The 197,099-nt window shown below is 62.9% G+C and carries 183 protein-coding genes and 1 riboswitch; of the genes, 59 read left to right on the plus strand and 124 right to left on the minus strand.

The annotated features are described in order from the left end of the window. Window positions 1–536 precede the first annotated feature (536 nt). The 3 genes from QLG02_RS16825 to QLG02_RS16835 all read right to left on the minus strand — a co-directional run bounded on the left by QLG02_RS16825 (window position 537) and on the right by QLG02_RS16835 (window position 2,595). A complete protein-coding gene (locus QLG02_RS16825; RefSeq protein ID WP_282465699.1) occupies window positions 537–1,598 on the minus strand; it encodes a nitronate monooxygenase in 1,062 nt (353 codons plus the stop codon). Beyond that, window positions 1,595–1,879 carry a Pathogenicity locus gene (locus tag QLG02_RS16830; RefSeq protein WP_041218038.1) on the minus strand — a complete coding sequence of 95 codons (285 nt, stop codon included), beginning with the start codon at window positions 1,877–1,879 and terminating at the stop codon, window positions 1,595–1,597. Before QLG02_RS16830 ends, QLG02_RS16825 begins: the two co-directional genes overlap by 4 nt. A gap of 68 nt (window positions 1,880–1,947) precedes the next feature. Further along, on the minus strand, window positions 1,948–2,595 hold the full coding sequence (locus QLG02_RS16835) for a ribonuclease (protein ID WP_282465700.1): 648 nt from the start codon (window positions 2,593–2,595) through the stop codon (window positions 1,948–1,950). 230 nt (window positions 2,596–2,825) lie between these two features. Between QLG02_RS16835 and QLG02_RS16840 the strand changes: the two genes are divergently transcribed. Together QLG02_RS16840 and QLG02_RS16845 are read left to right on the plus strand one after the other, a co-directional pair. Next, window positions 2,826–3,386 carry a carbonic anhydrase gene (locus QLG02_RS16840; protein WP_005309014.1) on the plus strand — a complete coding sequence of 187 codons (561 nt, stop codon included), beginning with the start codon at window positions 2,826–2,828 and terminating at the stop codon, window positions 3,384–3,386. A 145-nt stretch (window positions 3,387–3,531) separates the two neighbouring features. Continuing rightward, a complete protein-coding gene (locus tag QLG02_RS16845) occupies window positions 3,532–3,825 on the plus strand; it encodes a hypothetical protein (protein WP_257685514.1) in 294 nt (97 codons plus the stop codon). A gap of 68 nt (window positions 3,826–3,893) precedes the next feature. Here the strand turns inward: QLG02_RS16845 and QLG02_RS16850 are convergent, their stop codons facing one another. Then, the gene (locus QLG02_RS16850) at window positions 3,894–6,944 is read right to left on the minus strand and encodes a cytochrome c peroxidase (protein WP_282465701.1); all 3,051 of its coding nucleotides are present in this window, start codon (window positions 6,942–6,944) and stop codon (window positions 3,894–3,896) included. A gap of 193 nt (window positions 6,945–7,137) precedes the next feature. Then, complete coding sequence (locus tag QLG02_RS16855; protein WP_039216060.1) at window positions 7,138–8,046, minus strand: S-adenosyl-l-methionine hydroxide adenosyltransferase family protein; 909 nt, start codon at window positions 8,044–8,046, stop codon at window positions 7,138–7,140. Window positions 8,047–8,217: 171 nt separating this feature from the next. Here QLG02_RS16855 and QLG02_RS16860 point away from each other — a divergent pair, with 171 nt between their 5' ends. Next, a complete protein-coding gene (locus QLG02_RS16860) occupies window positions 8,218–8,673 on the plus strand; it encodes a hypothetical protein (RefSeq protein ID WP_118881899.1) in 456 nt (151 codons plus the stop codon). 213 nt (window positions 8,674–8,886) lie between these two features. Here the strand turns inward: QLG02_RS16860 and QLG02_RS16865 are convergent, their stop codons facing one another. Then, on the minus strand, window positions 8,887–10,119 hold the full coding sequence (locus tag QLG02_RS16865) for an MFS transporter (protein WP_282465702.1): 1,233 nt from the start codon (window positions 10,117–10,119) through the stop codon (window positions 8,887–8,889). A 219-nt stretch (window positions 10,120–10,338) separates the two neighbouring features. Here QLG02_RS16865 and QLG02_RS16870 point away from each other — a divergent pair, with 219 nt between their 5' ends. Further along, a complete protein-coding gene (locus QLG02_RS16870; RefSeq protein ID WP_282465703.1) occupies window positions 10,339–11,208 on the plus strand; it encodes a LysR family transcriptional regulator in 870 nt (289 codons plus the stop codon). Between the two features lie 102 nt (window positions 11,209–11,310). After that, window positions 11,311–12,561, plus strand: coding sequence for a DEAD/DEAH box helicase (locus QLG02_RS16875; protein ID WP_282465704.1), 1,251 nt, complete (start codon window positions 11,311–11,313; stop codon window positions 12,559–12,561). 73 nt (window positions 12,562–12,634) lie between these two features. Here QLG02_RS16875 and QLG02_RS16880 read toward each other — a convergent pair whose 3' ends face one another. Both QLG02_RS16880 and QLG02_RS16885 read right to left on the minus strand, forming a co-directional pair. Beyond that, window positions 12,635–13,927 (minus strand): hypothetical protein, encoded by a 1,293-nt coding sequence (locus QLG02_RS16880; RefSeq protein ID WP_282465705.1) that lies wholly within the window; start codon window positions 13,925–13,927, stop codon window positions 12,635–12,637. Window positions 13,928–14,091: 164 nt separating this feature from the next. Continuing rightward, window positions 14,092–14,856: a CphA family subclass B2 metallo-beta-lactamase gene (locus tag QLG02_RS16885; RefSeq protein WP_282465706.1), complete on the minus strand. Its 765-nt coding sequence runs from the start codon at window positions 14,854–14,856 to the stop codon at window positions 14,092–14,094. Window positions 14,857–15,139: 283 nt separating this feature from the next. On the opposite strand from QLG02_RS16885, the gene QLG02_RS16890 reads away from it, so the two are divergent. After that, complete coding sequence (locus QLG02_RS16890) at window positions 15,140–15,937, plus strand: hypothetical protein (protein WP_282465707.1); 798 nt, start codon at window positions 15,140–15,142, stop codon at window positions 15,935–15,937. 308 nt (window positions 15,938–16,245) lie between these two features. Here the strand turns inward: QLG02_RS16890 and QLG02_RS16895 are convergent, their stop codons facing one another. Together QLG02_RS16895 and aguA are read right to left on the minus strand one after the other, a co-directional pair. Then, entirely contained in the window at window positions 16,246–17,949 is a 1,704-nt protein-coding gene (locus tag QLG02_RS16895) for an amidase (RefSeq protein ID WP_282465708.1), read from the minus strand. A 127-nt stretch (window positions 17,950–18,076) separates the two neighbouring features. Beyond that, a complete protein-coding gene (aguA, locus tag QLG02_RS16900; RefSeq protein ID WP_282465709.1) occupies window positions 18,077–19,174 on the minus strand; it encodes an agmatine deiminase in 1,098 nt (365 codons plus the stop codon). 153 nt (window positions 19,175–19,327) lie between these two features. Between aguA and QLG02_RS16905 the strand changes: the two genes are divergently transcribed. Continuing rightward, a complete protein-coding gene (locus QLG02_RS16905) occupies window positions 19,328–20,281 on the plus strand; it encodes a LysR family transcriptional regulator (RefSeq protein WP_282465770.1) in 954 nt (317 codons plus the stop codon). Between the two features lie 166 nt (window positions 20,282–20,447). Here QLG02_RS16905 and QLG02_RS16910 read toward each other — a convergent pair whose 3' ends face one another. After that, entirely contained in the window at window positions 20,448–21,014 is a 567-nt protein-coding gene (locus tag QLG02_RS16910; protein ID WP_076361471.1) for a TetR/AcrR family transcriptional regulator, read from the minus strand. Window positions 21,015–21,202: 188 nt separating this feature from the next. On the opposite strand from QLG02_RS16910, the gene QLG02_RS16915 reads away from it, so the two are divergent. Together QLG02_RS16915 and QLG02_RS16920 are read left to right on the plus strand one after the other, a co-directional pair. Next, a complete protein-coding gene (locus QLG02_RS16915) occupies window positions 21,203–22,240 on the plus strand; it encodes an alkene reductase (protein ID WP_282465710.1) in 1,038 nt (345 codons plus the stop codon). Between the two features lie 204 nt (window positions 22,241–22,444). Then, window positions 22,445–23,383 (plus strand): GNAT family N-acetyltransferase, encoded by a 939-nt coding sequence (locus QLG02_RS16920; RefSeq protein ID WP_282465711.1) that lies wholly within the window; start codon window positions 22,445–22,447, stop codon window positions 23,381–23,383. A 59-nt stretch (window positions 23,384–23,442) separates the two neighbouring features. On the opposite strand, the gene QLG02_RS16925 is transcribed toward QLG02_RS16920, so the two are convergent. After that, on the minus strand, window positions 23,443–23,901 hold the full coding sequence (locus QLG02_RS16925; protein WP_011704690.1) for a carboxymuconolactone decarboxylase family protein: 459 nt from the start codon (window positions 23,899–23,901) through the stop codon (window positions 23,443–23,445). 80 nt (window positions 23,902–23,981) lie between these two features. On the opposite strand from QLG02_RS16925, the gene QLG02_RS16930 reads away from it, so the two are divergent. Continuing rightward, window positions 23,982–24,461 carry a MarR family transcriptional regulator gene (locus tag QLG02_RS16930; RefSeq protein ID WP_282465712.1) on the plus strand — a complete coding sequence of 160 codons (480 nt, stop codon included), beginning with the start codon at window positions 23,982–23,984 and terminating at the stop codon, window positions 24,459–24,461. Between the two features lie 128 nt (window positions 24,462–24,589). Here QLG02_RS16930 and QLG02_RS16935 read toward each other — a convergent pair whose 3' ends face one another. The 3 genes from QLG02_RS16935 to QLG02_RS16945 form a co-directional block, all read right to left on the minus strand. Further along, window positions 24,590–25,210, minus strand: coding sequence for a hypothetical protein (locus tag QLG02_RS16935; protein ID WP_187268779.1), 621 nt, complete (start codon window positions 25,208–25,210; stop codon window positions 24,590–24,592). Window positions 25,211–25,410: 200 nt separating this feature from the next. Next, complete coding sequence (prfC, locus tag QLG02_RS16940; protein WP_139329109.1) at window positions 25,411–27,000, minus strand: peptide chain release factor 3; 1,590 nt, start codon at window positions 26,998–27,000, stop codon at window positions 25,411–25,413. A gap of 254 nt (window positions 27,001–27,254) precedes the next feature. Beyond that, the gene (locus QLG02_RS16945; RefSeq protein WP_348994638.1) at window positions 27,255–29,117 is read right to left on the minus strand and encodes a diguanylate cyclase; all 1,863 of its coding nucleotides are present in this window, start codon (window positions 29,115–29,117) and stop codon (window positions 27,255–27,257) included. A 223-nt stretch (window positions 29,118–29,340) separates the two neighbouring features. Between QLG02_RS16945 and QLG02_RS16950 the strand changes: the two genes are divergently transcribed. After that, complete coding sequence (locus QLG02_RS16950) at window positions 29,341–30,345, plus strand: sensor domain-containing diguanylate cyclase (protein WP_270798056.1); 1,005 nt, start codon at window positions 29,341–29,343, stop codon at window positions 30,343–30,345. A 9-nt stretch (window positions 30,346–30,354) separates the two neighbouring features. On the opposite strand, the gene viaA is transcribed toward QLG02_RS16950, so the two are convergent. Continuing rightward, a complete protein-coding gene (viaA, locus tag QLG02_RS16955) occupies window positions 30,355–31,809 on the minus strand; it encodes an ATPase RavA stimulator ViaA (RefSeq protein WP_016349461.1) in 1,455 nt (484 codons plus the stop codon). Window positions 31,810–31,861: 52 nt separating this feature from the next. After that, on the minus strand, window positions 31,862–33,469 hold the full coding sequence (locus QLG02_RS16960) for an ATPase RavA domain-containing protein (RefSeq protein ID WP_282465714.1): 1,608 nt from the start codon (window positions 33,467–33,469) through the stop codon (window positions 31,862–31,864). Between the two features lie 238 nt (window positions 33,470–33,707). On the opposite strand from QLG02_RS16960, the gene QLG02_RS16965 reads away from it, so the two are divergent. Both QLG02_RS16965 and rimI read left to right on the plus strand, forming a co-directional pair. Further along, entirely contained in the window at window positions 33,708–34,187 is a 480-nt protein-coding gene (locus tag QLG02_RS16965) for a DNA polymerase III subunit psi (RefSeq protein ID WP_029301989.1), read from the plus strand. Between the two features lie 50 nt (window positions 34,188–34,237). Then, window positions 34,238–34,687: a ribosomal protein S18-alanine N-acetyltransferase gene (rimI, locus tag QLG02_RS16970; protein ID WP_282465715.1), complete on the plus strand. Its 450-nt coding sequence runs from the start codon at window positions 34,238–34,240 to the stop codon at window positions 34,685–34,687. Window positions 34,688–34,724: 37 nt separating this feature from the next. On the opposite strand, the gene QLG02_RS16975 is transcribed toward rimI, so the two are convergent. Next, window positions 34,725–35,270 carry a hypothetical protein gene (locus QLG02_RS16975; RefSeq protein ID WP_282465716.1) on the minus strand — a complete coding sequence of 182 codons (546 nt, stop codon included), beginning with the start codon at window positions 35,268–35,270 and terminating at the stop codon, window positions 34,725–34,727. A 186-nt stretch (window positions 35,271–35,456) separates the two neighbouring features. Here QLG02_RS16975 and QLG02_RS16980 point away from each other — a divergent pair, with 186 nt between their 5' ends. Next, a complete protein-coding gene (locus tag QLG02_RS16980; protein ID WP_282465717.1) occupies window positions 35,457–37,247 on the plus strand; it encodes a long-chain fatty acid--CoA ligase in 1,791 nt (596 codons plus the stop codon). 82 nt (window positions 37,248–37,329) lie between these two features. On the opposite strand, the gene QLG02_RS16985 is transcribed toward QLG02_RS16980, so the two are convergent. The 5 genes from QLG02_RS16985 to QLG02_RS17005 all read right to left on the minus strand — a co-directional run bounded on the left by QLG02_RS16985 (window position 37,330) and on the right by QLG02_RS17005 (window position 44,690). Beyond that, window positions 37,330–38,544, minus strand: a complete 1,215-nt coding sequence (locus tag QLG02_RS16985; protein WP_282465718.1) for an aldose 1-epimerase family protein — start codon at window positions 38,542–38,544, stop codon at window positions 37,330–37,332. Between the two features lie 254 nt (window positions 38,545–38,798). After that, window positions 38,799–40,397, minus strand: coding sequence for a glutamate--cysteine ligase (gene gshA / locus QLG02_RS16990; protein ID WP_029301984.1), 1,599 nt, complete (start codon window positions 40,395–40,397; stop codon window positions 38,799–38,801). A 60-nt stretch (window positions 40,398–40,457) separates the two neighbouring features. Next, window positions 40,458–43,271 carry a pitrilysin family protein gene (locus QLG02_RS16995; RefSeq protein WP_282465719.1) on the minus strand — a complete coding sequence of 938 codons (2,814 nt, stop codon included), beginning with the start codon at window positions 43,269–43,271 and terminating at the stop codon, window positions 40,458–40,460. A 19-nt stretch (window positions 43,272–43,290) separates the two neighbouring features. After that, the gene (locus QLG02_RS17000; protein ID WP_029304641.1) at window positions 43,291–43,728 is read right to left on the minus strand and encodes a VTT domain-containing protein; all 438 of its coding nucleotides are present in this window, start codon (window positions 43,726–43,728) and stop codon (window positions 43,291–43,293) included. After that, entirely contained in the window at window positions 43,725–44,690 is a 966-nt protein-coding gene (locus tag QLG02_RS17005) for an NADP-dependent oxidoreductase (protein ID WP_282465720.1), read from the minus strand. Before QLG02_RS17005 ends, QLG02_RS17000 begins: the two co-directional genes overlap by 4 nt. A gap of 56 nt (window positions 44,691–44,746) precedes the next feature. On the opposite strand from QLG02_RS17005, the gene QLG02_RS17010 reads away from it, so the two are divergent. Further along, window positions 44,747–44,914 (plus strand): hypothetical protein, encoded by a 168-nt coding sequence (locus tag QLG02_RS17010; RefSeq protein ID WP_162484561.1) that lies wholly within the window; start codon window positions 44,747–44,749, stop codon window positions 44,912–44,914. A gap of 49 nt (window positions 44,915–44,963) precedes the next feature. On the opposite strand, the gene QLG02_RS17015 is transcribed toward QLG02_RS17010, so the two are convergent. Continuing rightward, window positions 44,964–45,962: a hypothetical protein gene (locus QLG02_RS17015; RefSeq protein ID WP_026080232.1), complete on the minus strand. Its 999-nt coding sequence runs from the start codon at window positions 45,960–45,962 to the stop codon at window positions 44,964–44,966. Between the two features lie 302 nt (window positions 45,963–46,264). Between QLG02_RS17015 and QLG02_RS17020 the strand changes: the two genes are divergently transcribed. Then, window positions 46,265–46,576: a hypothetical protein gene (locus QLG02_RS17020; protein ID WP_101614762.1), complete on the plus strand. Its 312-nt coding sequence runs from the start codon at window positions 46,265–46,267 to the stop codon at window positions 46,574–46,576. 52 nt (window positions 46,577–46,628) lie between these two features. Here QLG02_RS17020 and QLG02_RS17025 read toward each other — a convergent pair whose 3' ends face one another. The 4 genes from QLG02_RS17025 to rpsF form a co-directional block, all read right to left on the minus strand. Beyond that, window positions 46,629–47,369, minus strand: a complete 741-nt coding sequence (locus QLG02_RS17025; RefSeq protein ID WP_049047995.1) for a ferredoxin--NADP reductase — start codon at window positions 47,367–47,369, stop codon at window positions 46,629–46,631. Window positions 47,370–47,469: 100 nt separating this feature from the next. Continuing rightward, a complete protein-coding gene (gene rplI, locus QLG02_RS17030) occupies window positions 47,470–47,916 on the minus strand; it encodes a 50S ribosomal protein L9 (RefSeq protein WP_011704669.1) in 447 nt (148 codons plus the stop codon). Between the two features lie 52 nt (window positions 47,917–47,968). Further along, entirely contained in the window at window positions 47,969–48,199 is a 231-nt protein-coding gene (gene rpsR / locus QLG02_RS17035; RefSeq protein WP_005308890.1) for a 30S ribosomal protein S18, read from the minus strand. A 30-nt stretch (window positions 48,200–48,229) separates the two neighbouring features. Then, window positions 48,230–48,616 (minus strand): 30S ribosomal protein S6, encoded by a 387-nt coding sequence (gene rpsF, locus QLG02_RS17040; RefSeq protein ID WP_005308887.1) that lies wholly within the window; start codon window positions 48,614–48,616, stop codon window positions 48,230–48,232. A gap of 237 nt (window positions 48,617–48,853) precedes the next feature. Here rpsF and QLG02_RS17045 point away from each other — a divergent pair, with 237 nt between their 5' ends. Next, on the plus strand, window positions 48,854–50,077 hold the full coding sequence (locus QLG02_RS17045) for an Nramp family divalent metal transporter (protein ID WP_168755383.1): 1,224 nt from the start codon (window positions 48,854–48,856) through the stop codon (window positions 50,075–50,077). Window positions 50,078–50,142: 65 nt separating this feature from the next. Continuing rightward, entirely contained in the window at window positions 50,143–51,033 is an 891-nt protein-coding gene (locus QLG02_RS17050; RefSeq protein ID WP_282465721.1) for a hypothetical protein, read from the plus strand. A gap of 33 nt (window positions 51,034–51,066) precedes the next feature. On the opposite strand, the gene QLG02_RS17055 is transcribed toward QLG02_RS17050, so the two are convergent. The 6 genes from QLG02_RS17055 to rnr all read right to left on the minus strand — a co-directional run bounded on the left by QLG02_RS17055 (window position 51,067) and on the right by rnr (window position 57,332). Next, complete coding sequence (locus tag QLG02_RS17055) at window positions 51,067–51,903, minus strand: DMT family transporter (protein WP_282465722.1); 837 nt, start codon at window positions 51,901–51,903, stop codon at window positions 51,067–51,069. A 120-nt stretch (window positions 51,904–52,023) separates the two neighbouring features. After that, the gene (locus QLG02_RS17060; protein WP_029301975.1) at window positions 52,024–52,884 is read right to left on the minus strand and encodes a DMT family transporter; all 861 of its coding nucleotides are present in this window, start codon (window positions 52,882–52,884) and stop codon (window positions 52,024–52,026) included. 218 nt (window positions 52,885–53,102) lie between these two features. Continuing rightward, window positions 53,103–53,552: a GNAT family N-acetyltransferase gene (locus tag QLG02_RS17065; protein WP_282465723.1), complete on the minus strand. Its 450-nt coding sequence runs from the start codon at window positions 53,550–53,552 to the stop codon at window positions 53,103–53,105. A 57-nt stretch (window positions 53,553–53,609) separates the two neighbouring features. After that, window positions 53,610–54,176 carry a Crp/Fnr family transcriptional regulator gene (locus tag QLG02_RS17070; RefSeq protein ID WP_282465724.1) on the minus strand — a complete coding sequence of 189 codons (567 nt, stop codon included), beginning with the start codon at window positions 54,174–54,176 and terminating at the stop codon, window positions 53,610–53,612. Between the two features lie 10 nt (window positions 54,177–54,186). Then, window positions 54,187–54,936 carry a 23S rRNA (guanosine(2251)-2'-O)-methyltransferase RlmB gene (gene rlmB / locus QLG02_RS17075; RefSeq protein WP_029304634.1) on the minus strand — a complete coding sequence of 250 codons (750 nt, stop codon included), beginning with the start codon at window positions 54,934–54,936 and terminating at the stop codon, window positions 54,187–54,189. Next, window positions 54,933–57,332, minus strand: coding sequence for a ribonuclease R (rnr, locus tag QLG02_RS17080; protein WP_024944558.1), 2,400 nt, complete (start codon window positions 57,330–57,332; stop codon window positions 54,933–54,935). Before rnr ends, rlmB begins: the two co-directional genes overlap by 4 nt. Before the next feature lie 134 nt (window positions 57,333–57,466). Here rnr and QLG02_RS17085 point away from each other — a divergent pair, with 134 nt between their 5' ends. Beyond that, window positions 57,467–58,489 (plus strand): GGDEF domain-containing protein, encoded by a 1,023-nt coding sequence (locus QLG02_RS17085; RefSeq protein ID WP_029304632.1) that lies wholly within the window; start codon window positions 57,467–57,469, stop codon window positions 58,487–58,489. A 62-nt stretch (window positions 58,490–58,551) separates the two neighbouring features. Here QLG02_RS17085 and luxS read toward each other — a convergent pair whose 3' ends face one another. The 8 genes from luxS to QLG02_RS17125 all read right to left on the minus strand — a co-directional run bounded on the left by luxS (window position 58,552) and on the right by QLG02_RS17125 (window position 66,140). After that, on the minus strand, window positions 58,552–59,061 hold the full coding sequence (luxS, locus tag QLG02_RS17090; RefSeq protein WP_011704660.1) for an S-ribosylhomocysteine lyase: 510 nt from the start codon (window positions 59,059–59,061) through the stop codon (window positions 58,552–58,554). 18 nt (window positions 59,062–59,079) lie between these two features. Then, on the minus strand, window positions 59,080–59,673 hold the full coding sequence (locus QLG02_RS17095; protein ID WP_275065681.1) for a transglycosylase SLT domain-containing protein: 594 nt from the start codon (window positions 59,671–59,673) through the stop codon (window positions 59,080–59,082). Window positions 59,674–59,734: 61 nt separating this feature from the next. Further along, entirely contained in the window at window positions 59,735–60,073 is a 339-nt protein-coding gene (gene glnB / locus QLG02_RS17100) for a nitrogen regulatory protein P-II (RefSeq protein ID WP_005308848.1), read from the minus strand. A 9-nt stretch (window positions 60,074–60,082) separates the two neighbouring features. Continuing rightward, window positions 60,083–61,705: an NAD+ synthase gene (locus QLG02_RS17105; protein ID WP_282465725.1), complete on the minus strand. Its 1,623-nt coding sequence runs from the start codon at window positions 61,703–61,705 to the stop codon at window positions 60,083–60,085. 73 nt (window positions 61,706–61,778) lie between these two features. Next, window positions 61,779–63,878, minus strand: a complete 2,100-nt coding sequence (locus tag QLG02_RS17110) for a prepilin-type N-terminal cleavage/methylation domain-containing protein (RefSeq protein ID WP_282465726.1) — start codon at window positions 63,876–63,878, stop codon at window positions 61,779–61,781. A gap of 12 nt (window positions 63,879–63,890) precedes the next feature. Further along, window positions 63,891–64,988: a PilX N-terminal domain-containing pilus assembly protein gene (locus tag QLG02_RS17115; RefSeq protein ID WP_282465727.1), complete on the minus strand. Its 1,098-nt coding sequence runs from the start codon at window positions 64,986–64,988 to the stop codon at window positions 63,891–63,893. Between the two features lies 1 nt (window position 64,989). Continuing rightward, a complete protein-coding gene (locus QLG02_RS17120; protein ID WP_077095903.1) occupies window positions 64,990–65,613 on the minus strand; it encodes a type IV pilin in 624 nt (207 codons plus the stop codon). Then, the gene (locus tag QLG02_RS17125) at window positions 65,604–66,140 is read right to left on the minus strand and encodes a GspH/FimT family pseudopilin (protein ID WP_282465728.1); all 537 of its coding nucleotides are present in this window, start codon (window positions 66,138–66,140) and stop codon (window positions 65,604–65,606) included. Before QLG02_RS17125 ends, QLG02_RS17120 begins: the two co-directional genes overlap by 10 nt. A 94-nt stretch (window positions 66,141–66,234) precedes the next feature. On the opposite strand from QLG02_RS17125, the gene QLG02_RS17130 reads away from it, so the two are divergent. Beyond that, window positions 66,235–66,621 carry a type IV pilin protein gene (locus tag QLG02_RS17130; RefSeq protein WP_130633058.1) on the plus strand — a complete coding sequence of 129 codons (387 nt, stop codon included), beginning with the start codon at window positions 66,235–66,237 and terminating at the stop codon, window positions 66,619–66,621. Window positions 66,622–66,625: 4 nt separating this feature from the next. On the opposite strand, the gene tppA is transcribed toward QLG02_RS17130, so the two are convergent. The 11 genes from tppA to ribF form a co-directional block, all read right to left on the minus strand. Continuing rightward, window positions 66,626–67,027: a type IVa pilus pseudopilin TppA gene (gene tppA, locus QLG02_RS17135; RefSeq protein ID WP_219281125.1), complete on the minus strand. Its 402-nt coding sequence runs from the start codon at window positions 67,025–67,027 to the stop codon at window positions 66,626–66,628. Window positions 67,028–67,035: 8 nt separating this feature from the next. Then, a complete protein-coding gene (locus QLG02_RS17140; protein ID WP_282465729.1) occupies window positions 67,036–70,389 on the minus strand; it encodes a PilC/PilY family type IV pilus protein in 3,354 nt (1,117 codons plus the stop codon). An 11-nt stretch (window positions 70,390–70,400) separates the two neighbouring features. After that, the gene (locus QLG02_RS17145) at window positions 70,401–70,877 is read right to left on the minus strand and encodes a pilus assembly protein (protein ID WP_080688822.1); all 477 of its coding nucleotides are present in this window, start codon (window positions 70,875–70,877) and stop codon (window positions 70,401–70,403) included. Window positions 70,878–70,887: 10 nt separating this feature from the next. Beyond that, window positions 70,888–71,982, minus strand: coding sequence for a PilW family protein (locus QLG02_RS17150; protein WP_282465730.1), 1,095 nt, complete (start codon window positions 71,980–71,982; stop codon window positions 70,888–70,890). Then, window positions 71,979–72,392, minus strand: coding sequence for a type IVa pilus pseudopilin TppB (tppB, locus tag QLG02_RS17155; protein WP_282465731.1), 414 nt, complete (start codon window positions 72,390–72,392; stop codon window positions 71,979–71,981). The genes QLG02_RS17150 and tppB overlap by 4 nt, the downstream gene beginning before the upstream one ends. After that, window positions 72,389–72,892 carry a type IVa pilus pseudopilin TppE gene (gene tppE, locus QLG02_RS17160; RefSeq protein WP_011704647.1) on the minus strand — a complete coding sequence of 168 codons (504 nt, stop codon included), beginning with the start codon at window positions 72,890–72,892 and terminating at the stop codon, window positions 72,389–72,391. Before tppE ends, tppB begins: the two co-directional genes overlap by 4 nt. 261 nt (window positions 72,893–73,153) lie before the next feature. Continuing rightward, window positions 73,154–74,089: a 4-hydroxy-3-methylbut-2-enyl diphosphate reductase gene (gene ispH, locus QLG02_RS17165; protein WP_029301961.1), complete on the minus strand. Its 936-nt coding sequence runs from the start codon at window positions 74,087–74,089 to the stop codon at window positions 73,154–73,156. Continuing rightward, window positions 74,089–74,541 carry an FKBP-type peptidyl-prolyl cis-trans isomerase gene (gene fkpB / locus QLG02_RS17170; protein WP_011704645.1) on the minus strand — a complete coding sequence of 151 codons (453 nt, stop codon included), beginning with the start codon at window positions 74,539–74,541 and terminating at the stop codon, window positions 74,089–74,091. Before fkpB ends, ispH begins: the two co-directional genes overlap by 1 nt. Beyond that, entirely contained in the window at window positions 74,538–75,041 is a 504-nt protein-coding gene (gene lspA / locus QLG02_RS17175; RefSeq protein WP_011704644.1) for a signal peptidase II, read from the minus strand. Before lspA ends, fkpB begins: the two co-directional genes overlap by 4 nt. After that, window positions 75,041–77,902: an isoleucine--tRNA ligase gene (ileS, locus tag QLG02_RS17180; protein ID WP_044799149.1), complete on the minus strand. Its 2,862-nt coding sequence runs from the start codon at window positions 77,900–77,902 to the stop codon at window positions 75,041–75,043. The genes lspA and ileS overlap by 1 nt, the downstream gene beginning before the upstream one ends. Continuing rightward, window positions 77,902–78,876 (minus strand): bifunctional riboflavin kinase/FAD synthetase, encoded by a 975-nt coding sequence (ribF, locus tag QLG02_RS17185; RefSeq protein ID WP_017409028.1) that lies wholly within the window; start codon window positions 78,874–78,876, stop codon window positions 77,902–77,904. Before ribF ends, ileS begins: the two co-directional genes overlap by 1 nt. Between ribF and QLG02_RS17190 the strand changes: the two genes are divergently transcribed. Beyond that, on the plus strand, window positions 78,781–78,978 hold the full coding sequence (locus QLG02_RS17190) for a hypothetical protein (RefSeq protein ID WP_162183721.1): 198 nt from the start codon (window positions 78,781–78,783) through the stop codon (window positions 78,976–78,978). The two genes, ribF and QLG02_RS17190, sit on opposite strands and share 96 nt — an antisense overlap. A 39-nt stretch (window positions 78,979–79,017) precedes the next feature. Here QLG02_RS17190 and murJ read toward each other — a convergent pair whose 3' ends face one another. After that, window positions 79,018–80,583, minus strand: coding sequence for a murein biosynthesis integral membrane protein MurJ (gene murJ / locus QLG02_RS17195; protein WP_016349424.1), 1,566 nt, complete (start codon window positions 80,581–80,583; stop codon window positions 79,018–79,020). Between the two features lie 191 nt (window positions 80,584–80,774). Between murJ and rpsT the strand changes: the two genes are divergently transcribed. Further along, complete coding sequence (gene rpsT / locus QLG02_RS17200) at window positions 80,775–81,038, plus strand: 30S ribosomal protein S20 (protein WP_005308808.1); 264 nt, start codon at window positions 80,775–80,777, stop codon at window positions 81,036–81,038. A 50-nt stretch (window positions 81,039–81,088) separates the two neighbouring features. Here the strand turns inward: rpsT and QLG02_RS17205 are convergent, their stop codons facing one another. The 8 genes from QLG02_RS17205 to rppH form a co-directional block, all read right to left on the minus strand. Continuing rightward, window positions 81,089–81,391, minus strand: coding sequence for a metalloregulator ArsR/SmtB family transcription factor (locus QLG02_RS17205; RefSeq protein WP_016349423.1), 303 nt, complete (start codon window positions 81,389–81,391; stop codon window positions 81,089–81,091). A 49-nt stretch (window positions 81,392–81,440) separates the two neighbouring features. Further along, window positions 81,441–82,373, minus strand: coding sequence for a transcriptional activator NhaR (gene nhaR / locus QLG02_RS17210; protein WP_017409027.1), 933 nt, complete (start codon window positions 82,371–82,373; stop codon window positions 81,441–81,443). Next, window positions 82,360–82,767 carry a hypothetical protein gene (locus QLG02_RS17215; RefSeq protein WP_219255201.1) on the minus strand — a complete coding sequence of 136 codons (408 nt, stop codon included), beginning with the start codon at window positions 82,765–82,767 and terminating at the stop codon, window positions 82,360–82,362. The genes nhaR and QLG02_RS17215 overlap by 14 nt, the downstream gene beginning before the upstream one ends. Further along, the gene (gene nhaA, locus QLG02_RS17220) at window positions 82,764–83,954 is read right to left on the minus strand and encodes a Na+/H+ antiporter NhaA (protein WP_024944573.1); all 1,191 of its coding nucleotides are present in this window, start codon (window positions 83,952–83,954) and stop codon (window positions 82,764–82,766) included. Before nhaA ends, QLG02_RS17215 begins: the two co-directional genes overlap by 4 nt. Before the next feature lie 226 nt (window positions 83,955–84,180). Beyond that, entirely contained in the window at window positions 84,181–84,975 is a 795-nt protein-coding gene (gene thyA / locus QLG02_RS17225) for a thymidylate synthase (protein WP_139749354.1), read from the minus strand. Continuing rightward, window positions 84,975–85,799, minus strand: coding sequence for a prolipoprotein diacylglyceryl transferase (lgt, locus tag QLG02_RS17230; RefSeq protein WP_011704636.1), 825 nt, complete (start codon window positions 85,797–85,799; stop codon window positions 84,975–84,977). The genes thyA and lgt overlap by 1 nt, the downstream gene beginning before the upstream one ends. Window positions 85,800–85,866: 67 nt before the next feature. Further along, a complete protein-coding gene (gene ptsP, locus QLG02_RS17235; protein ID WP_024944576.1) occupies window positions 85,867–88,146 on the minus strand; it encodes a phosphoenolpyruvate--protein phosphotransferase in 2,280 nt (759 codons plus the stop codon). Window positions 88,147–88,160: 14 nt separating this feature from the next. Continuing rightward, entirely contained in the window at window positions 88,161–88,688 is a 528-nt protein-coding gene (gene rppH, locus QLG02_RS17240; protein WP_011704634.1) for an RNA pyrophosphohydrolase, read from the minus strand. 733 nt (window positions 88,689–89,421) lie between these two features. On the opposite strand from rppH, the gene mutH reads away from it, so the two are divergent. Then, on the plus strand, window positions 89,422–90,096 hold the full coding sequence (gene mutH / locus QLG02_RS17245) for a DNA mismatch repair endonuclease MutH (protein ID WP_236766120.1): 675 nt from the start codon (window positions 89,422–89,424) through the stop codon (window positions 90,094–90,096). Window positions 90,097–90,178: 82 nt separating this feature from the next. Then, entirely contained in the window at window positions 90,179–90,508 is a 330-nt protein-coding gene (locus QLG02_RS17250) for an isoamylase early set domain-containing protein (protein ID WP_011704632.1), read from the plus strand. Between the two features lie 103 nt (window positions 90,509–90,611). Here QLG02_RS17250 and rplS read toward each other — a convergent pair whose 3' ends face one another. The 5 genes from rplS to ffh form a co-directional block, all read right to left on the minus strand. Then, window positions 90,612–90,959, minus strand: coding sequence for a 50S ribosomal protein L19 (gene rplS / locus QLG02_RS17255; RefSeq protein WP_005313505.1), 348 nt, complete (start codon window positions 90,957–90,959; stop codon window positions 90,612–90,614). Window positions 90,960–90,991: 32 nt separating this feature from the next. Next, a complete protein-coding gene (gene trmD / locus QLG02_RS17260) occupies window positions 90,992–91,741 on the minus strand; it encodes a tRNA (guanosine(37)-N1)-methyltransferase TrmD (protein ID WP_011704631.1) in 750 nt (249 codons plus the stop codon). 34 nt (window positions 91,742–91,775) lie between these two features. Further along, complete coding sequence (gene rimM, locus QLG02_RS17265; RefSeq protein ID WP_011704630.1) at window positions 91,776–92,297, minus strand: ribosome maturation factor RimM; 522 nt, start codon at window positions 92,295–92,297, stop codon at window positions 91,776–91,778. 24 nt (window positions 92,298–92,321) lie between these two features. After that, on the minus strand, window positions 92,322–92,570 hold the full coding sequence (gene rpsP, locus QLG02_RS17270) for a 30S ribosomal protein S16 (RefSeq protein WP_005341383.1): 249 nt from the start codon (window positions 92,568–92,570) through the stop codon (window positions 92,322–92,324). A 184-nt stretch (window positions 92,571–92,754) separates the two neighbouring features. Next, window positions 92,755–94,131: a signal recognition particle protein gene (ffh, locus tag QLG02_RS17275; protein ID WP_024944579.1), complete on the minus strand. Its 1,377-nt coding sequence runs from the start codon at window positions 94,129–94,131 to the stop codon at window positions 92,755–92,757. Between the two features lie 274 nt (window positions 94,132–94,405). On the opposite strand from ffh, the gene ccsA reads away from it, so the two are divergent. Beyond that, window positions 94,406–95,197, plus strand: coding sequence for a cytochrome c biogenesis protein CcsA (gene ccsA / locus QLG02_RS17280; protein WP_282465732.1), 792 nt, complete (start codon window positions 94,406–94,408; stop codon window positions 95,195–95,197). Between the two features lie 40 nt (window positions 95,198–95,237). Then, complete coding sequence (locus QLG02_RS17285) at window positions 95,238–96,518, plus strand: CNNM domain-containing protein (RefSeq protein WP_011704627.1); 1,281 nt, start codon at window positions 95,238–95,240, stop codon at window positions 96,516–96,518. Window positions 96,519–96,551: 33 nt separating this feature from the next. Here QLG02_RS17285 and QLG02_RS17290 read toward each other — a convergent pair whose 3' ends face one another. After that, window positions 96,552–97,019: an Rrf2 family transcriptional regulator gene (locus QLG02_RS17290; protein ID WP_011704626.1), complete on the minus strand. Its 468-nt coding sequence runs from the start codon at window positions 97,017–97,019 to the stop codon at window positions 96,552–96,554. Window positions 97,020–97,129: 110 nt separating this feature from the next. Here QLG02_RS17290 and hmpA point away from each other — a divergent pair, with 110 nt between their 5' ends. Next, window positions 97,130–98,323, plus strand: a complete 1,194-nt coding sequence (hmpA, locus tag QLG02_RS17295; RefSeq protein WP_282465733.1) for an NO-inducible flavohemoprotein — start codon at window positions 97,130–97,132, stop codon at window positions 98,321–98,323. 102 nt (window positions 98,324–98,425) lie between these two features. On the opposite strand, the gene QLG02_RS17300 is transcribed toward hmpA, so the two are convergent. The 6 genes from QLG02_RS17300 to QLG02_RS17325 all read right to left on the minus strand — a co-directional run bounded on the left by QLG02_RS17300 (window position 98,426) and on the right by QLG02_RS17325 (window position 103,441). Continuing rightward, window positions 98,426–99,025, minus strand: coding sequence for an SEL1-like repeat protein (locus QLG02_RS17300; RefSeq protein ID WP_016349413.1), 600 nt, complete (start codon window positions 99,023–99,025; stop codon window positions 98,426–98,428). A gap of 436 nt (window positions 99,026–99,461) precedes the next feature. Then, complete coding sequence (gene mdh / locus QLG02_RS17305; protein WP_029301952.1) at window positions 99,462–100,397, minus strand: malate dehydrogenase; 936 nt, start codon at window positions 100,395–100,397, stop codon at window positions 99,462–99,464. Window positions 100,398–100,618: 221 nt separating this feature from the next. Beyond that, window positions 100,619–101,281, minus strand: a complete 663-nt coding sequence (artM, locus tag QLG02_RS17310) for an arginine ABC transporter permease ArtM (protein ID WP_016349411.1) — start codon at window positions 101,279–101,281, stop codon at window positions 100,619–100,621. 2 nt (window positions 101,282–101,283) lie between these two features. Continuing rightward, window positions 101,284–101,934, minus strand: a complete 651-nt coding sequence (gene artQ, locus QLG02_RS17315) for an arginine ABC transporter permease ArtQ (RefSeq protein ID WP_017409015.1) — start codon at window positions 101,932–101,934, stop codon at window positions 101,284–101,286. Window positions 101,935–101,937: 3 nt separating this feature from the next. Continuing rightward, window positions 101,938–102,675, minus strand: a complete 738-nt coding sequence (locus tag QLG02_RS17320) for a transporter substrate-binding domain-containing protein (RefSeq protein WP_011704620.1) — start codon at window positions 102,673–102,675, stop codon at window positions 101,938–101,940. Between the two features lie 25 nt (window positions 102,676–102,700). Beyond that, window positions 102,701–103,441, minus strand: a complete 741-nt coding sequence (locus tag QLG02_RS17325; RefSeq protein ID WP_005308671.1) for an ATP-binding cassette domain-containing protein — start codon at window positions 103,439–103,441, stop codon at window positions 102,701–102,703. Window positions 103,442–103,642: 201 nt separating this feature from the next. Between QLG02_RS17325 and argR the strand changes: the two genes are divergently transcribed. Then, window positions 103,643–104,113, plus strand: coding sequence for a transcriptional regulator ArgR (argR, locus tag QLG02_RS17330; protein ID WP_005308670.1), 471 nt, complete (start codon window positions 103,643–103,645; stop codon window positions 104,111–104,113). Window positions 104,114–104,199: 86 nt separating this feature from the next. Here the strand turns inward: argR and QLG02_RS17335 are convergent, their stop codons facing one another. From QLG02_RS17335 to glnK, 5 genes are all read right to left on the minus strand, one after another. Further along, window positions 104,200–105,105 carry a Dyp-type peroxidase gene (locus QLG02_RS17335; protein WP_045529131.1) on the minus strand — a complete coding sequence of 302 codons (906 nt, stop codon included), beginning with the start codon at window positions 105,103–105,105 and terminating at the stop codon, window positions 104,200–104,202. Between the two features lie 103 nt (window positions 105,106–105,208). Next, on the minus strand, window positions 105,209–106,243 hold the full coding sequence (locus QLG02_RS17340) for an ABC transporter ATP-binding protein (RefSeq protein WP_282465734.1): 1,035 nt from the start codon (window positions 106,241–106,243) through the stop codon (window positions 105,209–105,211). Window positions 106,244–106,312: 69 nt separating this feature from the next. Next, a complete protein-coding gene (locus QLG02_RS17345) occupies window positions 106,313–107,938 on the minus strand; it encodes an iron ABC transporter permease (RefSeq protein WP_282465735.1) in 1,626 nt (541 codons plus the stop codon). Between the two features lie 40 nt (window positions 107,939–107,978). Next, entirely contained in the window at window positions 107,979–108,986 is a 1,008-nt protein-coding gene (locus tag QLG02_RS17350; protein WP_124253169.1) for a Fe(3+) ABC transporter substrate-binding protein, read from the minus strand. 207 nt (window positions 108,987–109,193) lie between these two features. Next, on the minus strand, window positions 109,194–109,532 hold the full coding sequence (glnK, locus tag QLG02_RS17355; protein WP_011704615.1) for a P-II family nitrogen regulator: 339 nt from the start codon (window positions 109,530–109,532) through the stop codon (window positions 109,194–109,196). Window positions 109,533–109,733: 201 nt separating this feature from the next. Between glnK and arfB the strand changes: the two genes are divergently transcribed. Together arfB and QLG02_RS17365 are read left to right on the plus strand one after the other, a co-directional pair. Beyond that, the gene (gene arfB, locus QLG02_RS17360; protein WP_017785571.1) at window positions 109,734–110,150 is read left to right on the plus strand and encodes an alternative ribosome rescue aminoacyl-tRNA hydrolase ArfB; all 417 of its coding nucleotides are present in this window, start codon (window positions 109,734–109,736) and stop codon (window positions 110,148–110,150) included. Window positions 110,151–110,183: 33 nt separating this feature from the next. After that, window positions 110,184–110,678 (plus strand): methylated-DNA--[protein]-cysteine S-methyltransferase, encoded by a 495-nt coding sequence (locus tag QLG02_RS17365; protein WP_282465736.1) that lies wholly within the window; start codon window positions 110,184–110,186, stop codon window positions 110,676–110,678. A 331-nt stretch (window positions 110,679–111,009) separates the two neighbouring features. Here the strand turns inward: QLG02_RS17365 and QLG02_RS17370 are convergent, their stop codons facing one another. The 7 genes from QLG02_RS17370 to QLG02_RS17400 form a co-directional block, all read right to left on the minus strand. Further along, the gene (locus tag QLG02_RS17370) at window positions 111,010–112,206 is read right to left on the minus strand and encodes a NupC/NupG family nucleoside CNT transporter (RefSeq protein ID WP_282465737.1); all 1,197 of its coding nucleotides are present in this window, start codon (window positions 112,204–112,206) and stop codon (window positions 111,010–111,012) included. Window positions 112,207–112,388: 182 nt separating this feature from the next. Continuing rightward, a complete protein-coding gene (locus QLG02_RS17375) occupies window positions 112,389–113,324 on the minus strand; it encodes a LysR family transcriptional regulator (RefSeq protein WP_282465771.1) in 936 nt (311 codons plus the stop codon). 82 nt (window positions 113,325–113,406) lie between these two features. Next, on the minus strand, window positions 113,407–113,940 hold the full coding sequence (locus QLG02_RS17380) for a glutathione peroxidase (RefSeq protein WP_139393153.1): 534 nt from the start codon (window positions 113,938–113,940) through the stop codon (window positions 113,407–113,409). A 62-nt stretch (window positions 113,941–114,002) separates the two neighbouring features. Then, window positions 114,003–114,566: an NnrU family protein gene (locus tag QLG02_RS17385; protein WP_282465738.1), complete on the minus strand. Its 564-nt coding sequence runs from the start codon at window positions 114,564–114,566 to the stop codon at window positions 114,003–114,005. A gap of 210 nt (window positions 114,567–114,776) precedes the next feature. Next, window positions 114,777–115,910, minus strand: coding sequence for a glycerate kinase (locus tag QLG02_RS17390; protein ID WP_282465739.1), 1,134 nt, complete (start codon window positions 115,908–115,910; stop codon window positions 114,777–114,779). A gap of 9 nt (window positions 115,911–115,919) precedes the next feature. Beyond that, complete coding sequence (locus QLG02_RS17395) at window positions 115,920–117,182, minus strand: GntP family permease (protein WP_011704607.1); 1,263 nt, start codon at window positions 117,180–117,182, stop codon at window positions 115,920–115,922. Window positions 117,183–117,301: 119 nt separating this feature from the next. Beyond that, a complete protein-coding gene (locus QLG02_RS17400; protein ID WP_016349398.1) occupies window positions 117,302–118,417 on the minus strand; it encodes a sugar diacid recognition domain-containing protein in 1,116 nt (371 codons plus the stop codon). Window positions 118,418–118,738: 321 nt separating this feature from the next. Here QLG02_RS17400 and QLG02_RS17405 point away from each other — a divergent pair, with 321 nt between their 5' ends. The 6 genes from QLG02_RS17405 (at window position 118,739) to QLG02_RS17430 (ending at window position 124,569) form a co-directional block, all read left to right on the plus strand. After that, window positions 118,739–119,113, plus strand: coding sequence for a YacL family protein (locus QLG02_RS17405; RefSeq protein ID WP_011704605.1), 375 nt, complete (start codon window positions 118,739–118,741; stop codon window positions 119,111–119,113). 63 nt (window positions 119,114–119,176) lie between these two features. Beyond that, a complete protein-coding gene (locus QLG02_RS17410) occupies window positions 119,177–119,467 on the plus strand; it encodes a hypothetical protein (RefSeq protein ID WP_011704604.1) in 291 nt (96 codons plus the stop codon). Window positions 119,468–119,630: 163 nt separating this feature from the next. Beyond that, a complete protein-coding gene (locus QLG02_RS17415; RefSeq protein ID WP_282465740.1) occupies window positions 119,631–120,461 on the plus strand; it encodes a CPBP family intramembrane glutamic endopeptidase in 831 nt (276 codons plus the stop codon). A 238-nt stretch (window positions 120,462–120,699) separates the two neighbouring features. Beyond that, window positions 120,700–122,259: a PAS domain-containing methyl-accepting chemotaxis protein gene (locus tag QLG02_RS17420; protein ID WP_282465741.1), complete on the plus strand. Its 1,560-nt coding sequence runs from the start codon at window positions 120,700–120,702 to the stop codon at window positions 122,257–122,259. Window positions 122,260–122,467: 208 nt separating this feature from the next. Then, window positions 122,468–123,784, plus strand: a complete 1,317-nt coding sequence (locus tag QLG02_RS17425; protein WP_282465742.1) for a sphingomyelin phosphodiesterase — start codon at window positions 122,468–122,470, stop codon at window positions 123,782–123,784. Beyond that, window positions 123,781–124,569, plus strand: coding sequence for a hypothetical protein (locus QLG02_RS17430; protein ID WP_282465743.1), 789 nt, complete (start codon window positions 123,781–123,783; stop codon window positions 124,567–124,569). The genes QLG02_RS17425 and QLG02_RS17430 overlap by 4 nt, the downstream gene beginning before the upstream one ends. A 73-nt stretch (window positions 124,570–124,642) precedes the next feature. Here QLG02_RS17430 and QLG02_RS17435 read toward each other — a convergent pair whose 3' ends face one another. Next, complete coding sequence (locus QLG02_RS17435) at window positions 124,643–126,136, minus strand: alkaline phosphatase D family protein (RefSeq protein WP_282465744.1); 1,494 nt, start codon at window positions 126,134–126,136, stop codon at window positions 124,643–124,645. 95 nt (window positions 126,137–126,231) lie between these two features. After that, window positions 126,232–127,452, minus strand: a complete 1,221-nt coding sequence (locus QLG02_RS17440; protein WP_282465745.1) for a DEAD/DEAH box helicase — start codon at window positions 127,450–127,452, stop codon at window positions 126,232–126,234. Window positions 127,453–127,621: 169 nt separating this feature from the next. On the opposite strand from QLG02_RS17440, the gene QLG02_RS17445 reads away from it, so the two are divergent. Next, entirely contained in the window at window positions 127,622–128,440 is an 819-nt protein-coding gene (locus tag QLG02_RS17445) for a transporter substrate-binding domain-containing protein (RefSeq protein ID WP_282465746.1), read from the plus strand. Between the two features lie 62 nt (window positions 128,441–128,502). On the opposite strand, the gene tpx is transcribed toward QLG02_RS17445, so the two are convergent. Next, window positions 128,503–129,003: a thiol peroxidase gene (gene tpx, locus QLG02_RS17450; protein WP_016349389.1), complete on the minus strand. Its 501-nt coding sequence runs from the start codon at window positions 129,001–129,003 to the stop codon at window positions 128,503–128,505. Between the two features lie 217 nt (window positions 129,004–129,220). On the opposite strand from tpx, the gene QLG02_RS17455 reads away from it, so the two are divergent. Continuing rightward, complete coding sequence (locus QLG02_RS17455) at window positions 129,221–131,635, plus strand: zinc/cadmium/mercury/lead-transporting ATPase (protein WP_282465747.1); 2,415 nt, start codon at window positions 129,221–129,223, stop codon at window positions 131,633–131,635. A 192-nt stretch (window positions 131,636–131,827) separates the two neighbouring features. On the opposite strand, the gene pulA is transcribed toward QLG02_RS17455, so the two are convergent. Beyond that, complete coding sequence (gene pulA, locus QLG02_RS17460) at window positions 131,828–135,865, minus strand: pullulanase-type alpha-1,6-glucosidase (protein WP_282465748.1); 4,038 nt, start codon at window positions 135,863–135,865, stop codon at window positions 131,828–131,830. Window positions 135,866–136,146: 281 nt separating this feature from the next. Here pulA and QLG02_RS17465 point away from each other — a divergent pair, with 281 nt between their 5' ends. Beyond that, window positions 136,147–136,557, plus strand: a complete 411-nt coding sequence (locus QLG02_RS17465) for a hypothetical protein (RefSeq protein WP_024944600.1) — start codon at window positions 136,147–136,149, stop codon at window positions 136,555–136,557. Between the two features lie 64 nt (window positions 136,558–136,621). Here QLG02_RS17465 and dmeF read toward each other — a convergent pair whose 3' ends face one another. Next, window positions 136,622–137,581, minus strand: coding sequence for a CDF family Co(II)/Ni(II) efflux transporter DmeF (gene dmeF / locus QLG02_RS17470; RefSeq protein ID WP_257685458.1), 960 nt, complete (start codon window positions 137,579–137,581; stop codon window positions 136,622–136,624). 71 nt (window positions 137,582–137,652) lie between these two features. Here dmeF and QLG02_RS17475 point away from each other — a divergent pair, with 71 nt between their 5' ends. The 3 genes from QLG02_RS17475 (at window position 137,653) to QLG02_RS17485 (ending at window position 140,278) form a co-directional block, all read left to right on the plus strand. Next, entirely contained in the window at window positions 137,653–137,928 is a 276-nt protein-coding gene (locus tag QLG02_RS17475; protein ID WP_005308614.1) for a metal/formaldehyde-sensitive transcriptional repressor, read from the plus strand. 169 nt (window positions 137,929–138,097) lie between these two features. Beyond that, a complete protein-coding gene (locus QLG02_RS17480) occupies window positions 138,098–139,294 on the plus strand; it encodes an amino acid aminotransferase (protein WP_282465749.1) in 1,197 nt (398 codons plus the stop codon). Window positions 139,295–139,354: 60 nt separating this feature from the next. Then, on the plus strand, window positions 139,355–140,278 hold the full coding sequence (locus tag QLG02_RS17485) for a LysR family transcriptional regulator (protein WP_017408990.1): 924 nt from the start codon (window positions 139,355–139,357) through the stop codon (window positions 140,276–140,278). Between the two features lie 42 nt (window positions 140,279–140,320). Here QLG02_RS17485 and QLG02_RS17490 read toward each other — a convergent pair whose 3' ends face one another. From QLG02_RS17490 to QLG02_RS17515, 6 genes are all read right to left on the minus strand, one after another. Further along, window positions 140,321–140,644 carry a DUF1820 family protein gene (locus tag QLG02_RS17490; RefSeq protein ID WP_011704589.1) on the minus strand — a complete coding sequence of 108 codons (324 nt, stop codon included), beginning with the start codon at window positions 140,642–140,644 and terminating at the stop codon, window positions 140,321–140,323. Window positions 140,645–140,836: 192 nt separating this feature from the next. Beyond that, a complete protein-coding gene (locus QLG02_RS17495) occupies window positions 140,837–141,688 on the minus strand; it encodes a YjjW family glycine radical enzyme activase (RefSeq protein ID WP_282465772.1) in 852 nt (283 codons plus the stop codon). Window positions 141,689–141,725: 37 nt separating this feature from the next. After that, window positions 141,726–143,252 (minus strand): YjjI family glycine radical enzyme, encoded by a 1,527-nt coding sequence (locus QLG02_RS17500; protein WP_282465750.1) that lies wholly within the window; start codon window positions 143,250–143,252, stop codon window positions 141,726–141,728. 116 nt (window positions 143,253–143,368) lie between these two features. Further along, entirely contained in the window at window positions 143,369–143,710 is a 342-nt protein-coding gene (locus QLG02_RS17505; protein WP_282465751.1) for an AzlD domain-containing protein, read from the minus strand. 2 nt (window positions 143,711–143,712) lie between these two features. Then, complete coding sequence (locus QLG02_RS17510) at window positions 143,713–144,432, minus strand: AzlC family ABC transporter permease (protein ID WP_041218167.1); 720 nt, start codon at window positions 144,430–144,432, stop codon at window positions 143,713–143,715. A gap of 152 nt (window positions 144,433–144,584) precedes the next feature. Continuing rightward, window positions 144,585–145,061, minus strand: coding sequence for a L,D-transpeptidase family protein (locus QLG02_RS17515; RefSeq protein WP_024944607.1), 477 nt, complete (start codon window positions 145,059–145,061; stop codon window positions 144,585–144,587). A 260-nt stretch (window positions 145,062–145,321) separates the two neighbouring features. On the opposite strand from QLG02_RS17515, the gene QLG02_RS17520 reads away from it, so the two are divergent. Then, window positions 145,322–148,492: a S41 family peptidase gene (locus tag QLG02_RS17520; protein WP_282465752.1), complete on the plus strand. Its 3,171-nt coding sequence runs from the start codon at window positions 145,322–145,324 to the stop codon at window positions 148,490–148,492. A gap of 97 nt (window positions 148,493–148,589) precedes the next feature. On the opposite strand, the gene QLG02_RS17525 is transcribed toward QLG02_RS17520, so the two are convergent. Continuing rightward, window positions 148,590–149,933 (minus strand): zinc-dependent metalloprotease, encoded by a 1,344-nt coding sequence (locus QLG02_RS17525; protein ID WP_103827376.1) that lies wholly within the window; start codon window positions 149,931–149,933, stop codon window positions 148,590–148,592. Window positions 149,934–149,953: 20 nt separating this feature from the next. Next, window positions 149,954–150,616 (minus strand): hypothetical protein, encoded by a 663-nt coding sequence (locus QLG02_RS17530; protein ID WP_282465753.1) that lies wholly within the window; start codon window positions 150,614–150,616, stop codon window positions 149,954–149,956. 332 nt (window positions 150,617–150,948) lie between these two features. Between QLG02_RS17530 and QLG02_RS17535 the strand changes: the two genes are divergently transcribed. Continuing rightward, window positions 150,949–153,144, plus strand: a complete 2,196-nt coding sequence (locus QLG02_RS17535; RefSeq protein WP_282465754.1) for a glycoside hydrolase — start codon at window positions 150,949–150,951, stop codon at window positions 153,142–153,144. A gap of 13 nt (window positions 153,145–153,157) precedes the next feature. On the opposite strand, the gene QLG02_RS17540 is transcribed toward QLG02_RS17535, so the two are convergent. Together QLG02_RS17540 and QLG02_RS17545 are read right to left on the minus strand one after the other, a co-directional pair. Further along, a complete protein-coding gene (locus QLG02_RS17540) occupies window positions 153,158–153,949 on the minus strand; it encodes an ABC transporter substrate-binding protein (RefSeq protein WP_282465755.1) in 792 nt (263 codons plus the stop codon). A gap of 76 nt (window positions 153,950–154,025) precedes the next feature. Next, complete coding sequence (locus QLG02_RS17545; protein ID WP_158198063.1) at window positions 154,026–155,873, minus strand: M3 family metallopeptidase; 1,848 nt, start codon at window positions 155,871–155,873, stop codon at window positions 154,026–154,028. Between the two features lie 295 nt (window positions 155,874–156,168). On the opposite strand from QLG02_RS17545, the gene QLG02_RS17550 reads away from it, so the two are divergent. Further along, window positions 156,169–157,866, plus strand: a complete 1,698-nt coding sequence (locus QLG02_RS17550; protein ID WP_139707125.1) for a methyl-accepting chemotaxis protein — start codon at window positions 156,169–156,171, stop codon at window positions 157,864–157,866. Between the two features lie 265 nt (window positions 157,867–158,131). Beyond that, a riboswitch (cyclic di-GMP riboswitch) is annotated at window positions 158,132–158,217 on the plus strand. Window positions 158,218–158,279: 62 nt separating this feature from the next. Further along, window positions 158,280–159,704, plus strand: coding sequence for an N-acetylglucosamine-binding protein GbpA (gbpA, locus tag QLG02_RS17555; protein WP_282465756.1), 1,425 nt, complete (start codon window positions 158,280–158,282; stop codon window positions 159,702–159,704). Between the two features lie 77 nt (window positions 159,705–159,781). Here gbpA and cbl read toward each other — a convergent pair whose 3' ends face one another. The 6 genes from cbl to QLG02_RS17585 form a co-directional block, all read right to left on the minus strand. After that, complete coding sequence (gene cbl, locus QLG02_RS17560) at window positions 159,782–160,729, minus strand: HTH-type transcriptional regulator Cbl (RefSeq protein WP_011704576.1); 948 nt, start codon at window positions 160,727–160,729, stop codon at window positions 159,782–159,784. A 176-nt stretch (window positions 160,730–160,905) separates the two neighbouring features. Next, window positions 160,906–161,973: a sulfate ABC transporter ATP-binding protein gene (locus QLG02_RS17565; protein WP_011704575.1), complete on the minus strand. Its 1,068-nt coding sequence runs from the start codon at window positions 161,971–161,973 to the stop codon at window positions 160,906–160,908. A 22-nt stretch (window positions 161,974–161,995) separates the two neighbouring features. Then, a complete protein-coding gene (gene cysW, locus QLG02_RS17570) occupies window positions 161,996–162,892 on the minus strand; it encodes a sulfate ABC transporter permease subunit CysW (RefSeq protein ID WP_124252531.1) in 897 nt (298 codons plus the stop codon). Beyond that, the gene (gene cysT / locus QLG02_RS17575; protein ID WP_005308571.1) at window positions 162,889–163,728 is read right to left on the minus strand and encodes a sulfate ABC transporter permease subunit CysT; all 840 of its coding nucleotides are present in this window, start codon (window positions 163,726–163,728) and stop codon (window positions 162,889–162,891) included. The genes cysW and cysT overlap by 4 nt, the downstream gene beginning before the upstream one ends. Before the next feature lie 279 nt (window positions 163,729–164,007). Further along, the gene (locus QLG02_RS17580; RefSeq protein ID WP_270831410.1) at window positions 164,008–164,583 is read right to left on the minus strand and encodes an alpha/beta hydrolase; all 576 of its coding nucleotides are present in this window, start codon (window positions 164,581–164,583) and stop codon (window positions 164,008–164,010) included. 56 nt (window positions 164,584–164,639) lie between these two features. Further along, window positions 164,640–165,641: a sulfate ABC transporter substrate-binding protein gene (locus QLG02_RS17585; RefSeq protein WP_073348822.1), complete on the minus strand. Its 1,002-nt coding sequence runs from the start codon at window positions 165,639–165,641 to the stop codon at window positions 164,640–164,642. Between the two features lie 209 nt (window positions 165,642–165,850). Here QLG02_RS17585 and QLG02_RS17590 point away from each other — a divergent pair, with 209 nt between their 5' ends. The 5 genes from QLG02_RS17590 to QLG02_RS17610 all read left to right on the plus strand — a co-directional run bounded on the left by QLG02_RS17590 (window position 165,851) and on the right by QLG02_RS17610 (window position 169,105). Beyond that, a complete protein-coding gene (locus QLG02_RS17590; RefSeq protein WP_146061734.1) occupies window positions 165,851–167,113 on the plus strand; it encodes an MgtC/SapB family protein in 1,263 nt (420 codons plus the stop codon). 80 nt (window positions 167,114–167,193) lie between these two features. After that, a complete protein-coding gene (locus tag QLG02_RS17595) occupies window positions 167,194–167,784 on the plus strand; it encodes a sugar O-acetyltransferase (RefSeq protein ID WP_282465757.1) in 591 nt (196 codons plus the stop codon). Then, window positions 167,781–168,122: a DUF1294 domain-containing protein gene (locus QLG02_RS17600; RefSeq protein ID WP_282465758.1), complete on the plus strand. Its 342-nt coding sequence runs from the start codon at window positions 167,781–167,783 to the stop codon at window positions 168,120–168,122. The genes QLG02_RS17595 and QLG02_RS17600 overlap by 4 nt, the downstream gene beginning before the upstream one ends. Window positions 168,123–168,230: 108 nt before the next feature. Continuing rightward, window positions 168,231–168,443, plus strand: coding sequence for a hypothetical protein (locus QLG02_RS17605; protein WP_282465759.1), 213 nt, complete (start codon window positions 168,231–168,233; stop codon window positions 168,441–168,443). A 200-nt stretch (window positions 168,444–168,643) separates the two neighbouring features. Beyond that, window positions 168,644–169,105, plus strand: a complete 462-nt coding sequence (locus QLG02_RS17610; protein ID WP_282465760.1) for a hypothetical protein — start codon at window positions 168,644–168,646, stop codon at window positions 169,103–169,105. 5 nt (window positions 169,106–169,110) lie between these two features. On the opposite strand, the gene QLG02_RS17615 is transcribed toward QLG02_RS17610, so the two are convergent. The 6 genes from QLG02_RS17615 to argC form a co-directional block, all read right to left on the minus strand. Further along, a complete protein-coding gene (locus tag QLG02_RS17615; RefSeq protein WP_282465761.1) occupies window positions 169,111–170,547 on the minus strand; it encodes a HEPN domain-containing protein in 1,437 nt (478 codons plus the stop codon). Between the two features lie 121 nt (window positions 170,548–170,668). Then, window positions 170,669–172,054 (minus strand): argininosuccinate lyase, encoded by a 1,386-nt coding sequence (gene argH, locus QLG02_RS17620; RefSeq protein WP_282465762.1) that lies wholly within the window; start codon window positions 172,052–172,054, stop codon window positions 170,669–170,671. Between the two features lie 400 nt (window positions 172,055–172,454). Beyond that, a complete protein-coding gene (locus tag QLG02_RS17625) occupies window positions 172,455–173,690 on the minus strand; it encodes an argininosuccinate synthase (RefSeq protein WP_016349361.1) in 1,236 nt (411 codons plus the stop codon). 54 nt (window positions 173,691–173,744) lie between these two features. After that, entirely contained in the window at window positions 173,745–174,656 is a 912-nt protein-coding gene (locus tag QLG02_RS17630; RefSeq protein WP_282465763.1) for an ornithine carbamoyltransferase, read from the minus strand. Between the two features lie 25 nt (window positions 174,657–174,681). Next, on the minus strand, window positions 174,682–175,461 hold the full coding sequence (argB, locus tag QLG02_RS17635; protein WP_045790715.1) for an acetylglutamate kinase: 780 nt from the start codon (window positions 175,459–175,461) through the stop codon (window positions 174,682–174,684). A gap of 23 nt (window positions 175,462–175,484) precedes the next feature. Then, window positions 175,485–176,492: an N-acetyl-gamma-glutamyl-phosphate reductase gene (gene argC / locus QLG02_RS17640; RefSeq protein ID WP_282465764.1), complete on the minus strand. Its 1,008-nt coding sequence runs from the start codon at window positions 176,490–176,492 to the stop codon at window positions 175,485–175,487. Window positions 176,493–176,760: 268 nt separating this feature from the next. Here argC and argE point away from each other — a divergent pair, with 268 nt between their 5' ends. The 3 genes from argE (at window position 176,761) to QLG02_RS17655 (ending at window position 181,263) form a co-directional block, all read left to right on the plus strand. Continuing rightward, a complete protein-coding gene (gene argE / locus QLG02_RS17645) occupies window positions 176,761–177,906 on the plus strand; it encodes an acetylornithine deacetylase (RefSeq protein ID WP_045529046.1) in 1,146 nt (381 codons plus the stop codon). 215 nt (window positions 177,907–178,121) lie between these two features. Beyond that, window positions 178,122–180,755, plus strand: a complete 2,634-nt coding sequence (ppc, locus tag QLG02_RS17650; RefSeq protein ID WP_282465765.1) for a phosphoenolpyruvate carboxylase — start codon at window positions 178,122–178,124, stop codon at window positions 180,753–180,755. A gap of 109 nt (window positions 180,756–180,864) precedes the next feature. Next, on the plus strand, window positions 180,865–181,263 hold the full coding sequence (locus QLG02_RS17655; protein WP_042066175.1) for a hypothetical protein: 399 nt from the start codon (window positions 180,865–180,867) through the stop codon (window positions 181,261–181,263). A gap of 144 nt (window positions 181,264–181,407) precedes the next feature. On the opposite strand, the gene QLG02_RS17660 is transcribed toward QLG02_RS17655, so the two are convergent. Together QLG02_RS17660 and metB are read right to left on the minus strand one after the other, a co-directional pair. Further along, window positions 181,408–183,876, minus strand: coding sequence for a bifunctional aspartate kinase/homoserine dehydrogenase II (locus tag QLG02_RS17660; protein ID WP_077096408.1), 2,469 nt, complete (start codon window positions 183,874–183,876; stop codon window positions 181,408–181,410). After that, the gene (gene metB / locus QLG02_RS17665; protein WP_282465766.1) at window positions 183,876–185,039 is read right to left on the minus strand and encodes a cystathionine gamma-synthase; all 1,164 of its coding nucleotides are present in this window, start codon (window positions 185,037–185,039) and stop codon (window positions 183,876–183,878) included. The genes QLG02_RS17660 and metB overlap by 1 nt, the downstream gene beginning before the upstream one ends. Window positions 185,040–185,333: 294 nt before the next feature. Between metB and metJ the strand changes: the two genes are divergently transcribed. The 3 genes from metJ (at window position 185,334) to QLG02_RS17680 (ending at window position 186,868) form a co-directional block, all read left to right on the plus strand. Continuing rightward, window positions 185,334–185,657: a met regulon transcriptional regulator MetJ gene (gene metJ / locus QLG02_RS17670; protein ID WP_005308521.1), complete on the plus strand. Its 324-nt coding sequence runs from the start codon at window positions 185,334–185,336 to the stop codon at window positions 185,655–185,657. Window positions 185,658–185,692: 35 nt separating this feature from the next. Then, window positions 185,693–186,445, plus strand: a complete 753-nt coding sequence (locus QLG02_RS17675; protein WP_282465767.1) for an AraC family transcriptional regulator — start codon at window positions 185,693–185,695, stop codon at window positions 186,443–186,445. An 84-nt stretch (window positions 186,446–186,529) separates the two neighbouring features. Beyond that, entirely contained in the window at window positions 186,530–186,868 is a 339-nt protein-coding gene (locus tag QLG02_RS17680) for a tRNA-binding protein (RefSeq protein ID WP_017787457.1), read from the plus strand. A gap of 72 nt (window positions 186,869–186,940) precedes the next feature. Here the strand turns inward: QLG02_RS17680 and QLG02_RS17685 are convergent, their stop codons facing one another. The 4 genes from QLG02_RS17685 to nudE form a co-directional block, all read right to left on the minus strand. Then, a complete protein-coding gene (locus tag QLG02_RS17685) occupies window positions 186,941–188,212 on the minus strand; it encodes an aromatic amino acid transport family protein (RefSeq protein ID WP_158198076.1) in 1,272 nt (423 codons plus the stop codon). A gap of 202 nt (window positions 188,213–188,414) precedes the next feature. After that, complete coding sequence (locus QLG02_RS17690) at window positions 188,415–188,543, minus strand: hypothetical protein (protein ID WP_265095295.1); 129 nt, start codon at window positions 188,541–188,543, stop codon at window positions 188,415–188,417. Between the two features lie 81 nt (window positions 188,544–188,624). Further along, window positions 188,625–189,437 carry a 3'(2'),5'-bisphosphate nucleotidase CysQ gene (gene cysQ, locus QLG02_RS17695; protein WP_253627058.1) on the minus strand — a complete coding sequence of 271 codons (813 nt, stop codon included), beginning with the start codon at window positions 189,435–189,437 and terminating at the stop codon, window positions 188,625–188,627. Between the two features lie 37 nt (window positions 189,438–189,474). Then, complete coding sequence (nudE, locus tag QLG02_RS17700; RefSeq protein ID WP_017408954.1) at window positions 189,475–190,083, minus strand: ADP compounds hydrolase NudE; 609 nt, start codon at window positions 190,081–190,083, stop codon at window positions 189,475–189,477. Window positions 190,084–190,221: 138 nt separating this feature from the next. Between nudE and yrfG the strand changes: the two genes are divergently transcribed. Next, complete coding sequence (gene yrfG / locus QLG02_RS17705) at window positions 190,222–190,890, plus strand: GMP/IMP nucleotidase (protein WP_101149822.1); 669 nt, start codon at window positions 190,222–190,224, stop codon at window positions 190,888–190,890. 179 nt (window positions 190,891–191,069) lie between these two features. Here yrfG and tyrS read toward each other — a convergent pair whose 3' ends face one another. Beyond that, on the minus strand, window positions 191,070–192,338 hold the full coding sequence (tyrS, locus tag QLG02_RS17710) for a tyrosine--tRNA ligase (RefSeq protein ID WP_039215360.1): 1,269 nt from the start codon (window positions 192,336–192,338) through the stop codon (window positions 191,070–191,072). A 144-nt stretch (window positions 192,339–192,482) separates the two neighbouring features. On the opposite strand from tyrS, the gene QLG02_RS17715 reads away from it, so the two are divergent. Beyond that, a complete protein-coding gene (locus QLG02_RS17715) occupies window positions 192,483–193,298 on the plus strand; it encodes a helix-turn-helix transcriptional regulator (RefSeq protein WP_282465768.1) in 816 nt (271 codons plus the stop codon). Between the two features lie 60 nt (window positions 193,299–193,358). On the opposite strand, the gene exeN is transcribed toward QLG02_RS17715, so the two are convergent. From exeN to exeK, 4 genes are all read right to left on the minus strand, one after another. After that, entirely contained in the window at window positions 193,359–194,120 is a 762-nt protein-coding gene (gene exeN, locus QLG02_RS17720; RefSeq protein WP_171282066.1) for a GspN family type II secretion system protein ExeN, read from the minus strand. A gap of 61 nt (window positions 194,121–194,181) precedes the next feature. Beyond that, a complete protein-coding gene (gene exeM / locus QLG02_RS17725; RefSeq protein WP_016349344.1) occupies window positions 194,182–194,673 on the minus strand; it encodes a GspM family type II secretion system protein ExeM in 492 nt (163 codons plus the stop codon). Then, window positions 194,670–195,854: a GspL family type II secretion system protein ExeL gene (exeL, locus tag QLG02_RS17730; RefSeq protein WP_085734263.1), complete on the minus strand. Its 1,185-nt coding sequence runs from the start codon at window positions 195,852–195,854 to the stop codon at window positions 194,670–194,672. Before exeL ends, exeM begins: the two co-directional genes overlap by 4 nt. A gap of 119 nt (window positions 195,855–195,973) precedes the next feature. Further along, window positions 195,974–196,999, minus strand: coding sequence for a GspK family T2SS minor pseudopilin variant ExeK (exeK, locus tag QLG02_RS17735; RefSeq protein ID WP_282465769.1), 1,026 nt, complete (start codon window positions 196,997–196,999; stop codon window positions 195,974–195,976). Window positions 197,000–197,099 lie beyond the last annotated feature (100 nt).

Here is a 197,099-nt window from a genome sequence, read left to right on the forward strand (position 1 = left end):
CTGCCGCCAGCGTTCAATCTGAGCCATGATCAAACTCTTCAATTTAAGTTTGGTTGCCTGTTAAGGCGGCTCAATGAATTGCTGAATTAACTGCTGCAACTAAAAGTTGCTTTGGTCACTTCATCAGACATTGATATCAAAAATTGTTTTTGATGCTCGATGCTGTGAGTGCCCACACAGATTGCTTGATTCAAATTGTTAAAGAGCGACGCAGCTTTTGGCTGCTGCGGGAGTGGCATTCTACTCAACCGCCTTCTCGAGTCAAGCCTTATTTGCAAAGGCTTTTCGAGGTTATCGACTTGGCTGTTTGCGTTGCCGCTTGCCGTGTCGATGGGGCGCATTATAGAGAGATTGATCACGCTGGCAAGGGGGCGAATGCAATAAAATTGCAAAAAAGCGCACTTTTTTAGTTATTCATATCCAAGCACAGCTTTTATACAAACTTATCCACAAATAACGAGTAAAACAGGGAGATCCGAGTCTGCTTTTACCCCGTTTTCCATCCCCCCGCTTGAGCCAGCGCTCACGCTGACTTCCTATATAGGGATAACTGCAGCCAACCCGGCTTCTTTTACCCAGCGCGAGATCAGCTCGGCAGCCGGCCAATCACGGCAACCAGAAACATTCTGGCCGGCCCAGAGCGGCGAACACCCAGTATCCCCCCGCTGTTCGGCCGCACTGCGCAGTGGTGCCAGCGCGCCACTGGCATGAGGAAATGCAGGCACATCTTTGGACAGCGGGCCCAGCTCTCGCATCAGGCGATTGACGATGCCGCGGGCCGGGCGACCACTGAACAGGTTGGTCAGCGCCGTGTGTCGCCCTGCTGGCGAGAGCAGTGCCGCCCGGTGCAGGGCCGAGGTGGTCGCTTCATGGCAACAGAGAAAAGCGGTGCCCATCTGCACGGCGCTGGCCCCCAACTCCAATGCGGCGCGAATGCCGCGGCCATCGACAATGCCGCCGGCGGCGATGACCGGCAGCCTCACCGCCTCGACTATCTGTGGCAACAAACTAAAGGTGCCCTGCTGCAGACTGAGATCGTCCTCGAGGAAATGGCCGCGATGGCCGCCGGCCTCCAGCCCCTGGGCGATGATGGCATCGGCGCCATGGTCGGCGAGCCAGCGGGCTTCAGCGACCGTGGTGGCGCTGGCAAATACCTTGGCCCCGCTGGCCTTCACCCTGGCCAGCAACTCGGGCTCGGGCAGTCCGAAATGAAAACTGACCACGGCCGGTTTGAACTCGGCCACCATGGCGGCATGCTCGGCATTGAAGGGGGCCCGACTGGGGGCCGCCGTGCCGGCAGCATCACGCACGCCGTATTCGTCATAGTAAGGCGCCAGCCGCTGCAACCAGCGGGCCTGGACGGCGGGATCCGGCGCCTCCTGCCGGTGACAGAAGAAGTTGATGTTAAATGACCCCTCCCCGCCCGCCGCCAGCCGGGTCAGCTCTTCGCGCAAGGTGGTGAGGCTCAGCATGGCCGCAGGCAATGAGCCCAGCGCGCCGGCCCGAGTCACGGCCAGTGCCAGCGCGCTGTCCTGCACACCGGCCATGGGGGCCTGAATGATGGGGTAGCGCAACCCCAGTTCGGCAAACAGCGTCATGATGTCGCCTCTCGCTGCTCCGTAGAGACACCTCCGACCTGGCTGCGCGCCAGGGCGATGGCCCCATCGATGGCCGCCCGGGCCTGCGGGCTGTTCTGCCAGCAGGTCGAGCCCAGCATGCTGGCCACCAGCTGCACGATATGGCCGGTGTCGGCCTCGGCCAATTGCGCCAGATTGTGGTAGCCAAGCTGTTCAAGCCGCCCGATGACGGTGGGCCCCACCCCTTTCACGCCGAGCAGCAGCGCCCGCTCCTCGCCCGAAAATCCTTGCTTGCTCTTCATTGATCAGACTCCTTTCCCATACCCTCATTGCACATCAGGCCCGCGAGGGGCCTGATGAAGATAAGCGGTCAACGTACGCTGCGCAGCAAGAAGTCCGGCTGACCGCAGGAGCGCAACTCGCGCTTTTGCATCTCGTCGGAACAGGTGACGGCTGCCGTCCCCTCCTTGTTGATGCAGATATAGACCTCCCGCAGGAAGCGGCCACCGTCGGCACAGGCCACCGTGATGTTGTCCGGGGCCAGCCAGTCGTTGGCGCTGGCCAGATCCGCCTTGAGCTGGAAGCGGCTCTTGCGCAGCGGCTCGGCGGGAGACTGATAGGCGGCCGGGATCTTCACTTTCTGGCGCAGGTCGCTGGCCAGCTGATGAAAGCCGCGCTGGCTCAGACCGGAGCAGGTGCCGTGCTTCTCCCACTCATGGCGATAGAGGAAGCGGCTGGGATAGAGGCCGGCAAACTGCTGCTCCATCGCCGGATCCAGCCGCTCGCGGCTACAGCTGCTCGGGTAGCCGCGCTGATACTGGGGCCAGAGCCCGTGCAGCACGAATCCCAGCAGGCGGGAACATTGCTCCCGGTCGGCCGGCTTGATGGCGCAATGCTCCGGTGACCAGGAGAGCGCCATGGCGTAATAGTCAAATTCACCGGCCTCCCCTTTGGCCTGCACGGCAGAGGAGAACCAGGGGGCCAGCAGCATGCCGAGCAGCACAACAATCTTCTTCATCTTGGGTATCCAGGGTTATGCACATAATGTCGAGCGGGCCGTTTTGCCCTCGAGAACGGCCATGCTCCCATATTTTGCCCAGAGGGAACACCCTGCCGGGGCGCCGGCCCATGTCGGGGTCAGACCAGTAAAGGGTTTCCCCTCCCGGCACCGAGGCGTAAGCTGACTCTCCGGCGGGCCCGCACGTCCGGCCTGCTTCCCGTCCGCTTTCCTCTTCAACAGGATGTAACATGATCCGCAAGAATCCCTCCGGCCATCTGCCGGTCATCGACGAGTCAGCCTATATCGACAAGACAGCCATCATCTGTGGCAAGGTGATCATCAAGGAGAACGTGTTTGTCGGCCCCTATGCGGTGATCCGCGCCGACGAGGTGGATGCCAGCGGTGACATGGAGCCCATCGTCATCGGCGCCAACTCCAACATTCAGGACGGGGTCGTCATCCACTCCAAGTCCGGCGCTGCGGTCACCATCGGCGAGTACACCTCCATCGCCCACCGCAGCATAGTCCACGGCCCGTGCGAAGTGGGTAACCGGGTGTTCATCGGCTTCAACAGCGTGCTGTTCAACTGCCACATCGGTGACGGCGCAGTGGTGCGCCACAACTCGGTGGTGGACGGCTGCGATCTGCCGCCGGAGTTCTACGTCCCCTCCACCACCCGCATCAACCAGCAGAGCGATCTGGACCATATCCCGCGGGTGTCGGTGGATGCCGCCGAGTTCTCCGAGGATGTGGCCCACACCAACATCGATCTGGTCAAGGGGTACAAGGCGCTCTCCAACGAGTTCTGAGTCCCGCGGTTGCCAGGATCCACAACGGGCGCCGAGGCGCCCGTTGTCATGACTGTAAAGAGGGTGAAAAGGGAGCGTAAAAGCCGTTGAGCTAGCGGTCCGCCTGGCGTTTGATGGACCATCTTCCCTGAATGGAGTCATCCCCATGTCACGTTGCCCCCTCGCGCTCACTCTGCTGCTTGCCAGCCTGTCGGCCCAGGCCTGCGAGCTGCCCGCCCCGCCCGCCGGTCGTACCGATGCGCGCCCGCCGGCGTTGCCCGCCCCCCTCTATCACGCCAGCAAGCTGGGCCAGGATCCCCAGGCCACCGCCCAGGCGCTGTTCAAGAACATTCCGCCGGCCGAAGCCGACAAACGCTATGAGGTGGTAGTAAGCGTCCGCGAGCTGCCGCCCCAGCCCATTAGGATCCAACCTGCCGCCGCCCCACTCAAGGGGCAGTAAGGCTCACAGCTGGACCGGCCATGAAAAGGGCGCCGCAGCGCCCTTGTCGAGATCATGACTCGAATTCCTTAACGTGCCCGCACGCAGGCGACGCCGTGAGCCTCTTGTGGCAGATCCGTGATGAGCTCGCCGCTGCCCGGATCGAGCAGGGGAGCCTCCCCGTCGTCGTTGGGGGCATCACTGCTCCAGAGCCGGCTGTAGAGCGGCCAGCCCTGCTCCGTCAGCAGCTTCATCTCCTCACCGACTTGATGATAGGCGGCAAACAGCGCCGTCAGCTCCCTGGCCGCCGGCAGGCGCCAATCATCGTGGCCACGTGCCACTAGCTGCTGGCAGTAGTCGCGAGCCCGTTCCTGGCTCATCACCACATAGTCGTGGGGGAAGGGGTTGTAATCCCCATCTTCATCCCTGGCGCTGCCGTCGTAGGCCAGCGCCAGCCGGTCCGCTTCCGCGCGAGTCAGGGGACAGACGAAGATCAGCTCGCCCGCCGCCAGCTCGGGATGACGGCAGCCCTGGCTGAAATCTGGCTGGGCATCCACCACCTGCACCGCCAGTTCCAGCATCCGCTCGCCCGTACTCACCTGCACCCGGGCAGGTCCCACCGCCAGAGCGTGGAGCACCCCATCGCCGTCGACGCTGACCTGCTCCGGCGTCATGCTGCGCCACTGCAAGGGGCCCTGCGCCGGATTGCGCGTGCCATCACTGAGCCGCAGTGTGGCCTGCAAAGCCAGCGTCTGGCCCACTTCCAGCCGGGGCGCTGCCGGCGTCACCTGCAGATCGATCACGATGGCAGGCACCGGCGCCTCGTCAACCACCCCGCTCAATCCGAGCTCGGCGACCGTGGCCGGAGTGCGCCTCGGCTCGGCAGACACGCTACGCAGAAACTCGCCGATGGCATCCAGCTCGTCGTTGGAGAGACCGAGCGCATGCAGGTGATCGGAGGCTTGCGGGAAGAAGGGATCGTACTGCGCCACCCCGGTCGGGAAGCCCACCCCGCTGCTCCACTTGGTCACCCCGAAGTTGTACGTGGCCACCACCCCCTGCACGGAACTGCCGATGCGCTGCGCCAGGATGGGGAAGACCCCGTTGTGCATATAAGGTGCGGTAAACGCCACGTCCCGCAGGCTGGGGGTCTTGAAGCGCCCCATGTCTGCCTTTTGGCGGGTGTGCAGGAAGCGGCCGCGGTCTTCCAGATTGCGGCCATAGTAGGCCAGCCCCACGCTCTCGAACCGGTACTGGCTCAGCAGCGGCCCGGAGTGGCAGTTCATGCAGCGGCCATCGGTGCGATAGAGGTGCATCCCCCACAGCGCCTTGTCGCTCAGGGCCTGCCCGTCGCCTTGGACGAAGCGCTCGAAGTCGCTGTCGCGGCTGATGATGGTGCGCTCGAAGGTGGCGATCGCCTTGGCAATCCGCTCCAGGCTGATCCCCTCGTCACCGAACGCCGTGGCAAAGGCCGCCGGGTAGTCGTGGCTGGCTTGCAGACGCGCCAGCAGTTCGTCGTGATCCAGCGCCATCTCCACCGGGTTCTGGATGGGGTGCAAAGACTGCTCCTCAAGGGAGCCGACCCGGCCATCCCAGAACTGGCTGCTGCTAAAGGCACTGTTGATAATCGAGGGGGCGTTGCGGGTCCCCTTCTGCCCCTGGTGGCCCACCGAGACGCTCAGCCCGTCGCTCCACCCTTTTTGCGGATCGTGGCAGCTGGCACAGCTGATGTCTTGCGCCCGGGAGAGCCGCTTGTCGAAGAACAGTTGCTGACCCAGCACCACCTTGGCCCGGCTGTAAGGGTTGTCGGCCGGGAAGGGCACCGCCGGCAGCGGCCCCAGCTCCTGCCACTCGACCCCCTCATCAACCCTGGCCGCCGGCCATTGGGCGGCAGGGCCGGCATACCGGGCGCGCAGGGCGGCCATGTCGGGCATGCTGTCGTCACGGATGACCGAAGGGCGTACCGGATAGGGCGCCAGCACATACCAGAGCACGCTGCCCTCCCCCTCCTCGAGCCAGCTGCCCGTGGCGGGCTGGTAAAGAGCGGGGTGGCCGGCGCCGTCCTGCAGCCAGATCCGGGTTGGCACAGCCAGGGCAAAGGTGTGGGGGTAGCGCCAACTCTGCTTGTCCGCCGCCAGCAGCCGTTCGAATTCGGCCAGGCCAGGCAGTCGCCAGTCCCTGCGTCCGCAGCCGGTTGGCTCCACCCCCAGCCCGGCACGGCTGGCCTGCGGCAACGCACTGCTGCCGCTGGCGTGCAGCCAATACTGGCTGCCCTTGACCCCGGCGGTGCTGCGCACATCGTGCAGGCAACGCCAGTCAGTGCCGCTCGTCAGCCGACCCTGCTCATCAAGGCGCAGCAGGTCGGCCGTCTCCGGCTCGTCGGGCTGGCTGGGTTGGGCGGGATAGAGCAGCAGCCTCGCCGCCTCGATGGGGCCGCTGTTGCTGCGCCGATACCAGCTGCGCTCCCCCTGATCGGCACGCAGGGCCAGCAGCATCTGCCAGCTGTCCGGATAGTTGAGCTCGGCTCCCGGCTGACGCTGGGCCAGCAACAGGGTTGCATACTCCTGAATGAGCGGTTGCTGCTGCAGACGGATCTGTGCCAGCTGCCCCCACTCGCCCTGATCAAGGGTACCGTCCCCATTGCGGTCGGCCAGCAGGAACAGCGCCGTCTCCTCTTCATCCAGTCGCAAGGAAGGTGCGTCAGCGCGCCGGGCCGACAGGGTCGTGGCGCCGAGATCGGCCACCCGGGCCGTCGCTGCGCGCAGAATATAGCTGCCGTCGCGCCCCACCAGCTCCAGCGGCTGATCCAGCAGCAAACCGGCCGGCAGCGTCATGACCAGGGGGCGCTCCTCCCCCACCTCCCCGCTCACCGCGATGCCGGTAGCGGCCTGGCGCAGCAGCAGGGTGGCCCCCTGCCCCAGGCGGGCCGTCACATCGAACCGCACGGTCAACTCGCTGCGGGTATGGGTCGGTACCGGTTCGACCGGCGGCTCTGTGGGTGGCGTCACCACCGGAGGTTCCACCGGCGGCTCTACTACGGGCGGTGTTACCACCGGCACAGAGGGAACGGGCGCCTGGCTATGGTTGTCATTGCAGGCGGTCAGGATCAGCAGGCTGACCAGTAAGAGGCTGGTTTTCATCGTGCAAAGGGTGAGTGGTCTGAGGAGTCGGCGATTATCCAGTCAAATGACAATCATTATCAACATCACCTTGCAAATATGTGTTTTGACAACAACCACGCTGTCGCGGACGCCATGACAAGAGGGCAGGCATCCGTCGATGCCTGCCCTCTTTATCTCCGTGTACCGGTCACCCGGCGACCTCGGCTAGCTATCAAGAGCACTTCTTCAGGCTGATATGCCAGTTGGCGCCGGATTGCACCTGATGTTTGGCGGCGAAGCTGTCCATGTTCAGCGCCACCGACACCTGCAACAGGCTGTTGAGGTAGACCAGCGGCTGGCCTTCCGGCACATCGCCAAAGCTGCTGACATAGGGGGCCTTGCCCTCGTATTTCAGTGCATCTCCTTCGCTGATCTTGATGCAGGCGTTGTCGCCCTTGTTGATCCCCGCCTTGGTCAGCAGGCTGTCGTCGATGTTGGTCCAGACGTTGCCGTACTGCACGTCCAGGATCGGAATGGTGCCCTTGAGGGTGCCATCCTGCTCGGCCACTGCCGGCTGATAGGGGATCTTCACCACCTCGGCCGGCAGCTTGGGCCCCACCTGCTCATAGCTGATGGCACCGGAGGCGAGCCGGGCGCCGGTGTAGGCGTAGACGTCACGGCCGTGGAAGGTGTAGGACTTCTCGGAGCCCTTGAGCCGGTTGGTCTTCTCGTCGATCTGGCGCACGGTATCGATGCCGAAGTGTTCGGCCACCAGGGTCAAGGTACCGTTGTCCGGGCTGACGATGTAGTGGCCGCTCTTGGTCTTGAGCACCACCGACTTGCGATCGGTGCCGACCCCCGGATCCACCACGCTGACGAACACGGTCCCCTTGGGCCAGTACTGCAGGGTCTGATAGAGGCGGTAGGAGGCTTCCCAGATGTTGTAGGCCGGGATCTCGTGGGTCAGGTCATAGAGCGGCAGGGTGCGGTCCACCCCGAAGGCGACCCCCTTCATGGCCGAGACGGCACCATCCTTGAGACCGAAGTCGGTCTGGATCACCAGCGCCTCGTTGGCGGTGGCAAGGCTGCTGGCCAGCAACAGGGCGAGCGCAAGCGCACGGGGGGCGGTACGAATATCCATATCTGAACTCCTGAAGGTAACGACAAGACAACCATCTAGACATCCAGAATGCCATCACTTCCACATATTGCAAGCCGTATTCCCCGGATGGGGGGCGCCGAAAGCCCTCGCCAGCAGGTAGCGGCGGGTGTATGGATAAGGCTGAGTCGCGACCGCCACTAAGGAGACCCCATGACCCGCAACCAGACCGCCATCCTACTCAGCCTGGGGGAACACAGCAGCCAGCTGCAGCTGACCCGGGCCGACGGCACCCGCTTCACTCGCACCTTGGGCTTCGGCCTCGAGGCCATGACACCGGGCCCGTTTCGCCGGGATCCGCCGAGCGCGCTGGAGCTGGAGCAGGCCATCATGGTGGTAGAGGACGTGCTGATGCCGCTGGCCGCCGAGGTGCCACCCCATGAGGTGGTGACCCTGCAGGCGCCGCTGCCGCTGGCCGAGGTGCTCGGCAGTCGTGAACTGAGCCGGGAGAGCCTGGAGCAGCTGTTCGGCCAGTTTGCCGCCATGGTGGAGGGTGATCCGCTGGCCGCCGCCAACCTGCCCAAGACCCGGCGCTTTGCCGCCGCCCTCTTGATCCTGCGCGAATGGATGCACCATCTGTCGGCCGAGCGGGTAGTGCTGGCCGACTGAGTCACACTATCCAGCCCAAGACCCGGCGCTTTGCCGCCGCCCTGCTGATCCTGCGCGAATGGATGCACCATTTGTCGGCCGACGGGTGGTGCTTGCCGACTGAGTCACACTAGCCTCTCCAAGACCCGGCGCTTTGCCGCCGCCCTCTTGATCCTGCGCGAATGGATGCAGCATCTGTCGGCCGAGCGGGTGGTGCTGGCCGACTGAGTCACGCTAGCCGGCAGCCGGCTCGAAGCGGGTGCGCCAGGCCGCCCAGGCCAGCCCCAGGCTGATCAGCACGCTGCCGACGGTGAGCAGATCCACCGCCGCCTGCACGCCGGCCCCGTCGCTGACCCAGCCCAGCAGCACCGGCACCCAGTTCGCCACATAAGCGATCACGTAGAAGAGCGACACCAGCCGGGCGTGGCTGGCAGCCGGCGCGATGCGGTTGACCAGGGTCGCACTGCCGACGAACACCGCGCCCTGGGCATAACCGGCCACCAGCAAACCGAGCACCGCCAGCCACCACGACTGGGCATGCACGGCGCCGGCAAACAGCAGCATGCAGAGCGCCAGCGCCAGGGCGCCGCTTTGCAAAGTGTGACGGGCATTGAGCCGGCGGGCCCAGAGCTGACACAGGCCGGAGAGCACCATGTAGGCTGCGATGAGATAGCCGAACAAGCCGAGATCCCGCAGCCCCAGCAGCCTGCTGGCCACCTTGGGGCCGATGGCCAGCAGGCTGGCCGCCACCGCCCAGGCGGTAAACAGCGCCAGTGCACAAATAAAGAAGGCCGCCCCGGTAGCCTTGAGCCCCTCCCCCAGCGATCCCCTGCCCTGCTGTGTTGTCGCAGCCGGCGCCCCTTGCGCGCTGGCGGGCCAGCTCAACGCCACCCCCGCCATGGCACAGGCCGCCAGCCCCATGATGAGCAGGAAGGGCAGTTGGGTCGGATAGAACTCCAGCTGCAGCGCCAACCCGCTGAACACCGGGCCGAGTGCTAACCCGGCGGTGAAGGAGAGGGTCGCGCTGAGGGCGGCCCGCTTGCCGCCATCGCGCGGGCCGAAGCGCAGCAGAGCCACGTTGGCGGCGCCGGTCAGGGCGCCGGTGCCGATCCCGGCCAGCACCCGCGCCAGCAACAGCGACCAGAAAGAGTCCGCTAGGGAGAACAGCAGGGCGCCCCCCAGTACCGCCAGCAGGGCTGGCAGGATCATGGCGCGCAGATCGCTCACCCTGCCCGCCAGATTGCCCACCCCGAACAGGGAGATCAGCACCCCGCCCGCATAGCCGCCGTAGATGAGGGTGAGGCTGACATCGCTCAGGGCCAGCGCCTGCTGATAATGGGGATAGAGGGGGGTGGGCACGCTGCTGTTGAGCAGCGCCGACATCAGCGCCAGCGGCAGAAACAGCAGGATGGCGCGATGGGAGGTGGCCGCCGCAGAGGGGGCGGCGGCACAGAGGGATGATGACATGCAAGGCTCCGATGAGGGCGGGCAAGGCCGCTGACGAGAGGCGCCATGATAGCGCCCATCGAGGCCCCTCGACAGCGACACAAATGCATCAGCCTGCTTCAATAATGCATGTCAGTGACATCTATCTGCATGTCGGCAAGGGCACTCTCGCCTTGTGATCCCGCCGGCACTGGCTTCTAATGGGCACGCCCCGCCGGGGCACTTTGAGTGGGAGGCTCGATGATCAACTGGGACGACGCGCGGTTTTTTCTGGCATTGGCACGGCAGGGCACCCTGCGCGGCGCCGCCGGCGTACTGGGGGTCGATCAGGCCACCGTGGGGCGACGCATCACGGCGCTGGAGCAGAACCTCGGCTCCAAACTCTTTATCCGCACCCCCAAGCTCTATGATCTCAGCCCCCTCGGCGAGGCCATGCTGGCGGATGCCAGCGCCATGGAGCAGGCCATCAAGGCCATCGAACGCAAGGCGAGCGCCGGCGATCAGAGCCTGTGCGGCGAGGTGCGCATCGCCACCACCGACACCCTGGCCCAGGCCTTCGTGCTGCCCGCCCTCACCCTGCTGCGCGAGCGCCACCCCGGCATCCGGCTCAGCCTGCAGACCGCGGTCAGCGTCAGTGACATCGCCTACCAGGAGGCCGATCTCGCCATCCGCGGGCTGCGCCCGGACAACGACGAGCTGGTGATCAAGCGCCTCACCACCATAGAGATGGGGCTCTATGCCTCTCGCGACTATCTGGCCCGCCACGGCACGCCCAAGAGCGGCCACGCTCTCAGCCAGCACGCCCTGCTGCTGTTTGCCAGGGAGCTGGTCTCCCGCCACTGGCACAGCCTGTGCGGGGAGCCGCTGCACGAGCCCAATGTGGTGCTGCAGTGCAACGCCCAGCTGCTGTTGCTGGCGGCCGCCCGCCAGGGGCTCGGCATCGCCCTGCTCTCCACCTTTCTGGCAGACAAGGAGCCGGAACTGGTGCGTGTGCTGCCCACCCTGTGCGATCCGGTCGACATCTGGCTGGTGCTCCACCCCGACCTGCAAAAAGCCAGCCGGGTGCGCGCCGTGGTCGACGCGCTGGAAGAGGTGTTTCACTGCCGCTGAGCCGGCGGCGCCTTCTGCCCGCGGCCCCGCATCTGTTACCATGCCGGCCATCAAGACTGTTTCCAGCGCGGCGTGGCCGCGCCCATCCCGACGGGTACCCTTATGTCCATTGCCTCCTTCGCCGACCTGGCACTCTCCCCCCGCTTGCAGCAGACCCTGACCGAGCTTGGCTACGCCGCGCCGACCCCAGTGCAGGCCAGCGCCATCCCGGTCATTCTGGCGGGGCGCGATCTGATGGCGGGTGCCCAGACCGGCACCGGCAAGACCGCCGCCTTCGTGCTGCCGCTGCTGGAGCAGTTGCTGCAACACCCGACGAACGATGCCCCCCGCCCCATCCGCGCCCTGGTGCTGGTGCCGACCCGTGAGCTGGCGGTGCAGGTACATGAGAGCGTCACGCGCTACGCCAAGGGCACCGACCTCACCAGCACGCTGGTCTACGGCGGGGTGAGTATCGCCGCACAGGTGGAGGCGCTGAAAGCCGGGGTGGATCTGCTGATCGCCACGCCGGGCCGGCTGCTCGACCATCTGCGGCAGGGGGCGCTGAGTCTGGCCGCGCTGCGCCACCTGGTGTTTGACGAGGCGGACCGGATGCTCGACATGGGCTTTATGGACGAGATAAAGGAGCTGCTGAAACAGATTCCGGCGGATCGCCAGACCCTGCTGTTTTCGGCCACCTGCGATGACAACCTGTTTGCCTTGAGCAAGGTGTTGTTGCGTGACCCGGCACTTATCGAAGTGGCACCGCGCAACACCACGGCGGCCGAGGTGGAGCAGCGGGTCTATACGGTGGATGGCGATCGCAAGCTGGCACTGGTCGAACACATGCTGAAAGTGAAAGGCTGGGCACCGGCCCTGATCTTCAGCCGCACCCGCCAAGGGGCCGACAAGCTGGCCCAGCAGCTCGGCAAGGCCGGCATCAACGCGCTGGCCTTCCACGGTGACCTGTCACAAGGCGCGCGGGAGAAGGTGCTGCTGGAGTTTCGCGCCGGCACCCTGCAGGCACTGGTGGCCACCGATGTGGCGGCCCGCGGCCTCGACATCACGGATCTCAACTACGTGATCAATATGGAATTCCCGTTTGTGGCGGAGGATTACGTACACCGTATCGGCCGCACCGGCCGCGCCGGCAACAAGGGGCTGGCCATCACCTTGTTCAGCCCAGAAGATGCGCCGCTGCTGGATAAGGTGGAGGCGGTGCTAGACACCCGCTTGCCCCAGCAGTGGTTCCCGGGCTTTGAACCGGATCTGACCCGCTTCGAGCCCGAGCCACGTCGCAGCAGCAAGGCAGCCCAGAAGCAGCGCGCCAGAAAGCAGGCGCTGGCGGGCAATAAAGGCAGTAAGGGCAAGCGCTAAGCAGCCCTTCGCCGCCAATAAAAAAACGCCCGCACGGGCGTTTTTTGTTATCCGATACACACCAGCTCCACCCCTACGGTGCAGCCGCCAGTTCCGGTGGCAGGGCTCGCAGGATGCGCTGCTCGGCCAGGGTGGAGAGCACGAACATCACCAGATAGCCAAGGCCCAGCGCCACGATAATGGCCACCACATTGGTGGTGAAGCGGGCCACCAGGTAATAGGCCGCCACCAGCGCCACTATGCCCACCGCCCGGATCAGCAGGCTCTGGGTAAAGTGGCCGTGGGCCTTGATGTAGGCAAGCTGGTAGCCGTTGAGCATCATGAAGATGAAGAAGAGGGAGAAGTGCAGCAGCACCGGCACGGCCCCCAGATAGTCGGCCGGGAACAACAGCGACACCAGCGGCTTGCCCGCCAGCAGCATCACCAGGAAAAAGACCAGGCTGACGATGGCACTGAGGCGAAAGATCCAGCGCCGGATCAGGCGGATCTGGCGATGATCGCCGCTGCGCAGATTGACCGCCAGCTCAGGCAGCACGAAGCGGTAGATGGGGAAGACGAACAGGGTGGTCATGTAGGTGAAGATGGGGCGCACCACCACCTGAAAATCCCCCAGCTCGTCGAGGCTAAAGTGGCGGATGGTGAGCAGTACCGTGATGTAGATCATCAGGATGCTGGCCCCCGCCTCGAGGGACGCGGTAAAGCTCTTCTTCACATAGCTGCGCATCTCGGGGCCAAGCTCGACCTTGGCCAGCGGCCGGGTGGCGATGGCCCTACGCCGGTGCAGATACATGTAGCCGGCGATGCCAAGCGAAGAGAACGTCAGCCCGTAGAAGAGCGAAGCAAGGGCATCCAGGCCAAGTACGAAATAGCAGGCCATAAACAGCAGACCGTTGGCCAGCGGCTCCAGCCAGGTGACCCGGTTGGAGATCCCGTACATCCGGTACATGGCCACCAGATTGGTGAAGTAGACCTTGAGCCCCAGCCCGAAGATGACCCCCACCAGTTGCAGATATTCGGCCCGGATATGGAGCCCGTGCTTGATGTAGGGGATCACCAGCCCCCAGGTGAGCAGCACCATGCCTATGAGGAAGTAGCGGAAGATATTGATGATGTCCCGATCGTTTTTGGTCTGGGAGTAGCTCACCACCATGGAGGAGCGAAAGCCGGTCATCAGGATCAAGGAGAGGGAGATCAAATCCACCACGCTGTTGAACAGCGCCAGATCCCCCTTGGCCACCCACTGCGCCAACCACACCTTGAAGGCGAAGCCGATGATGATGCTGGCAAGGGACGCCCACATGCCGGTGATGAAAGCCTGCTTGAGGCGGCCAAGTGAATCGGGTTGTTCGTCTTGAATGGCGTGCATCACGAAAGGCCCGCTAACTGCGTGAAGAGAGGCCCATCTTATGAAAGGGGGGCGCCCTTGAACAGCCCGAAACAGGGGGCAAGGGCGTCCCCCTGCCAGCAACGCCCGGCCAGGCGTCTCTTTTATCGTGCATCCAGCGTGTCATCCGGCTGCCGTCGGGCGGCTTATGACTGGGGTGCGGCCTTGATCAGCGCCTCGTAGTGATCAATTAGCTCGGGGCCGTGCAGCGGTGAATCGTGACCGCCCACCACCGTCTTGATCGGCAGCTTCATCGCTTTCAGCCGCTCGATGGTCTGCGGATAGGCCTTCACATCGGCAAAGCTCAGGTTGCCCAGCTTCTCCTTGAGGATGCAGTTGCCATAGAGCACCTGCTCGTCGGGGAAGTAGACAAAGATACCGTCCGGCGTATGGGCCGGACCTGTGTAGAAAGCGCGCAGCTTGCCCTCTTGCAGAGTAAAGTCACCATCGTGCACCACGTTGGGCAACACCAGCGGCAAGTCCGGGTACTCCGGCAGCCCCTTGCGGGTAAAGGCGACAATCTCGGCCCAGTCGCTCTTCATCAGATCCCGGGTCTGGCGCGTCGCCACCACCTTGGCCCCGATGGACTTCCAGTAGGCGTTACCGCCCGCCCGGTCGGTGTGGTAGTTGGTGTTGATCACCTCCAGCACCGGCTGGCGGCTGACCCGTTTGATCAGCTTGTGCAGCTCGCGGGCGGTGTCCGGCGTCCAGGTCGCCCCCACCACCGTCACTCCCTTGGCACCGAAATAGACCATGGAGTTCTCTTTGACGTAGTAGTTGTCCTCCACCACATAGACAGGGCCGCTCACCTGCGTCAGCGACATCCCCGCCGCCCGCACGCTGCCACCCCAGAAACTCGCCATCAGCACCAGGGCCCCGGCCAATCCGCACTTCATCCAACCTTTCATCATCTTGCTCCCTCGAACCAACCGCCCCCTCGCCACCCCTGTGGCAAGCCGGGCCCATTTATCAGTGGGCAGAAAATACGGGGGATTTGTGAAGGGAAAATGGGCTTGTGTGAAGAGAAGGTGAAGTCAGTAACAATCAACAGAAACGAGAAGTAACTAGAACTGTACACTTAAAGCACATACCACTTGAGGGATTCATTAAAAACCAGATAATGCTAATCTGACCGGCGTTTTGTAGATTCGCAAACAATAAACCTATCAAACAACCAGTGTATGCAGGCTAAAGATGATTAAGATAATAGATGAACTTCTAAAACCCAGATTTTTGTTTTTAGCTCCAAAAAATGAAGAAGACATTAAACTAACGCCATCTCAAATAGCATTGAGGTGTTTTATAGGAGTTATTACTGCTGCATGGATAGGTTTCTTACCTTTTTATCTATTCATTATATACATGCATGAAAATAAATTTTTCTCTTATGATTTTTTTGTTGATGGCGTTTTCGGATTAAATACATTCGTAGTTGTAACAGCGATACTATTTGTGTTCATGTCACTTTATTTTTATGGATTTATCTTGCTTTTTAAGCTCGGTATCAAAGAACAGAAAGAAAAAGGAAAAAACAGCCTTAGATGTATGACCTGGCTTGCCATAGTAATTTCGATTATAACTCATTACGTTTTCTTTGAACACGCTATGTCAGCTAACAAACCCCAGCTAATACTTTGGTTTATGAGCATATCAGCTTTGTTATGTGCTTTTTTTTACTCTATCGTTGGACATGGATTTAAAAGAAGCATTCAGAACTGGCTGTCTCCTTTTATTTTTGTTGCAGCATCAGTCATCCTCCCGTTTTGGAATCAAGATATAACATCAGAAGCTATATCTATGGGCCTCCGTAATTTTAACATTGGCGGAGGAAAACACGTTTCAATTATAGAAACCGGATATCCAGAGGAAAACAATAAGTCACGAAGTGGCTCACTAATATTGCTAACACCAAAAAATGCATATATTAAAACGCTTGATGAAAAGCTTATTATCATTCCAATATCAGATCACACCGAAGTGAAAATATGGTGATTTAATTATTTACAGCCCCTTAATTCAAAGATGATTCACCCACTATATTGCTGGACTTTTCAATCATCCATCAGTGAGTCAATTACCTACCAAAGGTGAACTATTGGATAATTCAGCAGATATATCCTGCTCCCATAAGCCGGTACACCTATAGAGGAAAAATGAGAGCATCATATTTTCGTCCTCTCATTGCTCTCCAATTTTTTCACCCCAGCCCCAAAACTGAAAATAAAAAACACCCGCCATATGGCGGGTATTTTTGTTCGTTATCATCGGACTAACCCGAAATACTTAATTCCAAATAGCACTCACCCCAGCGGCGGCGTCCGTGGCGGCACCCTGCGCTTGCTGCCGGTGGACTCGAAGGCCGAGGCAAAGCGCAGCAGCTTGTTGTCGTCATAGGCGCGACCGGCGAAGGTCAGGCCCACCGGCATACCGATATCGGCCATCACCCCCATGGGGACGGTGACGGTCGGCACGCCGAGATGGCGAATGGCGAGGTTGCCGTTGGCAACCCAGATGCCGTTGCTCCAGGCGATATCGGCGGAGGCCGGATTCACATCCGCATCAGCCGGGGCGACGTCGGCGACGGTGGGGAACAGAACGGCGTCGAGCTTGAGCCCGTCCATCCAGTCCTCCAGGTCCAGCTTGCGGGTCTTTTCCAGAGCGCGCAGGCCGTCCGGCACCGAGGCAATCTCGTCGAAACGCTTGAGGCCACGCTTGGCCATATTGACGTACTCGTCCATGCCCGCCGCCAGATCGCCCTCGCGGTTCGGCAAGGTGCCCGGATCGTGGGGGAAGATCTTCGGCCCATTGACATCGGCCAATTTATTCAGCTTGGGATCACCGTTGGCACGCAGGAAGTCGTCGAACGCCCAGCCGGAGAGCTCCCACAGCTCGTCGTTGAGGAACTCCGGGCTCACGATGCCGCGATTGAACACGGTCGGCGCGCCGGGTCTGTCCCCTTCGCAGTTGGAGACCAGCGGGAAGTCCACTTCGATGATTTCGGCGCCCGCGGCTTCCAGCGCCTGACGGGCCTGTTCCCACAGCGCAATCACGGCCTCGCGGGTATGGATCCGCTGACCAGTCGGGCCGCCGATGCCGGGGTTTTCGCTGGTGCCGGCCAGTTCATCCTTGTTGATAAACATGCGCGGCACGCCGAGCCGCTTGCCCTTGAGGGCATCGGGCTTGGCGGCCAGCTCCAGGTAGGAAGCCGGACGCACCTCGGAAGCCTTGGGCAGTTGCACCCAGGGCTGCAGGCGCCACAGATCGCCACGGGGATCGCTATCGTCGGCGACCACCACGTCGAGCACTTCCAGCAGATCTCTCATGGTGCGGGCGTAGGGCACCACCACGTCCATGGTCGGGGTTAGCGGCCAGTTGCCGCGCACCGAGATGACGCCACGGGACGGGGTATAGGCGCACAGACCGTTGTTGGAAGCCGGGCCACGGCCGCTCGACCAGGTCTCTTCGGCGAGACCAAAGGCGGAGAAGCTGGCGGCGGTGGCGGTGCCGGCACCGTTGGAGGAGCCGGAGGCAAAGGGCGCGGTCAGGTAGTCGGCGTTGTAGGGGCTCTCGGCACGGCCATAGACGCCGCGCTGCATGCCGCCATTGGCCATCGGCGGCATATTGGTTTTGCCAAGACAGATGGCACCGGCGGCACGCAGCCGCTCAACGGTAAAGGCATCGCGCTGGGCCACCAGATCCTTGAAAGCCGGGCTGCCGGAGGCAGCGGTCAGCCCCTTGACCAGATAGCTGTCTTTGGCGGTGTAGGGGATGCCGTCGAGCGGCCCCAGAGTTTCGCCACGGGCGCGGCGCTCATCAGACGCTTGCGCCTCTTTCAGCGCATCGGGATTGGGCACTACCAAAGCGTTGAGCTTGGTGTCGGTCTCGGGGCCGTTGTAGGCCTCGATCCGGGCCAGATAGGCCTTGACCAGTTCGACCGCTGTGGTGCGGCCAGCTTCGAGCGCACCGCGCAACTCGGCAATGGAAACCTCTGTCACTTCGATCATGGGGATCTCCTGTAGAAGGGTGACTGTTTGTCATGATGATCGCCGCATCAGCGTCTGCGACCATCACACCATCAAGAGATAAAACCCCACTGAGTGGGGTTTTGAATTTCTACACTCTTCGACCAGCTTACTGACCTGAAGGGATTTGCTGAGTAATACAGTGGATATTGCCACCGCCCAGCAGGATCTCCCGGGCCGGCACGCCGACGACCTTATGCTCCGGGAAGATCTCTTCCAGAATGCGCTGGGCTTCGCCATCGGTGGCGGCATCCAGCTGCGGATAGACGATGCGATCGTTGGTGATGAGGAAGTTCACGTAGGAACCGGCCAGACGACCTTCTGCCTCGCGCGGCACACCGGTACCGCTCTCGACGCCGGCAGACTCTTCCTGGGTGCAGTAGAGCGGGCCCGGCTGGGGCAGCTTCCACACTTTCAGCTTGCGACCCTTGGCGTCCACCGCCGCTTCCAGCACCTTGAGGGCGGCCACAGAGCGGGCGTACTGGGGATCTGTCTCGTCGTCAGTCCAGTGCAGGGCCACTTCACCCGGACGCACGAAGCAGCACATGTTGTCGATGTGGCCGTCGGTCTCGTCCATGTAGACGCCTTCGTCCAGCCAGATAAAGCTCTGCACACCCAGATAGTCGCGCAGGTGCGCTTCGATCTGCTCCTTGCTCAGGTGCGGGTTGCGGTTTTCGTTGAGCAGGCACTCGGCGGTGGTCAGGCAGGTGCCTTCGCCATCGACGTGGATGGAGCCCCCTTCCAGAATGAGCGGCGCGTCGTAACGGGCCATGCCGTGCTGTGCCAGCATCTGGGCCGCCACTTGCTCGTCTTGATCCCAGGGGTAGTAGAGACCGCCCTTGTGGCCGCCCCAGGCGTTGAAGCCCCAATCCACCCCACGGCACTCGCCGGCCGCGTTGGTGACGATGGTGGGGCCGCTGTCGCGGGCCCAGCAGTCATCACTGTTCATCTCGACCAGGGTGACGTGGGCAGGCATGATGGCGCGAGCCTGCGCCATAAACTGGGCCGGCACCCCCATAAAGACCGGGGTGGCGCCACCGATGGCATCGGCCACCTTGGCAAAGGTGGCCTGCGCGAAGCGACCGGCCTCACGCCAGTTGTCCGGGCGAAACGGCCAGATCATCCAGACGGCCTGCTGGTGTGCCCACTCGGCGGGCATGGTGAAGCCGTCAGCGGCCGGCGTGGTGTTCATGATCTTGATGCTCATCGCAAGGCTCCTTGCATGGATTGAGACCCCGCAGGCGTGAAAACGCGGCGCGGGGATCCTGGAAAAATAACAGTGGTCGCAGTGTAAGAAGTTGCGCTCACATCCATCAAATGAATAGGATGGATTGTCCCATAAGCCTGGCAAATAATCTTGATGAAACTGCACCAGCTCGACCTCAACCTGCTGCTCGCCTTTGACGCCCTGATGGCGCAGGGCAGCGTCACCCGCGCTGCCGAAACCCTCTTTATCAGCCAGCCCGCCATGAGCCATGCGCTCAATCGCCTGCGCACCTTCTTTGGCGATCCGCTGCTGGTGCGCACCCCGCAGGGGATGCTGCCGACCCCGCGCGCCCAGCGGCTGCACCTTGGTGTACAGCAGGCGCTGCGACTGCTGGAGCAGCAGCTCAGCGACGAGGAGGTGTTCGAGCCGAGCCAGTCGAAGCGCCGCTTCGTGCTCTGCACCACGGATTACGTGGAGTGCGTGCTGATCCCGCCGCTTATCCAGCGTCTCAAACGGCTGGCGCCCGGAGTCACCATCGAGATCCGCATCCTGCGCGACACCCTGCCCGAAGCCGAGCTGGCGAGTGGCGAGATAGATCTCGTGCTCGGCTTTGACGAATACATGCAGGTGCCGGGGTACCTCGGCAAGGAGACCTGGCTCACCGAACCGCTGGCCGGACTGGTGCGCGCCGATCTGCCGATGGCCGCTCCGGCGCTCGCAGAGAGTGGGAATGAGCCGGCGCTGCTGGCAGAGCGCATCAGCTTGGCGCAGCTGATCGAGATGCCCCACGTGTTCCACTCGCCGCTCGGCACCTCGGAGGCGAGCCTGGATCGCTATCTGAAGACGCTGGGGTTCAGCCGCACCATCTCGGTCAACAGCCAGAGCTATATGTCCGCCGCCGCCATCGTCAGCCAGAGCGATCACCTGCTGGTGCTGCCCAGCATGGTGGCCGAGCTGCTCGCCAGCCACTGGCCGCTGAAAAGCCTGCCGCTGCCCGAAGATGTGCCGGATTATCACCTCAACTGCGTCTGGCATCCCGTTCACGCGCAGCAACCGGCGTTGATCTGGTTAAAGGCGCTGATGAAGGAGTTGGTGAGCCCGGCGTAAACCCGCAGCGTCTGGCATACCAAAGCAGCATGCACAGCAGCCGGCCCTGGTGTGGCTCAAGCATCTGATGAAAGAGCTGGTGAATCCGGAGTAACCCGGCAGCGAGTGACCGCCCCAGAAACAACCATGGCTCCCGCGGGAGCCATGGTTGTTTCTGGGCGGCGCATTACGCCCTCAGGGCCGTCATCAACTGGGTGACCACGCCACCCAGCAGGGCGGGCTCGGGCCGGCACTGGGCGAAGGTGACCAGGCCCTGAATGTTGATGAGTAAAAAGGCGGTCAGGGTCGGGATGTCGCGCCCGGCCGCCAGCTCGCCGCGCTCGAGGGCCAGGCTCAGCACCGCAGCCAGATCGGCATCCAGCTCGCCATAGATGGCCTTGAGCTTCAGGTGCAGCTCTTCGTCCTGCTCCGCCAGCTCCATCAGGGTGCGGGTCACCAGACAGGTGCCACAGAGGGCGTCGTTCACCACCTGCTCGAGGTAAGCCTGCACCCCCGCCAGCGGGCTCGCGGCGGCGAAGAAGCTGCGCCGCAGTGCGCTCTTCTCCTGCACATAGTGGTCGACTGCCGCCAGCAACAGGCCGCGCTTGTTGCCAAACGCCGCGTAGAGGCTGCCCGGATGCAACCCGGTCGCCGCCACCAGCTCCTGCATGGTGGTCTTGGCGTAACCCTTGGCCCGAAATGCCTCCATGGCATTTCGCAAGACGTCGTCCCGGTTGAACTCGGCGCTGCGCATGGTTTCTCCGTTGAAAAAGCGGATTCACCGGCCAGGGGCCAGTGAGGGGAAATAAGAGGGCGGCAAGTTTACCCCAGCGGGACCGCAACACCAACCCATGTTGAATGCTCGTTCAAAAAAGACTTGCACACAAAACAAAAAACGTCTTGAATGCACGTTCAAGAATCACTCCCTCAGGACAGACGATCATGAATACCCTGTTTCAGCCCTATCGCCTCAACGACACCCTCACCCTCGCCAACCGTTTCATGATGGCTCCCCTCACCCGCTGCATGGCAGGCCCGGGCCTGGTGCCCACCGAGCAGATGGCCGCCTATTACGCGCGCCGCGCCGACATCGGCCTCATCATCTCCGAAGCCACCATCATCCGGCCGGACGGGCAGGGCTACCCCAATACCCCGGGGATCTACAGCGCCGAGCAGATCGCCGGCTGGAAGCAAGTGACCGGCGCCGTGCATGCCAAGGGCGGCAAGATCTTTGCCCAGCTGTGGCACGTGGGTCGTCTCTCCCACCCCTTCTTCCACCACGCCGAAGTGCTGGCCCCCTCTGCCGTCGCCCATGAGGGCACGGTGCCGCGCATGCGCGAGCTGGTCTATCAGGTGCCGCGCGCCCTGACCGAGAGCGAAATCGCCCAGCTGGTCGAGGATTACGCCCAGGCCGCCGCCAACGCCATCGAAGCGGGCTTTGACGGGGTGGAGATCCATGGTGCCAACGGCTACCTCATCGATCAGTTCCTGCACCACGCCAGCAACCTGCGCACCGACAACTACGGCGGCAGCCCCGAGAACATGAGCCGCTTCGCGCTGGAGGTGGTGGATGCCATCAATGCCCGCATCGGCGCGGATCGGGTGGGCCTGCGCCTCTCCCCCGGCGCCTATGTGCACCTCGAAGGGGATGCGCGGGATCGCGCCGTGTTCGACCACCTGCTGGCCGAGCTGAACCAGCGCAACCTGGCCTATGTGCACCTCGGCATCTTCGATGACAGCCTCACCTTCGACTACCTGGACGGCCGCGCCTCCGACTACCTGCGCGCCCGCTACGACGGTCATCTGGTGGGGGTGGGCAACTACAGCGCCGAGACCGCAGCCGAGGCCATCAAGGCCGACCGCTTCGACCTCGTCGCCATCGGTCGCCCGCTCATCGCCAACCCGGACTACCTCGCCAAAGTGAAGCAGGGCGACGCCCTGGTTCCCTATGCCGACACCATGCTGGCCGAGCTGGTCTAACGCTCGCCGGCACCTTGCCTGACCAAGGATGGGATCCGCGCCCTCGCGCGGGTTTCCAATGTTTGGGCCCCCTCCCGGGCCCTTTTTTGTGTCCGCTCGTTATGCCCGCCATTTCACGACCCTCGCCAGCGCAATAAAAAAGTTGCTAGCAACAACTAGTTGGCTATATTGGTTGTTGATGACAACCAAATAGGAAACCCTGATATGGATCCCCGCCCCCTGCGCGCCCTGTCGCGCGATCTGGTACGCGAACTCGGCATGCTCTCCCAGCAGTGCGGCGAACTGGCGCTCAGCCCGCTCGAAGCCCATCTGCTGATCGAGCTGGAGAGCGGCCCCGCCACCAACCAGCAACTGGCCGAACGGCTGCGCATCGACAAGTCCAACGCCAGCCGCCCGCTGGCCCGCCTGGCCGAGCGCGAGCTCATCAGCTGGCACCCCCATCCGTCCGATGGCCGCAGCAAGGAGGCGCGCCTCACCATCGCCGGCCAGGCCCAGCTGCTGGATCTGCATCAGGAGATGGACAGCGCCATGGAGGAGACCCTGGCCCAGCTCACCCTCGCCGAGCGCGAGCAGCTGTGGACCGGCCTGCGCCTCTATCGCAGCGCCCTCTCCCGTGCCCGCCGCCAGCAGGGCTACCGCATTCGCCCGATCCGGGCAGCCGACAACGGCCAGATTGCCGCCGTGATCCGCGCCGTCTCCGCCGAATACGGGCTCACCGCCGACAAGGGCTACGGGGTGGCCGACCCCAATCTGGATCGGCTGCACGAGACCTATCAGGGAGCGCAGAGCCGCTACTGGGTGATCGAGGGGCCGAACGGCTCCATCCTCGGCGGGGGCGGCATAGCGCCGCTGGCGGGTGAAGAGGGGCAAGTCTGCGAGCTGCAGAAGATGTACTTCATGCCCTCCCTGCGCGGGCTGGGGCTGGGACGCCGGCTGGTGCTGCAGGCGCTGGACGAGGCGCGCGTACTCGGGTATCAGCGCTGCTACCTGGAGACCACCGCCGTGCTGCGCGAGGCCACCGCGCTCTACGAATCCCTGGGCTTTGAACACCTGCCGGGCCCGCTCGGCAGCACCGGCCACGATGCCTGCGAGATCTGCATGGTGCTGGCGCTTGACGCCGACGATGGCCAGCGACCGGCCTGAGTGATCAACTCAGGATGAAAAAGGGCGGCACCAATGCCGCCCTTTTGTTTGCCTGCCGCTCAAAGCTGGGCGGCAGGCGGCACGAAACGCAGCGCCACCCCGAGCCGATTCCAGCTGTTGATGGTGGCCACCGTCACCGATAGCTGCACTATCTGGGCCTCGCTGAAGTGCTCACGCAGCTCGCCATAGAGGGCGTCGGGTACACCGTCCGGCGGCAGCCGGGTCAGGCTCTCGGTCCAGGCCAGGGCCGCCCGCTCCGGGGCGCTGAACACGGTGGCATCGCGCCAGGCCGCCAGCTGATCCAGCTTGGCCTGTCCCACCCCGCTGCGACGGGCGATGTTCAGGTGATACTGCAGGCAGAAGCTGCAACCGTTGAGCTGGGAGGCGCGCAGCTTCACCAGCTCGCTCAGGCTCTTGTCGAGGCCAGCCTCGTCCACCGCCTTGCCGGCGGCGATCAAGGCATCGTGAGCCGCCGGCAGCAGCTGGCGAAAGTCGGGGTAATCGATGCGGGTGCTCATTCTGGTGTTCTCCTTGGGCATGACTTAATATCAGGGCACGAACAACATATCAGCACACTGACATGATAAACAAGCCCCCCTTGAGTACAGAGTTGCCCATCCCCCTGCCCGCCCCCGGCGAAGGCAAGCGCGGCGAAGCGGGCCACCTCGGCTATCTGCTGCGCCAAGCCGCGGCCGCCCAGCGCCTGCGCATGGAGCGAGCACTGGCGGACCTGCCCATCACGGCGCCCCAGTTTGCCCTGCTCACCATGCTGGATGCCTACCCCGGCAGCTCCAACGCCGAGCTCGCCCGCCTCACCCTGCTCACTCCCCAGACGGTGAGCCCCATGGTGACCAGCCTGGAGCGCAGCGGCCTGCTGGCCCGCACCCCTCACCTCCAGCATGGCCGCATCCAGCAGCTCAGCCTGAGCCCGGCGGGTGCCACGCTGCTGGCCGAGGCCAAGGCCAGGGTCGCCCGGCTGGAGCAGGAGCTGGCCGCCCCGCTGGCCGAGGAGGAGTTGCTGCTGGTCAAACGCTGGTTGGCGAACCTCGCCAGCGGTATGGAGGGCGAGGCCAGCTAGGAACATCCGCTTCTCTGAAGACCGCAAACCGCTAACGAAAGACCCCGCTGAAGCGGGGCCTGTATATGCATATATCCCATGCATATTGTGTGTACCTAAACTTTATATCAGTTTTATAGAACATTAACTTATAACTTTAATTTTTGAACCGATGCTCCTTCACCATTTGGTGTATCAAGAGGTATTATTTTAAGTGATACTTTAACAAACTCATTGAGCTGTGTATAAATCCGATTGATATGGTATGGATTAGGCTGGTCTCGTAAAAATGAACCTTCCAATCTGAAGAGTTCATCATCACCATTTTTAGAAAGCACCCCAGCAATAAAAGATGTTAACTCTTTGAGCACACCAACTATTGCCGCAGACCCCGGGTTAGAAATAATTATAGTTTTTAACCCAAGTTCAACAGCTTTGCTTTCAACAAGCTCTTTCAGTATGCGGCCACGTTCTTGCATATCTGCATCTGACTCCATAATCAGTATTGACAACGCAACAAACTCTCCCGGATTTTTCGGGCCATAGAGGAGATGGCCATCCCCCAACATGGTCACTGTAGCCTTCCTACGAACCTTTGGGAAAGGCATAAAATTAAAGCTAATTTCAGGGTTGGCGTTACCAGTACTATCAATCGCTACAGATAAAATATATGGCTCGCTATAAGAATCAAACCATGGCTCAGAGGTCTCCAATAGCGTTAGCTCTGACAAAGTAATTGCTATCTTAGAGTCTTGAGGGTTGAATATCATACACAGCTCCTTTTAAAATGAACGAAAAGCTGTATAGTTATAAATATCAATAGCGGTTATTGCTTATATTGTTAGAATCAAAAAATCAGTTTTAACATAACATAAACGTATTTTTGTTGAACATGACGATAATTGATAAAAAAAGACCCCGCCTGGGCGGGGTCTTTTTTTATCTTGTCTGCCTAGCGGGCAAGCCCTTATCAGTGCTCGCGGGTCTGGCGGAACTGGACGTCAGGGTGACGCTCCTGGGCCAGGCGCAGGTTGACCATGGTCGGCGCGATATAGGTGAGGTTGTCACCGCCATCAAGTGCCAGGTTGACCTCGTTCTTGCGCTTGAACTCCTCGAACTTCTTGACGTCGGTCCCTTCCACCCAGCGGGCGGTGGAGACGTTGACCGCCTCGTACAACGCCTCGACGTTGTATTCGCTCTTGAGGCGCGATACCACCACGTCGAACTGCAGCACACCGACCGCACCAACGATCAGATCGTTGCTGATCAGCGGACGGAACACCTGCACCGCACCCTCTTCCGAGAGCTGCACCAGCCCCTTGAGCAGCTGCTTCTGCTTGAGCGGGTCGCGCAGGCGGATGCGGCGGAACAGTTCCGGCGCGAAGTTCGGGATACCGGTGAACTTGAGATCTTCACCCTGGGTGAAGGTGTCGCCGATCTGGATGGTGCCGTGGTTGTGCAGACCGATGATGTCGCCGGCGAAGGCGTCTTCCGCCTGCTCACGGTCACCGGCCATGAAGGTCACGGCGTCGGAGATGTTCACGTCCTTGCCGATGCGCACGTGGCGCATCTTCATGCCCTTGGAGTAGGTGCCAGACACGATGCGCATAAAGGCGATGCGGTCGCGGTGTTTCGGATCCATGTTCGCCTGGATCTTGAACACGAAACCTGAGAACTTCTCCTCGGTGGCGGCCACTTCACGGCTCTCGGCCTTGCGCGGCATGGGCGACGGTGCCCAGTCGGTCAGACCGTCCAGCATGTGGTCGACACCGAAGTTGCCCAGTGCAGTACCGAAGAAGACCGGGGTCATCTCGCCGGCGATGAAGGCATCGTGATCGAACTCGGGGGAGGCACCCTGTACCAGCTCCAGCTCGCCGCGCAGCTGGGCCGCCAGATCTTCACCGATGGCGGCGTCCAGCTCGGAATTGTTCAACCCCTTGACCACCCGCTTCTCCTGGATGGTGTGGCCCTGACCGCTCTGATAGAGATAGGTCTCGTCCTTGTAGAGGTGGTAGACCCCTTTGAAGGATTTGCCGCAGCCGATGGGCCAGGTGATGGGGGCGCACATGATGTTGAGCTCGCGCTCCACCTCGTCCATCACTTCCATCGGATCACGCACTTCACGGTCCAGCTTGTTCATGAAGGTGAGGATGGGGGTGTCGCGCAGCCGGGTCACTTCCATCAGCTTGCGGGTCCGGTCTTCAACACCCTTGGCGGCGTCGATGACCATCAGGCAGCAGTCGACCGCCGTCAGGGTACGGTAGGTATCTTCGGAGAAGTCCTCGTGACCCGGGGTGTCGAGCAGGTTGACCAGACAGTCGGCATAGGGGAACTGCATCACCGAGGTAGTGATGGAGATACCACGCTGCTTCTCCATCTCCATCCAGTCGGATTTGGCGTGCTGGCCCGAGCCACGGCCCTTGACGGTACCGGCGCGCTGAATGGCCTGTCCGAACAGCAGGACTTTTTCGGTGATGGTGGTTTTACCCGCATCCGGGTGCGAGATAATCGCAAAAGTGCGTCTCTTGGAGACTTCACTCAGAAATTCAGCTGACATAATTCAACGTTCTTCTATTGGGCGGCGGCCTTAAGCCACCGTGGGATAATTCCGGAGTGCCGCATTGACTCACGGTCCGGCATGGATACGCAACGAGCCACACCAAGCTGGCATCAGACCAACCGGTGGAGAGAGGAAGAGGGTTGCGTTACATGGGTCTTCTCACCTGAGCCAAAGCAAAATTGCGCGACATTATACCCGCGCGAGTGAAAAATACCCAGCCCGGCTTTGCAGACGAGCAGGGCGGCCTGCGCCCCCTACTCGGCCCGCATCACCTGGTTGCGGCCCGCCTGCTTGGCCCGGTACATGGCCTCGTCGGCCCGCTGCACCAGATCGCCGAAGCTCTCGTCGAGGGGACTGTACTGGGCACAACCAATGCTGACGTGCACCGGCTGCCCCTCCGGCATCCCGTCGATGCGCAGCTGGGCGACCCGATGGCGGATCCGCTCCGCCACCTCGACCGCCTCGTCGAGGCAGGTGTCGGGCAGCAGCACCAGAAACTCCTCGCCACCGTTGCGCCCCACCCGATCGAGGGAGCGCAACTGGGCGGCGACGCAACTGGCCACCTCGGCCAGCACCTTGTCACCCATGTGGTGACCCAATGTATCGTTGACCTGCTTGAAGTGATCGATGTCGAGCTGCAGCACCGACAAGGTCCGGCCATGCTCTCGCGCCTGCTTGAACCAGGCCTGCCCCTTGGCCTGGATCTGGCGGCGGTTGTGCAGCCCGGTCAGATCGTCGGTCATGGCAAGCCGGCGCATCTTGCGGGAGCGGTTGAACTGATGCAGCGCCAGCATGCCCATCACCACCAGCAACAGAATGACCACTGCATATTGCCAGTGGCGCCGCTCCTGCAGCTGCTTGAGCTTGGCCTCCTGCAGCAGCTGCTTGGTCTTGAGGGCCTGGTTCTCCAGCTCCTTGCGGGCCAGGTCAAACTCGAAGCGCATCTGCAACGAACGCTGCTCCCTGAGTACCCGCTCCAGAGAGTGCTTGGTCTCGACGTACTGTTTGAGGCTGGCCAGTGCCCCGTTGATCTGGCCCTGCTGCTCCAGGATCCGGGCCCGCACCTCGTAGACCCGTGCCAGGAAGCGCTGGTTATTCTCCTTGACGAAGATGGGCTCGGCCTGGGCCAGGTAGTAGAGCGCCTTGGTCGGGTTGCTCTGCGCCGCCTCCGCCATCCCCATCACCAGTTGCCAGTGGCCCAGGGTCACGCTGTCGGAGCTCTCGCCACCACGCAGGATGGCATCTGCCTGCTGCAACTTGCCCACCGCCTCGGCCACCTTGTTCTGGTTGAGCAGGATGGTGGCGATCTCGATCTGGATCCAGGCCAGCTGCCCCTCCTTCTGCTGGGAGCGGTAGAGCTGCTCGGCCTGGATCATCAGCGGCAGAGCCCGTTCATACTCCCCCATCTCGGCATAGAGCAGCCCCTGCTGGGAGCGGATGTCCACCAGCCGCTCCTGATCCCCCAGGTTGCCGTAGTCGTGCTCCAGCTCCTTGAAGTAGCCCTCGGCCCGCTCGTAGAGCCCCATCCGCCGGTAGGCGTTGGCGATCTGGGCAAGCACCTCCCGCGCCTTGCCGTCCTGCCCGAGCGACTCGAAGCGCTTGTGCGCCTCGATAAGCTCCATCAGCCCCTCCGCCAGCTCCCCCTGATAGGCGTACATGTCGCCGCGAAAGCTGAGGATGTCGGCCTCCTGCAGCCGATCGCCGAGCCGGCGGGCCAGCACCAGCGCCTGCTGATAGTCGGCCTTGGCCTGGTCCATGTTGCCAAGCAGCTGCTGGTGAAAGCCGCGACAGGTGAGCAGGCCAGTCTCGGTGATCCTGTCCTTGCGGGCCCGGGCGATGGCCAGCTGCTGATCGGCAAAGGCCACCACGGCGCGATACTCGCTGTCCCACTCGGCGGGCATGGCCCAGCACTGCAGGCGCACGATGCGCCCCTGCACGTCGAGGGGATACTCATCCTTGCTCGCCACCAGCGCGGCGATGCGCAGCCGGAATATACGGTCTGGCTGGAAGCCCTCTTCCAGCAGCTGCAGCTCGCGGGAGAGCTGGGGTTCGGTCAGCGGCGCCCGGGCCGCCCAGGCGAGGGGCGTGCACAATCCCGTCAGCAGGATCAGGGTCATGATGCGTTTCATGCCGGTTCAGTTTCCCCTCTGGTGGTGCAGCTAGGCAGGTGTGTTCACTATGACCATCATATCCTGCCTTGTTCAAGCACACAGCCACCAGGGAGAAAGAGAGAAAATCAGCCAGATCTGGCGGGCTCTCACACTGACTCCTCGTGCCTCTTTACAGATGGAAAATCAGCATCGACTATAAGCGCCATCCACTACAGGGAAGCGCGGGTTGATGACATACCAGGAGCTGCAGGCGGCCTACGACAAGCTGCTGCAGGAGAACGAACGGCTCAAGCGGGTTGCCGAGGATGCGCGGGAGAAGCTGGAAGCCGCCATGGACGGCACCGGCCTGTGCATCTGGCAGAACCATGTGCCCACCGGCAAGCTCATCATCTTCAACCGCCGCTGGGGCGCCATGCTCGGCTACCAGCCCAAGGAGCTGTCGGCCCACTTCGACGTCTGGCGCGAACACCTGCACCCGGAGGACAGGGAGCGGGTACTGCAGGCCTTCTTCGATCACCTGAGCGGCAAGAGCCCGTTTTATCAGGTGATGCACCGGATGATCGCCAAGGATGGCAAGACCACCTGGGTGCTGGATCGGGGCCGGGTGGTGGAGCGGGACGCACAGGGCAATCCCATCCGGGTGATGGGTACCCACATCGACATCACCCACGAGAAGGAGTACGAGCAGCAGCTGGCCCAGCTGGCCCACCGGGATCCCCTCACCGGCCTGCTCAACCGCACCGCGCTGCAGCGCCAGTTCCCGCAGGAGTACCAGGCGATCTGCTTCATCGATCTCGACGACTTCAAGCAGGTCAATGACAACCTGGGCCATCGCGCCGGCGACGAGCTGCTGATCGCCCTCACCCGCCGCCTGCGCGACTGCTGCGAGGAGGGGGTGAAGATAGGCCGGCTCGGCGGCGACGAATTCGTGCTGCTGCTGCCCTGGAGCTGCGACGATCCCCGTACCAGCCACCTGGCCCGCCAGTGCATCAACGCCATCTCCACCCCGTTCGAGCTGCCCAACGGCGACGCCTCGGTGGGATTGAGCATGGGGATTGCGGCGATCCGGCCGCAGGATGATTTCAGCACGGCACTGGCCCGCGCCGACCAGGCCATGTATCGGGTCAAGCGCAGCGGCAAGCGGGGCTTCTACGTCTCCCAGCCGAGCGGCCAGCCGCTGCTGGATCAGGAGCAGGTCAACGAACGGGGACTCGGCCACCAGCCTCGCTGCTGACGGCCTGGCTCAGCTGCGCTGCCAGCGCCGCAGCAGGCGCCCGCGCAGGCCGCAATCGAGCAGCCAGCTGTTGTCGAACACCCGCAGCAGCGCCGGTTTGGCATGGCGGGACATGGCCACCGCGTGAAAGCGGGTCTGCTGCTTGCGCTGGCGGTTCATCCGCTCCAGCAGGCTGTGGGGCAGGCTCTGGGCGATGAAGTCGGAGACCACCAGCACGTCCGCCTTGGCAAAGGCGGGGTCATCCAGCTTGATCAGGGCCTTCTCGAGGCAGGGCACCAGATCGGTGCCGCCGTGAAAACTCATGGAGAGGAAACGCTCCGCCTTGTCGAGCCCGGTGTCGGCAGTGATCTCCAGGGTCGCCACCTCGGTGGAGAAGAGCATCAGGTAGCAGCCCCGCTTCTCGTCCATCGCCACCTTGAGCAACGCCAGAAACAGCGCCTTGGCACACTCCTCCGGGTATCCCCCCATGGAGCCCGAGGTGTCGATGCAGACGATGAAGGGCCCCCGTTGCTGCAGCTGGCGTCCGCCGAGTTCCGGGGTGCGCAGCATGATGCGCTGGCGCGGCAGGGTGCCGCGCGACTGGTAGCTGAGCAGGCGCCGCTCCAGATAGCGGCGGTAGAACTCCAGTTCCAGCTCCGGCAGCGCCAGCATCACCGCCTCGCTCGGCAACAGTCGCATCAGATCGCTGGCCGGGTGAATACCCACCAGATCGTCCGGCACGTCGTCGGTCTGCACCTCCTCCAGCTCATGCACCTGCACCGGCGGCACCGGCGAGTCGTTGGCCCGGTTGTCCTGCTGGCTGCGCCCCAGCAGGTTGGCGATCTCCGCCAGCAGCGGCTCGCGCTGCAGCATACGGGCGTACTGCTTGACCAGCACCAGGCTGCGCTTGTGCCAGCTGCCCTGCGCCAGATCCCACAGCCCGCCGGCGGAGATCTGGTTAGGGTCCAGCGCATCGGCCAGGGTACGGCTCGCCAGCAGCTGATCTTCGATCTCCTGGCGCTGCTTCTCCCGCTCCGCCTCGGCGATCTGCTGCTGCAACTGCAGCAGGCTGCCCACCAGGCTGGTGCGCCACTTCTCGATCAGCAGCTGGCGCTGGCTGTCGGTGGGGTGGGCCATCAGCTGGCGCACCAGGCTGCGCGCCTCGCCAGCGAAGGGACTGTACTGCTCCAGCCCGTCCAGCAGGGCCGGCAGGCGCCCCATCAGCTCGGCCAGCGGCAACCCCTTGTGGGCCTGATAGAGGCGATACTCCTGCTCCAGCGCCACCGGCACCGGCTTGTGGCGCATCTCCTCCCCCAGCTGTTCGCTCCAGCGGCGGATGCGCTTTTGCAACAATTTGCCCTGCAGCGGGGAGCGCTTGATGAACTCGGAGATCTTGGGAGTGGAGGCCAACAGCAGTGCCATCTCGCCCGCCAGCTCCCCCTCGCCGATAAGCAGCCCCAGATCCATCATGCCGATCTCAAGCATGGCGACCTCCGCCGACCAGGCTCACCACAGTCCCTTTCGCGCTCGCCATGGTTCAGGCGTCCAGCTGCGGCAGCCGGTCGTGCCAGTGGCTGAGGTCGCTGCGCAGCTGGTCCAGATCCCGGTTCAGCACGAAGAAGCTGTCCTCCACCTGCTGCAGCCAGTGGCGGCCGATGAAGAGGTGCTGCTGATGGCGCTCGAACAGGTTGCGCTGGCGCTTGAGCTCCTGTGCCAGCACGCCAGCCTCTGCCAGCAGCCCGGTCAGGGCGGCCTGCCAGGGGGCGATCACCACCTCGGGGATGGGGTTGCGCTCCACCAGCACCAGGGGGATTTGCTGGCGCTGCAAGTCCAGCACGTGCAGCCGCAGTTCGTCGTCCAGCACCAGCTCGTAGTGGCCCTCCTTGGGGTTGCCGAGCGGCCAGCCCACCAGTGCCTCGCCGGTGGGATGCCAGTGGGAGAGCAGGGTGCGGTCGAACACCAGCGTCTCAACCAGCCGCTCCGGATCGTCGCCATCCAGCGCCGCCGGGGTGAGCAGGTGGAAGTGCGCCAGTTTGCCGAACGGGCGGGCGTTGGCCAGCGGGATCTGGATGCCGCGGGCGCGGCGCCCGAACCACTGCTGGCGCTTTCTGGCCTTGCAGCACAGGCGCTGGGCCACGCTCTGTTTGAGCAGCTTGAACTGCTCCCGCAGCCCCATCAGCTGACGGGTCATGGCCAGCTGCTGATAGCCGTAGAGACGGGAGAACTCGGTCATCATCTCCAGCAGGGCGGTGCGCGAGGCCTCGTCATGCCAGAGGCAATCCTTGAACAGCAGCAGATCGAGCGGGGCCACCTCGTCGCGGCCGTTGAAAAAGGCGCTCGCCTTGATGAGCCTGACGGCCTTCTTCCAGCGCCGATCCGACACGTAGCAGCTGTGGGCCAGCTGGCTGTCGAGCTGCTGGCGCAGTTGATAGATGAGCTCGAAGCAGTCGTCCGGCAACCGGATCCGGTCGATCTGCTCCTGCCACTCCAGGTACTCCTCGCCGTGGATCTGCACCGAGGGCGGTAGATTCTGGTGGGACTGACCGTCGCTGGCCAGCATGGCCTGGAAGTTGGCCTTCTCCTGCACCCGGTCCATCCAGATCCGCACCAGCATCCGGTCGTAGAGCGCTTCCAACCCGCTGTCGGGGGCCGGTAGCTCGTTGGAGGCGGTCACCAGCAGCCGCATGGGGATGGGGTGCTGGCTGTCGCCGTTGCGAAACTGCCGCTCGTTGATGGCGGTCAGCAGGGTGTTGAGGATGGCGGGGCCCGCCTTCCAGATCTCGTCGAGGAACACCACCTCGGCCTCCGGCAGGTAGCCGGCGGTAAGCCGCAGATACTTGCCATCCTCCTTCAGCGCCTGAATGGAGAGGGGGCCGAACACCTCCTCCGGCGTGCTGAAGCGGGTCATCAGGTATTCGAAGTGGCGGGCATCGAAGAAGGCCAGCTTGAGACGCCGCGCGATCAGGCTCTTGGCGATGCCAGGCGGGCCCAGCAGAAACACGCTCTCGCCGCACAGGGCCGCCAGCAGGCCGAGCCGCAGGGCATCCTGGCGCTCGTAGAGCCCCTCGCCGAGGGCCGACAGCAGGCGTGGCAGGCGCTCGTGAATGGGGGCGAGACGAAGATTCTGTGATGCTAAAGGTGGCATAGGCACACTTCCGATACTGGGGTTGTCTGGAACCGGCACACCCGCGACGCAATCGAAGGTTCCCTGTCCTGCTTGTTGGATTGTCGGGAGGCCGCCTGTGGCTCACACCGGCCGGTTGCCGAGTGCCGGGCCGCCTCACCTGGCTAAAACATACCGCAAAAGATGCAGCAAAACGCGTTCGAGTGTACCCTGCGCAGAGCTTTTTTCATCAATGCAGATCAAGACTGAGTCATCGCCCATGCAAGATCCAGTGCAGCTGACCACGGCGCGGGAGCCCGCCCCCAAGCAACCTGACCAGGCATCCGGTCGCCTGCGGCAACACCTGCTGGCCCGGATGGGCATCCCGAGCTGGCAACTGCGCCGGCCAGCCCTGCTGGCGGGCCATCAGGTGGCGCCCGCGCCGGCCAATGAGATCCCGGCAAGCGAGCAGGAGGCGACCCCCGCCTCGGCCGTGCCGAGCGAGCCGCCAAGCGGCAAGCTCTGGATCCTGGCGAGCCGACTGCCCGCCCCCGGCCTGCTGGCGGATCTCTGCCAGCTGCTCGGCATCGGCAGCGACGAGGTCAGCCTGCTGAGCAGCCTGCCCGTTGGCCACACTCCGCCCCTGCTCTGGCTGGAGGCGGCCGATCCCGCCTGGCCAGAGGCCCTGATCTGTCCGCTCGCGCCCAGCCCGGCCCAGAAACGGGCGCTGTGGCAGCAGCTCAAGGGGCGCCTCGGCTGAGTGCCAGGCCCCACCCTCTCTTCGCTTAGCCGCCCCGACCCGGAGCCACCATGGTGCAATTTCGTCCCCTGCTCGAGACCGACTTCGAGCTCATCTACCCCATCGAACAGGCTGCCCACAAGGAGCCCTGGAGCCAGGCCAACCTGCTCTCCTGCTTCGGGCCCCGCTACCTCAACGGCCTGCTGCTGGTCGACGGCCAGCTGGCCGGTTTCTACATTTCGGATCTGGTGGCGGGCGACAGCTCGCTGATGAACATCTGCGTGCACCCCGACTTTCAGGGCAAGGGGTTGGGGCGGGCGCTGCTCAGGGAGTACCTCACCCGCAGCAAGGCCAACAAGGCCGAGGCCTGGTTCCTCGAGGTGCGGGCCGGCAACAGCACCGCCATCAGCCTCTACGAGAGCGAAGGGTTTGCCGAGTACTGCCGGCGTGCCGACTACTACGGCACCGGCCAGGATCGGGAAGATGCCGTGCTGATGTCCCGCCTGTTCGACTTCGGCTAAACCGCCGCGCTACATCTGCGGCACTACATCTGCAGCACTACAGCAGCGGCGCGTTGTCGAGGGCCGGATCCTGCAGGCTCTGAGTGGTGTGCAGCACCGCCTCGAACCCGGCGGCGGAGAGCGGCATGAAGAAGCCGCGCTGCCAGGTCACCCCGGGCATCCAGATCTGCTGGATATCCACCACTATCTTGATGGGCTTGAGCGGCTCGCCCGGCTGCTGCACATAGATGCCGGGCGGCGTCGCCACCTGCGGGAAGCGGCGCAGAATGTGCTCGCTGCCATCCCCCGCATCCGGATTGAGGCGCACCTTGACCAGCCGGGCCAGCACCGGCGCCATCTCCTCTGACTGCCACAGGCTGGTCTCCAACAGCTTGCAGCGCCGGCATTTGGCGCGCTCGATCACGTAGAGCAGCGGATAGCCCTTGTGCAGGGCCAGCTGCTGCGCCTGCGCATAGCCCTCGGCGCCGCTCAGCCAGGGGTTGTCCTCCTCGCTCTCCGTGCCTCCCAGCGTAAACCAGAGCCCGCCGGCCCCCGCCAATAACAGCAATACCCCGGTCACCACCCCCTTGATGCCGACACTCATTGTTCACCCTCCCTGAATGGCTCCGCATGTCAGCCCCCATCATGCCTCAAGCGCCCCCTAATTGACGACTTTGTGATCCAAGACAAATGGCGAACACTTGTAAGCTGTAATCTTAGAGTTTAAACTCCAGCGCGATTTTTCAGTGCCCCTTAGGGCGTACAACTGTTACTTGAGGATGTCTGACTGATGCCGAAACACCACCTGGTTCGACTGATGCGGGAGCGTATCGCCCGGCTTGGCAACAAGGCCGCCCTGCGCGTACAACAGGATGGCCAGTGGCGTGCCATCGGCTGGCGTACTCTGGGACAGGCCATGGACTACTGTGCCCAGGCGCTGATCCGCGCCGGCCACCAGCCCACCGAGATGGTCGGCATCTATGCCCGCAACATGCCGGAGTGGACCCAGGCAGATCTCGGCATCCTGGCCGCCCGCGGCGTCAGCGTCCCCATCTACCCCACCAGCACCCTGGATCAGCTGCGCTACATCGTCAAAGATGCCGGCATCAAGGTACTGTTCGTCGGCGAACAGCCTCAGTTCGACCAGGCGCTGCAACTCATTGAAAGCGGCGAGATCCGCCAGCTGATCGCCCTCGACGGCAGCGTCAACCTGCGCGGCTGCCCGCAGGCAAGTCACTTCCAGACGTTTCTGGTCTCCGGCAATCACCAGCCCAGCGAGCAGGTATTGCGCGAGCGCGAGAGCCAGTACCGGATGGACGACCTGCTGACCCTGATCTACACCTCGGGCACCACGGGTGAACCCAAGGGGGTCATGCTCGATTTCGCCAACATCGCCGCCTGTTTCGAAATGCACAACAGCCGCCTCGATCTGAACGAGCAGGATGTGTCGCTCTGCATGCTGCCGCTCAGCCACGTGTTCGAGCGGGCCTGGAGCTACTACGTGCTCTATTGCGGCGCCGAGAACGTCTACATCCGCGATCCGCAGAAGGTGATGGATGTCATCGGCGAGGTGCAGCCCACCGTGATGTGCGCCGTACCGCGCCTCTACGAGAAGGCCTACGCCATGATCCAGGCCAGGGTGGCCCAGGCACCGCGTCTGCGCCAGACCCTGTTCGGCTGGGCCACCAAAGTGGGCAAGCAGATGGTCGCCACCCGCCAGGCGGGCAAAACCGCCTCCCCGCTGCTCTACGGCCAGCTCTGGCTCGCCGAGCGACTGGTGTTTCGCAAGCTGCGCGCCCGCTTCGGCGGCCGCACCCGCTTCCTGCCGGTGGCCGGCGCTCGCCTCGCCGACGAGGTGAACTTCTTCTTCCAGGCCATGGGGCTCAACCTCAAGTACGGCTACGGCATGACCGAGACCACCGCCACCGTCTGCTGCTACGAAGACAGCCAGTTCAAGCTGGGCTCCATCGGCACGGCCCTCTGCGGCATCGAGGTGAAGCTGGGTGAGAACAACGAACTGCTGGTGCGTTCCCCCACCGTGATGCGCGGCTACTACAACAAGCCGGAAGCGACCGCCGAGGTGATGACCGAGGATGGTTTCCTGCGTACCGGTGATGCCGGCGAACTCGACAGCGAAGGCAACATCTACTTCACCGAGCGCCTCAAGGAGCTGATGAAGACCTCCAACGGCAAGTACGTGGCCCCGCAGCTGGTGGAAGGCACCATCGGCAAGGATCGCTTCATCGAGCAGATCGCCATCGTCGCCGATGCCCGCCACTTCGTGTCGGCGCTGATCGTGCCCTGCTTCGAGTCGCTGGAAGAGTACGCCCGCTCCATCAACCTGCAGTACCAGTGCAAGACCGAGCTGCTGCGCCACTCCAAGGTGGTGGAGTTCTTCGAGGCGCGCATTCAGGATCTGCAAAAAGAGCTGGCCAAGTTCGAGCAGGTGAAGAAGTTCACCCTGCTGCCGAGCGCCTTCTCCATGGAACTGGGGGAACTGACCCCCACCATGAAGCTGCGCCGCAAGATCATCGAGTCCAAGTACCAGAGCGAAATCGAGGCCATGTATAACCATGTCTGAGTACAACCACGTCTGAGACCGCTCGGATTTCCGGAAATAAAAAAGCCGCTGCAAGAGCGGCTTTTTGCTTTTTGTCCGTTGCTTACGGCAGCTTGACCAGCGGCTGGTCACGCAGTTCGGTGGGACGACCGGCCTGGATCTGCTCCACGCTGGCCAGAGCCTGCTTCACCTCGTCGGCATTCTGCAGCAGGCGGTAGGTCAGATCGAAGGTCTTGGTCTCCCCCGGCTGAATTTTGGGGACCAGCCCCAGCGGGCGCTGGTACTTGGTGCTGTAGGCATAGCTGGTACCGGGTTCAATGCCGGTCACATAGCCCTGAGCCCGGGTGTCGGTGTTCTTCCACAGGGTCAGCACGGGCAACTGGTGCGTGTTGTAACCAACCGCCACACCGGCGCTGCCCGCCCGATTGTTCAGCACCGCCAGGGTATTGCCCTCGGCGTCGCTGTAGGGCACCAGATTGAACACCATCTCGTCGAAGCCCTTGGTCGGCCCCAGATAGATTTGCCAGCTCTTCAGCCCCGCCTTGGCGTAGTCGTTGAACGGAGAGATCTGCTGCACCGGGGTGCTGACGCGCGCCCCCTCCTCCAGGATGGGGGCCCCGAAGTTGCCGTGGTAGATGATCTGGTACTCGTTCTCGTAGTCGGCGTGGTTGGTCAGCTTGTCCTGCAGGGCAAACTCCGCCTGACCGGGCACGACGCTCAGCTGGGTCCAGGTGACCAGCTCGCTCATCTTGAAGGTGCGCTCATCCACCCGGCCCAGTAGGTGAATGGCGTAGGGCGGCTCCTCGTCTATGGTCACGCTGACCACGGAGGCCGGAATGTTCTGCACCCGGCCATGCAGACTCTTGAGGCGGCCGTCGTCATCCACTCCCGGGTGACCGGTCCACTCGTAGCCACAGCGCACCAACATCTCGTTGAAGCCATCGAGCCAGCCGAGCCCGGCGCGGCTCTCCAGATCGATGAAGGCCGGATTGACCACCTCCTTGACCGGCGAATCCCAGCCGAGACGCAGATCGGCGGCTCTGACCTCCTTGATCCCCATGCCACGGGTCGGGATCAGGGTTATCTTCATCACCCCGTTGTCGACAATCAGCAGGTCCACCCCCTCCTGACGCCCGCCATGCAGCCGTTTCTTCTCGATGCTGAACGGTGCCGGACTCTTGATCCCCAGCTTGTCGCTGGTGATCTTCCAGTCCCCCACATCCAGCCCCTGCTGGGAGTCGGTCAGCAGGAATTCGGCAGCCTGGCCCGAGCTGGCGCCCAGCGCGAACAGTACGGCAATGGAAAGTCTCTTCAACATGGATTTATCCTCGTGTCTCTTGTTTTTGTTTAAGCTGAATCGTTTCAGTGATCGAGAAATTAGGCGGCAAGCCCATCAGACTCAAGCTGCAAAAGAGGAAAATGTGAGCCGATTGACAATAAAACCGCCCATCGCGCTGCTGAAGTGAAGGCTGACTCACAGTTATTTTCGGGCCCGTGACGGCCAACCGCCCACTGGAGAGCGCGAATAAAAAAGCCGCTCCGAAGAGCGGCTTGCAGCAGAAGTGGATCCCGTCAGGCCGGGGTCTTGCTTGTCCCGAAGTAGTCGGCCAGGAAGTCGTCGAACGACAGGCTGTCGCTGCGCTCGCGTTCCCGCTGCTTGGCCAGCGAGTCGCGTGCCTCACCGGCAAAGTAGGCCTCGTCCCAGTACTGCAGCTCACCGGCCAGCATCTCTTCCCGGTAGCGGTTGGCCAGCTCGTCGCCGAAGCAGCCGTTGTCCTGGCCGCTCTCCAGCAACTGCTTGAGCAGGCGGGCGGAGTAGGTGAGCTCGGGATTGAGCAGCTTCTCGCGGTGCATTGCCAGGGTCTCGCGGTAGCGGTTGCGACCGCAGCAGCGATCCAGCAGCGCGGCGACCTCGGCCAGCTCGTCGAACAGCTTGAGACCGTACTCCTTCAGGCCGATGGCATGACCCTGCTCGTCTTCCAGCTCGAGGCCGGGACGACGCCCCTCCAGCACCACCTTGGTCTGGTTGCGGCGATTGCGGGCAATCTCCTCGTCGCCCAGCACCGGGGACGGGCGCAGCAGGCACCAGACCAGGAACAGGTCGAAGAAGCGGATCTGATCCACCTCGATGCCGTACGGGGTGAAGGGGTTCACATCCACGGTGCGCAGCTCGATGTATTCGATGCCGCGCTGCTCCAGCGCATCCGACGGCTTCTCGCCGCTGCGCGGGGTGCGCTTGGGCCTGATCGGAGCGTACAGCTCGTTTTCCAGCTGCAGCACGTTGTCGTTGAGCTGACGGTATTCGCCGTTCACCTTGACACCGATCTTGGCGAAGTCGGGATCATGGGTGTTGATGGCGCGACGCAGGCTGCTCACATAGGCCGGCAGGCTGTCGTGGCTGATCTTGAGCCCCGCCTGGGCGCTGTTGGTGTAGCCCAGATCCGACAACCGCAGCGCGGTGGCATAAGGCAGGTAGAGGGTGCCCTTGCCGGTCTTCTGGAACGGCAGATTGCTCTTGCGCCCCTTCAGGAAGGAGTCGCAGATGGCCGGCGAGGCACCGAACAGATAGGGCACCAGCCAGCCGAAGCGGTAGACGTTGCGAATCAGCCCCATGTACTTGTCGGAGATGAAGCGCTGGCTGCAGCACCCCTCGCATACCAGCTCCTGCCACTCGCACCAGAAGCTGTCCGGCATGGAGAAGTTGAAGTGCACCCCGGCGATCACCTGCATCAGGCTACCGTAGCGGTTCTTCAGCCCCTGCCGGTAGAGGGTCTTCATCCGGCCGATGTTTGAGCTGCCGTACTGGGCCAGCCGGATATTCTCCTCGTCGCCGACGAAGCAGGGCATGGAGAGCGGCCAGATCCGCTCATCACCGAGATGGTGGATGGTGTGACGGTGGATGTCGCCAAGCTGTTCCATCAGGCTGTCGATGGAGTCGGTGGCCGGCGTGATGAACTCCAGCAGGCTCTCCGAGTAATCGGTGGTGATGTTGGCATGGGTCAGCGCCGAGCCCAGACTGCGGGGGTGATCGGTCTGGGCCAGGGTTCCTTCCGGGGTGATGCGCAGACATTCACGTTCGATCCCGCGCCTGATCCCCTTGAGGGCGGTCAGCCGTTCCGGCGAACCCAGGGCGGTCAACAACTCGGTGAGTGACAAGCTTGTCGTAGTCATATTCACGGCTCATGTGTGGCCGCCCCACAGGGGGGCGGCGCTCTTTATTATGTAGCGCCCTCAGGGCAGCTGCAGCGGATAGATGGGAAGATGAAGCTCCTTCAAGGGTTTTTCAAGCTTTTGCTTGTCCCCCACCACCACAATCACCATCTCGGCCGGGTCAAGCCAGCGTGCCGCACTGGCCTTGAGCGTCTCGGCCGACACCGTCTTGATCAGGTTGTTCTGGGCCTGCACATAGTCCGGCTTCAGGTCGTACATGATCATCTGCAGCAGGAAGCCCGCCTTCTGGCCCAGGGTCTCGTAGGAGAGGGCATCCTGCTGGGAGACGGCGCTGCGCATGTAGGCGAGCTCGACCGGAGTCGGCCCGCTCTTGCGGTAGTTGTCCATCTCCTTGAGGAACTGGCGGATGGCATCCACGGTCGCATCGGCCCGCACGTTGGCACCGGTGGCGAAGGTACCCGCCTCCCGGTTGGCGGAGAAGCCCGAGCTGGCACCATAGGTGTAGCCCTTGTCTTCGCGCAGGTTGAGGTTGATGCGGCTGTTGAAGTTACCGCCCAGGTTGAAGTTCATCAGCCCGGCGGTGAAGTAGTCACCCGTGGTATCGAACGGCATGGCGCGGCGGCCGATGCGGATCACCGACTGGGGCGCCCCCGGCTTGTCCACCAGATAGATGCCCGGCTTGGCCTGCTCGCCCGCCGGCTTGAGGCTGCCCAGAGAGGGCTCGGCCCCCTTCCACTGGGTCAGGAAGGCGAGTTGATCCTCCACCTGGGCCTGGGTCACGTCACCCACCACCACCACCTTGGCGTTGGTCGGGTTGTAGAAGTTCTGGTAGAAGCGCTTCACATCCGCCAGGGTCAGTTTCTCGACATCGGCCAGCACGCCGTCACCCGGCTGACCGAGGCGGTTCTGCTTGCCGTAGACCAGCTCGCGGAATGCCTGACCGGCCAGCCACTCCGGCTGTTGCTCGCTCTGCTTCATCCCTTGCAGCATCTGCGCCTTGACCCGCTCGAAATCGGCTTCGCGCATGCCGGGCCGCTCAAACACCTCGCGCACCAGCGCCAGGGTCTGCGGCAGCTTGTCGGTCAGGCTGCTGATGGTGACCAGGTTGTTGTACTGGGCGCTGGAGACGCTGACACTGGAGCCGAGCTTTTGCAGCTCGTCGCTGAGCTGGGCCTCGGTCAGGCGCACCGAGCCCTGCCCCATCATGCTGGCGGTGAGGCTGGCCAGCCCCAGCTCGCCCTTGCCCTCGGCCCGCATGCCACCCGGCAGGGCGACCATGATGGAGACGGCGGGGATCTCGTCGCTCTGGGTGCCGATGATCTCGATCCCCTTGTCGAGCTTGCCGTGCCAGATGGCGGGCACCTTGACGCTCACCGCATCGGCCGCCTTGGGCTGCACGCTGCGATCAAAATCGTCTTTCACCGGTCGCTCGGCCAGTACCTGATCATGCTTGCTGTAATCCGGCAGCTCGCGCTTGGCCGGGATGAAGTTGGGCTTGGCGGCCTGCCAGTCGCTCTTGCCCTTGGGCACCACGCTCAGCACCACCGCCGGCTTGTTCAGGATGAACTTGTCGTAGGCGGTCTTGACCTGCTCCGGGGTCACCTTGCCGATGGCATCCAGGCTCTTGAACACATAGTTGGGATCCTGGGCGAACACCTGACCCATGGCGAGCTGGCTCACCTTGCCGGAGACGCTGTCCAGACCCCAGATGGCCGAGGCGCGATAGCTGTTGATCGCCTTCTCCAGATCCTCCGGCTTGAGGCCGCGACCGGCGAACTCGCCGATCACCTTGTCTACCTCGCTCTTGAGGGTCTTCAGGCTGCCGTCCACCGCCGGGTTGGGATAGGCGTAGACGGTCAGGGTACAGGCCAGCTCCTCGCAGTAGTGGGAGGCACCCGCATCAATCGCCTTGCCGCTCTTGACCAGCGACTGGTAGAGCATGGAGCTGGCGGAGCCGCCCAGTACATCGGCAAACATGTCGAGCGCCGGCTCCTGCGGATCGCCGAGCGACACGGTCGGGTAGCTGATGTAGAGCAGCGGCAGGTGCACCTTGTCCTCAAGCGTCACGTAACGGGTCTCGGGCAGGGTGACGGGTGCAGGGGTCGGCTCGGCCACGTCCGGGCCACGCGGGATGGAGCCGAAATACTGCTCAATCCAGGCCAGCGCCTGCTTGGTATCGAAGTCGCCGCCCAGGGTCAGGGTGGCGTTGTTGGGGCCGTACCAGCGCAGGAAGAACTGCTTGAGGTCGTTGACGTCGACCCGGTCGAGATCCTCCACGTAGCCGATGGGCTGCCAGGAGTAAGGGTGGGTGCGCGGGTAGAGCGCCTCGCCCACCTTCTCGCTCACCAGGCCATAGGGCTGATTGTCGATGCGCTGGGCCCGCTCGTTCTTGACGGTGGCGCGCTGGATCTCGAACTTCTTCTGGCTCACCGCATCGAGCAAAAAGCCCATGCGGTCGGCCTCCAGCCAGAGCACCTTCTCCAGCTGGTTGGCCGGCACGGTCTCGTAGTAGTTGGTGCGATCCTTGTTGGTGGTGCCGTTCATGTCACCGCCAGCTTCGTTGATGATCCGCATGTGCTCCTGATCCCCCACATGCTTGGAGCCCTGGAACATCATGTGCTCGAAGAAGTGGGCGAAACCGGACTTGCCCACCTGCTCGCGGGCCGAGCCCACGTGGTAGGTGACGTCCAGGTGCACCAGGGGATCGGATTTGTCGGGCGCCAGAATGACGGTCAGGCCGTTGTCCAGCTTGTACATCTGGTAGGGAATGCCGAGCTTGCCCTCTTCCTTGACCTGTTCCGACACCAGAGTGGGTGCCGCCAGCACGGGCAGGGAGAAGCCCAGAAGCATGCTTAATGGAATGAGTTTGTTCACGGTTACCTCGTGAGTGAAGCTAGAAGATCTGCCTGGCCAGCAGAAAGACCAGGGCATAACGCAACAATTTGCCGAGCCCGATGAGAATGAGAGAGCGCCAGAAGGAGAGACGCAGCCAGCCGGCCAGCAGACAGAGACCATCGCCGATCACCGGCGTCCAGGCCAGCAGAAGACACCAGTGGCCATGTTGTTTGAGCCAGCCTAGGGCTTTTTGTTCCCCACGGCCTTGAAAATCTTCCGGTTTTTTCTTGAAGGTGGCGAGCCAGCCGAGCCACCAGGTGGTCATGGAGCCGAGGGTGTTGCCCAGCGTCGCCCACAGCAGCAGGCTGGCCATGCTCCACTCCCCCTTGGTCGCCATGGCCCCCAGCAGCACTTCCGAGCTGCCGGGCAGCAGGGTGGCTGAGGTGAAGGCGCTCAGAAACAGCCAGCCGAGCCCCAGCTCGGTGATGCCGTTCATCCGGCCAGACCGTCCGCGGCGGGCATGCGCAGCAACAGCTTGCCACGCACGTGGCCCTGCTCGATGGCCTGATGGGCCAGCGCCCCCTCGGCCAGGGCATACTCCCCGGCGACCGTGACCTGAACCTCACCCTGACGCAGCAGGGTCAGCATCTGGCTCAGTTGCTGGCGGTCGGGGTGCACCAGCATGCCGAGCACCTCAATGGCGCTGCCAGCCGCAGCATCCTTGATCTGCTGGGCAGTGATGGTGGGCACAGTCACCAACCGGCCACCCGGCTTGACGCAGGCGAGCGCCGCCTTGCCACTCTCGCCCCCCACCAGATCCAGCACCAGATCGACCTGACCCACCTGGGTGACCCAGTCTGCGACATGGTAATCCACCATCCCACTGGCCCCCAGCCCGTGCAGGAAGCTGTGGTTGTCGCGACTCGCCGTCGCCACCACCTCGGCGCCATAGGCGCTGGCAAACTGCACCGCCAGGTGGCCGACGCCGCCGGCACCGGCCAGGATCAGCACCCGTTGCCCCGCCTTGAGGGCGCCGTGTTCAAACAGTCCCTGCCAGGCGGTGAGGCCCGCCAGCGGCAGCGCCGCCCCCTGTCTGAGGCCAATATCCTCCAGCCTGACCAGCTCCTCCTCGCGCGCCACCACGGACTCGCCGTAGCCACCGGCCGCGAGGGGAAAGCCCACCATGCCGCACACTCGATCCCCCTCGGCCAGCGCGGTGACGCCGGGGCCGACCTTCTCCACCACCCCGGCCACGTCATAGCCCGGCGTCCAGGGCAGCTTGTCCTTGTTCTGGGCCGCCGCCCAGCCGAGGCCGGCCCGGGTCTTGGCATCGATGGGGTTGACCCCCGCAAAGCAGATGCGCACCCGCACTTCGCCGTCGGCTGGCACCTTGTCCAGGGAAGGGTTGAGCCTGAGTACCGAGGGGTCGCCGAATGCGGTAATCTGTAGCTGCGTCATTGCACAATCCATCCTGTTGATTGATCAAGGGTCAACAGAATAACAGCGAGGACACCATGGCTCGAATGTTTCTTATTCCTCTGTTGCTGGCCCTGGGGTGGTGGGCGTTTCTGCTCTACTTCCACATCCCGCTCAAACAGGGGGCCAAGGGCTTTTACTGGATCATCGGCATCGGCGGCGGGCTGGCCGCCTTCCTCAGCCTGATGATGGTGCTGACCCACTAGCACAGCCCCCGCGCGGCAATAAAAAGGCCACCCTGCGGTGGCCTGATGATCAACTCCCCTGCGAGCTGAGATGGTAGTGGCGGTTGCTGCCCTGTCCCAGCACCCCCTGGGCCAGCAGATGCTGGAACACCCGATCCACCTCCTCCAGCGACAGCGACAGCGCCTCTGCGACCCGCCGCTTGCTGCACTTGAGCTCGCCGCTCTCCAGCGCGCTGCGCACCTGAGCCACCACTTCCGGCTCGGGCTCCGGTCTGGCCATCACGGCGGGCACCATGGCCGCCGCCTCCGCCTGGCGGGCCAGGGTCTGCTCCCTGGCCTGCTGCCACAGCCAGCTGCGGCGAAAGCGGTTCTCCTCGCCGATCAGGCTGACGAAGAAGGCGCCGAACACGTCGAGCAGCACGGAGAGGAAGCAGACCAGCAGAAATTGCACCTGGCTGATGCTCATGCCCACCCCGTCCGCCAGGCTGCTCATCAGCCCCAGCATGGAGGATTGCTCGTTGATGGGCTTGGCATCGCGCTCCTGGCGCAGCTCGTCCTGACGCAGCCTGAGCTTGGTGTTGGCCTGCTGCAACCCGCTGACGCCGCTGGAGATGCGCGCCATCTCGATGTACTTGCGGGCCGCCTCCTCGTTGAGCTGGATCTGCCGCTCTATGCTGGCGATCTGCTCGTCGAAGCGGGCGATCTCCCGCTCATGGCGCGCCTGCTGATTGAGGATGGTGTTGGTGGCGCTGTTGATACCGCCGATGCTGCCACCGATGGAGATGGCGGCCAGCACGCTGTAGAACAGCAGCGACCAGAAGGCCCCGCTCAGTTCCCGCCGCGCCTTGCACTCGCCGTACTCGTACCAGACGTAGAACTTGCCCAGCTCGAAGATGATGGCCAGGCCGCCAAACAGCCACTTCATCAGGGGGTTCTCGTCGATGGAGAGAAACAGCAGCAGGGAGAAGACGATGGAGGCCAGAATGGCCAGCCCGGTAAAACTGTACACCGTGGTCAAGGCGAACCACCCCTTGGGGTAGCGCAGCACGGTAGAAGCCTGTGTAGTCATGATGAAGGGGGTGCGATATGCAGGAAAAGTTGGCTGCCGATTATAGTCAGCCGAGCCACAGAATGAAGGCTAATCACTTGAATTGACTCAGATACCTTCACAAACGGACAGGCTGCGACCAGATTGGGCAAATTGTCGGCGCCTCCCCGTTGTCTGCCGCTGCACACCCCGCTAGCCTGATCGCCTGCCCACCCGCGGCAAGCCGGCATGACATGCCCGCCAGCTGACGTCGTGTCCGGTTCCGGCCCGGTTAAGGCGCCAGCTTCTACACTGAGACCAATCCTTCCGCACTCGAGGTCATCATGCACAAATCCATACTGCTGCTCTCCCTGCTGCTTGTCCAAGGCATGGCCATGGCGGCCCCCCCCTCCAAGAACAACGATGGCGTCAAACTCTCCACCGACGACATCAAGCTGGACATCAACTGGGATCAGAAAGAGTACGACTGGTGGCAAAATAACTGCCTGGATCTCGGCATCGGCGACAGCCGCATCCAGCTCAACTGCGACAAGATGGACGGCAAGTACCGGGACCACTACAACCGCAGCATCCACAGCGGCAACAACCCGGGCCAGGGCCACAACAAGCAGAAAGGCAACGGCAAGAAGAATTGATCCTCATCCCCGTCACCCTGACACAGGAGCCGAGGCCCCTGTGTCCATTTCTCTACCAGTAGTTCTCCGCACTGATGTTGCCGGGCGCCCGCCGCAGGTTCTTGGCCAGCCCCAATGACAACAGGGTCTGCTGGGTCTCCTTCACCATGGCCGGGTTGCCGCAGATCAGCACCTGACTCAGCTCGGGGGCAAATTCCAGCCCGACCCGCGCCTGCAGCCGGCCGTCGGCGATGGCGGCCGGGATCCGCCCCGCCATCGCCTCGGGCCATTCCTCCCGGCTGACGAAGGGCACATAGCGAAAACGCTCGCCGTGGCGGGCGGCAAAACCTGCGATAAGCTCCCGGTAGCTCAGCTCTTCTCCCTTGCGCACCCCGTGCACCAGCACCAGGTTCTCGAAACGGGCGAAGGCTTCCCCGTCGGCCAGCATGGAGAGAAAGGGGCCGATGGCGGTACCGGTGGAGAGCAGCCAGAGATCGCGCCCGGCCGGTATCTCGTCCAGGGTCAGAAAACCGGTCGCCAGGGATTGCACCAGCAGGCTGTCGCCCGCTTGCAGGGAACCGAGGGATGGAGTCAGTTCCCCATCGGGGATCTCGACGAAATAGAACTCGTGATAGGGGGCTGACGGGGGGTTGACGAAGGAGTAGGCCCGCTGGACGCGGCGATCGCCCTGCTCGAGGGCCAGTTTGGTGAATTGCCCCGCCTTGTAGGGGGCCAGCTCGGCCGCCACACGCAGGGAGAACAGGGTAGGCGTCCACTCGATACGCTCAAGGACGCGACCTTCGACCCAGGCCATAGGGATCTCCTCCAGAAGAACGGATCCTTACTCTAACCCTGGGCCTGAAAATAAAAAACCCGCGCAAATGCGCGGGTTTTTCTGCAAAAGCGAATCGCTATTACAGGGCAACAACCTGGATCTGTACGGTTGCTTTGACGTCAGCGTGCAGCTGAACAACAACTTCGTAGTCACCGGTGTTACGCAGAACGTTGCCCATGCGGACTTCGCTCTTGGCAACGGCTACGCCGGCAGCAGTGATGGCTTCAGCCACGTCACGGGTACCGATGGAACCGAACAGCTTGCCTTCGTCGCCAGACTTGGAGGCGATAACAACGGCAGCCAGTTCACCCAGCTTGGCAGCGCGCTCTTCAGCGGCAGCTTTACCGGCAGCCAGTTTGGCCTCCAGTTCAGCACGGCGAGCATCGAAGGTCTCGATGTTGGCCTTGGTAGCCATAACAGCTTTGCCTTGCGGGATCAGGTAGTTACGGGCATAACCAGCTTTCACGGAAACTTGGTCACCCAGACCGCCCAGTTTGGCGATTTTGTCGAGCAGGATAACTTGCATTACCTTTCCTCTATAAATTTCGTTGAGTTAGGCTTAAGCGCCGGACCGATTCTTACTTGTTGTGCAGATCGGTGTACGGCAGCAGAGCCAGGTAACGAGCACGCTTGATGGCGCGTGCCAGCTGACGCTGATACTTGGCGCGGGTACCGGTGATACGGCTCGGTACGATCTTGCCAGATTCAGTGATGTAGTTTTTCAGAGTAACGATATCTTTGTAGTCGATCTCGGTAACGTTCTCGGCGGTGAAGCGGCAGAACTTACGACGACGGAAATAACGTGCCATGGCCTTTATCCTCTAGTCAGTGATCCAGAATTACTCTTCGGAAGCAGCTTCAGTAGCTTCTTCGCGGCGCTCGTCGTCACGACGGGTGAAGCGCTCTTCCTTGGCCTTGGCCATCGGAGAAACTTCAGTCACGGCGTGCTTGGTGCGCATGATCATGTTGCGGATAACGGCATCGTTGAAGCGGAAGTTGGTTTCCAGCTCATCGATAACGGCTTGCTCTGCTTCTACGTTCATCAGAACGTAGTGGGCTTTGTGCAGTTTGTCGATCGGGTAAGCCAGCTGACGACGGCCCCAATCTTCCAGGCGATGAATGGTACCACCGGAGGTGGTGATGGCGCCGGTGTAACGCTCGATCATGCCAGGTACTTGCTCGCTCTGGTCCGGATGAACCATGAAGACGATTTCGTAATGACGCATTTTAGCTCCTTACGGATTAATTCAGCCTCCGCCCAGGTGCAGCCAGACCTCGGAGGCAAGGAACATAATGGTGTTTAGACGCTGCTTTTCTAGGGCGGCGTATTGTACAAAATCCCATCCCCCACTGCAACCAGCCGCCACCGATGTTTTTATCTATGGGAACAATACAAAACTTCAATTGATAATAATTATCATTTAGATCTATTCTATCTCCATGCACTTATGGAGGCTGATACCATGCAACCCGCGCTGACCACGGCCATCCCGGCCCGCAAATTCAAACTGACCCTGCTCGGGCCGGCCTTTATCGCCGCCATCGGCTACATAGATCCGGGCAACTTCGCCACCAACATCCAGGCCGGTTCCACCTTCGGCTATCAGCTGCTGTGGGTGGTGGTGTGGGCCAACCTGATGGCCATGCTGGTGCAGACCCTCTCGGCCAAGCTCGGCATCGTCACCGGCAAGAACCTGGCGGAACACATTCGCGACCGGCTGCCCAAGCCGGCGGTCTGGGCCTACTGGGTTCAGGCGGAGATCATCGCCATGGCCACCGATCTGGCCGAATTCATCGGTGCAGCCGTGGGCTTCAAGCTGCTGCTCGGGGTTACTCTGCTGGAAGGGGCCGGCATCACCGCCGTGGTCACCTGGGGCATTCTGATGCTGCAGTCCCGCGGCCAGAAACCGCTGGAGTTCGTGGTGGGCGGCCTGCTGCTGTTCGTGGCGGCGGCCTACATCGTCGAGCTGGTGTTCTCCCGTCCCCACCTGCCGAGCCTGCTGGAGGGCGCCCTCTTCCCCGGCCTGCCCAACAGCGATGCCGTCTATCTGGCGGCCGGCGTGCTCGGTGCCACCGTGATGCCCCACGTCATCTACCTGCACTCTGCACTGACCCAGCACACCCAGGATCAAGGTTCGGTCCCCCAGCGGCTGCACACCACCCGGGTCGACGTGGCCATCGCCATGACCATCGCCGGCTTCGTCAACCTGGCCATGATGGCCATGGCGGCGGCCGCCTTCCACAGCTCCGGCAACCAGCAGGTAGCGGAGCTGGAGTCGGCCTACCAGACCCTGACCCCGCTGCTGGGCCAGGCGGCCGCCACCCTGTTCGGCCTCTCGCTGGTCGCCTCCGGCATCAGCTCTACCGTGGTGGGCACGCTGGCCGGCCAAGTGGTGATGCAGGGCTTCGTGCGCTTCACCATCCCGCTCTGGCTGCGCCGCGCCATCACCATGGCTCCCGCCTTCGTGGTGATCGCCATGGGCCTCAACACCACCGAAATCCTGGTGCTGAGCCAGGTGGTGCTGAGCTTCGGCATCGCGCTGGCCCTGATCCCGCTGCTGATATTGACCGGCGATCGCGCCCTGATGGGGCAATATCGCAACCACCCGGTGACCCAGGCAGTCGGCCGCCTCATCGTCGCTCTGGTGATCGGGCTCAACGCCTACCTGCTGGTCGCCATGATCTAGCCCACCATCCACTCCCAAGGCCGGCTCGTTAACCGAGGTTAATGAGCCGACCTGCGCTTTGGCGTATGCTGGCGGCTCTCTTCCTCTTCGATTTGCGGGAGCCATCCATGCCACATACCCGAGCCAGCTTCGTGCTGGGCCACCATCAGGAGCAGGCCAGCGTCATCTGCTGCCAGAGCGGCGACACCAGCCTGCTGGTCACCGACCTCACCCCCTTTCATCCCCAGAGCCACCTCTGGCCCGATCAGCCGGGTGACGTGGGTACCGTGCATTGGGAGGGCGGTGACGCGACCGTCGGCCCCTGCCGCATGGGGGCCATCAGCCCGGATGGGGAGCTGTTCGTCGACCAGGCGATCCCGGTCAAGCGGGGCGCAGAAGGATGGCGCTTCGTGGTGGTGCACCCGCTGGCCGGTCACTGTGCGCTGCCAGTGGGCAGCCAGGTGACACTGCGGGTGGATGCCGAGGCTCGCCACGCCCTGAGCCTGGGCCACAGCGGCTGTCATCTGGCGGCACTGGCGCTCAACCGGGCACTCGTCCCCTACTGGCGCAAGGAGGTCAGCGAGCGGGATGCGCTAGATCAGCCGGACTTCGACCGCCTCGCCATCCAGACCTCGCGGGTCGAGCCCATGGGCTCGCGCGAGCAGTACCGGATCGGCAAGAGCCTGCGCAAGAAGGGAGTCAACAGCGAGGCGCTGCTGGCAGACCTGCCGCAGATAGAAGAGAGGATCAACCAGCAGTTGGCAGACTGGCTGGCGGCCGGTGGCGAGATCCGCCGCAGCCGGGCCGGCGAGGCGATCATCGACTCCCGTTACTGGCACTGCTCGCTGGAAGGCCGGGAGGTCACCATCCCCTGTGGCGGCACCCACGTGGGTAGCCTGGCCGAACTGGGGCAGGTCCAGGTGCAACTGGCCTCCTGTGAGGAAGGGTTCACCCTCACGACCCGGGTCACTCCCTGACCGGCCGGCCCGGATGCCTTAAGCAGCCGCCCCCTAGCCGAGGCGGATCAGCAGGATGCCGCCCAGGATCACCAGGGCGGCCAGCAACCGGACCCGCCCCAGCGTCTCCCCCAGCCAGCCCCAGGAGAGCAGCACCGCAAACAGCACGCTGCTCTCGCGCAGGGCCGCCACCAGGCCGATGGGCGCCTTGGTCATGGCCCAGATGACGATCCCGTAGGCCAACAGCGACAGGGCGCCCCCGATGGCGCCGCTGCGCCACGCCGCAGGCCCCAGCTCGCGCCAGGCGGTGCGACTCTGCCAGCGCATCAGCAGCGGCATCATCAACGCGGTGAGGGCGAACAACCAGAGGGTGTAACGTATCGGCTCACCGGCCGAGCGGGCTCCCGCCCCATCGGACAAGGTGTAGGAGGCGGTAAACAGTGCAGTGATGAGCACCGACTGCAGCGCGGCCGGCGCCAGCCGCAGACCACCTCGCCATGCCATCAGCAGCACGCCGCTCACCAGCACCACGGCCCCCGTCACCGCCACCATTCCCGGCACTTCGCCCAGCAGCAGGGCCCCGAACAGCAGGGTCACCAGAGGAGCGCTGCCCCGGGCCAGCGGATAGATCTGGCCAAACTCACCCAGCCGGTAGGCTCGACCGAGAAAAAGACAGTAGCCGCAGTGCAGCAAAATGGAGAGCGCCAGCCAGGGATATTCGGCCGCCACCGGCCAACCCACCAAGGGCAGCAAGGGGGCGGCAAACAGGCCGGAGCAGAGGGAGACCAGCAAGACGCTGACTCGCCCCTCGGCCTGGCGCTTGGCCAGCGCATTCCAGAGCGCGTGCAGCAGGGCGGCCAACAGGATGGCTGCAAAGATGGTAGGGGTCACGACAGGGTTCCGATAGCAACAGGCCGCCCAGCATAGCCGGTTTGCCCGGCGATGACAGAGAGCGGCCTCATAAGATGCCTGTTTTTCTCACCCATCGGCCTGCTGCCGATGGGCATGTCATCAGCGCAATCGGCGCTGCCAGTGAATGGCCAGCAGGATGAAGCTGACCCCGACCCAGAGGTTCCACGCCGGGATCTCGCCAAACAACCAGACCCCCAGCAGCACCACGAACATCAGGCCGGAATACTCGGTCGCCGCGATGCGGTTGGCCTCAACCTGGCGATAGGCGTAGAAGCAGCTGGCGTGATAGAGCAGCTGCATGACGCCGCTGCCGCCGATCAGCACCAGCAGTCGCCAGTCCACCGGCTGCCATTGATGTACCGCCAGCCCGGCGGTCAACGGCAGAGCCAGCAGATTGGCCCAGAACAGGGTCGCCACCACCGAGATCCCGGCTGGCAACTTGCGGCCCGTGATGTTGAACAGCGCCAGGGTGAAAGCGGTCACCAGGGCGCCCAGCCCGGCCAGATGGAAATCCCCCGGCCGCAGCACGAACACTACCCCGAGCAGCCCCATGCCTCCCAGCAGCCAGACACGGGAATTGATCTTCTCCTTGAGCAGCCAGGCCGCCAGCGGCAGCGTCAGCAACGGGGAGACGTAGAAGATGGCGTTGGCCGTGGCCAGCGGCAGCTGGGTCAGGGCCAGCATCATGCCGCCCCCGCCGAGCAGACAGAGGTGGCCACGCAGCAGGTGCCACTTCCAGGCACCCAACCCCCAGGCCGAGCGCGGTACCCGCAGCATGAAGGGCAGCAGCACCAGCAGGGTCAGCAGCTGGCGCAGGAACATGTATTGGAAGGGGCTGAAGCCGGGGCCGATCAGCTTGACCAGCACGTCGGAGAAGGCCTGGGCCAGATTGCCCAGCACCAGGGTGATGATGGCGAAGGTTTGCAGGTCCAGCGCGAACCGCTTGCGCAACAACTCCATCAGCGACAGCCGCTCGAGTGGCGAACGCTAATAAAATGGCTCAACGGCTCAATCGCTGAATCTTGTTCTGAATTAATGGGGTAAAAGACCATTTTTAAAACCTATCCATCAACTGTTGCCGATTAATCACTCAGAGGGTACCCACTAACATGGCGCCAGGCACCCGTTTTCTTTACTACCTCAAGACATAATAATTTCATTGTTATGCTTAAAAGGTATTAAGAGGAGCTCATGCCGATGTGGGGAATGTCATCTTCCAGATAGGGTTCACCCACGGCAGTGAAGCCGTGACGACCGTAGAAACCTTGCAGGTGTGCCTGGGCCCCGAGATAGATGCTGACCCCGGGCCACAGCCGGGCACACTCCTGCCGCGCCTGCTGCATCAGCCGATGGCCCAGACCATCACCTCTCGCCTCGGGCGCGGTCACCACCCGACCGATCACCACCTGCTGCGCCTTTGCCACACCGGGCGCCATCAGCCTGGCATAGGCCACCAGAGCCCCATCCTGCCAACCGAGCAGGTGCAGCACGTCGGGGCGCTTGTCGACGCCGTCCAGATCGAGAAAGACGCAAGTCTGCTCCACCACGAAGACCCGGGATCTCAGGGTGAGCAGTTCATAGAGTTCGTTGACGTCGAGTTGTTCAAAAGACTTGAGAGACCAGTTCATGGGGGTTCCTTGCTCACGATGAGAAGGGCAGCATAGCCAGCCGCACGCGGGTCGGCATTAACCTTTGTTAAGATCCTTCAGCCGTTTTCGAATGCGGCTCAGGCTGATGGGGGTGATGCCGAGGTAGGCGGCGATCTGGTGATCGGGCACCCTGGCCTCCAGTGCGGGGAAACTGCGCAGAAAGTGCTGATAGCGAGCCTGCGGACTCTCGGTCAGCAGCAGCAGCTCTTTCTCCTCCTTGATGCGCAACTGCACCGCCAGCAGATGCTGATACCAGGCGGGCCAGCAGGAGAGCGTGCGCAGGTCGGCCAGATTGAACAGCAAGAGCCGACAGGGCTCCAGCGCCTCCACGCTGTAGCGGGCCGGCTCGCCACTGAGCAAGTGGTGGAAGTCGAGGAACTCATCCCCCTCCCAGTAGAACTCCTTGATGTACTCGCGGCCATCCGCCAGCACCACCTTGGCCCGCAGCAGTCCCTGCTCCACCATCACCAGCAGATCGGGTCGATCGCCAGCATGCCAGAGGCAGGCACGGGGGCTCAGGGTCAGCGTACGGGCAAAAGAGAGGAGGCGCGCGGCCTCCTGCTCATCTGTGACCCGATCCCGGCAAAACGGGGGTCTGTCCATTCAGCTTGCCTCAGGCACGACGCTGGCGCACGGCTTCAAACAGGCAGACACCGGTCGCTACCGAGACGTTGAGGCTGGATACCGCCCCTGCCATCGGGATGCTCACCAGCTCGTCGCAGTGCTCGCGGGTCAGACGACGCATACCCTTGCCCTCTGCGCCCATCACCAGCGCCATCGGGCCGGTCAGCTTGGCCTGGAACACATCGTGATCCGCCTCGCCAGCGGTACCGACGATCCAGACGCCACGCTCCTGCAGCTCGCGCAGGCTGCGAGCCAGGTTGGTGACCTGAATGAGCGGCACCACTTCGGCGGCGCCACAGGCGACCTTGCGCACGATCGGGGTCAGGCCGGTGGCCTTGTCGCGCGGCACGATCACCGCATGCACGCCGGCCGCATCGGCGCTGCGCAGGCAGGCGCCCAGATTGTGCGGATCGGTCACCCCGTCCAGCACCAGCAGGAAGGGTTGAGTCTGTTGCTCGGCCAACTTGTCCAGCAGGCTGGCCAGATCGTGCTCAGCCAGCTTGGGCGCCTCTTTCACACGGGCCATGATGCCCTGGTGATTGTTACCCTCAGCCTTGTCGTCGAGCGTCTTGCGGTTCACGCTCTGCACCTTGAGGCCGAGCGCATCCAGCTCCGCCAGCAGGGGTTGCAGCCGGTCGTCATCGCGGCCCTTGAGGGCCCACACTTCGATGAAACGCTCCGGGGTGCGCTCCAGCAGCGCGGATACAGCGTGAATGCCGTAGATCAGTTCAGTACTCATTTAGTGCTCTTGGCCTTGTCGCGAGCTTTTTTGCTCGGTCGTCTGTTGCTGGGTTTGGCACGGCCGCCCTTGGCAGATTTGCCGTGGTCCTTGCCCTCTTTCTCTTTGCGTTTTTCGTGGCGTTCGGCGCTTTTGGCCTTCTCTTTCTTGATCTCGGCCTGCTTGCGCGCCATCTCTTTGGCGTTCTTGCCGGTTGCCTTGAGCGGCTCTTCCACCATCACGAAGTCGATCTTGCGATCGTCCAGATTCACGCCCATCACCTTGACCCGCACCTTGTCACCCAGACGGTAGCGGCGGCGGAAATTCTCGCCGATCAGTTGCTGGTGCAGCGGGTCGAACTGGTAGTAGTCGTTGGTGAGGGTGCTGACGTGCACCAGACCATCGATGTGGATCTCGGCCAGACGCACGAAGAAGCCAAAGCCGGTGACGCTGGCGATGACGCCGTCAAACTCGTCACCCACGTGATCCAGCATGTACTCGCACTTGAGCCAGTCTGCCACGTCGCGAGTGGCGTCATCGGCACGGCGCTCGGTCATGGAGCAGTGCTCGCCCATCGGGTCCACTTCTTCCAGCTGGTAGTGGTAGCCACCGCTCGGGGTCCACTTGTGGCGCAGGTTGGCCTGCTGCTCCTTGGCGGTCTGATACTTGATCGCGCGGTGCAGGATGAGGTCAGGGTAGCGACGGATCGGCGAGGTGAAGTGAGCGTAGGACTTCAGCGCCAGCCCGAAGTGACCGATATTGTCGGCCTGATAGATGGCCTGACGCATGGAGCGCAGCAGCATGGTGGAGAGCAGCTCCGCATCCGGGCGCCCTTCAAACTTGGCAGCCAGGTCGGCGAAATCCTTCGGCTCGGGCTCGAGGCCCCCCTTGAGCTCCAGACCCAGCTCGGCCAGGAAGTCACGGAAGCCGGTCAGACGCTCTTCGCCCGGACGGTCGTGCACCCGGAACAGGGCAGCGGCCTCGTTCTTCTCGATGTAGCGGGCCGCGGCCACGTTCGCCTGGATCATGCACTCTTCGATGATCTTGTGGGCGTCGTTGCGCACCAGCGGCACGATGCGGTCGATCTTGCGCTGGGCGTTGAAGATGAAGCGGGTCTCTTCGCTCTCGAACTCCACCGCACCGCGCTGATGGCGGGCATGCTTGAGCGCCTTGTAGAGGTTGTTGAGCTCTTCGATGTGACCCACCAGCGGCTCGTACTGCTGACGCAGCTTGGGATCCCCTTCCAGGATCGCCGCCACCTTGGTGTAGGTCATACGGGCATGGGAGTTCATCACCGCTTCGTAGAACTTGTAGCCAGACATGCGGCCGGCGGCGGAGATGGTCATCTCGCACACCATGCAGAGGCGGTCAACCTGCGGGTTGAGCGAGCAGAGGCCGTTGGAGAGCACCTCAGGCAGCATGGGTACCACGAATTCGGGGAAGTAGACCGAGTTGCCGCGCTGGTAGGCTTCGGTGTCGAGGGCGGTGCCCGGCTTCACGTAGGCTGAAACGTCGGCAATGGCGACCCACAGGCGCCAGCCGCCACCGCGCTTGGCTTCACAGAAGACGGCGTCATCGAAGTCACGGGCATCTTCCCCGTCGATGGTGACCAGCGGCAGGGCACGCAGGTCGATACGACCCTCTTTGGCCTTCTCCGGCACCTGTTCGCCCAGACCGGCAACCTCTTTGGTCACCTCTTCCGGCCAAGTGTGCGGAATACCGTGGGTACGCAGGGCGATCTCGATCTCCATGCCGGGCGCCATGTTTTCGCCCAGCACTTCCAAGACGGTGCCGACCGCGTTGAAGCGGGCTGTGGCGCGCTGATTGATGCGCACGACCACTACCTGGCTCTGGCGAGCCCCCTTGTTCTCCCCTTCCGGGATGATGATGTCCTGGCCGATGCGGCTGTCATCCGGCACCACGAAGCCGACGCCGTTCTCGACGAAATAGCGACCGACGATGTCCGCTTCACGGGATTTGAGCAGACGTACCAGACGCGCCTCCTGGCGCCCCTTGCGGTCGATCTCGGTAGGTTGCACCAGAGCGTAGTCGCCGTGCATCAGGCGCTGCATCTCGCGGTTGTTCAGGAACAGATCCGGGCCACCACCCTCGGGGCGCAGAAAACCGAAGCCATCTTTGTGGCCGAGCACATAGCCTTTCACCAGATTCAGGCGATCCGGCAAGGCGTAACACTGGTTGCGAGTGAATACCAGCTGACCATCACGCTCCATGGCGCGCAGACGACGGCGCAGGGCTTCCAGCGGCTCTTCTTCGGTCAGCTTGAGGACCTTTGCCAGCTCTTCACGGGACATGGGCTTTTCATGGCCCTTGATGAGGTCGAGGATCATCTCGCGACTGGCGATGGGGTTCTCGTATTTTTCGGCCTCGCGTTCGAGGAAAGGATCTTTTTGAGACATAAGCAGGCCTTAGGGTAGGTGGTAACGGTGCCATTATATCGGAGGGGGGGGCGAATGGCATCCATCGACTGCCTTTTGGCCAATCTCTCTGTCATACTATGCACAGTTTGCAGGCATGATGAGACATGGAACTCATGAGCAAGGACTCGTTCGCCCAATCCGCCGCCTATCTCAAGCAGGCGGTTCCCCTGATGATCAAGTATCAAATCCCCACCACGCCGGATAATTACACCCTTTGGTATAACTACGTGGCGGCCAGCATGCCCGAGCTCAATCAGGCCATCGATCAGGCCATCAAGCTGCAGGGAACCTGCTCTCTCACCACCTGCGAACGCCTCTATCACCAGCACCTCGCCGCGCAAGATGAGCAGCAGATGGAAACCATGAAGCTCAATCTGGCCGCCATGGCCAACGAGCTTGGTCACACCATGCAGGATGCCCTCTCCGACACCGGCATGTTTCAGGACATGCTTGACAAGAGCTTCGACCGATTGAGCCTCATCGACGACGAGGGGCTGAGCCTGGAAGACACCATGGGGATCCTGCGGGATCTGGTGCGCGAGTCGCGGGACGTGCGCATGTCCACCATGCACTTTCGCAACCAGCTCAGCAGCGCCGAGAAGGAGATCAAGGAGCTGCGCGAGGCGCTCAACGAGACCCGCAAGCTGGCCAACGAGGATGCCCTCACCAGCCTGCTCAACCGGCGCGCCTTCGATCTGGAGATAGAGAGCCTGATCCGCAGCAAGCAGCCCTTCTCCCTGATCCTGTCGGACATAGACCGCTTCAAGAACTTCAACGACGAATATGGCCACCTGCTGGGAGACCAGGTGCTGCGCGCCTTCAGCAAGCGGCTGCGGGAAACCTGCAAGGAGGGCGTCACCGCCTACCGCCTCGGCGGCGAGGAGTTTGCCCTGCTGGTCCCCATGCGCAGTCTGGCGCTGAGCCGCCAGATGGCGGAGAGCCTGCGCCGGGCCATCGAGAAGATGTCGATCCTGGATCGCAAGTCGGGCCGGCGCATCGACCACATCACCGCCTCGTTCGGGGTCGGTGAATACAGCGGTCAGGAGACGGGCGACAGCCTGGTCGAGCGCACCGACAAGCTGCTCTACAAAGCCAAGGAGCTGGGTCGCAACCGGGTGATGCCGCTGCCATCCTGATTCCGTCAGCACGCAAAAAGGCCGGTCATTGACCGGCCTTTTTCATGTTTGCCATCCCGGGTTCAGAGGCTTTTCAGCTTCTCTTCCGGCAGGGCCAGCTCGTCATTGCGGTTGACGCCGATGCCGCGCTCCAGCACGTGGCGGGCGATGGCATGGGCCTCTTCCAGTGAGTGCATGCTGTAGGTACCGCACTGATACTCGTTCAGCTCGGGGATCTTGCCCTGCTCCTGCACGGTCAGCACGTCGCTCATGGCGGCCTGCCAGGCGGCGCCAACCCGGGCTTCGTCCGGCGCACCGATCAGGCTCATGTAGAAGCCGGTCCGGCAGCCCATGGGAGAGATGTCGATGATCTCCACCCCGTTGCCGTTCAGGTGGTCACGCATGAAGCCGGCAAACAGGTGCTCGAGGGTGTGGATGCCGCGCTCGGAGAGGATCTCCTGGTTCGGCACGCAGAAACGCAGATCGAACACTGTGATGGTGTCCTTGTTCGGGGTCTGCATGGTCTTGGCCACACGCACCGCCGGCGCAGCCATGCGGGTGTGGTCAACGGTAAAACTGTCCAATAACGGCATTTCTGACTCCTGATTTGGTTACCAGAACCAGCCCCCGCTGGAGAGCTGATCCTTGCATTGTCGATACTGGGCGCCGTAGCGCTGGGCGCGGGCCTCTACCTTGCGGGATGTCTTCATCAGCCACCCCTTGCTGCGGTAGCTGCCACGCCGATAGCCACCCCACCCTTCGTGATAGTTGAGATACTGGCCATACGCATCCCACTTGGAGGTGCCGTTCAGCCGCTGGGCCTTGTGAGTGTACCAGCCCATGAAGTCGATGGCGTCGGCAAAGTCGTCGCGATCGCTCCAGCCGTTGCCGGTTTCCCGCTGGTAGTCAGCCCAGGTTTCATCTTTGACCTGGGCATAGCCGTAGGCGGAGCTGGCCCGCCCGGTCGGGATGAAGAGGAAATACTGCATCGGCGGCTGGGCATCGTGCACGAAGGAGGATTCCTGATACATCATGGCCATCACCACGTGGATCGGGGTTCCCCACTTCTCGTTCATCTTGAGCGCCGCCTTGTGCCAGTCCGGTTTCTCACGAAAGATCTGGCACAGGTTTTCCGGCTGGGCCGGCGGGCGGGTACTACAGGCGGTCAGACCGGCCAGCAGGCCGGCCGCCGCAACGAGGCGCATCCAGGACATCAGCAGGATCGAGTCTCCATTCGTTGTCTTATCACGAGGCACAGCCATCTCATCAGATGGCGTCTTCGTTCTCTTCGCCAGTACGGATACGAATGACGCGCTCCACCTCGCAAACGAAGATCTTGCCGTCACCAATCTTGCCAGTGCGGGCGGTGTTCTGGATCGCCTCCAGGCAGGCATCCAGATCCTCGTCCTGTACCACCAGCTCCACCTTCACCTTGGGCAGGAAGTCGACCATGTACTCGGCGCCGCGATAGAGCTCGGTGTGGCCTTTCTGACGGCCGAAGCCCTTGACCTCGGACACTGTCATGCCGTTGATGCCGATCTCGGCCAGGGCCTCGCGCACATCGTCCAGCTTGAACGGTTTGATGATGGCTTCAATCTTCTTCATGGTGACTCCTTACCAGTTCTGTTTGCCAAACCCGGACGTGATGGGGTAACGGCGATCCTTACCAAAGTTGCGGGCCGTGATGCGGGGCCCGACCGCCGCCTGACGGCGCTTGTATTCGTTGAGATCCACCAGCCGGATCACCTTGCGCACCACCGCCTCCTCGAAGCCTTCCGCCACCATGTCGGCTACGGACGCATCCTCTTCCACATAGCGCTTGAGGATGGCATCCAGGATGTCATAGGGCGGCAGGCTGTCCTGATCCACCTGGTCCGGTGCCAATTCTGCCGAAGGAGGACGGTCGATGACCCGCTGCGGGATCACATAATCGACGGAATTGCGGTATTCGCACAGCTTGAAGACCAGCGTCTTGGGGACGTCCTTGAGCACGTCGAAACCACCGGCCATGTCGCCGTACAGGGTGGCATAGCCCACCGCCATCTCACTCTTGTTGCCGGTGGTCAGCACGATGCGGCGACGCTTGTTGGAGAGCGCCATCAACAGCACGCCACGGCAGCGCGCCTGCAAGTTCTCTTCGGTGGTGTCGCGAGCGGTACCTTCAAACAGCGGTGCCAGCTGGGCCATAAAGCCCTCGAACATGGGCTCGATGGAGATGATATTGAACTCCACCCCCATCCGCTCGGCCTGCTCCTTGGCATCTTCCACACTCATCTGGGCGGTGTAGCGGAACGGCATCATCACCGCCTGCACCTTGTCGGCGCCGATGGCATCGGCCGCGATGGCCAGGGTCAGTGCCGAGTCTATACCGCCGGAGAGGCCCAGCACGGCGCCGTGGAACCCGTTCTTGGTGACATAGTCGCGCACCGCCAGCACCAGCGCCTGATAGGTCTCGGCCAATGGTTCCAGCGGCGCGGCGGGTTCCCGCTCTTTCACTGGCTGGCCATCGGCAAAGCGCACCAGCGCCAGCTCTTCGGCAAAGGGGGCCAGCTTGTGGGTCAGCTCGCCCTGGCTGTTGAACACCTTGGAACAGCCGTCGAAGATCAGCTCGTCTTGACCACATACCTGATTGAGGTAGACCAACGGCAGACCGGTCTGATCGCAGCGCTCGGCCATCAGCTCACGGCGGATCCAGGGCTTTTCCTGATCATAGGGTGAGGCATTGATGGTGAGCAGCAGCTCGGCCCCCGCGGCCTTGGCGGCCAGCGCCGGACCCGGCTGCCAGAGGTCTTCACAGATGAGCAACCCCAACTGATGACCACGGAAGGGGACCACACAGGTCTCGGTCGCCGCCGTGAAGTAGCGCTTCTCGTCGAATACCCCATAGTTGGGCAAGTCCTGCTTGAAGTAGCGTGCGACCAGCTTGCCTTGCTCGTAGAGGGAGGCGGCGTTGTAGAGTGCCTCCCCGTCGCGCCAGGGGTGACCCACCAGAATGGCGCAAGCCCCCTGCCATGCCGCGATGCGGGTCAGCGCGGCCTCCACCCGGATCATCAGGTCGGCGCGCAGCAGCAAATCTTCCGGCGGGTAGCCGGTCAGGGCCAGTTCGGAGCAGACCAGCAGATCGGCACCTTGCCGGTTGGCTTCGGCGGCTGCCGCCAGCACCTTGTCACAGTTATCTTCGATGGCGCCTACCGTCAGATTCAACTGGGCAAGCATCAGAGAGAGGGCTTTTGCCATGGCGATGCATCTTGAATTCGAAAATGATGGGGAATGATAAAGAAAAGGCGCTGGCTGTGCCAGCGCCCAAGGCTCAAGGGGTGCAAGTCAGGCTGGTCGCGTTGGTCACTCCGTTGTCCACCAGCAGTGAACAGGGGCCGCTCAACACCTGATTGTTGGACTGTTGCGTCATCTGCACGCTGAAGGAGGGTGGCTGCAACATATAGGTGGTGCTGCCCTGGTTGGAATAGGCAAGGTTGATAGCCAGCGTCGAGTTCGCCGGGGCTGTACACAGATAAGCTGCAGGCTGGTTGTTGGCCTGTGGATAGTCGATGCGGCAGGTGGCCCCGGAGTTGGGGGTCGTGATGCTCAACCTGTTGAACGTATTCTTGCTGCACGCTACCGGTGGGGGATTCTTGCCACCCGTCCCTCGGGTCAGACACTGGATCCAGCCACTGACACTGACGGTCGGTACCGTCTGCGATCCTGTATCCACCTTGACCAGCATGTCCGCCGTCTGCGCCAGCGACTGGTCCCGTGGCGAGATGAGCGAAGCCGTGATGCCGGAATTCCCCTGATAGGCAGTGACACGCACGGTGACGCTCTGCAGCACCTGGTTGCTGTCCTTGGTCGATTTCTTCGCCGTCATGTAGCCGCGGCTGTAACTGCCGAAATAGTAGTTGTTGAGATCCACCACCGTCTTGACCGTCTCGTTGGTGACGGCGGCATAGTCGGTGGCATTGCCCGTCAACAAGTTCTGCGGAGCCATGGCCCATTCCGCCAGCATGGTCAGGTTGATGTCCTGAAACGGCACCTTGGTCAGATAGTCCACCGCGCTGGTATCAATCCCCACCAGATAGACAGGGTCGAGCACATCCACATAGATGCCGCGGGCGATGAGCTGCGCCGTACCCGTGTTGACGGTGATCCCGGTCGTGGTATCGCCCCCGGCTTCCGCGTTGGTAGCCAACCAGGCTGAAAAATCGGTGATGGTCGGCAAGGTGGCGGAGGCCCCCTGGGTCCAGTTCAGGGTCGACTTCTGCCAGTCGATGTAGGTCTTGACCACATACTTGATGTATTTCTGATAACTGGCCTGGTTCGCTGGCTTGGCCAGGAAATCAGCAGTGGTCACCACTACCTTGACCAAGTTCCAGTCAGGCAGGGGGCGATAATAGCCATCCAGCCGGACGAAACGGCAGGCATCCACGTACTTGCCGCTGTTCGCCGTGCTGAGGCTGCTGCTGTAGCGTACTCGGCTGGTGTTGAGCGGAGCATAGAAGTTGGTAAAGCTGGAGCCACTACCGTCGAAGTGATCCTTGCAGCAGCTGGTACAGAGCGTGGGCTGGCCATTGACGCTGCTGTCGAGCGTCCCCGTGGTTTTGGTCTGCAGCGAGCCTGATTTCCAATAGAGCTGGTTGCTGGCTGAACTGTAGGCCTGACCCGGCAAGTAGGCGCTCAGGCTGGAGCCATAACTACAAGAACAGGAGACGGATGCCATGTCCTGCAGCACCTGCTGGGTGTTGCCGCCCGCAGCGGGTTTATAAGTCACCGTCTCGAACTGGACCAGCTTGCCTACCAGACCATCTTTGGATGTCACGGTCGGCAGTGGCTTGCTGGTCTCCTGTTTGTTGCCATCCCCCAGTTCCACCGAGATGACGTCAGGGGCCACCCCGGGGGTGTAGTTGACCTTGGGGCCCTGTCTCGCCGTATTCAGACCGCCATCCAGTTGGGAGGAGCTCAAAGACTCAATGGGCGAAACATTGCCAGCCAGTTGCAATGTACGAGCCTGTCCTTCGCTGTCCGTCCACCCGACGTTGACCGTGATCGCCTTGCGGCCCGGGTAACTCAGGCGATAGCCCGCCGGTGCCACGTTTTGCCAGGTTGAGCCATTCAGATACTGATTGGCCACCGTCCATGCCACCGAGTAGGCTTCACCCGACAAGGTTACTGTCGAGTTGGCGGAGGCAATCTGGTTGTAGGCGGTCAGTGGGGCCGTCGCGTTCACTACGCTATTGAAGTTGCGAAACTCATCCAGTTTTGACTCTGCCAGTCGCATCGCCGTCTCATAACGCCGGCCATCCTGCGAAACCGTCAGCGCCGACTTGGACATGGCGACCAGGCCGACAATACCCACACCCAGCACCACCAGCGTGATCAGGATCTCCAGCAGGCCAAATCCTTTTTGCCCTTTCATCTCCATATCCCCTTACCAGTCTCGCCAGCTGCCGGGCACCTGATTGACGATCTGGAATGCGGCACCATTCGAGATGTTGCTCAGGACACTGGCATCATACTTGGCATCGTAGGTACCGTTGGCGTTGCCCAGTTGATAGTTGGAAACCATGGCGCCATACACGATGGCCCCACCGGTCAGCTTCACATCCGTCCCGGCTGCTGCGGGGTTGGATGAGTAGGCAAACACCAAGCCATACAGCACCGTATTGCCGTTGACCGCCAGATTGCCATTGCGCACGATGAGAATCACAGGCGCCGTTGCGGAGCCAACGTTGGAAGAAGGTTTGCAGTCCCCATCCACAATGATGAGTCCAGTTGAGGCAGGACCTAGCGAACTGCAGTTTGTCAGCTTCTGGGTCGCCCTAGCCTCCAGATTGGCCCAACCGTTGGCATCATCCTTTTCATTGAACAGATACCAGACCAGATCGGTCGGGAAGGCAGTATCGTTATCCTTGATATCCGGCTGCTTGTCCCCCTTCTGGCTGATGTTGGCCGAACAGCCGCCGTCGTAGTCCCCCTGATGACAAGTCTGTCCGGTCCCCGTTATCAGATCGACATTACCGCTGGTCCAGACCGACAGTGGTACCCCCAGCCCGCCACCATTGGGATTCGCCACTATGGTGAAGTTGCCGCCGACCGCCATGCCGCCAGCCACGGTCAGAGGCGCGGCAGGAGAGCCGGCCAATACGCTGAAACGTACAACCTTGGTTTCGACTGCCGCCTGGGCCTGACTGTTACTAAGAGTCGCCTGGGAACGAACCCTTATCGGCGTCACGACCACCGACCCCACCGTGATGGCAGTATCATCAGAGGATGACAAGGTATAGCTGCCCGTGGTCAAGGTAGTCGTGGCACCGCTGGTACGCCAGGTAGGGTCCAGCGTCAACCGCCCCAGTCCATCGGCCAGAGCCACTTCCGCCATTGCCATGGCCTGACGATAGAGCACCTCGTTGAGGGTCACTCGCCGATCTGCCACCAGCATCTTGCCAACCAGCAGTGAAATGCCCAGCAGGATCAGCACCAGCAACAAAGTGATGGTGAAGGTGGTAAAACCGGCTTGTCGGCTCATGTCAGTACCCATCATTGCGCAGTTTAATATCCCGCTGCAGCGTCAAAGTTAGTGCAGGGGTAGCCTTGAACCGCCCACTCACCACCAATTGCAACGCCCTAGCGCCATTGGTCTGGCTACTTGTTAAAAGCTTGAGGGTCATGGCGGTGATCTCTATGGTATCGTCGCTGGAGATCAGGCTTCCGTTACCACAGGTAGTAGTCCCGGTCCCTTGCTTGATCCCCTTGCTACTACTGCTGTAGCTGTAAACCAGGGTGTCATCGCTGCTCAACACTCCATTTTCATCGTTGTCATAGCGCACCCTGATACAGGTATACAGGCCGGAGCCCGTCGCGGTTTCCCCCATCAGATCCGTGGCCGTATCAAAATAGAAACTGGACCGGCTGCCAGAAGGAGCGGCAAGAAACTGGGTGGCGTTAGCGTCATACCCGGCCCGCTGGATGTCTCGTGCCATCATGTCCGTCAGCAACTGAACTTCCTGATTCAGACGGCTGGTCTGCATGGCGGTGTAATTGGCCTTGAGAATGGTGGCAAACAGCGAAATGACTGCGGCCACCAGCAGCAAGCCCGCCACCATAGCCACCATCAACTCGACCAGGTTGAAACCCCGTATTTTCAGTTGCATGCTACCTCTCCCACCAGGTTGCTGACGGCACAGGTACGTACCCGTCCAAGGTTGTTGGTGACAACCTTCATACTGGCGGCCGAGGAGCTCACCGTGATGCTGCCGCTTGGCAGGGTACCGCGCCGGGGAGAGAAGCTGATGGGACGTATCTGGCTTGAGGATTCCGTGTAGGTACCCGTCAGAATGATCCCGGGAAATTCACTGGCATCAGCGCCTTTACGCCCCTCGATGCTGGAACAGGTATCGTTGCAACTGGCGCAACTGCCATCGATGCTGATGCGATAGCACCAGTTGCCGGTGCCGCTGTTGAACAGGATCATTTGCAAATTTCGGTTGCGTTTGAGCGCTTCGGACTTGAGCAGCATCATGTCGGTGTAGACCGCCTGGGTGGCTGCCTTGACCATCTGATCCTGGCGCAGGGATTGATAACTGGGGATGGCCACGGTCAGCAACAGGGCGACCAAGGACAGGGCAACCATCAGCTCTATCAGGGTAAAACCGGCGGATCTGCCCTTTCTGCCTTCCATCAGCTCACAACTCCTTTCTTTTTGCACGTGCCAGTAGGGTCTACTGTCAGTACTATCCTATAGTATCAACCTGTTTCACGAAGCATGCCGCCCCATGAGAATCAAACAGTCCGGAATCACCTTGCTTGAACTGATCGTCGTGGTCGCCATCGTCGCCATCATAGCGTCTGTCGCCTATCCCAGCTTTACCGATGGTTTGCGCAAATCCCGCCGGGCCGAGGCGCTCAAGGGCTTGCTCAGCATGCAGCTGAAACAGGAAGAGTTCCGGGTTTCCAATACCAGTTACAGCGCCACCCCATCCCAAGTGGGCAACCCCACCAGCAGCTACTATGACTTCTCCATTTCAGGTGCCACCGCAACCAGCTATACCCTGATCGCCACCAGCAAGGGAGCACAGGTAGGCGACAAGAGCGGCAGCACCATCTGCAATACCCTGACCCTCAACAAGGCCGATACCAAGACTCCCGCTGCCTGCTGGTGACAAACTACCAGCACTCGGCTGCCGTCATGCTGGCCATCGATACCCCCTGCAGCCCGCCCTGATCAAGGGTCAGCAGGCCGCAAGGATCGCCGTTCATCACCCCGGTCGGGATCGCCGTCAGGGTATAGCTGGCGCCGCTGGCGTTGAGCGCCAGATTGTAATAGGCAGTCCCGCCATCCCTGGGCAAAGTAGCCAGCCCGGCGGAGGCCAGGTTGCCACCATCATAGTTGCCGTCGGCGGTAAACTGTCGCTCCATGTATTGCGCCGCCTCCAGCAGGGCGGCCTTGGCCTCTGCCCGCTTGGCAGAGGCCATGTAGCTGTTGTAACTGGGATAGGCGATCACGGTCAGAATGGCCATCACGGCTACCGCAATCATCAGCTCCATCAGGGAAAATCCACGCTCCATCTCCACCTCTACTCCAGTTGCAACCAGGACTGGCGACCACCCAGATCACCCGCCCCCTCTTCCAGAGTGACCGAAATGTTGCCGCTGGAGCCACTGATGTACTTGCGCTCCATGTCGGCATCTTCCACCACACTCGGTGTCGTGGTGAGCTCGTCAAACTGCTTGCCGCTGACCGGCACCTTGATGTCGTTGCCGCCACTGTCCTTGATCCCCACATAGTCGTCATCGTTGACCGCGCCATCGCCATTGACGTCGAACACCGAGTAGGTCAAACGCGCCCCCGAAACGGGATCCAGCTCCATCAACCAGGAGCGCCCACCGAAGTCACAGGCGTCCGCCGAGGGGATCAGGGTGTTGAAGATCAGCCGCTTGTTGCGATAAAGCATCTCTGACACGGCTCGCTCCCCCACCCCCTTGCTCAGCGCAGGGGATTTGAGCACCAGATACCACCCTTTCTGGCTGGTGTAGTTGACCGCCGTATTGGACACCACCCTCACGTTGAACTTGATGGTGGTGCCATTGGCGGAGTACTCGTGGGTAATGCTCTGCTGCAACAGCTGGCTGCTGAGCACGCTAGCCCCCGTATCCCAGATGCCATAGACGGCCTCCAGCCTGGGGGTCGCCGGCAGCAACTTATCGTCATTGGTGAAATAGCTGCCCGTTCCCATCAGCACCATGATGCCCCCCTTGGGATGACGGATGGCCAGCGGGCGCATGGTGACGGGTTGACGCGTGCTGGCGGAGCAGGTTCCGTTGCACGCCTGAAACAGCGGTTTTGGCTTGTTGCCGGTCTTGAAGGCACTCCCCCACTGGGCGCTGTTGTTGTCGGTCAAATCGAATTTCCACAGATTGCCCTGCAGATCGCCGGCGTAGACATAGTCCGCCACCCGGTCGCCATCCTCATCTACCGGCAAGGGGGATGAGAGACCATTGGGCTCGCTGGCCGAGCCCACCTGGGTATCTATCTCCTTGATCACCGCGCCGGTCGCCAGATCCAGCACGAACAGGCGCGCCGTTTGGCTGGTGCTGTTGTAGCCGTTGGCCACCAGCGCCACCCATTTGTTGCCGGATTTGACCCGAACCAGGGTCGGCGCGGCCAGCGCCACCCCCATCTCGGCATTGGTAAACTCCCACAGCATCTTGTCGGCGGTGAAGTTGTCCGGCGCCGTCACGTCGATGGCAAACACGGCCTTGCCGCCAGCACCGGTCGATCCCAGCAGCACGGTTTTCCAGCTGCTGCCAAGATAGGCATCGCCTACCTTGGCCGTGCCATCGACATAGTAACGATGGCTGTAATCCGGCTTGGTCAGCAAGCTCAGATCTCCCAACAGGCTGGCAGGGATGTAGGCCAGGGTCTCCACCCCGTTGGCGACCCTAAAACCGTGCAGCATGCCGTCATTGGCCCCCACGTAGAGCATGGGAGTACGGCTGCGAATAGCCGTCGAACCGAGGAAACTCAGATAACCGTCCCGCTCCGCCTGGGTCAGGCCGGTGGCGCTGCCGTAGCCGTAATCCCGGCTGCCGACATAGACGGGATCCGAGTTGATGATGTCCCCCAGCAGATCGCTGCGGCTGCGAAACAGACCGCCATTGCTCTGCTCGCGACTGCGATCACCGCGCAAATAGGCAACCCGGTTTTCCCCCTGGCTGTCGCCAGCAAGGTTGAACAGGGCACGGTTGGTGGCATTGAGAGCGGCCCAGGTGAAAGGAATGCCGACTCCGTTTTGTCGAGTAAAGATGCTGCGGGAGGTGTGTGCCGGGATCAGGGTTGCGGCATCCCAGGCCATGTTGCCCAGCGACCCATCGCTGTTGAGGGGGATGGAGATGAGTTGCCCCGACCAGTCGCCGCTGTTGTAGCGGGCCTGGTAGATGTGGGTATTGCTGTCCAGCCGGGTGGCGTTGGCGGTCACCGAGCTGGCGGAGCTGTTGCGAGCCGCGATCTGGGCCAGGGTGCTGCTCAGGGCTGCAGCAAAGATGTCGGGGTCGCCCGCGCTGAAAAAGCTGCCCTTGCTGTTGAGTGCCGCGTGCCACAGGTCATCAATCTTGTACTCCGGAATGTAGGTCGCGTTCTTGTACTCCTTGTCATCCGGATCATGGGGATTGGGCCAGCTGTTCGGGATGCCGTTGGCCGGATTGAGCGACCCGTTGACCCCGAGTCCAACGGTAAAGTTGACCAGATGCTGCCAGTTGGCGGGATCCGCCGTGCTGGTCGGCACCTTGTCGGCCAGATCGGCACGCAGGTCGGTTTTCCAGTATTTGTAGGCCACGTCGGCCAGAGTATTGCTGTAACCATCCTTGTCCAGATCCCCTACCGAGGGGGTATCCCCGTTCCAATAGCCATCGGTCATCAGGATGTTGTAGCTCTGCCGGCAGGTGAGGTGGGGCAAGGTGCTGCCGGCACTGGCCGCCCAGGGGCCGTTGTTGTCGGTGCGGGAGAAGTACTCCCCCACATCTTTCAGGCTGGTGCGCAGCGGCGTGCCGGCGGCCGGAATATCGCGGCTGTAGAGGTCACTGAAAAAAGCGCTGCGATCGGTGCCGGAAAAAGGTGCCACCCCGCGGATCACGCTGCCGCTGGCATTGATGGTGGCAAACCCCACCCGTAGGGCCTGCCCCTGGCTTGCAAAAGCGCGGCCGACCCCGGCACGAGCCGCCAGGATCCGGGAGCGGTAGTAGGTGTACCAGTTGGCGAAGTTCTGGATCTCCTCGTCATAGGTACAAACGGGGGCGCTCTTGCAATCGCTGCGATTGGGGCGCCCGCCATAGGTGTTGCCGGACTTTATCTCCACCCGGGTATAGCTGCCCACCTTCTTCACGTCGCCACTGCCCTTGTAGGCAAAGTAGACGGCAGGCCAGAAGGTTTCATCGTCGTTGTAATCGGTGGAGGAGAACCCGGTGTAGTAACGCAGGGACTTGGAGCGGTTGTTCTTGGTCAGATCACGACAGCCGGCGGCGGTATTGAAGGGATTGTGCGGTGCGCAGCTGATGCTGGCATTCGCCATCAGGGTGCCGTCCGCCTTGGCCCAGGGCCGATAGCTCTGTTGCGGGTTGTAGTAGAGTTTGTTGTTGTTGCTTGAGCGGGTATAGGCGTTGCGGTCGTTGTTGCTGGTGAAGGTCACGGTCCGGTTGTCATAATCCTCGCTGCCATAGACGTTGTCGGCTCTGGGATAGACGTAGCGGGCGCTGTTCTCGATCAACCCCTCCGGCATCAACTCGAAGTGCATCGAACCTGAGTCATCGAGGCTGAACATGATGTTGGGTTCGGCCCGGGTACCCAGATAGAGGGGAACCTGGGCGATGTCGAGGGCCGCCTGCACCTGGGAGCAGAGCAGCAGGGCCGAGAGTCCGTAGCCAGATGCACGCATGGGTTGTTCTCCTAGCGGCTGTAGGTCGATTGCAACAGCACCCGGCTCTCATCCGAGAGTCCGAATCCCCTTGCCGTGATGCGATAGAGGCGGCGCTCGCTGATGGGCTCGTCAACCGCCAGACTCTCGTTGCTGCCCTGGGTATAGGGCAACCGCTCGATGAAATATTCGGGGGCCCGTCCGGTCAGGCCGCTATTGGCATAGGTGCGCCAGGCCGTGGAAGGAGAGGCGGGATCCACCGCCACGCTGACGAACTCATAGAGGCCGGCACTGTTGTCGTAGGGGCCTGAACTGCCCGCCTCCAGATAGCGCTCGGCAGCACGCAGCGCCGCCTCCGCCGCCTGCAGCGCCTGCTGTGACTCCTTCTGGTTGCCCGCCATCTTCTCCTGCAGCAGAGCGCTCTGCATGCTAGCCATCGCCAGAAGGCTCACCACAGCAAGAAAAATCAGGCTGATCACCAATGCCATTCCCCCTTGTCGAGCCATCATGCCTCCCTCCTCATGGCAGCCGGTTACGCAGGGCGACCGTGGTTTCGGCCACCCAGTACCAGTGACTGTCGACAGCCTGGAAGGTGGCGCCGGCAAAACTAATGGTCTGCGGATCCGATACCACGTTGCCCTGGCCGCTGCGCATCAGCAGTTGAACGCCGATCCCCAGCACGTTGTCCCAGTTCGGGTTGCTGGCGGCGCTCACATAGCGATCCGCCGCCCGATCCCGGTTCTGATCCTCGCCGAAGGTCAGCTGAACATCGGTGACCCCGTCCACCAGCAGCATGCCGGCAGCCAGACCGCTCTTGCGATACAGGGCATAGGGTGCGTTGGCAGAGGGGCGAGCAATGTAATAGATCCGGGTCTCCATCCGGCTCAATACCGAGCCGGCCCCGAAGCGCTCCTCGACCGGGCTGCTGGCGCCGCCCCAGGAGCTGACGGCATTGCCCGGGGTGTATTTGTTGTCGTTGGAGTGGCCGATATTGACCTCGCTGCCGCCACCCACCACCTGGGTCTGGGTGATCTGGAAGATCCGCGCCTTCTGGCAGTCGGACACCATGACGATGTCCCCCTCGCACAGGTCGCTGTAGCCCTGCTTGCCGGTGCCGCAGTAGTTGGCCTTGCTGGAGAGTTGCTGCACGAACAGCTGGGCGGCGCTGTTGTTGCGAGTGACCGGCACCCCGGCGCCGGTCGGCCCCTGCACCAGCAGCACGTCGGTTCCCGGTTTGGGTTTGGGCTCGGCAGCGGTAAACAGGGCAGACAACGCCGTGGGCAGCGTCGCAGTGACATTGTCATAGCCGCGCAGATAGACGGTGAAGTTGTAGGGCAGCGCCGTACCACCGTTCAGGGTGTTGGTGATGTTCACGCCCTGCTTGCTGAGGCAACCCTGGTAGCCCACCATCCGCAGCTCCTGCTGCAGCAGGTTGACGGCAAACCGGCTGTCCTCCTGAACCCGGGCGATGGCCTCGCCGGTCAGATAGGTTTTGTGGTTGCCAAGCAGCACTTGAATGATGACCCCGACCGTCAGCAGTGACAGCAGCAGGGCGATCATCACCTCCACCAGACCGACACCGGCCTGACGCAACAAGGTGCTCCGCCCGCTCACAGATCCGTCCTCAGGGTCATGCTGTGCAGCGCAGGCTCGGTGGCCAGCCGGCTGGCATCCCACTGGATGGTGATGGTCGCCTGCCCGGCGCTGACGGCAATGGCCCCGTCACCGCCCGGCAGGCCGGTCAGCGCCTGCTTCCAGTACTGCACATCCTGTATCGCCATCGAGCTGCCGGAGACGGCCTCTCCCAGCCCGACGTTGTATTGACCGAGCAGGGCCGCGCTGCGATTGGCTCGCATCATGTCGGTGATCATGTAGCCGAACTGGGTCGCTTCAGTGCGGGTGAGCGCCGATTGATTGCTCTTGAGCGCCTGCAACTGCAGAGTCGCCATGCCGAGAATGCCGATCGACAGCACCAGCACGGCAATCATGATCTCAAGCAGAGATACCCCCTGATGTCGTTTCATATGCAGCTGGTCTCCACGATGGATGGGCGCCCGGCCGGGGTGATCGTGATGTCGCGCGATGCCTCTTGGGCGCACTCCGGCGGCTGCAGAGAAAACACCAGCGCCACCTGCTGACGCCCGTCGAGAAAGCCATTGCCACTGAAACGCACCAGCGACGTATTGCTGACCAGAGTACCGGCCCCCATGTCGGGAAAGAGCCGCAGCAGTTCACCGTTGTCGAGGGTGCCGTTGCCGTTGCGATCGACCCAGATCTGCCAGCCCGATTCCCAGTGGTTCTGGGTCAGGTTGCTGGCGGTCGCGGAGAGCGTGACCGCGGTATTGCGGCGAATGGCTTCGGAGCGGGCGAGGTTGATGGCGGCCACGAAGTTGTTGGCCTGGCTGGTCAGCGTCATGTTGCGCAATATCGCGCTAAAGGAGGGAACTCCCAACGTCAGCAGGATAGAGATGAGCGCAACGGTGACCATCAGCTCGATGAGGCTAAAACCTGAACGCAAAAACATCCTGTTTCGCTCTGATTTTGTCGGGGAGGCTCGTTCGCATATCCATGTGCCATCAAGCCAGATGAGAAGATCATCAGCAGTCTAGACCGCAGACCTTCGCTTGCAATTCAATCTACTCAGATCTTGGACATACATCATCAAATTTCGCTGCAATCTCGCCACAAACCGGGCAACAAGAGTCATAAGAATCGCCCATGAAAAAGCCACCTCGCAGGAGGTGGCTCAGGCACTCATGGCACTATCCCGCACGGGATGGCTGACTCAAAGGATACGCAGCTCCGGCGGCACCTCAAACACCACGTTCTCTTCACGACCGGGATGCTCGGCCACCACCTTGCCGCCCAGCTCGCGCAGGCGTGTGATGACCGACTGCACCAGCACCTCGGGGGCGGAAGCACCGGCGGTGACGCCGATCGCCTCTACTCCCGCCAGCCAGTCCGCCTCGATCATGGAGGCGTCGTCGATGAGGTAGGCTTTGGCCCCCACCTTCTCGGCCAGCTCCCGCAAGCGGTTGGAGTTGGAGGAGTTGCGCGACCCCACCACCAGCATGGCGTCCACCAGCCCCGCCATCTCCCGCACCGCGTCCTGCCGGTTCTGGGTGGCGTAGCAGATGTCGTCCTTGCGCGGCCCCTGGATCTTGGGGAAGTGGACACGCAAGGCATCGATGACGTCCGAAGTCTCGTCCACGCTGAGGGTGGTCTGGGTGACGAAGCAGAGGTCGTCCGGGTTCTTCACCTTGAGCTTGGCCACGTCTTCCGGCGTCTCCACCAGATACATGCCCCCCTCGCGATTCTCGTACTGACCCATGGTGCCGATCACCTCGGGGTGACCGGCATGACCGATGAGCACGGCCTCGGAGCCCTTGCGACTGGCGCGATGGACCTCCATGTGCACCTTGGTCACCAGCGGGCAAGTGGCATCGAACACCTTGAGGGCGCGGGACTTGGCCATCTCGCGCACCGCCTTGGAGACGCCGTGGGCGGAGAAGATGACGATGCTGTCATCCGGCACCTCATCCAGCTCTTCGACGAAGACGGCGCCCGCCTCCTTGAGCTTGTTCACCACATAGCGGTTGTGCACCACCTCGTGACGGACATAGATGGGGGCGCCGAACTTCTCCAGCGCGCTCTCGACGATGCTGATCGCCCGGTCGACACCGGCACAGAAACCACGGGGATTGGCCAGAAGAATATTCATCAGTGAACCGCTTCCTCGTCATCAACCCCCAGGATCTCCACCTCGAACGTGACGGTGTGACCGGCCAGGGGATGGTTGAAATCGACCGTCACCGACATGCCTGCCACCGCCCGGATGATACCCGGCAGCTCGCTGCCGTTGGGCTGGTCGAACAGGATGATGGTGCCGACCTTGGGTTCTACATCGGCACCGAACTTGGCGCGGTCCAGATGATAGATGTTGTCGGGATTGGAGAGGCCAAAGGCCTCTTCCGGTGCCAGCGTGAAGCTCTTGCTCTCCCCTTCGCGCAGCCCCAGCAGGCACTGCTCGAAACTGGAGGTCAGGCTGCCATCGCCCATCCGCAGGCGGGCAGGCTTGCCTTGCAGCGCAGTGCTGTCAGCCACCGAACCATCTTCCAGCTTGATGGCGAAGTGAAACAGCACGCTGCTGTCTGCCGCAATCGGCTGGCTCATGGCGTCACATCCTTCTTCTTCTCACTGCGAAAACCGTCCAGCACTATCATGGCGGCGCCGATGAAGATGAAACTGTCCGCCAGGTTGAACGCCGGCCAGTGGGCGCGCTGCCAGTAGAAATCGAGGAAGTCGACCACGTGACCCAGCACCAGCCGGTCAAACACGTTGCCGAGCGCCCCGCCGATGATCAGCGAGTAGGCGATGCCGCTCCAGCGCTGAGCGACGGACTGCTTGCGCAGCCAGTGGATCAGCAAGCCACAGATGGCAAACGCCAGCACCGCGAAGAACCAGCGCTGCCAGCCGCCCTGATCGGCCAGGAAGCTGAAAGCCGCCCCCTTGTTGTAGACATGGACCAGGTTGAAGAAGGGGGTGATCTCCACCCCCGGGTAGCCAAATGGCAGCAGCTTGACCACGGCGAGCTTGCTCGCCTGGTCCAGTACAAAGGCCAGCACTGCCAGCCACAGCCAACGCAGGCCGCTTTTATGGTGAGTCATGTTCATCAGGCAAATTGACGAGTTTCGCCGTCACCCTCGACGTTGGTGACGCAGCGGCCACAGATCTCTTCGTGACCAGCGATGGTGCCCACGTCTTCCACATGGTGCCAGCAGCGGTCGCACTTGGCGGCAGCAGACTGGGCCACACTCAGCCACAGGTCATCGCGCTCGGTCGCCACGGCGTCTGCCGGGGCGGCATCGACGCTGACAACCTTGGCCTTGGAGGTGAGCAGCACGAAGCGCAGCTCATCGGCCAGGGCGTTCAGACGCGCAGCCAGTGCCGGCTTGGCGAACAGAGTCAGCTCGGCCTGCAGGGAACCACCGATGCGCTTCTCGCCACGGGCCACTTCCAGCGCCTTGTTCACTTCACCGCGCACGGTCAGGATCTCGGCCCAGAAATCGTCGTTGAGGGTTTCACCCGCTTCCAGCCCGAACAGGCCGTCGTACCACTCCTCGGTGAACACGAACTCACCGCGCTCACCCGGCAGCAGCGCCCAGATCTCGTCGGCGGTGAAGCTCATGATCGGCGCCATCCAGCGCACCATGGCTTCGGCGATGTGATAGAGGGCGGTCTGGCAGGAGCGACGGGCCAGGCTGTCAGCCTTGGCGGTGTACTGACGGTCCTTGATGACGTCCAGATAGAAGGAGCCCATCTCGATGGAGCAGAACTGCATCAGCTTCTGGGTCACACCGTGGAAGTTGTACTCGTCGAACGCCGCCATGATCTCGGCCTGTACCGCTTTGGCACGGCCCACGGCCCAGCGATCCACCACCACCATGTCGGCAGGTGCCACCATGTCGGTCGCCGGATTGAAGCCGTTCAAGTTGGCCAAGAGGAAACGGGCGGTGTTGCGGATGCGGCGATAGGCGTCGGCAGAGCGTTTGAGGATCTCGTCGGAGACGGTCATCTCGCCGGTGTAGTCGGTGCTGGCGACCCACAGACGCAGGATGTCGGCACCCAGCTTGTTCATCACGTCCTGCGGGCTCACCACGTTGCCGATGGACTTGGACATCTTGCGACCCTGGCCATCCACGGTGAAGCCGTGAGTCAGCACCTGGTTGTAGGGAGCCTTGTCTTTCATCGCCACGCCGATCATCAGGGAGGACATGAACCAGCCGCGGTGCTGGTCAGAGCCTTCCAGATACATGTCGGCCGGGTTGCCGTTGAACTCGGGACGGGCGTCGACCACGGAGGAGTGAGTCGAACCTGAGTCAAACCAGACGTCCAGGGTGTCAGGCACCTTGTCGTACAGGTCGGCGTCGCTGCCCAGCAGCTCGGCCTTGTCCAGATCCCACCAGGCCTGGATGCCGGACTGCTCGACCCGCTTGGCCACTTCGTGCATCAGGCGCACGGATTCCGGGTGCAGCTCCTGGGTCTCCTTGTGGACGAACAGGGAGATGGGCACGCCCCAGGTACGCTGACGGGAGATACACCAGTCAGGACGGTTCTCGACCATCGCCTGGATGCGGTTTTTACCCCAGGCCGGCACCCAGCCGCTCTGGCCGTGCTGTTTGATGCCGTCTTGCTCGATGCGCTCGATCTCTTCCAGCGCGCGTTTGCGCAGACCCTTCTGCTCCATGCTGATGAACCACTGCGGGGTGGCACGGAAGATGATCGGGGTCTTGTGACGCCAGCAGTGCGGGTAAGAGTGGTTGAACACCTTGTGGTGCAGCAGGGCGCCGCGCTCGGTCAGCACCTCGACCACGGAGGCGTTGGCCTTGAACACGTGCTGGCCGGCAAACAGTTCGGTATCCGGCAAGTAAACGCCGTTGCTGCCAACCGGGTTGGCCACTTCCAGACCGTACTTCTGACCGACCACAAAGTCTTCCTGACCGTGGCCAGGGGCGGTGTGTACCGCGCCGGTACCGGCATCCAGAGTGACGTGGTCACCCAGCACCACCGGTACGTCGAAGCTGTAGAAGGGGTGGTTGAAGCGCAGCAGCTCGAGTGCTGCGCCCTTGGCGTAGCCCAGATTGTGGAACTGCTCGATACCGGCGCGGTCCATCACGTCCTTGACCAGCTCGGCGGCCAGGATCAGACGCTCGGGATGCTCCCCTTCCACCTGCACCAGCGCATAGTCCAGATCGGCGTGCATGGCGATGCCGCGGTTGGCGGGCAGAGTCCAGGGGGTGGTGGTCCAGATCACGGCAGAGATCGGGCCCTTGCCGGTATGGCCTTCGGCGCAGTCAAACTTGGCGGCAACACCCGCCTCGTCGACGGCCTTGAAGCGCACATCGATGGAGGGGGAGTTCTTGTCGTAGTATTCCACTTCGGCTTCGGCCAGCGCGGAGCCACAATCGGTACACCAGTGCACCGGCTTGGAGCCTTTGTGCAGGTGGCCGTTTTCAACGATCTTGGCCATGGAGCGGATGATGTTGGCTTCGGTGCCGAAATCCATGGTCAGGTAGGGGTGTTCCCAGTCACCCAGCACGCCCAGCCGGATGAAGTCGGTCTTCTGCGCTTCGATCTGGGTCTTGGCGTACTTGCGGCACTCGGCGCGGAACTCGGCGGCGGAAACCTTCTCGCCCGGCTTGCCGACCATGCCTTCCACTTTCAGTTCGATGGGCAGACCGTGGCAATCCCAGCCCGGCACGTAGGGGGAGTCGAAACCGGAGAGGCCCTTGGACTTGATGATGATGTCTTTGAGGATCTTGTTGACCGAGTGACCGATGTGAATGCTGCCGTTCGCATAGGGGGGGCCATCGTGCAGAATGAACGAAGGCTTGCCCGCTTTGGCGCGGCGAATGGCGCCGTAAAGATCCTGATCGTACCAACGTTTCAGCATGTTGGGTTCGCGCTTGGCCAGATCGCCACGCATCGGAAACTCGGTTTCCGGAAGATTCAGGGTGTGTTTATAGTCGCTCATCAGTCCTGGGTTCCCTTCTTTTCTAAAAGAGTGCTGGGTAAATGGAGTAGTGGCAGCCCGAACCAGGCTCGGGCCGCCAGGGCATCTCGTTCGATCTGCTCTTTCAAGGCGGTGAAAGAGGCAAACTTCTGCTCTTCGCGCAGCTTGTGGCGAAGCAGCACCTTGACCTGTTGACCATATAGGTCGCCAGAAAAATCAAATAGATGTACTTCCAATCTGGCTTGTGTACCGCTCAAGGTCGGCCGTACACCCACATTGGCGACACCGGGGAAGGTCTTGCCGGAACATAACACTTCCACCGCGAACACGCCACCGACCGGGATCACCTGGCGCTTGAGGGCCAGATTGGCGGTGGGAAAACCTATGGTGCGGCCCAGCTTGTCGCCGTGGGCCACCCGGCCGCTGATGGTATAGGGACGGCCGAGCATCAGCTCCACCTCCGCCATGCGGCCAGCCGCGAGGGCCTCGCGCACCAAGGTGCTGCTGACCCGCTGGCGGGACAACTGGAAGCTCTGGGTACTGATCACCTCGAAACCGAAGCGCCGGCCAGCCTCTTCCAGCAGGTGGAAGTCCCCTTCCCGCCCCTTGCCGAAACGAAAATCGTCGCCCACCACCAGATAGTGCACGCCGAGTTTCTCCACCAGCAGTTGCTCGATGAAGGTGGTGGCAGACTGCTCGGCGAAGCGATGGTTGAAACGCACGCAGAGCATGCGATCGATCTGCATCCCCTTGAGCGCTTCATACTTCTCCCGCAGGCGGCTGAGGCGAGCCGGCGCCGCAGCCCCGGCAAAAAGCTCCAGCGGCTGCGGTTCAAACAGCATGACGCAGGCCGGCAAGCCCAGCTGGGCTGCTTTTTCCTGCAGGCGAGACAGCACGGCATGATGACCCTGATGAACCCCATCAAAGTTGCCAATGGTCAATACACACCCCCGGTGACGGGGCTTGATATTGTGAATACCGCGGATAAGCTCCATCAATGCCTTGTGCGTCGCTGCTATGAAAATCGCCGGATTATATATCAGGCGGCACTCTGGGTCAGCCCTGTTGCTGACCCGATTTCAGCCATCCCGCCCTGATTGCAGGCTCAAGCGGGACTTCCGCCATGGCGCGCCGACTCAGTCATCCCGCCCCGCTCTCAGATCTTTTGGCCGAATGCCCAGCGCCAGCAGGACACCAGCATAGATGGCGCCCCCCAGCACCAGCAGCATGGTCAACTGCATGCTCGCCTTGCTCATGTGCCAGGCGCCCCATTGGGCCAGATCTGGCGAGAGGTAAAGGAGCACGCCCCCCATCAGCAGACTTGCGGTCAGCAGCTTGAGGCAAAATACCCCGGTGTGGCGGGAGGGCCGGTAGACGTTCTGCTGATGGAGCCCCTTGAACAGCAGGGCCGCGTTCAGCGTGCCAGAGCAGGCAGTCGACAGCGCCAGCCCCACGTAACCGAGCGGATAGATGAAGATGAGGTTGCAGGCCATGTTGGCCGCCATCGACATCATCCCGATCCGCACCGGAGTGCGGGTATCCTGGCGGGCGTAGTAGCCGGGGGCCAGCACCTTGATCAGCATCAGCGACAGCAGGCCCGTGGTGGATGCCAGCAGGCTGGCGCTGGACATGCTCACCTCGTGCAACCCGAACTCACCGCGCATGAACAGCACCCGCAGAATGGGTTCGCGCAACACGGCGATGCCCACCATGGCCGGCAGGCCGAGCAGCATCACCATCCGCACCCCCCAGTCCATGGTGCGGGAGAAGTCGGCCGGATCGGCATCCACGTGTTTTTTGGCCAGCGCCGGCAGGATCACGGTGCTGATGGCGACACCGAACATGCCGAGCGGGAACTCCAGCAGTCGGTCCGAGTAATAGAGATAGCTGATGGCGCCGGTCGCGAGGAAGGAGGCGAGCATGGTGTTGACCAGCAGGTTGATCTGGCTGACCGACACCCCGAACAGCGCCGGGATCATCAGGGTGCGGATCTTCACCACCCCCGGATGGTGCCAACCCCACTTGGGCCACACCAGCATGTTGATCTGGCGCAGGAACGGAAACTGGAACAGGAACTGCACCAGACCGCCGAGGAAGACACCGATGGCCAACGCCAGCTCGGGGTCGTCGAGCCAGGGCGAAATCCACCAGGCGGCGGCGATCATGGTGATGTTGAGAAAGATCGGCGTGAAGGAGGAGACCCCGAAGCGGCCGAAGGTATTGAGGATGGCCCCCGCCATGGCGGTAAAGGTGATGAACCAGAGATAGGGGAAGGTGATCTTGAGCATCAGGCTCGCCATCTCGAACTTCTCGGCCGCCGGCCCGCCGTGCAACCAGTCCCAGAACCAGCCCCAGCCGAACAGGGCGGTCAGTACCCCGGAGCCCAACACCCCGAGCAGGGTGACCACGGTGACGATCCCCCCGAGAGTGCCCGCCACTGCGGCCAGCAACTCGCGCACTTCGCTCTCGTCGCCCTTTTTCTTGTACTCCGTCATCACGGGAACAAAGGCCTGGTTGAAGGCACCTTCGGCGAACAGGCGACGCAGAAAGTTGGGAATGCGGTTGGCAAAGAAGAAGACGTCTGCGGCCACCCCGGCACCGAGCAGATTTGCGATGACCACATCGCGCACCAAGCCCATCACGCGGGACGCCAACGTCATTCCGGACACTATCATGCCGGATTTGATCAATTTCTTACTCAAGACGAGGCCTCTGGAACTGTCGGAAAGAAAAGAATGCTGTTAGAATCGGCCGACAGTTTAACCGTCTCCCATCTGACACACCACCGGGGGGCGGTGTTTATTTGCACAAATCATTTGACAATATGTGGTTGAGAAGGCATATTTCCGGGCCTTTTCAATACACTCGCTAAGACAGTTTTAGGAGTTTTACCTTGGCTAACATCAAATCTGCTAAGAAGCGCGCTCTTCAGTCAGAGAAACGTCGTCAGCACAACGCTAGCCGTCGTTCCATGACCCGTACCTACCTGAAGAAAGTCATCGCTGCCATCGCCTCCGGCGACAAGGCTGCCGCGACTGCCGCTTTCGCTGTTGCTCAGCCGATCATGGATCGTATGGCGACCAAAGGCCTGATCCACAAGAACAAAGCTGCTCGTCACAAGAGCCGCCTGTCTGCCCAGATCAAAGCTATGGCTTAATTCAGCATCTGCTGAACAAAGCTAAAAAAACCGGCCTTCGTGCCGGTTTTTTATTTCTGTTCGCTGCAGTACAACTTGTGCAGCAATCCTATCATCTCGCGCACCTCGTGGCTGCGCAGCGAATAGTAGACCGTCTGGGCCTCCTTGCGCGTCTCCACCAGTTCATCCCGCCGCAACACAGCCAGATGCTGTGACAACGCCGACTGGCTCAAACCCAGCCGTTCGTTGAGCTCGCCCACCGACAGCTCCCGCTCCAGCAGCTGACACAGGATAAACAAGCGCCGCTCGTTGGCCAGCGCCTTGAGCAGAGCGACCGCCCGGCTTGCATTTGCCTCCATCTCTTCCAGTTGCATCTCATTCCCTCTCGTTCGAGGCAAGAATCATACTCTGTGGCCCGTCGATTTAAAATGACAGGGTTGCCGGTTGAATCGTGGTGAAATCCTCCTGACCGGCAAACAGAAAGGAGAAATCGCTCTCGCATACCCGTTTTACCGCCGGATGCTGGATCATCCGTTCGGCGAAGATGACGTAGTACTCCTCCATCAGATCCTGGGTCTCTCCCAGCAGCATCACTTCCTCCCCCTCCAGGATCTCCTCCCGATAGATGGTGGGCGCCATGAAGATACCCTGGTTGAAGAAGCCGAACGCCTTCATCAGGGCCGCATCGTCAAACTCACCGAGGATGCTGGGCGATACCCCCTGCTGCTCGAACCACTGGGTCAGCTGGCGGCCCATGGCGGTGCGCCTACCCGGGATCAGCAGCTTGCGCTCCTCCAGACAGGCCGGAAAAGGCAGCGACGGCAGTGGCGCCTTGCAGAAGAAGCTGACCCCGCAGCCACCGAGCCGCTTGGAGAGCAGACCGGCGTGCTGGCTGGAGTCCACCGGGCAGTCGGAGAGGATCATGTCGAGCTTGTGCTCGCTCAGCTGTTCCAGCAGCAACTCGTGGGTCGATTCGAAGCAGCGCAGGTGGATGGAACCGTCGTTGGGGATGACGGAGAGCAGTACACGGCTGGCAAGGCGTTTGGAGAGCGCATCGGCGATGCCGACGTCGAACAGGATCTGGCTCTCCTTGCGGTAGTTGACGATATCCAGCATCTCGTAGGAGAGGCTGAACATCTTGTCGGCATAGCGAAACACCAGCTGACCCAGCTCGGTCGCCTCGAGGGAGCGCCCTTTGCGCATCAGCAGCTTGCCGCCCAGGCGCTGCTCCAGCAGCTTGATCTGGCCGGTGACGGTCTGCGGCGTCAAGAAGAGGGCTTCCGCCGCTTGCGTGACGGAGCCCTTCTTCTGAGTCATCCAAAAATAGTAAAGATGATTGTAGTTAAGGTGTGACATCCGATGGGGTTCCCGCGCTGCGCGGACTCCGGTAGCAACTGAGTTCAGCCGCCAGAATGTCATACATGTCGCTGATCGAGTCAACCTTGTTCGCGTCGAACTGCGCCTGCAGATGGGCCTTGAGGCGGGCCGGATCCGGCATCCGCTCCCCGCAGTAACGCTTGTTGGACTGTTTGACCCGCTCGCCGGCCCGGCTGCTCAGCGCCCGCTCGGCGAAGGTCTCGCCAAACTGGGCCTTGGCCTGCTTGTCCCCCAGCATCAGGGCGCTGTCGACCACCCCGTTGAGGTAGGCCGAGCAGCCGGCCGAGGCCGCATCCTGCTGGCAATCCTGCAGACTGCCGGCCCAGGCCGTCTGGCTCAGCACCAGCAAGGCCAGCCATCCTAGTCTTTTCATAATCCCTCCGTGCTTTGGTCGGCCTCCCGGTTCGGGAGCGCCATGCGCAGGGCGAGATAACCGACGATCGCCGCCAGGGTCGATCCCACCAGGATCCCGAGGCGCGAATAGCTGCCGTAATCCAACCCGCCGTGCTCGAAGGCCAGCGAGGCGATGAACATCGACATGGTAAAGCCGATGCCGCACAGGATGCTGACCGCAAAGATCTGTTTGAAGTTGACCCCGTTGGGCAATTGGGCAATGCCGAGCTTCACCGCCAGCCAGCTGATGGTGAACACCCCGAGCGGCTTGCCGATGAACAGCCCCAGCATGATGCCGAGCGGCACCGGGCTCAGCAGGGCGGAGAGACCGATCCCCTCCAGCGATACCCCGGCATTGGCAAAGGCGAACAGCGGCAGGATCAGGTAGGCACTCCAGGGGTGCAGGGCATGCTCCAGCTGCTTGAGTGGCGAGGCATAACGCTTGCCGTTGAGCGGGATCATGAAGCCCACGATGACCCCGGCCAGGGTCGCATGGACGCCCGATTTCAGCACCGCCACCCAGAGCACCAGCCCCACCAGCATGTAGAGGCTGATCCGATCCTCGCCGCGGCGGTTCATCCACAGCAGGGTCAGGGTCGCCAGGATGCCGATCGCCAGCGCCGTCAGCGACAGCTGCTGGGTGTAGAACAGCGCGATGATGATGATCACGCCCAGGTCATCCATGATGGCCAGCGCCAGCAGGAACACCTTGAGGCTCACCGGCACCCGCTTGCCCAGCAGCGCCATCACCCCGAGGGCGAAGGCAATGTCGGTGGCGGCGGGAATGGCCCAGCCGGCGCGCGCCACTTCATCCGAGTAGTTAAAGAAGGCATAGATGAGCGCGGGCGCCAGCATGCCGCCCACCGCGGCGATGGCCGGGAAGGTGGCCTGCACCCGGGAAGAGAGGGCCCCTTCCAGCATCTCGCGCTTCACCTCGAGGCCGACCAGCAGGAAGAAGACGGCCATGAAGCCATCGTTGATCCAGAGCAGCAGCGGCTTGTTGATGTCGAGGGCGGCGATGCGCACCTGCACCTGGGTATCGAGGAAGGCCTGATAGCTGCCGGCCAGGCCGCTGTTGGCCAGGATCATCGCCAGCATGGCCGCCATGATCAGAATTATTCCGGAGGCGGCCTCCAGCTTGAGGAACTTTTTGATTACGTCGCTCATGGTTAAATTATCCACAGTATTACTTTGTTTTGAGTCTATATCCCATAACAATTAATGGAAAATCGTTTCTTACTGCGAAATACAACGAGAAAACCGAAAGCAAAATCAAACATGTCTGCTATAAGCAGGTTTTCTCCCACCCGGATATCACTCGAAGCTCAGTCATCGGAGTGAATACCCCGTGGCTTTTATGCATAAAAAAGGCGCCTCATAGGCGCCTTTCACATCAGATGGCGACGGGCGCCTTGATGCCGGGATGGGGGTCGTAACCCTCTATCTCGAAATCCTCGAACCTGTACTCGAAGATGGAGTCCGGCTTGCGCTTGATCACCAGGGTCGGCAGCGGGCGCGGCTCGCGGGAGAGCTGCAGTGCGGTCTGCTCCATGTGGTTGGAGTAGAGGTGCACATCACCGCCGGTCCAGACGAAGTCGCCCACTTCCAGGTCACACTGCTGGGCCATCATGTGGGTCAGCAGGGCGTAGCTGGCGATGTTGAACGGCAGGCCGAGGAACACGTCACAGCTGCGCTGGTAGAGCTGGCAGGAGAGCTTGCCGTCGGCCACGTAGAACTGGAAGAAGGCGTGGCAGGGAGCCAGCGCCATCTTGTCCAGCTCGCCCACGTTCCAGGCGGAGACGATGATGCGGCGCGAATCCGGATTGTGCTTGATGTCGTCCACCGCCTTCTGGATCTGATCGATGACAGACCCGTCAGCCGCCGGCCAGGAGCGCCACTGGGCGCCATACACCGGCCCAAGATCGCCGTTCTCGTCGGCCCACTCGTCCCAGATGCTGACGCCGTGCTCTTTCAGGTAGGCGGTGTTGGTATCGCCATTGAGGAACCACAGCAGCTCGTGAATGATGGAGCGCAGGTGGCACTTCTTGGTGGTGACCAGCGGGAAGCCTTCCGCCAGATTGAAGCGCATCTGATGGCCGAACAGGGAGACGGTGCCGGTACCGGTACGGTCGGATTTGACGGTCCCTTCATCGAGGATCTTCTGCATCAGGTCGAGATAGGCTCGCATTACTTTGCCTCCTTGACACTGTTACCGAACAGCTGCGGCCGCTTGTAGGCAACCCAGATCATCAGGGCACCGATGATGATCATCGGGGTGGAGAGGATCTGGCCCATGCTGATCTCCTGGAAGTAGAGACCGAGCTGGCTGTCCGGCTGGCGCACGAATTCCACCAGGAAGCGGAACAGGCCGTAGAACAGCAGGAACATGCCGGAGATGGCGCCCCGGGGCGGGTTTTTGCGCCAGAACAGGTTGAGGATGATGAACAGTACCACCCCTTCCAGCGCGAACTGATAGAGCTGGGACGGGTGACGTGGCTCGGGGCCCGCCTCCGGGAAGATGATGGCCCAGGGCACATCGGTGACCCGGCCCCACAGCTCGCCGTTGAGGAAGTTGCCGATGCGACCGACGCCGAGGCCGAACGGAATGAGCGGTGCCACGAAGTCAGCCACGGTGAAGAAGTGGCGATTGGTCTTGTGGGCAAACCAGACCATGGCGGTGATGACCCCGATCAGGCCGCCGTGGAACGACATGCCACCGGTCCAGATCTTGAACAGGTAGAGAGGATCGGCCAGGAACATGTCGAAGTTGTAGAACAGCACGTAACCGACCCGGCCACCCAGGATCACCCCGAGGAAGCCGTAAAACAGCAGGTCGGAGACCTCGTTGCGGGTCCAGCCACTGTTCGGCGCATCCGCGCGGCGCCCCGCCAGCCACATGGCAAAGGCGAAACCAAACAGGTACATGAGACCATACCAGCGTACCGATAGTGGTCCCAAACTGAATGCTACGGGATCAATCTGCGAGAAAACCCAATATCCATCGTGCTGCATATGCGGCCCCAGTCATAAGAAAAGCCGCATTTTCCGATCATTCGTCAGCAGGGACAAGGCATGATTATCAATCAGTCTGTTTCGTTTTGTGACCGGCGCGCAGCAAACCGCCCAGGCCGTGCTCTTCCAGATAGCGGGCAAACAGGCCGCGCAGCACGTGCGGGTTGTCGTGCTTGAGGCCATCCGTCAGCAGCACCGTCAGTTCGCTCAGGGTGGACTGGCGCAGCACGTACTTGATGCGGGCGATGTTGTGCGTGTTCATGCTGAAGCGGCGATAGCCCATGGCCAGCAGCAGCAGCACCCCGACCGGATCACCGGCCAGCTCGCCACACACCGACACCGGCTTCTGGTAACGATGAGAGGCATCGACCAGCAGTTGCAGGGCGCGGATCACCGCCGGATGGAAGGCATCGTAGATGTTGGCGACCCTGGCGTTGTTGCGATCCACCGCCAGCAGGTACTGGGTCAGATCGTTGCTGCCCACCGACCAGAAATCGATGAGCGGCGCCATTTCGGGCAGGATGTAGAGGGCGGAAGGCACCTCGATCATCACCCCCAGGCTCGGGTAGCGGATCACCGCCTCCCGGCTGGCCGCCTCTTCCGACACTTCTCGCCAGGCCTGATCCAGCAGGCGGCGGGAGGCCTTGATTTCGCTGACGCTGCTGATCATCGGCAGCATGATGGCCAGATTGTCCAGCCCTTCGCTGGCTCGCAGCATCGCCTTGAGCTGCACCAGGAACAGTTCGGGGTGATCCAGGGTGAGCCGGATCCCCCGCCAGCCAAGGAAGGGATTTTCCTCGACGATGGGGAAATAGGGCAGCTGCTTGTCGCCGCCTACATCCAGGGTGCGCATGCAGACCGGCCGGTTGCGATAGGTCTCCAGAATGCCGCGATAACGGGCGGTCTGCTCCCACTCGGAGGGGAAGCTGTCCTGCAGCATGAAGGGAATTTCGGTACGATAGAGGCCGACCCCGTCCGCCAGCTGATTGAGAGATATTTCGGTGTCGGCACTGAGCCCGGCGTTGAGCAGCAGGGAGACAGGCACGCCGTCGGCCGTCTCGGAGGGCTGGTTGTCGACGCTGCGCACCAGGGTATCGAGCGCCCGCTCCTCGCTCAGCAGCTGGCGGTACTCGGTCAGGATCACCTGATTGGGTTCGATGAAGAGATCACCGCTGTAGCCATCGACCACCAGCATGCGACCGCCGATGTCGCCGAGCGGCAGATCCACCCCCATGATGGCCGCCACCCCCATGGCGCGAGCCAGAATGGCGGCGTGGGAGTTGGTGCCCCCCTTGAGCGACACCACCCCGGTCAGAAACTCGCGGGGGACTTCGGCTAGGATGGTGGCGGTCACCTCGTCGGCGACCAGCACCACCGGCTCGCCGATGGCGATATGCTCTGGCTCGTTTTGCACCAGCCGGCTGATGAGCCGCTGGGCGATGTCCTTCACATCGGTGGAGCGCTCCTGCAGGTAGGGGTCCTTCATCCCCTTGAACTGATCGATCAGCCGGTCACTAATGAGCTTGACCGCCGAGACGGCCGTCCAGTGCTCCTTGCTCACCTTGTTGCGAATGGGCTTGATGTAGCCCGGATCGTTCAGCAGATGCAGGTAGATGTCGAAGATGGCGACCGAGTCCTGGCTGTAGCTCTCGCGAAACCGCAGTGCCAGGCTCTCCAGATCATGGCGCACCTCCTCCACCGCCACATTCAGCCGCTCCAGCTGTCTGGCGTGATCCTCATCCTTGCGCGGGGTGATGGAGTTGAGCTCCTTGCGGGGCCGCCACACCCAGGCCTTGGCCATGGCGATGCCGCTGGCACCGGCAATGCCGCGCAGCGGCTTGCTCCAGTCGGTCTTCTGCAGCCAGCCCTTGGCCTGGGCCTGGGCAATCCGGGCCGCCAGCTGGGCCGCCAGGGTCACCATGAAGGACTCTTCCCCCTCATCGAAGAGGCGGCTCTCCTTCTGTTGCACCACCAGAATGCCCACCACCTGACGCTGATGCATGATAGGGGCGCCGAGGAAGGAGCGAAACGCCTCTTCGGCCACATCGGGCAGAAACTTGAAGCTGGGATGGGAGGGGGCATCGGCCAGGTTGATCAGCTCTTCCCGCTGGCCCACCAGACCGACGATGCCCTGCTCGAACGGCAGGGTGGCCTTGCCCACCGCCGACTCGGCCAGACCATCGGTCGCTGCCAGCCGGTAGCGGCGCATCTCGGGTTCTGAGACATAAACGGAACAGCAGTCCACCATCATGGCCAACCGGGTCTGGCTGACCAGTGCCTGCAAGGCCAGCTCGAGGGTATTGGCCTCGGCCATGCTTTCGACGATGCGTCTGAGTTCCGTTAACAACTAATCTGTGCTCCTTAACGGGGGCGATTGCGCCGCCCATCCTTCTTGTTGACCTGAACAGCCGGCACCGGCATCGCCAGCGGGGCAAACTCCTTCATTACCCGTCGATAGACTTCCCGCTTGAAGGAGACGACCTGACGGACCGGATACCAGAAGCTGACCCAACGCCAGTCATCAAACTCGGGATGACCATGACAGCCGAACTGGATCCTGGACTCCCTGCCCGGATCCAGCTGCAGCAAGAACCATTTTTGTTTTTGGCCAATACAGACCGGTGAACTGTCCCAACGAACGAGGCGTTTGGGCAAGCGGTACTTCAGCCAGTTGCGACTGGTGGCCATGATGGTCACATCTTCGGGCTTGAGGCCTATCTCCTCATACAGCTCACGATACATGGCCTGCTCCGGCGTCTCACCATCATCAACCCCTCCCTGCGGAAACTGCCAGGAGTGCTGCCCATAGCGCTTAGCCCACAATACTTGTCCGTCACGGTTACAGATCACGATTCCGACATTGGGACGAAACCCGTCGCCATCTATCACGTGATCACCTTATAAAGGCTGAATCTATAAGGGGATTGTTCCACATTCACCTCGTGGCAGCAAACAGGGACTGCGATCCCCCACTCATGAATAACTTTCAATTTCAAGCCGACTTATAAACAAATCCAAGGATCAACTGGACCAAGTTGCCCACCCAGACTGTGCATAAGCCTGTGAGCAAGCAGGTATATACAGTAGTTTCATTTATCTGATCCAAACCAGGCGACAGCATACCCCATGTTGATAAAAACAGAATATGTATTTAAATACATGACGTTAAACAATCAATGCTGGATCAAGATCCATATCTTTCACGGCCGGCGATCCGGGATCTCGATTGTGAACAAGTTCGACTGTTCAAAGATCCACCACGGCTATTTTATCCACAGGAGTGGCACACTATCTGCGCTGGAATCGCCGTTGAAATCGGTGCTGTTTCACATTTTTTTGTAACAATGAGCCAACTATTAGCACTTGCCGGCAGTTATCCAAGATTTCTGTGGATAACTGTGTGCAACAGCGCGAGCAAACCCTTGGACAACTATTTTGAGCCTGGATCCTGCCGGTCAATGACCGACGGCATAGAGACAAATTTGTTTAAAATCATTATGATAAGTACTTACTCACAAAACAGCCCCCCCTGTGCATACCCCTGCCAGGATCGGTTATAAAAACAGCGATCCTCAGCGAGGATCAGAGTTGCTAGAATAATTCCCCTTTGCAGGAGTGACCCATGCCCACCAACCCCCAGTCCGAGCAGGAATTGCTGGCCCGCGCCTATGCCATGGCGGGCTTCACGCTGGCCCAGCTGGCCGCCACGGCCGGCATCGCCGTGCCGGCGGATCTGCGTCGTGACAAGGGCTGGGTTGGTCAGCTGATCGAGTGGCAGCTGGGGGCCAGCGCCGGCAGCAAGCCCGAACAGGACTTCCCGGATCTCGGCATCGAACTCAAGACGATCCCCATCGATCCTCAGGGCAAACCGCTGGAGACCACCTTCGTCTGCGTGGCACCGCTGATCGGTGTCAGCGGCCAGCAGTGGGAACAGTCCAATGTGCGCAACAAGCTATCCCGCGTGCTCTGGATCCCGGTGGAGGGCAGCCGCGAGATCCCCATCGGTGAGCGCCGGATCGGCATGCCGCTGTTGTGGAGTCCGAATGAAGAGGAGGAGCGGCTGCTGCGCCAGGACTGGGAAGAGCTGATGGACATGATAGTGCTGGGAGAGGTGGAGCAGATCAGCGCCCGCCACGGCCAGGTGCTGCAACTGCGTCCCAAGGCGGCCAACAACAAGGCTCTGACCCGGGCCATCGGCCGCAACGGCCAGCCGATCATGACCCTGCCGCGCGGCTTTTACCTCAAGATAGGCTTTACCCACGGGCTGCTGCAGCACCACTTTGCCCTGCCCGCTTGATCTTGGTTATCAACATCCTTGTCATAAAGTGATATAAAAATAGCCAGCAGCTATTTCTTCGCAATCAGGACAAGGAGGCGTCATGCCGATCAACAAGCAATTTCTCAAGTCCCGCCCTGAGGTCAAGGTGACCTTTGCCGTGGAAAAAGAGGCAGCAGGAGAGGCCGAACAGGTGCTGTTACTGGGGGAGTTCAGCCAGTGGCAACCCATCGAGCTCAAGCGGATGAAGAGTGGTGAGTTCAAGACCACCCTCAATCTGCCGACCGACGGTCCCGCTCATTTCGAGTATTGCTACCAGCTGGTGCAACCCAACGGGGAGACCCACTACGACAACGACTGGGCGGCGGATGACTACGTGCCCGGTCCCTTCGGACGCGACAACTCGGTGGTGCGGGTCAGCCAGCCAGGTTGAGCCGACACACCCGAAAGCGGATACAAAAAAGGCTCGCCATTGGCGAGCCTTTTCACTACCTGTCGAGCTTTTCGCCGACATACCGACACCAATTCGAATCGAATTAGTTGAGCTTCTCTTTGATACGAGCAGCTTTGCCGGACAGGTTGCGCAGGTAGTACAGTTTGGCGCGGCGAACATCACCACGACGCTTCAGTTCTACACTGTGGATCAGCGGAGAGTGAGTCTGGAATACACGCTCAACACCTTCGCCGTTGGAGATCTTGCGAACGGTGAAAGCAGAGTGCAGACCGCGGTTACGCTTGGCAATAACGATGCCTTCGAAAGCCTGCAGACGCTCTTTACCACCTTCTTTAACACGAACTTGAACACGTACGGTGTCGCCCTGGGCAAAAGCCGGGATGTCGGTACGCAGTTGCTCTTGTTCAAGCTGCTGAATAATCTTGCTCATTGTCTTTCCTTACCTAGGATAAACTGAAAACTCTACTTAACGCTGTCACGCACTTCGCGGACATACTCGGCAAGAAGTGATTCTTGCTCGTCAGTCAGAGCTAGGTTGTTAATAAGTTCCGGCCTTCTCTGCCAGGTTCGTCCGAGCGATTGCTTGAGCCGCCAGCGCCGAATCACTTCGTGATTGCCGCTTGTCAGCGCCTCTGGCACCGCCAATCCATCCAACAACTCCGGCCGAGTGTAGTGGGGATGATCCAGCAGGCCATCCGTGAAGGAGTCCTGCTCGGCACTGGCCTGATCGCCCAAAACCCCAGGGACCAGACGCGAAACCGCATCGATCAGGGTCATGGCAGGCAACTCGCCACCACTTAACACGTAATCCCCGATAGACCACTCTTCGTCGACTTCGGTTTGTATCACGCGTTCATCGATACCTTCGTATCGACCGGCGACCAGAATCAGTTTCTGATTCGTCGCCAACTCGGTCACGCCCGCTTGAGTGAGCTTGCGTCCCTGAGGAGAGAGATAGATGACTTTCGCCCCGTCTCCCGCCGCTTGCTTGGCTGCATGAATCGCGTCACGCAGCGGCTGAACCATCATTAACATGCCGGGCCCACCACCATAAGGACGATCATCGACCGTACGGTGTTTGTCGTGGGTAAAGTCCCGGGGGTTCCAGCACTCAATCTGCAGCAGGCCACTCTTGACGGCCCGACCCGTTACCCCGTGCTCGGTAATGGCTCGGAACATTTCAGGGAAGAGGCTAATCACCCCAATCCACATAAGAAACCTCCGGCACCCGTGTTAGCGCGGGAAACTAGAAACCAGGATCCCAATCAACTTCGATTGTTCGAGCAGTCAGATCAATGTTCTTGATCACCTGCTCTTCCAGGAACGGAATCAACCGCTCCTTCGCACCAAAGGCATCTTTTACATTGGCCTCAACCACCAACACATCGTTGGAGCCGGTTTCCATCAATTCGGTCACCTTGCCCAAGTCGTATCCCTTGGTGGTCACTACCGAACAACCAATCAGGTCACGCCAGTAGAACTCGCCCTCAGGCAACGCAGGCAACAGATCGGCGGCTACGCCAATCTCGACATTGGTCAATGCCAGGGCATCCTCGCGCACGTCGATACCATCGAGTTTGCAGATCAGACCCTTGTTGTGACGCTTCCAGGATGAAACCTGAATTTCACGCCACACCCCGTTCTGATTGATCAGCCAGGGGTTGTAATCGAAAATCGCTTCGGCAACATCGGTGAAGGAGTTCACTTTAAGCCAGCCCTTGATGCCGTAAACGGTACCCAGGGTGCCCAGAACTACAGGTTTTTCCACCTTAACTCCTTACCGTTTGGCTGATTAAGCAGCTTTGGCAGCGTCTTTGATCAGCTTGGCAACGCGGTCAGAAACAGCGGCACCAGTACCAACCCAATGCTCGATACGAGCCAGGTCCAGGTTCAGCTTTTCAGCGTTACCAGAAGCAACCGGGTTGAAGAAACCAACGCGTTCGATGAAACGACCGTCACGGGCGTTACGGCTGTCAGCAACTACTACCTGGTAGAACGGACGCTTTTTCGCGCCACCACGTTGTAAACGAATGGTTACCATATCGTCCTCATTAACATCTAATGAACAAGGCCCGCAAACACGCGGACCCTAGCTTAAAATAAGCCGCGTAATTCTACTTGGATTCGTAATAATTGCAACCAAGCCAGCCATTTTTTGCACAAGCGGCCCCATGAAAAGGGCCCACCCATGGTGAGCCCCTGACGTGTGCATGACGACCCGGCAATCAGAAGGGGCCGCGGCCACCACCGAATCCCGGCGGCAGCATGTTCTTCATCTGCCCCATCATCTTGCGCATGCCACCCTTGCCGGACATCTTCTTCATCATCCGCTGCATCTCGGTGAACTGCTTGAGCAGCTTGTTCACGTCCTGCACCTGCATACCCGAGCCCGCGGCGATGCGACGCTTGCGGGAACCCTTGATGAGGTCGGGATGGGCACGCTCCTTGGGCGTCATGGAGCTGATGATGGCCTCCATCCGCACGGTGAGCTTGTCATCCATCTGATCCTTGATGTTGTCCGGCAGGCCGGACATGCCCGGCAGCTTGTCGAGCATGCCCATCATGCCGCCCATGTTGCGCATCTGGGCCAGCTGCTCGCGGAAATCTTCCAGATCGAAGCCCTTGCCGCTCTTGACCTTGCTGGCCAGCTTGGCCGCCTTCTCTTTATCGACGTTGCGCTCCACCTCTTCAATGAGGGAGAGCACGTCGCCCATGCCGAGGATGCGGGAGGCCAGACGATCCGGGTGGAACGGCTCCAGCGCATCGGTTTTCTCGCCCATACCGATGAACTTGACCGGTTTGCCGGTGATGTGGCGCACCGACAGCGCGGCACCACCGCGGGCATCGCCGTCCGCCTTGGTGAGGATCACGCCGGTGAGCGGCAGCGCCTCGTTGAAGGCCTTGGCCGTATTGGCGGCATCCTGACCGGTCATGGCATCCACCACGAACAGGGTCTCGACCGGCTTGATGGTGGCGTGGAGATGCTTGATCTCGTCCATCATGTCGCTGTCGACGTGCAGGCGGCCGGCGGTATCGACGATCACCACGTCATAGAACTTCTTGCGCGCCTGATCGATGGCCGCATTGGCGATGTCGACCGGCTTCTGGCTGGCATCGCTCGGGAAGAAGTCCACACCGATGTCACCCGCCAGGGTTTCCAGCTGCTTGATCGCCGCCGGACGATAGACGTCGGCACTGACCACCAGCACCTTTTTCTTGCTGCGCTCTTTGAGCAGCTTGGCCAGCTTGCCGACCGTGGTAGTTTTACCGGCACCCTGCAGACCCGCCATCAGGATGATGGCCGGTGGCTGGGCTGCCAGGTTGAGCTGCTCGTTGGCCTCCCCCATCACCGAGACCAGTTCGCCATGCACAATCTTGATGAAGGCCTGGCCCGGGCTCAGGGACTTGGCCACTTCCTGGCCAACCGCCCGCTCCTTGACGCGAGCCACGAAGTCACGCACCACCGGCAGGGCGACGTCCGCCTCGAGCAGCGCCATGCGAACTTCGCGCAAGGTCTCTTTGATGTTCTCTTCGGTCAGACGACCACGGCCGCTGACATTGCGCAGGGTGCGCGAGAGTCGTTCAGTCAAATTCTCAAACATGACGCATTCCGGTTCTTGGCGTAACAAATGGGGGCATTATACCTCAGCCGGCGCAATGAGGACGATTATTCGCCGCACACGACGGTGGCCTGCCCTCAAAAAGGGCTGGCGGCTGGTATTTCGGCCGGTGCCGGCGCGCCTTCTGGTGCGCGCCGCTGCGGCAGACTGCTGCCTATATATGGGCGGATCGGCGGCAGCACAACTGGCGAGCACATCTTGTGCAAGGTATACTGCCCTTCCTATTCCCAATCGCTTGCTCGACAACGACCCGGTTATGATCGTGATCTCTGTTCTGGCCCTGGCGTTCTATCTGCTGGCCATCATCGCCTCTCTGCACCTGCTGCTCAGTGCCAAACCAGTGGGACAAGCCCCCCTGTTTGCCTGCATCGGACTGGCCCTGATCGCCCATGGCACCGCCGTGGCCGGCGAAGTGCTGGTGACTCACTCCGGCCAGAATCTGAGCATGCTCAACGTAGCCTCGCTGGTCAGTCTCATCATCAGCTGCTTCATGACCTGCGTCACCCGCCGCTTCAACGGCTGGATCCTGCTGCCGGTGGTCTACAGCTTCTCGGCCCTGCTGCTGGCCGCCAGCGCCCTCATTCCCGGTCGCTACATCACCCATCTGGAGGCCCATCCCCAGTTGCTGCTGCACATTGGTCTGGCGCTGATGGCCTACTCGGTATTGATGATCGCCTGCCTGTTTGCGCTGCAGCTCGCCTGTCTGGACCGGCAGCTGAAGTCGCGCAAGATCAGCCAGCTGCCCGCCATGCCGCCCCTGATGACGGTGGAGAAACGGCTGTTCCAGCTCATCTCGGCGGGTCTGTTCCTGCTGACTCTCTCCATTGCCTCCGGCCTGTTCTTCCTCGAAGACATGTTCGCCCAGGGCAAGTCCCACAAGGCCATCCTCTCGATCCTGGCCTGGTGCGTCTACGTGCTGCTGCTATGGGGCCACCATGCCCGTGGCTGGCGCGGTCGCAAGGTCATCACCCTGAGCCTGATCGGCAGCTTCATTCTGACCTTGGCCTATTTTGGCAGCCGCTTCGTCAAAGAAGTCTTGCTGAGCTGATCGCCATCCTTTTTATCACCCACTCCCACAGGAGCCCTTCTTGGACAGTATCTCAACGAGTACATTGCTGATTGTTCTCGTTATCTTGATCCTCTTGTCTGCTTTTTTCTCCAGTTCCGAAACCGGCATGATGTCCCTCAACCGCTACAAGTTGCGACATCTGGCCCAGACCAAACACAAGGCCGCCCGCCGGGTAGAAAAGCTGCTCTCTCGCCCGGATCGCCTGCTGGGGCTGATCCTGATCGGCAACAACCTGGTCAACATCCTCGCCTCGGCCATCGCCACCATCGTCTGTATCCGCGTCTTCGGCGATCTGGGGGTGGCCATCGCCACCTTCGGCCTGACCCTGATCGTGCTGGTGTTTGGTGAAGTGACCCCCAAGACCCTGGCGGCCATGTTCCCGGAGAAGATTGCCTACCCGGCCTCCTGGGTGCTCAAGGGGCTGATGGTGCCGCTTTCGCCGCTGGTCTGGCTGATCAACGGCATCACCAGCGGCCTGCTCAAGCTGCTGCGGCTCAACCCCAGCAAGGATGACGCCCTCAATACCGAGGAGCTGCGCACCATCGTCAACGAGGCTGGCAGTCTCATCCCCCAGCGCCATCAGGAGATGCTGCTCAGCATTCTGGATCTGGACAAGATGACGGTGGAGCACATCATGGTGCCGCGCAGCGAGATCTACGCCATCGACATCAACGACGACTGGAAAACCATACTGCGCCAGCTGGCCCACTGCGCCCACACCAAGATCCTGCTCTATCGCGACAACATCGACGACGTGGTGGGCTTTCTGCACGCCCGCGACGCACTGCGGCTGATGGCCAGGGATCAGTTCAACAAGTCGAGCCTGCTGCGGGAGGTGGACGAGATCTACTTCATCCCCGAGGGAACGCCGCTCAACGTGCAGCTGGCCAAGTTCCAGCGCAACAAGGAGCGGATCGGCCTCATCGTTGACGAGTACGGCGACATTCAGGGGTTGATCACCCTGGACGACATTCTGGAAGAGATAGTGGGCGACTTCACCACCTCCATGACCCCCGCTCCCAGCGACGAGATCCACCCCCAGCCGGACGGCTCCTTCCTGGTGGAGGGCTCCGCCAGCATCCGCGAGCTGAACAAGGAGATGAGCTGGCAACTGCCCATCGACGGGCCCAGAACGCTCAATGGCGCCATCCTGGAATACCTGGAGGAGATCCCCCAGCCCAACATCAGCCTGCGGCTGGCCGGTTACCCCATCGAGATCCTGGAAGTGGAGAACAACATGGTGAAGATGGCGCGGATCATGCCTGATTTATACCGTAACGAGTCTGGCTTTGAAGATTGAAAAAAGGCTGCCACTGGCAGCCTTTTTTCTTGCTCACTCGCTCTCCTCGTCCGGCTCCAGCACCAGAGTCGGAATCAATTCGCCAAATACCTTCTGCAACTCGTCGCGATTGGCCAGCAGGTCTTGCAGGGTATAGCTGTCCATCACCGCCAGAAAGGCGTTCATCGCCTCCTTCAGGGCATTTTTCAGCAGACAGACCGAGACGATGTGGCAGGCCGGTGAGCCGCAATCTATCCCGTCCAGATTCCCTTCCAGCGCCCGGATCACCTGACCGATGTTGACGGTCTCCGGCGCACAAGCCATACGGATCCCGCCATTCTTGCCGCGCTGGGACTGCAGATAGCCCAGTTTCACCAGCTGGTTCACCACCTTCACCATGTGATTGCGGGAGACGTCATACAAGGCGGAGACCTTGGCCACGCTCGACAATTCGCCCTCCGGCAGGGTCGCCAGATAGAGCAGGGCTCTCAATCCAAAATCGGTATAGCTAGTTAGTCTCATAGTGCCTGTGGCGCATCGCGCGGAAATTGATTATTGATTCAGATCAAATAAACATCTAGGATGCAGCTTATTAAGTGACATTTTAGATGTTCAATTAGCAAGGACCCCCTATGTTAGACCAAGCCACCATCGCCGTCATCAAAAGCACCATCCCTTTGCTCGAATCGGCGGGCCCCGCGCTCACCCAGCACTTCTACCAGCGCATGTTCAGCCATAACCCGGAACTGAAGGATATTTTCAACCTGGCGCACCAGCGCAGCGGCGGTCAGCCGCTGGCGCTGTTCAATGCGGTGGCGGCCTATGCCAAGAACATCGACAACCTGGGGGCACTGGCCGGGGCCGTGGAGCGTATCGCCCACAAGCACACGGGTTTCCTGATCCAGCCAGAACAATATCACATTGTAGGTAGTCATCTCTTGGCCACGCTCAAAGAATTGGGTGGAAGTGCGGTCACCGACGAGGTGCTGGATGCCTGGGGCAAGGCGTATGGCGTGCTCGCCAGCATCTTCATCGGCCGCGAGAGCGAGATTTATCAGGAGAAGGCGAGCCAGGCAGGTGGCTGGCAGGGTTCCCGCCCCTTCCTGATCAAGGAGAAGCGGGTCGAGAGCGAACTCATCACCTCCTTCCTGCTGACGCCGGTGGATGGCAAGCCGGTACTGGACTTCAAGCCAGGCCAGTACCTCAGCATCAAGCTGGTCCACCCCGAGCTGGAATATCAGGAGATCCGCCAGTACTCCCTCTCCGATGCACCCAACGGCCAGCACTACCGCATCAGCGTCAAGCGCGAGCCCCAGGGTCAGGTTTCCAACCTGCTGCACGATCATCTGCAAGCGGGTGACAAGATTGAGGTCATGCCCCCCACCGGCGACTTCTACCTGAAAGCCGATGGCCATACCCCGGTGGTGCTGCTCTCGGCCGGTGTGGGTGTCACGCCGATGATGAGCATGCTCAACCAGTTGCTGGCGAACGGCCATCAGGCCGACATCACCTGGCTGCACGCCTGTGAACAGGGTGCCGTACATGCCTTCAGGGAGGATATTCAGCAAAAATCCCGCCAAAACGCCAACCTGCTGAGCCGGGTCTGGTATCGGGAGCCCCAGGCCAGTGATGTGCAGGGCGAAGATTACGACTTTGCCGGCACCATGGACCTGAGTGCAGTGAAGGAGCGCATCACGCCGCAGGCCCACTACTACTTCTGTGGTCCCGTCGGCTTCATGCAGGCAGTCAAGCAGCAGCTGATCGCGGCAGACATTCCGGCCGGCCAGCTCCATTACGAAGTTTTTGGTCCCCACCAAGATCTGTAAGGCGGGCTAATCACTATAACCAGATGAGGGGCCAGCCTGTCACGGCACGGCGGCCGGCACCTCCCGGCCCACGGATGCAGATCCGTGGGTCATTTTTTTGGCTCAGTGCATCGCCTTGGCGCGGGCGATGGCATTGGCCGGCATCCGGTTGCCGAGCCGGCTCAGCAGGCTGGTCGCCTTCTGGTGCAGCGCCTTGTCGCCGATCACCGTGCTGTGCAACCAGTGGTAGGCCTCTTCATAGTCGAGCGGGCTGCCCATTCCCTGCAGCAGCATCTCCACCCACTCTATCTGTGCCCGCTGGAAGCCCAGGCTGGCGGCCTCCCGCATCAGGGTCTCGGCCTTGAGCAGATCCTTTTGCACCAGCGTGCCTTTCCAGTAGTAACGGCCCAGTTGTTCCAGCGCCGGCGCCAATCCCTGATTGGCCGCCTCCCACATGAATTTGACCCCCAGCTCCGCGTTGGGCTTGATGCAGACCCCCCAGGCCAGCATGTCCCCCCACAGAAACTGATAGGCAGGCACCTTCATCACCTCGGCCCGCACCTCGATATCCTGGGTAAGCTGGCACCTGTCCTGCTTTACCTGCTGCAGGTGACGCCCCTGTTCAATCCAGTTGAGCAGCTCGTCCTGGCGATAGAGCGGCACCGCCTGCAGTGTGCCACTGTCCACATTCAGGCCGCTGCTGCTGCTCGGGGTGCTGGTCATGGGGCGGCTATTGGGTGAGCGCCCGCTATCCGTGGCGGCAGGTGCAGGAATGGGGGCCGCTGCCGGCGCATCGGCCGTCGCCGGGCTGGTCGATGGCGCAGCCGTGGTATCCGTGGCCGCCGGCACCGCGGCTGCAGCAGATGGGACCGCCGCCTCCGGTTGCGCCGGCGTACTGGCCGGTGCGGAGGCGGCCACGGCCCCGCTCGTCGCGGCGGCGGCAGAGGCGGAAGGCTCGGCCCCCTGCGCCTGGCTCGTCAGCAATGGGGGCGTCAGCAAACAGAGAAGGCCGACAAGGGTAATGGGTTTCATCATAAGGATCTCCTGCAGCACCCTGTTATCGGCAGCCGGCAGCATCCCCTTAGGCCGGCGCCGCCTGCATCCGTCACCATAACGACAAAGGGGAGCCGAAGCTCCCCTTGCTGTCCATCCGGACGCCTTACTTGACGAAGTCGACACCCAGCTGGATATCGGCTTTCAGAGTGGCCAGCATGCCATCCATCGCCTCTTGTTCGAAGGCGCTCAGCTTGCCGTAGTCCAGCACGGTTTCGACACCGTTCTTGCCAAGCAGGATGGGCTGCGCGAAGAAGGTGGCGTGTTTGCCGTCGCCTTCCACGTAGGCGCACTCAATGACGTTGGCTTCACCCTGCAGACCCTTGATGAGCGACAAGCCGAAACGGCAGGCAGCCTGGCCCATGGAGAGAGTAGCGGAACCGCCACCGGCCTTGGCTTCCACCACTTCGGTACCGGCGTTCTGGATACGCTTGGTCATGGCGGCCACTTCGTCGGCGGTGAAGCTGGCACCGTCGATCTGGGAGAGCAGCGGCAGAATGGTCACGCCACTGTGGCCACCGATCACGTTGACGCGCACCTTGTCGACGTTCAGACCCTTGGCGTCGGCCACGAAGGTCTCGGCACGGATCACGTCCAGGGTGGTGACACCAAACAGGCGACGCTTGTCATAGACACCGGCTTTCTTCAGCACTTCGGCCGCGATGGCGACCGTGGTGTTGACCGGGTTGGTGATGATGCCGATCAGCGCTTTCGGGCAGGAGGCCGCGCACTTTTCCACCAGGTTCTTGACGATGCCGGCGTTGATGTTGAACAGGTCGGAACGATCCATGCCGGGCTTGCGAGCCACGCCGGCGGAGATCAGCACGACATCGGCGCCGACCAGAGCCGGGCTCGGATCTTCACCGCAGAAACCTTTTACTTTCACGTCAGTCGGGATATGGCTCAGATCGACCGCCACGCCCGGGGTCACCGGAGCGATGTCATACAGGCTCAATTCGGAACCAGCAGGCAGACGGTTTTTCAACAGCAGAGCGAGGGCTTGGCCGATGCCACCGGCGGCACCCAGAACGGCAACTTTCATGATCAACTCCATGTTTAAGCGTAGGTTTAAGGTTGTTTCTTGTTGTGCGCCCAACCTTAAAGGATCCCCCCCTAAAAAACAATCTGATAACAGTTGTAATCACAGGTTCTGTGAGCCAATAAACAGGCGGCGAATAAAAATGGGGGGAAATGCAAAAAATTGGAGGGGAAGCACAGATTTCCTGCACTTCCCCTCACCATTAATAGGTAGATCTACCGACTTCAGCCCTGGAAGGCCAGCGCCCTGCGTTCACACCAACGAAAACCAATTGTTAACAATCCGTTCATGGTCAGGTAGAGGGCACCGGCCACGGTGAACACCGCCAGGGTGTCATAGGTCTGGGCATTGAGGCGCTGGGCCAGCCCCATCACATCCATGATGGTGATGGTACTGGCGAGCGAACTCCCCTTGAGCACCAGGATCACCTCGTTGGAGTAGGCGGGCACCAGCCGCCGGGCGGCGTGACGCACCTTCATCCACAAAGTCTGACCGGCGGAGAAACCGAGTGCGCGGCAGGCCTCTACCTCACCGGCCGGGATCGCATCGAGCGCCCCCTTGAACAGCCGGGTGGAGTAGGCCGCAGTATTGAAGCCCAGCGCCAGCACGGCGCAGAACCAGGGCTGCTTGAGCAGCGGCCAGAGCGGCCCCTCTTTGAGCCAGGCAAACTGGCCCGGCCCGTAGTAGATGAGGAAGATCTGGATCAGCAGCGGCGTGCCGGTGAAGATCAACACCCACAGCTGCACCAGCTGGGTCGCCACCGGAATGCGGCGCTCCAGCACCCAGGTCATGGCAGCCGCCATCAGCACGCCGAGCAGCAGGCTGAATGCCGTGAGTTGCAGGGTAATCGCCAGGCCACCCAGCAGGGTCATCAGGTAATCCTGCATGATCAGCCTCCGTAACGGCGGGTGTAACGGGACGCCTGCTTCAAGCCAAACTCACTCACCAGGCTGATGGCCAGGTAGATGAGGGCCGCGGCGGCATACCAGGTGAAGGGTTGATAGGTGCTGGCCGAGGCCATCTGGGCCTGGCGCATCATCTCGTTCACCCCTATGAGGGAGACCAGTGCGGTGTCCTTGAGCAGCACCAGCCACTGGTTGCCGAGCCCCGGCAGGGCGTGTCGCCACGCCTGGGGCAGCACGATGCGAAAGAAGATGTGCCCCTTGCCAAGGCCGAGCGCCAGCGCCGCCAGCCGCTGCCCGGCGGGCACCGCATTGAGCGCGGCCCGCAGGGTCTGGGTGGCATAGCTGGCAAACAGCAGGGAGAGTGCCAGCACGCCACAGGCGAACGGGCTGAACTCCACATACTCACCGGTAATGAGGAACAGCACCTGGGTCGAGCCGAAGTAGATGAACAGCACCACCAGCAACTCGGGCAGGCCACGAATGAGCGTGGTGAGTGTGGCCACCGGCCACACCAGCGCGCGCTGCTTGCTCAGTTCGGCGGCGCTGAACGCCAGCGCCAGCACCATGCCCCCGACCAGTGATGCCAAGGCCAGCCCGAGGGTCATCCAGGCTGCATCCAACAACAGGCTCAACATGGCTTAGTGCGCGAAATATTTGTCGTAGATCTTCTGATAGGTGCCGTTGGCCTTGATGTCGGCCAGCCCCTTGTTCAGCTGAGTCAGCAGCTCCTGATTGCCCTTGGCCACCGCGATGCCAAAGCCGGTACCGAAGTACTTGGCGTCAGTCACCGGCGTGCCGATCACAGCATACTCCTTGTGCTGCTTGAGCCAGTCGGCGGCGACCGCGGTATCGGCAAACACGCCGTCGGTGCGGCCGTTCATCATGTCGAGGAAGGCGCTCTGGTAGCTGGCGTAGGGCACGGTCAGCAGACCCTTGCTCACCCAGTTGTCCACCAGATAGGACTGATGGGAAGTGCCGTTCTGCACGCCGACGGTCTTGTCCACCAGCTCTTCCGGCCCCTTGAAGGCGCCCTTCTTGGTCACGAACACGGCGGAGTTCTGGTAATAGATGTCGGAGAAATCGACCTGGGCGGCCCGCTCCGGGGTCACGTCCATGGCGGCGATGGCGGCGTCATAGCGACGGAATTTCAGGCTGGGGATCAGGCTGTCGAAGGCCTGGTTGTGGAAGCTGCACTCCAGCTTGGCCTGTTCACAGATGGCGCGGGCCAGATCGATGTCAAAACCCTGGAACTCGTTCTTGTCGTCCAGGTATTCGAACGGCGCGTAGGTGGCCTCGGTGGCGAACTTGATCTCCTTGGCCAGCACCGAGGTGCTCAGCAGGCCCATGGCGGCGACCAGCAACAGACTCTTTTTCATGACAGCTTCCTTATCGATTTGAATATCAATGCATCAAGAATTCGGCAAACCGGCTGGTTTGCGGGGCTTGGAAAATGGCGGCGGAGCCGGCTTCGATGATCCGCCCCTTCTCCAGATAGATCACCTGGCTGGCCACCTTGCGGGCGAACTCCACCTCGTGGGTCACCACCACCTGGGTGATGCCGGTCTGGCCCAGGTTGCGGATGATCTCCGCCACTTCCTTGGTGATCTCGGGGTCGAGGGCCGCCGTCGGTTCGTCAAACAGCAGCACCTGGGGGTCCATCATCAGGGTACGGGCGATGGCCACCCGCTGCTGCTGACCGCCGGACAGCCGCGCCGGCCAGGCGTCGCGCTTGTCGGCCAGTTGCAGCTGAGCCAGCAGATAGCCCCCCTTCTCCATGGCCGCCGCCTTGCTCATGCCGAGCAGCTTGACCGGCGCCTCGATGAGGTTCTCCATCACGGTGAGATGGGGCCACAGATTGTACTGCTGGAACACCATGCCCACCTTGCGCCGCAGCGCCTGGGTCTGACGGTTGAACTCGGCGGTGGAGAGGCTGGACGGGAAAGAAAATTCACTTTCACCGATGCGCAGAACACCGGCATCCGGGGTGTCCAGCAGGTTCATCATGCGCAGCAGAGAACTCTTGCCGGCACCGCTCGGGCCCAGCAGCACCAAGGTCTCACCGGGAGCGGTCCGAAAGCTGACCTGTTGCAGTACCGGCACCTTGTGCCAGGATTTTTCGATACCGATTAATTCAATACCCATACAGCCCAATTGAATAAGTTTTCAAAATTTCGTCCTGATTCTAACGCTGGCATGGGTGGATGCAAGCTATATTTGAATCAATATGCAGAACAAGCGCCGCTTCCTTGCAAAAATAGGCATATGAATGCAAAATGGGCACGCTGTTCATATCTGCCGCCTGAGCGTGACAGGCAGCCAAACCTCCTCATTCGTGAGTCCAAGATGAAGCATAACGACAAGCAAGAAAAACTGGCCAAGGCCTTTAAAGCCTTGCTGAAAGAAGAACGATTTGGCTCCCAGGCAGAGATAGTGACTGCCCTGCAAGAGATGGGCTTCGAAAACATCAACCAGTCCAAGGTATCGCGCATGCTGAGCCGCTTCGGCGCCGTTCGCACCCGCAATGCCAAGATGGAGATGGTCTACTGCCTGCCGGTGGAACTGGGCGTGCCCACCACCTCCAGCCCGCTCAAGAATCTGGTGCTGGATGTCGACCACAACGGTGCCCTGGTGGTGATCCACACCAGCCCGGGTGCGGCCCAGCTGATCGCCCGCCTGCTCGACTCCCTCGGCAAGGCCGAAGGGATCCTCGGCACCATCGCCGGTGACGACACCATCTTCATCACCCCGACCAGCGACACCGACATCGAAGAGCTCTACCTCTCCGCCCTCGAGCTGTTCGAACAGACGCCGTAATGGTTGCCGCCGCGTCATCGCGGTCCCGCCAAAACGCAAAATCCCGGCCAAGGCCGGGATTTTTGTTATCTGCGGGTGGGTGAGCCTTATTTGCCCTGCGCCACCAGAAAATCTTCTGAAGGGGCGAAGAAGGCCGCGCCGGTCACCGCTTTGGTGAAGCGCAGCAGGTGATCGAAGTGACTGCCCTCCCCCTTGTACATGCTGGCCAGCATGGCGTTGAAGTGCTGTGGGGTGCGGCAGCAGGAGATGAAGTAGAGCCCCTGCTCGGTCATAGTGCCCCAGGGCATGCTCTGGCGCAGTATCTCCATGGACTCGCCCTTCGGCGTCTTGAGGTTGACCCGCTTGATGTGGGCGGTCAGCGGCTTGTCGGCCGACTCGTACTCGATGTTGTCGACCTTGGTGCGACCGATAATGTCTTCCTGCTCCTTCAGTGCCAGCTTCTCCCAGTCGCTCATGGCATGGACCCAGCGCTGCACGTGGATGTAGGAGCCGCCGGCAAACTCGCCGCCGTCCAGCAGCGCCACTTCGGCGCGGTGCTCATCCTGCGGGTTCTCGGTGCCGTCGACGAAACCGGTCAGATCGCGGCAGTCGAGGTTGCGAAAACCGCGCACCTCTTCCGCCAGCTCCACCAGCCCGGCCAGCAGAGCCATGACGCGCTGACCGGCGTGATGCAGCACATCGACCCGATCGGCGCGCAGTTGCACGAACAGATCGAACGGCGTATTGGGCGCCTCCTGGCCGTTGGCGGATTGCGCCATGAAACCGCGGAACTGGGGCGGACGGGCGGCAGGATAGAGGCCATCCCAGGCATTGGCACCGACGGCCACCAGGCCGCTGAAGCCGGCAGCGGGGAAATCGGCGGCCACCGCCTCCCACAGGGCCGGCAACCTGGCCAGACGGGCCACCAGCTCGGCGGCGTCACCGGTGCGGTTGAACATCAGATAGAGGGCGTGCAGATTGGGCTCGGCACAGATCCCGGCTTGGGCTTTCATATATCTCTCCCCTGAACAGACATTGGCGATATGGGCGGTTAGCGTTGCGCGATTATAAACCAGCGCGGTTCCAGTTCATTGATTTCACGACGATATCACGCGTTCAGGGTAAAGGGTCAAACAACACCAGCGCGTGGGGCGTCACCCTGACCCGCGCCCGGACTCCCTCCAGCGGCTCGCCGATGCTCGCCTCCAGCCGCAGCTCACCACTCTCGAACAGCACCCGGCAGTGGTGGCCAAGGAACTGCTGCTCCACCACCTTGAGCTCGCCATCCGCGGCGCTCTCCAGCAGCAGCTGCTGGGGCCTGAGCATCAGTTGCAGCAGCTCACCCGCGGCCCGGCCATGGGGCTCGCTGCCGCAGATGACCCCGAGCGCCGTACGCACGCAGTGGCTGTCCACCACCTCGGCGGCCAGGTAGTTGACCCCGCCGAGAAACTCCGCCACGAAGCGATTCTGCGGGCGGCGATAGAGCTGCTCCGGCTGGCCCACCTGCTCGATGTGACCCGCGCGAAACAGCGCCAGCCGATCGGCGAAGGCAAAGGCCTCTTCCTTGCTGTGGCTGACGAAGATGGCGCCGATCCCCTGCTGCTTGAGCAGGGCGCGGATCTCGAGGATCAACTTCATCCGTACCTGGGTATCGATGTTGGAGAAAGGCTCGTCCAGCAGCATCAATCTCGGCTTGCACACCAGCGCCCGGGCGATGGCCACCCGCTGCTGCTGGCCACCAGAGAGCTGGTGCGGATAGCGATCTCCCAACCCTTGCAGATTGACCAGCGCCAGTGCCTCTTCAACCTGTTGCTGACGAGCACGGCGATCGAGTTTGGTCAGGCCAAAGCCGACGTTGTCGGCCACAGTCAGGTGAGGAAAGAGGGCGTAATCCTGAAAGATCATGCCGATGTTGCGCGCCTCGGGCGGCACGCTGGCACCCGGCCCGTCGAGCAGGGTATCGCCGAGGCGGATCGTTCCCTCTGCCAGCGGCAACAGGCCGGCGATGGCCTTGAGCAGCGTGGTCTTGCCGCAGCCGCTCGCCCCCAGCAGGCAGACGATCTCGTTGTCTGCCACCGTCAGGGAGAGCTGCTCCAGCACATTGCGGCCGTTGTAACGGCAACTGACATTTTCAACCTGCAAACAGGACAAGGCTGACTTCCTCATATTCTTTTGAACCAGACCGACCGGCGGCCGGACAACATTCCAGGGCGGGAGAACTCAGTGCCCCGCCCCATCCAGGTTGCGGTTGACCCAGAGCAGCGGCAACAACCCCACCAGCACGATGACGATGGCGCCGAGCGCGCCGCGCTCCAGCATCTCGTCCGACACGAACTGGTAGACGTGGGTCGCCAGGGTATCGAAGTTGAACGGCCGCAGCAGCAGGGCGGCAGGCAGCTCCTTCATGGATTCGATGAACACCAGCATGGCACCGGCAAACAGGCCGCGCCGTACCAGCGGCAGGTGCACCCGCCGCAGCATGGCGCCATCCCCCTGCCCCAGGGAGCGGGCCGCCATATCGAGGCTGGGGGAGATCTTGCCCATGCTGCTCTCCACCGAGCCGATGGCGATGGCCACGAAGCGCACCAGATAGCCGAACACGATGGCGGTGATGGTGCCGGTCAGCAGCAGCCCCGGTCCCTGGCGCCCCAGCCACTCGACCAGATCGTTGATGGCAAAATCGAGGGCGGTGAGCGGCACCAGCACCCCGATGGCCAGCACGGTACCCGGCATGGCGTAACCCATGGCGGCGATGCGCAGCGGCAGCAGGCTCTTGACTCCGCCATCGAGGCGACGACAGAAGCCAAGCAGCAGGGCGATGCCCATGGCCAGCAGGGCAGTCAGCGCCGAGATAGCCAAGCTGTTGCCGGCGAAGCGGACAAACTCCGGCGTCCACGACAATTCGAAGTAGCGCACGCCGTAGTCCAGCAGGATGACGAACGGCAGACCGAAGCCGGCCAGCACCAGCCCCCAGCACCAGAGGCCGGCAAGCCAGCGGCTCATCCCCTTGAGCGGGTAGCGCAGCGGCTGCTCGTGGCCCATGGACTTCTGGAAGACCTGCTGCCGACTGCGCGAGCGGCGCTCCAGCGCGATCAGCAGCACCACCGCCAGCAGCATCAGGCAGGAGAGCTTGGCCGCGGTTGCCAGACTGCCGTAGCCGAGCCAGGTGTCGTAGACCGCCGTGGTCAGGGTGTTGATGGCAAAGAAGTGGACGGTGGCAAAATCAGCCAGCGTCTCCATCGCCACCAGCGACACAGCGACCATGATGGCGGGGCGCGCCAGCGGCAGGCTGAGGCGGTGAAAACTCTGCCAGGGGGAGCAACCGAGCAGGCGGCTGGAGTGAATGAGGCTGACCGACTGCTCGAGAAAGGAGGCGCGGGTCAGCAGATAGACGTAGGGGAACAGCACCAGCGCCAGCACCCAGGCGGCGCCGCCGAGGGAGCGGATGGCCGGAAACCAGTAGTCGGCCGGCCCGCCCCAGCCAAACAGCTGGCGCAGCCCCGCCTGCAGCGGGCCCGAGTAGTCGAGCAGGTCGGTGTAGACATAAGCGACGATATAGGAGGGCATGGCCATCGGCAGCATCAGCGCCCACTGCAGGGCACGGCGCCCAGGCACCTGGCACATGGCCACCAGCCAGGCGGTAGGCACCCCGAACAGCAGGCTGAGCAGCACCACGCCGACCACCAGCCCCAGGGTATTGGTCAGATAGTCGAACAGCACGGTATCGGCAAGGTGGCCAAACAGATCTCCGTCGGCCGACAAGGCGGAGAAGACCAGAGCGAGCACCGGCAAAGCCAGCAGCAGGGCGCTGGCCCAACTGCCGGTAATCCATCCAAAATTTTTCATGAGACCACAGAGGTTGATGGGGCCCTTGGCCCCATCTGAATTACAAATCGAATTTCACTTCATCCAGCAGCTGCAAGGCGTCCTTGCGGTGCTTGGCGTAATCGCTGACCGGTAGCGCATCAGACTTGAAGCTGCCCCAGGACTTGACCATGGCGGAAGGCTCGACCCCGGCCTTGACCGGATACTCGGCGTTCACGTCCGCATACATGTGCTGGGCGGTGTCGCTGGCGAGGAACTCCATCAGCTTCTGGGCCTCGGCCTTGTTCTTGGCGTACTTGGTCATGGCCACGCCGCTCACGTTGACGTGGGCGCCGCGGTCAGCCTGGTTCGGGAAGTTGATGTAGACGGCATCGGCCCAGGCTTTCTGCGCCGGGTCCTTCAACATGGCGCCCAGGTAGTAGCTGTTGCCGAGCGACAGGTCACAGATACCATCCTTGATCGCTTTGACTTGATCCCGGTCGTTGCCCTGCGGCTTGCGCGCCAGGTTGGCCTTGACCCCTTCCAGCCAGCTCTTGGTCTCGGCCATGCCGTGATGAGCGATCATGGAGGAGACCAGCGCCACATTGTACTCATGCTTGCCGCTGCGGGTGCAGATTTTTCCTTTGAATTCAGGCTTGGCCAGATCTTCGTAGCTGATGGTGCCCTGCTTGCCGAGACGATCCTTGCTGGAATAGATGGCACGCACCCGGGTGGTCAGCGCGAACCAGCGGTTGTCCGGATCGCGATAGATGGCGGGGATGTTCTCCTGCAGGATCTTGCTATCCACCGGCTGCACCAGCCCCTTGTCCACCAGATCGGTCAGCCGGCTGATGTCGACAGTCAGCATCAGGTCGGCCGGGGAGAGCTTGCCTTCCCGCTCCAGACGCTCGTTCAGCCCCTCTTTGGCGAACACCACGTTGACCTTGATGCCCGATTCCTTCTCGAACTGCTGGATGATGGGCTTGATCAGCTCATCCTGCCGGTTGGAGTAGACATTCACCTCCCCTGCCGCCAATGCCGACTGAGCCGCCAACGCAGAGAAAGCCAGTGCCAACATCTTCATTTTCATCATCCATTCCTTGAGTTGCTATATCGAGTGAGAACCATTGCTGTTTGCATTTTGCATTGAGCTCGACAGCCGGATCAAGAAATCCTGATGTGGCGGGATCACATATTTAAACCCTGCTCAAACAAAGGGGCCGGATAGAATCCTATCCGGCCCCACCATGGAGTCAATTAGCGACAAAGTACCGATCATTCGCCCCATCCAGCGCGATCAGAGCGCCTCGTCGTCGCTCTCACCGGTCCGAATGCGCACGGCCTGCAGCAGGTCGTAGACGAAGATCTTGCCGTCACCGATCTTGCCGGTATAGGCGGCCTTGCAGATCGCCTCGATCACCCCTTCGACGTTGTCGTCGGCCGTCGCTATCTCCAGCTTTACCTTGGGCAGGAAGTCGACCTGATACTCGGCTCCCCGGTATAATTCGGTGTGCCCCTTCTGGCGGCCAAACCCTTTGACCTCGGACACGGTCAGACCCTCGACCCCCAGGTTGGCGATGGCCTCGCGCACGTCGTCCAACTTGAAGGGTTTGATAATCGCAGTAATCAGCTTCATCTGGTTGCTCCCAATCCATGGTATGTCATGAATGGGGAATCAATTCTTGTGCCAAGTCTTTTTATTGTTTAATTTCAAAAAGATAGCATTTACGTCTGGAGCAGAACTCTCCCGGCATCACCAAGGGAGCGCATCTCGCCCCATTATGAGGCACCAAGCTGAGCCAGCCACAGCCGATGCACCAAACAAGAGCACCGCAGTATGTTAGTCATCTCCAACAGCGTTACCCTGCCCTGGCATGAACTGCAATTCCAGACCATGCGGGCACAAGGCAACGGTGGCCAGCACGTCAACAAGACCGACTCCGCCGTCTGGTTGCGCTTCGATTACCGCAGCTCCCCCAGCCTCACCCCGCTCTACAAGGAGGGGCTCGACAAGCTGAGCGACAGCCGGGTGCACGACGGTTTCATCATGATCCGGGTCGAGACCCACCGCAGCCAGGACATGAACCGCAAGGAGGCGATGAACCGTCTGGTGGAGCTGCTGAAGAAAGCGGCCTGGCGCCCCAAGGCCCGCCATGCCACCAAGCCGACCCGCAGCTCCCAGCGCAAGCGGGTCGATGCCAAGAAGCGCAAGGGGGAGATAAAATCGACCCGCGGCAAGCCGGTAGTGGACTAGCCGGGCCCTTGCCCAACGCCCGAGGATGACAGAATGAAATTCAGTTTTTGCGACAGCGCCCACGGCCCCCTGCTCATCGCCATCGACCGGGACGGGCTGCGCTATGTAGAGTTCGTACGAGGCGAGCAGCCGGTGACCCCGACCGACGAATGGCAGCGCGACGATCAGGCGCTGGCCCCCTTCGTCGAACAGTTCGCGGCCTACTTCGCCGGTCGCCTGCGCCGCTTCGACCTGCCGCTGGCCGCCCGGGGCACCCCTTTTCAGCAGTCGGTGTGGCGTGCCCTGGGCGACATCCCCTACGGCGAAACCGTCAGCTACCTCGAGATAGCCCAGGCCATCGGCAATCCCAAGGCGGTTCGCGCGGTGGGGGCGGCCAACGGACGCAATCCGCTCAGCATCATAGTGCCCTGCCACCGGGTGATCGGCCGCAGCGGCGAGCTGACCGGTTATGCCGGCGGCATCCCCATCAAGCGCTGGCTGCTGGCACTGGAACAGCAGACCGCCGATGATTTTGTGCTGACCCCCTGAGCCGCGGCCGGCATCCCGTTAGCAACCTGGTTGCCGGCGCTGGAACAGCAAACCGCAGACGGCGTCGCGCTCCCCCCAACCAGCCTCCACTACGTTTAGCAAAATGAACATAGTATGAAGAATCGCCTCAGAAGGGCTTCAGACAGCATCAGGCATCATGGCTTCACACTTGGATGGTATGGCTCATCCCTCATTCAAGTGGCACCCATGTGACGCTTCCAATCTGTCTTTTTCCCCGCGCCTCCCTGAGGCGCTTTTTTTTGCCGGCAAGCGGCCACAAAAAAGCCCGCCGAAGCGGGCTCTGACCGGAAGGTGCTAGCTTCAGGGTCAATCAGAGGGCGAGGAACAAGCCGGCCAGCGAGGCACTCATCAGGTTCGCCAGCACACCTGCCAGGATGGCGCGCATGCCGTAACGGGCGATGAAGGATTTGCGCTCCGGCACCATGGCGCCCAGGCCGCCGATCAGGATCGCCATGGAAGAGATGTTGGCGAAACCACAGAGGGCGAAGGTGACGATGGCCTTGCTCGACTCGCTCAGGGTCTGGTCCTGTACCAGAGCGATGAAGGCGACGAACTCGTTCACCACTATCTTGGTCCCGATCAGGGCGCCAGCGGCCTGAGCCTGCTCCCAGGGGATACCGATCAGCCAGGAGACGGGTGCAAACAGCCAGCCCAGGATGATCTGGAAGCTCAGCTCCAGCCCCACCAGGTCGCCGGCCCAGCCCAGCAGGCCGTTGAGCATGGCGATCACCCCGACGAACGCCAGCAGGGTAGCCCCCACGGCGACCGCGATGTTGAGGCCGGACATGGCTCCATCGGCGGCCGCTTCAATCACGTTGGTGGCGCGCGGGATCACCACGTCCTGATGGTGATCCTGCTCTTCAGCGGCAGGCGGCACCAGGATCTTGGCCATGGCCAGACCGGCCGGCGCCGACATGAAGGCCGCCGCGATCAGGTATTTCAGCTCGACCCCGATGCTGGCGTAACCCACCAGGGTACCGCCGGCTACCGAGGCGAGGCCGCAGCTCATCACCGCGAAGAACTGGGAGTCAGACATCTTGGAGAGATAGGGTTTGACCACCAGCGGCGCCTCCACCATGCCGACGAAGATGTTGGCGGTGGCGGAGAGGCTCTCGGCGCGGCCGGTGCCCAGCAGCTTCTGCAGGCCACCGCCGAGCAGGGCGATCACTTTCGGCATCAGGCCGATGTGGTAGAGGATGGCGATCACCGCGGAGAAGAAGATGATGACCGGCAGCACGTTGAAGGCAAAGATGAAGCCCAGCTTGAACTTGGCCAGATCGCCGAACAGGAAGGCGATCCCCTCCTGACCGTAACCGATCACGCTGCTGACGCTTTCGCTTACCCCGTTCAGCACGTGCTGACCGGCGGGCAGCCAGAGCACCAGGCCGGCGAAGAGGATCTGCAGGCAGAGGGCCAGGCCCACTGTTCGCAACGGGATACAACGACGATTATCAGAGCAGAGCGTGGCCACGGCCAGAATGCTCAGGATGCCGAGCAGGGCAATCATAGGGACTCCATCAGGTGGGGCGAAAGATGGGCGCGGATTCTGCGCTCCCGACCTCGCCACTGCAAGTCCACTTGGTTACAGCCCTGTTAGAAAAAACGTTTGCACGATACCGGTTGCGGCAACTGGCTGATTTGACTCGATTTTGGTTTCAAGCGAAAGCCAGTGTTCTTATATGGAAACGATTATTCCTCTGTGCCGGACAATTTGCCGCCGAGCCAGGGGGCCAGCCGCTGCTCCCAGTAGGGATTCGGGCCGAAGTTCTCCTTGAGGAAGTCGATGAACAGCCGGATCTTGGGATCCAGGTGCTCGCGTCTGGCATAGACGGCGTGCACCGCCATCTTCTGGTTCGGTCGCCACTGGGGCAGCAGCGGGATCAACTGGCCGGACTGCAACTCCTTGTCCAGCAGGTAGTTGGCCACGTAAGCGATGCCGAGCCCGGCCAGGGCGGCGTCGCGCACCGCCTCCGCCAGATCCACCCGGTAGTTGCCGGCCACCTGCACCGTCTGGCGCTCCTTGCCCTGGCGAAACGACCACTCGTGGTAGCGCCGCTCCCGGCTCTGGTAGGTGATGCAGTTGTGCTGGGCCAGGTCTCTGGGGTGCAGCGGGGTGCCGTGGCTCAGCAGATAGTCTGGCGAGGCCACCAGCACGAAGTGAATGTCCGCCAGCCGCTGCCCCACCAGGGCCTCGGGCTTGTCCTCGTAGGTGGTGATCCAGAGATCCAGCCCCTCATCCACCAGGTTGGTGCGATGATCGAACAGCGAGACCTCCAGCTCCAGCTCGGGGTAGCGATCCTGAAACGCCTTGAGGCGCGGGATCACGTGCAGCCGGCCGAAGGATTGGCCGACCCCCAGATGCAGGATGCCGCTCACCTTGCCGCGCCGCTCCGCCACCATGGAGTCCGCCTCCAGCGCCACCGCCACCAGGGCGCGGCAGTGGCGGGCATACTCCTGGCCGAGCTCGGTGAGAGAGAAGCGGCGGGTAGTGCGCTGCACCAGCTGGGCACCGAGTTCGGTCTCCAGCTGGGCCAGCTGTTTGCTGATGTGGGATTTGGAGACCCCAAGCCGCCGGGCGGCCGCCGAGATGCCCTGTTCACGGACCAGGGCATCGAAGATCACCATTTGGGGCAGACGTTGCAGCACGGGATTACCAGAGAGAAGAGCAGACCCCCATTATTCCAGAGCCGCCCGCCGCGGGGTAGCGCTAAAGGCCGAGCGCCCGTTTGACCTCTTTTTGCAGGGGATCGTCCGCCGGATTCTGGTTCGCCCCATAACTCGCGACCAGCTTGCCGTCACGGCCGATCAGGTATTTGTGGAAGTTCCAGCCCGGCGCCTCGCCCGCCGCCGCGGCCAACCCCCGGTAAAGCGGGCTGGCATCGGCCCCGCGCACGGCGATCCGGTTGAACATGGGGAAGGTCACCCCGTAATCGCGCCGGCAGACCGAGGCGGTCTTGCCCTCCTCCCCCGCCTCCTGCCAGAAGTCGTTGGAAGGGAAGCCGAGCACCACCAATCCCTTCTCCTTGTAGGTCTGGTAGAGCGTCTCCAGATCCCGGAACTGGCCGCGATAGCCGCAGTAGGAAGCGGTATTGACCACCAGTACCACCTTGCCCTCGGTCAGCTGGCAGAGGTTGTGGCGCTGGGTGCTGTTGAGCTCCCGCATCTCCACGTTGAAGTAGTCCGGGCAGGCGGCGACGGCCGCCCCGGCCCCGAGTGTCAGCAACAACATGATCCATTTCATCGAGCGACTCCTGTCAGGCAGATGAGTGACATACGCGCGGGCACCCCGGCCGGTTCACCCGCTCAATAGAGGGGGATGCCGGTGAGCATGCCGTGCCCCCAGAAGATCAGCAGGGCGGTGAGCGCCAGCCCGGCCCCCACGCTGAGCCCGGTGCCGTACCAGTTGGCCGCCGGACGGGGATGGCGCTGCCAGTCCCGCACCGAAATCCAGACGATGCTCACCAGCGCCCACAGGCCGATGCCGCCAAACAGCACCAGGGAGCGGGCCTCGCTGTTGACCGCCAGGTGGGCGCCAGCCCAGAGCAGGGTGCCGAGCAGCTGGGGATGCACCAGCCAGCGCCGCAGGTGGTTGGGGCCCTGGCCGGAGCAGAACAGGATCAGGGCGATGGGCATGACCGTCATCATCAGGGTCGGCCCCCAGACGGGCAGAAAATAGAGCGGCAGGGGGCTGGCGGTGCGCCAGCCGGCGATGATGCAGGCGATGGCGATGAACACCAGCAACGAGAAGAGTCCCTTGTAGCGATTCTCCCCCAGCCGCTCGCGCAAGCGGGCCCGATGGGCAGCTGCGAAGCAGGGATAGAGGTGGATCAGGGTAAACAGCAGTACCCCCAGGGTCAGCAAGATCATGGGTTGCTCCTTGTACTATGGGGGATCACTATGCCGCAAAGTCGGCGGCCAGAATACAGAAACCGCAGAAAAACGCAGGCTATACAGCAGGATAATGAAAAAAGCCGATCATCTGATCGGCAAGGTGTTTCGGGCAGACCTGCAGCGGTGCAGGTCGTCACCGCGACACGGGGCGGGGTTGGCCGGCGCCAGGCACCGGCCAGAAAAGAGTCAGGGTCGCAGCAGATAGAGCGCCGCCACGTTGCGGGCCGTCAGCTGCAGGTTGGTGGTGGCGGTGGCCAGCGCCTCCGGCAGCGACATGGCACGGTTGACCACGGCGAACACCGCATCCAGCCCGTGCTCGTGCACCACGCCGCAGTCGTCGGTCAGGCAGCCCGCAATGCCGATCACCGGCTTGCCGAACTGCTTGGCGCAGCGTGCGACACCGATTGGCGTCTTGCCGTGGATGGTCTGGCTGTCGATGCGTCCCTCGCCGGTGATGACTAGATCCGCGTCGGCCACCGCCTCGGCCAGTTTCAACGCCTCGATGACGATCTGGATGCCGGGTTTGAGCTCGGCGCCGAGCAGGCCCACCAGGGCCGCCCCCATGCCACCGGCGGCGCCCGCTCCCGCAATCTCCTTCACCTGCTTGCCAAGCGCCTGCTCGATGCAGTCGGCGTAGTGGGCCAGGTTGGCGTCCAGCTGCGCCACCATCGCGGGGGTCGCCCCCTTCTGCGGACCGAACACGGCGGAGGCCCCTTTCGGCCCGCACAGCGGGTTGTCCACGTCGCAGGCCACTTCGATGGTGATCTTGGCGAGGCGCGAATCGAGCCCGCTCAGATCGATGGTGGCCAGCTCGGCCAGACCGGCGCCGCCCGGCGCGATGGGAGTGCCGTCGCGCTTGAGCAGCTTGCCGCCGAGCGCCTGGATCATGCCGGCACCGCCGTCATTGGTGGCGCTGCCGCCGATGCCGAGGATCAGATGCTTCACCCCCATGTCGAGGGCCGCCAGGATCAGCTCGCCGGTGCCGCTGCTGGAGGTGTGCAGCGGATTGCGCAGCTCAGGCGCCACCAGATGCAGGCCGGAGGCCGCCGCCATCTCGATGACGGCGCGCTCGCCATCCCCCAGCAGACCGACGAAGCCCTGTACCTTGTTACCAAGGGGAGCGGTCACGTAGAAGGGCAGAATGCGGCCACCGGTGGCGTCCACCAAGGACTCCACCGTCCCCTCGCCGCCATCGGCCATCGGCAATTTGACGTAGGTGGCATCCGGCAACACCTGCTTGAATCCGGCCTCGATGGCATCGGCCACCGCCATGGCGCTGAGGCTCTCCTTGAATGAATCGGGGGCGATAACAATTTTCATATCAATTCCTTAGGCGAGGCCAAACACGCCGAACATCAGGGTGGAGACGGCGGCAATGGTCAGACCGACCGCGGTTTCGTAGGGGATGAGCTTGAGCCGCTCACCCACGCCCATGTGGACGCTGCCGCCGGTGGCATGGAAGAAGGAGCCGTGGGGCATGTGGTCGAACACGGTGGCACCGGCGTGGATCATGGCGGCCCCCGCCAGGCTGCTGATGCCAAGCTCTATCAGAGTGGAGCTGAACACGTTGGAGGCCACCACGGTACCGGCAGTGGTCGAGGCGGTCGCCAGCGACATCAGGGCACCCGAGATCGGAGCCAGCAGGTAGGAGGGCAGACCGGAGGCGGTCAGGCCGCTGATCAGCACATCCTTGAGACCGGAGTTGGCGATGATGCCCGCCAGGGTACCGGTACCCAGCAGCATGATGGCCACCGGCGCCATGCGGGCAAGACCCGAGACCGCAAACTGGTTCACCTTGCTGAACTTGCCCATCATCAGGGCGCCGACCAGGCCGCCGAGGGGCAGTGCAATGAGCGGATCCACGACTATGCCGGCGATGGGGCGCAGGGCCAGCAGCAGGATGGCCACCAGCGGCGCGCTGATGGCGGCGGCAAAGCCCGGCAGCTTGCTGCCATTGAAGCTCACCACCTCGTCGGCGGCGACCTTGCTGCCCTTGTTGTTGAGGCGCTTGGCCAGCCAGTAGGCCATCACCAGCCCGAACAGGCCCGGGATGATGCCGGCCGCCATCACCGAGGTGAGCGGCAGGTGGAAGGCATCGGCTGCGGCGATGGCGTTGGGGTTGGGAGACATGACGTTGCCCGCCTTGCCGCCACCGATCATCGCCAGCAGGATGGCCGCCTTGGAGAGGTCGGCACGGCGGGCGATGGCCAGCGCAATGGGGGCGACCGTGATGACGGCCACGTCCACGAACACGCCGACCGCGGTCAGGATCAGGGTGGCCAGGGCCAGTGCCAGCAGGGCCCGGGTTTCACCGAGCTTCTTGACGATGGTCTCGGCGATGGTGGTGGCGGCGCCCGATTCGATCAGCACGCCGGCCAGCACGCCCGCTGCCAGGATCCGCATCACCGCCGTGGTGATCCCCTGGGCACCGCCGATCATCAGGGCGACGGTCTGGGTCAGATCGGCGCCGCCGATCAGGCCACCGGCCAGGGCGCCGACGATCATGCCGTAAGCGGGCGGCACCTTCTTCAGGATCAGGAAGATGGCGATGGAGAGCGCGGCGAGAGCGCCGAGCGCGGATACAGGGATCATGACGGGCACCTTTCAAATGAGTGAGTGGTGGCCATTATGGTGATCCGGGATCGGAATGCTTTGGTCAAAAAACCAAATATCAGCGTTGTAAAACACAACTTTTTGTATGAATGAACAAATCAGCTATCGAGGTTGAGCCCGAGATAGAGCAGGAACTTGTCATCTAACTTGTTGAAATTCAACCCGGTTATCTGCTCAATCCGGGTCAGCCGATAGCGCAGGGTATTGGGGTGGATGAACAGGGCTTCGGCGCAGGGATGCAGATCACAATCCTGCAAGAAATATTGGCGCAGCGTCTTCTGCAGCGTTCCCTTTGTGTCCTCCTGCGCCAGCTTGTGCAGCGGTGCCCGCAGCTGATCCGCCTGCCAGGAGTCCGCCAGACTGCCGAGCAGCACCGGCAGCCGATAATCCTCGAAGAAATAGACCTGTTTGCGCGGCGCCTGCCGCATGCCACGGCGCAAGGTGTCCCGCGCCGTCTGGTAGGAACGCGCCAGCCCGCCGGTGCCGGCGAAGTAATCACCCACCCCGATGCGCACCCGAAAGTGGGGAATGCGGGCCAGCAGCTGCTTGATGCGGCTGCGCTCCTGCGCCGACTGCCAGATGCCGTCGCTGAGCTGGGCCGGCTTGAGCACCACTATCTCGTCCAGACCGTTGATGGCCACCAGGTTGTCCCGCTCCGGGTTTTCCAGCAGGTGCACCAGCTCCCGCAGCCGGGCCGGGTCGGCCTCCTCCAGCGCCAACACCGCCACCACCCGCGGCTGAGCCAGATCCAGCCCGAGAAAACGGGCCGCCTGCTGCAGCTGATCTTCCCGTCCTTCACCACGGATGAGCTGCAGTACCAGCTCCTCCTTGTGGCGCTTGTCCCACTGCAGTTGTTCGGTGAGCGCCGCCTGCTCCAGAATGAGCTCGGCGGTCATGCGCACCAGTTCGGCGTAAGCACGCACTTCGTCCGGATCACCCGAGATGCCGATGACCCCGAGCAGCTCCCCCTGATAGGCGATGGGCAGGTTGATGCCGGGGCGCACTCCCTTGAGCTCGCGGGCGGTGGCGTCGCTGATCTCCACCACCCGGTTCTCGGTCAGCGCCAGCACGGCCCCTTCGTGACGCTGATGGAGCCGCTCCGGGTTGCCGGACGCGATGATCAGACCGTGCTCGTCCATCACGTTGACCGAAAAAGAGAGGATCTTCATCGCCCGGCTGACAATCTGCCGTGCAAGCGTGTCATTGAGCTGCATAGGTACTCCGCTGAACGAAACGGGAATAGTCTGAGGCGGTGATGAGTCGCAGTGCTTCATCCATCACCTCGACCGAGCACGACAGGATTTTCATCGCCCGACTGACTCTCTGGCGCGCAAGGGTATCGTTTAGCTGCATCACATCTCCAAAGCGGGGGCCGGACCGGCCACAAAGCGCCGGTAGCGGGGCAAAGATGCCACATCTTCAAGACAAGCGAGGGGGGGCTCGCTAGAATAGGCCACTTTACGCTATATGCGCCCCGCCATGGAGCAGGATTTGCCCTGCCCATGACGACTCACCCTTCCGCTATGGACTGAACTATGGATTATGAATTTCGCCGCGATCCGTTCGGCGGTTATCGCGCCCGGTTCTCCATGGGCCATGAGGCCATCGGCCAGTGGCTGATCGACGAAGTGGGCAAGGACGAGGAGAAACTCGACGAGCTGTTCGCCATCATCGATCAGCTCTCCAGCCGGACTCGCGTCGAATACCGGCTGCTTGGCGGCGACTACTCCCTGCTGCTGACCCACGAGGAAGCCGAGGTGAAAGCCAACGTCCTCAATATCGAGCAGGATGAGGATCTCGACGATCTCGCCTACTACGATGATGAACAGCTGGCCATGTGCGGGCTGGAAGATTTTGCCCAGGTGCTCGGCTCCTGGCGCGCCTTTATCCGCAACGAGGATATGGGCTGATCGACCCCTCTGAAAAACGACATCGGGCAACCATGCCCCATTGCCTAACCAACAGGATTGACTATGTCTATTTACGATTTTGATGACGAACTGCCGGAAGACGAGCAGGAACAACCGAAAAAAGCCGCCCCTGCCAAGAAGAAAGGCAAGCAGGTGCTGAACACCCAGGTCAACCTGAGCCCGCGCGATGCCAGCCGTCTGAACGGTATGCACGTCGAAGCCATCGCCACCCTGGACGACGTCAGCCTGCCGAAGAACGTGATCTTCAAGGCCGGCCTGATCGCCCTGGGCGAGCTGGAAGCCAGCAAGCGTGCCGACATCATTGCCCGGGTGATCGCCGAATCCGGCCGCTGAGACGCCTTGTCACCCTTGCCAAAACCGGAGCCCAGCTCCGGTTTTTTTATGGCCGCGCGCCCTGGCAGCCAGCCGAACACGGGATCCGACCAGCTTATTAAGCCTTGTCTCATGGGATGTCCCATTGTTAAGGTGCGGGACTTTCATCGGCCTTGGAGACTCAATGTTACCTCTACCTGATTCACTCATCTGGGGAGCACTGGCGCTGGCCGTCTTGCTCTGTCTGGCCCGGCAACGGCTGCCCGGCTTCATCATGCTGGCCGTCGCCCTGCTGGCGGCTCTCGGCCTCGGCCACCTGAGCCCAGTCGCCCTGCTGGCCAGCGCGGCGGGCCTGCTGCTGGCCTGGCGCACCCCCTCCCTGCCCCAGCCCTGGCGCGCCGTCGCCCTGGGTGCCGTGCTGCTGTGGGCGATGGCGCTGATGCTGCACCTCATCCCCGGCTTCGCCAACCTGAAGGTGCTGGACCAGGTGCAGGCCGGTCCCGCCAGCGTGCCGTTCAACATGTACCTCAACCTGGACAAGCCGCTGGTCTTCTTCGGCCTGCTGCTGGCCTGGCCCGCCCTGCTGGGCCCGGGCGGCGCCGTTCAGTGGCGCAGACTGGCACTGCTGCTGGTGCCGCTGGCGTCCCTGCTGATCGCCGCCTGGCAGCTGGGGGCCCTCAAGCCCGAGGTGGGCCTGCCCGGCTGGTGGTGGCTGTTTGCCCTCAACAACCTGCTGTTCACCTGCGTGGCGGAAGAGGCGCTGTTTCGCGGCTTCCTGCAGCAGGGGATCGCCGCACACAGCCGGCGCTGGCTTGGGGTGCTGGTGGCCAGCCTGCTGTTCGGCGCCGCCCACCTGGCCGGCGGCCCGCTGCTGGTGCTGTTCGCCGCGCTGGCGGGGGCCTGCTATGGCCTGGCGTTCCTGCTGAGCGGGCGCCTCGGCGTCGCCATCGCGATCCACTTCCTGTTCAACTTCGCCCACCTGGCCCTCTTTACCTACCCGCTGGCCAGCCGCTGATCCCGGGCGCCCCCTGCGGGGCGCCTGCAACCTCTGCCCCCCTTGGCGCACACCGCCCCCCCCTTTGCCATCCGCCTGCGCAGATGCACCTTTCATTTGCACTATTTAGCTAAGCGAGAGTGGCGATTAATTGACCCAAGCCAAGATAGCGCGCTTGCTGCCCCCTAGAATGGGCCGGTAACAATCACAAAAAATAAAAACAAATCTATCAGTTACTTGGCTCAATCAGGATGCACTCATGACCACAACCCAACGGGAGGGGGAGATACGTTTCCCCGACCACCTGTCACTGATCTCGACGACCGACCCCGCCAGCCACATTACCTACGCCAACCAGCACTTCTGTGACGTGGCCGGTTATCACCCCGCCGAAATGGAGGGGGTGCCCCACAATCTGGTACGCCACCCCGACATGCCCAAGGCCGCCTTTGCCGACATGTGGCAGCGACTGCGCCAGGGCAAAAGCTGGATGGGGCTGGTGAAGAACCGCGCCAAGAGCGGCAAGTTCTACTGGGTCAACGCCTATGTCACCCCCATCCTCAACGAACAGCGACAGATCATCGAGTACCAGTCGGTACGCACCCGCCCGAGCGAGCACGACATCGCCTGGGCGGAGCAGCTCTACGCCCACATCCGGGCCGGCAAGGCGCTACCCTGGCTGAGCCGGCTCGCCCTCGAACCCGGTCTGCTCACCCTGCTGCTGTCGGGCGGCGCCCTGCTCACCCTGTTGGCAGCCATCATCAGCGGCAATCCGCTGTGGGGAGCGCCAGGCGCACTGGCCCTGCTGGCCCAGATGCTGCACGGCTGGCGCCTGCAGCAGCGGCTCAACCGGCTGGCTCATACGGCTGGCGAAGAGATGGGCACCCCGCTTTGCCAGGTGCTCTACACCAGGCGGCGGGACACCCTGGCGGCCCTGGAGCTGGCGCTGCGCATGAAGCGGGCCGAGCTCAAGGCGGTGGTGGGGCGCAGCGCCGATACCAACCAGCAGATCCTGCAGGCCGCCGAGGATGACAGAGGCAATATCCAGACCATCGACATCCACCTGCAGCAGCAGCGGGCCCAGAGCGAGCAGCTGGCCGCCGCCATCACCGAGCTCAGCCACTCCATTCGCGACGTGGCGAGCAATGCCCATCAGGCCAGCGAACTGGTGGGAGAGGTGCAGCAGGTCTCCGCCGAGGGGTTGCGGGCGCTCGCCACCACCCAGTCCTCGGTCGATCAGCTCCATCACGAGCTCGACGCCAACCACGCCGTGCTGGCCCGGCTGACCGGCGACAGCCAGAAGATCAGCGGGATCCTGGAGGTGATCAGCCAGATCGCCGATCAGACCAACCTGCTCTCCCTCAACGCCGCCATCGAGGCGGCGCGGGCCGGCGAGCAGGGGCGCGGTTTTGCGGTGGTGGCCGACGAGATCCGGGCGCTGGCCCAGAAGACCCGCAGCTCCACCGGCGAGATCAACGAGATGATCCAGGCGCTGCAGCAGACGACCCGTCAGCTGGCCGACGGCATGAGCCAGGGCGCCCAGACCTCGGACCGCTGCCAGCAGCACGTGGGGACCACCGCCGAGGTGCTCAACCAGATCAACCGCATGCTGGCCCGGGTCACCCACACCAGCGACGAGATTGCCCAGGCCGTCAGCCAGCAGGCGGATGTCACCAGCACCCTGGACAAGGGCATCCACCAGATCCATCAGCTGGCCAGCCACACCGCCGACAACAGCCGCCAGGCACTCGACGGCATCACCCTGCTGGTGGAGCGGCTGCATGCCCTCTCCCGCCTGATCAACCAGTTCCAGCACTGACCGCCTTGCAGGGGCGTGCCGCCCGGCACGCCCGCTTCACCTCATTTGTCCTGACCTCCCCCGTCCCTTTGGCCGTTGCCAACCCCATGGGTTAACACCTCCCCATATGGGGCCTTTCATTTATTTGTAACAAAAATGCAAATGAAATGACCTCTGTGCCCGCCATAACAGTCACTTTCCAGCGTGCCTCCACCAAAAGGACTTCATGATGCACAAACCCCTCAGTTATGCCGCCCTGCTGCTGGCCAGCCAGTTTCCGCTGCAAGCGCTGGCCGACACCGACGTTTACCTCACCAACAACAGCCCGGATCCAGTCCAGCTGGAGATCCGCCAGAGCGGCTCCGGCCAGCTGCAGGCCGGCAGCCAGTGGCTTCAGCACAGAACCGAGCTGGGCCCCTGGGAGAGTGCCATGGTGCTCAGCTTCAACCGCTACGAGGGGGTGAAGGCGGGCAAGAGCTATCTGTTCGAAACCCGGGTCACCACTCCCGGCGGTGACACCTATCGCCTCAACCAGAAGATGGAAGGCACCTGGTGGAACAGCACCCTGCAACACGGCGGCGAGACGCCGGCAGACAACTCCGGCTGGCAGAGCGATCGCACCATCCACCGCCTGAGCGGGCCACAGGAGCTGGCCTTCGCCGCCAAGTTCACCGGCCGCTACGACGATCTGCACTATATGCTCACTCCGCCACAAAAGCGGGAGCAGCCGGAACCGGCGGAGAGCAAGCTCAAGGTGGCCAGCTACAACGTCTGGGCGCTGCCGGTGATCGCCTCCAGCATCGGCGAGCGACTGGCGCTGCTGCCCGAGTACCTCAAGGGTTATGACGCCCTGCTGTTGCAGGAGGTGTTCGATGGCCGCCGCGAGGGCTTCCTGCAGGCACTGGCCAAGGAGTATCCGTACCAGACCAGGGTGCTCGACAAGCCGGGGGTCAACATCCATGACGGCGGCGTGGTGATCGTCAGCCGCTATCCCATAGTGCGCGAGGCCCAACTGGTCTATCCCCAGTGCACCGGCACCGACTGCTTCGCCGACAAGGGGGTGATGTATGCGGAGGTGATCAAGGGGGGCAAGGCCTGGCACCTGTTCGCCACCCACACCGCCAGCTTCGACACCGACGAGGCGCGCCGGCTGCGCCAGATCCAGTTCGGCCAGATCCGCACCCTGGCCGCCAGCCTGAAGATCCCCGCCAGCGACACCGTCATCTACGGCGGCGACTTCAACGTCAACAAGCGCAAGTTTGCCGACGACTACGCCGGCATGCTGGCCAATCTCAACGCCGACGAGCCGGGTTATGGCGGCTACACCGAGGCCACCTTCGATCCCAGGATCAACCCCTATGCCGGCGGTCCGCTCTCCGGCGGTGCCAACGTGGAGTACCTCGACTATCTGGTGGTGAGCCGGGAATACGGCGCCGTGCGCCACAACCTCAACAGCGTCTGGATCCCGCGCAGCAGCGATGGCAGCCTCTGGCCCGCCAGCAACCTCTCCGATCACTTCCCGGTCAAGGGAGAGATCAGCCGATGAAGCGCCGCTACGGCTTGCTGGCACTGGCGGTGCTGGCCTTGTTGCTGCTCAACCTAAGCTGGCAGGAGGCGCCAACGCGGCCGACACACACCGGCCAGAGCGCTCAGCCAGCCGCCACAGAGGCACCACAGACACAGCCGCCATTGCCCCCCGCTACCGACCAGCTTGCCGCCACCGCCGTACCAGCCGGCCCTGCGCCTGCGCCTGCCAGCTGGCGCGAGCTGCCGGACGAGATGAACCGGCAGCTCGCCAGCGAGGTGAGCGACAGCGAGCAGCCGCTGGCCGAGCGGCTCGCCAATCTGGAGGCGATAGAGGCCCAATGGCTGAGCGAGGGGGAGAGCCTGTTCCGGCTGCAGGGGCGCTACGCCCTGGCACTCGAGCAGCTGGCGCAGGAGCACGAGCAACTGCCGCTGGCCGAGCGACTGGCCGCCCTCACCCGCTTGCAGGATGAGTGGGCGGCGGATCATCCAGATCTGGCGGCCGAACTGTTCAACCCGGCTGCCCGCTTGCAGCAGGCGCGCCAGCTGTGGGGGGACGAGGAACTGACGACCCTGGCCCACCACTTCCTGCCGGCCGGGCAGGCCGAAGCGACCGTGCAGTTTGCCGCCAGCCGACAGCAGCAGCTGGCGCAGCGCAGCCACTACCAGCAGCAGCTGACCGAGCTGGAGCAGCAGCTGGCGGCCAGTAGGGGCAACATGGACGAGGCAAGCTGGCAGCAGCACAGGGAGGCGGTACTCGGCCAGTTTCGGCGCGACTTCTTCGCCCAGACGCCGGAGCAGCCCTGAGCGGGCAACGGCTCAGGGCATCTGATCCCGACAAGAAAAAGGGCCCGTCAGGGCCCTTCGCATTTTCCCGCCATCAGGCCAGCGGGTAACTGGCCGCCAGCCCGTTCTCGCAATGCCAGTTGGCCCACAGCTTGTTGTCGGTGCCCATCAGCAGGGTGGCAAAGTTGCGGGTACGCAGGTAGACGGGGGCGCCGAACGGCTTGATAAGCTCGGCGCGGATCAGCCGGTTCTCGTCGAGGTATTCGGCATCGTCGTTGGTCATGGCGAGGATCCCCATCCACTGGAACTGGGTGGGACAGGGGTGGACGATACCGGAGGAGACCAGCTGGTGCACGTTGAGCACCCCGTCCCGCTTGTCCTGGATCACCCCGAGGCAGCCCACGTGCACGTCGCCGGAGAGGATCAGGGTCTTACAGCCAGCATCCTGCTGGCGCCGGATCCTGGCATTGTCCAGCAGCCGCATGATGAGCCGGGCCCGCTCCCCCTGATGGTCCTTGGCCCGCCAGTGATCCTTGAGATCGTCGGTCAGCTCCTCCTCCCAGGGGGTGGCATCCAGCGCCGCCTCGGTGAAGGAGAAGTCACGATAGACCACGGGCACCCCCGCCAGCACCAGCAGGTGGCCCGCATCGCAGGCGGCCAGCGCGTCGTTGATCTGATCCCACTGGGACGGGCTCATCACCTGGGCGCGGGTCCGGTTGGCCCGGTTGTCCAGCGCCAGGATCTGGTAGCCCCGAAAACTGAGCCGCCAGGAGTGGTGGCCCAGCTTGACCGGGTCCAGCAGGGAGACGTTGGCAACGGAGCGCAGCTGGAACAGCCGGAAATAGCGGGACGCGGCGGCATAGATGACCCGGTAGACGTCACAGCCCTGCAGATTGTCTGGCGACTCGGGATAGCTGCCCCAGCCATCGAAGATGTCGTGGTCATCCCACATCATGGCGCTCGGGATCCGGGCCAGCAGGCGCGCCACCTCGGGCCGCCCCCACTGCTTGCAGTAGAGATCGCAGTAGAAGCGATCGAGCTGCTCTTCCATGGTGCGAGTCGCCTTGCGTTTGACCTTCTCCGCCATGTCCAGCTCGTTCCAGGCCTTGAGGCTGGGCACCGTGGTCCAGAGGGAGTCGGCATAGACCTGATCGCCCCCCATCAGCAGCAGCGAGAAGGGATGCGTGGCGTGCTCGGCAGCCAGCTTGTCCCACATCACATAGGGCTGCGGGGTGGAGGTGAGCAGCTTGAAGTCGGAAAAACCGTTGCAGGAGGCGTACCCGATGCGTACCCGCTCCGCCGACCCAGGCAGATGAAACTGCCAGCGATCCTCACCGGCCAGATCCCGGGCGGGCTCCCCGTCCAGCAGGATCTGGTACTCCACGCTCGAACCCGCCTCGGCCGGGGTTGCCGTCCAGCTGACCCGCCAGAAGCCGCCCCTGGGAGTATCCGCCTGTTTGCCGGCGGCCAGCAGGCTGCCGTTGATCCTGACCCCGGCGCCCTTGCAGTCAGGCCCCGCCAAAAAACAGATGCTGTATTGCGTCTCCGCTTCGAGCCCCAGCAGGGGCCCCATCACCAGACTCGCCATTGCCTATCCCTCCGTGGTTGAACCCATGGAGCATAGTGAAACGGGCGTCCTTTGGTACTGCCCAAGCGGGCAGTCCATCTTTGGTCAGGCTTGTCCTAGCCCTTGCTCTTGAACTGTTTGGCGCTGCGCTTGGCCTGGGTACGACGATTGGCCTGCTTGTCACGGGGGGCGCGCTTGCCCTCCCCGCTGGCTGGCTGATCGGTGACCGGGAAGCCGGCGAGCTCGGCCAGCGGCAGCTCGCGGCCGGTGAGGGTGCGGATCGCCGCCAGGGTGTCGGCCTCGCCATGGCAGGTGAGCGAAATGGCGAGCCCGCTGCGTCCGGCCCGGGCGGTGCGGCCGATGCGGTGCACGTAGACGGGGGCGCTGGCGGGCAGATCCAGGTTGATCACCAGCGGCAGCGCCTCCACGTGAATGCCGCGCGCCATCAGATCGGTGGCCACCAGCACTCGCACCTTGCCCGCCTTGAAGTCGCCGAGCGCCTGCTCGCGCACCGCCTGCTCCTTCTCGCCGTGCAGCGCCGCCACCGCGATGCCCGCCTTGGCCAGCTTGCGGGCCACCCCGTCCGCGTCGTCCCGCGCGCTGATGAAGACCAGCACCTGCGGCCACTCGTGGGCCTTGAGCAGGCTGATGAGCGCCGGCACCTTGCTGCTCTTGTTGACCAGATAGAGGCGCTCCTCGATGTCGTCGGCCACGCTGTTGCGGGGATCCGCCTCCACCCGCACCGGCTCGTTCAGCAGACCGGTCGCCAGCGCATCCAGCTCGGCTGGCAGGGTGGCCGAGAACAGCAGGGTCTGACGCTCGACCGGCATGGCATTCAGCAGCCACTGGATGTCGGGCCAGAAGCCCATCTCCAGCAGCCGATCCGCCTCGTCCAGCACCAGATGGCGCAGCTGGCTCAGACCCAGCAATTGCTGGGCCAGCAGATCCCGCAGTCGCCCTGGGGTCGCCACCAGCAGTTGCGGCCCCAGCGCCAGTTCGGCCTGTTGCAGCTCTTGCGCCACCCCGCCGCACAGGGTCACCAGCCGCAGACCCAGCCCGGCGGCCGACCCCTGCAACGCCTCGCTCACCTGCACCGCCAGCTCTCGGGTCGGCACCAGCACCAGCCCCTGCACCCGATCGCTGGCCGGATCGAGGCGCTGCAGCAGCGGCAGGCCGAACGCCAGGGTCTTGCCGCTGCCGGTGCGGGCCAGTGCCAGCAGATCCCGTCCTGCCAGCGCGGCGGGAATGGCCAGTTGCTGCACCCGGGTCGGGCACTTGAGGTCGGCGGGCAGGGTCGCCAGCAGGGCGGGGGCGAGGGCTAGTTCATCAAAAGTCATGGGGCTACGCAGCTATCGACAGAATAGGGAGGTGGGGGCGAAGTCTAGTGAGCGGCAGACCATAAGTAAAATCCCATCCATCGCGGCCACTGGCCCGCACCCGGCCCGCCATGAGCAAAGCGGGCCTGACTACACTTCAGGGAACCTCCCCCGGGGACGTGACCAGACCATGACCAGACATCCCTCTCTGCTGCTGTTGCTGCTGCTTTGCCTGACGGGGCTGACCAGCCTCAGCCTCTCCCGCGCCGACACGGCGCCCGCCCCCGCCGCCAAACCGGTACGCATCCTCAACGCCCACCTCGGCGAGCTGCCGGGGCTCATCAACGCCGACAAGACCGGCCCCTTCGTCGATCTGGTGCGCGCCATCGATGATCTCTACCCCGAGGTGAGCATCCGGATCACCATCTATCCCCTCGCCCGGGCCATGGCCGGAGTGATCGCCGGCACCGCCGACTTCAGCCTGCCCGCCATCCGCAATCTGCAGGATGCCGACCTGCTGCCCTATCGCTTCAGCACCCGCAGCTTCGGCAAGGTCACCCACGTGCTCTACAGCAATACCGACCACCTCATCACCCCCGACATGGCCTACGGCATAGTGCCCACCAAACGGGATCTGCTGATCGAGGCGACCCCCGGCTTTCTGCCCATTCCGCTGCAACGGTCGATGAGCATAGAGCAGTCCCTGCGCAAGCTCTCGCGCGGGCGCATCGACGCCTTCATCTGGGCCCAGGAGGAGGCCGACCTGATGCTGCGCCAGCTCAAGCTGACCAACATTCACCGGGAGCACCTGGGGGATTTCGAGGATGTCTTCATCATCGCCAAGGGGCCTACCGGGGATGAAACGGATCGCTTCCTCGGCGAGGCAATCGAGCGACTCGCCGCCTCCGGCAAGCTGGCAGAGATCTACTCAAGGCTGCACCGCCCCCATGTCGAGTGGCAACCCCAGCCGGAGCCACTACCCGCCAAAGACGCGACCAAATCCCCCTGACTGTTCCATAAAAAAATCCCGCCGGGGCCATGCCTCGGCGGGATTTTTGTCAGTCTGCCTGCTTACAGTACGGCCAGGGCGGCGGCGTAGTTCGGCTCGTCGGCGACTTCGGCCACCAGCTCGCTGTGCAGCACCTTGTTCTCTTCATCCAGCACCACGATGGCGCGGGCAGCCAGACCCACCAGCGGGCCGGAGGAGAAGGCCACGCCGTAGTCCTGCAGGAAGGCGGCACCACGCAGGGTGGAGAGGGTCACTACCTTGTCCAGCCCTTCGGCGCCGCAGAAGCGGGACTGGGCGAACGGCAGGTCGGCGGAGATGCACAGCACCACGGCGTTGTTCAGCGCGCTGGCCTGCTCGTTGAACTTGCGCACGGAAGTGGCGCAGGTCGGGGTATCGACGCTCGGGAAGATGTTCAGGATCTTGCGCTGACCGGCGAAGCTCGCCAGGGTCAGATCGGAGAGATCCTTGGCCACCAGGGAGAACGGCTTGGCCTGCTCGCCAGCGACCGGGAAGTGACCGGCGACGGAGACAGGGTTGCCTTGCAGGGTAACGGAATTGCTCATGTTATGTCCTTGATTATCGAGGGAGGATCAGGCCCTCCAGTATAGGCCTGCCGGGCGGGGACAAACACCCGCCAACCACAGGGATATCGCCTCTGCCGGCAGCCTGTTGCGAGGCGCGGGAGAAAGGAGCTTGACCTTGGACTTAACACCAAGGTTTACACTCGGCTCAGTTATCGAAGATCTCGCACCGGCGGGATCCATCCAAGAGGGACTCATCATGAGCAAATCCTGCTGCAGCCATCAACACGCCGCCGCCCCCATCAAGGCCGTCAGCAAGAGCGCTGCGCCCCAGGCCGAGCACCAGCACGACAGCCACTGCTGCGACCAGGCAGCACCGGTCAGCTGCTGCGCGAGTCAGGCCCCCCATGATCATCAGGATCATGCCGCCAGCGACGCTCCCGAGGGGGAAGAGCCCCCCAGAGGGGGTTGTTGCGCCACTCCGCCGCCCACCCATACCCATGCCCATGACGGGGAGCACGACCACCATGAGCATGCTGTCGCGGCAGAACCTCCGCTGGACGCCCCCGAGCAGAACAGCCGCCGCCACAGCTGGCAGGTACTGGGGATGGACTGCCCCAGCTGCGCCCGCAAGATAGAGACCGCCGTCAGCCGGGTGAGCGGCGTGCAACAGGCCCGCGTGCTGTTTGCCACCGAGAAGCTGGTGGTGGATCTGGCCCCCGGCCTCTCCCCCGATCCCGTCACCGCCGCCGTGCTGGCCGCCGGCTTCCAGCTCAAGGGCGAGCGCAACGGCAAGCAGGAACCCGGCCGCGAGCGCGGCCCGCTGCAGACCCTGCTCGCCAAATATTGGCAGCCGCTGTCGCTGGCCGGCCTGATGCTGGTGGCGGCCCTGCTGCCGAGCCAGATTGGTCAGCCGCTGTTTACCCTGGCCACCCTCTGGGGGTTGTGGCCCATCTCCCGCAAGGCGTGGGCGCTGACCAAGAGCGGCTCCCCCTTCGCCATCGAAACCCTGATGACGGTCGCCGCCGTGGGGGCCCTGTTCCTCGGCGAAACCGCTGAAGCGGCCATGGTGCTGCTGTTGTTCATGCTGGGCGAACATCTGGAGGCCTACGCCGCCGGCCGCGCCCGCGCCGGGGTCACCGCCCTGATGGCGCTGGTGCCCGACAAGGCGCTGCGCATCCGCACCACTGCCGAGGGCGAGGTGCGCGAAGAGGTCGGCGCCGACCAGCTGCGCCCCGGTGACATCATCGAAATCGCCCCGGGCGCCCGCCTGGCCGCCGATGCCCGCCTGCTCGACGCCCTCGGCGCCTTTGACGAGAGCGCCCTGACCGGCGAATCCATCCCGGTGGAGCGCCGCCAGGGTGACAAGGTGCCTGCCGGCAGCCTGGCGGCGGATCGGGTGCTGCGCCTCGAGGTGGTGTCAGAACCCGGCAACAACGCCATCGACCGCATCCTGCATCTCATCGAAGAGGCCGAGACCCAGCGCGCCCCCATCGAGCGCTTCATCGACCGCTTCAGCCGCTGGTATACCCCGGCCATGATGCTGGTTGCCCTGCTGGTGGTGCTGGTACCGCCGCTCGCCTTCGGCCAGAGCTGGGACGAGTGGGTCTATCGCGGGCTGGCGCTGCTGCTGATCGGTTGCCCCTGCGCCCTGGTCATCTCCACCCCGGCGGCGGTCACCTCGGCACTGGCGGCAGCCACCCGGCAGGGGGCCCTCATCAAGGGGGGCGCTGCGCTGGAGCGCCTCGCCCACATCGATACCGTGGCCTTCGACAAGACCGGCACCCTGACCCTGGGCAAGCCGCAGCTGACCGAACTGGTGAGCCTCAATGGCCAGCCTGAGGCCGAACTGCTGGCACTGGCGGCGGCCATCGAGCAGGGCTCCCACCACCCGCTGGCCCGCGCCGTGGTAACGGCGGCCAGCGAACGGGGCCTCAGCCTCGCTACGGCCCAGGCGCTGCGCGCCCTGCCCGGCATGGGCGTGGAAGGTCGCATCGACGGCACTCTCTGGCAACTGCTGGCACCAAACCGGGTCGCCACCCTGGATGCCGCGATGCAGGCCCGGGTCGCCACCCTGGAGCAGCAAGGCAAGACAGTCGTGGTGCTCGGTCAGCCTGACGCCGCCCCGGCCGCCCTGCTGGCCCTGCGCGACCAGATCCGGCCGGAAGCGGCTGCGGCGCTGCAAGAGCTCAACCAGCTCGGCCTGCAGAGCATCATGCTGACCGGTGACAACCCCCGCGCCGCCGAGGCCATCGCCGGTGAGCTAGGCATGGGCTGGCGCGCCGGCCTGCTGCCGGAGGGCAAGGTCGATGAAATCGCCAAGCTCGGCCTCAGCCAGAAAGTCGCGATGATCGGCGACGGCATCAACGACGCGCCGGCCATGAAGCGGGCCAGCATCGGCATCGCCATGGGAGGCGGTACCGACGTGGCGCTGGAGACCGCCGATGCGGCGCTGACCCACAACCAGCTCGGCGGGGTCGCCGCCATGATCCGGCTCTCCCGTGCGGCACTGGCCAACATCCACCAGAACATAGCGCTGGCGCTGGGGCTCAAGGCCATCTTCCTGGTCACCAGCCTGCTCGGCATCACCGGCCTGTGGATTGCGGTGCTGGCCGACACAGGCGCCACCGCCCTGGTCACCGCCAACGCCCTGCGCCTGCTGCGCAAGCGCTAAGCCGGCCGTTAACGGCACAACCAACAGCCGCCCCAACGGGGCGGCTTTTTTATTGCCTCGCCCACAGCAAAGAAAAAGCGCGGCTGCCGGTCGGCAGTCGCGCTTTGCTTACTCTCTCGGAGTTATCCCACCCTTGGCGAGGTGGAATTCAACCCTGGGGTGCCGAGCCAGCCCCGGGCTTGATGGGAATGACTACTTGACGCTGCACTCCTGGATCACAGCGGTACCGGCCTTGGTGCCGGCCGGGTCAACCTTCACCAGCACGCTCCACAGCCCCTGCGGCAAGGTGATGCTGTTGTTGGCACTGCCCGGCTGGGAGAAACCGATGGCATAACCCGTCTCCGCCGTTACCGCGCCGCCACCGTTGAGCAGGTACTCCTTGCTCCAGTCCTCGTTGGCCACCTTGAACTCGGTGCTGCCGGTGTAGTTGAAGGCCGCCTGATAGATGGCCAGATCGCCGTCCATCCCCTTGTAGCTCAACTGGTACTGGGGCTGAGCGGCCCAGCCGGAGAGCTCGCCCTTGACGAACAGGTTGTAGCCGAGCGGATTGCCCGCCACCGTGTCCAGCACCTTGCAGCTCTGCACCGGCTCGGTGAAGCTGACGCTCAGGGTCGGCTTGTCCTTGTTCATGGCGGTAAACACGAACTTGTAGCTGCCCGCCTTGGCCAGATCGAGCCCGATGTTGCCGGTATCGCCACCCTTGCAAAGGGTCAGCGGAGTGCCGACCACCAGCTTGTCACCCGCATTGCAGCTGCCGTAGTTGAGGGGACCCCAGCTGGCATCCGCGATCTTGACGTTGGTGGTGCCCAGCTTGTCGCTGCTCACCTCGGTGGTGAACTCGTACATGAAGTTGCTGCTGAAGGTCATCTGGTTGGTGTTGCCCCACTCATTGAGGAACCCCTTCAGATAGACGGCGGTGTCACCGAACGGCGGTACCGTGCTCAGATCAGTCTTCTTGCCGACCGGCAGGCCAGTGCCCTGGGCACCGCTCTGCGGTTTGACGAACACCGCTGCCGACCAGGCACCCAGGGTCAGGGTACCGCCATTGACGGCCGCATCGCGGGCGATGCTCTCGCCGCCATGGTGGGCCGGGCTCAGCTGCAGGCTGGTCAGGTCGATGGGCTGATCGTTGCCGTCACGGAAGTCACTGATGCTCTGGGGAGCATTGGTGGCGTTGATCATCACCACCAGACCGTCGATGGCCGGATCCAGATCCGCCCCCGCATTGATGCCGTCATCCACCGTCATCACGATGAGGCCGGGCTCCTGATCCGGGCCGGTATTGCGGAAGTCGACCCGCTTGATCACCTCGGCGCCGCTGCCCAGACGCAGCAGACGTGAGGATTGACGCAGCTCGGCCAGCTCCTGATAGAAGCCCACCATGGTCGCCATGTCGGCACCGCTCGGCTTGACGTGCTTGCCGAGTACTTTCTCGATCAGCGGATAGTTGTCGCCATCCTTGTCCTTGCGCGGCAGCCCCTTGTCGAAGTTGTTGTCGGCCAGGGTGTAGTCGACCCGGTTGTACCAGTCACCCGAGTCGTAGCTGTCCCGCTCCATGGACTTGGAGCGCAGCAGCTCGACACCGGCGTGGGTGAAGGGAATGCCCTGCCCCAGCATGGCGGTGGCGAGCGATACCCCCTGCATCCGCACCAGATCGGCCCCTTGCGGCGCCTTGTAGATCAGGTTGTCGAACAGGGTCTGGTTGTCGTGCTTGTCGACGTAGTTCTGGATTTCGGTCGGATCCTGGGCGTAGCCCGCCGGTTGACCGTTGTAGTCGATGTCGGAGCCCTTCTTCGGCATCCCGTCCTTGTCGGTCAGGATGAAGTCCTTGAGGTTGCCGGCCATGCCGAGGCGCACCAGATCGGCCTGATGCAGGGCAGTAGCGCGATCGACACCGTCCATCTCGTTGGCATCCACCAGGGCGCCGTTGCCAAAGCCCTGGGTCTTGCGAATGGTGTCGCCGCCGTCGAACGGACTGCCGCCGCGCACCGCATCCCGCAGCCGGTCGGAGAAGGAGCCGATGCCGGTGCCGGCCAGGTGTTTCTGGGTCGCCTGCACGAAGCGCTTGTCATCCTGCACCTCGCCGAAGTTCCAGCCCTCGCCGTAGAAGTACATCTCGGGGTTGACCTGCTTCACCGCGGCCAGCGCCTGCACCATCTGATCTTTCGGGTGGTGGCCCATCAGGTCGAAGCGGAAGGCGTCGATCTTGTAGTCGCGCGCCCAGGTGACCAGAGAGTCATCCATCAGCTTGGCGAACATGGCGTGTTCCGGCGCCGTGTTGGAGCAGCAGGTGGAGTTCTCCACCGAGCCGGTCTCCGGATTGAGGCGCTGATAGTACCAGGGCACTATCTTGTCGAGCACCGACTTGGGTCCCAGGCCCGCCTCGTTGGTGTGGTTGTAGACCACGTCCATCACCACGTTCATGCCGATGTTCTGCTTGATGGCCTTGACCATTTCGCGGAACTCCAGGATGCGCTGGCTGCCCTCGGCGTTGGTGGCGTAGGAGCCTTCCGGGGTGGTGTAGTGGTAGGGGTCATAACCCCAGTTGAAGGAGTCGACGCCGCGCAGATAGCCGTAGAGCTCCTGCACCTGTGGGTTCTCCTTGCTGTCGCCTCCTTGCAGATCGCCAAGCACGGCCTCGATGGTCTGGCCGCTGCTGCAGTAGCTGGCGAACTTGGAGTTCTGCACCTCGGGGTTGACCTGGCACAGCTTGCCGAAGTCGTCGCTGATGTTGGCGACCTTGGCCGGATCCTCGTTGACGGTGGCGATGTCGAACACCGGCAGCAGGTGCAGGTGGCTGACGCCGCTCTTGGCCAGCGCCTGCAGGTGCTTGACCGGCGCCGTGTCAGTGTCGGTCAGGCCGAGGAACTTGCCGCGGTGCTCGGCCGGGGTGGAGTCGTCGTTGCCGGTCAGATCGCGGACATGGGCCTCATAGATGGTGATGTCGGCGGGGTTTTGCTGGCTGTGGGGTGCCTTGAGGCTGTCCCACCCTTCCGGCTTGAGGGCCGGATCGTTGAGATCCACCACCTGGCTGAACTCGGAGTTCATCGCCAGGCTCAGGGAGTAGGGGTCGGTCACCTGATAGGATTCCAGCTTGCGGCTGACCGGGTGATAGACCTGGATGTCGTAGCGGTAGAACTTGCCCACCAGCTCGCTGCCACCCTGCACGCTCCAGCTGCCGCTGGCCTCGTCCAGGGTCATGGTGCGCTCGCCGAGCGGCTTGTGCTGGCCGTCGAACAGCGCCAGCTTGACCGACCTGGCGGTCGGCGCCCACAGCCGGAAGGTGACATTGCCCCCCTCGACCACGGCGCCATAAGTCAGCTTGGTGGCCGCTTCGCTGTAGAGGGCATCGAGGGCGCCGGCGCTCTGCACCAGGGTCGCCCCCTGCAGAATGCCGTCGGCATCGGTGCCGATGGCCACCAGTTCACCCTTGAGCAGCGGCTTGAGGTCCTTGCCAGCTGGCAGGGCGAAGGCGGCGGCATCCTTGAGGTGCGGATACTTGGCCTGCTGCTCGGCGGTCAGGCTGGTCGGAGCAAGGGTGATGTAGGGGAAGTCGAACACCCCTTCCGCGTTGGCCTTGATGGTGCCGGACTCGGTGTAATAGAGGCGCACATGGGGCTTGTCCTTGCCCCCTTGCCAGATCAGGGTGTTGCCGTCGATCAGGTGGGCACTGGCGCCCGCCACACCGAAGGCGGCGGTGAAGGCCTCGGCGCGGCTGCCGAAGATCTCGTTCTTGCCGGCGACGATGGCCACGGTGCGGTCCGGGTGATCGCTGAAGACCACCTTCATGTCGCTGCCGGTCAGGTTGGCCAGATCGCCGTTGCGGGCGATGAAGTTGATGCAGCCTTCCAGCTTGCTAAGGGGCACCACCCAGCTGGGGCCGAAGCCGTCAGCCGCGGCCGGGGTGTTGACCTTGTCATCCCAGCCCGCGTTGAGGCCGCTCTCGGCGGTGGCGCTGCAGGCGTCGTTGTTCCACAGGTGCAGGCTGTAGTTGGCGAAGGGGCCAGTGACCCCGCGCGCCGCACTGGTCTGGGTATCCACCAGGGCGATCACCGCCTGATCGGGCCCGGCCACCAGTTGCTCGGCAGGGGGTTGCACATTGGGTAGACGGGCGACGGGGCCGTCCGTGGGGTCAGGGGTGGAGGGGGAGGAGCTGTTGTCATTGCAGCCGGACAAAAGCGCGAGCAGTGAGGCTGTTACCAGCGCCACTTTGGTCTTTTTCATATCCATTTTTTTATAATTCCCGCTGTAGTTAGTCTCGATATCCGAGTACCCGGTCATTGCCGAGCGGTGCCATATTAATCAGCAGAAATCGTTTCAAATGTGAGCAGGGGGGCAAAAAAGTTAACCGCTTTCAACAAGATAACGTTTTCATAACGAAAATCGGATCGGGCTCACAGACCTGCCGCCCGATTCGGCACATACCTGCGGGCAGAGCCATGATGTCTGGAAAAATTGATTTCCGATCAAATGGATAAGTGGATACGGCAAGAGAGAGGGAGCCACGACAGATGAAGCGGATTGAAGAGCAGGCCAGGCGGCTGGACCTGGAGTATCAAGAGATTGCCCAGCTGTTTGACCAATTTTGTCAGCAGGCGGGGACGCTCGCCGAGCAGTACCACTTCTTCAACTGGCCGGATTATGAGGATACCCCGCCCCTCGCCCGGGCCTTCACCCTGCTGGGGGAGCCACGGGAGCTGCGGCTGCGCTGCCAGCCGGGGGAGCGCGGCAGTTTGAGCGGGCTGATCCAGGTGTGCGGCGAGGAGGGCACCATCCACGCCAGCCTCGGCTTTCGGGCCGACGGCCACCTGCTGCTGGAGTCGGGCCGGCTGCTGGACAACCCGCCCGAGCTGCTGCTCAAGCTGCTGCTCGGCGCCATCTGGCAGCACAAACCGGAGGATGTGCAGGGCCAGCCGCACTGAGCCAGAAAAAGCAGGAAGGGGCCTTGGCCCCTTCCTGCTGTTGCGAGCGGTCAACCGGCCAGGATCAGGCGGCGCTCACCTCTATGGTGACGTGCACCAGCTCCTCGTGGATGGCGAGCCGGGCGCGGATCTCGCTGGCGGAAACCGGCGCCGCCATCAACAAAGAGAGCACGCAGGCATACTGCTGCTGGCCCACCCGCCAGACGTGCAGATCGCGCACTTCGGCGTCCGGCAACTCGGCGATCACCTCGCGGATCTCCGCCACCAGCGGCGCATCCATCTCGGCATCCAGCAGCACCCGGCCAGAGTCGCGCAGCAGGCCCCAGGCCCACACCGCCACCAGCCCGGCCCCCACTATGCCCATCAGGGGATCCAGCCAGTCGGCCCCCCACAGCATGCCCCCCACCAGCGCCAGAATGGCCAGCACCGAGGTAGCCGCATCCGCCAGCACGTGGATGTAGGCGGCGCGCAGGTTGAGATCCTGATGACCGTGATGCTGGCCATGATCGTGCGGGTGAGCGTGGTCGTGATGATCATGATGGTGGTCGTGACCGTGCCCATGGTGGTGACCGTGATCATCCTTGAGCAACCAGGCGCAGGCCAGGTTCACCAGCAGGCCGACGATGGCGATGACGATGGCCTGCTGATAGTGGATCGGGCTGGGATCCAGCAGCCGGAACACCGACTCGAACAGCATCATGCCGGCCACCCCCACCAGCAAGAGGGCGCTGGTAAAGCCCCCCAGCACCTCGATCTTCCAGGTACCGAAGCTGAATCTGTGGTCGCGGGCGAAGTGGCGGGCGGCGCGGTAGGCCAGCACCGACAGGCCGAGCGCCAGCGCGTGGGAGCTCATGTGCCAGCCGTCGGCCAGCAGCGCCATGGAGTTGTAGAACCAGCCGCCGCCGATCTCCGCCACCATCATGATGACGGTCAGCAGCACGGCCCAGCGGGTCTTCTGTTCGGCCAGCGGATTCCCTTCGTGGACGACGGGTTGGTGGCAGTGGGATGAGACAAGGGATGACATGGATTTCTCCTGAGGACGACAATGCAATATACTATACCCCAGTATAGTTTTATTGATCGAGAGGATCTTGCATGTCACACACCATTCACGGCAAGAAGAAGCTGCTGGCGCGGGTGCGCCGCATCAAGGGGCAGGCTGGGGCACTGGAGAGCGCGCTGGAGCAGGAGAGCGACTGCGCCGCCATCTTGCAGCAGATCGCGGCCATTCGCGGCGCCGTCAACGGCCTGATGCTGGAGGTGCTGGAGGGCCACATGCGCGAGCATCTCGGCGCCGAAGAGGCGACCCCGGCCGAGCGGCTTGAGGATCTGGATCAGGTGGTGCGGGTACTGCGATCCTATCTGAAGTAGAGCCGGTGGATGAGGCCATGCGTAGCCCCGCCTCATCCCGTTTACGGCTGGGCGGTGTCGGCCCGCCAGCCCGCTCCCCTTTCAGACTTGAGCCCTCGCCGGCTTTACGCCATGATGACCGCCGATCATTGATCGCCATACCCTGGATTCCATTTCGCAAGGACCCCCCATGTTTGAACACGTCGATGCCTATGCTGGCGACCCCATCCTGACCCTGGTCGAGACCTTCCACAAAGACACCCGCGAGCAGAAGGTGAACCTGGGGATCGGCCTCTATTACGACGAGCAGGGCCGCATTCCGCTGCTGGCCTCGGTACAGCAGGCCGAAGCCCAGCGCGCCGCCGCCCCGACCCCCCGCCCCTACCAGCCGATGGAAGGCGCCGCCAACTACCGCACCGCGGTGCAGCACCTGCTGTTTGGCGCCGACCACGAAGCGGTCAAGGCGGGTCGCATCGCCACCATCCAGACCATCGGCGGCTCGGGTGCCCTGAAGATCGGCGCCGATCTGCTCAAGCGCTACTTCCCGACCTCCGAGGTGTGGGTCAGCAATCCCACCTGGGACAACCACAAGGCGATGTTCGAGGGCGCCGGCATCAAGGTGCACGACTACCCCTACTACGATGCAGCCACCGGCGGCGTGCAGTTTGACGCCATGATCGACTGCCTGAGCAGCCTGCCGGCGAAAAGCATCGTGCTGCTGCACCCCTGCTGCCACAACCCGACCGGAGTGGATCTCTCCCGTGCCCAGTGGGACCAGGTGATCGCGCTGGTGGTCGAGAAGAATCTCATTCCTTTCATGGACATCGCCTATCAGGGCTTCGGTGACGGGCTGGAAGAGGATGCCTACGCCATTCGCGCCATGGTGGCCGCCGGCGTCAGCTTCTTCGTCAGCAACTCCTTCTCCAAGAACCTCTCCTTCTACGGCGAGCGTTGTGGCGGCCTGTCGGTCATCTGCCAGGATGCCGAAGAGGCGAGCCGGGTGCTGGGCCAGATGAAGGCCACCGTGCGCCGCAACTACTCCAGCCCCCCCACCCACGGCGGCCAGATCACTGCGGCCGTGATGAACGATGCCAGCCTGCATGCCATGTGGGTCGGTGAGGTGACCGAGATGCGCACCCGCATCAAGGCGATGCGCGAGAAGCTGTTCGAGGTGCTGAGCGCCAAGGTGCCGGGCCGCGATTTCAGCTACTTCATCAACCAGCGCGGCATGTTCAGCTACACCGGCTTCACCCCGGAGCAGGTGGACAGACTGCGCGAGGAGTTCGCCGTCTACCTGGTGCGCTCAGGTCGCATGTGCGTGGCGGGCCTCAACAGCCGCAACGTCGACTACGTGGCCGACGCCATGGCCGCCGTGCTCAAGGGCTGATCCCCGCAAGCCCCGCTCAGGCGGGGCTTTTTGTTTGTCCCGTTTGCTTGTGGAACCGTTATGGATCTCATTGCCCTCTCCCGCCTCGGCGGTCGCCATCTGGTTACCCTGCATCTGCTGCTCGACAGCCAGAGCGTCACCCGCACCGCCGAGCGGCTCTGCACCACCCCCTCCACCGTCAGCAAGACCCTCAACCAGCTGCGGGATCTGCTCGGCGATCAGCTGCTCTACCGCCAGGGCAACCAGCTGTTGCTGACCCCGTTCGCCGAGCGGCTCGGCCCCACCCTGCACCGGCTGCTGAGCGAACTGAACGGCCTCACCGGCCAGGGCGGGTTCGATCCCGCCAGCTGGCAGGGGCAGCTGAAATTCGCCCTGCGCGAGAGCGGCATGGTCTGGCCCATGGGGCCCATTCTGGCGCAGCTGATGCGCGAGGTGCCGGGTCTGGTGCCCGACATTCGCAACAAGGATGAGCAGGGGCTGGCGGCCCTGGCGGCGGGCAAGCTGGACTTCGTGATCCTGCCCCACGATCAGAGCCAACCCCTGCCCCGCCAGCAAGGGCTGGTGTGGGAGACCCTGCGCGAGGACAAGCTGGTCTGCCTGCTGCGCGCGGATCACCCGGCGCTGGCGCGATCCTGGGATCTCGATGCCTACCTGAGCTGGCGCCATATCGCCATTCGCGATCAGGAGCTGGCCAATCCCTTCTTCGAACAGAGCCTGGCCCAGTTGCAGGTGCGCCGGCAGATCGCCGCCATCCTGCCGGATTTTGGCAGTGCGGCAGCCCTGCTGCGCCAGAGCGATCTGATCCTCACCGCCATCGGTGGCTGGGCCGAGCAGGCGGCCCCCCACGCTCTGGTGAGCAGGCCGGTCCCCTTCGATTACGGCGCCGTCACCCACAGCCTGGTATGGTACGGCCCCGCCGGAGAAGAGCCGGCCCGGCGCTGGTTCCGCCAGCGCATCCTGCAACTGGCCCGCGAGCTGGGATGAGGACGACCATGCCCGGCACACGCTGGCCGGGCATGGTGGGTGTCAGGGTTTCTTGGTGTAGATGGGGCTGGGGAAGGGAGAGACGTTGTTGCCCAGTTCGGTGATGCGGGCGGCCCCCTGCTTGCGCACCTGATCGACCCGCAGCACGTGGTGCATGGGGATCATGGTGCGATTGACGTCGGCAAATTCACTCTTCAACTTCTCGTGGCTGGGGTCGACGATGAGCGCCGTGTGGTTGTCCCACACGAAGTTGGCGATCTCGATGAAGCCGAACAGCTGACCCTGGCTCACTTCCCTGACATAGACTTCGTAACGCTCGTTGTGACAAATGAACTGCACTCGATATAAGGCGTTGGATTCACTCATGTTCGTCTGTTGATGGTGGGCGATTGACCCATTCTAGCCGCCACCTCGCAGAGCTCAAATAGACAGCAATCACAGTTACGTCATCTCAAGACTCAGGCAGCAAAAAAGCCACGCCAAACCGCTCGGTTCGCCGTCCAATCTTGCCTTGTAGTATCAAATCCCTTTGCGATCAGTTGATTAGCACCCGGCTATTCAGAGCAGGGGCGGCAGGCTGACCGGGCCAAGCCCGGCCATCGTCAGCGCAGCAGCCAGCTGCTCCAACTCCTCTCGCGCCGCCTCTGGCCAGCCCTGCGCCGTCCCGCGCACGCCGTGATGGCGAAAGCCGTTGAGGCGGATGGGTACGGGCCCGAGGGAGAGCAAGAAGGCGGCGAGCCCGCCCTCCAGCGTGCCGTCGGCGGCGAGATAATCGCTCTGCCCCGGCACCTGCAGCAGGCGCACCTCCGCCAGCTTGCCCGCCTGCGCCAGCAGTTGCAGCGACGCCAGCACCCGCTCGCGGCCATAGCCGGTCAGCGTGTGATGCACAGCGTCGCGCCACCCCTTGAGATCGATCATGGCGCCGTCCAGTACCGGCAGCAGCCGCTGCCAGCCAGCCTCGGCGAGCGAACCGTTGCTGTCGAGCAGGCAGCCGAGATGGGCCAGATCCGGCGCCTCCTTGATGGCCGTAAACAGCGCGATCACGAACGGCAGCTGGGTGGTGGCCTCACCGCCGGAGATGGTAATGCCGGTCAGCAGCGGGCCGTAGCGGCGCAGCAGGGCCAGCACCTCGGCCACCGTCATGGTGGCGGTCTTGGGGCTGGCGCTGCGGGGGCAGACATCGAGACAGGCATCGCAGTCGGTGCATTGCGCCGCCTGCCAGCTCACCCGCCCCCCGTGCAGGGTCAGCGCCCCGCTCGGGCAGCCGGGCACGCAGTCACCGCAATGATCGCAGAGGCCGATGGTGTGCGGGTTGTGACAACCGGGGCAGGCGAAGTTGCAGCCCTGCAGAAACAGCACCAGCCGGTTGCCGGGGCCGTCCACGCAGGAGAAGGGCAGCCAGCGGCTCACCGTCGCGGTGCGCGCCGCCCCTGCCCGCCTGCCGCACTCAGTAGTCACACAGGGTCGCCTCGCGCCCCACCACCCGCGGCGCCCGCTGGCGGATCCCGGTCAGTTCGCTCGCCTCGGCGCCGAGGCAGGTGGTCTGCAGCCGCGATCCCTCGGTCGCGAAGCGGGCCACGTCGCTCTTGCGGATCATGTAGCCGGTCACCCGCACCAGATCGCTGTCCGCCACGTTGGCGGTGAACTCGCGCATGCCGATGGCGAGCGCCCCCTTGCAGAGCTGCAGCAACGCCTGCGGGTTCTGGCGGATGGTGGGATCCAGGGTCAGGATCTCGCTGATCCCGGAGTGATAGAAGCCGTGGTGTGGCGCCAGCGCCAGCACGTGGCTGGCGGGATCCGGCTCCTCGCCATAGGGGATGCGTACCCCGGGGGTCACCCCGCGATCCACGCTGAGCCCGCCCTGGGAGTGGAGCAGGGCGCGACCGCCCCAGGCGTGCACCTGCGGCGTTTCGCTCACGTGGCGGGCGAGCTGGGCCGAGATGCGGTAGCCCAGCTGGTTCGCCTCCTCGTCACGGCCGTAGCGCTCCGGCAGATTCTCCTTGTCCATCAGAAGGTTGACCGCCTCGGCCATGCCGTAGATGCCGAACATGGGCACGAAGCGATCCTCTTCCAGCAGCCCCTCCTGCACCAGGAAACTGTCGAAGAAGCCAGACTCCTGGTGCAGGAAGGCGGCACGCGCCTCGATCAGACGGGAGGCGAGGCGGCAGTAGTGGGGCAACAGGCAGCCCAGGAAGTCGTCGATACCGTGGGCCTGCTCGGCCACCCGCTTGAGGGAGACCCGCACCAGGGTGTTGGCGCCACCCGCCTGGGGCAGGGCGTTGTAGCAGCTGACGATGCCGAAGCCGCGCTCATCGAAGGTGTTGCGATGAAGCGGGTAGTTGGCGATATGAGGCTTGCTGCAGGCCGCGATGTTCTTCACCCCCTGCAGCAACAGGCTGTCCGGGGTCTGCGCCGGATCGTGGAACAGGGTGAGGTTGGGGGCCACCTGCTTGAGATCGCCGTCGATGCGCAGGATCAGGCGGCAGAGCCGGTTGTCATCCGGGCCTATGTTGACGTGCATGAAGGCATCCGGTAGCACCCGGTCCAGGTAGATCCAGAACCCCTTCAGCTTGCGATAGAGGGCCTCGTCATCCAGCTCACCGACGAAGGGCAGCAGCAGGTGGTCGAGCCGGCCCAGCCAGACCGGCATGCCGGTGACGGAGGGCACGTGGTGGTAGAGGATGCGCAGGGCATCGAGCGCCTCGTCAAAATCCTGCGGCGGTGCCAGCTCCAGCCAGGCCGAGCCCTGGCGCAGAAACTTCTCGTAATCCGGCAGCACATAGCGCGGCTTGTAGGGGGCGTGCCCCTCGAACATGTCGCAGACAAAGCCCTTGGCCATCGCCTCGCTCACCTCGGCGGGCAGCTCGGGATAGGGCAGCGCATTTTCGGCGGCCAGCGCCAGGGCATGGCTCTTCTGGGCCGGTGACAGCAGGGGATCGCGCACGATGCGCTGGCAGGTTTCGGTGAAGGACATGGCTCGCTCCTCGACGGATGGGAGCTAAATCCTCACACTTGAGAGGTGTTTTTTGAAGTGACATTCACAACATGGCGGATATCCAATAAAGACATCCGCCATGCAAGATCACGGGCCTAGCCCGGCCAGGGCAGCAGCTGGGCCACGCCCCCCTGCCAGCGCAGCAGGAAGAAGCCCCCCATGCCGACCACCACCACCAGCAGGGTCGGCAGCCGCAGCAGGGTCAGCGCCGTCACCAGCAGGGTGGCGACCAGGTAGTCCGGATCCCAACTCAGCCCAGTGCCAGGCTGATAGCTGAAGACGATGGGCAGCCAGATGGCGGTCAGCACCGACTGGGCCGAGAAGCTGAGGAAAGCCCCCATTTCGGCACCCGGCTGATAGCGGGTCAGCCGCGAGAAGAAGGCGAAGCGGTTGAAGAAGGTGATCAGGGCCAGCAGGCCTATCATCAGCCAGCTCATGATTACCTCCTCATCCGGTGCAGCACATAACCCACCAACATGCCGGAGAGCGCCGAGATGATGATATAGACCTCCGCCAGCAGCGGCTTGGTGAGCAGCGCCATGGCACCACTCACCAGGGTAGCCGCCACCATGGGCAGGTTCTTCATGGCGGGAATGGTCATGGCGATGAAAGTGGCGGCGATGGCGAAGTCCAGCCCCATCTGATCCAGTCCGTCGATGTACTGACCGGCGGCGATGCCGAGCAGGGTCGCCACATTCCAGAACAGATAGAAGACGAAGCCGGCGATGAGCGCATAGGCCGGATCGAAACGGCCGCTGCGCTCCCGGTCTTTGAGCGCCACCGCGAACATTTCGTCGGTCAGGAAGAAGGCCAGACTGGCGCGCCAGCGCAGGGAGAGCGGCAGCACGTCGCGGCGAAAGGTGAAGCCGTAGAGCAGATGCTGGGAGGTGATGACGAAGGTGGAGCCCATGATGGGCAACAGCGGCGTGCCCGCCCCGAACAGGGTGGTGGCCGAGAGCTGGGCGGCGCCGGCATAGACCAGCAGCGACATCAGCTGGGCCTGCAGCGGGCTCAGCCCCACCTGCAGCGCCAGGGCGCCGCACAGGATCCCCCAGGGGATCACCGAGACGGAGAGCGGCAAAATATCGATGGAGGCGCGCCACCAGAGCGCGCGGGTACTCTCGGCCCCGACGGGCCGGGAGCAGGTTGCTGATGGCATGGGATCATCCTTGTTGCGTCCACGGCGAGCCGGAAAAACTAGCACAGCAAGGGGACGGATACCAAGAGGCTGCGGGTAAAGAAAGAGGATGGAGTCAGAACAGGGGGAGCCAAAAAACAGAACGCCACCCGAAGGTGGCGCGCTGCAGAGAGTCAGGGCTGAATGACGATGGGGGTGCCGGGTTCGATGGCGTTCCACACTTCGTCCAGATCCTTGTTGAGCATGGCGATGCAGCCATTGGTCCAGTTGGACGGCTGCAGGCGGGTGTTGCCTATGCTGTTGCGCTGACCATGGATCATGATCATGCCACCCGGTCGCACACCCATCTCGTTGGCCGCCTTGATGTCGTCCAGATTCGGGTAGTTGATGTGGATGGCCTTGTAATAGTTGGAGTTGGTCTTCTTGTAGTCGAGGATGTAACGGCCTTCCGGCGTGCGCTGATCCCCTTCCCGCTGCTTGTGCCCCTTGGGAGCCGGACCCAGAGCGATCCAGTAGCGTTTGACCTCCTTGCCATCCTTCATCAGGGTCAGGCTATAACTCGATTTCTTCACCACCACCATATCGGCGGACAGGGTGGCAAAACTCAATGCGGGCCACAGCCCCAGCAAACACAGTAATACGGCTCTCATTCCATCCCTCGGCAAGCCTCTGGTAAGGGCTTTTCTGTTACCAAATCATCTGAACTGCACCGCCTCGTGTGGCGGGCGAGCGCCATCATATTGGATCGCCATCAATACTCAATATATCCAGAGAAACATATCCCGCGCCATCTTTTATAGATTGTTACAATTAACTGCCAAAACAACGGGATAACCCCCCTATCTCGGGATAGTCCCGGGCGGGACATTGGGGGAAGATAAGGCGCTTTTCACCTCTCAGGAACCTCACGATGCGATACCGACTCTCCCTGCTGCTCCTGCTGCTCTGCTCCTCCCTGCAGGCGGCCGAGCCGCTCTGGCTGCGCGAGCCCGCCCTCTCCCCCGACGGCAAGCAGCTTGCCTTCACCTGGCAGGGCCGCGTCTACCTGAGCGCGGGGGATGGCGGCCCCGCCGTGCCCCTCACCGATGGCAACTACCTGAGCCAGCGCCCGCTCTGGTCGCCGGATGGCAAACTCATAGCCTTTGCCGCCAACCTCTACGGCAACGAAGACGTGTTCGTGGTGCCGAGCCGTGGCGGCGAGATGGTGCGGCTGACCCGGGATTCGCGCCCCGATCTGCCCCAGGCCTTCAGCGCCGACGGCAAGCAGCTGTTGCTGAGCAGCCAGCGCCTGACCGACCCCGACGCCGATCACTTCGTGGCACAAGGCTACCAGGCCGGCAACCTCTACTGGACGCCGGTTACCGGCGGCCCGCTGACCCCGGCCCAGCCCCTGCCCGCCACCCTGGCCCGCCCCCACGGCAACCAGCTGGCCTACCAGATGCCGGGCATGGATCAGCCGTTTCGCAAGCACCAGCACTCGTTCGCCGTCTCCCGTCTGTGGCTGTTCGACGGCAAGCAGCATCGCCAGCTGACCGAAGACAGGGTAGCCGCCAGCGACCCGGTCTGGGACCAGCAGGGCAAGCAGCTCTACTACCTGAGCGAGCGCAGCGGCGATTTCAACGTCTGGCAACGGGACCTGGCCAGCGGCCAGGATCGCCAGCTCACCCACTTCAAAGACCACCCGGTGCGCGGCCTATCAGCCTCCCGCCAGGGGGATCTGGTCTGGTCCTGGCAGGGGGAGCTCTACCGCCTCGATGCTGGCAGCGAGACCCCGCGCAAGCTCGTCATCCAGCCGTTGTTCGCCAAGGTGCCGGCCGAGCAGAGCTGGCAACCCGGCCCCGTCGACGAGGCCATTGCCCGCCAGGACGGGGAAGAGGTGATCCTGGTCAGCCAGGGGGATCTCTACGCGGTCGATACCCGCCGCGAACGGGTACGCCAGCTCACCCGCCATCCCAGCGAACAGTCGGCGCCACGCTATCTGGATAAAGAGCAGACACTCCTCTACCTCTCCGAACAGGAGGGGCCGGCGGCGTTGTACCGCCTCAAGAAGGCTCAACCGGACAAGCTGTTCAGCGACCCGGGCACCCTGACCGAGGAGAAACTGCTGGCCATCCCGGGCGCCGCAATCAGCGTGCCGACCCTCTCCCCCGATGGCAAACAGCTCGCCTTCGTGGTGGACGGCCAGGCCGTCCACCTGCTGGATCTGGCCAGCGGCAAGCAGCGCCAGCTGGTCGCCGCCGAGTTCAACCCCTCCCGTCACGCGGTGGAGCTGGCCTTTGCCCCCGATTCGCGCCACCTGGCGCTGACCATCCAGCCCGACTCCGCCCAGCAGGAGATCGCCGTCATCGATACCCGGGATGCCAAGGCCAAACCGGTCAACGTCAGTCTCAACGGCTATCGGGATGGCGATCCTGCCTGGAGTCAGGACGGCGGCATCCTCTACTGGCAATCCACCAAGTACGGGGTGCTGGGTGCCGATGGCGAGCCCCTCGGCGGCAGCCTGCTCGGCCTCTACAGCAGTCGCGCCGCCAAGAGCGACTTCATCGCCGAGCAGGCGCCGCCCAAGGCCGGTTACGGCTTCGAGGCTGACCGACTGGCCCACCGGGAGGCACTCCAGCTGCAGCCAGAGGGCCCCATCCTCGCCAGTCGCATCGTCGACGATCATCTGATCTATCTGGTGGAGGTGATGGACGCCAACGGCGAGAGCGAGATCAAGGGCTATGCCCAGGATCTGCGCAAGGGTGAAACCAAGCTGCTGTTTGCCGAGCAGCCGGGGCCGGCGCTGGCCAGCCTCAACCAGGATGCCAGCCTCGCCACCCTGGTGCGGGAGGGGGAAATCGCCCTCATCGATACCCGCTCCGGCGAGGCCAGCAGCCACCCCTTCAATCTGCTGATCACCGCCAGCTGGCAGGATCGGATGAGCGCCGCCTTCGACCAGATCACCCGTCTCACCCGGGACGAGTTCTACCGGGCCGACATGAACGGAGTGGACTGGGACGGCTATGTGGCCGCCTATCGCCGCCTGCTGCCCGGCATCAGCAACGATCGTGACTTCGGCAACCTGCTGGCGGAGCTGGCCGGCGAGCTCAATGTCTCCCACACCTGGGGCAGCGGTCCGGCCCCCTCCCTGCGCATGCCGGACGAGACTGCCAGCCTCGGCGGTTACTGGCGCGAGCGACAGGGGGCGGTCGAGCTCGACGCCCTGCTGGCCGGCGGCCCGCTGGAGCAGGAGACGGATCTGGCGCCAGGCGCCCGCCTGCTGGCCGTCAACGGCACCGAGCTGCACAGCCTCAACGAGCTGGATGCCCTGCTCAACCACCAGGCCGGCCAGCGGCTGGCGCTCACTGTGCAGCCCAAGGGGGACAAGGAGCCCAGCCAGCTGGAGGTCACCGCCATCGACCTGCAGCAGGAGTATCAGTTGCAGCTCGACGGCTGGATTGCCAAGCGCCGCAGCCAGGTGGAACAGTTGAGTCAGGGGCGGGTCGGCTACGTCTACCTGCCGGAGATGAGCAGCGCCGTCTATGAGGAGGTGGTGGCCGACGCCCTCGGTCGCCAGCGCAACCGCGAGGCGCTGATCGTCGACGTGCGCTTCAACAAGGGAGGTTATCTGGCCAACACCCTGGTGGAGTTCCTGACCGGCAGCGGCAGTGCCCAGGGCATGGCCCGCAGCTGGCCACGCCTTGGCAAGGGGGAGACGGATGCCGCCACCCGCCAGTGGACCAAACCCTCGGTGGTACTGGTCAATGCGGGCAGCTACTCGGAAGGCTCGGCCTTTCCCCAGTACTACCGCACCCTCAAGGTGGGCCCCATCGTCGGTGAACCGGTACCGGGCACCGGCACCATGGTGTACGCCCACACCTCCAGGCTGATCCCGGGCCTTGCCTACGGCATCCCGACCCTGGGACTGCGCAACCCCGACGGCACCCTGTACGAGAACCAGGAGCTGATCCCCGACGTGCAGGTGGCGCTGACCCCGGCCGACATGCTGGCGGGACGCGATCCCCAGCTGGCAGCCGCGGTGCAGGCCGCCCTCGCCCAGTTGACCACGAATGCGAAACCCGCAGCCAAACGGGCTGACTGACGCCAGCCAGCAAAAAAGGAGCCGGCCGGGCTTGCCCGGTCGGCTCCTCTGACAGACATCAAGGGCGCCCCGCCTGTTGCGGGGCGCCCTTGTTGCATCAGGCCGGCTGCGTCTCGGCCGGCTGGCGGGCCAGCGCCAGCTGATACCTGTGCTCGGCCAGCTCCAGCTCGCGGCGCGCCTCGTCCACCTTGCCGTCGGCACTCTTCACCGCCGCCACCAACTGGTTGTAGCGATCCCAGCTGCCGTTGTACTCGTTCACCTCGGCCTGGTAGCGCTGGCTGATCTCGTTGGACTGGCGAATGATGGCGTTGTTCTCATCGTGCAGCTGATCGATGCGGGCGCTCAGGCTCGCCTGGATGGCGCGGATCCGGCGATACTCTTCCGGGCCGTAGCTGCCGTTGTAGCTGTTGTGCTCGCGCACCAGCCGGTTGATCTCCTGCACCGTCTGGCGGTTGCGCTGGTTCAGCTGGTTCAGCTCCCGCTGGTAGCGATCAAAGTTGCCCTTGAGCGTCTGCTGGCGATCCTGCAGGGCGGTTCTGGCCGCCACCTGCTGGCTGTAGTGCTCCTGGGCCGCCGCCAAGTCCTGACGCCGGGTCTCTAGGGAGCGCTCCAGCTCGCCCAGATCCGGCAGCGCTTCCGTCACCATGGTGGGATAGAAAGCGGCGATCTGCGGCGTCGTCACCTTCAGCGCCCGCACCGCATCGGCTCCGTTGGCCTGATCCCGGTAATCCACGCCGCATGGCTGCCCCTTGCAGACCAGGTCCGGGCTGGAGAACTTGTACTCGTGGCTGTAGACCCCGAAGCTGGAGGGATAAGCCATCACGGTAGCGAAGGAACCCCGCACCCCGTGCCCCAACGCATAGTGATAAGTGCCTCCCGTGCCATCTTGCAGGCGGGAGTGGTTGAGCCCCATGTTGTGACCCAGCTCGTGCGCCAGCACCACGTCGCCACAGCCGGTGGCCGTGACATGGCTGAACATGCTGCCGGCATCCTGGGAGACATCCCCGTCGGCATACGCCTTGCTGCCATCGGTATAGGTCGCGGAACCGCCAACCCAGGCCAGCCCGCAGCTGCCGTGGTCACCGGTCTGGGGGCGCATCAGCACCACCATGTCGGCGCCATAGCGGGTGCGCAGGGTCGGTACCTGCTTGAAGGCCGGATCTTGCTGGTAGGTCACCGCATTGAGCGCGGATTTGTCGGTGCCGCCATCCGGGTAATTGACCTGCTGGTCGTGCACGGCCCGCACTGTCAGATCCAGGCCGCTGGCGGCATAGATCTGGTTGGTGACGTTGATCATGTGCTGGATCCGGGTCTGCGCATCCCCCTGATAACGGGCCGCCAGCCCCGGGCTGTGCAGCACCATCAGATCGATGGTTTCCGCCAGCACGGGGGTCGCCCCGAGCAATCCCGCAATCATGATCCCCAAGGTGGTTTTCTGCATGTGATCTTCCTTTTCTGTTGTTATTGGTGAGTCGGGATCAGGGCGTCATCGCCGCCATGACCCAGATCCAGCGGCGGGTTCTTGTAAACCCAGCCCTTGCCTCCCAGGGTCTCGACGGAGTAACTGCCTTGCGGCGTGCCGATGAACCCGAAAGTCGCTTGCTTGCCGACGGTGAAATTGACCGGATAGCTGTCACCGTCGACCCGAATTTCCCCCTGCCAGTTGCGCTCCCCTCCCCGCTGCAGTTCGACCTTGGTCACCCTGGCCTGCAGGGTGCTGCCGTCCGGCATTGGCAGGGCCACGCTGTCGCCCACCTGGGCCCGCTCCAGGTCGCTGCCCTGCAGGGCGATCGGCTGGGGTTGCTCGACCGCATCGCCGGGCTCCGCCAGCGGAAAGTCCGCATCCACCTCGGCCGCCTGCCAGGGGGTCTCCAGCTGCTGGCTGCCATCTTCCCGCAGCCGATCCGGCTTGGCGGGGGCTGCGACCGGCGCCGGCTTGAGCACGGGGGCAGGCATGGCGGCGAGTGGCGCGAGCTCCGCCAGCGGGCCGCTATCCGCCGCGTGCTCCTCATCCCCTGCCGCCGCCTGACCGGGCGCCACCGCTTGCGGCCACAGGTACCAGCCGATCACCCCGGCCAAGAGGGTGCACAACCCCAGCCAAGGCTTCCATTTCGCTCTCTTCATACTGATACTCCAGTCAAAAACAATCCTTATAAAACAATGAATTGCGTTCAAAGTGAGCAGGCATGCTAGAAACCGTCGAGCAGGCTGGCACCCCCCTATATGGGGCGTCGAAAAAATGGGCGCGGGAGGTTCACACCCGCAGGAGGAGTCGCGCAAGTCAGTGCTGGCGGGGGCTGAGAGAGGGTTCGAATGATGCTTTTTTGCCGCATGAAAATGGCCCCGAAAAGAGCTGGAATGAGGCCATTCACCCCATATGGGTTAAGCAGATTTGGCTGTACCGGGGGACGGGCGTCGGCGTACCCTGATGGCATCAATCAGGTCAAGGATGTTGCATGAACGATTTGCCGATACGGGCGCCAGCACTGGGCTGGCTGTTGATTTCACTGCTGGCGGCGCCGCTGGCCGCCGCCCCCCTGACGCTGCAGGGCGAGACCCAGCGTTACCGCATCGATCCCGATACCCTGGCCATCTCGGTCAACCAGATCCCGGTCAGCGCGGGCCAGCCCGCCCGCCAGGTCGATCAGTTGCGACAAGGGGAGCAGCAGGCCAGCTGGCACTGGCCCGCCCAGAACGCCAGGGTGGAGGTCAAGCTGGATGGCGACGACCTCTTGCTGACGCTGGTCAGCGACAGTCCCCGTCAGCTGGCCTGGTTCAGCCTGCCGAAAAACCAGACCCACCTCTCCCTGGCCTTCGGCGAGGGCAGCCGCTTCTCGGTGCGCGACAGCGACTGGCTCGGCTATGTCGGCGACGAGCTGGCCGAACTCAACACCCACTACGACCTCAAGCTGCCGCTCTGGAGCCAGGATGCCGGCAAGCAAACCTACAGCTGGATCCTGCAGACCCCCTATGACAACCGGCTTCGCTTCAGCCGCCAGGGAGGCCGGCTGCAGCTGAGCGCCAGCCATGAATTCAGCAGCTTCAACCAGCAGGCGCCCATGGTGGTGCGGCTGAGCGTAGGAGATGACTGGCTGGCCGGTGCCCGCCGCTACCGGGCGTGGCTGCAGAGCGAGGGGGCCTGGCAGTCTCTGGCCGACAAGGTCGCCCGCATCCCCGCCGGGCGGCGGCTGATCGGCGCCAGCCATGTCTACCTGTGGGGTGATGCCCTGCTCGATCGGCAAGATGTGACGGCCTGGCCCGCGCTGCAGGCCAAGCTCCGGCAAAAGCCGGAGTGGCTGCAAGGCTTCAACAGCGAGGAGCGGGAGGCGCTGGCCGCCAAGGCGCCAGAGCCCTGGCAGCAGGCGCTGATCATGGCGGGTCTCAACCGGCTGATTGCCGACCAGTTGCCGCTGCCTGCCCAGCAGGGCCCGCAGGCCCAGAGCAAGGTGCTGGCCCTGCGCCAGCAGTGGGTCAAGAGCCAGTTCGGCGAGCAACTGGTGGCGCAGGAGCGCTGGGGCCAGGGGTTGTCGCTGCCGGTGATCGAGGCGCTGCAGCAGGCGGGACTACGCAAGCTGTGGCTCGGCACTCCGCAGTGGACGGCGGCCCTGCAGCAGGGCTATGCCCTCACCGCCGCCCAGCGCCAGGGCTATCTGGTGGGCAGCTATGACTCCTACGATACCGCCATCGCGCCCGGCACCAACGACAGCTGGCTCACCGCCCAGCTGCCGCCGGAGATCGGCAAGCGCTGCGCCATCGTCGAGGCCAACGGCAAGCCCAAGCCGGGCTTTGGTGGCGAGGGGGTCTATCTCAATCCCGGCTGCACCCTGCCGTTTGCCAAGAGCCGCATGAGCGAGCTGGCCAAGGCCAGCGGCATCAACAGCCTGTTCCTCGACGTGGACGGCACCGCCATGGCCTCCAACGATTACAACCCGGCCCACCAGCAGGGCAGCCAGGCGATGATCGCCGACCGCAACGCCCGCATGAGCTGGGTGGGTGAGCGGCTCGGGCTGGTGCTGGGCTCGGAGGATGGCAACGCCCTCACCAGCAAGCCGCTGCTGTTTGCCCACGGCATCCAGAGCTGGGGCTTTGGCTGGACCGATGCCGCCATGCGCAAGCAGGCCAAGTCCCCCTACTACCTCGGCAAGTGGTGGCCGGACGAGGCGCCGCAGGTCTTCTTCCAGCCCGCCCGGCTCAAGCCGCGCTACCTGAAGACGGTGTTCAACCCGGCAGATCGGCTGCCCCTCTATCAGGCGGTGTTCCACGACTCCGTGCTCAACAGCCACCACTGGCTGCTGGACAACCTGAAATTCCCGGGCATCAAGGAGGAGCGCGCCCTGCTCGGCCTGCTCTACAACACGCCGCCGCTGGTCAACCTGAGTCGCAGCACGCTGGCGAGCCGCCTGCCGGAGCTGGTGAGGCTAGACAGCCAGTTCGGCCCGCTGCACGAGGCGCTGTGGGACAAGGCACTGGTGGGCTTTCGCTGGCGTGACGGGGTGGGCCGGGTGCAGGAGACCCGCTTCTCCGACGGCAGCCGGCTGGTGGCCAACTTCGGCCACAGCTCCATCATGATCGACGGTCACAAGCTGCCGGGCCGCCAGCTGCTGGTGGCGCTCAAGGACAAACCGGTCAGCGTGCTGAAGATCCAGGGCTGAGCCCGGGCCGGCATCAGGAGGGGGTCGCCCCGCTGGCCGGGGCAGGCGGCAATGCATGGAGGTTGAGCCAGCGCCGGCGCAGCGCCTCCAGCGAGCCATCCTGGCGCATCTGGTCGAGGGCTCGCTGCAGGGCCTGCACCTTGGCCGTCTCCGTCGCCAGGTTGAGGGCGAAGTAGTACTGCTCGCCGTCGTCATAGACGAACAGCGGGGTAAGCGCCTCGAGGCCGTGGCCCAGCTGGTGCATGTGAAAGGCGGCCCCCAGATCCAGCGCCGTCACCAGCTCCACCCGGCCGCGCAGCAGCATGCGAAACTTGTCCTCCTCGCTGTTGACGCTGACCGGCGCCAGCCCCTGGCGGATCAGCTGCTGGGCCGAGGCCGAATTGCGCACCACCGCGATCCGGTAGTGGCTCGCCTCCTGCAGGCTGCGGGGCTGGATGTCGGTGCGCGAGCTCAGCCGCCACACCCTGATGGTACGCGGCCCGACCGGCCCCACCCACTGGAACTGCTGCTCCCGCTCCGGGGTACGCGCCACCGAGAAGAGGATGCTGCCCGCCTGATAGCGGGCATTCTGATAGGCCCGCGCCCAGGGCTGCAGCTGGATGTCACCGCGCAGCGCCAGGCCGCTGCGCGCCAGCAGGACATGCAGCAGATCCACCGAGAAACCGCTCACCGGCTGACCGGCCAGCTGATAGTTGTAAGGGGGCATCTGCTCGGTCAGCGCCTGCAGTGCCCGGGCCGGCTGCGCCAGCCCTCCCGTCAGCAGCAGCGTGACCAGAAGCCACCGCCACCGCGCTGTTGTTCCCACCCTCGACTCCTTCCCATGAAAACAGACCCCTGCCGCGGCAGGGGTCTGACATAACGCATGTTCACCGGCTTGCGCCTCAGTGGCTGGTCACCGTCTCCTGGTAGTGGTCGCGGATCCAGCGCTCGAAGTCGGCCAGCATGGCCGCTTCGGAACCGCTATTGTCGGCGATAAGCTGGTCGCCGTGAACCACCCGGATGCGGGCATTGAGCGGCTCACCCTCGCCGACCGGCGGACGTTGGCGGGCCGCCGCCATACAGGCTTCTGCCTGCTGCCACGCCTCGGCCACGCTCTGGTTGCAGGCCCGGGCCAGCGGCCCCGCGCTGAAGCCCTTGCCGGTCAGGCTCTGCAGCGTCTCGTCATGGGTCATGCCGTTGCCCGGCCCCCAGTAGTGGGCGGCCAGATCCGGCCCGATGCGCGGGTTGTCGGTGAGGTAGCCGTCGCGTTTGAGGAAGTAGGCGCGGGTCTGCTCCACCGCCATCAGCGCCAGCAGGTAGCCGTGATAGGCACAGGCCGACTCCTGGTTGAGCAGGTGCGGGATCGCCAGCAGCGGACGCGGGCTCTCCACCCCCAGGATTTGGCGCTCCCAGCGGCGGGCCAGTGCCAGCACGGCGGCCGGGGTGCGCTCGGCCTCGTCCATGGCGTAGAGATCCCGCTCGAAGTAGGCCACCAGCGCGATCTGGCGCTCGTTGAAGGCGCGAAACGGCTGGCGCGCCTCGATCATCGCCTTGATCAGCGCATCGGGGATCGGCTCCCCCGCCGCGTTTCTGGCGTAGCGCTTGAGCCAGTCCGCATCGTCCAGCAGGCTGTCGCAGAACATCGACTGGGTCTCGGCGTAGGCCATGGAAGTGGGCGGGAACTCCTGGGAGAAGCAGGGAGCGTTGCCGGTGACATTGGCAAAGTGCGCCGCATGGCCACCCTCGTGGAACAGGGTGTTGAGCCCGCTCCAGCCGCTGCCCACCTGGGCCGGGTTGGCCAGGCTGGTGAAATTGACCACCGCCGGCACCCACTCCCCCTCCTGCCAGAAGCTCGGCACCGGGCCGTGGCAGAAGCCGTTCTCGTATTTCCCCTCCCGGGTCAGCAGATCCAGGGTGAGGGTGGCGCCGCGGTACTGGATGCCGAGCCGGCGAAAGCTCTCGACCCAGTCCTGCAGCGCCCGCGAGAAGGGCACGTAAGGGTCGAGCTGGCGGGTCACATCGCCACTCACGCTGTAGCGCAGGTTGTGGGGCAGCAGGGCCGCCTCCCCCTTGGCCGCTTTCAGCTCGGCCAGGCTCTGGTGCAGCCGCTGCTCGGTGCCGGCGATGAAGTCGTCGAGAATGGCGAACAGCTGCGCCGGGCTCATCTGCTCGTTCTTGTGCACCTTGTAGTCGAAGTAGTCGCGATAACCCATGGCGCGGGCGAAGCGGTTGCGCAGCGCGACGATGGCCAGATAGCCGTTGTCCACCACCCACTGCTCCAGGGTGTGGAACATGGCGAGCGCACTTTGGCGCACCGCCTCGTCGCTACTGGCGGCCAGCGCCGTGCTGGCGGCGGGCAGGCTGCCGGCCACCTGACGGCCCTGCTCGTCCAGCAAGGTCAGCTTCAGCTCCCGGCGGCGGGCAAACAGCGCCGCCTCGGCGGCCACCAGCTCGTCCATCAGGGCGGCGGCCTGAGGATCCTCGATGACGTTGCACTCGAAGAAGGCGATCCAGCCCCCCAGACCGCGCTTGAGCTCGGTCTCCTCGGCCTGGGCCTGCATCTGCCGCAGTACCGGCAGGCGCGCCGGATCGGCGCAGAACGCCTTGTAGGCCTGCTCGGCGGCGGTGAAGCCGGCCTGATCGTCGCTGGTGCCCATGTAGGTGGACCAGAACAGGTCCTCCTTGCGCCTGTGTACCTGCAGGTAGTCGGCGTTGAGCTGGTTGAGATAATTCCTGGCAATGGAACTCATAACTTCCCTCTTGTTATGGGGCGGCCGCGAGGGCGCCCACTCCTTTTTGGTGAAATGCCAACTCATTCACATTTTCTGCAAATTGAGCAGACAAATGGTGCGCCGGGATGCGCGCCATCACGCTATCAAAAGCGAGGGTTTCTGTCTGCTGGCTATACTGATTGTCAAATTGCTCAATTGGCGTTTTATGACCCCAAGTCATTGAAAGTTAATTAAATGTTAATAACAAAATAATCAGGGCCAGCCAACGGACTGGCCACCACCATACCCGCACGGGAAAGTTAAGGAAGAGACTATGTTCAAGCTCGGTGATATTGCCGTGAGCCGCAAATTGATGCTGTTGCTCTCACTGGCGCTGATCGGTTTCATCGCACTGCTGCTCATCTCGGTCAGTGCCCTTCATCGCAACCTGATGAGTGAACGGGAAGCCAGGCTGCAGGCCGTGCTGGATCTCGCCATGAGCCGGATCCAGACGCTGGCGACCACCCTGCCTGCCCCCCAGGCCCAGGCCGAAGCCAAGGCCATGCTCAACAGCATGCGCTTTGACGGCGACAACTACCTGTTCGTGCTGGACGAGAACCGCCGGATGGTGGTGCACCCCGTCAGACCCGAGCTGGTCGGCCAGCAGATGGGCGAGAGCGGCACCGCCACCGCCGGCGTCCACTGGCAGCAGATGGTGGATCTCGGCAAGGGGGGCCACAGCGGCCGACTGGAATACAAGTGGATCTCCCCCTCCGGCGAGGCGGCCCAGAAGATGTCGCTGGTGGCCGGTTATCAGCCCTGGGGCTGGATCCTCGGCTCCGGCGTGTTGCTGCAGGACATCCAGGCCACCATCTGGTCCCAGTATCAGCTGATGGGGGGCGCTACCTTGCTGGTGACCCTGCTGATGGGGCTGCTGGGCTTTGCCATCAGCCGCTCCATCGTCAATCCGCTGGCGGAGATCAACCGGGCCATGCAGCAGGTGGCCGCCGGCGATCTGGTGGTGAGCATCCCGGTACACGGCAAGGATGAGCTGGGGGCCGTCGCCCGCTGCACCAACCAGGGGCTCGACGCCATTCGCCGCGCCCTGCTGGAGGCGAGCCAGGGGGCCCGCAACGTGGCGGATGCCGCCCTGCGCATCGCCGCCTCCGCCGAACAGACCAACCAGGCGGTCAACAGCCAGCGGGATCAGCTGGCCCAGCTCGCCACCGCCATGAACGAGATGAGCGCCACCATCTCCGACGTGGCGGGCCACGCCGAGAACACCGCCCGCGACACCCAGGACGCCACCAGCGAGGCCGGCCTCGGCAACCGTGACGTGCACGCCAGCGTGCACGGCATCCAGGCGCTGGCCACCGAGGTGGAACAGGCCACCCTGCAGGTCAACCAGCTCAAGGAGGGGGTGATGCAGATAAGCGAGGTGACGGCGGTCATCAGCGCCATCTCGGAGCAGACCAACCTGCTGGCCCTCAACGCCGCCATCGAGGCGGCCCGCGCCGGCGAGCAGGGCCGCGGGTTTGCCGTGGTGGCTGACGAGGTGCGCCAGCTGGCCAGTCGCACCCGCCAGTCCACCGAGGAGATCCAGAGCACCATAGCCCAGCTGCAACAGCGGGCGGTGACCGCCGCCAGCGCCATGGACGCCAGCCGCAAGCTGGCGGAGAGCAGCGTCAGCCAGTCGGAGAAGGCGGGCCAGGATCTCTCCCTCATCGTCAACCATATCCAGCACGTCAGCGACATGGCGACCCAGATAGCGACCGCGGCGGAACAGCAGAGCATGGTGGCGGAGGACATGAACCGCAACGTCAGCGGCATCAACGACTCGGCGCTGGAGATGTCCCAGTCTGCCTCCCAGCTGGCCCAGGAGAGCGAACTGCTGGCCGGGCTTTCGCGCAGCCTGGACGAGCGGCTGGCGGTATTCAAGCTCGGCAGCGCCATCGACCAGCAGCTGGAGCAGCGGCTCGCCCCTCTGCATCGGCAGGTGAGCCCGGCTGAACGTCCCCGCGTTCGCCACTGATCCGTCCTGCCCTGTCGCAGCGCACGCCCCCGTCAGCCCGGCTGACGGGGGCGTGCTTCATTGATGAAAAATGTGGATTTTTTGCATCTTGTCGACCAGTTCGACGACATTGATGCGGCGGCGTTCAGTTAACCACCATTTAAAAACAAACAGTTAAGTGTTTGCTCTACTCCGATGAGGTCAAGCTGTAAAGATTTACACTTAATTATTTAATCAAAAATAGCCATGATGGGTTGTCGCCAAACGCGACACCATGACCCTTTATGTAGTCATTTGGCAAACTGGTTGAAAGGCCAGGACGCAAAGCCTCCGGTCTAAAGACATGTCGTCCAGGATAGCGGGGTTGCCACATCGTGCTTCGGGGAACTCCCCCTGCCAACTTGACTGCCCACATCTGTCGAACAGAGGAATGTATGGCAGCAAAAATTCAACTCAATCACGTCGCTGCGACCCTGGCCCTGCTGGTCAGTGGCAGCGTGCTCGCCCACGGCTACATCAGCCAGCCGGAATCGCGCAACTACCTGTGCAAGACCGGCGGCAACAGCCAGTGCGGCTCGGTGCAATGGGAGCCCCAGAGCGTGGAAGGCCCCTCCGGCTTCCCGCAGGCCGGTCCGCCCGATGGCCAGATCGCCTCGGCCGGCAGTGCCAGCTGGCGCGAGCTGAACGCCCAGACCAGCGACCGCTGGACCCGCCGCGAGGTACAGGCCGGCCCCTTCGCCATCAGCTGGACCTTCACCGCCAACCACGTCACCCGCAACTGGCGCTACTACCTCACCAAGCAGGACTGGAACCCGAACCAGCCGCTGACCCGCGCCGCCTTCGAGCTCACCCCCTTCTGCGTGGTGGACGGCAACATGACCCAGCCGCCCAAGCAGGTCACCCACCAGTGCAATCTGCCCCAGCGCACCGGCTATCAGGTGATCCTGGGAGTGTGGGAAGTGGGAGACACCAGCAACAGCTTCTATAACGTGATCGACGCCAACTTCAAGGGAGGCACCCAGCCGCCGCTGGCCTGGAGCCAGGGCGGCACCATCTATCCTTCCACCGAGCTGGCGGTCGGCGACAAGGCCAGAACCCTGGTGTTCGACGCCAACGGCGTGCGCCCCGATCTGCAGACCGAGCTGACCATCGCCAGCCCGGAGCAGGGCCAGAAGAACAACTGGACCCACGCCCTGGCGAGCAAGATCAATGCAGAGCAGAGCCAGATCCGCGCCGGCCAGCAGAGTGGCGAAGGCCAGTTCAACCCCGTCTACGGCCAGAACCCGGTCTACTTCAAGGCCGGCAGCGCCCTGGAGCGGGTCGAGATCCAGCTCGAGCAACAGCAGCCGCCGGTGAGCAACGGCGTCAGCGTGAGCGGTCTGGAGAGCGACTACCTGCTCGACGAGGGCAAGCTTACCCTCAACTTTACCGTGGCTGCCGAGGGCGATCTGACCGTCACCAACACCCTTTATGATCACGGTGGGGCCGCCAAGGGGCAGACCAGCGCCGACATCAAGGACAGCACCCACAGCTTCACCATGCCGCTGACCGGGCTCAGCGCCGGTCACCACCAGCTGGTGATCGAGGGCAAACCCAAGGCCGGTGGCGAGGCGGTGCAGCAGACCCTGGATCTGATGCTCAAGGATCCGGCCGCCGGCGGTGACTACCAGTTCACCTTCCCGGACGGGCTCAAGTCCTACACCGACGGCACCAAGGTGCTGCAACCCAAGAACGGCAAGGTCTACCAGTGCAAGCCCTTCCCCTATCGCGGCTGGTGCAGCCAGTGGTCGGCCAGTGCCACCCAGTATGAACCCGGGGTCGGCACCAATTGGCAGGATGCCTGGATCCAGGTGAGGTGAACTGAGCCGCAGGCACAGCATGACGCCATCAACAAAACGGGGAGCCACTGGCTCCCCGTTTTCTCTGATGCACCACCTCAGATCTGGAAATCGATGGCCGCCTCGCTGCCCATGGCGCGGGCCTGGATGTCCGCCAGCGCCAGCTCCGGGTTGCAGAGCTGGATGAACTGCCAGGCGAAGTTGTGCTGGAACTGCCCCTGCTTGAGACCGATCCAGGCGGTGTGGGGCGCGAACAGCCGGCTGCCGTCCAGCTGCACCAGCCCCTTGTCGCGCTGGGTGTCGAACGCCATGTCCGCCAAAATACCCACCCCCATCTCCAGCTCGACATAAGTCTTGATGACGTCGGAGTCCTGCGCGGTCAGCAGGATCTGCGGGGCGATGCCGGCCTCGGCAAACGCCTCGTCCACCCGCGCCCGCCCGGTCAGGCCGGCCTGGTAGGTGATGATGGGCCAGTGCGCCAGCGCCGCCAAAGTCAGCTCCCGCTCGGCGGTGAGCGGATGCTGCTCCGGCACCACTATGTTGTGGTGCCAGCGGTAGTAGGGAAACGCCACCACCCCTTCGCTCTTGTCGAGCTGCTCGCTGCTGATGCCGATGTCCACCTCGCCGGTCTGCACCAGCCGCACTATCTCCTCCGGGCTGCCCTGGCGCAGCTCCAGCTGCACCAGCGGGAACTGCTCGCGAAACGCCTTCACCACTCGTGGCAAGGCATAACGGGCCTGGGTATGGGTGGTCGCCACCAGCAGCCGGCCCGACTCGCGGTTGGCGAAGGTGCTGGCCAGCTTGCGGATGTTGTTGGCGTCGTTGAGGATGCGCTCGGCGATCACCAGCAGCTCCTTGCCCGGCTCGGTCATGCCGAGCAGCCGCTTGCCGTAGCGGATGAACAACTCGATCCCCAGCTCCTCTTCCAGCTCGCGGATATGGCGGCTGACCCCGGACTGGGAGGTAAACAGGGCATTGGCCACCTCGGTCAGGTTGTAATCCCGCCGTGCCGCCTCCCGGATAATTCGCAACTGCTGAAAATTCACGTCATCGCCTCCTGAGCTGACCGGCAGGTCGGGGTCCTCCCCGCCGCCTTGTTGTTATCTTGTCTGGCCGCCCGAGCCTGAACTCTGGCCGCCATACTGACCCTGTTGTATCCCAGGCGGGCAGATCCCGCCATGGTCACGCTGCTTGCCTGCGCGGCCCGCCAGGGGCCTGCCACTTAAATCTGGTAATCCGGGTAGAGCTGGGCCTGTTTGGCCACCAGCCGCACCCCCTGGCCCGGGCTGAAGGCGCGGGCCGCCTCCTTGCTCAGCTCGGCTTCGAAGTGTGCACCGTTTGTATCCCCATTGCCACGCAGTTCCACCCGGATGCGCGGCCCCATGGGCAGCAGGCGGGTGATGGTGGCGCTGATGCCGCCCGGCGCATCTGCCGGCAGTATCTCCAGCTCGTGGGGACGAACATAGGCGACGGCCGCGCTGCCCTCCGCCAGCTGGGAGCTGATGGGCCCGCCCAGCAGCTGCTCGCCGATGCCGAGCCCCTGCCCGGCCACCCGGCCGCGAAACAGGTTCACGCTGCCGAGGAAGCTGTGCACGAAGGAACTGGCGGGCTGGTCGTAGACCTCGGCCGGGGTGCCGATCTGCTCGACCTTGCCGGCATTCATCAGCACCACCCGGTCCGCCACCTCCAGCGCCTCCTCCTGATCGTGGGTGACGAACAGGCTGGTGACGTGCAGCTCGTCGTGCAGCTCGCGCAGCCAGCGGCGCAGCTCTTTGCGCACCTGGGCATCGAGGGCGCCGAAGGGCTCGTCCAGCAGCAGCACCTTGGGCTGCACCGCCAGCGCGCGGGCCAGCGCGACCCGCTGACGCTGGCCGCCGGAGAGCTGGGTCGGGTAGCGCGCGGCCACGTGGCTGAGCTGCACCAGATCCAGCAGCTCCTTGACCCTGGCGCGGATCGCCGCCTCGGCCGGTCGCTCGCTGCGCGGCTTGACCCGCAGGCCAAACGCCACGTTCTCGAACACCGTCATGTGGCGAAACAGGGCGTAGTGCTGGAACACGAAGCCGACGTTGCGCTCGCGCACGTGCAGATCCGAGGCATCCTCGCCGCGGATGATCACGCTGCCGCTGTCGGCCTGCTCCAGCCCGGCGATGATCCGCAGCAAAGTGGTCTTGCCGCAGCCGGAGGGGCCGAGCAGCGCCACCAGCTCACCGTCGTGAAAGTCGAGGTTGATGTCGGCCAGCGCCGCGTACTGGTTGAAATGCTTGTTGAGTCCTTGTACCTGAATGCTCATGGCAGCCTCTTGAATTCGGTGATCAGTGAGAGTGAGTGGGCTGGGCACGCAGCCGGGCCAGCAGGGTTTCCCCCAGCAGGGTGAAGATCCCGAACAGGGCCAACAGGCTGGCCACCGCGAAGGCGGCGCCGGTCTGGTACTCGTTGTAGAGGATCTCGATGTGCAGCGGCAGGGTGTTGGTCTGGCCGCGAATGTGGCCGGAGACCACCGACACGGCGCCGAACTCCCCCACCGCCCGGGCGGTACAGAGCAGCAGGCCGTACATCAGGCTCCAGCGGATGCCGGGCAGGGTGACCCGCCAGAACATCTGCAGGCCGCTCGCCCCCAGCATGATGGCCGCCTCTTCCTCTTCCGGGCCGCGCGCCTCCATCTGGGGCAGCAGCTCGCGCACCACGAAGGGCACGGTGATGAAGGTGGTGGCCAGGATGATGCCGGGGGTGGCGAAGATCACCTTGATGTCGTGCTCGCTCAGCCATTCGCCGAACCAGCCGCGGCTGCCGAACATCAGCACGAACATCAGCCCCGCGATCACCGGTGATACGGAGAACGGCAGATCGATGATGGTGATGAGCAGCTGCCGGCCCGGGAAGCGGAAGCGGGCGATGGCCCAGGCCGCGGCGATCCCGAACAGCAGGTTGAGGGGCACCGAGCAGAGGGTCACCAGGGCGGTGAGGCCGAGGGCACTGAGGGCGTCCGGCTCGCTGATGGCGTGCCAGAAGAAGGCCAGGCCAGGGCTCAGCGCCTGGATGAAGACGGTGGCCAGCGGCAGCAGCAGCAGGGCGGCAAACCAGCCGAGACCGATCGTGATCAGCAGCCACTTGACCCAGACCGGCTCGCGGATGACGGGGGGCTGGCGCACCGAGGTGGTCGGCGCCGCCTCGCCCGTGGCCAGCGCCAGGCTTGCGTTGGATGCGTTCATATCCGGCTCCCTCCGATACGGGCCCAGCTCCAGGCCTGCAGCTTGTTGATAAGCAGTAACAAAATGAAAGAGATCAGCAGCATGACCACGGCGATGGCGGAGGCGCCGGCATAGTCGTACTCCTCCAGGTGGCTCATGATCATCAGCGGCGCGATCTCCGACACCATCGGCAGGTTGCCGGCGATGAAGATGACGGAGCCGTACTCCCCCACCGCCCGTGCGAAGGCCAGGGCAAAGCCGGTCAGCAGGGCCGGCACCAGGGTTGGCCACAGCACCCGGATGAAGGTCTGCCAGCGGTCGGCGCCCAGGCTGGCGGCGGCTTCCTCCTGCTCGGTCTCGGCTTCCCGCAGCACCGGCTGCAGGGTACGCACCACGAACGGCAGCCCGATGAAGGTGAGCGCAATCACCACCCCGATGGGGTTGTAGGCGAGCTCGATGCCAAACGGGGCGACCCACTGCCCGATCCAGCCGTTGGGGGCGAAGATGGCGCACAGGGCGATGCCGGAGACGGCGGTGGGCATGGCGAACGGCAGGTCGATCAGGGCATCCACCAGTCGACGGCCAGGGAAGGTGTAGCGCACCAGCACCCAGGCCAGGATCAGGCCGAACAGGGCGTTGAGCAGCGCCGCCACCAGGGCGGCCCCGAAGCTCAGACGAAAGGAGGCGAGCACCCGCGGCGAACCTATCACCTGCCAGAACTCGGCCAGGGTCAGATTGTTCACCGCGAACAGCACCAGCGCCGAGAGCGGCAGCAGCACCAGCACGCCCAGATAGAGCAGGCTGAAGCCGAGGGTCGGGCCGAAGCCCGGCAGCACGGAGTAAGAACCAAATCGCATAACGCATCCGTTTGTTATGAAAAACATTAGATACAGCGATTCTGCGCATTCCTGTTTGGGGCAACAAACACCAATAACGCCTTTGCTAAGCACTTTTTTGTCTAACAGCGGCGGACAAGGCTTTTAGAGCCATAAAATGAAAAAAAGGTCTTTTATATAAATAAAAGACCTAAAAATGGAGCATCGTGCAATGTACCAAGCTATCCAAATCAGACTGTCGTGGTGTCGGGTGCCTGCCCCCCTTCTCTGTTCCAAACCTCTGTGATCAACGCTCGCCGCTCAGCGAAAACTCAAGGCCGCCCGCCGTTCCCACAGCGCCGGCGTCGGCTCCACCACCATCTCGGCCCGTCGATAGAGGGTGCCGAGCAGGTTGAGCCCCTGATTCCACTCGCCGTGGCCGGACTGGGCATTGATGTGGCCCACCTCGCCGGCATCGAACAGCGGCACCTGCCACTGGCGGCTCCAGTACTCGGCCCGCTCAAAACTCATCCAGGGATCGTTGCGGCTGGCCACCAGCTGGGCCGACACCTTGAGCGACCCTGCCAGCAGTTCGTCTGGCAAGCCAAAGCGGGCCGGATCCGCCGGGGCCACGATGAACAGCGAGGCCACCTTGTCGGGCTGCTGGCGCGCCGCCGTGATGGCCGCCAGCGCACCGAAGGAGTGGGCCACCAGGTGGGCCCGGCCGCGCCGGCTGCGCAGCTTGCTCGCCAGCTTGGCGCTCCAGACCGTGAGGTCAGGCCGATCCCACGGCAGCCCCACCATCCGCTGCCAGTGGGGGAAGTATTGGTGCCAGCGGCTCTGCCAGTGATCCGGCCCACTGTTGTGCAGACCGGGAACCAGGAGGATCTTGTTCATCTTGGTGCTCCTATCAGCTGGCACAGGGGCCAGTTAAGTTAGCGATGGCCGGTCGCTTAGCGACCCGGCTGGTAGATCTGGTCAAACAGGGCGCCCTGGGCGAAGTGCTTCTTCTGCGCCTTGTCCCAATCCCCTTCCAGATCCTTGACGGTGAACAGCGCCAGTTGCGGGAACTGGGCCGCGGTCTCCTTCTGGATCGCCGGGTTGCTGGGGCGATAATGATATTTGGCGATGATGCGCTGCCCCTCGTCGGAGTAGAGGTAGTCGAGGTAAGCCTTGGCCACCGCCTCGGTGCCGTGCTTCTTGGCCACCTTGTCCACCACCGCCACCGGCGGCTCGGCCAGGATGGAGACCGACGGCACCACCAGCTCGAACTTGTCGCTATTGCCGGGCTGACCCAGCACCAGCAGGGCTTCGTTCTCCCAGGCCAGCAGCACGTCGCCGAGGCCACGCTCGATGAAGCTGGTGGTGGCACCGCGGGCGCCGGAGTCCAGCACCTTCACGTTCTTGTAGAGATCGCCGACAAACTGCTTGGCCCCCTCCTCGCTGCCGCTCTTCTTCAGGGCATAGCCCCAGGCAGCCAGGTAGTTCCAGCGCGCTCCGCCGGAGGTCTTGGGGTTGGGGGTGACGATGGCCACGTCCTTGCGCACCAGATCATCCCAGTCCTTGATCTGCTTGGGATTGTCCTTGCGCACCAGGAACACGATGGTGGAGGTGTAGGGCGCCGCATTGTTGGCCAACCGGCTCTGCCAGTCGGCGGCTGTCAGCCCCTGCTTGGCCACGGCATCGACGTCGTAGGCCAGCGCCAGCGACACCACGTCCGCCTCCAGCCCGTCCACCACAGCGCGCGCCTGCTTGCCGGAGCCGCCATGGGACTGGCTGACCACCACGTCGTCGCCGGTCTTCGCCTTCCACTCCTTGGCGAAGGCGCCGTTGTACTCCTGGAACAGTTCGCGGGTCGGATCGTAGGAGACGTTGAGCAGGCGGATCTCGGCGGCATTGGCCTGACCGAGGGCCAGCAGGGAGAGCAGGGTCAGGGCGGTCATTCGCAGTTTCATGGGGATACTCCATATCTCGTTGGGTTGAATGCAGCATGCCGCGGGCTTGTTATGCCGAGAACCAAGAAATAACGCTTTGCTTATCTCATTTGCTCATATCAGGAGGCCATAGGCGCCATTCGCGCACTCTGTGAGCCAGGCCGCGCTGGCCCGGTGCCGGCTGTGCCATCATGGAAACAAGGCAGGCAGATGACGAAAAGGAAGTCGTTATGTGGATCAATGCAGAACCCGTCAATGGCGCCCTGGTGTCGCTGGCCATCGGCCTCATCATCGGACTGGAGCGGGGCTGGCAGGTGCGCCAGCTGGGGGACAACCAACGCATCGCCGGGATGCGCACCTACGGCCTCATCGGCCTGCTCGGAGGGGTCTGCGCCCTGCTGCTGCCCACCCTCGGCCCCTGGCTGCCGCTGCTCGGCCTGCTGGCGGTGGTGACGGGTTGCGGCCTCTCGGTCTGGCTGGCCCAGCGCTGGCAGGGGGAGTTCGGTCTCACCAGCTCGGTGGCCATGCTGCTCACCTATCTGCTGGGGCTGATGTCGGTGCTGCTGAGCCCGAGCGAGGCGGTGGCCTGCGCCGTGCTGGCGGCCCTGCTGATGGGGCTCAAGGGCAAGATCCAGCAGGGGATGCTGTTTCTGAGCGAGACCGAATTTCACGCCACCCTGCGCTTTTTGCTCATCTCGCTGGTGCTGTTGCCGGTGCTGCCCAACGAGGAGATGGGGCCGCTCGATGCCTTCAACCCCTTCAAGATCTGGCTGATGGTGGTGGTGATCGCCGGCATCTCGTTTTGCGGCCACTTCGCGGTGCGCCTGCTCGGCACCCGCGCCGGGCTGGTGCTCACCAGCATACTGGCGGGGCTTGCCTCCTCCACCGCCCTCACCCTGCAGTTTGCCCGCCTCAACAAGGAGCAGGGCGGGCTGGAGCGACTGCTGGCCACCGGCATCTTGCTGGCGGGGGCCACCATGTGGCTGCGGCTGCTGGTGCTGGTACTGCTCATTCACAGCGAGCTGGCGATGCGCCTGGCGGCGCCCCTGCTGCTGCTGGCGGCTACCGTCTACGGCTTTGCCTTCTGGTTCTGGCGCCAACGCGAGGAGCTGCCCGACGGCCCGGTGCAACCGGAAACCAGCAACCCGCTCGATCTGGCCACCGCTATCAAGTTCGGCCTGCTGCTGGCGCTGATCGGCTTTATGGCAACTCTGCTGCAAGACAAGGTAGGCAACTCCGGGGTCTACCTGCTGTCGCTGGTCTCCGGCATCACCGACGTGGACGCCATCACCTTGTCGCTCTCCCAGCTCTCCCACAAGGAGCTGGCGCTGGAGGTGGCGGCCCGCGGCATCCTGCTGGCCGGGCTGGTCAACTCGCTGGTGAAAGGGCTGCTGGCCCTGGGGATCGGCGGTCGCCGGCTGGGGCTGCGGGTGCTGCTGCCCTACTTCGTCTCGGCCCTGCTGATCCTGCCGCTGATCTGGCCCGGCGCCTGAGGTTGCAGCAAGTGACAGCCTGACGCCGCCAGAGTGCTCGCGTATACTGGCTCCTCTTGGCACATGAGAGGAGCTGTAGCATGGCAAGCGATTGGGACAAGGTACTGGCGGGCGGCGCCCTGGACAGCCAGAGCGAGGAGATAGCGAACGACCGGATCCGTGGTCAGGCGCTGCTGGCACAACTCAACGCCTCCCCGGCCGGTGACGAAGCCCTGCGCCAGCGCCTGTGCGGCGAGCTGTTCGGCCACTGCCCCGACTCCTGCTGGATCAGCACGCCCTTCACCTGCGAATTCGGCCGCAACATCCACATCGGCGAGAAGACCTTCTTCAACTTCAACATCACCATTCTCGACGTGGGTGAAGTGCACATCGGCAGCCATGTGCTGCTGGCCCCCAACGTGCAGATCTACACCGCCACCCACACCATGGACTATCTGGAGCGACGCAACTGGACCGCCTACAACAAGCCGGTGTGGATTGGCGATGACTGCTGGATTGGCGGCGGCGCCATCATCTGCCCCGGCGTCACCATAGGGCCGCGCTCCATCATAGGTGCCGGCGCCGTGGTCACCCGCGACATCCCGGCCGACTCGGTGGCGGTGGGCAACCCGGCGCGCGTGATCCGCAGCCTGAGCCCGGACGCCCCCCGTGGCTGGGAGCTGGCCCTGTGATCTGGCTCGCCCTGCTTCCCCTGCTGTGGACCGCCTGGCTCGGCCTGGCCGACACCAACTGGTGGCCCCTCGCCATCCTCACCACCATGAGCCTGCTGACGGTGCTGGCCTACGCCCACGACAAGCGCCAGGCCATTCGCGGTGGCTGGCGCATCCCCGAATCCCGGCTCCACCTGCTGGAGCTGTTCGGTGGCTGGCCTGGCGCCCTGGTAGCCCGTCACTGGTTGCGCCACAAGACCCAGAAGGGGAGCTACCGCAGGGTGTTCTGGTTCATCGTGCTGCTGCACCTCACCCTGTGGGGACTCTGGCTCGGCCGTCCGCTCTGGCAGACGATCTGACGCGGGTCGCAGTGCTCGGTTGCCGGCCATTGCAGCCGGCAATCGGGTATGAGACAACAGAAGGCAATCAGGCTGTTTTCTCGTTTGTTCATCGGCAAGGAGTCACTCATGACCATGTGGACCGGTATCGTGCTGATCGTCTTCATCAGCGCACTGTTCGGTTTTCTCAGCAAGCGGGCCCGCTACCAGCTGGGGGATATTCGCATCACCGACCGCCTCGGCAAACAGGACGTGCTCATCAATCAGCTGCAGGAGCGCATCGCCAATCTGGAGGCCATCGTCATCGAGGAGGAGAAGAGCCGCCCGTTCAAGGAGCTCTGATCCGGCAAGCCGGGCGGCAAACCGGCCAGCCCCCGGGCTGCAAGGGTTTGCCGCCGCTCCCTCCCACGCTCACCCGCCTCCTGCCAGGCAAAAACTAAATTCACAGCAGGATCAGTCCCCTGCCATTTTCAGGCTGAATTTTCGCCAAGCTGGCCCATTCCCTGCTCCGTCATGACATCAGTCGTACGGAGAGTGACATCATGATCGCCATCAGCACCCTGCTTCCCCTCGCCTCCCTTGCCCTCAAGCTCGGCAGCAAGCTGCTCGGCGATGGCACGCCACAGGCCAAGGCCGAGCCCCCCGTCCAGGAAGAGCGGCTCGCCCCCACGGTGCAGAGCCTGTTCCAGCGGCTGGGGGTCAAGGATGCCAACAGCGAGCAGAACCGCCCCGCCATCAACCACTTTATGGGGGCGCTGATGCAGACCTTGGGCCAGGAGTACTCGGGCCAGTCGCTGCCCCAGGCCATCGACGCCGCCCGCACCCAGCTGGCCGACAGCACCCAGAGCACCCGCCTCGACGCGCTGCAGAGCGAGCTCGACACCCTCAAGGGATCCCTTGGCAACAGCGATCTCAACCTCGATCAGCTGCTCTATGCCTTCAAGCAGACCCTGCCCAATGGCAAGGGGGAAGGCGTCGGCAAGTTTTTTAATGCAACAGCTTAGTTCTGTTAATTTGATAATGCTTTCGTGTAATTAATATCACTATTTATCAATATATGGTACCCATTGAGCCTATGGATGACGGCCCCCATAATTTCCGTATCTATCCCGATTTTTTCGCCTAGAGAAAATATAAGTAATGTCTCGATAAAAACAGTCTTCCTTGTTAATTCTTGCTCATTGATATAAAAGTCGTTTGCGTGTGTCATGTCATTTCTAAGAGTACATATATCTTTGATGTCTTCTGAATTTAGGTTCCATTCATTAGTTATTGTTGTCGATAATGTCCTATAGAAGTCAGATATAAATTTCTCAGTGTTATATTTGCTTCTATTGAAACGAGGTATTCCGTTCAAAAATGATGATACACCTTTACTATTATTGAAGTATCTCCTCACGAATGGTTTTACTCGTTTAATTAATGCATTAAGTGCATCTGGATCCAGATGACATTTTGTCTGATAACAGAGAGACTCTAGTAGCCTGAAGTAACCTAAGAATCTCTCCTCTATATTATTCATGCGCCTGTATTTTAAGAATTTAACGAATAATGATTTATGTTTTTTCTCTAATGCGAAAAATTTTTCAAAAACATGAATGGGAAGAGAAGGTAGCCCAATGGTATCAAATGCAAGATCGTGCCCAAGAGGGAAGAAATTATATGGGGATCTTTCTGCTCGATGTTCAATGTTGGTTGGGAAATAAAGATATCCGAGCATTCTTTGGCTATAGTGTTCAACATGCAACGCGACTTTTTTTATAGGAAAGTCACCTCCTATAACAAAACATAGGAATGAATAAATATCATCAAATAAATGTTTTATTGAAGAAAGGTTTTGGTCGTTTCTGAAGTGCAAACTCAACGATGGGCGATATTCAAATCCATAGCTAAAATCTTTAAAAGATTGGTAGGTCGATAGATTATATCCAATAGATAAAAACATATCCTCATTCACACAACATGATATTTGGTTTGCATCAAATTCATGAGTGAATAAGTTTTTACCTTGACGATGAAGCTCTATTATTTCTTGTTGTTTTTTGGTAATTCCAATCCAGGAGCTTAGTATGTCTGAATGTATATCTATACATTCAACACCAAGCTTTTCGTTATAATAACTTGTAGGGAGAAAGATCAGGTACCCGACAGAGTATTCACACTCAAAAAATGTTGATTTTCCATCAAGATTTTTACTGAAGCCACGGATAGGTTTTAAGTTATACGCTATAAAGGTGCTTGTGAATGAACCACAAATCAATTCATCTTCAGGTATTGATAAAAATGGAAACTCTCTTCCGCTTCTTGTTTCTCCTGTAAATTTTATTGTGATATTACTTGGAGACAAAGATAGTTTACCTGCAAAACTATTTTCATTATATTTCCATGTAACATTGATGGCTTGATTTTCATCTAGGTGTAAGACCTCTTTCCTAAAAGCTTCCATTCTAATATCTCGAAGAGTTTTATTCTTTAATAGCACACGGTTAATAACATACCGATTAATAATGAAAACGGCAACCGAGGTTGCCGTTTTGCTTTCTATTTCGGATGACTATTACCGTGGATTAACCCGCCCGCTTGGCCAGCCAGGCTTCGGCGGCGACCAGTGCGCCTTCGATCTGCTCGCGGGCGACGCCGCCTTTGGCGACCCGCTTGGCCAGGGTAGCTTCCAGTTCCAGATTGGGGTAGACGTCGAACTCGATCACCGGGCTGAAGCGCTGGAACTCGCCGATGGTCAGCTCTTCCAGCGGCTTCTTCACCTGGATCGCGTAGACCACGGTCTCGCCGACGATATGGTGCGCCTCACGGAACGGAATGCCCTTGGCCACCAGATAGTCTGCCAGCTCGGTGGCGTTGGCGTAGCCCCCCTGGGCCGCCGCCATGGTGCGCTCGCCGTTGACCTTCAGATCGATCAGCACCAGCGCCGCCATGTCGAGGCAGTCGTGCCAGGTGTCGAGGGCATCGAACAGCCCCTCTTTGTCTTCCTGCATGTCCTTGTTGTAGGCCAGCGGCAGCGCCTTGAGGCTCATCAGCATGCCCATCTGGGCGCCGACCACCCGGCCGGTCTTGCCACGAATAAGCTCCAGCGCATCCGGGTTCTTCTTCTGCGGCATCAGCGACGAGCCGGAAGTAACCGCATCGGAGAGCTCGACAAAACCCGCCTCGCCGGTGTTGTAGAAGATGAGATCTTCGGCAAAGCGCGACAGGTGGGTCATGGAGAGGGACGCCACGTGCATCAGCTCCACCACATGATCCCGATCGGAGACCGAATCCAGGCTGTTGCGGGTCGCGCCGGCAAAGCCCATGTCGAGCGCCAAGGCTTCGCGGTCGATGGCGTAGGCGGTGCCCGCCAGCGCGCCGCAGCCGAGCGGGCTGGTGTCGAGGCGCTTGAGGGCATCCTGCAGCCGGGAGTAATCCCGCTCCAGCATCTCCACATAGGCCAGTGCCCAGTGGGCGTAGGTGACCGGCTGGGCCCGCTGCAGGTGGGTGTAACCGGGCAGTACCGCGGCCTGATTTTCGCGAGCGGAGGCGACCAGCCCCTGTTGCAGGGCGGTGATGGAGCCAAGCAGCAGCTCGCCCTGGGCCTTGCACCAGAGTTTCAGGTCGGTGGCGACCTGATCGTTGCGCGAGCGGCCGGTGTGCAGCTTCTTGCCCAAATCGCCGACGGCGGCGATGAGCTGGCTCTCGACCCAGGAGTGGATATCTTCGGCATCCGAGCTCAGGATCTGCTGGGGATCCTGCTGCACCGAGGTGAGCAGCACTTCCATCGCCTGCTGCAACTTGCCCTGCTCACCCTCGGTCAACACGCCCACCTTGACCAGCGCTTTGGCCCAGGCCATGGAGCCTTGAATATCCTGCTCCGCCAGCCGGTAATCGAACCGCAGCGAATCGTTGAACTGCTTGAACCGGCTATCGGCTCCCTGACTGAAGCGTCCACCCCAAAGTGCCATACTGCTCTCCTTGAATGCGTTGTCGGCGACGCCCTTGCGCCTGCCGTACTGGCGCAGCCCCTTGGCCTGCGCGCAAAAATCTTGCCCTGTATTTTTCTGCATAACAGTGCGGTGGTGAGCGACGCTGTTGCCGTTAAACACGTCACATCCAGCAGCTACGAACCGATCCCCTCTCCCTCTGGGAGAGGGCTAGGGTGAGGGTAATTCCCCCTCATCCCCGACCCTTCTCCCCTTGTTTTTCAAGTAGGCGGGAGAAGGGAGAAAATACGTCAGCATCGTATTCACACAGCCCCTGTTATCGCACAGAAGCGGCCGGGGCGCTGCCGCTCTGCTCACACCCCATTGATACAAGAGGGGGCAATGCCCCCTCTTCGGTACCAGCGGATTAAACTCCAGCGGCTTAGCCGTGGGTGTGATCGCCACCGATGGCCTGATGCTGCTCCTTCATGGCGCGGATCCGGCTGGCCAGGGTGTAGAGACGGATAAAGCCTTCGGCATGGCTCTGGTCGTACACTTCGTCGGCGCCGAAGGTGGCGAAGTCTTCGGAGTAGAGGCTGTTCGGCGACTTCTTCTGCACCGCGGTGACCTGACCCTTGTACATCTTCAGCACCACTTCACCGTCCAGATCTTCGGCAATGGCGTTGGCAGAGGCGACAATGGCCTTGCACAGCGGGGTGAACCAGCGACCGTCATAGACCAGGTGGGAGAACTCGGCCCCCAGCTTTTCCCGCCAGGCGCGGGTCGGGCGATCCAAGACCAGCTCTTCCACGGCGCGCAGTGCGGCGACCATCACGGTACCGCCCGGGGTCTCGTAACAGCCGCGGGACTTCATGCCCACCATCCGGTTTTCGGTGATGTCGATGCGGCCCACGCCGTGCTTGCCGGCACGCTCGTTCAGGGTCATCAGGATCTGGTGCGGGCTGAGCGGCTGGTCGTCAACGGCCACCACTTCACCCTGGGCCACGGTCAGCTTGACGTACTCCGGCTGATCCGGTGCCTGCTCGGCGGGCACGGTCCACTGCCAGACCGCTTCGGACGGCTCGTTCCAGGTGCTCTCCAGCTCACCACCCTCGGTGGAGATGTGCCAGGCGTTGGCATCGCGGCTGTAGATCTTCTTCAGGGTCGCCTTGCAGGGGATGTTGCGGGTCTCCAGGTAGGCCAGCAGATCTTCCCGGGAGCGCATGTCCCACAGACGCCAGGGGGCGATCACTTTCAGCTGGGGCGCCAGCGCGGCCACCGCACCTTCGAAACGCACCTGATCGTTGCCCTTGCCGGTGCAACCGTGGGAGATGGCATCGGCCCCTTCCGCCAGCGCGGCCTCGACCATCGCCTTGGCGATCACCGGACGGGCCATGGAGGTACCCAGCAGGTAGGTGCCCTCATAGACGGCGCCGGTCTTCAGGGTCGGGTAGACGTACTCTTTGACGAACTCTTCCCGCAGATCCTTGACGATGCACTTGGTGGCGCCGGAGGCGATGGCCTTTTGCTCGATCCCTTCCAGATCGTCACGCTCCTGACCGACGTCGGCGACGAAGGCGATGATCTCCGCATCATAGTTTTCCTTCAGCCAGGGAATGATGGCCGAGGTATCCAGTCCGCCCGAGTAAGCCAGTACGATCTTGTTGATTCCGCTCATTTACTTCTCTCCATGATGATTCGATAAAAGGGTGTTATTTGGGGTCGGTTGCCGTTATTTGTGCCCAAGCAGGCTCAGCAGCACGGCGTTCTGGATATGCATCCGGTTTTCTGCCTCGTCCATGATGAGGGAGCCAGGCCCGTCCATGACCTGAGAGGTGATCTCCAGCTCCCGGTGCGCCGGCTGGCAGTGCAGCACGTGCTGGATGCCGGTACGGTCGAGCAGGGCCTGGTTGATCTGATAAGGCATAAAGATATCTTTTACCTGCTCCATTGGCGTGTTGTCACCCATGGAGACCCAGGTATCCGTGTAGGCCACGTCAAACCCTTCGATGGCCGCCACGTCGTCGCTGATGTGGATGGTCGCACCGGACTGGGCTGCCAGCGCCTGGGCCTGCAGGAAGATCTGGGTATCCGGGCCGTGGCCTTTCGGGCAGACCAGGGTCACGTCGGTGCCGAGGGTCGCTCCCAGCAGCAGCAGAGAGTGGCTGACGTTGTTGCCATCGCCGAGGTAGGCAAGCTTCACCTTCGACAGATCGTCGTAATGCTCGGCAATGGTCATAAAGTCCGCCAGCCCCTGACAGGGGTGATAGAGGTTGCACAGGCTGTTCACCACCGGCACAGTGCCGTGCTCCGCCAGCTCGACCAGGGTCTGGTGATCGAACACCCGGGCGACGATGGCATCACACCAGCGCGACAGGTTGGCGGCGAAATCCTTCACCGATTCCCGTTTGCCCAGCGCGCCGTTCTGCTGATCCAGATAGACGCTGTGGCCACCCAGCTTGGCGATGCCGATGTCGAAGGTGACCCGGGTACGCAGGGAGGGTTTCTCGAACAGAGTCACCACGCTCTTGCCCGCCAGCGCCTGGCCGTACTTTTTCGGATCGGCCTTGACCGCTTTGCCCAGCGCAATCAGCGCCTCGATCTGGGCCTTGCTCAAATCACTGTCTTTCAGAAGATGTTGCATCGGATATTCCTTGTTCCGGTGGAGATCAGAGGGTGACCTGGGTGCCGACGGCGCCGCCAGCCAGCAGCTTGAGCAGCTGATCCGGGTAGCGCCAGCTGGCGACACAGACCGGTTTGCCCAGGGTCTCGGCGGCATGCAGGGCGGCTTTCACCTTGACCGCCATGCCGTCGCTGATCACCCCCTTCTCCATCAGATCCAGCGCGGTCACCTTGTCGAGCTGAGGCACCAGCTTGCCCTTGCCATCCAGGATGCCGCTCACATCGGAGAGCATCACCAGATCGGCGCCCAGCGCCTCGGCAATGGCGGTGGCCGCCTGATCCGCATTGACGTTCATCAGCTGCCCCTGAGCCGTGATGCCGATGGAGCTCACCACCGGCAGGAAGCCTTGAGCGAGGATGCCCGCCACCAGCGCCGGATTGCCCGGCTGGCAGTCACCCACGGCGCCGAGCGCCGGGTCGAGCTGGGTCACCTGGCACAGACCGCCGTCCGCCAGACAGAGCCCCACCGCCGGGATGTCGGTGGCGATGGCCTTGGCCATCATCATCTTGTTGGCGGTACCAGCCAGCGCGCCGGCGATGAAGGGGATCTGCTCGAACGGGGTCACCCGCAGACCGTTCTTCTTGGTGGAGGTGAGACCCAGCCCCTTGAGCAGGTCATCCACCAGGCAGCCGCCGCCGTGCACCAGCACCAGGGGTCTGTGCTGCTCGTCCAGAAAGGTTTTGAGGGTGGCGAACAGGGCGGTCAGCGCCTCGTCGTTTTCGATCAGTGCGCCACCCAACTTGATTACCAGAGTCTGCTTGTCCATCGTTGCGATCCTTCCTTGAGTCCTTAAATCAGGCCGGTGGCCGGTTCAAATCCGAATTTGATATTTATGCACTGCATGGCCTGGGAAGCGGCGCCCTTGAGCAGGTTGTCGATGGCACAAACCACCACCAGCATGTTGCCCTGCTGTTGCCAGGCGAGGTCGCAGTACGGGGTGCCCGCAACACCACGGATGGAGGGCATCTGGCCGGTCAGACGCACCAGCGGCTTGCCTTCGTAGGCCTTGAGATAGGCCTGATCCACTTGAGTGGGGGTCACGCCGTCCGCCAGCTGCACATAGATGGTGGCCAGGATGCCGCGCACATAGTTGCCAAGGTGGGGCTGGAACAGCACCTCCTTGCCGAGGTGGTGGCTGATCTCCGGCTGATGCCTGTGATTGAAGGTGCCGTAGGGATTGAGGCTCACCTCGCAGAAGCTGGTGTTGATGGCCGCCTTGCGACCGGCCCCGGAGACCCCGGAGACGGCATTGATGATGGGCTGCCACCCCTTGGCAATCAGTCCTGCCTGCTGCAGCGGCTTGAGAGCACACAGAGAAGCGGTCGGGTAGCAACCTGGCACCGCAATCAGCTGGGCCGCCTTGACCGCTTCGGCATTCCACTCGGCCAGGCCGTAGGCGGCCTGATCCAGCCACTGCTCGCTCTCGTGGGTGAAGCCGTAGTAAGAGGCGTAGAACTGCTGATCCCTGACTCGGAAGGCCCCGGAGAGATCAAACACCGGCAGCCCCTTGGCGAGAAACTTCGGCGCAAGCTCGGCGCTCACCTCGTGGGCGGTGGCCAGCAGCACCAGATCGGCCTGGGTCAGGATCCGGGTCATGCCATCTTCGTCCAGCGGCAGCAGCGGCTGATCCAGCGCGCCGACCCACTGGGGATGCAGAGAAGAAAAACGCTTGTGGGCGTCCTGGCTGCCGGCGGAAACATAGAGGCCGAACAGCTTGAGTTGTGGATGGTTCTGGACCAGGGCGGCCAGCTCGGCTCCCGCGTAGCCACTGGCACCGACGATAACGGTGTTAAGCATGTTGAGTATTCCAAGTCAGAGTTCGAGATTCACAGCATGGTGCTGCGGTGCACAAGGGGGTTCGATGCCCCATGCACAAGTGCGGAGGGGCAATTCAGGCGGGTGTGTGTCGTCGGTTATAGATCAGGTGACAGAACATTAACTTTCCCTTACAACTAGAAGCCTTGTCGATGAGCCACGTATTCAGGCAAACTTACAGAATATTCATGCACTCACTTTGCATTTGTATTTTCTAACAGAAACATTCCGGGGAAGCAAGGAGGAGCAGGTGGCCAATCTGGATTTTTTTTCACTCTACAAGAATATTATTGCGATTCCGTCCATCAGCAGCACGGATCCCCGCTGGGATCAGAGCAATGAGGCGGTGATCCGGCTGCTGGCCGACTGGTTCGGTCAGCTCGGTTTTCAGTGCGAGGTGACCGCCCTGCCCGATCTGCCGGGCAAGTTCAATCTGGTGGCGACGATAGGTCACGGCGAAGGGGGGCTGCTGCTGGCGGGCCACACCGATACGGTGCCGTTCGACGAAGGCGCCTGGCGCAAGGATCCCTTCAAGGTGACCGAAGAGGGCAACCGCCTCTATGGCCTCGGTACCATCGATATGAAGGGCTTCTTCGCCTTTATCGTCGAGGCGCTCAAGGAGATCGATCTCAAGACGCTCAACAAGCCGCTGCGCATTCTGGCTACCGCCGATGAAGAGACCACCATGGCGGGGGCCCGCGCCATCGCTGCCGCAGCCGAACTAAAACCCGACTACGCGGTGATCGGCGAGCCGACCGGGCTGGTACCGGTGGTGGCCCACAAGGGGCACATGTCGGAAGCCATCCGCATTACCGGCAAGAGCGGTCACAGCTCGGATCCCGCCAACGGCGTCAACGCGCTGGAGATCATGCACCAGGCCATGGGCCAGGTGCTCAAGCTGCAGCACAGCCTGAAGGAGAAGTACGCCGACCACAGATTCGCCGTGCCGCAGCCGACCCTGAACCTCGGCTACATCCAGGGGGGTGACAGCCCGAACCGCATCTGCGGTTGCTGCGAACTGCACATCGACATGCGCCCCACCCCGCAGGTGGGCCCCGACGAGCTGATGGGCATGCTGAAAGAGGCGCTCTCCCCCATCGAGATCCACCAGCCAGGCTGCCTGCACCTGCAGCACCTGCACGAGCCGATCCCCGCCTACGCCTGCGCCGATGACTCCGAGCTGGTGCGCGAGGCCGAGCGGGCAAGCGGCCGGGCCGCCGAATCCGTGAACTATTGCACCGAGGCCCCCTTCATCCAGCAGCTAGGTTGTGAAACCATAGTGCTGGGCCCCGGCCACATCGCCCAGGCCCACCAGCCGGACGAATATCTGGATCTGTCGTTCGTCAAACCGACCACCCGCGTATTGCAGCACCTGATCCGCCGTTTCTGTCTCTGAATTGACGGGAATGTAAGTAAGTTACATGACATCGCACCTCGGGACTGGTGATGGAAATACATGTTCTGAATCGGCCTGTTATTTGACCTTGCGCAGACAATCTGGGTAGATTGTCACCCTAAGATGACGGAGCATATGTTGTAATCGCACAACAATAAGTGAGGTCGTCTCTCACCCCGGATGGGTGTCAGGCACCAACAAGATAAGGATGTGGAATGAACGAAAAGTACGCCGCACTACGCGCCAACGTAGGCATGCTGGGTCAACTGCTGGGCAAGTCCATCAAGGATCATCAGGGACAGGCCTTCCTCGACAAGATCGAAACCATTCGCCAGCTGGCCAAATCCTCCCGCAAAGGCAATGAGACAGACCGGGAACGTCTGCTCGATACCCTGCGCAACCTGAGCGATGACGAGCTGCTGCCGGTGGCCCGCGCCTTCAGCCAGTTTCTCAACCTGGCCAACGTGGCCGAACAGTTCCACACCATCTCCCGTCGCTGCGAAGAGCAGGTCTGCACCCCGGATCCGCTCGAGCAGATGTTCGACAAGCTGAAAGCCTCCAACCTGTCGCAGGAGGCCATCATCCAGGCCGTGCGCGAGCTGGACATCGATCTGGTGCTGACCGCTCACCCCACCGAGGTGACCCGTCGCACCCTGATCCACAAGCACGTACAGCTCAACGACTGCCTCGAGGCGCTGGAGCTGTCCGATCTGCTGCCCCGCGAGCGGGACAAGATCCTCAATCGCATCGAACAGCTGGTCAACCAGGCCTGGCACACCAACGAGATCCGCGAACAGCGCCCGACCCCGGTGGACGAGGCCAAGTGGGGCTTCGCCGTGGTGGAAAACAGCCTGTGGCCGGCCATCCCCGAATTCATGCGCAATCTGGACGAGCGGCTGCAACACCACCTGGGTGTGCGGCTGCCGCTGGATGCCGCGCCGGTCAAGTTCACCTCCTGGATGGGCGGTGACCGCGACGGCAATCCCTTCGTCACCGCCAAGGTGACCGCCGAAGTGCTGGAGCTGGGCCGCTGGATGGCGGTGAGCCTGTTCTACAAGGACATCAAGGAGCTCACCTCCGAGCTCTCCATGTCCGACTGCACCGACGCCGTGCGCGAGCGGGTCGGCGATCACCCCGAGCCTTACCGCGCCCTGGTACGCGAGCTGCGCGAACAGCTGCGCGAAACCCAGGAGTTCCTCACCGCCAAGGTGCAGGGCCAGGCGAGCGAGAGCCGGGATCTGGTCAAGACCACCGCCCAGCTGCGCGAGCCGCTGGAGCTCTGCTACCACTCCCTGCACGCCTGCGGCATGGGCAACATCGCCGATGGCATGCTGCTGGACGTGCTGCGCAAGCTGGCCTGCTTCGGTATCCACCTGGTTAAGCTGGACATCCGTCAGGATGGCGAGCGCCACGGCCAGGTCTTCTCCGAGCTGACCCGCTACCTCGGCATGGGTGACTACGCCGAATGGAGCGAGGACGACAAGCAAGCCTTCCTGCTCAACGAACTCAACTCCCGCCGCCCGCTCATCCCGACCGACTGGGAGCCGAGCGACGAGACCCGCGAGACCCTGGACACCTGCAAGGTCATCGCCCAGCACGATCCCGATGCGTTCGGCATCTACATCATCTCCATGGCCGGCGCACCGTCCGACGTGCTGGCGGTGCAGCTGTTGCTCAAAGAGGCCGGCTGCAAGTTCCGCATGCCGGTCGCCCCGCTGTTCGAGACCCAGGAAGACCTGATGGCGGGTACCGCCGTGATGGAGCGCCTGCTGTCGGTGGACTGGTATCGCGGCTACATCCAGGGCCGTCAGTACGTGATGATCGGCTACTCTGACTCCGCCAAGGACGCGGGCATGATGGCCGCCGGCTGGGCCCAGTACGCCGCCATGGAATCCCTGGTGGCGCTGGCCGAGGCCAACAACCTGCGCCTCACCCTGTTCCATGGCCGTGGCGGTACCGTCGGCCGTGGTGGCGCGCCTGCCCATCAGGCCATCCTGTCGCAACCGCCGGGATCCCTGCGCGGTGGCCTGCGGGTCACCGAACAGGGCGAGATGATCCGCTTCAAGTTCGGCCTGCCCAAGGTGGCCATCCAGAGCCTCAACCTCTACACCAGCGCCGTGCTGGAGGGGAACCTGCTGCCGCCGCCCAAGCCCAAGGAGTGCTGGCGCGCCGTGATGGAGCAGCTGGCCTCTGTCTCCTGCGATCACTACCGCAGTATCGTGCGCGGTCATCCGGACTTCGTGCCCTACTTCCGCGCCGCCACCCCGGAGATGGAGCTCGGCAAGCTGCCGCTCGGCTCGCGCCCCTCCAAGCGCAAACCCAACGGCGGGGTCGAAAGCCTGCGCGCCATCCCCTGGATCTTTGCCTGGACCCAGAACCGGCTGATGCTGCCGGCCTGGCTCGGCGCCCACAAGGGGTTGCAGCAAGCCATCGCCGATAGTCAGAAGGGTGTGCTGGAAGAGATGAGCCGTCAGTGGCCCTTCTTCCGTACCCGCCTCGAGATGCTGGAGATGGTGTTCCTCAAGGCGGACGTCTGGCTGGCTGAATACTACGACACCCGGCTGGTGCCCAAGGAGCTGTGGGGCCTCGGAAAACAGCTGCGTCAGGAGCTTGCCGACTCCATCCAGGTGGTGCTGGAGCTGCGCCCGCAGGGCGACTTGCTCGACGACCAGCCCTGGATCAAGGAGTCCATCAAGCTGCGCAACCCCTACACAGACCCGCTCAACGTGCTGCAGGTCGAGCTGCTGGGCCGCTCGCGCAACCATGCCGAAACTCTGCATCCCGAGCTGGATCAGGCGCTGATGGTTACCATCGCCGGTATTGCTGCCGGTATGCGCAACACGGGTTGATGGCTGACAGGCTGCAACGCACATAGAAAAAGGGCGCCATATTGGCGCCCTTTTCGCAGGTATTTGATTGCCGCATAATCGCCTCATCTTCAACGGAGGACACCTTTCCATGCGCCTGCTCTGTCTGCTGGCTCTCTTCGCCTCTTTCACGGCGAGTGCCAATAGCGCCGATACCATCGCGGTCTGTGATGGGCTGATAACCAAAGCCAAAACCTATTCTTCCATGCCGCCGGCCACCCTCAAAAAGCTCAGGGACTTGACCATGGAGGCAACACTGGAAGATTTTCGTCAGGAGTATGGTTCCGCCGTCGATGATGCTATGACTCAACTGCTGGCCACCAACCTCTCTCGGGAACAGGCGCAATTCCAGCTGCTCCGTCAGCTGCGCATCTTTCAGGGCATGTTGATCAACATGGGGTTGAACCTGAATGGGGTTGAGGATCCCGCCCCATGGGAGAAGTTTCGTCAGGACTGCATCGCCTCAAACGGCCAGTGGCCTGCCATGTGATTGCCTGCACTGCACTTGTTGCTCCCCCTTGTCCCTCGTATCTACTTCAGGTCGTCACTTAAGGGACATCCTCTCGCAAAATGACTGACCCGCAATGAGAAGAGGCGCCACTGGCGCCTCTTTGACTGAACGGCTTGTCTGCTGTTACAGGCTGGCACAAATCTGCCAGAGATCGTACTGGATGGCGGCGGCCGTGACTTCCCGGCCGGCGCCCGGCCCCTGGATGACCAGCGGGTTGGTGCGATAGCTGTCGCTCTCGATGGCGAAGATATTGTCGCACGGCAGCAGGTTGGCAAACGGGTGGTGGGGCTCCAGCGCCTCCAGCCCGACTCGCGCCTTGCCGTCGTGCTCGAAGCGGGCGACGTAACGCAGCACCTTGCCAACCCGGCGCGCCCCCTCGAAGGCGGTCTGGATCGGGTCATCCAGCTCCTTGAGCCTGTCCATGAACTGATCCGTGCTCACCTTGCGCAGGGAGACAGGCACCAGGTTCTCCAGCTCGATGTCGGCGGAGTCGAGCTCGAAGCCCGCCTCTCGCGCCAGGATGAGCAGCTTGCGACGCACATCCTGGCCGGAGAGATCCTCGCGGGGATCCGGCTCGGTCAGGCCGTGCTGCCACGCCTCGTCCACCAGCTCGGAGAAGGGGCGGCTGCCGTCATACTGCTGGAACAGCCAGGAGAGGGTGCCGGAGAAGATGCCGGAGACCCCCTGAATACGGTCGCCGCTCTGGCGCAGCATCTGGATACTGGACTGGATAGGCAGCCCGGCACCGACAGTGGCGTTGTAGCGCCACTGCACCTGATGGTCGCGGCAGGTCTGCTTGATGCGCTGGTAGAACTCGCTGTCGGCGGCGCCGGCAAATTTGTTGGCGGCGATGATGTGAATGCCGAGCTGGGCAAAGTCCGGGTAGTAGCGGCTCACCGTCTCGCTGGCGGTCATGTCCAGCGCAATCAGGGTATCGAATCCGTGCTGCTCCAGCTGGGCCAGCAGCTCGGGCCAGATCAGCGGCTTGGGATTGAAGTTGTCCTGCACCTTGAGCGGATCCAGCCCCTCTTCATCGAGCAGGCCCCCTTCCGAGCTGAACACCCCGTAGAGGGTGAGCGCCAGGTTCAGTTCATGCTCGAGCCGCGCCTTTTCGCGGGCATAGAGGTTCAGCCAGTGGCCGCCGATATTGCCCTTGCCGAACACCACCAGCCCGACCCGGTTCGGGCGGCTGAACAGGGCGCTGTGCAGGGCGATCAGCAGCGGCTCCAGCACCACCTGGCGCAGCACGGCCACCAGGCTCAGGCCATCTTTGGCCACCTGCACGAACTCCAGCGGCTGATCCGCCAGCAGCTGGTAGAAACGGTGACACTGCTCGGCGTTGTCGGTGACGCCGGCCCCCACCAGCGCCACCAGGCTGTAGCCTTCGCGCTGGATAAGACCGGTGAAGCTGCCCTGCAGCTGGAAGTCGCGCAGCAGCTCGAACGCCCCTTGCGCCACCTCGAGGGTGTAGGCGAGGCGCAGGATCCGGCGATCTGGCTGGCGCTGCAGGGTAAGCGGGTTGAGGCGATGGCGGGCCAGATGGGCCTCGATGGTGGCCACCGTCTGCTCATAGTTTGTCTGCGGCAGTACCTTCAGCTCGATGAGAGCGATCTGATCCACCGAGGAGACGATGCGGGCGCCGCCGGAGCGGGGTGCACGGCGCAGGATGTGGGTGCAACCCTCGTCCGGGTTGTAGCTGCAGCGCAGGGTGAGCCGCTGGCGGCTGTCGGCCACCGGCTGCAGGGTGCGCGAGTGCAATACCGAGGAGCCGAGGCGGGCCAGCTCGTTGGCTTCGGCGAGGCTCAGGCGCTCCAGCAGACGCGCCTCCTTCACCCGACGCGGGTCGGCGCTGTAGACCCCGGCCACGTCGCTCCAGATGGTGGTGGATTCGCCGTCCGCCAGCAGGGCCAACAGGCTGGCGCTGTAGTCGGAGCCGTTGCGACCGAGCAGCAGGGAGCGGCCTTCCATGTCGGCGGCGATAAAGCCGGTCACCACGATGCGCCCGGCGTGTTCCGCCAGCCGCGCCTTGAGCAGTTCGCTGGACAGCGCGGTATCCACCTTGACCAGGGCACCATCCTCGGCGCGCAGGAAGCTGCGGGCATCGAGCCAGATGGCCTTGTCGCCGCGACTGGTGAGCAAGGCCGCCAACAGGCGCGCCGACCACACCTCGCCAAAGGCGAGCAGGCCGTTGCGCTCGAAGCGGTCAAACTGTCCCTCCAGGGTCTTGGCGATCAGCTGCATGTCGTCGGCCAGCTGCTGGCTCAGCTCGAGCTGAAGCTCCCCTTCCAGCAGGCCGTCGATCAGGCTCTGCTGATAGGCCTGCAGGGCCGAGATGGCCTCGCCGGCGGCTTCATCGCCGGCTTCGGCCAGCTCCACCAGCTGGATCAGCCGGTTGGTGGTCTTGCCGGCGGCGGAGACCACCACCAGCTCTCGCCCGCCCCCCTGCTGCTCGGCTTGCTGTTCGAGAATGCTGGCGACCCGGCGATAACAGACCGGATCCGCCAGACTGCTGCCACCGAATTTGTGGACGTGACGTCGCTTCAAGCCTGCTTCTGTTGCCACCGCGATCTCTCCTTGTTGCTGCTGTTCCATTACTTCGCCACCTGCTGTGCCTGTGCAAACGCCGCGGCCAGATCGGCCACCAGATCCTCACCGTGTTCGATACCGACCGACAGACGCAGCAGCTGGCTGCTGATGCCTGCCGCCTGCTGGGCGGCCGGGGTCATGGCCCTGTGGGTCATGCTGGCCGGATGGGCTACCAGACTCTCCACCCCGCCGAGGGATTCGGCCACCGAGAAGAGGGTGAGGGCCGCCAGGAAGGCGCGAATGCCCGCCTCATTGCAATCGAGCTCAAAACTTAGCATGGCGCCGAAGCCGGACTGTTGACGGCGCGCAATATCGTGGCCCGGATGGCTCGGCAGGCTGGGGTGATAGATGCGCTTGACCAGCGGCTGCTGCTGCAGGAAGGCGAGGATGCGGTCGGTGTTCTCCTGATGGGCGCGCAACCTGGGAGCCAGGGTGCGCAGACCGCGCAGGGTGAGGTAGGAGTCGAATGCCCCGGAGGTGAGTCCCAGACAGTTGGCCCACCACACCAGGGAGTCGGCCAGCTCGGGATCCTTGGCGATCGCCACCCCGCCCACCACGTCGGAGTGGCCGTTGATGTACTTGGTGGTGGAGTGCACCACCAGGTCGGCCCCCAGCGCCAGCGGCTGTTGCAGCAGCGGCGAGAGGAAGGTGTTGTCCACCGCCACCTTGGCGCCCGCCGCGTGGGACGCCTCGGCGATGGCGGCGATGTCCACCACCCGCAGCAGCGGGTTGGAGGGGGTCTCCACCCACACCAGCGCGGGCTGCTGGGCCAGCGCGGCGGCCAGTGCCGCCGCGTCCCCCTGATCGACGAACTGCACCCGGTAATGGCCCTTGGCCGCCAGGTACTCGAACAGGCGCCAGGTGCCGCCGTAGCAGTCGTGGGGGGCGATCAGCAGATCCCCCGCCTTGAGCAGGGCGGTGGTGACCAGATGGACGGCACCCATGCCGGTGCCGGTCACCACGGCGCCGGCCCCCCCTTCCAGCGCCGCCAGCGCGTCCGCCAGATTGGTGCGGGTCGGGTTGCCTGAGCGGGCATAATCGTATTGACGGGGCTCGCCAAAGTCGGCAAAGGTGTAGTTGCTGGAGAGGTAGATGGGCGGCACCACGGCACCGTGCTGTGTGTCTGTCTCAATCCCGGTGCGTACTGCCAGTGTGGCTTTATGACTCATGATGCTCTCCTTGGCGCCGTGACTGTGCGATCGTTCTGTCTCGATCTTCCGATACAAAGTACCGCCTGGGTGGCCTTGTGGGTCATGTCACTCTCCTTGATGTCTCTTCACACGCTGGCATGCTGTTTCTGCCACGCGTCATCCCGCCATTGCAGGCTCATGGTGAACCACACTACGCCAGCTTAAAAAGGCCGTCAACACTTCTAGACGTCTAAATGGCTTTGCTGTTGGATTGCCATTAAATTCCTTAAGGGTTAAAATCCGCGCTCACGGCTAAATGAGAACAGGTGGATCATGGGTACAGAGTGGAACGGCGACTACGTCAGCCCCTACGCGGAACACGGTAAGAAGAGCGAACAGGTCAAGAAGATTACCGTCTCGATCCCGCTCAAGGTGCTGAAGGTGTTGACCGATGAACGCACCCGTCGCCAGGTGAACAACCTGCGTCATGCGACCAACAGCGAGCTGCTCTGCGAAGCCTTCCTGCACGCCTTCACCGGTCAGCCGCTGCCCTGCGACGAAGATCTGCGCAAGGATCATCCGGACAGCGTCCCTGCCGAGGCGCGTGCCATCATGGAAGCGCTGGGCAAAGAGATCGAAGATTTCGACGCCGAGTAATCCTGCAGCAGATGCCAAACAGCAAACCCCCTTCGATGACGCGGCCCCAGGCCGCGTCATCGCTATCCGCCCCTTTCAGCCTGCGTCGCTACCAGAGCGACGTCTGCAGCCACAGCCACGACCATGCCCAGCTGGTGATCCCCCTCGACGGTCCCATCGAAATCGAGGTACAAGGCCAGGGGCGGCGGCTCGCGCCCGGCTTTGCCTGCATCATCGCCCCCGGTGAGCGGCACGACTACGCCGCCGATCCGGCGCTCTCGTTTCTGGTGCAGGAGAGTCACTGGCTGCCCGGCGAGCTGGGCGCGCGCCCCTTCATCGAGCTGGACCAGGCCCAGCGCCACTACCTCGCCTTCCTGCACCGCATGGTGGCCGAGGGGCGCCATGTGGCCGGCATGGAGCAGGTGTGGCTGGGTCTGCTGGCAGAGGCGCAGCAGGCAGGCTCGCGCGGCCGTGCCCGCCTCGCCCCGCGCATCGGCAAGGTGCAGCGCCATATCGAGGCACATCTCGCCGAGCCCCTCAGCAACGAGCAGCTGGCCGCCATCGCCTGCCTCGGCCAGAGCCAGTTCAAGCACGCCTTCCAGCAGCAGGTGGGGATGAGCGTCTCCCACTACATCCGGACGCGACGCATGGCGCTGGCGCGTACCCTGCTCGCCCACACCGCTCTGCCCGTCGGCGAAATAGCCAGCCGCTGCGGTTACCAGAATCAGGGGGCCTTCGCCGAGCGCTTCCTGGCCGAAACCGGACTGACCCCTTCCCTCTGGCGCCAACAAAACGGCCGCTTGCCGTAACCAGGCGGCCGTTTGCCGAAGACGGCGCAGGTGGTTTCGAGGCATGCTGAGGCTCATGCAAGGTATGGGCAACGAGGAGCCAAGATGCAGACCATAAGCTGGCAGGATTTCGAGATGGTGGAGCTCAGGGTGGGCACCCTGGTGCGGGTCGAGCCCTTCCCCGAGGCGCGCCGCCCGGCCTACAAGGTGTGGGCGGATTTCGGCCCCGAGCTCGGGGTGCGCAAGAGCAGCGCCCAGATCACCGACCTCTATCAACCGGAGGAGCTGGTGGGTCGCCAGATCGTCGCCGTGGTGAACTTCCCCCCCAAGCAGATAGGCCCGATCCAGTCGGAGTTTCTGCTGACCGGCTTCTACCGGCCGGATGGCGCCGTGGTGATCGCCATCCCCGAGCAGGCGGTGGAGAACGGCGCCAAGCTGGGCTGACGCCACCACCGGACCGATACAAGAGAGGCGACCCTGGGGTCGCCTCTCTCTTTCGCGGCTGGTTGCTCGCCGTTACTTCAGCAGGCTGAAGATCAGCGCCGACACCGCCAGCGCGCCGGTCAGCAGGATGAAGCCGTTGGCCCAGCGGTGGCGGAAGCGGGCCAATGCCTCCACCTTGTAGATGGCCACCACCGGCATAATGAACAGGATCATGGCGATCACCGGGCCGGAGAGGGTCTCCATCAGCCCCAGGATCCCTGGGTTGATGATGGCGGCGCCCCAGATGGAGAAGAACATCAGGACGATGCCGAGCCGGTCCGCCTTGGCCAGCGACAGGCCGGTGGGCTTGGCAATCAGGCTTTTCAGGCTCTCGCGGGCACCGAGGAAGTGGCCGAGGAAGGAGGAGCTGATGGCGATGAAGGCGATGAGCGGCCCCAGGGTCACGATCACCGGATTGTCGGTGATGTTGGCGAGATAGGAGAGCACCGAGACGTTCTGGGCCTTGGCCTCGGCCAGCTGGGCCGGCGAGAGGCTCAGCACGCAGGAGAAGACGAAGAACAGCACGAAGCCCACCAGCATGACGGTGGTGTTGCGCAGGATCAGGCTGCTCTTGGCTTCCGCCTGCTCGCCGTACTCCCGGCGCTGCACGTTGGCAAAGCCGGAGATGGCGGCGGCGTGGCTGAAGGCGAACACGGTGACCGGCAGCGCCAGCCAGACGGTGTTGAGGAAGCTGCCGCCCTCCAGGCTGCCCAGCTGCGGCCACTGCCACTGGGGGATCAGGTAGCAGGAGAGCGCCGCCAAGATGGCCGCCAACGGATAGACCATGACGGCAAAGGCGCGCAGCATCGCCTTCTCGCCGGCCAGCATCACGGCGATCATGGCAAACACCAGCAGGCCGGAGAGCATCACCCGGTTCGGGGCATCCATGCCAAGCTGATTGATCATGAAGCTCTCCACCGTGTTGGTCAGCCCGACCCCGTAGATGAGCAGGATCGGGAAGATGGAGAGGAAATAGAGCGCCGAGATGAGGCGGCCGGCCATCTTGCCGAAGTGCTCCTGGGCCACCTCGGTGAAGTCGGCGTGGGGGCGCGACGAGGAGAGCACGAAGCGCGCCAGCCCGCGGTGGGCCAGGAAGGTCATGGGACCGGCCAGCACCGAGACGATGATGAGAGGCCAGATCCCGCCCAGACCCAGGTTGATGGGCAGGAACAGGATGCCGGCGCCGACGGCGGTGCCAAACAGACTGATGACCCAGTGGGTGTCGTGGCGACGCCAGGGGGTGGCGCTGACGGTGGTGGAGCAGGAACCGGACAGCTCCTTGGTGACGTCTACAGATAAACTCATTACTAATTCACTTTTTGTCAGTATTTTAATCTGAGTTCATTGTGGTTTATCGGGATTTAATTCTCAAAAGTCCCCCCTGAAACATATCACTACCATTACGGGCTTCAGCCAGTGAGATTGGGAATGGAATCGGGATCACATAAATGAGTAAAACTGAATATTGTTGAAAACATGAAATTTAAAACCAAATTTTCACTCTTGGTCAATTTTTTATTTTGGCCAAATGATCGTTTGCAGAATTACCTGAAAAATCGTGCCATTCCTCCGCCTTCTCTTGTGATGATTCACTGTCATTCCCACGCTTTGCCAGCGGATATTTCTGTTCATCCACGATGAAACCAGCGGATCACACCAAGCAATCAGGCGGCCATGGGGCCGCCTGATTGCCGTCAATGATGACCTGTTCACCCGCTCAGTGCGCCAGAATGCGGCCCCAGGCGAGATCCGGATCCCCCATCACTATGAAGTCCGGGTTCTCCAGCGACTCCGTCTCGTTGTAGCGCAGCGGCTGCAGCGCCAGGCTGAGGATGCGGCCACCGGCCGCCTCGACGATGCACTGGGCGGCGGCGGTGTCCCACTCGCCGGTGGGGCCGAGCCGCACGTAGCAGTCGGCCGCCCCTTCCGCCACCAGACAGGATTTGAGCGAGCTGGAGCCGAGCGGGATCAGCTCGTAGTTGATGGCCGGGTTGAGGCGACGGGTCAGGTTCTCCAGCTTCTGGCGACGGCTGATGGCCACCACCAGCGAATCGGGCTGATCGTGCTCGTGGTGCATGGCGCTGATGGGATGCACCTCGCCGTTCGCCTCCTTGAAGGCGCCATGACCGCGCACCGCCCAATAGAGCACGTTCGACTCGGGGGCATAGATGACGCCGAGCACCGGCACATTGTCCTGTACCAGGGCGATCAGGGTGGCGAAGTCACCGCTGCCGGCGATAAACTCGCCGGTGCCGTCAAGGGGATCCACCAGCCAGTACTGACGCCAGTTGGCGCGCTGGCTGAAGGGAATGTCGGCCGCCTCTTCGGTCAGCACGGGAACATGGGGAGTGAGCGCCGACAGCGCCTGTTTGAGGTAGGCATCGGCAGCAAGATCGGCACTGGTGACCGGGGTCGCATCCTCCTTCAGCTGACGCTCGAACTGACCGCCGTGATAGATTTCGTGAAGGATCCGGCCCGCTTCGCGCGCGATCTCCTTGACCCCCGGCACCCAGGCCAACAACTCCTGCATCTTGTTATCCTCTGTATTCAAACTGCCCGTCTGCGGGCTACTCTGCCTGCTCCGCCAGCCAGCGTTGGGCCAGCAGCAGCGCACTGATGCTGCGCGACTCGGTAAAGTCGGGTCGCGCCAGCAATTCGTCGATCCGGTTCAGCGGCCAGGGGATCACCTCGAGGGGCTCGGGCTCGTCCCCCACCCGCTGCTCGGGGAAGAGATCCCGCGCCAGCAAGATGTCCATCCGGCTGGAGAAATACCCCGGCGCCAGCGACACCTGCTTGAGCAGGGTCAGGCTGTTGGCGCCAAAGCCCGCCTCCTCCATCAGTTCCCGGTTGCCCGCCTCGAAGGCATCTTCACCCGGGTCGATCAGCCCCTTGGGGAAGCCCAGTTCGTAGGAGTGGGTACCCGCCGCGTACTCGCGCACCAGCAGCAGGGTTTGGGCATCAAACAGCGGCACCACCATGACGGCGCCCCGGTTGCCGCCGCGCATCCGCTCGTAGACCCGCTCCTCGCCGTTGGAAAACTTGAGGTGGAGCGACTCCACCTTGAACAGCCGGCTCTCGGCCACGATCTCGGCCTTGAGGATCTCCGGCTTGCTCTTGTCATGCGCCATGGTGTCGACGCTGAGGTGGACGGGTTTGCGTTGGTGGAGGTCACTCATCGGGGCTGGCTGCTCGTTAAAAAATCGTGTTTCAAGAGTAAACGACTCCCCTCTCGAACACCACGGGGCAAGGGTGGGAAAGCGGCGGGAAAAATCCGTTATAATGCCCGCCCGTTTCGACCCGACCACCGAGGCCCCATGCCGACCCCACTGCCCTGGCACCAGATAGACACTGTCCTGCTCGATATGGATGGCACCCTGATCGATCTCCATTTTGACAACCACCTCTGGCAGCAACTGGTACCCGAGCGCTATGCCGAGCGACTCGGCCTGCCGCTGGCCGAGGCCAGAGTGCAGATCGAGGCGCACTACCAGGCCGTCAGCGGCACCCTCAACTGGTACTGCGTGGATTACTGGAGCGAGACGCTGGGGCTGGACATCCGGGCCCTCAAGCAGGAGATCCTGGCCAAGATCCAGTGGCGGCCCCACGTCATCCCCTTCCTGGCCGCGCTGCGGGCCGCGGGCAAGCAGCTGGTGCTGTTCACCAATGCCCACCCCGCCAGCCTGTCGGTGAAGGATGCCCAGCTGGGATTGGCCGGCCACCTCGATCTGATGGTGAGCACCCACGAACTGGGCTGGTCGAAGGAGAGCCAGCACTGCTGGCAGGCACTGGCCGAGCGGCTGGCGTTCGACCCGGCCCGCACTCTCTTTGTAGATGACAGCGAGCGGATCCTGCGCGCCGCCGCCGATTACGGCATCGGCTATCAGCTCGCCATCCAGAACCCGGACAGTTGCCAGCCCGAGCAGCACATCACCGCCTTCCCGGCGATCCGCGATTACGCCGAGTTATTGCCGCTGGCCGTGTAAGCCATATAAGCCGAGAGGCAGGGGAGCATCTGGGCAACCAGGCACCGCCTTCCCCATCCCTTCCGCGATTATGCCGAGTTGCTGCCGCTGACCGAGTAAGCCAACAGGGGTACAGCACTCACCGAACTGACGGATAAACAAAAGGGCTGCCCAGGCAGCCCTTGTCGATCCCAGGTCGCTCACCCCAGCCACGTCACCAGCCGGTACTGCTTCTTGCCCCGGCGCAGCAGCAGGTAGCGGCCGAACAGCCGGTCGGCCGCCGTCAGTGGCTCATCCCGGCGGATCTCGCCATTGAGGCTGATGGCACCTGCCGCCAGCAGCTCGCGGGCGATCCTCTTCGAGTTGGCCAGACCGCTCTCCACCAGCAGGGTCACCAGATCTGTTTCCCCCTCGATACGCCAGCCCGGCATGCCATCCTGCGCCAGCTGGGCCAGATCGCTCTCGCCAAGGCGGGCCACCTCGCCGCTGAACAGCAATTCGCTGATACGCTGCACCGCCGCCAGCGCCCCCTTGCCGTGTACCAGCTCGGTCAGCTCGTCGGCCAGCACCTGCTGGGCCAGCTTGCGCCCCTGCCGCTTCGCATCCTCCGCCTCCAGCGCCTCAATCTGGGTCAGCGGCATGAAGCTGTAGTAGCGCAGGAAACGGTAGACATCCTCATCCGCCGTGCCGAGCCAGAACTGGTAGAAGGCGTAGGGCGAGGTGAGCGCCGGATCAAGCCAGATAGCGCCCCCTTCGGTCTTGCCGAACTTGGTGCCATCGGCCTTGGTGATGAGCGGCAGTGTCATGCCATAGACCTGGGCCTGATGGAGGCGGCGGGTGAGATCCATGCCGCTGGTGATGTTGCCCCACTGGTCGTTGCCGCCGATCTGCAGGGTGCAACCGAGGCGCTGGTTGAGCACAGCGAAGTCCTGGGATTGCAGCAGGGCGTAGGAGAACTCGGTGAACGAGATACCCTGATCCGGGCGGGCCAGCCGCTGGCGCACCGATTCGCGGGCCAGCATGGCGTTGACCGAGAAGTGCTTGCCGATGTCGCGCAGAAAATCGAGGGCGGACATCTGCCCCATCCAGTCGGCGTTGTTGACCAGCAGCGGCGCCGCCAGCCCTTCGCTGGCCGGCAGCAGCGCTTTTATCTGGGCCGACAGGCTGGCCACCCAGCCCTGCACCGTCTCGGCGCTGTTGAGGTTGCGCTCGGTCGCCTTGAAGCTGGGATCGCCGATAAGACCGGTGGCACCGCCCACCAGCGCCACCGGGGTGTGGCCCGCCAGCTGGAAGCGGCGCAGCATCAACAGCGGCACCAGATGGCCGATGTGCAGGCTGCCGGCGGTGGGATCGAACCCGCAATAGACGGTGCGCGGGGTGGCAAGATGGTCGGCCAGCGCCACCGGGTCGGAATTCTGGGCCACCAGGCCGCGTCGGGTCAGCTCATCGAGCAGGTGGGGGTTGATCATGGGGTCTCCAACAACAGGGGGAAAAGCCCACATCCTCGCCGCTCTGACTCGCCCCGAATATGTCCCCCAGGGGACAGTTTTGCCACTCTCGTGCTAGCATTCGTCCATTGTGGGAAGCCTGCCCGCCACCCGGAAGCCATCGCCATGACCCAACCCCTCACCGCAGATTCGCTGACCGCGAACCTCACCGCCGTCGTCGATGCCCTGCACGGCAGCGCCTTTCCGGCGGCGCTGGTGCGCCTGATCCAGCAACAGGTGGCGTTCGACTGCGCCCTGCTGCTCGGGGTGGGGCTGCGCCCCGTCTACCTCTACGACAACCTGCACCATCAGCGGGCCCTGCTGTTCGATCGCTATCTCACCCGCCACTTCAGTCAGGATCCCTTTATGCAGGCGCTGGAACAGGGTCTGGGGGCCGGGGTCTGGACGCTGGCACAGGTGTCGCGCGGGCGGCTCGATCCCGAGTATCGCCACCACTTCTATCAGGCCACCGGCTGGCAGGAGGAGGTGGGGCTGATCCTGCCGGTGCGCGGCGGCCTCACCCTGATGCTGTTTCTGGGGCGGCTCGACAAGCGCAGCTCCCTCAGCCGTGACGAGCTGGCCCGACTGGAGGCGCTGTTTCCACTGGTCCATTCGCTGTGCCGCCAGCACTGGCGGGAGGAAGCCGCCCTGCTGGCCCAGAGCCCGGCGCTACCGGGTGGCAACGACCTCAAGGCGACGGTGGAGCAGGCCATCGCCAGCGTGGGGGGCGCGAGCCTCACCCGTCGCGAGCGTCAGGTGGCGGGATTGCTGTTGCAGGGGCTCGACACCGAGGCGATTGCCGCGGAGCTCGGCATCGGCAGCGGCACGGTGAAGAATCATCGCAAGCACCTCTACGCCAAGCTGCACCTGCGCTCGCGGGCCGAGCTGTTCCGCTTCTTCCTCAATCACCTCATCACGGCGCCAGCCGGCACCACCCCATAACGACACCACCCCGCCGGGGCGGGGTGGTGTTGATGTTTGCCAGATCAGACAGCAAGGCCGTCAGATGCGGCCCTGGTAGCGCAGCGGGAAGCGCCCCTGACCGTCGGGCTGGCCGAGGAAGGGCAGCCCCTGCTTCATCTGCTCCGGCAGCTCGGGCCCGGGTTTGAGGGTGCCCTGGAACAGGTACTGGCGATTGGCCTGCAGCTCCAGCTTGCCCTGCACCTGCACCGCCTCCGAGCCCTGCTTGAGCTCGGCCACCAGCCGGGAGTCGATGCAGGTCAGCTTGATCTCGGGATCCCCCAGCACCAGCTTGCCGGCCGGGGTATCGGCATCGGCCCCGTACCAGTAGAGGTTGCCATAGAGGTTGTCGCACCAGGGGTTGCCTTGGGCAACCTGATCGAGCTTGAGCTGCAGCTGGCCAGCCACCGTCACCGGCACGGGCACGGGCAGTTGCATCGGCACCCGTGCCAGCAGCCAGGGGGCCGGCACGTTGAGGGTGATGTCGCGGCCAAAGGCGGCGCCGCTCCAGCCAACCACCCCCTGCCCGTTGAGGCCGCTGCGCTCGCCAAAGCGCAGGGACACCTCAGGGGCAAAGCGCAGCAGCGACCAGCCGTTGAGCTCCCAGCGCAGCTGGGTCAGCGACTCGCTGGCGTATTGCAGGCGGGCAACCTGGCCGCTCCAGAGAGTGCCGCTCACCCCTTCCAGCTGTACCAGGGGCGGCAGCGGCAGGTAGCGCACCACCAGAGACGCCGGCAGCTTGGCCAGCAGGAAAACCAGATAGGCCGCCAGAAACAGCACGGCAATCAGCACTCTTTGCTTCATAGAAAACGACTCGACTGCAAACGCCCGATCAGGCGCGGGGCCCTGCTCGGGACGCGTTGTTTCATTGGGGACGGCTCAGCTGCAAGCGGCGCACCTTGACCAGACCGGGCGCCAGATTCTCGCGGGCCACCTCGATCACCTGCACCTGCACGCCATGGCGATCCGCCAGGGTCGCCAGCCAGATCAGCAGGTCATCGAACGCCACCGTGTCGATCCACACCTGCAGCTCCTGGCCCTGGGGCTGCAACCGGGCAATCTTGATCTTCTGGTTGAAGGCAGTGCGGTTGACCACCCCTTCCAGGGTGCCGCTGGTATCGAGCTGGCGGCCCTGGCCACCCTGCAGCGCCAGCACCTCTTCACCCTTCTCTTTCAGCCAGGCGAGGGTCTGCTGCTGGCTCAATACCTGCCGCTCGCGCTCGTCGATGCGATTGCCGATGGGCTGCCAGATGACCCAGTAGCAGAAGCCGATCAACAGCACGCTGCCGCCCACCGCCACCAGCCGCTGCTCGCGGGCGCTGATGCCGCGCCACCAGCCTTGTAGTTTGTCCATCATGATGATTTACCCTTCAGCACCAGTGCCCCTTCAACCTTGCCTTCGGTGCTGCGCACCTCCCCCTGCTGCACGTCGAAGCGCTTGCCGGCCAGCTCGCGAAAACGCTCGATCTCGGCAAAGCCGGGAGCCGTCACCTGCAACCTGAGCTCGCCGCGAGCCGCGTCGAAACGCAGCACCTCGGGCTTGAGGCCGGGTACTTCGGCAAAGGTGGGCGCCAGCTCGGTCAGCACCATCAACACCCCGTCCTGCGGCGTCTGCCCCAGCTGCTGGAGGTGCTGGGTCATCTGGCTGCGCACGTTGACGATGCGGCTCTCCCCCGGGAAGATCCGGGTGTAGACCTGCCGGATCTCCGCCTTGAGCGCCTTGTCCTGCTCCGTCAGCTGATAGAGCTGCACGCCGCGCTGGGCGAACGCCACCACCAGCAGCGCCCCGGCCACCACCGCCACCTTGCGCCACTGCTGCCAGTAGCGGGAGTATTCGGTCTGCGGTCGGTAGGGGCCCTGCAGCAGGTTGGCCTGACTGGCGAGTGCGCCCCGGGCCAGCAGCAGCATGGGCAGCTCGGGATCGGCCGCCTGCCAGCTGGCCGCCGCAATGGCCGGCGGCGGGGTATGGCTGTGAATGGTCACCGGCGCCGGCTCCGCCGCCAGCAGCATGGCCAGCAGCGGCTCGTCGGCGACGATGCCCTGACAGGGGCCCTGGCGCAGCAGCCACTCCTTGCCCAGTTGCAGCGCCGACCAGCCCTCGCTCGCCTGCGGCAGCGCCAGCACGTCCGGCAGCAGTTGCCGACTCTTGAGACCGGCCTGCTCCAGCCAGCCGAGCCAGGTCTGCATCTTCTCCTTGTCGACCGCCATCAGGTCCACCTCGTGCCCCTGATGACCCAGCACCACCAGGTGCAGCTCATCCACGTCGGAGGCGATTTGCTCCTCCAGCAGATAGGGCAAGGCGGCCGCGGACTGGCGGCTGTATTTGCCCGGCAGGCTCACCCGCCGGAAGATAAGATCGCTGCCGGGCACCAGCACCACCGCCGGACGGCCACCGGCCCGCTCCTGCAGCTCGCCAAGGGCATGGGCCGAGGCCAGGGTACCGGAGGCGATCACCTCCTCTTCCCCGCCCGACCACACCAGCCACTCGACCGGCTGCTGCGCATTGGTCCCCAGACGGATGACCAGACTCTCGCTCACTAATGTCTCTCCTGCCATGCCCGCTCGCATCCCTCGGGATGGGCGGGCGCGCAGCCATGGGCTGCAGTCCAATCGGGGGATGGCGCGGGCCGGCCAACGGCCGTCGCCCGCCTCCCTTGTTATTCGGCGCCGCCGTTCAGACGGCGCAGCATCACCAGCTTGTTGTCCTTGCCGCGCACGAAGACGCTCTCCAGCCGGGCGCGGGTGTCACCCACCTCGGCAATCAGCCTGGCCTCGAAATAGCTGCTCTTGACGTCCAGCGCCGCATCCAGCCCCTGGATGTTGCTCACCTGCACCGGCATCTGGTCCGTCATCTCCTTCTTGTTCTTCCACCCCTTCTGGGGGCGGCTGGTCAACACCCGCTTGGCATCGTCCAGCCCCACCTTGTCCAGATAGAGCGCCACCAGCAGAGCCGACTGCTCCGGCCGGATGGTGTTGACGTTCACCACCAGCTTGTCGTTGGGCAGGGTGCACACATAGGGTGCCAGCCGGGCGTACAGCTTGGCGCTCACCCCGCGCACTGCCCGCAGCTCGTCGGTGCCGAGCATCCACTGGTTGGCGGTCAGATAAGGGGGGGTGAGCCCTTCGTAATAGGCATCCTCGGCGCCGTAGCTCGACACCAGCACGGTATCCTTGTCGGTCCAGTCGCGGATGGCATCGGTCAGCTGCACCGCCTCGTAATCTTCCACCTCGAGCTGCTTGAGCAGCGCCTTGAACACCTTGACCGGATAGGGCTGCTTCTCCAGATCGTCGCCGCTGATCCCGTCCTTCAACGGCACGCTCAGGCTGTTGAGGTTGAAGCAGGATTGCAGATCCCGCACCCGGCCGGTGAGCTTGCCGTCATCCACCGGGAAGACCGCATCCTGGCGTGCCCAGTTCTGCCCCAGGCTGACCACGTTGGGGTCGTCCTTGAAATCCTGGGCCAGCACCTTGCTCACCAGTGCCTCCGCCGACATGGCATACCACCAGGCCTGCTTGCCGGCGGTGAGGTTGGCGGTGCGGCGCAGCTCCAGCTGCAGGCGGCCACTCATGTTGCTGGCGATGATCACCATCACCGACAGGATGAGAAGCACCACCAGCAGGGCCATGCCCCCCTGGCGGCCCGGTGTGGTGCGGGATCGGCCCCGGCTACGCTTAATTGCCATTGTCCGCTCGCTGGCCGCCAGCGCCGATCAGGAACTGGCGACGTAGAATAGTGCCGTCATCCTCCGTGACGGACAGGGGAAAATGACGATCAGTTACCAT

The sequence above is a fragment of the Aeromonas sp. V90_14 genome, from assembly GCF_029967615.1.
Lineage (GTDB): Bacteria > Pseudomonadota > Gammaproteobacteria > Enterobacterales > Aeromonadaceae > Aeromonas > Aeromonas hydrophila.

Coding starts and splice junctions, on each gene's coding strand:
- tppE (WP_011704647.1), bottom strand. CDS start 72,892: ATGTTTTTGCGTTCAGGTTTTAGCCTCATCGAGCTGATGGTCACCGTT.
- QLG02_RS17455 (WP_282465747.1), top strand. CDS start 129,221: ATGAGCAAATCCTGCTGCAGCCATCAACACGCCGCCGCCCCCATCAAG.
- pulA (WP_282465748.1), bottom strand. CDS start 135,865: ATGGATATGAAAAAGACCAAAGTGGCGCTGGTAACAGCCTCACTGCTC.
- yrfG (WP_101149822.1), top strand. CDS start 190,222: ATGCCGACCCCACTGCCCTGGCACCAGATAGACACTGTCCTGCTCGAT.
- QLG02_RS17625 (WP_016349361.1), bottom strand. CDS start 173,690: ATGAGCGGAATCAACAAGATCGTACTGGCTTACTCGGGCGGACTGGAT.
- QLG02_RS17565 (WP_011704575.1), bottom strand. CDS start 161,973: ATGAGCATTCAGGTACAAGGACTCAACAAGCATTTCAACCAGTACGCG.
- QLG02_RS17440 (WP_282465745.1), bottom strand. CDS start 127,452: ATGACTTTTGATGAACTAGCCCTCGCCCCCGCCCTGCTGGCGACCCTG.
- QLG02_RS17480 (WP_282465749.1), top strand. CDS start 138,098: ATGTTTGAACACGTCGATGCCTATGCTGGCGACCCCATCCTGACCCTG.
- QLG02_RS16960 (WP_282465714.1), bottom strand. CDS start 33,469: ATGCCACCTTTAGCATCACAGAATCTTCGTCTCGCCCCCATTCACGAG.
- QLG02_RS16825 (WP_282465699.1), bottom strand. CDS start 1,598: ATGACGCTGTTTGCCGAACTGGGGTTGCGCTACCCCATCATTCAGGCC.
- trmD (WP_011704631.1), bottom strand. CDS start 91,741: ATGTGGATTGGGGTGATTAGCCTCTTCCCTGAAATGTTCCGAGCCATT.
- QLG02_RS17015 (WP_026080232.1), bottom strand. CDS start 45,962: ATGACTACACAGGCTTCTACCGTGCTGCGCTACCCCAAGGGGTGGTTC.
- QLG02_RS17190 (WP_162183721.1), top strand. CDS start 78,781: ATGATGACCCTGATGAACCCCATCAAAGTTGCCAATGGTCAATACACA.
- ccsA (WP_282465732.1), top strand. CDS start 94,406: ATGATCGTGATCTCTGTTCTGGCCCTGGCGTTCTATCTGCTGGCCATC.
- QLG02_RS17205 (WP_016349423.1), bottom strand. CDS start 81,391: ATGCAACTGGAAGAGATGGAGGCAAATGCAAGCCGGGCGGTCGCTCTG.
- QLG02_RS17515 (WP_024944607.1), bottom strand. CDS start 145,061: ATGAGAGCCGTATTACTGTGTTTGCTGGGGCTGTGGCCCGCATTGAGT.
- QLG02_RS17425 (WP_282465742.1), top strand. CDS start 122,468: ATGCACAAACCCCTCAGTTATGCCGCCCTGCTGCTGGCCAGCCAGTTT.
- QLG02_RS16980 (WP_282465717.1), top strand. CDS start 35,457: ATGCCGAAACACCACCTGGTTCGACTGATGCGGGAGCGTATCGCCCGG.
- QLG02_RS17325 (WP_005308671.1), bottom strand. CDS start 103,441: ATGGGTATTGAATTAATCGGTATCGAAAAATCCTGGCACAAGGTGCCG.
- QLG02_RS17430 (WP_282465743.1), top strand. CDS start 123,781: ATGAAGCGCCGCTACGGCTTGCTGGCACTGGCGGTGCTGGCCTTGTTG.
- QLG02_RS17580 (WP_270831410.1), bottom strand. CDS start 164,583: ATGAACAAGATCCTCCTGGTTCCCGGTCTGCACAACAGTGGGCCGGAT.
- exeM (WP_016349344.1), bottom strand. CDS start 194,673: ATGATGGACAAACTACAAGGCTGGTGGCGCGGCATCAGCGCCCGCGAG.
- QLG02_RS16865 (WP_282465702.1), bottom strand. CDS start 10,119: ATGTCATCATCCCTCTGTGCCGCCGCCCCCTCTGCGGCGGCCACCTCC.
- glnB (WP_005308848.1), bottom strand. CDS start 60,073: ATGAAGAAGATTGAAGCCATCATCAAACCGTTCAAGCTGGACGATGTG.
- QLG02_RS17475 (WP_005308614.1), top strand. CDS start 137,653: ATGTCACACACCATTCACGGCAAGAAGAAGCTGCTGGCGCGGGTGCGC.
- QLG02_RS17595 (WP_282465757.1), top strand. CDS start 167,194: ATGGCAAGCGATTGGGACAAGGTACTGGCGGGCGGCGCCCTGGACAGC.
- QLG02_RS17145 (WP_080688822.1), bottom strand. CDS start 70,877: ATGATGGCTCGACAAGGGGGAATGGCATTGGTGATCAGCCTGATTTTT.
- mdh (WP_029301952.1), bottom strand. CDS start 100,397: ATGAAAGTTGCCGTTCTGGGTGCCGCCGGTGGCATCGGCCAAGCCCTC.
- QLG02_RS17610 (WP_282465760.1), top strand. CDS start 168,644: ATGATCGCCATCAGCACCCTGCTTCCCCTCGCCTCCCTTGCCCTCAAG.
- QLG02_RS16985 (WP_282465718.1), bottom strand. CDS start 38,544: ATGTTGAAGAGACTTTCCATTGCCGTACTGTTCGCGCTGGGCGCCAGC.
- QLG02_RS17125 (WP_282465728.1), bottom strand. CDS start 66,140: ATGGAAGGCAGAAAGGGCAGATCCGCCGGTTTTACCCTGATAGAGCTG.
- QLG02_RS17400 (WP_016349398.1), bottom strand. CDS start 118,417: ATGCAGCTCAATGACACGCTTGCACGGCAGATTGTCAGCCGGGCGATG.
- cysW (WP_124252531.1), bottom strand. CDS start 162,892: ATGAACGCATCCAACGCAAGCCTGGCGCTGGCCACGGGCGAGGCGGCG.
- QLG02_RS17550 (WP_139707125.1), top strand. CDS start 156,169: ATGTTCAAGCTCGGTGATATTGCCGTGAGCCGCAAATTGATGCTGTTG.
- QLG02_RS17095 (WP_275065681.1), bottom strand. CDS start 59,673: ATGCGCCTCGTTGCGGCGGCCGGCCTGCTGGCCGGTCTGACCGCCTGT.
- QLG02_RS16905 (WP_282465770.1), top strand. CDS start 19,328: ATGAAACTGCACCAGCTCGACCTCAACCTGCTGCTCGCCTTTGACGCC.
- QLG02_RS17390 (WP_282465739.1), bottom strand. CDS start 115,910: ATGAAAATTGTTATCGCCCCCGATTCATTCAAGGAGAGCCTCAGCGCC.
- tpx (WP_016349389.1), bottom strand. CDS start 129,003: ATGAGCAATTCCGTTACCCTGCAAGGCAACCCTGTCTCCGTCGCCGGT.
- QLG02_RS17545 (WP_158198063.1), bottom strand. CDS start 155,873: ATGAGTTCCATTGCCAGGAATTATCTCAACCAGCTCAACGCCGACTAC.
- dmeF (WP_257685458.1), bottom strand. CDS start 137,581: ATGTCATCCCTTGTCTCATCCCACTGCCACCAACCCGTCGTCCACGAA.
- arfB (WP_017785571.1), top strand. CDS start 109,734: ATGTTAGTCATCTCCAACAGCGTTACCCTGCCCTGGCATGAACTGCAA.
- QLG02_RS16950 (WP_270798056.1), top strand. CDS start 29,341: ATGACATACCAGGAGCTGCAGGCGGCCTACGACAAGCTGCTGCAGGAG.
- QLG02_RS17655 (WP_042066175.1), top strand. CDS start 180,865: ATGCGCCTGCTCTGTCTGCTGGCTCTCTTCGCCTCTTTCACGGCGAGT.
- QLG02_RS17510 (WP_041218167.1), bottom strand. CDS start 144,432: ATGCCATCAGCAACCTGCTCCCGGCCCGTCGGGGCCGAGAGTACCCGC.
- QLG02_RS16895 (WP_282465708.1), bottom strand. CDS start 17,949: ATGATCGAAGTGACAGAGGTTTCCATTGCCGAGTTGCGCGGTGCGCTC.
- QLG02_RS16845 (WP_257685514.1), top strand. CDS start 3,532: ATGTCACGTTGCCCCCTCGCGCTCACTCTGCTGCTTGCCAGCCTGTCG.
- QLG02_RS17045 (WP_168755383.1), top strand. CDS start 48,854: ATGCAACCCGCGCTGACCACGGCCATCCCGGCCCGCAAATTCAAACTG.
- rnr (WP_024944558.1), bottom strand. CDS start 57,332: ATGTCTCAAAAAGATCCTTTCCTCGAACGCGAGGCCGAAAAATACGAG.
- QLG02_RS16915 (WP_282465710.1), top strand. CDS start 21,203: ATGAATACCCTGTTTCAGCCCTATCGCCTCAACGACACCCTCACCCTC.
- lgt (WP_011704636.1), bottom strand. CDS start 85,799: ATGCAGCACGATGGATATTGGGTTTTCTCGCAGATTGATCCCGTAGCA.
- tyrS (WP_039215360.1), bottom strand. CDS start 192,338: ATGATCAACCCCCACCTGCTCGATGAGCTGACCCGACGCGGCCTGGTG.
- nhaR (WP_017409027.1), bottom strand. CDS start 82,373: ATGTCACACCTTAACTACAATCATCTTTACTATTTTTGGATGACTCAG.
- QLG02_RS16965 (WP_029301989.1), top strand. CDS start 33,708: ATGCAAGATCCAGTGCAGCTGACCACGGCGCGGGAGCCCGCCCCCAAG.
- metJ (WP_005308521.1), top strand. CDS start 185,334: ATGGGTACAGAGTGGAACGGCGACTACGTCAGCCCCTACGCGGAACAC.
- QLG02_RS17675 (WP_282465767.1), top strand. CDS start 185,693: ATGACGCGGCCCCAGGCCGCGTCATCGCTATCCGCCCCTTTCAGCCTG.
- QLG02_RS17320 (WP_011704620.1), bottom strand. CDS start 102,675: ATGAAAAAGAGTCTGTTGCTGGTCGCCGCCATGGGCCTGCTGAGCACC.
- QLG02_RS16835 (WP_282465700.1), bottom strand. CDS start 2,595: ATGAAGAAGATTGTTGTGCTGCTCGGCATGCTGCTGGCCCCCTGGTTC.
- QLG02_RS17085 (WP_029304632.1), top strand. CDS start 57,467: ATGAGCAAGGACTCGTTCGCCCAATCCGCCGCCTATCTCAAGCAGGCG.
- QLG02_RS17490 (WP_011704589.1), bottom strand. CDS start 140,644: ATGAGTGAATCCAACGCCTTATATCGAGTGCAGTTCATTTGTCACAAC.
- QLG02_RS17445 (WP_282465746.1), top strand. CDS start 127,622: ATGACCAGACATCCCTCTCTGCTGCTGTTGCTGCTGCTTTGCCTGACG.
- QLG02_RS17420 (WP_282465741.1), top strand. CDS start 120,700: ATGACCACAACCCAACGGGAGGGGGAGATACGTTTCCCCGACCACCTG.
- QLG02_RS17405 (WP_011704605.1), top strand. CDS start 118,739: ATGGATTATGAATTTCGCCGCGATCCGTTCGGCGGTTATCGCGCCCGG.
- QLG02_RS17715 (WP_282465768.1), top strand. CDS start 192,483: ATGACCCAACCCCTCACCGCAGATTCGCTGACCGCGAACCTCACCGCC.
- QLG02_RS17365 (WP_282465736.1), top strand. CDS start 110,184: ATGAAATTCAGTTTTTGCGACAGCGCCCACGGCCCCCTGCTCATCGCC.
- QLG02_RS17395 (WP_011704607.1), bottom strand. CDS start 117,182: ATGATCCCTGTATCCGCGCTCGGCGCTCTCGCCGCGCTCTCCATCGCC.
- QLG02_RS17110 (WP_282465726.1), bottom strand. CDS start 63,878: ATGAAAGGGCAAAAAGGATTTGGCCTGCTGGAGATCCTGATCACGCTG.
- QLG02_RS17535 (WP_282465754.1), top strand. CDS start 150,949: ATGAACGATTTGCCGATACGGGCGCCAGCACTGGGCTGGCTGTTGATT.
- exeK (WP_282465769.1), bottom strand. CDS start 196,999: ATGGCAATTAAGCGTAGCCGGGGCCGATCCCGCACCACACCGGGCCGC.
- QLG02_RS16975 (WP_282465716.1), bottom strand. CDS start 35,270: ATGAGTGTCGGCATCAAGGGGGTGGTGACCGGGGTATTGCTGTTATTG.
- metB (WP_282465766.1), bottom strand. CDS start 185,039: ATGAGTCATAAAGCCACACTGGCAGTACGCACCGGGATTGAGACAGAC.
- QLG02_RS17070 (WP_282465724.1), bottom strand. CDS start 54,176: ATGGACAGACCCCCGTTTTGCCGGGATCGGGTCACAGATGAGCAGGAG.
- QLG02_RS17415 (WP_282465740.1), top strand. CDS start 119,631: ATGTTACCTCTACCTGATTCACTCATCTGGGGAGCACTGGCGCTGGCC.
- rplI (WP_011704669.1), bottom strand. CDS start 47,916: ATGCAAGTTATCCTGCTCGACAAAATCGCCAAACTGGGCGGTCTGGGT.
- QLG02_RS16840 (WP_005309014.1), top strand. CDS start 2,826: ATGATCCGCAAGAATCCCTCCGGCCATCTGCCGGTCATCGACGAGTCA.
- nudE (WP_017408954.1), bottom strand. CDS start 190,083: ATGAGTGACCTCCACCAACGCAAACCCGTCCACCTCAGCGTCGACACC.
- QLG02_RS17120 (WP_077095903.1), bottom strand. CDS start 65,613: ATGCAACTGAAAATACGGGGTTTCAACCTGGTCGAGTTGATGGTGGCT.
- QLG02_RS17020 (WP_101614762.1), top strand. CDS start 46,265: ATGCACAAATCCATACTGCTGCTCTCCCTGCTGCTTGTCCAAGGCATG.
- viaA (WP_016349461.1), bottom strand. CDS start 31,809: ATGCTTGAGATCGGCATGATGGATCTGGGGCTGCTTATCGGCGAGGGG.
- ribF (WP_017409028.1), bottom strand. CDS start 78,876: ATGGAGCTTATCCGCGGTATTCACAATATCAAGCCCCGTCACCGGGGG.
- rpsP (WP_005341383.1), bottom strand. CDS start 92,570: ATGGTAACCATTCGTTTACAACGTGGTGGCGCGAAAAAGCGTCCGTTC.
- QLG02_RS17590 (WP_146061734.1), top strand. CDS start 165,851: ATGTGGATCAATGCAGAACCCGTCAATGGCGCCCTGGTGTCGCTGGCC.
- thyA (WP_139749354.1), bottom strand. CDS start 84,975: ATGCGAGCCTATCTCGACCTGATGCAGAAGATCCTCGATGAAGGGACC.
- QLG02_RS17300 (WP_016349413.1), bottom strand. CDS start 99,025: ATGACCAGCACCCCGAGCAGCAGCAGCGGCCTGAATGTGGACAGTGGC.
- cysQ (WP_253627058.1), bottom strand. CDS start 189,437: ATGCAGGAGTTGTTGGCCTGGGTGCCGGGGGTCAAGGAGATCGCGCGC.
- argC (WP_282465764.1), bottom strand. CDS start 176,492: ATGCTTAACACCGTTATCGTCGGTGCCAGTGGCTACGCGGGAGCCGAG.
- QLG02_RS17615 (WP_282465761.1), bottom strand. CDS start 170,547: ATGGAAGCTTTTAGGAAAGAGGTCTTACACCTAGATGAAAATCAAGCC.
- ppc (WP_282465765.1), top strand. CDS start 178,122: ATGAACGAAAAGTACGCCGCACTACGCGCCAACGTAGGCATGCTGGGT.
- QLG02_RS16885 (WP_282465706.1), bottom strand. CDS start 14,856: ATGATGAAAGGTTGGATGAAGTGCGGATTGGCCGGGGCCCTGGTGCTG.
- artQ (WP_017409015.1), bottom strand. CDS start 101,934: ATGTTGAGCCTGTTGTTGGATGCAGCCTGGATGACCCTCGGGCTGGCC.
- QLG02_RS17350 (WP_124253169.1), bottom strand. CDS start 108,986: ATGAAAATGAAGATGTTGGCACTGGCTTTCTCTGCGTTGGCGGCTCAG.
- QLG02_RS17520 (WP_282465752.1), top strand. CDS start 145,322: ATGCGATACCGACTCTCCCTGCTGCTCCTGCTGCTCTGCTCCTCCCTG.
- QLG02_RS17380 (WP_139393153.1), bottom strand. CDS start 113,940: ATGAAATGGATCATGTTGTTGCTGACACTCGGGGCCGGGGCGGCCGTC.
- QLG02_RS16920 (WP_282465711.1), top strand. CDS start 22,445: ATGGATCCCCGCCCCCTGCGCGCCCTGTCGCGCGATCTGGTACGCGAA.
- QLG02_RS17025 (WP_049047995.1), bottom strand. CDS start 47,369: ATGGCCTGGGTCGAAGGTCGCGTCCTTGAGCGTATCGAGTGGACGCCT.
- mutH (WP_236766120.1), top strand. CDS start 89,422: ATGCCCACCAACCCCCAGTCCGAGCAGGAATTGCTGGCCCGCGCCTAT.
- exeN (WP_171282066.1), bottom strand. CDS start 194,120: ATGAAGCAAAGAGTGCTGATTGCCGTGCTGTTTCTGGCGGCCTATCTG.
- rlmB (WP_029304634.1), bottom strand. CDS start 54,936: ATGAGTACTGAACTGATCTACGGCATTCACGCTGTATCCGCGCTGCTG.
- ileS (WP_044799149.1), bottom strand. CDS start 77,902: ATGAGCGACTATAAACACACCCTGAATCTTCCGGAAACCGAGTTTCCG.
- QLG02_RS16935 (WP_187268779.1), bottom strand. CDS start 25,210: ATGATATTCAACCCTCAAGACTCTAAGATAGCAATTACTTTGTCAGAG.
- argB (WP_045790715.1), bottom strand. CDS start 175,461: ATGGACAAGCAGACTCTGGTAATCAAGTTGGGTGGCGCACTGATCGAA.
- QLG02_RS17630 (WP_282465763.1), bottom strand. CDS start 174,656: ATGCAACATCTTCTGAAAGACAGTGATTTGAGCAAGGCCCAGATCGAG.
- QLG02_RS17215 (WP_219255201.1), bottom strand. CDS start 82,767: ATGAAAAGACTAGGATGGCTGGCCTTGCTGGTGCTGAGCCAGACGGCC.
- QLG02_RS17010 (WP_162484561.1), top strand. CDS start 44,747: ATGGCTCGAATGTTTCTTATTCCTCTGTTGCTGGCCCTGGGGTGGTGG.
- QLG02_RS16870 (WP_282465703.1), top strand. CDS start 10,339: ATGATCAACTGGGACGACGCGCGGTTTTTTCTGGCATTGGCACGGCAG.
- QLG02_RS16945 (WP_348994638.1), bottom strand. CDS start 29,117: ATGACCCTGATCCTGCTGACGGGATTGTGCACGCCCCTCGCCTGGGCG.
- QLG02_RS17065 (WP_282465723.1), bottom strand. CDS start 53,552: ATGAACTGGTCTCTCAAGTCTTTTGAACAACTCGACGTCAACGAACTC.
- QLG02_RS17375 (WP_282465771.1), bottom strand. CDS start 113,324: ATGGTGATCTTCGATGCCCTGGTCCGTGAACAGGGCATCTCGGCGGCC.
- QLG02_RS17435 (WP_282465744.1), bottom strand. CDS start 126,136: ATGGCGAGTCTGGTGATGGGGCCCCTGCTGGGGCTCGAAGCGGAGACG.
- QLG02_RS16860 (WP_118881899.1), top strand. CDS start 8,218: ATGACCCGCAACCAGACCGCCATCCTACTCAGCCTGGGGGAACACAGC.
- QLG02_RS17385 (WP_282465738.1), bottom strand. CDS start 114,566: ATGATCTTGCTGACCCTGGGGGTACTGCTGTTTACCCTGATCCACCTC.
- gbpA (WP_282465756.1), top strand. CDS start 158,280: ATGGCAGCAAAAATTCAACTCAATCACGTCGCTGCGACCCTGGCCCTG.
- QLG02_RS17505 (WP_282465751.1), bottom strand. CDS start 143,710: ATGAGCTGGCTGATGATAGGCCTGCTGGCCCTGATCACCTTCTTCAAC.
- tppA (WP_219281125.1), bottom strand. CDS start 67,027: ATGGAGCGTGGATTTTCCCTGATGGAGCTGATGATTGCGGTAGCCGTG.
- QLG02_RS17660 (WP_077096408.1), bottom strand. CDS start 183,876: ATGGAACAGCAGCAACAAGGAGAGATCGCGGTGGCAACAGAAGCAGGC.
- hmpA (WP_282465733.1), top strand. CDS start 97,130: ATGTTAGACCAAGCCACCATCGCCGTCATCAAAAGCACCATCCCTTTG.
- rplS (WP_005313505.1), bottom strand. CDS start 90,959: ATGAGCAAGATTATTCAGCAGCTTGAACAAGAGCAACTGCGTACCGAC.
- QLG02_RS17290 (WP_011704626.1), bottom strand. CDS start 97,019: ATGAGACTAACTAGCTATACCGATTTTGGATTGAGAGCCCTGCTCTAT.
- QLG02_RS16875 (WP_282465704.1), top strand. CDS start 11,311: ATGTCCATTGCCTCCTTCGCCGACCTGGCACTCTCCCCCCGCTTGCAG.
- fkpB (WP_011704645.1), bottom strand. CDS start 74,541: ATGAGCCAGCCGATTGCGGCAGACAGCAGCGTGCTGTTTCACTTCGCC.
- QLG02_RS16925 (WP_011704690.1), bottom strand. CDS start 23,901: ATGAGCACCCGCATCGATTACCCCGACTTTCGCCAGCTGCTGCCGGCG.
- argH (WP_282465762.1), bottom strand. CDS start 172,054: ATGGCACTTTGGGGTGGACGCTTCAGTCAGGGAGCCGATAGCCGGTTC.
- QLG02_RS17115 (WP_282465727.1), bottom strand. CDS start 64,988: ATGAGCCGACAAGCCGGTTTTACCACCTTCACCATCACTTTGTTGCTG.
- QLG02_RS16830 (WP_041218038.1), bottom strand. CDS start 1,879: ATGAAGAGCAAGCAAGGATTTTCGGGCGAGGAGCGGGCGCTGCTGCTC.
- artM (WP_016349411.1), bottom strand. CDS start 101,281: ATGCAGGATTACCTGATGACCCTGCTGGGTGGCCTGGCGATTACCCTG.
- QLG02_RS17500 (WP_282465750.1), bottom strand. CDS start 143,252: ATGTCCTTCACCGAAACCTGCCAGCGCATCGTGCGCGATCCCCTGCTG.
- QLG02_RS17465 (WP_024944600.1), top strand. CDS start 136,147: ATGAAGCGGATTGAAGAGCAGGCCAGGCGGCTGGACCTGGAGTATCAA.
- QLG02_RS17130 (WP_130633058.1), top strand. CDS start 66,235: ATGAGAATCAAACAGTCCGGAATCACCTTGCTTGAACTGATCGTCGTG.
- QLG02_RS17585 (WP_073348822.1), bottom strand. CDS start 165,641: ATGAAACTGCGAATGACCGCCCTGACCCTGCTCTCCCTGCTGGCCCTC.
- rpsF (WP_005308887.1), bottom strand. CDS start 48,616: ATGCGTCATTACGAAATCGTCTTCATGGTTCATCCGGACCAGAGCGAG.
- aguA (WP_282465709.1), bottom strand. CDS start 19,174: ATGAGCATCAAGATCATGAACACCACGCCGGCCGCTGACGGCTTCACC.
- gshA (WP_029301984.1), bottom strand. CDS start 40,397: ATGACTACGACAAGCTTGTCACTCACCGAGTTGTTGACCGCCCTGGGT.
- tppB (WP_282465731.1), bottom strand. CDS start 72,392: ATGAAACGACATCAGGGGGTATCTCTGCTTGAGATCATGATTGCCGTG.
- rpsR (WP_005308890.1), bottom strand. CDS start 48,199: ATGGCACGTTATTTCCGTCGTCGTAAGTTCTGCCGCTTCACCGCCGAG.
- QLG02_RS17000 (WP_029304641.1), bottom strand. CDS start 43,728: ATGAACGGCATCACCGAGCTGGGGCTCGGCTGGCTGTTTCTGAGCGCC.
- QLG02_RS17050 (WP_282465721.1), top strand. CDS start 50,143: ATGCTGGCGGCTCTCTTCCTCTTCGATTTGCGGGAGCCATCCATGCCA.
- QLG02_RS17140 (WP_282465729.1), bottom strand. CDS start 70,389: ATGCGTGCATCTGGCTACGGACTCTCGGCCCTGCTGCTCTGCTCCCAG.
- QLG02_RS17005 (WP_282465720.1), bottom strand. CDS start 44,690: ATGACGCAGCTACAGATTACCGCATTCGGCGACCCCTCGGTACTCAGG.
- QLG02_RS17105 (WP_282465725.1), bottom strand. CDS start 61,705: ATGGCAAAAGCCCTCTCTCTGATGCTTGCCCAGTTGAATCTGACGGTA.
- cysT (WP_005308571.1), bottom strand. CDS start 163,728: ATGCGATTTGGTTCTTACTCCGTGCTGCCGGGCTTCGGCCCGACCCTC.
- ispH (WP_029301961.1), bottom strand. CDS start 74,089: ATGAATATTCTTCTGGCCAATCCCCGTGGTTTCTGTGCCGGTGTCGAC.
- QLG02_RS17485 (WP_017408990.1), top strand. CDS start 139,355: ATGGATCTCATTGCCCTCTCCCGCCTCGGCGGTCGCCATCTGGTTACC.
- QLG02_RS16910 (WP_076361471.1), bottom strand. CDS start 21,014: ATGCGCAGCGCCGAGTTCAACCGGGACGACGTCTTGCGAAATGCCATG.
- glnK (WP_011704615.1), bottom strand. CDS start 109,532: ATGAAGCTGATTACTGCGATTATCAAACCCTTCAAGTTGGACGACGTG.
- QLG02_RS17250 (WP_011704632.1), top strand. CDS start 90,179: ATGCCGATCAACAAGCAATTTCTCAAGTCCCGCCCTGAGGTCAAGGTG.
- QLG02_RS17530 (WP_282465753.1), bottom strand. CDS start 150,616: ATGAAGAGAGCGAAATGGAAGCCTTGGCTGGGGTTGTGCACCCTCTTG.
- QLG02_RS17335 (WP_045529131.1), bottom strand. CDS start 105,105: ATGAAAGCCCAAGCCGGGATCTGTGCCGAGCCCAATCTGCACGCCCTC.
- QLG02_RS17685 (WP_158198076.1), bottom strand. CDS start 188,212: ATGAGTTTATCTGTAGACGTCACCAAGGAGCTGTCCGGTTCCTGCTCC.
- QLG02_RS16890 (WP_282465707.1), top strand. CDS start 15,140: ATGATTAAGATAATAGATGAACTTCTAAAACCCAGATTTTTGTTTTTA.
- QLG02_RS16850 (WP_282465701.1), bottom strand. CDS start 6,944: ATGAAAACCAGCCTCTTACTGGTCAGCCTGCTGATCCTGACCGCCTGC.
- QLG02_RS17605 (WP_282465759.1), top strand. CDS start 168,231: ATGACCATGTGGACCGGTATCGTGCTGATCGTCTTCATCAGCGCACTG.
- QLG02_RS17060 (WP_029301975.1), bottom strand. CDS start 52,884: ATGGAGTTGTTGCGCAAGCGGTTCGCGCTGGACCTGCAAACCTTCGCC.
- QLG02_RS17680 (WP_017787457.1), top strand. CDS start 186,530: ATGCAGACCATAAGCTGGCAGGATTTCGAGATGGTGGAGCTCAGGGTG.
- rimI (WP_282465715.1), top strand. CDS start 34,238: ATGGTGCAATTTCGTCCCCTGCTCGAGACCGACTTCGAGCTCATCTAC.
- ffh (WP_024944579.1), bottom strand. CDS start 94,131: ATGTTTGAGAATTTGACTGAACGACTCTCGCGCACCCTGCGCAATGTC.
- QLG02_RS16880 (WP_282465705.1), bottom strand. CDS start 13,927: ATGCACGCCATTCAAGACGAACAACCCGATTCACTTGGCCGCCTCAAG.
- QLG02_RS17410 (WP_011704604.1), top strand. CDS start 119,177: ATGTCTATTTACGATTTTGATGACGAACTGCCGGAAGACGAGCAGGAA.
- QLG02_RS17525 (WP_103827376.1), bottom strand. CDS start 149,933: ATGCAGAAAACCACCTTGGGGATCATGATTGCGGGATTGCTCGGGGCG.
- nhaA (WP_024944573.1), bottom strand. CDS start 83,954: ATGAGCGACGTAATCAAAAAGTTCCTCAAGCTGGAGGCCGCCTCCGGA.
- QLG02_RS16855 (WP_039216060.1), bottom strand. CDS start 8,046: ATGGATATTCGTACCGCCCCCCGTGCGCTTGCGCTCGCCCTGTTGCTG.
- QLG02_RS17370 (WP_282465737.1), bottom strand. CDS start 112,206: ATGATTGCCCTGCTCGGCATCCTGAGCATTCTGGCCGTGGCCACGCTC.
- luxS (WP_011704660.1), bottom strand. CDS start 59,061: ATGCCGTTATTGGACAGTTTTACCGTTGACCACACCCGCATGGCTGCG.
- QLG02_RS17345 (WP_282465735.1), bottom strand. CDS start 107,938: ATGAAAAATTTTGGATGGATTACCGGCAGTTGGGCCAGCGCCCTGCTG.
- argR (WP_005308670.1), top strand. CDS start 103,643: ATGAAGCATAACGACAAGCAAGAAAAACTGGCCAAGGCCTTTAAAGCC.
- lspA (WP_011704644.1), bottom strand. CDS start 75,041: ATGAACATGACTCACCATAAAAGCGGCCTGCGTTGGCTGTGGCTGGCA.